Source organism: Paenibacillus sp. F4, from assembly GCF_002894905.1.
Taxonomy (GTDB): domain Bacteria; phylum Bacillota; class Bacilli; order Paenibacillales; family Paenibacillaceae; genus Paenibacillus; species Paenibacillus polymyxa_B.
The window spans coordinates 634387-823678 of record NZ_POVS01000009.1; the positions used below are offsets into that span (position 1 = coordinate 634387).

179 protein-coding genes, 5 pseudogenes and 1 riboswitch (1 of these 185 cut by a window edge) are annotated in these 189292 nt (G+C 42.4%); of the genes and pseudogenes, 47 read left to right on the forward strand and 137 right to left on the reverse strand.

Going from position 1 to position 189292, the window contains the following annotated elements; genetic code table 11:
• Together C1T21_RS09995 and C1T21_RS10000 are read right to left on the reverse strand one after the other, a co-directional pair.
• On the reverse strand, nt 1-390 hold the 5' portion of the coding sequence (locus C1T21_RS09995) for a class I SAM-dependent methyltransferase (RefSeq protein ID WP_103048116.1). The gene continues 273 nt to the left of window position 1, outside the view; only the first 390 of its 663 coding nucleotides appear in the window; it begins with the start codon at nt 388-390; its stop codon lies off the left edge, out of view.
• 25 nt (nt 391-415) lie between these two features.
• On the reverse strand, nt 416-3241 hold the full coding sequence (locus C1T21_RS10000) for a methyltransferase domain-containing protein (RefSeq protein ID WP_103048117.1): 2826 nt from the start codon (nt 3239-3241) through the stop codon (nt 416-418).
• Nucleotides 3242-3676: 435 nt separating this feature from the next.
• On the opposite strand from C1T21_RS10000, the gene C1T21_RS10005 reads away from it, so the two are divergent.
• Both C1T21_RS10005 and C1T21_RS10010 read left to right on the forward strand, forming a co-directional pair.
• Nucleotides 3677-4750, forward strand: coding sequence for a glycosyltransferase family 2 protein (locus C1T21_RS10005; protein WP_103048118.1), 1074 nt, complete (start codon nt 3677-3679; stop codon nt 4748-4750).
• Between the two features lie 19 nt (nt 4751-4769).
• Nucleotides 4770-4910, forward strand: coding sequence for a UTRA domain-containing protein (locus C1T21_RS10010; RefSeq protein WP_223822039.1), 141 nt, complete (start codon nt 4770-4772; stop codon nt 4908-4910).
• A gap of 117 nt (nt 4911-5027) precedes the next feature.
• On the opposite strand, the gene C1T21_RS10015 is transcribed toward C1T21_RS10010, so the two are convergent.
• The 7 genes from C1T21_RS10015 to C1T21_RS10045 form a co-directional block, all read right to left on the reverse strand.
• On the reverse strand, nt 5028-5597 hold the full coding sequence (locus tag C1T21_RS10015) for a manganese catalase family protein (RefSeq protein ID WP_061831696.1): 570 nt from the start codon (nt 5595-5597) through the stop codon (nt 5028-5030).
• A 33-nt stretch (nt 5598-5630) separates the two neighbouring features.
• Nucleotides 5631-6077 (reverse strand): spore coat protein CotJB, encoded by a 447-nt coding sequence (locus C1T21_RS28300; protein ID WP_103048119.1) that lies wholly within the window; start codon nt 6075-6077, stop codon nt 5631-5633.
• Between the two features lies 1 nt (nt 6078).
• On the reverse strand, nt 6079-6303 hold the full coding sequence (locus C1T21_RS10025; protein ID WP_103048120.1) for a spore coat associated protein CotJA: 225 nt from the start codon (nt 6301-6303) through the stop codon (nt 6079-6081).
• Between the two features lie 240 nt (nt 6304-6543).
• On the reverse strand, nt 6544-7893 hold the full coding sequence (locus tag C1T21_RS10030) for a hemolysin family protein (RefSeq protein WP_103048121.1): 1350 nt from the start codon (nt 7891-7893) through the stop codon (nt 6544-6546).
• A gap of 16 nt (nt 7894-7909) precedes the next feature.
• The gene (gene yfkAB / locus C1T21_RS10035; protein ID WP_103048122.1) at nt 7910-9040 is read right to left on the reverse strand and encodes a radical SAM/CxCxxxxC motif protein YfkAB; all 1131 of its coding nucleotides are present in this window, start codon (nt 9038-9040) and stop codon (nt 7910-7912) included.
• 97 nt (nt 9041-9137) lie between these two features.
• Nucleotides 9138-10298: an HD-GYP domain-containing protein gene (locus C1T21_RS10040; RefSeq protein WP_025722542.1), complete on the reverse strand. Its 1161-nt coding sequence runs from the start codon at nt 10296-10298 to the stop codon at nt 9138-9140.
• A complete protein-coding gene (locus C1T21_RS10045; protein ID WP_103048123.1) occupies nt 10252-11706 on the reverse strand; it encodes a bifunctional metallophosphatase/5'-nucleotidase in 1455 nt (484 codons plus the stop codon). The genes C1T21_RS10040 and C1T21_RS10045 overlap by 47 nt, the downstream gene beginning before the upstream one ends.
• A 319-nt stretch (nt 11707-12025) precedes the next feature.
• On the opposite strand from C1T21_RS10045, the gene C1T21_RS10050 reads away from it, so the two are divergent.
• Nucleotides 12026-13090: an HD-GYP domain-containing protein gene (locus tag C1T21_RS10050; protein ID WP_103048124.1), complete on the forward strand. Its 1065-nt coding sequence runs from the start codon at nt 12026-12028 to the stop codon at nt 13088-13090.
• A 172-nt stretch (nt 13091-13262) separates the two neighbouring features.
• Here C1T21_RS10050 and C1T21_RS10055 read toward each other — a convergent pair whose 3' ends face one another.
• A complete protein-coding gene (locus C1T21_RS10055; protein WP_146032485.1) occupies nt 13263-14117 on the reverse strand; it encodes a manganese catalase family protein in 855 nt (284 codons plus the stop codon).
• A 206-nt stretch (nt 14118-14323) separates the two neighbouring features.
• Here C1T21_RS10055 and C1T21_RS10060 point away from each other — a divergent pair, with 206 nt between their 5' ends.
• A complete protein-coding gene (locus C1T21_RS10060) occupies nt 14324-15163 on the forward strand; it encodes a manganese catalase (RefSeq protein ID WP_103048126.1) in 840 nt (279 codons plus the stop codon).
• A 325-nt stretch (nt 15164-15488) separates the two neighbouring features.
• Here C1T21_RS10060 and C1T21_RS10065 read toward each other — a convergent pair whose 3' ends face one another.
• On the reverse strand, nt 15489-15851 hold the full coding sequence (locus tag C1T21_RS10065; RefSeq protein WP_103048127.1) for a YmaF family protein: 363 nt from the start codon (nt 15849-15851) through the stop codon (nt 15489-15491).
• 756 nt (nt 15852-16607) lie between these two features.
• The gene (locus C1T21_RS10070) at nt 16608-16787 is read right to left on the reverse strand and encodes a hypothetical protein (protein ID WP_103048128.1); all 180 of its coding nucleotides are present in this window, start codon (nt 16785-16787) and stop codon (nt 16608-16610) included.
• Between the two features lie 144 nt (nt 16788-16931).
• Here C1T21_RS10070 and C1T21_RS10075 point away from each other — a divergent pair, with 144 nt between their 5' ends.
• Nucleotides 16932-18056, forward strand: a complete 1125-nt coding sequence (locus C1T21_RS10075) for a zinc ribbon domain-containing protein (protein ID WP_103048129.1) — start codon at nt 16932-16934, stop codon at nt 18054-18056.
• A gap of 99 nt (nt 18057-18155) precedes the next feature.
• Here C1T21_RS10075 and C1T21_RS10080 read toward each other — a convergent pair whose 3' ends face one another.
• On the reverse strand, nt 18156-18491 hold the full coding sequence (locus C1T21_RS10080) for a YolD-like family protein (RefSeq protein WP_103048130.1): 336 nt from the start codon (nt 18489-18491) through the stop codon (nt 18156-18158).
• 155 nt (nt 18492-18646) lie between these two features.
• Here C1T21_RS10080 and C1T21_RS10085 point away from each other — a divergent pair, with 155 nt between their 5' ends.
• Nucleotides 18647-19603 carry a copper amine oxidase N-terminal domain-containing protein gene (locus C1T21_RS10085; protein ID WP_180984572.1) on the forward strand — a complete coding sequence of 319 codons (957 nt, stop codon included), beginning with the start codon at nt 18647-18649 and terminating at the stop codon, nt 19601-19603.
• 124 nt (nt 19604-19727) lie between these two features.
• On the opposite strand, the gene C1T21_RS10090 is transcribed toward C1T21_RS10085, so the two are convergent.
• The 5 genes and pseudogenes from C1T21_RS10090 to C1T21_RS27305 form a co-directional block, all read right to left on the reverse strand.
• On the reverse strand, nt 19728-20777 hold the full coding sequence (locus C1T21_RS10090) for a fibronectin type III domain-containing protein (protein ID WP_103048132.1): 1050 nt from the start codon (nt 20775-20777) through the stop codon (nt 19728-19730).
• A gap of 149 nt (nt 20778-20926) precedes the next feature.
• A pseudogene (locus C1T21_RS27885) lies at nt 20927-21160 on the reverse strand (hypothetical protein).
• A 101-nt stretch (nt 21161-21261) separates the two neighbouring features.
• Nucleotides 21262-21384 (reverse strand): hypothetical protein, encoded by a 123-nt coding sequence (locus C1T21_RS27890; protein WP_258012429.1) that lies wholly within the window; start codon nt 21382-21384, stop codon nt 21262-21264.
• A pseudogene (locus C1T21_RS27895) lies at nt 21347-21760 on the reverse strand (transcriptional regulator); the annotation flags it as partial. The gene C1T21_RS27890 and the pseudogene C1T21_RS27895, both read right to left, overlap by 38 nt.
• A complete protein-coding gene (locus C1T21_RS27305) occupies nt 21750-21923 on the reverse strand; it encodes a hypothetical protein (protein ID WP_180984573.1) in 174 nt (57 codons plus the stop codon). The gene C1T21_RS27305 and the pseudogene C1T21_RS27895, both read right to left, overlap by 11 nt.
• A 346-nt stretch (nt 21924-22269) precedes the next feature.
• On the opposite strand from C1T21_RS27305, the gene C1T21_RS10105 reads away from it, so the two are divergent.
• Nucleotides 22270-23010, forward strand: a complete 741-nt coding sequence (locus C1T21_RS10105; RefSeq protein WP_103048133.1) for a YukJ family protein — start codon at nt 22270-22272, stop codon at nt 23008-23010.
• Nucleotides 23011-23397: 387 nt separating this feature from the next.
• On the opposite strand, the gene C1T21_RS10110 is transcribed toward C1T21_RS10105, so the two are convergent.
• The 15 genes from C1T21_RS10110 to C1T21_RS10180 all read right to left on the reverse strand — a co-directional run bounded on the left by C1T21_RS10110 (nt 23398) and on the right by C1T21_RS10180 (nt 35136).
• A complete protein-coding gene (locus C1T21_RS10110; RefSeq protein ID WP_103048134.1) occupies nt 23398-24855 on the reverse strand; it encodes a DEAD/DEAH box helicase family protein in 1458 nt (485 codons plus the stop codon).
• Complete coding sequence (locus C1T21_RS28305; protein WP_103048135.1) at nt 24791-26080, reverse strand: terminase small subunit; 1290 nt, start codon at nt 26078-26080, stop codon at nt 24791-24793. Before C1T21_RS28305 ends, C1T21_RS10110 begins: the two co-directional genes overlap by 65 nt.
• Nucleotides 26081-26335: 255 nt before the next feature.
• Nucleotides 26336-26680, reverse strand: a complete 345-nt coding sequence (locus tag C1T21_RS10120) for a hypothetical protein (RefSeq protein WP_103048136.1) — start codon at nt 26678-26680, stop codon at nt 26336-26338.
• Nucleotides 26681-26833: 153 nt separating this feature from the next.
• Nucleotides 26834-27244, reverse strand: a complete 411-nt coding sequence (locus tag C1T21_RS10125) for a hypothetical protein (RefSeq protein ID WP_103048137.1) — start codon at nt 27242-27244, stop codon at nt 26834-26836.
• Between the two features lie 225 nt (nt 27245-27469).
• Nucleotides 27470-27640 carry an Acb2/Tad1 domain-containing protein gene (locus C1T21_RS10130; protein ID WP_258012411.1) on the reverse strand — a complete coding sequence of 57 codons (171 nt, stop codon included), beginning with the start codon at nt 27638-27640 and terminating at the stop codon, nt 27470-27472.
• Complete coding sequence (locus C1T21_RS10135; protein WP_219727869.1) at nt 27637-27906, reverse strand: DUF2829 domain-containing protein; 270 nt, start codon at nt 27904-27906, stop codon at nt 27637-27639. The genes C1T21_RS10130 and C1T21_RS10135 overlap by 4 nt, the downstream gene beginning before the upstream one ends.
• Before the next feature lie 328 nt (nt 27907-28234).
• Nucleotides 28235-28489 (reverse strand): hypothetical protein, encoded by a 255-nt coding sequence (locus C1T21_RS10140; RefSeq protein WP_103048139.1) that lies wholly within the window; start codon nt 28487-28489, stop codon nt 28235-28237.
• 314 nt (nt 28490-28803) lie between these two features.
• Nucleotides 28804-29235: a universal stress protein gene (locus C1T21_RS10145; protein ID WP_103048140.1), complete on the reverse strand. Its 432-nt coding sequence runs from the start codon at nt 29233-29235 to the stop codon at nt 28804-28806.
• 2 nt (nt 29236-29237) lie between these two features.
• A complete protein-coding gene (locus C1T21_RS10150; RefSeq protein ID WP_103048141.1) occupies nt 29238-30473 on the reverse strand; it encodes a CynX/NimT family MFS transporter in 1236 nt (411 codons plus the stop codon).
• 191 nt (nt 30474-30664) lie between these two features.
• Entirely contained in the window at nt 30665-31231 is a 567-nt protein-coding gene (locus C1T21_RS10155; RefSeq protein ID WP_103048142.1) for a helix-turn-helix domain-containing protein, read from the reverse strand.
• A 229-nt stretch (nt 31232-31460) separates the two neighbouring features.
• Entirely contained in the window at nt 31461-32102 is a 642-nt protein-coding gene (locus tag C1T21_RS10160) for a hypothetical protein (RefSeq protein ID WP_103048143.1), read from the reverse strand.
• 291 nt (nt 32103-32393) lie between these two features.
• Nucleotides 32394-34181, reverse strand: a complete 1788-nt coding sequence (locus tag C1T21_RS10165) for a DUF4365 domain-containing protein (RefSeq protein WP_103048144.1) — start codon at nt 34179-34181, stop codon at nt 32394-32396.
• Between the two features lie 129 nt (nt 34182-34310).
• The gene (locus C1T21_RS10170) at nt 34311-34550 is read right to left on the reverse strand and encodes a hypothetical protein (protein WP_180984574.1); all 240 of its coding nucleotides are present in this window, start codon (nt 34548-34550) and stop codon (nt 34311-34313) included.
• 59 nt (nt 34551-34609) lie between these two features.
• The gene (locus tag C1T21_RS10175) at nt 34610-34867 is read right to left on the reverse strand and encodes a hypothetical protein (RefSeq protein WP_103048146.1); all 258 of its coding nucleotides are present in this window, start codon (nt 34865-34867) and stop codon (nt 34610-34612) included.
• A complete protein-coding gene (locus C1T21_RS10180; protein WP_103048147.1) occupies nt 34864-35136 on the reverse strand; it encodes a hypothetical protein in 273 nt (90 codons plus the stop codon). The genes C1T21_RS10175 and C1T21_RS10180 overlap by 4 nt, the downstream gene beginning before the upstream one ends.
• A gap of 173 nt (nt 35137-35309) precedes the next feature.
• On the opposite strand from C1T21_RS10180, the gene C1T21_RS10185 reads away from it, so the two are divergent.
• The gene (locus tag C1T21_RS10185) at nt 35310-35510 is read left to right on the forward strand and encodes a hypothetical protein (protein WP_075154338.1); all 201 of its coding nucleotides are present in this window, start codon (nt 35310-35312) and stop codon (nt 35508-35510) included.
• A 65-nt stretch (nt 35511-35575) separates the two neighbouring features.
• On the opposite strand, the gene C1T21_RS10190 is transcribed toward C1T21_RS10185, so the two are convergent.
• The 5 genes from C1T21_RS10190 to C1T21_RS10210 form a co-directional block, all read right to left on the reverse strand.
• Nucleotides 35576-35776 carry a hypothetical protein gene (locus tag C1T21_RS10190; RefSeq protein ID WP_103048148.1) on the reverse strand — a complete coding sequence of 67 codons (201 nt, stop codon included), beginning with the start codon at nt 35774-35776 and terminating at the stop codon, nt 35576-35578.
• A complete protein-coding gene (locus C1T21_RS10195; RefSeq protein ID WP_103048149.1) occupies nt 35769-36146 on the reverse strand; it encodes an ASCH domain-containing protein in 378 nt (125 codons plus the stop codon). The genes C1T21_RS10190 and C1T21_RS10195 overlap by 8 nt, the downstream gene beginning before the upstream one ends.
• A 257-nt stretch (nt 36147-36403) precedes the next feature.
• Nucleotides 36404-36589 (reverse strand): hypothetical protein, encoded by a 186-nt coding sequence (locus C1T21_RS27560; protein WP_103048150.1) that lies wholly within the window; start codon nt 36587-36589, stop codon nt 36404-36406.
• Between the two features lie 151 nt (nt 36590-36740).
• Nucleotides 36741-36875 (reverse strand): hypothetical protein, encoded by a 135-nt coding sequence (locus C1T21_RS27915; protein ID WP_258012412.1) that lies wholly within the window; start codon nt 36873-36875, stop codon nt 36741-36743.
• A gap of 241 nt (nt 36876-37116) precedes the next feature.
• Nucleotides 37117-37461, reverse strand: coding sequence for a hypothetical protein (locus C1T21_RS10210; protein ID WP_374703720.1), 345 nt, complete (start codon nt 37459-37461; stop codon nt 37117-37119).
• 87 nt (nt 37462-37548) lie between these two features.
• On the opposite strand from C1T21_RS10210, the gene C1T21_RS10215 reads away from it, so the two are divergent.
• From C1T21_RS10215 to C1T21_RS27925, 3 genes are all read left to right on the forward strand, one after another.
• The gene (locus tag C1T21_RS10215; protein WP_374703722.1) at nt 37549-37866 is read left to right on the forward strand and encodes an ImmA/IrrE family metallo-endopeptidase; all 318 of its coding nucleotides are present in this window, start codon (nt 37549-37551) and stop codon (nt 37864-37866) included.
• A 75-nt stretch (nt 37867-37941) separates the two neighbouring features.
• Nucleotides 37942-38490 carry an Arm DNA-binding domain-containing protein gene (locus tag C1T21_RS27920; protein ID WP_258012414.1) on the forward strand — a complete coding sequence of 183 codons (549 nt, stop codon included), beginning with the start codon at nt 37942-37944 and terminating at the stop codon, nt 38488-38490.
• Complete coding sequence (locus tag C1T21_RS27925; RefSeq protein ID WP_258012415.1) at nt 38438-38977, forward strand: site-specific integrase; 540 nt, start codon at nt 38438-38440, stop codon at nt 38975-38977. The genes C1T21_RS27920 and C1T21_RS27925 overlap by 53 nt, the downstream gene beginning before the upstream one ends.
• Nucleotides 38978-39044: 67 nt before the next feature.
• On the opposite strand, the gene sufB is transcribed toward C1T21_RS27925, so the two are convergent.
• The 6 genes from sufB to C1T21_RS10250 all read right to left on the reverse strand — a co-directional run bounded on the left by sufB (nt 39045) and on the right by C1T21_RS10250 (nt 45129).
• Complete coding sequence (sufB, locus tag C1T21_RS10225; RefSeq protein WP_013309556.1) at nt 39045-40442, reverse strand: Fe-S cluster assembly protein SufB; 1398 nt, start codon at nt 40440-40442, stop codon at nt 39045-39047.
• A 30-nt stretch (nt 40443-40472) separates the two neighbouring features.
• The gene (gene sufU, locus C1T21_RS10230; protein ID WP_013309555.1) at nt 40473-40895 is read right to left on the reverse strand and encodes a Fe-S cluster assembly sulfur transfer protein SufU; all 423 of its coding nucleotides are present in this window, start codon (nt 40893-40895) and stop codon (nt 40473-40475) included.
• Entirely contained in the window at nt 40885-42108 is a 1224-nt protein-coding gene (locus tag C1T21_RS10235) for a cysteine desulfurase (RefSeq protein ID WP_103048152.1), read from the reverse strand. Before C1T21_RS10235 ends, sufU begins: the two co-directional genes overlap by 11 nt.
• Nucleotides 42105-43409, reverse strand: a complete 1305-nt coding sequence (gene sufD / locus C1T21_RS10240; RefSeq protein WP_025719242.1) for a Fe-S cluster assembly protein SufD — start codon at nt 43407-43409, stop codon at nt 42105-42107. The genes C1T21_RS10235 and sufD overlap by 4 nt, the downstream gene beginning before the upstream one ends.
• A 23-nt stretch (nt 43410-43432) precedes the next feature.
• Nucleotides 43433-44215 carry a Fe-S cluster assembly ATPase SufC gene (gene sufC / locus C1T21_RS10245; protein WP_013309552.1) on the reverse strand — a complete coding sequence of 261 codons (783 nt, stop codon included), beginning with the start codon at nt 44213-44215 and terminating at the stop codon, nt 43433-43435.
• A gap of 443 nt (nt 44216-44658) precedes the next feature.
• Nucleotides 44659-45129 carry a Dps family protein gene (locus tag C1T21_RS10250; protein WP_013309551.1) on the reverse strand — a complete coding sequence of 157 codons (471 nt, stop codon included), beginning with the start codon at nt 45127-45129 and terminating at the stop codon, nt 44659-44661.
• A 313-nt stretch (nt 45130-45442) separates the two neighbouring features.
• On the opposite strand from C1T21_RS10250, the gene mtnK reads away from it, so the two are divergent.
• Together mtnK and mtnA are read left to right on the forward strand one after the other, a co-directional pair.
• Nucleotides 45443-46666 carry an S-methyl-5-thioribose kinase gene (gene mtnK, locus C1T21_RS10255; protein WP_103048153.1) on the forward strand — a complete coding sequence of 408 codons (1224 nt, stop codon included), beginning with the start codon at nt 45443-45445 and terminating at the stop codon, nt 46664-46666.
• Between the two features lie 5 nt (nt 46667-46671).
• On the forward strand, nt 46672-47781 hold the full coding sequence (gene mtnA, locus C1T21_RS10260) for an S-methyl-5-thioribose-1-phosphate isomerase (RefSeq protein ID WP_103048154.1): 1110 nt from the start codon (nt 46672-46674) through the stop codon (nt 47779-47781).
• 151 nt (nt 47782-47932) lie between these two features.
• Here mtnA and C1T21_RS10265 read toward each other — a convergent pair.
• The 4 genes and pseudogenes from C1T21_RS10265 to C1T21_RS10280 all read right to left on the reverse strand — a co-directional run.
• Nucleotides 47933-48133, reverse strand: a pseudogene (locus C1T21_RS10265) (YunC family protein); the annotation flags it as partial.
• Nucleotides 48134-48208: 75 nt separating this feature from the next.
• The gene (locus C1T21_RS10270) at nt 48209-49336 is read right to left on the reverse strand and encodes a site-specific integrase (RefSeq protein WP_071640140.1); all 1128 of its coding nucleotides are present in this window, start codon (nt 49334-49336) and stop codon (nt 48209-48211) included.
• 98 nt (nt 49337-49434) lie between these two features.
• The gene (locus tag C1T21_RS10275) at nt 49435-49620 is read right to left on the reverse strand and encodes a helix-turn-helix domain-containing protein (RefSeq protein WP_071644254.1); all 186 of its coding nucleotides are present in this window, start codon (nt 49618-49620) and stop codon (nt 49435-49437) included.
• 1153 nt (nt 49621-50773) lie between these two features.
• Nucleotides 50774-52291, reverse strand: a complete 1518-nt coding sequence (locus tag C1T21_RS10280) for a DEAD/DEAH box helicase family protein (RefSeq protein ID WP_053325249.1) — start codon at nt 52289-52291, stop codon at nt 50774-50776.
• A gap of 1192 nt (nt 52292-53483) precedes the next feature.
• Here C1T21_RS10280 and C1T21_RS10285 point away from each other — a divergent pair.
• Nucleotides 53484-54365 carry a DNA-binding protein gene (locus C1T21_RS10285; protein ID WP_053325248.1) on the forward strand — a complete coding sequence of 294 codons (882 nt, stop codon included), beginning with the start codon at nt 53484-53486 and terminating at the stop codon, nt 54363-54365.
• A 162-nt stretch (nt 54366-54527) separates the two neighbouring features.
• Here the strand turns inward: C1T21_RS10285 and C1T21_RS10290 are convergent, their stop codons facing one another.
• From C1T21_RS10290 to C1T21_RS10460, 34 genes and pseudogenes are all read right to left on the reverse strand, one after another.
• Nucleotides 54528-54857, reverse strand: coding sequence for a hypothetical protein (locus tag C1T21_RS10290; protein ID WP_043882133.1), 330 nt, complete (start codon nt 54855-54857; stop codon nt 54528-54530).
• A complete protein-coding gene (locus C1T21_RS10295) occupies nt 54858-56117 on the reverse strand; it encodes a WXG100 family type VII secretion target (RefSeq protein WP_103048155.1) in 1260 nt (419 codons plus the stop codon).
• A 1121-nt stretch (nt 56118-57238) separates the two neighbouring features.
• Entirely contained in the window at nt 57239-58651 is a 1413-nt protein-coding gene (locus C1T21_RS10300) for a transcriptional regulator (protein ID WP_103048156.1), read from the reverse strand.
• Nucleotides 58652-59370: 719 nt separating this feature from the next.
• Nucleotides 59371-59964 (reverse strand): chloramphenicol phosphotransferase CPT family protein, encoded by a 594-nt coding sequence (locus tag C1T21_RS10305; RefSeq protein WP_103048157.1) that lies wholly within the window; start codon nt 59962-59964, stop codon nt 59371-59373.
• Between the two features lie 564 nt (nt 59965-60528).
• The gene (locus C1T21_RS10310; RefSeq protein ID WP_258012416.1) at nt 60529-61368 is read right to left on the reverse strand and encodes a tyrosine-type recombinase/integrase; all 840 of its coding nucleotides are present in this window, start codon (nt 61366-61368) and stop codon (nt 60529-60531) included.
• Between the two features lie 1079 nt (nt 61369-62447).
• Nucleotides 62448-63407 carry a DUF4062 domain-containing protein gene (locus C1T21_RS10320; RefSeq protein ID WP_103048159.1) on the reverse strand — a complete coding sequence of 320 codons (960 nt, stop codon included), beginning with the start codon at nt 63405-63407 and terminating at the stop codon, nt 62448-62450.
• A gap of 454 nt (nt 63408-63861) precedes the next feature.
• Nucleotides 63862-64155, reverse strand: coding sequence for a hypothetical protein (locus tag C1T21_RS10325; RefSeq protein ID WP_103048160.1), 294 nt, complete (start codon nt 64153-64155; stop codon nt 63862-63864).
• 93 nt (nt 64156-64248) lie between these two features.
• A complete protein-coding gene (locus tag C1T21_RS10330) occupies nt 64249-64686 on the reverse strand; it encodes a hypothetical protein (protein ID WP_103048161.1) in 438 nt (145 codons plus the stop codon).
• A gap of 24 nt (nt 64687-64710) precedes the next feature.
• On the reverse strand, nt 64711-65280 hold the full coding sequence (locus C1T21_RS10335) for a hypothetical protein (protein ID WP_103048162.1): 570 nt from the start codon (nt 65278-65280) through the stop codon (nt 64711-64713).
• Nucleotides 65234-65599: a hypothetical protein gene (locus C1T21_RS27005; protein WP_052646712.1), complete on the reverse strand. Its 366-nt coding sequence runs from the start codon at nt 65597-65599 to the stop codon at nt 65234-65236. The genes C1T21_RS10335 and C1T21_RS27005 overlap by 47 nt, the downstream gene beginning before the upstream one ends.
• Nucleotides 65600-65718: 119 nt before the next feature.
• The gene (locus tag C1T21_RS10340; protein WP_103048163.1) at nt 65719-67260 is read right to left on the reverse strand and encodes an LA2681 family HEPN domain-containing protein; all 1542 of its coding nucleotides are present in this window, start codon (nt 67258-67260) and stop codon (nt 65719-65721) included.
• Nucleotides 67261-67311: 51 nt separating this feature from the next.
• Nucleotides 67312-67455 carry a hypothetical protein gene (locus tag C1T21_RS27310; RefSeq protein ID WP_180984575.1) on the reverse strand — a complete coding sequence of 48 codons (144 nt, stop codon included), beginning with the start codon at nt 67453-67455 and terminating at the stop codon, nt 67312-67314.
• A gap of 42 nt (nt 67456-67497) precedes the next feature.
• Nucleotides 67498-68838, reverse strand: coding sequence for an AbiJ-related protein (locus C1T21_RS10345; protein WP_103048164.1), 1341 nt, complete (start codon nt 68836-68838; stop codon nt 67498-67500).
• Between the two features lie 641 nt (nt 68839-69479).
• Nucleotides 69480-69599 (reverse strand): annotated as a pseudogene (locus C1T21_RS28310) (YunC family protein); the annotation flags it as partial.
• Between the two features lie 301 nt (nt 69600-69900).
• Nucleotides 69901-70185 (reverse strand): hypothetical protein, encoded by a 285-nt coding sequence (locus tag C1T21_RS10360; RefSeq protein WP_103048167.1) that lies wholly within the window; start codon nt 70183-70185, stop codon nt 69901-69903.
• Between the two features lie 19 nt (nt 70186-70204).
• On the reverse strand, nt 70205-71464 hold the full coding sequence (locus tag C1T21_RS10365; protein WP_103048168.1) for a WXG100 family type VII secretion target: 1260 nt from the start codon (nt 71462-71464) through the stop codon (nt 70205-70207).
• A 70-nt stretch (nt 71465-71534) separates the two neighbouring features.
• Nucleotides 71535-71771: a hypothetical protein gene (locus C1T21_RS10370; protein ID WP_103048169.1), complete on the reverse strand. Its 237-nt coding sequence runs from the start codon at nt 71769-71771 to the stop codon at nt 71535-71537.
• 317 nt (nt 71772-72088) lie between these two features.
• A complete protein-coding gene (locus C1T21_RS27930) occupies nt 72089-72757 on the reverse strand; it encodes a hypothetical protein (RefSeq protein WP_258012417.1) in 669 nt (222 codons plus the stop codon).
• An 84-nt stretch (nt 72758-72841) separates the two neighbouring features.
• Nucleotides 72842-73477 carry a restriction endonuclease gene (locus C1T21_RS10380; RefSeq protein WP_023987873.1) on the reverse strand — a complete coding sequence of 212 codons (636 nt, stop codon included), beginning with the start codon at nt 73475-73477 and terminating at the stop codon, nt 72842-72844.
• A 1052-nt stretch (nt 73478-74529) separates the two neighbouring features.
• On the reverse strand, nt 74530-74652 hold the full coding sequence (locus C1T21_RS27935) for a hypothetical protein (protein WP_258012418.1): 123 nt from the start codon (nt 74650-74652) through the stop codon (nt 74530-74532).
• A gap of 399 nt (nt 74653-75051) precedes the next feature.
• Nucleotides 75052-75273, reverse strand: coding sequence for a hypothetical protein (locus C1T21_RS10390; protein WP_103048170.1), 222 nt, complete (start codon nt 75271-75273; stop codon nt 75052-75054).
• Nucleotides 75274-75675: 402 nt separating this feature from the next.
• Nucleotides 75676-76005 (reverse strand): hypothetical protein, encoded by a 330-nt coding sequence (locus tag C1T21_RS10395; RefSeq protein WP_028542915.1) that lies wholly within the window; start codon nt 76003-76005, stop codon nt 75676-75678.
• 15 nt (nt 76006-76020) lie between these two features.
• Complete coding sequence (locus C1T21_RS10400) at nt 76021-77148, reverse strand: polymorphic toxin type 50 domain-containing protein (protein ID WP_103048171.1); 1128 nt, start codon at nt 77146-77148, stop codon at nt 76021-76023.
• Nucleotides 77149-77331: 183 nt separating this feature from the next.
• Complete coding sequence (locus C1T21_RS10405) at nt 77332-77877, reverse strand: RNA 2'-phosphotransferase (RefSeq protein WP_103048172.1); 546 nt, start codon at nt 77875-77877, stop codon at nt 77332-77334.
• Between the two features lie 405 nt (nt 77878-78282).
• Entirely contained in the window at nt 78283-78828 is a 546-nt protein-coding gene (locus tag C1T21_RS10415; RefSeq protein ID WP_103048174.1) for a hypothetical protein, read from the reverse strand.
• A gap of 379 nt (nt 78829-79207) precedes the next feature.
• Nucleotides 79208-80581 carry a helix-turn-helix domain-containing protein gene (locus tag C1T21_RS10420; RefSeq protein ID WP_103048175.1) on the reverse strand — a complete coding sequence of 458 codons (1374 nt, stop codon included), beginning with the start codon at nt 80579-80581 and terminating at the stop codon, nt 79208-79210.
• Between the two features lie 450 nt (nt 80582-81031).
• Nucleotides 81032-82363, reverse strand: coding sequence for a helix-turn-helix domain-containing protein (locus C1T21_RS10425; protein WP_103048263.1), 1332 nt, complete (start codon nt 82361-82363; stop codon nt 81032-81034).
• A 222-nt stretch (nt 82364-82585) separates the two neighbouring features.
• On the reverse strand, nt 82586-83041 hold the full coding sequence (locus C1T21_RS10430; protein WP_103048176.1) for a GNAT family N-acetyltransferase: 456 nt from the start codon (nt 83039-83041) through the stop codon (nt 82586-82588).
• Between the two features lie 159 nt (nt 83042-83200).
• On the reverse strand, nt 83201-83875 hold the full coding sequence (locus C1T21_RS10435; protein WP_103048177.1) for a VOC family protein: 675 nt from the start codon (nt 83873-83875) through the stop codon (nt 83201-83203).
• Nucleotides 83876-83973: 98 nt separating this feature from the next.
• Entirely contained in the window at nt 83974-84495 is a 522-nt protein-coding gene (locus C1T21_RS10440) for a hypothetical protein (RefSeq protein ID WP_103048178.1), read from the reverse strand.
• 237 nt (nt 84496-84732) lie between these two features.
• Nucleotides 84733-85908 (reverse strand): MFS transporter, encoded by a 1176-nt coding sequence (locus tag C1T21_RS10445; protein ID WP_103048179.1) that lies wholly within the window; start codon nt 85906-85908, stop codon nt 84733-84735.
• 76 nt (nt 85909-85984) lie between these two features.
• On the reverse strand, nt 85985-86296 hold the full coding sequence (locus tag C1T21_RS10450) for an ArsR/SmtB family transcription factor (RefSeq protein ID WP_023987858.1): 312 nt from the start codon (nt 86294-86296) through the stop codon (nt 85985-85987).
• 130 nt (nt 86297-86426) lie between these two features.
• On the reverse strand, nt 86427-88475 hold the full coding sequence (locus tag C1T21_RS10455; RefSeq protein WP_103048180.1) for an iron ABC transporter permease: 2049 nt from the start codon (nt 88473-88475) through the stop codon (nt 86427-86429).
• A complete protein-coding gene (locus C1T21_RS10460) occupies nt 88472-89467 on the reverse strand; it encodes an ABC transporter substrate-binding protein (protein WP_023987856.1) in 996 nt (331 codons plus the stop codon). The genes C1T21_RS10455 and C1T21_RS10460 overlap by 4 nt, the downstream gene beginning before the upstream one ends.
• Nucleotides 89468-89635: 168 nt before the next feature.
• Here C1T21_RS10460 and infC point away from each other — a divergent pair, with 168 nt between their 5' ends.
• From infC to C1T21_RS10475, 3 genes are all read left to right on the forward strand, one after another.
• Nucleotides 89636-90148, forward strand: coding sequence for a translation initiation factor IF-3 (infC, locus tag C1T21_RS10465; protein ID WP_103048181.1), 513 nt, complete (start codon nt 89636-89638; stop codon nt 90146-90148).
• Between the two features lie 61 nt (nt 90149-90209).
• On the forward strand, nt 90210-90980 hold the full coding sequence (locus C1T21_RS10470; protein ID WP_103048182.1) for an ANT(4')-I family aminoglycoside nucleotidyltransferase: 771 nt from the start codon (nt 90210-90212) through the stop codon (nt 90978-90980).
• A gap of 367 nt (nt 90981-91347) precedes the next feature.
• Complete coding sequence (locus C1T21_RS10475; protein WP_103048183.1) at nt 91348-91896, forward strand: hypothetical protein; 549 nt, start codon at nt 91348-91350, stop codon at nt 91894-91896.
• 105 nt (nt 91897-92001) lie between these two features.
• On the opposite strand, the gene C1T21_RS10480 is transcribed toward C1T21_RS10475, so the two are convergent.
• Nucleotides 92002-92385: a DUF423 domain-containing protein gene (locus C1T21_RS10480; RefSeq protein WP_025723972.1), complete on the reverse strand. Its 384-nt coding sequence runs from the start codon at nt 92383-92385 to the stop codon at nt 92002-92004.
• 219 nt (nt 92386-92604) lie between these two features.
• Here C1T21_RS10480 and C1T21_RS10485 point away from each other — a divergent pair, with 219 nt between their 5' ends.
• The 3 genes from C1T21_RS10485 to C1T21_RS10495 all read left to right on the forward strand — a co-directional run bounded on the left by C1T21_RS10485 (nt 92605) and on the right by C1T21_RS10495 (nt 95745).
• The gene (locus C1T21_RS10485; RefSeq protein ID WP_071640102.1) at nt 92605-93078 is read left to right on the forward strand and encodes a hypothetical protein; all 474 of its coding nucleotides are present in this window, start codon (nt 92605-92607) and stop codon (nt 93076-93078) included.
• Between the two features lie 32 nt (nt 93079-93110).
• Nucleotides 93111-93962 (forward strand): DegV family protein, encoded by an 852-nt coding sequence (locus C1T21_RS10490; RefSeq protein WP_103048184.1) that lies wholly within the window; start codon nt 93111-93113, stop codon nt 93960-93962.
• Nucleotides 93963-94119: 157 nt separating this feature from the next.
• Nucleotides 94120-95745 (forward strand): S-layer homology domain-containing protein, encoded by a 1626-nt coding sequence (locus C1T21_RS10495; RefSeq protein WP_103048185.1) that lies wholly within the window; start codon nt 94120-94122, stop codon nt 95743-95745.
• 68 nt (nt 95746-95813) lie between these two features.
• Here C1T21_RS10495 and C1T21_RS10500 read toward each other — a convergent pair whose 3' ends face one another.
• Nucleotides 95814-97403, reverse strand: coding sequence for an amidohydrolase (locus C1T21_RS10500; protein ID WP_103048186.1), 1590 nt, complete (start codon nt 97401-97403; stop codon nt 95814-95816).
• A gap of 45 nt (nt 97404-97448) precedes the next feature.
• Nucleotides 97449-98147 (reverse strand): 4'-phosphopantetheinyl transferase family protein, encoded by a 699-nt coding sequence (locus C1T21_RS10505; RefSeq protein ID WP_103048187.1) that lies wholly within the window; start codon nt 98145-98147, stop codon nt 97449-97451.
• A gap of 225 nt (nt 98148-98372) precedes the next feature.
• Here C1T21_RS10505 and C1T21_RS10510 point away from each other — a divergent pair, with 225 nt between their 5' ends.
• Nucleotides 98373-99839 (forward strand): RICIN domain-containing protein, encoded by a 1467-nt coding sequence (locus tag C1T21_RS10510; RefSeq protein WP_103048188.1) that lies wholly within the window; start codon nt 98373-98375, stop codon nt 99837-99839.
• A gap of 110 nt (nt 99840-99949) precedes the next feature.
• Here the strand turns inward: C1T21_RS10510 and C1T21_RS10515 are convergent, their stop codons facing one another.
• The 6 genes from C1T21_RS10515 to C1T21_RS10540 form a co-directional block, all read right to left on the reverse strand.
• Nucleotides 99950-100465, reverse strand: a complete 516-nt coding sequence (locus C1T21_RS10515) for an acyl-CoA thioesterase (RefSeq protein ID WP_013309488.1) — start codon at nt 100463-100465, stop codon at nt 99950-99952.
• Between the two features lie 99 nt (nt 100466-100564).
• A complete protein-coding gene (locus C1T21_RS10520; RefSeq protein WP_039269838.1) occupies nt 100565-101113 on the reverse strand; it encodes a helix-turn-helix domain-containing protein in 549 nt (182 codons plus the stop codon).
• Nucleotides 101114-101355: 242 nt separating this feature from the next.
• Nucleotides 101356-102924 carry a glycoside hydrolase family 32 protein gene (locus tag C1T21_RS10525; RefSeq protein ID WP_258012426.1) on the reverse strand — a complete coding sequence of 523 codons (1569 nt, stop codon included), beginning with the start codon at nt 102922-102924 and terminating at the stop codon, nt 101356-101358.
• Nucleotides 102925-102995: 71 nt separating this feature from the next.
• The gene (locus C1T21_RS10530; protein WP_103048190.1) at nt 102996-104615 is read right to left on the reverse strand and encodes an ABC transporter substrate-binding protein; all 1620 of its coding nucleotides are present in this window, start codon (nt 104613-104615) and stop codon (nt 102996-102998) included.
• Between the two features lie 18 nt (nt 104616-104633).
• Nucleotides 104634-105515: a carbohydrate ABC transporter permease gene (locus tag C1T21_RS10535; protein ID WP_013309484.1), complete on the reverse strand. Its 882-nt coding sequence runs from the start codon at nt 105513-105515 to the stop codon at nt 104634-104636.
• Nucleotides 105516-105529: 14 nt separating this feature from the next.
• Nucleotides 105530-106414 carry an ABC transporter permease gene (locus C1T21_RS10540; protein WP_258012427.1) on the reverse strand — a complete coding sequence of 295 codons (885 nt, stop codon included), beginning with the start codon at nt 106412-106414 and terminating at the stop codon, nt 105530-105532.
• Nucleotides 106415-106920: 506 nt separating this feature from the next.
• Here C1T21_RS10540 and C1T21_RS10545 point away from each other — a divergent pair.
• Both C1T21_RS10545 and C1T21_RS10550 read left to right on the forward strand, forming a co-directional pair.
• Complete coding sequence (locus C1T21_RS10545; RefSeq protein ID WP_103048192.1) at nt 106921-107955, forward strand: LacI family DNA-binding transcriptional regulator; 1035 nt, start codon at nt 106921-106923, stop codon at nt 107953-107955.
• Nucleotides 107956-107977: 22 nt separating this feature from the next.
• Entirely contained in the window at nt 107978-108952 is a 975-nt protein-coding gene (locus C1T21_RS10550; protein ID WP_103048193.1) for a carbohydrate kinase family protein, read from the forward strand.
• Nucleotides 108953-109379: 427 nt separating this feature from the next.
• On the opposite strand, the gene C1T21_RS10555 is transcribed toward C1T21_RS10550, so the two are convergent.
• The 7 genes from C1T21_RS10555 to C1T21_RS10585 all read right to left on the reverse strand — a co-directional run bounded on the left by C1T21_RS10555 (nt 109380) and on the right by C1T21_RS10585 (nt 119577).
• Nucleotides 109380-112994 carry a GH32 C-terminal domain-containing protein gene (locus C1T21_RS10555; RefSeq protein WP_103048194.1) on the reverse strand — a complete coding sequence of 1205 codons (3615 nt, stop codon included), beginning with the start codon at nt 112992-112994 and terminating at the stop codon, nt 109380-109382.
• Between the two features lie 162 nt (nt 112995-113156).
• Nucleotides 113157-113981 (reverse strand): PTS mannose transporter subunit IID, encoded by an 825-nt coding sequence (gene manZ, locus C1T21_RS10560; protein WP_103048195.1) that lies wholly within the window; start codon nt 113979-113981, stop codon nt 113157-113159.
• A 28-nt stretch (nt 113982-114009) separates the two neighbouring features.
• The gene (locus C1T21_RS10565) at nt 114010-114780 is read right to left on the reverse strand and encodes a PTS mannose/fructose/sorbose transporter subunit IIC (RefSeq protein ID WP_023988666.1); all 771 of its coding nucleotides are present in this window, start codon (nt 114778-114780) and stop codon (nt 114010-114012) included.
• A 39-nt stretch (nt 114781-114819) separates the two neighbouring features.
• Nucleotides 114820-115302, reverse strand: coding sequence for a mannose/fructose/sorbose PTS transporter subunit IIB (locus C1T21_RS10570; RefSeq protein ID WP_103048196.1), 483 nt, complete (start codon nt 115300-115302; stop codon nt 114820-114822).
• Between the two features lies 1 nt (nt 115303).
• Nucleotides 115304-115723 (reverse strand): PTS sugar transporter subunit IIA, encoded by a 420-nt coding sequence (locus tag C1T21_RS10575; RefSeq protein WP_103048197.1) that lies wholly within the window; start codon nt 115721-115723, stop codon nt 115304-115306.
• A gap of 202 nt (nt 115724-115925) precedes the next feature.
• The gene (locus C1T21_RS10580; protein ID WP_103048198.1) at nt 115926-118706 is read right to left on the reverse strand and encodes a sigma-54-dependent transcriptional regulator; all 2781 of its coding nucleotides are present in this window, start codon (nt 118704-118706) and stop codon (nt 115926-115928) included.
• Nucleotides 118707-118755: 49 nt separating this feature from the next.
• The gene (locus C1T21_RS10585) at nt 118756-119577 is read right to left on the reverse strand and encodes a Cof-type HAD-IIB family hydrolase (protein WP_103048199.1); all 822 of its coding nucleotides are present in this window, start codon (nt 119575-119577) and stop codon (nt 118756-118758) included.
• A gap of 274 nt (nt 119578-119851) precedes the next feature.
• On the opposite strand from C1T21_RS10585, the gene rpoN reads away from it, so the two are divergent.
• Nucleotides 119852-121234 carry an RNA polymerase factor sigma-54 gene (rpoN, locus tag C1T21_RS10590; protein WP_103048200.1) on the forward strand — a complete coding sequence of 461 codons (1383 nt, stop codon included), beginning with the start codon at nt 119852-119854 and terminating at the stop codon, nt 121232-121234.
• A gap of 220 nt (nt 121235-121454) precedes the next feature.
• On the opposite strand, the gene C1T21_RS10595 is transcribed toward rpoN, so the two are convergent.
• Nucleotides 121455-122423, reverse strand: a complete 969-nt coding sequence (locus tag C1T21_RS10595) for a LacI family DNA-binding transcriptional regulator (RefSeq protein WP_103048201.1) — start codon at nt 122421-122423, stop codon at nt 121455-121457.
• 514 nt (nt 122424-122937) lie between these two features.
• Here C1T21_RS10595 and C1T21_RS10600 point away from each other — a divergent pair.
• Together C1T21_RS10600 and C1T21_RS10605 are read left to right on the forward strand one after the other, a co-directional pair.
• A complete protein-coding gene (locus tag C1T21_RS10600) occupies nt 122938-123663 on the forward strand; it encodes an AzlC family ABC transporter permease (RefSeq protein ID WP_103048202.1) in 726 nt (241 codons plus the stop codon).
• Entirely contained in the window at nt 123660-123983 is a 324-nt protein-coding gene (locus tag C1T21_RS10605) for an AzlD domain-containing protein (RefSeq protein WP_103048203.1), read from the forward strand. The genes C1T21_RS10600 and C1T21_RS10605 overlap by 4 nt, the downstream gene beginning before the upstream one ends.
• Nucleotides 123984-124027: 44 nt before the next feature.
• On the opposite strand, the gene C1T21_RS10610 is transcribed toward C1T21_RS10605, so the two are convergent.
• The 5 genes from C1T21_RS10610 to C1T21_RS10630 all read right to left on the reverse strand — a co-directional run bounded on the left by C1T21_RS10610 (nt 124028) and on the right by C1T21_RS10630 (nt 131363).
• Nucleotides 124028-125761 (reverse strand): ABC transporter ATP-binding protein, encoded by a 1734-nt coding sequence (locus tag C1T21_RS10610; protein ID WP_258012419.1) that lies wholly within the window; start codon nt 125759-125761, stop codon nt 124028-124030.
• A 154-nt stretch (nt 125762-125915) separates the two neighbouring features.
• Entirely contained in the window at nt 125916-129170 is a 3255-nt protein-coding gene (locus C1T21_RS10615) for a lantibiotic dehydratase (RefSeq protein ID WP_103048205.1), read from the reverse strand.
• Complete coding sequence (locus C1T21_RS10620; protein WP_103048206.1) at nt 129145-129822, reverse strand: winged helix-turn-helix domain-containing protein; 678 nt, start codon at nt 129820-129822, stop codon at nt 129145-129147. The genes C1T21_RS10615 and C1T21_RS10620 overlap by 26 nt, the downstream gene beginning before the upstream one ends.
• 49 nt (nt 129823-129871) lie before the next feature.
• A complete protein-coding gene (locus tag C1T21_RS10625) occupies nt 129872-131134 on the reverse strand; it encodes a lanthionine synthetase C family protein (RefSeq protein ID WP_103048207.1) in 1263 nt (420 codons plus the stop codon).
• Nucleotides 131135-131210: 76 nt separating this feature from the next.
• Nucleotides 131211-131363 carry an FDLD family class I lanthipeptide gene (locus C1T21_RS10630; protein ID WP_103048208.1) on the reverse strand — a complete coding sequence of 51 codons (153 nt, stop codon included), beginning with the start codon at nt 131361-131363 and terminating at the stop codon, nt 131211-131213.
• Nucleotides 131364-131560: 197 nt separating this feature from the next.
• On the opposite strand from C1T21_RS10630, the gene C1T21_RS10635 reads away from it, so the two are divergent.
• Entirely contained in the window at nt 131561-132922 is a 1362-nt protein-coding gene (locus tag C1T21_RS10635; protein WP_103048209.1) for a lanthionine synthetase C family protein, read from the forward strand.
• On the opposite strand, the gene C1T21_RS10640 is transcribed toward C1T21_RS10635, so the two are convergent.
• From C1T21_RS10640 to C1T21_RS10660, 5 genes are all read right to left on the reverse strand, one after another.
• Complete coding sequence (locus tag C1T21_RS10640; RefSeq protein WP_103048210.1) at nt 132923-133657, reverse strand: ABC transporter permease; 735 nt, start codon at nt 133655-133657, stop codon at nt 132923-132925.
• Nucleotides 133658-133671: 14 nt separating this feature from the next.
• Nucleotides 133672-134379, reverse strand: coding sequence for an ABC transporter permease (locus tag C1T21_RS10645; protein ID WP_023987832.1), 708 nt, complete (start codon nt 134377-134379; stop codon nt 133672-133674).
• Nucleotides 134376-135299: an ABC transporter ATP-binding protein gene (locus C1T21_RS10650; protein ID WP_103048211.1), complete on the reverse strand. Its 924-nt coding sequence runs from the start codon at nt 135297-135299 to the stop codon at nt 134376-134378. Before C1T21_RS10650 ends, C1T21_RS10645 begins: the two co-directional genes overlap by 4 nt.
• Before the next feature lie 144 nt (nt 135300-135443).
• The gene (locus tag C1T21_RS10655) at nt 135444-136514 is read right to left on the reverse strand and encodes a sensor histidine kinase (protein WP_103048212.1); all 1071 of its coding nucleotides are present in this window, start codon (nt 136512-136514) and stop codon (nt 135444-135446) included.
• Nucleotides 136511-137233, reverse strand: coding sequence for a response regulator transcription factor (locus tag C1T21_RS10660; protein ID WP_103048213.1), 723 nt, complete (start codon nt 137231-137233; stop codon nt 136511-136513). The genes C1T21_RS10655 and C1T21_RS10660 overlap by 4 nt, the downstream gene beginning before the upstream one ends.
• A 164-nt stretch (nt 137234-137397) precedes the next feature.
• Here C1T21_RS10660 and yhbH point away from each other — a divergent pair, with 164 nt between their 5' ends.
• From yhbH to C1T21_RS28320, 4 genes and pseudogenes are all read left to right on the forward strand, one after another.
• Entirely contained in the window at nt 137398-138564 is a 1167-nt protein-coding gene (gene yhbH, locus C1T21_RS10665; RefSeq protein WP_023987828.1) for a sporulation protein YhbH, read from the forward strand.
• Nucleotides 138561-140003 carry a SpoVR family protein gene (locus C1T21_RS10670; RefSeq protein WP_103048214.1) on the forward strand — a complete coding sequence of 481 codons (1443 nt, stop codon included), beginning with the start codon at nt 138561-138563 and terminating at the stop codon, nt 140001-140003. Before yhbH ends, C1T21_RS10670 begins: the two co-directional genes overlap by 4 nt.
• A gap of 214 nt (nt 140004-140217) precedes the next feature.
• Nucleotides 140218-140511 (forward strand): annotated as a pseudogene (locus C1T21_RS28315) (Rieske 2Fe-2S domain-containing protein); the annotation flags it as partial.
• Nucleotides 140512-140859: 348 nt separating this feature from the next.
• Nucleotides 140860-141249, forward strand: coding sequence for a hypothetical protein (locus tag C1T21_RS28320; RefSeq protein ID WP_308411639.1), 390 nt, complete (start codon nt 140860-140862; stop codon nt 141247-141249).
• On the opposite strand, the gene C1T21_RS10680 is transcribed toward C1T21_RS28320, so the two are convergent.
• From C1T21_RS10680 to C1T21_RS10710, 7 genes are all read right to left on the reverse strand, one after another.
• Nucleotides 141236-142417 (reverse strand): TolB-like translocation protein, encoded by a 1182-nt coding sequence (locus tag C1T21_RS10680; RefSeq protein ID WP_103048215.1) that lies wholly within the window; start codon nt 142415-142417, stop codon nt 141236-141238. The two genes, C1T21_RS28320 and C1T21_RS10680, sit on opposite strands and share 14 nt — an antisense overlap.
• Nucleotides 142418-142539: 122 nt before the next feature.
• A complete protein-coding gene (locus C1T21_RS10685) occupies nt 142540-144123 on the reverse strand; it encodes a sensor histidine kinase (RefSeq protein WP_103048216.1) in 1584 nt (527 codons plus the stop codon).
• Nucleotides 144120-144806 carry a response regulator transcription factor gene (locus tag C1T21_RS10690; RefSeq protein ID WP_025723943.1) on the reverse strand — a complete coding sequence of 229 codons (687 nt, stop codon included), beginning with the start codon at nt 144804-144806 and terminating at the stop codon, nt 144120-144122. The genes C1T21_RS10685 and C1T21_RS10690 overlap by 4 nt, the downstream gene beginning before the upstream one ends.
• A 34-nt stretch (nt 144807-144840) precedes the next feature.
• Nucleotides 144841-146376, reverse strand: coding sequence for a PucR family transcriptional regulator (locus tag C1T21_RS10695; RefSeq protein WP_103048217.1), 1536 nt, complete (start codon nt 146374-146376; stop codon nt 144841-144843).
• A gap of 258 nt (nt 146377-146634) precedes the next feature.
• On the reverse strand, nt 146635-147261 hold the full coding sequence (locus C1T21_RS10700) for an aspartate/glutamate racemase family protein (RefSeq protein ID WP_103048218.1): 627 nt from the start codon (nt 147259-147261) through the stop codon (nt 146635-146637).
• 22 nt (nt 147262-147283) lie between these two features.
• A complete protein-coding gene (locus C1T21_RS10705; protein WP_103048219.1) occupies nt 147284-148234 on the reverse strand; it encodes an aminopeptidase in 951 nt (316 codons plus the stop codon).
• Nucleotides 148235-148260: 26 nt separating this feature from the next.
• Complete coding sequence (locus C1T21_RS10710; RefSeq protein ID WP_103048220.1) at nt 148261-148956, reverse strand: AroM family protein; 696 nt, start codon at nt 148954-148956, stop codon at nt 148261-148263.
• Nucleotides 148957-149282: 326 nt separating this feature from the next.
• Between C1T21_RS10710 and C1T21_RS10715 the strand changes: the two genes are divergently transcribed.
• The 7 genes from C1T21_RS10715 (at nt 149283) to C1T21_RS10745 (ending at nt 155884) form a co-directional block, all read left to right on the forward strand.
• Nucleotides 149283-149984, forward strand: a complete 702-nt coding sequence (locus tag C1T21_RS10715) for a response regulator transcription factor (protein WP_103048221.1) — start codon at nt 149283-149285, stop codon at nt 149982-149984.
• Nucleotides 149981-151342: a sensor histidine kinase gene (locus C1T21_RS10720; RefSeq protein ID WP_103048222.1), complete on the forward strand. Its 1362-nt coding sequence runs from the start codon at nt 149981-149983 to the stop codon at nt 151340-151342. Before C1T21_RS10715 ends, C1T21_RS10720 begins: the two co-directional genes overlap by 4 nt.
• A 22-nt stretch (nt 151343-151364) precedes the next feature.
• Nucleotides 151365-151958 (forward strand): PepSY domain-containing protein, encoded by a 594-nt coding sequence (locus tag C1T21_RS10725; RefSeq protein WP_023987816.1) that lies wholly within the window; start codon nt 151365-151367, stop codon nt 151956-151958.
• Between the two features lie 119 nt (nt 151959-152077).
• Complete coding sequence (locus tag C1T21_RS10730; protein ID WP_103048223.1) at nt 152078-152629, forward strand: PepSY domain-containing protein; 552 nt, start codon at nt 152078-152080, stop codon at nt 152627-152629.
• Between the two features lie 206 nt (nt 152630-152835).
• Complete coding sequence (locus C1T21_RS10735; protein ID WP_103048224.1) at nt 152836-153846, forward strand: aminoglycoside phosphotransferase family protein; 1011 nt, start codon at nt 152836-152838, stop codon at nt 153844-153846.
• 18 nt (nt 153847-153864) lie between these two features.
• Entirely contained in the window at nt 153865-154761 is an 897-nt protein-coding gene (locus tag C1T21_RS10740) for an aminoglycoside phosphotransferase family protein (RefSeq protein ID WP_103048225.1), read from the forward strand.
• 244 nt (nt 154762-155005) lie between these two features.
• Nucleotides 155006-155884: an arylamine N-acetyltransferase family protein gene (locus C1T21_RS10745; RefSeq protein WP_103048226.1), complete on the forward strand. Its 879-nt coding sequence runs from the start codon at nt 155006-155008 to the stop codon at nt 155882-155884.
• A 38-nt stretch (nt 155885-155922) separates the two neighbouring features.
• Here C1T21_RS10745 and C1T21_RS10750 read toward each other — a convergent pair whose 3' ends face one another.
• Both C1T21_RS10750 and C1T21_RS10755 read right to left on the reverse strand, forming a co-directional pair.
• Nucleotides 155923-156945 carry a globin-coupled sensor protein gene (locus tag C1T21_RS10750; RefSeq protein WP_103048227.1) on the reverse strand — a complete coding sequence of 341 codons (1023 nt, stop codon included), beginning with the start codon at nt 156943-156945 and terminating at the stop codon, nt 155923-155925.
• A 298-nt stretch (nt 156946-157243) separates the two neighbouring features.
• Nucleotides 157244-159139, reverse strand: a complete 1896-nt coding sequence (locus tag C1T21_RS10755; RefSeq protein ID WP_103048228.1) for a PrkA family serine protein kinase — start codon at nt 159137-159139, stop codon at nt 157244-157246.
• A gap of 283 nt (nt 159140-159422) precedes the next feature.
• Between C1T21_RS10755 and C1T21_RS10760 the strand changes: the two genes are divergently transcribed.
• Nucleotides 159423-160256, forward strand: coding sequence for a DUF2161 domain-containing phosphodiesterase (locus tag C1T21_RS10760; protein WP_103048229.1), 834 nt, complete (start codon nt 159423-159425; stop codon nt 160254-160256).
• A 19-nt stretch (nt 160257-160275) separates the two neighbouring features.
• On the opposite strand, the gene C1T21_RS10765 is transcribed toward C1T21_RS10760, so the two are convergent.
• Nucleotides 160276-161529, reverse strand: a complete 1254-nt coding sequence (locus tag C1T21_RS10765) for an aminotransferase-like domain-containing protein (protein ID WP_103048230.1) — start codon at nt 161527-161529, stop codon at nt 160276-160278.
• Between the two features lie 50 nt (nt 161530-161579).
• Nucleotides 161580-162236, reverse strand: a complete 657-nt coding sequence (locus C1T21_RS10770) for a response regulator transcription factor (protein ID WP_023987808.1) — start codon at nt 162234-162236, stop codon at nt 161580-161582.
• Between the two features lie 275 nt (nt 162237-162511).
• Here C1T21_RS10770 and C1T21_RS10775 point away from each other — a divergent pair, with 275 nt between their 5' ends.
• Complete coding sequence (locus tag C1T21_RS10775; protein ID WP_023987807.1) at nt 162512-162919, forward strand: hypothetical protein; 408 nt, start codon at nt 162512-162514, stop codon at nt 162917-162919.
• Nucleotides 162916-163983 (forward strand): phosphodiester glycosidase family protein, encoded by a 1068-nt coding sequence (locus C1T21_RS10780; protein WP_103048231.1) that lies wholly within the window; start codon nt 162916-162918, stop codon nt 163981-163983. Before C1T21_RS10775 ends, C1T21_RS10780 begins: the two co-directional genes overlap by 4 nt.
• A 98-nt stretch (nt 163984-164081) precedes the next feature.
• Here C1T21_RS10780 and C1T21_RS10785 read toward each other — a convergent pair whose 3' ends face one another.
• The 12 genes from C1T21_RS10785 to C1T21_RS10840 all read right to left on the reverse strand — a co-directional run bounded on the left by C1T21_RS10785 (nt 164082) and on the right by C1T21_RS10840 (nt 176843).
• Nucleotides 164082-164330 carry an AbrB/MazE/SpoVT family DNA-binding domain-containing protein gene (locus C1T21_RS10785; RefSeq protein ID WP_013309439.1) on the reverse strand — a complete coding sequence of 83 codons (249 nt, stop codon included), beginning with the start codon at nt 164328-164330 and terminating at the stop codon, nt 164082-164084.
• A 375-nt stretch (nt 164331-164705) separates the two neighbouring features.
• Nucleotides 164706-165170, reverse strand: coding sequence for a tRNA (uridine(34)/cytosine(34)/5-carboxymethylaminomethyluridine(34)-2'-O)-methyltransferase TrmL (gene trmL, locus C1T21_RS10790; RefSeq protein WP_103048232.1), 465 nt, complete (start codon nt 165168-165170; stop codon nt 164706-164708).
• A 238-nt stretch (nt 165171-165408) separates the two neighbouring features.
• A complete protein-coding gene (gene serC, locus C1T21_RS10795; RefSeq protein ID WP_103048233.1) occupies nt 165409-166500 on the reverse strand; it encodes a 3-phosphoserine/phosphohydroxythreonine transaminase in 1092 nt (363 codons plus the stop codon).
• Nucleotides 166501-166765: 265 nt separating this feature from the next.
• Entirely contained in the window at nt 166766-168190 is a 1425-nt protein-coding gene (gene glnA, locus C1T21_RS10800; RefSeq protein ID WP_023987803.1) for a type I glutamate--ammonia ligase, read from the reverse strand.
• Between the two features lie 271 nt (nt 168191-168461).
• Nucleotides 168462-169499 (reverse strand): 3-deoxy-7-phosphoheptulonate synthase, encoded by a 1038-nt coding sequence (gene aroF / locus C1T21_RS10805; protein WP_013309435.1) that lies wholly within the window; start codon nt 169497-169499, stop codon nt 168462-168464.
• 263 nt (nt 169500-169762) lie between these two features.
• On the reverse strand, nt 169763-170719 hold the full coding sequence (locus C1T21_RS10810) for a 4-hydroxy-3-methylbut-2-enyl diphosphate reductase (RefSeq protein ID WP_013309434.1): 957 nt from the start codon (nt 170717-170719) through the stop codon (nt 169763-169765).
• A gap of 111 nt (nt 170720-170830) precedes the next feature.
• Nucleotides 170831-172309: a sensor histidine kinase gene (locus C1T21_RS10815; RefSeq protein ID WP_061829156.1), complete on the reverse strand. Its 1479-nt coding sequence runs from the start codon at nt 172307-172309 to the stop codon at nt 170831-170833.
• A gap of 1 nt (nt 172310) precedes the next feature.
• Nucleotides 172311-173000, reverse strand: a complete 690-nt coding sequence (locus tag C1T21_RS10820) for a response regulator transcription factor (protein WP_025723298.1) — start codon at nt 172998-173000, stop codon at nt 172311-172313.
• 149 nt (nt 173001-173149) lie between these two features.
• On the reverse strand, nt 173150-174736 hold the full coding sequence (locus C1T21_RS10825) for a S1C family serine protease (RefSeq protein ID WP_103048234.1): 1587 nt from the start codon (nt 174734-174736) through the stop codon (nt 173150-173152).
• A 195-nt stretch (nt 174737-174931) separates the two neighbouring features.
• A complete protein-coding gene (locus C1T21_RS10830) occupies nt 174932-175240 on the reverse strand; it encodes a hypothetical protein (RefSeq protein ID WP_103048235.1) in 309 nt (102 codons plus the stop codon).
• A gap of 84 nt (nt 175241-175324) precedes the next feature.
• Nucleotides 175325-175900 (reverse strand): 3D domain-containing protein, encoded by a 576-nt coding sequence (locus C1T21_RS10835; protein WP_013309429.1) that lies wholly within the window; start codon nt 175898-175900, stop codon nt 175325-175327.
• Between the two features lie 61 nt (nt 175901-175961).
• Nucleotides 175962-176843 carry a putative sporulation protein YtxC gene (locus C1T21_RS10840; protein WP_103048236.1) on the reverse strand — a complete coding sequence of 294 codons (882 nt, stop codon included), beginning with the start codon at nt 176841-176843 and terminating at the stop codon, nt 175962-175964.
• Nucleotides 176844-177083: 240 nt separating this feature from the next.
• On the opposite strand from C1T21_RS10840, the gene C1T21_RS10845 reads away from it, so the two are divergent.
• The 4 genes from C1T21_RS10845 to C1T21_RS10860 all read left to right on the forward strand — a co-directional run bounded on the left by C1T21_RS10845 (nt 177084) and on the right by C1T21_RS10860 (nt 180372).
• On the forward strand, nt 177084-177479 hold the full coding sequence (locus C1T21_RS10845) for a hypothetical protein (protein WP_103048237.1): 396 nt from the start codon (nt 177084-177086) through the stop codon (nt 177477-177479).
• A gap of 207 nt (nt 177480-177686) precedes the next feature.
• Nucleotides 177687-178181, forward strand: coding sequence for a cation:proton antiporter regulatory subunit (locus tag C1T21_RS10850; protein ID WP_013309426.1), 495 nt, complete (start codon nt 177687-177689; stop codon nt 178179-178181).
• Between the two features lie 4 nt (nt 178182-178185).
• Entirely contained in the window at nt 178186-179412 is a 1227-nt protein-coding gene (locus C1T21_RS10855; RefSeq protein WP_103048238.1) for a cation:proton antiporter, read from the forward strand.
• 72 nt (nt 179413-179484) lie between these two features.
• Nucleotides 179485-180372: a YitT family protein gene (locus C1T21_RS10860; protein ID WP_103048239.1), complete on the forward strand. Its 888-nt coding sequence runs from the start codon at nt 179485-179487 to the stop codon at nt 180370-180372.
• Nucleotides 180373-180467: 95 nt separating this feature from the next.
• Here C1T21_RS10860 and C1T21_RS10865 read toward each other — a convergent pair whose 3' ends face one another.
• Complete coding sequence (locus tag C1T21_RS10865) at nt 180468-181037, reverse strand: TetR/AcrR family transcriptional regulator (RefSeq protein WP_103048240.1); 570 nt, start codon at nt 181035-181037, stop codon at nt 180468-180470.
• Between the two features lie 317 nt (nt 181038-181354).
• Between C1T21_RS10865 and C1T21_RS10870 the strand changes: the two genes are divergently transcribed.
• A complete protein-coding gene (locus C1T21_RS10870) occupies nt 181355-182290 on the forward strand; it encodes a ketopantoate reductase family protein (RefSeq protein WP_103048241.1) in 936 nt (311 codons plus the stop codon).
• Nucleotides 182291-182411: 121 nt separating this feature from the next.
• On the opposite strand, the gene mqnC is transcribed toward C1T21_RS10870, so the two are convergent.
• From mqnC to metA, 4 genes are all read right to left on the reverse strand, one after another.
• On the reverse strand, nt 182412-183545 hold the full coding sequence (gene mqnC, locus C1T21_RS10875) for a cyclic dehypoxanthinyl futalosine synthase (protein WP_103048242.1): 1134 nt from the start codon (nt 183543-183545) through the stop codon (nt 182412-182414).
• Nucleotides 183546-183978: 433 nt separating this feature from the next.
• The gene (locus tag C1T21_RS10880; RefSeq protein ID WP_103048243.1) at nt 183979-185157 is read right to left on the reverse strand and encodes an aminotransferase class I/II-fold pyridoxal phosphate-dependent enzyme; all 1179 of its coding nucleotides are present in this window, start codon (nt 185155-185157) and stop codon (nt 183979-183981) included.
• Entirely contained in the window at nt 185154-186338 is a 1185-nt protein-coding gene (locus C1T21_RS10885) for a PLP-dependent transferase (protein ID WP_103048244.1), read from the reverse strand. Before C1T21_RS10885 ends, C1T21_RS10880 begins: the two co-directional genes overlap by 4 nt.
• A 124-nt stretch (nt 186339-186462) precedes the next feature.
• The gene (gene metA, locus C1T21_RS10890; RefSeq protein WP_103048245.1) at nt 186463-187380 is read right to left on the reverse strand and encodes a homoserine O-acetyltransferase MetA; all 918 of its coding nucleotides are present in this window, start codon (nt 187378-187380) and stop codon (nt 186463-186465) included.
• A 117-nt stretch (nt 187381-187497) separates the two neighbouring features.
• Nucleotides 187498-187623, reverse strand: a riboswitch (SAM riboswitch).
• 551 nt (nt 187624-188174) lie between these two features.
• Between metA and corA the strand changes: the two genes are divergently transcribed.
• Nucleotides 188175-189110 (forward strand): magnesium/cobalt transporter CorA, encoded by a 936-nt coding sequence (corA, locus tag C1T21_RS10895; RefSeq protein WP_023987788.1) that lies wholly within the window; start codon nt 188175-188177, stop codon nt 189108-189110.
• Nucleotides 189111-189292: the final 182 nt, after the last annotated feature.

Sequence of the window (189292 nt, forward strand, 5' to 3'; positions counted from 1 at the left end):
TTTGTCAAAACTGGCATCCTCATAGGGCAGAGCCGTCAGATTGGCATGTGCGGAGTGAAGACGAACTGGTAAAATCTCCTGAATGCGCTCGGCAGCCTCCTCTCCGATATCCCGCCGCACCTCGGCCAAAATGGCATCCACGGAAACGATCCGTATATCCAGATCGCAGGCATAGACCTGAGCGCAACGGCGGGCCAACTCAAATTTGAATGGATGAGGGATTCCACATGCTGCGTCCAGTACTGTGTCTTGCCCAGACATAAATTGGAGACACCACTCATACTCATAGGGGCGACTCCACCAGCTTTGAGGGAGTCTGTAAATCATGTTGGAGGAGTTGGGGTCAGAATATACAAAAAAGCGAGACAGATACGGATCAGACATGTTCATGGATGCTGCCTCCTTTTGGGGATAATTAAATTACTCTTGCGACACAGCACAGTTCATGACCCCGTTTCTCGCCTTGAAGTTTGGCCAACAATCCCATTTGCTCCGTAAGGGTAAGCTCACCGTACAAAGGGTGGGCTTGCAGCAAGGCATCCAAACCAGAGGGAAGCTGGCGGGTGAACAAAGCCACCGGGCGCAAGCCGGACTTTGCCAGTAAGAGCGCAAGCGTATGCTCAGAATAATGATACAAATGATCTTCCTCCGTAAATAAAGGCGAGTAAACGCCATAAGCCTCATTGGTGAACGAATTTTTGTTGGGCACCGTAATATATATCGTCCCGTCAGGTTGAAGCTGTTCGCGTAAATCTGTCAAAAATGTAACAGGGTCCGCAATATGCTCCAGCACATGCCAGCATGCTACGGCCTCGTATTTGTGATCCAGTAATAAGTCAGTATCTTCTTCTGCTTCTTCTGCTTCTTCTGCTTCTTCTGCTTCTTTCAATTCCTGTATTTCATGTGCTTCTTCGGTTTGAGTATCTTCTTCGGCTTCATCACCCCAGTAACCCGGCAATAAATCCACGTCATATTTGTATTTGGCGTAAGCACGCGAGTCTATGGAAGGTTCAATGCCCACTGCATCCCAGCCGGCTTGAAGGGCAGCATGGATAAATTCTCCGGTACCTGATCCAATCTCAAGCAATTTTCCTTTACCGGTACTGAACATATCCAGCAGCATGAGTCCAAAAAGGGCATGATCTCCATAAGTTGACGCTGCTGCACTATCCCGCATAGCAACCCATTCGGCATTATAAATCTCTGCAATCATATCTTCTGGCTGTATATGATCCACATCATTACGAAAAACCAATCCACAGGAGCCGCATCCCATCAAGGTAAAGCGTTCATAGCTATGAAATACTGCCGTGTCAGATGAGCCACACAGTTTGCATTTACTATAAAGTAAGTCCTTGGTTTCACTTTTTATTTGCAGATCGGAATTATTAATAACCTGGACACTCGAAATCTCGGCAACATCCATGTCGTTCACCTGGTGGGCAGCTTCATATTCTGGTGCAGTTTCTTTTTCTACATTTATGTTGTCCTGATCTACCCAAAGCGTGAGTCGGGGGTTCGGGTCCAAAATAGATTCATATTGCTCTTTCCAGCCATAACGAGCACTTGGATCAAGCAACTGGTATCGCTGACATTTGGCCATGCGAATAGCAGGTGTATACCATCCCCAATGCTGGATGCGGTAGTTGCTGATTTCACTTGGTAGGTCAAGCACATTTTCGGGAAATCTCCCACAGTGCAGGGACTGCTCCTTCCATTTATAAGAGAACCCTTCCTTATATCGAATCAAAAAAGGACGGTAATACCGATGAGCCTGCCAATAATCATCATCGCGGTAATGCGTGGAAGACCACATATCAAACAACCTGAAACAAATCGTATCGGCTTTCGTTCCCGCTAACAACGAATGTACCCCTTGAGCAAAACGGGATTCGAACATTTCATCAGCGTCCATGTTTAATATCCATTTGGGAGAGGAAGCCAACGTCTCTCTCCACTGCTGCTTACGCAGTTCTAATTCATTGGTAAAAGAAGCTGTTTCATTGCGTATTAAGCGCAATGGGATTCCCTTTAGGATCTCACGGCACAACTCTCCGCTATCATCCTGACTGCCATCATCAATAATGACCGCTTCATCAATATATTCCCGATGACTCCGCAGCACGTCAATGAGCTTGCGATCTGCCTCATTGTATACCGTCATGGTCAGCGTTAGTTTGGGTTTGGAGACAGGCGGCGTATGAAGTTCACTTTGTCGTGGACCAGAGAACGTTTGTGGTACAACAAAAGAATCTGCAGTGTACTTGGCAAAGACAGCTGACTCACGGAGATCATACGGTATAACAGGAGGTTCAGGGAACTTAGAGGGACTTGATGATGCAGAACGATTGAAGGCAGGAGAGTTAGTAGAAGTATCGGAGTGATCCAGATATGCTAAATGTTCTGAATGGTCCGTATGAACAGTACTCGTTGTAAAATACTTTAGGGTGAATAGTAGCTGCTCTGCCTTTATTCTGTCCGCTTCCCGGTACAGATGCATCGCCGGATAGTGTGTATCCACAAAAAGTGGAAATCCAAATGCAGCTGCCCGAATACAGAAATGTCGATCTTCTCCCCAATAGGAAACGTTTTTGATTTTACCAAAGTGAATCCCTGCTTCCAGTGCACGTCTGCGGATTAGGGTGCAAGCGCCTAGACCACCCACCTCGTACAAACCAGGAACATGCAATTGGTGTATGAAATGCAACTCGCGTTGCGCTCGCTCCTCTGCCGACAACACTTCGCCTTCTTCACGATGGAACAAATTATATTCATCACTAACCCACACCTGAGGCAATAGAGGTCCCTCCGGCTGCCAGCGTGTCCAGAAAATCTCAGATACAATATCCTTCTCGACCTCTACCAGCTTACATAAGGTACGAGAATGGAGAATCAGGTCTGAATCGACCAAAAACAGCGCGTCATAATTATGCTGAAGTGCATAATCAATAAGACGATTTTTAAAGCCGGCCACTTTCCAGACGAGGGCAGGCGGCCAATAATGAGTGTGCTCATCACTTCGGTTCTCCACTTGCTGTGAGCCTGTCAACAAGGGTAAAACCCTGCCCGGCAGCCGATTGGAAAAATCGGCAAGCCATTGGCTTGAAGTCGGATTGTCATTATCATCGACAAATAAATAATCGGGCAGCACGTCAGGTGCCTCCAGTCGCTCCAAAGCTTGAAGAAATAAAGACAATATTTCCGGTTTCTGGTGCACCGGGCTACCGATTAGTATACGCATGATTCAACGCCTCCATCAGGTAGAAGCCTCATAAACCGTTCTCCCTCCATGTCCTAAGGCATACCATAATTTCGACCAAGCGATATGGGAGTGAGCGTGGTATGAATGGACTTACACCTGGAAATATCAATGAAAACGACATCAATACAAAAATACAACCTTAACATCTAGTTAACTGCCTTTTTTCTGTTTTTCACCTGTATTCCAGCTACATTTAGCCATCAAATTTATTTCCCGGTCGCACTTGATAATATCGAATTTCGCACAATCTCCTCCCCCTTCATATCAGACTTTGATTTTCTAATTTATTAGAGCAAGTTTGAATTTATGATCATTACACATCCTCTACATGCTCCATCGGAATTACTACATAATGAGCAAGCTATCCTACATAAAATGGAGATTATATTAAGTTTTTTGGGAGGGACAAAGAGCATGGTAACTGTCAGCTTATGTATGATTGTCAAAAATGAAGAAGAAGCCCTTCATACCTGTCTGAAATCAGTCCATGACCTGGTAGATGAAATCATTATCGTTGATACTGGCTCTACCGACAGTACCCAAGAGGTCGCTGCATCGTTCAACGCTCGGATATACCCTTTTGAATGGTGTGATGATTTTTCCGCAGCCCGCAATTATGCGTTTGATCAGGCAACACAGGAATATCAATTTTGGCTGGATGCCGACGACATCCTAGAAGAGCAAGATCGACTGGCCTTTCTCGACTGGAAAAAACAAGCCACCGTCTCGTATGACAGTATTACGATGGATTATGTGCTATCTGTAGATGAACAAGGACAGCCGTTGTATAAGCTCAAAAGAAACCGAATTGTGCGGCGTGATCGTAGATTCAGATGGATCGGCTTTGTGCACGAATTCCTGCATGTGACTGGCAGCACCTTTCACAGCAATATGGCAGTGACTCATAAAAAGACACGTGCCTACACTGACCGTAATTTACATATTTATCTCCAGCACCGGGAGCAAGGCACTGTATTTTCTGAGCGAGATCACTACTACTTTGCTAATGAACTCTATGATAACGGACGCATACTAGAAGCCATCCAGCAGTACGAACACTATCTGGGGCTCGATCAAGGGTGGATTGAGGATCGGATTGCTGCTTGTTTTAAGCTAGCGGATTGCTACGCTCACCAGGGTCAAAAACAGGAGCAGCGTATGGCACTGCTTCGCACACTCAACCTCGATGTACCACGCGCCCAGTTCTGCTGTACCTTTGGCAATTTGTTCATTGAAGATGAGCAGTATACTCAAGCCATTTACTGGTTTCGTCAGGCGACGCTGATAGAGCCCCCACAAGATGTGATGGCCTTAACCAATTCGTCGTACTTTACCTGGTTTCCACACTTGCAATTATGCCTGTGTTACGACCGAATCGGTGACATCGAAAAAGCAAAATCGCATCATCGCATAGCTCAGTTGCACCATCCTACTCATCCAAGTGTTTTATATAACGAGCAATATTTTGCACAGCTAGAACAAAAATAAGTTTTCTGTCAGGGTAGTTATGGAATTTGCTTCCTTTGATGTGGCTACCTATCTAAATATTGAGGAAGGCTATCCTCTGCTTTGTATTAAAAGCACAGTTTCTAGTACAAACGGCCAAAAAATCCATCGTTCCAAGCAATTAATATTAGGGGATAGGTGAATGTAAAACTAAATAAAGAAAGGCCACCTGCACTTGATGGTTGCAGATGGCCTTTCCTATTTGTAATAATACATAGGACAAGCTAACAGTTTAAACCGTTGATGGTATAAAACTTTCTTAGAACACTTTCTTCCGGTCTCTTTCCCCCTTCAAAATCTCCACTGACTCACGGAAACGCAACGAATGAATCACTTCACGTTCACGCAGAAACTTCAGACTATCCTGCAAATCCACATCGTCTGTCAGATCAATCAGCCACTGATATGTAGCTCGAGCCTTTTCCTCTGCCGCTATGTCCTCATATAGATCGGCAATCGGGTCGCCTTTGGCTTGAATATAGGCCGCTGTAAAAGGAACACCGCCTGCATTTTGATAATATAGCGCATGATCGTGCGCCGCGTAATATTCCCCTAGCCCAGCTGCCTTCATTTGCTCCACGCTCGCATCCTTGGTCAGCTTATAAATCATAGTCGCAATCATCTCGAGATGCGCAAATTCCTCCGTGCCTATGTCGTTCAGTACACCAATCACCTTATCGGGAATCGTATAGCGCTGATTCAGATAGCGCAATGCCGCTGCCAGCTCGCCATCCGCTCCACCATACTGCTCCATAAGCAGTTTGGCCATATGAGGATCACACTTGCTGACACGTACGGGATATTGCAGTTTCTTCTCATATACCCACATTCATGTTCCTCCTTTATAAAAGGTTATACCTACCTAGACCTGCCACGGCCAAGGGGATTGACTCCACTCCCAAGGATACTTGGAATAGGCACGGCCAAAATTTTGTAAAGGTCCATACAGGAGCTGATACTCGTTAGCAATCGCCGTTCTTTCCTGCGTCAGCTTATTGAACTGTTCGATAGCCTGTAAATCATCTGGGTGCGTATCCAGATACAAATTCAGCTCCACCAACACAAAATCCACTGCTTGGAGCTTCTCCAGCAACGCATAAAACTGGGCATCACCGGGCTTGGTTTGGGGCGTGCAACCTTGGGCTGGGTTTCCAGCTTGACTATAGTCCTGAGCTTGACTCTGATACTGGTTCTGATATGTCGGATTTGAATAAGGGCTTTGATATGGATTCGGCTGTTGCTGCCCACTCTCATACTGAATTTGCTGCTGGAATGGGTTTGGGGACTGACCCTGTTTTGGAGTCTCCATTCTATTCGCCTCCCCTCTGGTTTCTCATAGGCTCATAAGGGCTGTAAAGCAAAGGCCATAGCGTTCCCCTCGTCAGCGCCTCTTCTGGGCTAAATTGCGGTAGACCAGGGGGCTGAAATTGTATAAATAAGTTTGGCGGTAGTACATAAGTCTTGCACAGAACGGGCGGACACGGATCGAACGGGCCGACAAACGGGGCATACTCACCTTGCTGTGGAAATTTCACGGGCCGGAACCTCCTTTGATTGATCCATCTGCTTTACTATTCAACATATGCCGCATCGCCCAAGTCTCGAACAAAAAATCACAGATAAAAATAATTGTTCAAAGAAAATAACTATAGAACTGTTTCTAATCAAAAAAGAGCCTTTAAAACCACGGTACGTGGATCTAAAAGCTCTTTCTTCAGCACTCTATAATAACTTACATACCTGAACTGATCTTACCTATCTCTGTGGATTAGGAATCAATCGGTAGAAAGCTCATCTTCAATCACAGGCTCAGGCTTGCGGTGAATCTTCACTCTCATTATGCGAAGCCTTGTTGCTTCCTCCACCTCAAAGGTAAGGTTATAAAACTCAATTCTCTTCCCTTTCACCGGAATGCCCTCCAATTCCTTGAACAGCCATCCCCCGATGGAATCCACCTCGTCGTCTTCAATGTTCACTCCAGTCAAATCATTGACATCCTCAATGAGCATACGACCGTCCACAGAGATGAAGTTCTCCTTCATTTCCACACTCGGGCGTTCATCCTCAAATTCATCATAGAGATCCCCAACGATTTCCTCCAAAATTTCCTCCGCTGTCAGCAGCCCGGCCGTTCCGCCGTACTCATCTACCACGAGAGTCATTTGGGAATGTTTTTTCTGCATAAGACGCAACACGTGACTCACTTCCATGGACTCCGGCACATTCAAAATAGGACGTACCACCGAAGCCAGATCCAATTGCTCTCCCTGCTCAGCTAGCAGAAGATCTGTAATATGGACAAAACCGATAATCTGGTCTTTATCCTCAACCGCTACCGGGTAACGGGAATGCTTGGTCTCGCTGATGATCTTGAGATTTTCCTTAAACGACAAATTCGTATACAAACAATCCATATCTGTACGCGGCAGCATGATTTCACGGGCAAGCAAGTCGGAAAAATCAAAAATATTATCCATCAGCTTAATTTCGTCCTTATCAATCACACCGCTTTTGGCGCTCTGATTCATCAATATACGAATCTCTTCCTCCGAATGAGCCGCTTCGGCTTCACTCGCCGGCTGAATGCCGAATGCACGCAACAGTAAGTTTGCCGCAGCATTCAATACCCAGATCACAGGCAGAAAGACCTTATAAAAAAGCAGCAAAGGCGCCGATAAAAACAACGCCACACCTTCGGTCTTCTGAATCGCTAAGGACTTTGGCGCCAGTTCCCCCAATACGATATGTAAAAAGGTAATTACGCAAAATCCGACGATAACAGATACCGTTGTAATCAGTGTACCGTCAGTTACACCGAGTTTGTGCATGAGTGGCTCTATCAGGTAGCCGGATATTGCTGGCTCTCCAATCCAACCCAAGCCCAATGAAGCCAGCGTAATGCCCAATTGGGTGGCGGACAGATAAGCATCCAACTTTTGGTTCACCTTCAGCGCATAGCCTGCCAGGCGATGACCCTCGCTTTGGAGCTGCGTCAATCGGGATTGGCGCATTTTGACCAGCGAAAATTCTGCGGCCACAAATACACCATTTAGAAAGACAAGCAGCAGTACCAAGAGGAGATTCACAGCTAGCAATCCCCAATGAAACTCGGTATGACCATCCAATACGAACTCCCCATTTCTATAGTTGTAATGCTTTTCTTGATTTAAAGTCTATTCCTTTGTAATACATATCCGCCACGAGCAGATTTGGTCCACAACAGGCAGCGGCATCACAATGACAGTTCACAGTCTGATTCAGCGGATGCTCATTCAGCCATTCACCAAAAATATCGTCCAGACTGTCTTCCTGAATGTTTCCGAAAGCCGGAATGTCTGCAAAATCTGTCACATACACGCTACCCGTGAACATATTCACATTCACACGGTTTCTTCCGTCCGGATCATTACGCACCGTAATATTCGGTTCCTGACGCAAGCGGCGAAGCAGTTTGCGGTCTTCTTCCCGATCCGAACAAGCAAAGAACGGTAATGTGCCAAACAACATCCACATGTCCTGATTACGTACATCCAGCAGCTTAAGGATAGAGTTCCGCATGTCGTCGAGTGAAAGCACAGGCAAAGCAGAGGCAAAATTCGACGCGTACATTGGATGAACCTCATGCCGTCGGCATCCCATTTCGTTGATTAATTGATGAATGCCCTCCAGCTTCGTGTGTGTCCGATAGTTAATCATGGATTCAGCTGAAATGAACATCCCCATTTCACTCAATCTGCGGGCATTTTCCATCATTTTTTCATACAGGCGAACAGCACCCGCACGTGGAGTCGGCCGGCCGGTATTTGCAAAACCCACTTCATAAAAATCGTCCGCATTCAAATAGTTGAACGAAATATGCATCACATCCAGATAAGGAAGCATCTTCTCATATCTGCGAATATCTAACGTCAGATTGGAGTTGATTTGCGAGCGAATACCGCGCTCCTTGGCATATTTCAGCAGTGGTACGATTACTTCATCCACTGTTTTATCGATTAAAGCAGGTTCCCCACCTGTAATACTGATCGTCTCCAGATGCTCGACTTCATCCAAACGCTTCAGCATTAGGTCTAGCGGAAGGAAAGGGGCCTCCTTCATAACCAGCATATCGCCAACAGCGCAATGCTCACAGCGCATATTACATAGATGCGTTACGGTCATTTCCACACTCGTAAGCAAATGACGACCATGTGTACGCAGTGAGACAATCGGGTCCCACGGATCATAGGTTGGCGATATTTGGGGTAGCGTGTTATTTTGTAGAACTGTCATTATGTTTTCACCTTATTTCTGTTATTAACCTCAAAAGACGTATAATTATCATATCATGATGTGTAAAGTGTCTGCATGCTTTCTTCCACATCATCTGCTAATCTACGTGTACTCCTCCAAAAGGGGCGGCAGTAGCACCCAATGTGTTTGTAATCATAACCGAGAGGGATACGGACAAATCCACATCATAAGGTGCCTTCACTTCCTGCCCATCCCGGTCCCTTACAATGCGAATGACGGGTCTTTGCGGGATTTTGGGATGTATACGCACCACGACCCCCTCTTCCCCCGTGTTGAGCACCACAGAGAGTCCCAGAGGGTAAATAGCTACACAGTCACGAAAGGCTTCCAGCATTCGCTGCTCATATAACGTTCCTGCCCCAGCGTACAGTACTTCCATCGCTTCATAGGGCAACAAAGCCTGTTTGTATATCCGACTTGCTGTCATTGCGTCGTACGAGTCCGCCAGACCGATCCATTTCGCATATTCGTGGATCTGGTCCTTTTTCCAACCGTGCGGGTATCCGCTGCCGTCGATACGCTCATGATGCTGCAATGCACAATGAGCCGACAACAAGGGAATTCCAGGTTCGTCTTTGAGCAGCTTGTAGCCGATCACCGTGTGTGTTTTCATATGCTCATATTCCTCATCCGTCAATTTACCCGGCTTATAGAGTACTTGAGGTGAAATTTTCATTTTACCGATATCGTGCAGTAGTGAACCTATCCCCAGCTCCATGAGCTGGTTGTTATCGTAGCCATTAGAAATTCCCAGTACAAGTGAATATAAACATACGTTCAAAGAATGATGATATAAATCCTGATCCGCGGCCCCGATATCCATCAACATAATGATGGTATCCTGACGGCCTCCAATATCGTCCAGAATGGATTCCATCACCTTATAAAATGACTTGCCAAAATATTTGTGCTTATGATCTACGGAGTAGGATGACAACCCTTGAAACTGCTTTTTGATTTCCTGTAGCGCCGCGGCCCTTGTCTGTTCATGGATCATCTCAGGAATGACGATATCTTCTGTCACAGCATCCTCAATGTATACATATCCAATACCGACTTGGCCTAGACGTTCAATCAATCGCGAAGTAAGCTCAACACCTTCCGAGAGCAGCACCATTCCGTTTTCATTGTATATTTTTTTGCCAAGCTTCATGCCGGCTCTCAATAATGTAACAGGTACCAGTCGCAGCTTAATCCTCTCCCGATTGTTTTGATACCTGAAGCCACCTAGCTGCAAAACATTCTTCCATCGCGCCCGGACGCTTCAACTCCATTTCAATCAAATCCCGTAAAAATTCTGGAAGCATAAATCGGAGATCTGTTCCGTTCGCAAGCACCTCATAACCTGCTTTGAAAGTGAACATATCCAACGTGCCCACTGTGTATTCCTCATGCTCTTCCAAAGGTTGACCCGCTACACGAATGTCCGTCACTTTTTCATAAGGAGCACGGCCAGGGTCATACTGAATGGCCAAGCCTTCCACACACATCGTGCCAAGTACTTTGCCTCTGAAGCCAAAGCCCGTCATGGGCTTGTCTGTAAATTCAGGCAGCAAGGACTGCTCCAGCGCCAACCGAATATCTCTTCCCCGCAACTTCATAACACAGGCATTAATCGGCGAAGGGCATAAGGAATGTAGTATTCCTTTGCTGATATCCCCTTGAGGTAATGGGCCGAGCAGTTGTCCCGCATTGACGAGGGCAATTTCTGTTCCTGTAAAATGGGACACCGCTTGTGCCAGCATATTCCCGAAAGGGGATTCCTGATCATATGCGATCTCCAGTTTCCGATCCGTCACCGCAACGGTGCTCTCCATGGCGCGCTCTGCTTGTCTGCGATGCACCACAATGGCCGATGCCACTTTTTCGTCCAGTAGTGTCAGATCCACAGGAACTACACCGCCTGACGTGACTCGAAACGGTTCGAGGCTATTATTACGACTTAGTGTCACTTCACCTAGCAGCGTTCCGAACTTACCCGCTCCACATAAAGCTGTTTTTCCGATCCAAAGCGGTTCCTCCAGCACATGATGGGTGTGACCTCCAAGGATAACGTCAATTTCAGGAAACTGCGACGCTAATTTTTTATCGGAAGGTAGACCCAGGTGCGACATCACGACCAAAACATCAACCTGCTTTCTCAGTGCCGCGATCTGCTTCCCCAGCACCTCAAACGGATTGAGCACATCCCAGCCCAGCAATTGATAAAACTCTACAAAAGGAGCAGTCACACCGAGTAAACCGACCTTGATTCCTGCTTTGTCTACGATAAGGGATTCCTTCATCCACGAAGGGCTCATCCCCGTGGCACGCTCTGTCATATTGCCGCATACGACCGGACAATGAATCCCCGCATATGCCTGTTCAATCATATCCGGGGTAAAAGTCAGTCCCTCATTGTTACCGATTGTAATTGCATCGTATCCTGTTAGATTAATCACATCCACATTTGCCCCACCGAGCGTTCCTTCCGTTTCGGGGGCCATCCGGTCCATGTGGTCTCCTATGTCGAGCACAAGCAGCGCATCCCGTGATGCGGCTCTTCGTTCATCGATCATCGCGGCTATCGAAGGCATACTGCCAAAATGACTATGGATATCATTGGTATGCAAAATGGTCAACGTTTGCCGAGTCGTCATCTCCATAACCGCCCTCCTCTATACTTTATATATATCGACTTTGGAGCTTCTAATGTTTAAGCATACCATGTTATTTAGCAATATGGTACATATGAGTGGACATAGTCCTTAAGCTTCGCTGTACTCTCTGGGCAATCTCATATCGTAAACATAGTGAAAAGCATTGACGTTATCTACTGTAGGTATCTGAATAGGAAACGGGTTCCTGGGACCTATTTTACAGCTTGGAATAATAGTAAATTAGTCGTTGTCATCCCATTTAATTCTTGATATATTAAGTTTGTTCGTATTTTCGACAAATTTACGACAATAAGGAGGTTAGCGCATGAGAGTACACGTTACCGATGCCAAGCCGGGAGATCGCCTCAAATCCGATACATACAATGGGCACGGTGTACCTGTCATGATTCAGGGCACCGAGCTACAGCATGACGATATTTCCAAGCTCATTATGCACGGTGTCGATTATATCGACATTGATGCAGGTTCTGCGAGCATTCCGGTGGACTTTGCCCCCGATGTCCCAGCTTCCCCCGAGTCCCTCAAACGTGCCGTTCCTCTCATGGAGCAGACGATCAGTGGCTTTGAAAGCATGTTTCTCGAAGCCTCCTCAACTGGCAAATTTGATGAATATCGAGTGGATGAGCTGTTCGGCCCTCTCGTTTCAGAACTGGCTCGTCAAAAAGATGTCGTATCTCTGCTATTAATTATGGAACGGGGAGATCACTATACCTATAATCATTCTCTCCAAGTAGGCGTACTGTCATATTACATTGCCACATGGCTTGGATATACGGAAGAAGAAGCATATGCCGCCGGTAAAGCTGGATACTTACATGATATAGGCAAGTCCATGATACCGGATGAAATTTTGAACAAACCGGATAAACTGACACCCGAAGAATTCCATGAGATGAAAAAACATTCGCTATATGGCTATGATATTATTCGCAATTCAACCAGCGATGAGATTTCTGCAATTGTCGCCTTGCAGCATCACGAGCGTGAAGATGGAAGTGGATATCCCCATGGACTGTTCAAGGAAGAGATTCATCCTTTTGCCAGCATAACAGCTGTTGCCGACGTGTATAGCGCGATGATTTCCAATCGTGTGTACCAGACGAAGCAGGAGCTGCTCGCCGTATTACGTGAGCTGCACAGCATGAGTTTTGGACATCTAAACCCAGAAGCTACCCAAGTGTTCATCAGACACATGCTTCCTAATTTCATTAATAAGCAGGTTCTGCTGACTACAGGTCAGACAGGAACGATTATTCTGAACAATCCTGCTGATTACTTCAGACCCTTAGTGAAAATTAACGATGATGAATATGTAGATTTGTCTAGAGAACGCCATGTATCCATTGATGAAATTTATTTGGAATCCTGATCCGCTACTACTGCCTCCCGGCGTTACTTCGGTAGAACGAAATATTTTGCCGAAGCACAGGCTACGCGAATAAAAAGAGACTGTCCTTGATTCGTAGGTTCTTTACGAAGGACAGCCTCTTTTTATGTTACGGACATTAACCTAGTTACTATCTTTATTTGTTTGTTTAATCCTAAGTGTTAAGATCATGTAAACCTGGGCTATGTTCATTAGGCAATTCAGGCATATACGGAAGAGGAAAACCTTCTGGAGGATCCATTACACTCAAATCCCCACCGTTTCTGCTTGGAGTCTGCCCATTGAATATTTCTCCAATACGGGTAGAATCCAATCGAAAATTAAACTGTGCATTGTGAAAGCCCATTTCAACATACTTCCGGCATTCTGGATACTTGTTAATATCGTAGTTTGGAACCGGGAACAATTTACCCCAATCAACTCCAAGTGTCTCTAAAGCTTTGGCAAACGCATTTTGATGAGCATTATCCCGCACAATCAAAAAAGCCAACGTTTCCCGGAATGTTTTGTTCGAGCTCATTTCGTAAATTCGGGATTTTTGCAGAACCCCTGTAGATTCGAGTACGAGATTATCAAGCAAATCACTAATCAAATTGCCGTGGGAATAAACATAACTACCTAGCCAAGGATTTCCACTTGCATCAACAGGTAGGGAACTTTGAGCTCCCATAATAAAATGATGAGGATTTGCGTGTTTTATCGCCTCATCTAAAGGAGCATGATCAATTCCAGCATCGCCGGCTTGGTCTGCACCTGAGCCAGTCAGAAGTTGATTTATAGTATGTTGGACCAGTTCAACATGACTAAGCTCCTCTAGAAAAACTCCCCGTATCAAATCCCTATACTGCACAGCATTACCACGAAAATTATTACTTTGAAAGAAAAACTGCATCATGGTACGCATTTCTCCGAATCGACCACCTAATACTTCTTGAATCACTTTAGCAGCAGCAGGGTCGGGCTTATCAGGTACTATTAAGTTAATTAAATCTTCTTTATAAAAATACAATGCAAAAACCCTCCTTAAACTCTTTATTTTAAAGTGAAACATATGCTTCCCTCTTTAATAATTTTTATACAAACCAAACAAACAGATAGTTAAATATAAAAACTCCTATCAGATTGTTGTTATGCTGATCCTCGTTTTATTACATCTTGAAAAGGTTAAATACAGTTAGAATTCACTAAGCTGCTTTAACTATAGGAGGAGTAATTATGTTTAGACATCAAAAAGAGTTGCAGTTTGAAGTGAAAGTAGAGCGTCCTGATCCTCTTTTTGCCCGGCAGGTACAAGAAGTTTTGGGGGGGCAATTTGGAGAAATGACCGTGATGATGCAATATTTATTTCAAGGGTTTAACTGTCGCGGTGATGAAAAATATAAGGATATGCTAATGGATATTGGAACTGAAGAAGTAGGGCATGTGGAGATGCTGTGTGCTTTAATTAGTCAACTACTTGATGGAGCTAAACCAGAAGATCAAGAACAAGCTGCAAAAGACCCTGTTACAGCTGCCATAATGGGGGGAATTAACCCGCAGCACTTGCTGGTCAGCGGTCTTGGCGGATTGCCTACTAATTCAAATGGAGTTCCATGGAACGGCTCTTATATCGTCGCAAGTGGTAACCTTTTAGCGGATATGCGGTCCAATTTGCACGCAGAGAGTCAGGGTCGATTGCAGGTAGCAAGGCTATATCACATGACACAAGATGAAAGCGTCAGAGCTACACTACGGAAAATGCTAGCACGTGACCGCTATCACCAATATCAATGGATGGCGGCAATCCAAGAATTAGAAGAAAAAAACGGTGTTGTGGTCCCGGCTTCTTTTCCTCCTGAAGCAGAGCAAGAGTCTCAGCCTGAAGCTTATGAGTTTTGGAATTTGTCTGAAGGCGAAGAATCTAGTCAAGGTTTGTGGGCAACAGGAAGTGCGCCGGATGGAAGCGGGAGCTACGTATACATCTCTAAGCCTGTTGCTAAAGGACAAATCTATAGTGCCAAAATACCAGCAACCGAATTACATCATGACTTAGATCATAAAACTTCAGATAAATAAACAAGTAGCAGACGAGCTGTCCCAACATTAAAGATTGCTAATTGGTGACACTGACCATAAAAATGAAACAAAAGATATATACTTAAAATTCGAATAAGGCGGCTTATCATAAGGCATAAAATCATAGCCGGTCATTAATCAAGAAGTACAGAATCAATGTAAGACTAAAAAGCCCTGCCGACCAATTATGGTTAGCAGAGCTTTTTGATTTATTTCGAGTAATTTACACATCACCGAAAAATCGAAGACGATGCTCTCATTCTTTATGAGCAGCTGTCTATAACAATCATTTGTGTTACCTCAGCTTCGGTCAAACCACCGTTCATTAAATAAGAGGTGCCTGAATCAATGTTGCAAAATTAAACTGGTGTACATGACCATCATTTAATGTAGTTTGGCCCGTAACAAAATGTACGTGTTTTCCATTTCCGACTGGGATAGCTGGTCCTGTTCTAATTTTTTTCAGATTATGAAAGTGGTTCACGAAATCAGTTTTTGTAAGATCGATTTCATGGACATGACTTCTTCCAACTCGAATCGCTTGCCCAGTAACACCTGCAAAGCGGTGGTTATGTCGGTCTGCGCCTTCTTCAGCCAGTTTGGTACTACCTTCAAATTCATGTACATGCCTCTGTGCCTGTTTAGAAGAGAGGGTTTTCTTCTCCACTCCAGTTTTATTCTTCTGCATCTGTTGGTATGCCTCCTTATGTTTATGTCACTCACAACATCCTATTAAGCAAACATACATAAGTGCTAGGCAAGTATCTGCGGTCCTAAGCATAAATTTTTTTATGTAGTAGAAAGAAGGCTTATGGACTTAGGCATCACAGAAAAAATAAAAGAAGACGAACTTAAAAAGTTCGCCTTCTATACGAGCAGGAAATCGGAGTCGGCACAAAATCGGCATAACTCCAATTTAACAGCTTCAGACTACTTCAAAAAACTTGTCACACCAAGGATCACTGCGTTTTAACCGATGGAACCTTCCATTTCGATTTGGATTAGGCGCAAGCGGAGCGGGAAACCGCTCAATTGAGGGATTTATGCATTTATACGCACATCTAAATTAACAATTTTTCTTTAGATTTAAAAGCTTTCGGTATCATGAGTGGTATCACATTTTACCGAAAGCTTAATTTTTTTCTTCTATTATATATGCTGTTTTTTTGACGATTAACATTCACCTTTCTTTTCCCCATCCAGTACCTCCTTTAGAACAACTGTTTGACTTGCGCCCCACCTAGAACCAAAAAAGCTCGTTGGCCTTTAGTTATTTCCACTATGCATTTACGCAAACTGCTTTCCGAATCCACAAGGGCGGTTAAAACAACCTTCTTTCAATATTGATCACCTGACTCTGGGAATAAGCTATTTTCATACTCCAGTAGCCATTCCTTTTTAATTTTCCAGTGTCTTCCCTGTTTATAGGCAAGTATTTGTATCATCATTGGTCTGCAATTTCAAACGATGATTTTTCCAGATGATCTTGCAAGTCTGTTCTTCCGTTAAAATTCTTACATATACGTCTGTCACGCTGTACACTTCCATATTTTTGATAAATATACTCATAACAAGCGGCTCGTAATTTATCAGTAGAATCAGATGTAATAAATTCAATATTCATCTATGCATCACCTCGTTACATATTATTTTTAGACAGGTTATTCGAATTCTTCCCATGTAATTAGACCTAGAAAAATATTCCTATGTTTGATAGACTACTTTTTATGAAGCAACAGAGTTCCAAGAAAGGCAGGAGTAAAAAAGAATGCTCTGTGATAAATGTGGGAAAGAAATACCCAAAGGAAGCGCCTTCTGCAATTATTGCGGAAAGGAAGTAACTATCAATATTTCACCGCAAGAAAAAACATCCGAAATTAGGAATGATGATCCGATTCCTAAAAAGATCAGCTATAGGAAGAAAATTATTATCTCAATTGCTCCATTTCTTATTTTATGTCTTTTTATCGTAGGCTATTTAATTGCAGCTCCCTATATCAGTTATATTCAGGCCAAGTCATTAATGAATAACGGTGAATTTGACAAAGCAACTCAAGCCTTCACCAATTTGGATGGGTACAAAGATTCTGATGAGTTGATTAATGAAACCAATTATCTAAAGGCAAAACACATGCTAAAAACTAGAGAATACGAAAAGGCTATTGAAATGTTTATCAATTTAGTCAACTACAAAGATAGTGTCAAGCTAAAAACAGAATCAACATACTTACTGGCAAAGCAAAATTCCTCCCAGGATAACTACGCTTCGGCAATTGAATTACTTGAACAAATCCAAGAGTATAAAGATTCATCTGATCTGTTGCAGGAAGCAAACTACCAAGAAGGTGTAAAGCAATTCAATGCATACAACTTTCAACAAGCAACAAAGTTATTCACTGCCAGTAGTGACTATCAAGACTCAGAGAAGTATCTGGCTCAAGCTTTCTTATTAGACCATTTTCAAGGTATATGGAGAGATGATGATGGATATAGAAAGCTGACCTTTAAAAATGGAGAAGTAACCCAAGTGTTATTTTCTGGTTTACAAGATGAAAGCACCTACACCTGGTCAACAACCCTCGTAGGGAAAGAAATGCACGACGACAACGGTACAGTATATTATCTTAAGAACGATAAGCTAATCGAAAAGGATAAGGACTCTTACTTTGGTCCCAAATCATATACAAAGATCGGTAATTACGATGATGTTCCACCAGAAAAACTTGCTCCCCAAATCGGTATGACCGAACAGGAAGTAATGGATTCAAAATGGGGACTGCCAACACACGTAAACAAAACCACAACTGCATATGGCATAAGTGAACAATGGGTCTATGATCATTACAAGTACATCTATTTCGAAAATGGAGTCGTAACAGCAATTCAAGATTAATCCACATGCGGAGTCTTCGAGAAAAAACCGAAGGCTCTTTTTATTGCTCCGAAATCCATTGTTCTAAGAAGGCCTGTTATCCTGTTCCTTTTTAGGGGATTATACAATTGCTGATATAATATCCTCTAGCTTAATCCAGCTGAAATCATCTTCCCCACGGAACAGTTTTACTTCCCTACGCGCGGTGTTAATTGACGTAACTACACCACACAGTTCCTCGTCATCAAACGGACTGAACACGAGGAGCGTGACTGTTGTACGCGAGTTGTAGGACTCTATTAGAGCCTGCTCAATCAATTGTACCTCTTGATCATCGAGTTCCGGTTTACCGCGCCGCTGGCGATCCTTCATAAGTTTTAAATAAGCTTCTTTATGTTCCGGTATGATAATGCGCGAGCTTTCCCATAAGCCGTTCTCTTCGAGTTTTTTAGACATGTATGTAGCCTCCTGATGTGTTATGTAGAAATTATATTCCGAACATACGTTCTACACAAGAGATTTTCATACTAGAAAAATATTCCTAGGTCTGATAGACTACTTGTAAAATGAGGATTTTGCAAAGTCCTGAAATATTAAAAGAGGAGATTATTATGAAGCGCCTTCTTACCTTATTGTTAATTTTTGTTGTCTATTTTGGAACGATTCCAACAATTCATGCGAATCCGTCGAATTATCGTATTTTTTTGGATGGAAAAATTGTGACACTTCAATTTGCCCCTCGCATTGAAAGTAACACCCTTATGGTTCCAGTTGTCCCGTTGTTAAAAAAATTAGGCTATACAGCTGCTGTAGATCCCGATATTCCTGATCGTGTAAAAATAACAAATTCGAATAATTCGATTACCTTTGTGATTGGTGCTAAAAATATTTATATCAACGGAAAAGAAATTCGTATGCCTATTAGCTCTAAATCATACAATGGAGTAACTTACCTTCCTCTGCGTGCAATTTCGCAAGCACTCGGGAAACCGTTTGGCAGTAACTCTACAGAACAGTACGCCTGGATTGGAGTTACACCGAGTAAAAACCAAAATATTCCAACAGAATTGCAAGGGAAAGATTTTAGAAATGCTATATGGGGTATGACAGTTCAGCAAATTAAAAGGTCTGAGACACTGCCTCTCATCAATGCTGTCACTGAATTAGATGATTACGGCGCGAGTAATATGTACTATACTTATTTGGACTACAGAGGTGAATACAACGGGTACAAAGCAGTTTACACTTATATCCTAACTGGGAAAGATAAGAACAACACTAAACTGTATGACGGCCAGATTTTATTTCCTGAAAAATTTAGTAACATGCAAAACTATATAGATCGATTCTTTAAAATTAGTTCTAAAATGCAATTGGTATACGGTGCACCAGTTCAAACGGAGCGACCACAAGGAAGAAATCAGAGTAAATGGGCGGAAGACCTGTCTTTAGGTAATCTCTCTTTAACCGATTACTACAATGTCGGTCGAAATTCTTATTATATCCGATTGTACAAAAGTATGCATTCTGAATATCCTCAATTGGATATTTTGGTGTCTCAAAGATAATATTAGACTTTTTTTTGAGAATCAGCACGCCAGTGTAATTGATTTTATCAAATACTTCGAAGATCTATAGAACTGACTAGACAAAAAGCTCTGCCGCCCCATTAAGGTCAGCAGAGCTTTTTATTTATTTAGAGTATTCACTTACTTCAAATGTGAGGATACGATCATACAGCATGTAGTCCTTCCGGCTACTGAACGGGCCTTTATTGTTGTCATGTTTATTGATTGCATAGGATGCTGATCCAGAACCAGCCTGCTTACTTTCGTACCATGAGATAAAGTCATTGACCTCTTTCATGCTCAGGTCAAACTCTTTTTCCAAGCCGGTTGTCATGGTGACCACCAGAATTGCACGGTTGCCTGAAGGTTGTTCAGGATCAGGTTGTTCGCCTCCACCTCCTAGTGGTGTCGCTGATGCTTCATTGGAGTATTCAGAATCAACACCATTCACCTTAGCACTAACAAAAAAATAATATTTTGTTCCATTCGTCAGGCCAGGAATGACGAAGTTTCCATATGCGTCTTTTGTAGCTGTTACTGTTTCAGTGTATTTGCCGGATTCTGTTCCGTATTTGATCGTATAGCTTTCTGCATTTTCAATTCGATCCCATTTTAAAGTAACCTGACTGTCTCCAGCTGTTGCTTTAAGATTAGTGGCAGTATTAACATCTAATAATTTTCCATTTTTATCAATATCAACTGCATCCAAGTCATAGTAACCCGCGGAAATCTGTGGAACAGTAATTGTTACATTATGCCTTCCTTCTGGTAGTCCTGTTTTTTCAAATGATAGATTTTGTCTTAAAAGTGGTCCATTTTGAGAAAAAACTTCATTAATATTATCTATTGTAATCTGTACATTATTTGGTCTATCTGGAGATCTTGTACCAATCAGTCTCAGTTTTGTTCCATAGAATGAGAACTTAATCTGCGCTCCCGATTGGCTCGTATATTTTGAAGTGCTGTTGTATTCCTCCGAGAAATAATCATTTGCCCACGATCCGAGGTACTTAATATTCTTATCCCCATCATCATAACGTTCCCATTCTGCCTCTGGTTCAGAAAGCTTCTGCCCTACTGTAGCAGCATAGGAACTTGAGTTTAAAAACGTGAACATTACAAAAAAAAGAACTCCAAACAAAATACCAAATTTCTTAGTAAAACCGATTTTCACAAATATTCCTCCTAGTAATCTAATGAACAGATACTAAGGTAATATATTCCTCAAAACATGTCTAAACATAAACTTGCTGATCTATAAATATAATCTAAATATTTGCATATTTATTTTTTAATGGGTATGAAAAAAAGGGCTCATACTGGTCAAATACCAGTCGAGCCCTTCTTGACATCTACTCTAAATTCAAACTGATTCCTCATGAAATAGCTTCCGTTTATCTTAATTGACTCCGGTGTAATCTTCTCCACTACTCCACCGTAATCCACAATATCTATCAAATCTTTACCCAACGGCTATACCACATATACTCTTACCTGGCTTAATGCTGCTGCAAATAGTTCTATATCCGACTTTAACACTTTATATGTATGGTTCATGCTGATCACCTCGATAATTCATTCGGTGAATGGTGTCGTAATTCCTACAATAAAAAATCCCCGCCGACCAGTTAAGGTTAGCGGGGATTTTTTATTTAAGCTTAAGAACCTCCAACGGTATCGTGAAGCTGAATACTAGGGTGCTGGTCATAAGCACGATTAGGCTCATTCACGATAAACAGAAAGCTAGCTGCGACGATCAGAAGAACCATTTTTCTCAACATTGTCTAACCACACCTTTTCAATAAGATTTAGAAACTTTTCCTTGAACTCAGAAACTGCATGTGTTCTAAACTTCACGAAAAGCCCCATGCAGTTTATAAAATAAGTTTCATTATTTATTATATGTGACTTTACCATTGCATACATCAAATGTTTAAAGCCAACACCGTATGAACCTCTATACAAATAGTAATAAGCTAACTCGTATCCAAATCGTGCGAACTGTTCTGGTATAACTTGTCTAGTATACATATCAGTAGATGGGTTTCCCTGTTGCACAAAAGAGTCAATAATCGTTTCAAACCGTTTAAGTACGTGATCCACATCTATTTGATATCGGTTAGCCGCAATCATTACGTTCAATAGCTTAGTAACCATTAACACAATAACACCAACAACTCCAAGTAATCCAACGACCAACGAATGCTTGCCAAGAGCCTGTTAACGAATATGTCCCTGCAATACCTCCCAGCATCGCCATACCAGCCAACCCTTGGAATAGTTCTTCTTCCTGCTTCGCCTTGCTTTTTCTTCTTGCCATTACTCTTCCCCCAAGCGTGTATATTGTCCTAAACACATTTCGACACTTGGGACTAATTTCCTGCAATGAATAGAAAAAGCAAGAAGAAAAACGCCTAGTCATGTGCAGCCGTGCATTTCATTCGCGCCTTTTTCTATGCTCCTAATGTATCACTGAAAAATGGTCATGTGGGGTTCAACATTGTCTCGAGATGAGGTCAGGTTGGGTTCAATAGTTACCGTTAGTTCTAACCCTATGCTGTAAAAGCCGAAACCAGTATTAACTAAGATTAAAAATTCCCAGAATTACAAAAGCTTCTTTAGGAACACTAATATCGATTCATAAATTAAAAGGAGGAAAATTAACTATGCCATTGGATCATGGTTATGGAATATTGAAATGTAAGTTAGCTAACGAGAGAAATGTGTATATGCTTGGTGCGCGCAACAATCATGTTGAGGTATTAGTTGAAGATGATTCTAATGTAAAGTACCGATTGGCAATAAATATCAAATCGAATCAAAGACCAAATGAGGTACTTTATTATGTCGGGGAAGATTTTAAATCTGAAGAAATAACAGAATTACCTAAACTTGAATTTGGATTTACTAGCATAACCAATGAAAATCGAAACATTGCCCTTGACTATAGACGAGGAAATTTAGTAATTCCGAAAAAAATGATACCTCTGCCTAACACTGATCCCGGAAATTCCGATGACAATGATCCGGACAATGACCTTTACGACAAAGTAACTTCTTATATTTCCGAAGCTAAGGAAAAAGAAGCTACCTTTTATGTTTTTGGTGAACCGTGGGGTCCAGAAGAAAACAGAGATAGATATTTTGGCTTCATACCTGGACGTGGGGTTCATAATATTCATATGAATCAAGGTAATGCAGGTAATCATGCTAGTGAAAACGGCTCTTGGCAAGATGGTGGAGTTTTAATTCATTTCGAAAATGAAAACAGATGGGTGGCTATTTTCTTAGCATTCCAATCCCAATCTTGGTGTACTAACGAAACTGGACATGCAGTAAAACCTGTTAGTGAATGTGATCATAATAGTTGTGAGGCGAATAAAGAAACGGCAGAAGTGCCGTGCTAAAATCGAATTAAGAATTAGTTAAAACAATAGCGGCAACCTAAGAAAACGAAATTCTTAGGTTGCCGCTTTGTATAATCTTAGAATTCTGAGTCGTCTTGCTCGAAAAAAACCGATAAGCTTCAAGGTATTGGCGACACTCTCCATACCCTCATCGATCTTGCGTTTGATGGCTGTCGCTGAGGATCGCCGGAAGAATAAGATCGTTTCTTTACGTGAATACCCTTGAATACTCAACCGCCTTACGGGCCTCTTCGTCTTTAATTAGCCGTTGAGCCCATACAAACTGGAGTTCAGAATCGTGGCGTTAGCGGTTTTGTCCGCATGCAGATCTGTCTGATCGATGCGGTGAGCTGCTTCACCATCCCCCTAAAAATAGGAAGTTTAATGTTATCTTTTTATTGACACACCGCCTATTGTTGGAAGCATTATAGATTGAGGTGCTCCCAGCAAATATTCACCAAAGGTGAGAACATATGCGTCAGCTCTATCCGGTGACTTGAGACCACGTTTTTTCATGTCCTTCTTGCTTTCAAGAAGTATTTTCCCCTTACTGGTCATTGACCATTTTCTTGTGGTCAATTGAGAAGTCAACACGTCATCATCGGGCAATTGTAAGACCGCAGAATCGTTGTTCATATAATTGCTCATGTTCTGTTCTAGCAGACCCTTGATATACGCCCACATTTCAGCGCCTAGATTTCCATAATGTTCATCCAAAGATGATGATCCATTGTTGATTGGAATAACTTCATAGGGAAGTCCTTCTTCTGCTATAACTTCATTCAACCGATCCGTGACACCACCACCTACACCGGTATCATCTATTCTGATTCTCACATGAACTACTTCTGGATATTGTGGAAGTAACTCTTTTATCAGGTTCAATACCCAACCAGCAGTAACCATCGTATCTTTCTTGAAATGATGATGCTGCCCTACTGTTACGGGACCAATGCCAGCGTAAATAGATGTCTCATCATCACCAAAACGAGCAACGTCACAGCCGATGGTCAAGATATCGCCGGTTGGTTCCAAAATCACATCTTTAGCTGCAAATTCAGCCACTTCCAAAGAAATAAATGTATCCGATTCTCCACGGGGAAATTCACCTTCTACCCGAACTCTCCATACATCACTGCCTTCGCCATACTTCCGCTTGAGCATAGCGATATTATCCTTGCTGGTTCTTGGACTGTCCAAGCAGGACACCTTGCGAGTTTTATAGTCCGCTCTGTCCTTATTGTGTGAATCATAAAAAACACCCGACGTTTTTGTCGGGTTACCGCACATCAATATTTTATTGAACTCACCAGACAACGTACCTAAAATGGCCTCCATGATTGGATCGGCAACGCCTGAAGCTTCATCCACAATGAAAAGCATATAGTCTTCATGGAAGCCCTGCATATTCTCGGGCTTGGTAGCTGTACGAGCTGTAGCGAACCAGCGTTCCTCATAATTCTTCATGTATATTTTGGTCTTAGTCCACTTAAGGATTCGTTTCAATACCGGACTTTTAGATTGCCATTTATTAATCTCAGCCCATAACACGTCATGTAGCTGCTGTGTTGTAGGAGCTGTACAAATCACTTTTGGATAAGGGAAGCAGGACAGAAACCAAAGGGCTGTTGCAGCTTCCAGTCCGGTTTTCCCTACACCCTGACCTGAACGGTCTGAAACACGAGGATTATTAGCTAAATCCATTAGAGTACTTGCCTGCCAATCATCAGGATAGAACTTAAGCATCTCTTGGCAAAACAATATTGGATTCTTACGATACTCAGGAATCCGTATCTTGAATGCTTGAAGCCTCCGTTTCGTCTCCGGCGAGTCCTTCTGCTTCATTACCTACCACCGCCTCTACCCAGTCGTCAATTAGATCGTCTTCTGTATTGCCTTCTCCCGTGACCTTTGCTCTTTCAAGTTCAAGTTTCTCACGCTGCATCTTAAGTTTTTCGTCTTCAACCATTCGTTTATGCTTATCTGGCAACAAATCCATATATTTAGTCAGCACGTCCAATGCCTTGGTTTTGTCGTGTAGCTTTACACTCACTCCGTCCTTACCCTGCTTGACTTCTGAAACCAGAGTTCCATCAATTTCATCGCTGTTTTTAAAAGAGACATAATTATATCTGTACTTCTTCGTTTCTCCAGTCTCCGAATCAAAGACCGGTTCTCCTTCTAATCCAAGAACGTCTTCTTCCTTTTGACCAAATTCCACGTAATCTGTAATGTCTGCAAAAGCTATCTTCATGTACTCCATCAGTATGCGCTGAGCATTCAATCCTACCTCATCAATCATAGATTCCTTGTGCTGCCGAATAATGTTTTGAATTTCAACTTTCTTCAACAGAGCGAATCCAATCTGATAGGCAGTTTTCTTACTGTATCCCGCCGCAATCGCTGACCTGGTAGCGTTGAAGTCTCGAAGGTATTCATAAGTGAATATCCTTTGTTTAGGCGTTAATCCATCTTCATCAGGAATTTCAGGTTCCGGTTCTTCACCAACCATTGGAACGCTCTGTACTTTTTTGGAACGTTCCATATTTCCGGAGCGTTCCAATACCTTTTTCGGAGCGTTCCGTATTTCTGGAGTAGTAACTTTTAGTTCTTTAGAGAGCGCATCAACTGTAAGTGGGGTAGCATATACTTCTCTCGGTTTATCACCTTTATATGTACCGACGAGTTTGCGCCGCTCCATTTCATCAATCAGTCTGGCTGCTCTGGTATAACCTATCCTCATTCTTCTCTGCAATAAAGAAACCGAGGCTTGTTTGGCCTCGGCTACAATTTGGACAGCTTTTAGAAAAAGCTCATCCGAATATGATGTTGGTTCTTCATCTTCATTTGGAGGTTCCTTTTTTTGATCAGTTTCATTCCCATCGGAACGTTCCGTATGTTTTGCTTCTCCAGCAATCAAACTCTCCCACTTATCTTTAGCCTTCCATCCTCTTACCGTACCTTCAGATACACTAAGTTGGGAGGCTATATCTGTGAGACGTATTTTGCCGGAACTAGCTTTGTATAAATCAAATGCTTCGTCCCGTTTCGGATCTCTCTTTCGTCCCATATCTTATTATTCACCCCTTTTGATAATGTATCTAAAGCTAAGGAAAAGTTTCCTGAACAAATAAAAAGCCGCCTTCTGGCGACCTAATGATACAGGAGGTATCTATTATTTTGTCAAGTGATATCATATTTGCTTTCATCGAGATGGAATAGGTTTTAGCCATTCCCCATTCGCATTAATGAATGCATCTTTGTAGCGGCCTGATTCTAACTGCCTTATTATATCCTCTTCTTTGGCTACCAAAATTTTAGCAAGCTAAGTAACAGTATAGTATTCTCTGTTTTGGTAGTCTAACTGTATAGGAACCGCCATGTCGTACAGTACGTCCAGAAATTCAGCAAATGTCAACTTGCCCATGTTACTTATCCCCGAATAATAAGACGGTTTATAGTTAGCAAATTCTCGAAATGATTTTCCTTTAAACTCTTTCGTCAGGGCGTTACTAAGACGTACGCTCATGAGATTATCGAAACGCGTCTCGAAGTTCATTTCTTCCATTTTAGCGTATTTTGCTTTGAATGCGATTATTTTTATAAGAGGCAAGTCTTTGCGATTCCCTTCTTTCAAACGCATTCTAAATTGTTCACGATCCATTATCATCGGATGCACCATCCTCTAAGGTGTGTTTATCCGACATTTTACAGCACGTTTCTTACAATCGTAAACATCTATTAAGACACAACGGAATTGAACCGCCTATTGTTTCAAAATAAAAAAGCACCCATATGGATGCTTTTAAGTATTTTAAACCTATTATAGATCTCTTGTTGTAACTACTGTTACTGTATCTCGGTAAGTTAGGCTTCCACTCTTTAGTACAATAACCCCGTTATGGGTTCCGGATTTAGTAAAATATAAATCAAACTTCATTGGATTACCTTGCCCGCTTGAAGAAGCTGTTTTAGTAGTCCCATCAGGGAATGTAATAGTACCATTAAAATAACCAGTTCCACCATAAGGTTTTATTGTTACGGTAGCAGACCCTCCCGATACCTTAACAGATTCAACTGAAAAGCTTAGCTCATCATATGCTTGTGGAGTGATTACCGATTTTGCTGATGCAGGTGTAGTCTTCAATTCTGCCGGACTCGGTGATGCAAGGGCGCTAGAAGATCCCATTACCATAAGTACTGTCGTCAACAATCCAATTGTTAGCTTTTTCATTTGAATTACCTCCTATATTTGGTATATGTTTAGTATATATCCTGTTGCAACAAAATTTTAAGTTATATTTAATATAAAAATATAGTATATATAGTAAATTTATTCGGCTTCTATTTTAAGACACATAGCGGAATCGAACCGCTATAACCCTATATGTGTCGTATATCCCGGGGTTAACCGGGAAAAGATGCTAGTTACGCGCTATTCCCGCATTAGCCCACATCATTACTTCTTCAAGCTTGGTCTCATAGCGAGAGACTTCTCCCGGCTGTTTGGCAGCAGACTGTCAAGCGTATAAGCTAGTTCTTTACATGCGCTGCGTACTTTGTCATGCTGTGTCCCCTTGGCTTCGTTGGCCTTGTGATACTTGAAATTGTTCTCGATCTGCTGATTCATTCGACAACCTCCCAATCTTCAGCCAATATGTCAGTTTGCGATGCCAGCCAAGGAACGAATTTGCCATCTGCAGTTTTCATGCCAATCCATGGCAAGAGTCCTTCTGGGATATTTTCATCGGTCGCTTGACCGTCTCCAAATGGAGCTTCAAAGACAATGTAGTTATCAGCTTTAACCAGTCCGAGCCACATTCCCTTTCCGTTCCAGCCTGCACGGGCTACCTTCTTACCGTTCTTCAAAGCCTCAATTGCTTGCCCAAAATTCAACATTTATATTCGTCTCCTTTGAACGCAAAAAAGCGGCGGTTTCCCGTCGCTCTCTTACTCATATTCGTTGCGCCCTAACCCTCCGTCATGCGCTTGCCACTGCCGCTCCCTTATACTTGCGGTATGGTTCCCAACGGGAATTATTTCACAGCGATTACCGTCAATCGCTATAGTCCGCATTACGTGCGGAACAATCTGCCGCCCTTATTGATGGGGTATTATGACCCTCTTTACGGCTGTCTCGAATTAGTTGTAGTTAGTTTCGATGTGGGCGAGGCATGTATCACGGCCTTGCGTATATTCCGCCACCACATTTAAATCTTAATGATTACAGAAGTTGACCAGCTAGTGCTTTAAGGCCACTTGGTACAGCAATTTGTTTGCCATTATCTTCATTTCCGTTTACATAAGCTGTGTCTTTGTCTGCATAATAGATTACACCTTCGCCGCCGATAACCGGAAAACCGCTTTCGTCGTAATCCAGATTTGTACCCACATACTTGCCATGCTTAACTGCTTCATCTTCCAATGGATGGAGATGGAGAATTTTTTCCTTATCCAAGTAAGCGTAACTATGTGCCATGTTTATTGCCTCCTAGAATAGATTTAATTTGTTCCTGAATAAAGTGTAAATCCTTTCTATTCCGCACCTACTACGGATTTACATAGTTCCTACTGTCTGCAGAAGCCAAAGTATTAGACTGAGTGTCTTTATTCCATACGACCCTTCGAATTGTCATACCGCTAGACTCCATAAAATAAGTTTTAGACTGACCTTAGAAATTAGAACAGCGACAACCAAGGACGAGAAAATAAAGTCCTAGACTGTCGCTGTTTTATTGAACTAAAGTTCTCCGTTAGTATAACAATGCATCATCTCTATGGTTCCCGAAGGAGTTAATGCACAATGAGGACTGGGCAACTTGATAGCTGTGAAACCTTGTGGCTGACACTTCCAAGCATCATTTCTTTTATGCCACTTAGCCCACGGCTTCCAATAATAATGAGTTGCTGCTCGGAATCTCTTGCATAATTTAATATTTCATGTGCAGGATCTCCCTTAAGATGAAGTGTTTCCGGGTTAATCCCCGCAGATACTAATTTGGATTTGGCTTGTTGCAACTGTTCCAAACTCGCTTTCTCCATTTCGTTCAATATTTCTTCCAAGAAATGCCCTGGTAAATAAGTCATGCCATTCGATACATATTCCTGGCTGACATTAACCAAGGTAACTTGAGTTTGTTTGTTTCGAGCTATTTCAACGGTTGCATCGAGGAGTTTGTTCGTTATCTCAGATCTATCAATGGCCACCATAATTTTGTCAAACATATTTATCGTCCTTTCCGTGGCAGTTCGTAACTATTTCGGCTACCTACAAAACGGTTTCTTGCTGCTCCTATACCGACTAAAAAGAGTAAGACCGATGCGCCAAGCAGAATGAAAAGTGGCAGGTTCCAACTATTTGTCGCATCATGCAGATATCCTATAAGGGCAGGACCGATTGCGGCAAGAAGATATCCGATCGATTGCGTCATGCCAGACAGTTCCGCTGCTTGATGCGCATTTTCAGTACGTAACCCGAAAAACATCATGGCCAAACTAAAGGCGAAGCCTCCACCAATTCCGAGTATTATGATCCACAACAGAATGACATTGGAGCTTCCGTAAAGAAGTCCGAGCGTCCCCGTCAAAAGCAAAATGGTTGTGATGACCACTAACAAACGTTGGCTAGACATACGCCCAGCAATAACGGGGACAATAAAGGTAAATGGAAGCATAGCTAACTGCATGATCGAGAGGTACCATCCAGATTGGTTGGAGTCAATTCCTTGCTGCTTTAAAATTTCAGGCAACCATGCGATCAACACATAGAAAACCATGGACTGTATACCCATAAACATGGTTACTTGCCAGGCAAGCGGGGATCGCCAAACATTCACATCGTTGCTGGCCATCTGTTGACTCGTCGTGGCTGTTTGTTTCGTTTGATTTCTTAATTGGGGTAACCAACAGAGGATCGATATAAAGCTTAGTATCCCCCATATCCCCATTGCTCCCTGCCATTTTAGCCCCGCGTTCATGGCTAGCGGTACACTGATTCCCGATGCGATTGCTCCACATAAATTCATTGAAATGGAGTAAACTCCTGTCATGGAGCCAATTTTATTTGGGAAATCCCGTTTAATTATACTGGGCAATAATACATTACAAACGGCAATTGCGAATCCAAGAACTGCTGTCCCAATAAACAGATTAACTGCGCCAGATAAAGATCGTATTACAATACCAACAGTCAGAAAGATTAGGGCAATCAAAATGATACGCTCAACCCCATACCTTCGTCCTAATTTTGGTACTAGAGGCGATAATAAAGCAAAGGCAAGCAAGGGTACCGTTGTGATCAGGCCTGCTAATGTATTTGAAATATGAACGTCATCCCTTATAAGGCTCACTAAAGGACCAACTGAGGTTAAGGGAGTACGTAAATTAGCTGCAATAACAATAATGCCGAGAATGATCAGCCCTATAGAAGATGACACGAATTTTTTATTTTGTTTTTTCGGCATTCTTTTTTTCTCCTTCCTGAATTCATACGTATTATTTGTATTCGCGCGAACAACAAAAGTATATTATAATATATTATTATTAACAATAAATATTTTATAATATACCAAATCTCATCTAAACAACAAAAATACAACTCTGAATTCACGCCATGAATTCGGAGTTGTATTTAATAAGTAGAAATTATCGACTTTTAGAAACCATATTTTAAGGATATATGGAGCACTGTTTCGCTTTCCGTATGGTTGGTATAAGAGTGAGGACTATCTGCACGAAAACTGATCGTATCATATTGATTCAATGTGTAAATCTCTCCATTGACTTGAATTTCAATGGAGCCAGTCATTACTGTCGCAATTTCAGTTGTATTCACATGATGACCTTCGGGGTGATACGAGCTATTCGGCTGTAAGTAAGCCCGACACATTTCAATATCGTTGCTTGCGTTTTTAAAAACTGGTTCAATGATCCAATTTTTTTGATCATTAGAAAACCGCAGTCCCTCGCCTGCTCGATACAAATTAACAGGGTCTTCTGATTTGAACAAAGCAAATAGCGGTAAAGATATGCCTTTTGAAATTTTCCATATAATCGCCAAAGTTGGATTTGTTTCGCCACGTTCGATATTCCCCAGAGTAAGTTTGCTTACGCCCGTTAATTCCGCTAAGTCGTCTAAGCTCATATTTTTTTCTTTTCTGTACTTTTTCAAGGCACCGCCCATTTGTAATACAATTTGTTTTGATTCATTGACTTCATCCATTAATATTCACCTCAACAATAAACTGTTATAGCTAGTATATTGTTTATCTAGATTCTTTTCCATACAATTAGTATTGGATGGTGGACTACACTCCTATGCAAAATTCTGACGTCTATGTAACTAATCTGCCAGTTAGCTTAATGAAGCATCGTCAGACTATTACTTTATTTTTCAGTCTAGAACTTTAGACACCTACAATAAAGACCGCAAAGGCTTAAGCCCTTACGGTCTAATTTACTTCTGGCATCCTGAGTCCAATTTCACCTTCCTTGTTTCGTCCCCGTCCATAGTCGATGGTGACAAAATCCAATGTTCGGTTAACTTTAAGACTTTTTGCTATGCTTTCTATGGCCTTACGTCTTTTGTCTGCAAACGTAGTCGCTGAGATGCCTGGTATATCCTTACGATAACCCTTTTCTAAATATTGTTGTGCTTTGAGGTACTTCATTCCATCCAGAAACAGCAGCTTTGCAATCAACCCTTCATGGTTATCGCGTATATTATTTATTGTAAATTTAATGTTATTCGTAAGGAATTGATAGAATTTATAATTCACATGGCGCTGGTCTTTGAGTAGCACGGCATTTGCTGTCACATCTGCTGTCAATTCTTGTCCCGAAACTCGCTTGGCAACCATTCCTTCCGCCGAAAGCAAATCATACGCAGCCATACCGTTTTCCAACTGTTGAAGTGAGTATTCATAGTTTTTGATTACATCTATTAAATCAGTGTATTTATTTAGCAGCCACTTTGTTTTTCTTATATCTACTGCATCTATATCATCAAAAAAGTTTACTTGGACTATTTTTTGTGTATCAGAAGGATCTTCATTAGACTGAGCGCTTAATTCTACAGACTGAGTTAGTTCCATAAACATGTATCCTTTCGAAGGAAAATTAATTTTTTATATTTTCCCTAAAATAAGTATAGCTATCTAAGAGAGATTGAATCTGCAACCAAAAATCTCTTAGAACAAAAAACAAGAATTATTTTTCAAAAAAAGATAAGTAAAAATATATGCAAGAGCTTGGGTGTTCTCCCTATTTCTCTATTGTAATTCAAATCATAGTCATTGTGCCGATGTACACTCTAACCTAACTCAGACGTAGCAAAAATGATTGAAGAATGAACACAAACCTCGATAATAACAGGGCCATTCAATTTATAATTCAAGATATAATTTGTAGATGGGGAGATCTTTGTAAAACTCCTGTGTTTCAAATTTAAATTGTTTAAACCCGATGTTTGCTTCAATTTTATTTTCTAATAAAACGTTAATGCAAAATAGGAGATCTTTGTCACTATGAGATATTGCCTCATGTTTTAAATCAATCAACTTTTCAATCATAGTTTCGTCTAATGTTCCATTTAACCGTTTATGAATCTGGAGCCGATTTATGAATATTATCTGATCTGAACAACAATCTCCCGCATCAAAGTCTGTTGGGTATTTATCATAAACATAGTTGGCTAAATCTAGTAATTGTGAATTATTTCCTAGATCATAAGCTTGTATGCATTTTAAACAAAATTGATTCGTCCAATTGAAAGTTTCCATGTTAATAAATGGATCAAACTTATCAAAAGTTCTCCTAATAATAGGATAGTCAAAATTTATAGATTTCCCCAAAGCCTCTTCACTAAGTATAGTGTAGATGCTATGAGGAAAACCTTCTCCTTCTTGATTTATATTGATAACACAGTCTATCTTCAGAATATCCTCGGAGTAACCATTAATTAACAGCCTATCACCCTTTGGATTGTAGAGTACAACAACAGACTTATCTCCCAATTTAATATTGAGTAATGATGTATTTTCAGGCTTCTCTATTGTTATCCCATTCAATGAATTTTGGCTCACAGTCTTTGTAATTGCTAGTAATTGTGGATAAACATCTTTAATATCGGAACCACCAAAAAATGTATTTTCAGGGATGCCTAAATGTTTAAATGCAGTAGTCATATCAAGTAGATTCTGTTGGTATACCTGTATCTCTTGAAGATTGCCTGATATCTTCTGTGTATTTAGTTTGAGAACAAACCCGGAATCCTCAAACTCTACAGGATGACCAGCCAATAAATCAATTACTAAGGGTATAACTTTCAATTGCGTTGAAAGAGACCGGAATCCCATAAAATGGAGATTATATTTTTGTTCCTTTTCATAAATATTAATGGTGATTACTTCTTCAATAACAACAGTTGTTTTATTCTGTTCAAAAGATAATTTCGATGTTAAAGAATACAAATCCCCATTAATACTTAATCTTGTCAAACTAGATGTAGCCATGGATTCAATTCTTCCAACTTTATAGGGAAAATGAGTTTCATTTATAACACCATATACATTAAAATCGTGTTCGAAGATCGAACTTGTTTTTGGGTTCGATGTATCAAACGTCATACTAGATAATCTGTATTCTTGGAATGCTTCTGGGGAGAAAATTTGTTTCTCGACAAGCATTCTCGGTTGATGTTTCTGTTCCCTCAAAAATTTATAGCAGACTGTATAGAGATTGGTTTCTTCTAGTGGCCGCAGTTCAACTGACTTGGTCTTTTGGTGACCATAGATACGAACAAGTTGATTGAGTTCCATTCCTAATAGTGACTTATAAAATATTTTGCTATCTCCAGCAGACTTTACTTCCACAACTAGCAATAGTACCCCATCACTGTTCAAGTAATTTCTATAGTGGCCCATATCCAACGAAAACGATCTTACTCCTTTGTGAAAATGAACTACTTCTGTCCCTTTAACTTGTACTGGAACAATTCCAAACAATGATTCTTTTTTCTCTGAACTGTCAGTAAAAACAGAAATGCTGCCGTCAAAGGATATTCCCTTGTCGCCAACAGGAATATTGGGAACTAAAAAACACCCTGGTTGATTTGCGACATTCGTGATGGCTCCTACTGCTAAGCGTTCAATTTGTCCATTTGACAATGTCATAGTTCATCTTCCTTTTGTGAAATAAAGACAAGTTAACACTCTTTATTATAGAAGTGTACATTATATTTAGCCAAGCAAACAGACAACATATAACTGAAGCAACACTTAGTATAGCGGGTTAGGCTCTTATCATGGGGTGTCTCCTACTTCTTTCAGGAGAGCGTGATACGCTTTGGTCATGTCATCCAGTTTCTTCAATGTCGCTTCATACTCTCCACGGCTTACGCAATTCGCTTGTAACCCTTCATATGCTTTCTCAGCAGCGGCTATCTCTGCATCCTTTTGTTGTATAAGGGATTCAGCCTCTTCCAATTTCTTATATACAGCGTCTCGATCTCGTGAAACAGCCGCATGCCGTTCTGTCGCCATCTTACATTCCCTCATCCAGTTAACAAGTTCAGATTCCTCAAGCTCTTTTTCCAACTTCATCACTTGTAGGAGCCAGTAAGGAAGGGCTTCACGCGGGATGCTATGATAAAATCAGAATCGTTCTGCGATATATAGATTGACTTGCCGCGTATAGATGTTGCCAGTGTCACCACAGGCGCATGAGCTTTTAATTGTGGATGGATATCCTTCGTTCCTATACAATGACCATCACTATCGTCAAAGCCCATCCACGGTCCTCTTGTAGCCTTCTGACATAGTTTCATATCCTCTTGCCAGTTACGTGGTTTATCTGTCATTGTTGTTCCTCCCCAACCTCTTCATTGTCATAGTACTCTTCCCACCAAGCTGACAATGTTTCGCAATCTGGGCATTTAATCTGTATCCAGGGACCATCTTGATTCCAACGGTAATGATGTCCTTTGCCGCATCCAGTACATCTGATGTATCCCTGCGAGCATGGTGCGTTATGAGCTCTGTTAATCACATGTACCGGGTAAGGGGTTGCTTTCGGATCATAGTGAGGTGTATACATAACCTCTTCTAATTTGATTTCTGGTTTATTCATATAGCTATATCCTCCCTTAGTGGGTGCAGGTGTTACCTACACCCTGTATTGGCTTAATCATCATAAGTGTTGAGTTAAAACCTTGGCTCTCATATTGTCTACAACTTCATTTAACATATTGTTCACCTCAATTAAATCTGGTAAAATTAAATTCAAAAAATTAGGAGAAAAATATGAACTTTTTAACAGTACTTCTTATGTGTATTCCGCTTTATGCTGCATTCAGAGCTTTTATAATCACTCGTGATCCAGAAGCAAAAAAAAGAATCCCAAAAACGACACTAAAAGCTCTAACTTTTTTTGCTTACTTTATATTTATCGTTTTGGGATTTTTTATAATTACAGAAGGTATAGAATACCTCTCTCAGTTATAATTGAATTGGTAGTTGCAAGTAGTTTTATAAATCCGAAGGGATTTAGAGTACGGGGGTAAAGGCTGTTATGCCTCAACCCTCTTCAAATATTCCGTAGCAAATCCTCCGCTGTATCCTTCAAGCCGCACAACCTCCGAACCACACAAGTCCCAAGACTCGGATTCTACTGTCCAAACCTTGTTCTTGTACTTCTCCTTACGGGCTTCATAGCAACCGTACATTACAACCTGATCGCCCTTTTGCAGCTTATATGTCCGTTCACTCACCTTTACCGCCTCCTTGGTATACTGCTTTCGGCAGCCGAACCCATATTACTGCCCCTTGTGGATGTTTATAAGGTACAGGCTCCGGGTAAATGATTGGATTTTTCATCACCCACGCCCAAGGCTTTCGATATTTGATAGCTCCCAGCGCTACATGATGTTTGTCCTGGTTGCCTAATATCAGTTCCACATCATCAGGACCATGCAACGGTACGCAACCATCCAGTTCCACCGTCCCATATACAAGTCCGCTGCCGCTCTTGATAATGCCGATGGTGCCGTGCTTATGAGTCTTGCTGCCGCGAATCTCCCACGTTTTGATGCCCGATAGGATCATATCTGCCCATTTAGGCTTAATAACGAGTCCGTCCAAATTGGTTCACTCTCCTTTTACCTCCATGGCTTCGCATGTCTGACCTGTTTTATCTCTTAGCCCAGAAGCTGCACGCTCGGTTCTCTTCCGACTGGAATACTTCTTAGCCGTCTTCTAGTTTTCAGCTAAGCCAGGGAAGTATTGACCTTGATGAATATATGTCTTCCCCGCATAAAAATCTGTGCTCATGCTCCATAAATCTCTTACTAATATCACGAACGACATACAATCACTCTCCTTATAGGGGAACGCACCGATTAATTCGAATCCATCCACCGTTTATATTTAGCCAATTCCTGCCGTAGAGCCTCATTCTCTTGGCTCAGTGTGCGACTGCCCTTACACGTGGAATGCCGCATTTGATCGCCAGTCCAAGCGATTTCATCTTCATAGACTTGCCACCCGCAAATATAGCAATCTCCTAAGATACAGCCGCTCGCCATTTATTCGTTCATTCTCCTTCGAAATAGGAATCAGGAATTTCAATCTTTACAGGCGGTCGATCATATACAGCCAGGATCAATCCTCCGTTGCGGAAATATTCCAAATAAAAATGAGTGCGTACTATTTGATCTCCGCGTATAAACTCGAACTCTAATAATCTCCTTTAATGTCAGTTACAATTCCTGTTTCATCTATTTCATCGCCGCCCTCGTCGTTCCCGGAAATACGCACCAGCATCCAACGCAAATTGGGGTTAAACGCCCACGACTGTACTGCTAATTCCATTTAAATCGCTCCTTTGATATTTGAGTAGTAGGGGGCATCCCCCTTAATCAATCGTCATCTATAATGTCAAACGTTGTTTCCCTGCTCCGATCCCGGATATATGTCTTCCAGCGGTTACCGCAGTCGCATCTCATAAAGGCTACGATGGACCACGGACATTGCCGTTTGAGGTCAACCCGTCGATGCTCTATATCCTCTTTTTTGCAACTTGGACAATTAAATTGATGAAATTTACGCTCCATCACTCGCACAGTCCATAAGCGCTAGAACAGGCAGGTACGTTATCGAACTCGAATGCCTTTAATAGATCATATTGCTGTCCGCCTCGTACCGTTTTGGACCACTCTACCCAGCCGTCAATGCCCGCTGGCATATTTCGGGCCGTTGGAAAAAATGTAGCAGCCTGACGCTTTGAGGCCATCTTAACGATTCGTTCCCACTCGGCTACTCGCGCTATTTCTTTTGGGAAGCGACGAGCAATCTCAAATAATTCCGCTTTGTTGCAGTTTATACATGGCATGCAACCCACTCGGCCCATACCAAGCTTGTACAATGGGTTGGGATCAATTCCATGTTTACGGTGCATGGCAAACACATCATCCGCTGTCCAGTGGATTAGGGGCCGGTATATGCTAAATCCATCCTCTTTCTTCCCGTTCAGGCAAAAGCTTGCATACTCGCTGAAGAACTCGGGCATTACCATACCAGCACAGGCAACATTCTTGATCAGAAAGACATACGTAACCGCAAGCAGGAGCTGCGTGCTAGGCAGTGGGCTTACCAGTGCATGATACCTCTAGGTCGTATCGTACAAGCCGACCATGCCCGTGTTAAGGGCAGATATGAAATAGCTGAATATTTGAATGTGACAGAAGAATTTTTGCAATCTGCTATAGATCGTTACCGGGATAAATACGGACTCTTTGCTACTTACAACGAGAAATACATAATCTGCTTTGACCCCTTAGGCGTAATAGAACTATTCGATTGAACTTTGCGCTTTCCAGCCGTAAGGCTGTTTAAATATATCTATTAATAGAACATATGTTTGGAGTGATGTATTGAAATGCCTGTTTACAAAGACAAAAAAAGAAAGACTTACTATTTCAGGGTCCGATACAAAGACGTCTATGGCCGATCACAACAAAAGCTAAAACGAGGCTTCGAGAAACGGCAAGATGCAGTACTTGCTGAGGCCGAATTTTTAGCTAATGCGGTAAAACAATACAGTGATAATGCGACGTTCGATGAAATTTTTGAGCATAACATTAAACACACAAAGCTTAAAGATAAAACAATCCGACGACGCACAAACGAGTACAATCACCATATTAAGACGAAATTCGGACACATCAAGGTCAGAAATACCACTTTAGAGCAAGTCCTGGAGTTTAAAACCTATTTGGAGACAACAATGGAATCCCTCAATAGTGCCCGAACTGTGTACGGTAATTTTAAAGTGCTGATCAACCATGCTATAAAATTTTTCGGGTTAAAGGTTGATCCTACTCTTGCAGCCGGTTCAATTCAGCGAGTGCGACCAAATATTAATTTCATAAGACGTGAGGATTTTGACCAACGGGTTAGAGCATCTACATTATCAGGAGTTAGCTAGATTACTATTTTACACAGGTTTACGAGTAGGAGAAGGACTTGCACTAAAGTGGTCAGATATGGATTTTGAGAAGAATCTGCTTCACGTAAACAAAACACTTGATATAACCACACGTAAGACTACTACGACTAAAACTAAGGGCAGTGTAGGTTACGTTCCGTTTCCTGCCTTTATAGGCGAGATGCTGGAGCGCATAAAAAAAGAATCCGCAGAGAAAATCTACGGATTCAATAATGATATGTTTGTATTCGGTGTAGTGGCCCCATACCACTATTCCCACTTTCGCAAACATTTTAAAAGTGTCTTCCCTGAATTGCGAATTCATGACTTGCGTCACAGCTACGCATCATACTTGATTAACAAAGGCGTGGACATTTATCTCGTAAAGGAACTGATGCGACACGACGATATCAAGCAAACAACCAACACCTATGGTCATCTTTACGTCGAAAGGAAACGAGAAGCAATGAGCGTATTCGACGACTAATCGGTATCATTTCGGTATCATGACCAATAAATAAAACCAAGAATAGCCGATACGCTTAGCTTTTCCATTAACCGATACTGCCTTCCATTTCGAACTTAATCAAACGGTTCATTTCTACCGCATATTCCATCGGCAGTTCTTTTGTGAACGGCTCGATAAAGCCCATAACGATCATTTGCGTCGCCTCTGCTTCGGTCAAACCACGGCTCATCAGATAGAACAGCTGATCTTCCGATACCTTGGAAACTGTTGCTTCGTGCTCAAGCGTGATGTCGTCGTTCATGATTTCATTGTAAGGAATGGTATCTGAAGTCGACTGATTATCCAAAATCAACGTATCACACTTGATATTCGATTTTGCACCTTGAGCCTGACGACCGAATGAAGCTAATCCGCGATACGTTACTTTACCGCCGTGCTTACTGATTGACTTGGATACAATTGTGGACGTGGTGTCTGGCGCCAAGTGGATCATTTTCGCACCTGCATCCTGATGCTGGCCTTTGCCTGCAACAGCGATGGACAGGACCATCCCTTTCGCTCCACGGCCTTTCAATACAACAGCTGGATACTTCATCGTCAACTTGGAACCGATGTTACCATCGACCCATTCCATCGTTGCATTTTCTTCCGCAACCGCACGTTTGGTTACCAGGTTATAGATGTTTGGTGCCCAGTTCTGGATCGTTGTATAACGAACACGTGCGTTCTTCTTACAAATAATTTCGACCACCGCACTATGCAGCGAGTTCGTGCTGTAAATTGGAGCCGTACAGCCTTCTACATAATGCACAAAGCTGTCTTCGTCAGCAATAATGAGCGTACGCTCGAATTGACCCATGTTTTCCGAGTTGATACGGAAGTAAGCCTGCAATGGAACTTCACATTTCACACCTTTTGGTACATAGATGAAGCTTCCGCCTGACCATACCGCACTGTTCAGTGCTGCAAACTTATTGTCCGCAGGAGGTACAACTGTTGCAAAATACTCTTTCAGAATCTCAGGATGCTCACGCAACGCCGTATCGGTATCCATGAAAATAACGCCCTGGTCTTCCAGTTCCTTTTGCATACTGTGGTAGACAACCTCGGATTCATACTGTGCAGATACACCAGCTAAAAACTTTTGCTCCGCCTCAGGAATACCCAATTTATCAAAGGTTTCTTTAATTTCCGTCGGAACTTCTTCCCATGTCTTCCCTTGTTTCTCGGAAGGTCTTACATAGTACTGGATATCGTTGAAATCCAGTTCATCCATATCTCCGCCCCAGTTTGGCATTGGCATTTTTTCAAACTGTTTCAGTGCTTTCAGACGGAACTCCAGCATCCATTCTGGCTCATCCTTAATTTTGGAGATTTCCTTTACAATTTCCGGAGTGAGACCCTTACCTGTTTGGAAAATGGACTTGTGCTCGTCACGAAAGCCATATTTATACTCTTCCATTTCCGGTGCTTTCTTGGCCATGTTTCTCAAACCTCCTCTGTTCTATTTAAATTATTTATCTTCATCAATCCCTTTGCGCAGCGCATTCCAAGCCAGTGTCGCACATTTGATGCGGGCCGGGAACTTATTTACGCCTGACAAAGCTTCCAATTCTTCATAATCATCGAATTCGACGGCTTCTCCCTTCATTAAAGAAGAGAAGCGGCTCGCCATATCCAGTGCCTGATCAATCGTTTTTCCTTTGACCGCTTCTGTCATCATCGAAGCTGAGGACATACTAATCGAGCAGCCTTCGCCAGTAAAACGGGCATCTTCGACCACGCCGTCTTTCGTTTTGAGTTGAAGGGAAATTCGGTCACCACACGTAGGATTATTCAAATCCACCGTAACGGCATCGTCCTCAAAACGTCCGCGATTGCGCGGATTTTTATAATGATCCATAATCACGCGTCGGTATAAGTCATCAAGTTGCATCGCCAAAATACTCCTTTGTTTGGATTAAGGCGCTGACCAGAGCGTCGACTTCTTCTTCCGTGTTATAGAGATAAAAGCTAGCACGTGCAGTTGCACTGGCTTTCAGCCAGCGCATTAACGGCTGGCAGCAATGATGCCCCGCACGTATAGCTACCCCTTTGCTATCCAGTACAGTAGCTACATCATGCGGATGCACATCATCCAGGTTAAAGGTTACGAGCCCGACATGACGTTCTGCAGGTCCGTAAATCGTCAACCCCTCCACTTCACGGAGACGTTTGAGGGCATAGTTGGACAGACGGCTTTCATGCTGCGCAATGGCGTCCAGTCCGATGCTTTCCAGAAAATCAATGGCAGCTCCCAAGCCAACAGCTCCGGCGATAATCGGAGTTCCACCTTCGAATTTCCAAGGCAGCTCCTTCCATGTGGATTCATACAATCCCACATCGTCGATCATTTCCCCGCCGAACTCAATGGGCTCCATATTCTCCAGCAGCGCCTTCTTGCCGTACAGTGCCCCGATCCCAGTAGGAGCACACATTTTGTGACCCGAAAAGGCATAAAAGTCAGCATCGATGTCTTGCACGTCTACTTTCATATGTGGTGTGCTTTGTGCACCGTCTACAACGATAACTGCCCCTTTGCGATGCGCAATAGCTGCAATCTCTTTAACAGGGTTCACAACACCAAGCACATTGGAGACATGTGCAATCGCTACAATTTTCGTGTTTTCTGTAATGGTATTCTCCACATCAGCAAGATCAACGCTACCATCCTCTTGAAGTGGAATATATTTCAAAGTCGCGCCTGTGGCTTTGGCTACCTGTTGCCACGGAATCAGATTACTGTGATGCTCCATTTGTGTGATGACAATTTCATCACCCTCCTTACAGTTAGCTCTACCGTAGGAAGAAGCGACCAGATTCAGCGCCGTTGTTGTTCCGCGTGTAAAAATAATTTCCTGACTGCGCTTGGCATTCAGAAAGCGGGCTACCTTCTCCCGCGCACCTTCATAAGCATCTGTTGCGCGGCTACCCAAGGTATGCACACCACGGTGAACATTCGAATTATCATATTCGTAGTAGTGCTTGATCGCTTCGATGACCGCCAGCGGTTTTTGCGAAGTGGCCGCATTATCCAAATAAACCAGCGGATGACCGTTGATCTCCTGATGTAAAATCGGGAATTGTTCACGGATCAATGCAGTATTCATTGGCCTAACTTCCTTTCAACAAGGCTTTGCAGCTGATGTTGAAGTCCTTCGAGCGGAATTTCAGATACGACAGGTGCCAGGAAGCCATAAATAATCAGCCGTTCAGCTTCTGCACGACTAATTCCGCGGGACATCAAGTAATACACTTGTTCACGATTAACCTGACCAACCGATGCTGCGTGACCTGCCGTAACATCATCTTCATCAATCAGCAGGATCGGGTTAGCGTCACCACGCGCTTTCGGGCTGAGCATCAGAACACGTTCTGTTTGCTGACCGTCTGCTTTGGTAGCACCTTTTTCAATTTTTGTAATTCCGTTAATGATGGAAGACGCTTCTTCACGCATTACTGCGCGCGTAATCATCTGACTGGCGGAATTTTTACCAAAATGCTGTGCTTGAGTCGTATAGTTCAGCTTTTGTGAGCCAGAACCAACAGCAATGATCTTAGCATCCGAATTGGAGCCATTGCCTTTGAGCACGGACATGGTATTGCTTGCTGTATTACCGTTGTTCATTTCGCCCACAATCCATTCGATAGCTGCGTCATTTCCCAACGTAGCACGACGAATCGAAATATCCGTTACTTGTTCTCCAAACTGATGGACTGTCGCATAACGTACTTTAGCTCCTGCATTTGCAACAACTTCTACCGCACCGTTATGAAGAACAGGTGCCGCCAAATCCGCAGATACATAGTTGTCTACGTACGTCACAGAACTGTGGCTTTCGACAATGAGCAGCACATGAGGTGCAAATGTTGCAGTCGCATCGTCCGTCAGGAATACAGCTTGAAGCGGAACGTTCAGCTCTACATTTTTAGGCACATAAGCAAATACTCCACCGTTCCAGAGTGCTGCGTGCAATGCAGATAATGAATTTTCTTCAGCCTTAATAACTGTGTTCAGATGAGCTTTAACCAAATCAGCATGTTCTTTAACCGCTGTTTGCAAATCCGTGAAAATGACGCCTTGCGCCGCCAATTCCTCGCTCAGCTTCACATATACCGCGCCGGAGTTGCGCTGAATAATCAGACCGCCCTCCTGTTGCTCTTTGACCAGATCAGCAATGGCTGCAGGAACTTGCCCTACCGATGCAATGACCTCGCTCTGTTTATGTTGACCGTAATCGTTTAATTTCCAACGTTCGATTTTTGTTTTTTCAAATACCGGAAGCTCCAGTTTGCCTGCAAGCTCAAGTGCTTTTTGTCTGTCTTCGGCCAGCCAAGATGGTTCGCCGTTACGTTCGGACAGAACACGCAGTTGCTCGGAATCTACCGGAAGGATTGTTTGTGTAGTCATTAGTTTTCCTCCTCGCTTCCGGCTTACGCCTCTTGTCCTACAGTTTCATCAACGATACCCAGCTCTTCCTTGATCCAGTCGTAACCGTCCGCTTCCAGACGCTCAGCAAGCTCAGGTCCACCGGATTTAACGATACGCCCTTGCATCATCACATGTACATAATCTGGTTTAACGTAGTTTAACAGACGTTGATAGTGAGTAATGATAAGGAAACCACGCTCTTCGGAACGCATAGCGTTGACACCGCTAGCCACGATTCTCAAAGCATCGATATCCAGACCGGAGTCGATTTCATCAAGAATGACAATTTTCGGATCAATCATCATCATTTGCAAAATTTCATTCCGTTTTTTCTCACCACCAGAGAAACCTTCGTTCAGGTAACGGTGAGCAAACTCTGGGTTCATTTCAAGCTCTTTCATTTTGCTTTCCATTTGACGGATAAACTTAATCAGGGAGATTTCTTGTCCTTCTTCACGGCGCGCGTTGATTGCACTACGCAAAAAGTCAGAGTTCGTTACCCCTGCAATTTCACTCGGATACTGCATCGCCAAGAACAATCCTGCACGTGCACGCTCATCCACTTCCATATCCAGCACGTCTTCTCCATCCAAAGTTACTTTGCCATCTGTGACTTCATATTTAGGATGACCCATCAAAGCAGACGCGAGTGTACTTTTACCCGTACCGTTAGGACCCATGATGGCATGGATTTCTCCGCCCTTCATTTCGAGGTTAATACCTTTCAAAATTTCCTTGCCTTCAATGGTCGCTTTGAGACCTTCAATCTTAAAGTTTGTAGCCATATTCGCAATACCCTCCAAAAAATGTAGTGTGGTGTCGAAATCAGAAAGTATATTTAAACAGGGGAGCCCCCTGATTTCAAGTAATATTTAAAAATTTATTTATAATCATTCTAAACTGATTCTCAATGATTCTCAAGTTATTTTATAATAAATATCTTGAAGGGTGCAACCAACAGACACACGTTATCCAACTTTCTTCATAAAATGTTCACCCTACCAAGCACACAAATGGCAAAATACATCCTGCGAATGTTTATATAATTATAAATTTGTACAAAAACATGAGATGCATGATCTCCTTTCAGCCATAAAAACGCTACTGACAGCATGACGTCAGTAGCGTTTTACATGTAAAAGGTTTATTTCAGAGCGTAACCCCATCACTATGAAGTGAAATTAAATTCACCGAACTATGCATAAGTGATGAAGCGAAATTCGGCCAATTAGCCTAAATAGGAGCGAAGCATCCACATATGTTTCTCCAGATCCGCTTTATAACCAATCAGCAAATCTGCAGTTGGCTGGTCGGAATTGCTTTCCGCCAGTTCGATACCTTCCTGAAACTCCTCGCATACAGTTGCAAAATCCTCGATCAAGGTTTGTACCATCTTAGGAGCATCTTCGTTGCCAGTTGCTTCCTGAATCGACGACAGCTCCAGATATTCCTTCAACGTTGCGGAAGGAGAACCTTTCAACGCGAGCAAACGCTCGGCGATCTCATCCATTTTCAATGTCACTTCATTGTATAACTCTTCAAATTTAACATGGAGTGTGTAGAAACTAGAGCCTTTCACATACCAGTGATAGTTATGAATTTTTACATATAACACATTGAGGTTAGCGACTTGACGGTTTAAAAGTTCCTCCACCGATTTGGTTTGCGTATTTTTCGAGTTACTTGTTGTTTTAGCCATCATAAATCCCTTCCTTTTTCATCAAATTGATTTTCAGGAACGTTTACGTATCCATCACCGTCATTGCTGACGGTAAGACGCCAGCGGGCATCCTAATATCACCTGCCGGACGTCTGTTTCATATTTACCCTCTCTATACGGAGACGAAACAAAAAAAGAGTACTCCTTTCTTCCTCTTTCAATCCCCATAAAAAAAATGTACAAAACTTCAATGATTTTCGTTATACTTTCTCTATCCTATCAAAATACTTGGTTTAATATTGTGATATTTTTCAAACTATTTACATGCGCACATTTTATGGAGGTGACTTCGTTGTCCCAATATCATCCTTTAACGACTGAAGAAGCAATCGAATTCGTGAAGAACATCCCCGGATTTTTTAGTCAGGAAGCCCGTCTGGAATGCCGAGAAATCGGTGATGGTAACTTAAATTTGGTTTTTCATATTACGGATTCTGAATCTAACAAGAGTATCATTGCCAAGCAGGCACTTCCCTATGTAAAAATTGTGGGTGAATCCTGGCCGCTTTCACTGGATCGTGCCCGTATTGAACGTGAGGCACTTCAGCAGGAACACCACATTTGCCCCGAATTGGTTCCTGCGGTACTGGCGTATGACGATGAGCTTGCGTTGACCGTGATGGAGGATCTTAGCTCACACACCATCATGCGCAAGGGACTAATAGAAGGAAACACCTATCCATATTTCGCTAATCATATTGGGGAGTTTCTGGCACGCACGCTCTTCTTCACCTCAGATTTGGGCATGAATCAGCAGGATAAAAAAGACCTGGTTAAACGCTTTATCAACCCGGATCTCTGCAAAATAACTGAGGATCTGATTCTGGATGAACCGTATCGGTTCTCAGATAATAACAACTATGGTGCGTACATCGAAGACGAAGCAGAGGCACTACGTACAGATCAAGTGCTTCACCTGGAAGTGGCTTTGCTGCGAGAAAAGTTTTTGACACGAACCGAAGCGCTTCTGCACGGTGACCTTCATACTGGTAGCATTTTCGTAACGACCGAATCGACTAAAGTCATTGACCCTGAATTTGCCTACTACGGACCTATGGGCTTTGATATCGGAGCGGTGATCGCCAATCTGCTATTAAACTACGCAGCACAACCCGGATGGACCTCTGGCGAGAAGGATCTAAAGGAAAGGCGTGACTGGGTTCTGGAGACCGCCATTCAGGTATGGGAGCAGTTTGAGCGTAGGTTCCGCAAACTGTGGGACGAGCATGTCACCGATCATATGGCACGTACAGCGGGATATCAGGACTTGTATCTCCAGAAAGTACTGCAAGATACGATTGGTTTTGCAGGTTGCAAAGTGATTCGCCGTATCATCAGCCTGTCGCATGTGGCAGATATCGACACCATTGCCGATCCTGCTATCAAGGAAGCTGCGGAACGTCTGGCGTTATCTATCGGTAAATCCTTGGTTCTTCGCAATCGCAAGCTTCATTCGATTCGGGAACTGGGAGACATTGTTCGGACAGCAACAGCTGCCCAAACTAAAGGAGCTTAATGAATATGAGTGAAAAGAAAGATTCGGCACCCGTAACCTCTGGGAAAGCTGCAGTGTCCAGTCAGGCTCTATCTTCGCTGGTGTGGAAAGGCAACCATTTGTCCATGTTGGATCAACGTCTGCTGCCCGAAACGATTGTCATGCTGGATTTATTCACGGCCGAGGAAGTGTGGGACGGCATCCATGCCATGAAGGTACGCGGTGCGCCTGCCATCGGGATGGCTGCGGCCTACGGCGTTGTGCTAGGAGCTACCGCCTACGACGGCACCGACGCTGCTGGATGGCTGCAGCATGTACATGCCGTGTGCGGACAATTGGCTACCTCACGACCGACAGCCGTGAACCTGTTCTGGGCCCTGGACCGCATGAAGAAGCGGGCTGGGGAACTCATCGTTGAAGCTAGCGGAGGCCAGATCGAAGACTGGAATGCCGGGCTGGAGCGTGAAGCCATAGCCATTCAGGCAGAGGATGAAGAAGTATGTCGCCAGATTGGCATCCATGCTTTACCTCTGTTCGAGGACGGGATGGGCGTACTCACTCACTGCAATGCAGGCGGATTGGCGACAGCCAAATACGGAACAGCGCTCGCGCCGATGTACCTTGCGCAGGAGAACGGCATCCACCTCAAAGTATTTGCCGACGAAACTCGCCCCGTGCTGCAAGGTGCGCGCCTGACTGCTTTCGAGCTTCAGCAGGCAGGCATTGATGTCACCCTGCTCTGCGACAATATGGCGGGCATGGTGATGTCCAAAGGATGGGTACAGGCCGTTATTGTCGGCACAGATAGAGTCGCTGCTAATGGCGACGTCGCCAACAAAATCGGTACCTACAGCCTAGCTGTGCTAGCGAAGGCGCATGGCATTCCTTTTTATGTCGCTTCGCCATTATCTACCATTGATTTGCAGACCGCAACAGGCACAGATATTCCGATCGAGGAGCGTTCTGCGGAGGAAGTTACCGAAAGCTTTGGTAAAAGGACCGCCCCGCAGGGCATCAAAGTCTACAACCCAGCTTTCGACGTTACACCTCATGAGTACATTACCGCCATCATTACCGAAAAAGGAATTGTACAAGCACCCTTTAGCGAGAACCTGACCAATTTGTTTGCCGATTAATCGTTCTTGCAGGTTATATAGTTCGTATATAAGTCAAATAACTCTACTCGATAGAATAAAACTATTTATAGAAAAAAACCGGAGCCAAAAAGTCCGGTTTTTTTCGTTTCTTGTTCCTCTACTTTTATGCAACATATGCACATAGGCTTCATTACACCAGTTTCAAAAGTGCTTCGTATCCTGGCATACCTGGCTTAATCCCCAGTTGCTCCGCTTCTGTCGTTACCGATTCCATCGGCGCTTCCAACAATTCTTTCAGCGTTTTTACCCCCACAGCTCGTGCTGCAAGAATTTTCCGATCCGCCAGCCGCTCATTGAGCAGTCCAACATCCAGTGCACCACACATGATATGAACCATCAAAAAAGCCTTTTATATCAACAGTTTTTACGCAACAACCCATTTGAGGTCACAAAAAGGTCACAAAAATCACAACATGATCATCTGCTCAAGCTCATCGGCTACCTCTTGTTGCATACTAGGAAGTACATGACTGTACGTATCCAGCGTGACAGATATCTTACTGTGACCTAATCTCTCTGAGATCACTTTGACATTCATTTTCTTTTCCAACAGCATCGTCGCATGGGTATGCCTCATATCATGGAAACGGATATGCGGAAGCTTGGCACTTATAACATCCTTTTTATAAGCCTTGGACAAATTAGCAGGGAACACTGTTTTACCATTTTTTAAGTTGAAAATAACAATATCCATATCGATAAAACCGTCTCCAAACTCTCTTTTCCACTTTACTTTGTAAGCTTCATGTAGCCTACGCTGTTCTTCAAGAATCGCAATCAGTTGATTAGGTATAGATATTTTACGTTCCCCGGCGGTAGTTTTAGCTCCAGATTTGATCCGAGTTCCATAATGAGCAAGCGTTTGTCTAATGATAATTGTCTTTGATTCAAAATCAATATCCTTCCATCTTAATCCTAAAATCTCCCCTTGCCGCATTCCTGCTAATAAAGCGAGTCCATAAACACAATGATAACGATTTTCTTTGGTACATTGGAGAAAATGATTCACTTGTTCCAGCGTCCAAATAGACATTTCTTTTTTAATTCGCTTGGGAAGTGTCACTTTTCGCATGGGATTTTCTTTGATGAATCCATATTCAATCGCCTTATCAAATACTTTTTTGACCATCGTTGTAATGCGATCTATCGTATTCCTCGCAAAATTCTTCTTGTGCAGCTCATTCACGAAATTTTGACATTTCAATAAATCAAAATTTTGCAACTTTATTTTTCCGAATTTAGGCTTAATATGATTTTTGAAATACAACTTGTTATTGTAAAGCGTTGTTTCGCCACATTCATGAACCCGGATGTTATCCAGCCAGTAATCCATAAACTCATTGAGTGTAGTGTTATCTTTCCTGATATACTCTTTATTCTTCACATCATTCTGAAGCTCAATCAACTTATCATTTGCTTCACGTTTTGTCTTAAAGCCTTTTCTGCGGATTTGCCGTCTCTTCCCAGTTTCATCATAATAACCAAAAACAAAATCCCATTTTTTTGTCTTCTCATTAACAAAAGGTTCTGCCATTTAAAACTCCCTTCTTTTGACAATAAGAAAGGAGGTCAAGCATGTGACTAAAAGTAATCATACCACATGAAGCCTCCCCGTAACCTACTTGTAATTCGCTATAGACGACCTTTCATCCAGTCTTCAAATACTTCTTCATGCACCAGATATCTGGTTCCTAATTTTATGGTGTAAAATTGCTTGGATTTAATTAAATCATATGCCTTATCTCGTCCGATTCCCATTTTACGCATAATATCCGTCACACCAATCATAACTCTTCCGCTTTCCATCGTTTTAGCCATTACGCTCACCTCAAAATACTCCTATGTATGTTTTAATTTGTCCTATTCCATTCCTTGTTTAACTGCTTCATAAATCTTGCCACATTGTTTCTCAACTTCTTATGTACAGACTCTAGCTTGTCTTCTTAGCTTCTAAATTTATTGCCCTTCCCTTCGGACTAATCTAAATCATATTGCCCTTAAACCAACGTTTTCATCTGTGTGAAGCAACTTGTATGTATATGCTCACTTCTTAATACAACAACTGATTCTAAAATGCCAATTTTATAAACTATCCGTTGAAAATTAACCAGAGGAATCCATACATTAAAGCGATTAGTCCTATAATACCGAACAAGCAAAAAAGTAAAAGCATAAGAACAAATTTTTTACCTTCCATAATAACCACCTCATTAAAGAATATAAAACAGGTACAAGAAGTCAGCTACTTCATCTCATCTAATTCCACAAACCGACTCTATGGTAAGTCTATGCTGCTTGCATGGGAAACGTAAAGATGAGTCCCCAAATTAATTTTAACGCTCATAACCCTATAGATTTATCTATGAATAAACAGGTGTTGTTCTTCCCTATACAAATACCCATCCCAAAACGAAGCATCTTGATTTCTTATAGACTACTCAGAAAAAAAAGATCACTAAAGACAAGTCAAACATCTATTTATTTTTGACTAATACTTTGCTTATTCTGTTATCTACCTGTCAACTAATCTGGCTCTGTGACTATAATCCCTATAATTTATGTACAACAAAGCAATGTAATCAAAATCAGCTTCCACATCTATTTTCTACTTATGTAACTGTAAATAATAAAGAGATCCAAATTACAGATAGTCACTTGTGACTGGATGACGTAGCAATAGCGTAGCGCTTGCGGAGATTCTTTTGACCTTGATCTTTAAAAGCTTAAGTGCAAGGGAAACTCAATGGCAATAAAACTATTCCGCTACGCTGCATAGTAGTATTGCTTGTCACCGTTTCCCCTCTTGCCTTTGGCAATTCACCCCTATGCTCCTAATTTTTGATTTTATCAATTTGAGTATGCTATCCATGTTCTGGACGCACAAAAAGCTATATAAACAAAGGATTATTTATCAATTCTGTAGTTTGAGGGTATCTATATAGGCATTTTTCCACCGTTTGGACGCAACATATTAGTCAAAAACCATATGTTTTGCTAATATCCAGTACCTCTTGTTATAGTTTGGATTGGCATTACCATTATCTAATCGTCTTCTTCTGTCCTTGTTCATTTTAGAATCATTGTTGATATTGTATGGTAGACTATTCTTTTGAAAGTAGATATTCAACTGTTCAACATCTTTCTGTCGCCTACCTCTTCCATCGCGCAAATTTACTTTTTTAATTAGTTCTGCTTGTTCTTCCTTGTATAAACGTTTACCTATAATCGTATCTAAGTAATCGGTAATATCGGCCTTGTCATATGTATCATCTAGTATTATATATGTATCTTGTTGAAGCTTCGTTTTTATGTAGTTCATATATCCGTTTTCTTCACTGGCTATTTGTTCAAAAAACTGCTTGTCATAGATTTCTTTGAAGAACATTAAATCATTGATGGCTTTATCATATCCAACTTCATTATTTACTGGACGATCATATACAATTCGATTAGACTGCTTCCTGTACTTCTCCACATAACTTGATGTGCCATGTTCTTGTAGGTACAAAGCAGGCTCAATCTGTTTGTCACAGTCTCTAATCAGCTTGTTCAACATCTTATTTGATATATTTTTGATTATTACAGTAACTTTGTCTGACTTATCGATGATCCTCTTTCTACCTAAACATTGTATCAAAATGTCTACATCCATAATATCGGCAACTATGTATTTGATTTGTTTGTCTCTCAGATTGATTCCATTATCTAGGGTGGATGTGCTGAATACAAACTGTTCACCAAATTTTTCATCAATTAGCATCTTAGTTACTTTGTCTTTGTCCATGTGACTTTTCTCTGGAGCTATTCCAGAAGGTGAACACACAAACATGGAGTTTTTAAATGTAGCATGTAGCATGAATGCCTTTTTTGCACTCCCAGTGAAGCAGATTACTTTATGATTCTTGGGTATTTGATGTAGAAACTTTTCTAACACTTTGTCGCTCTGATAAAAAATCAATTCCTTAATGTGACTGTAATCATGAGGAATAGAATAACTTTCGTGTTTTATATTTTTATACTTAAAGAAAGCAATCATAGCGTCAGCAGTTGCAGACATACATATTCTTATCTTACTTTTTTCATTGATCATCGCATAGAATGAGTCTTCTGTGTTTTTGTTGTACCTTGATTCAGTTAGAAAGTAATGAAACTCGTCACACACTATATATTTATAGTCCTCTTTCACAACTGCACTATTTTTTCGTAGCTCCCATTCATACTTTTGATACAGAATAATTGTGATTACATCTGACTTGCCATCCCGTTTAATTTCCTCTCGAAACTGTTCATTTAGCCTAGTCCGATTGAGGAAGAAAAGAATTCTAGCTCTCTCCTTCTTCGCTATGGGATAGAGTTCATTTTTTATAAAGTGGCTTTTACCCACACCCGTACCAGCTTCGATTGTTATAATGTCTCCACGTTGCCATTTATGGATATGTTCAGTTAGTACATCTGAAACAGTAATCCTTTTCTTTGTTGATTGTGTCAAAATTTCTCCTTTCTGCTCAGCACATAAGTATCTTTATTTAAAGATAAATGGGCAGTTTACTCAACCTAATGACATTGTTACCTATAGAATATAGACTACTCTCGTTTTTTTATAATTCCTCAAAAAAGCATACAACAAATAACTTTAGATCATAATTAGATAAGAAATAACATCAAGCTCCACAAGCTCGATATAAATTCTGCTCCCAAAACTGATTCAAGCCTTGTCATAATTGAGCAAACTATAATGAAGCGCACACAAAAACAAAGCTTTCCCAGAAACAAAGAAAGTCCACCTAAGTGTGTATCATTAATTCAGTTTTCAAAGATCGCACAACAAATAAACTTAACGATCCATTTTAGATAGAGCAAATAAAACAATATTATGTTTTCCAATCCTAAAACTATTTTAATCCATCTATCTAATCTAGTATACATTCTATCTACTTGCTGTGTTTGAACCTACTTTTTTGATTGTAACCGTGGTAAAGCAATATGTATTGTCAGCTACTACTCAACTTTCATTTTCTTTGGTTCTGTTTCACCTTCTCCTCACTTTGTTTCTCCTTTCAATTTATTGTTTCACTTCTATGTCACTATTACAGTATAGCATATACTCCCTTAATTACAAGTTTTTTATATACTCTATTGATATATTTTCGGTCAGGCATTTTTGTAGTCGCGAAAATATGCCTATATAAAAGAACGAGAATTCCAATTCACTTATTTGGCTACTCGTTTGATCCAGATTGACCTTTTTTTTCATTTCTTCCTAATCTGGAATTGTCGTTCATTGTTCGAATGTTATCCCCTTCTTTTGGCATATTTTCTAAGGTCGTGATCCGAATTGCAACGTGGAGGAAGAGCAGAAACATACGAACAATTAATCTTCCCATGTAGATTTCGTAAAATAACTCAGTCAAATTAAACTTTTCATCTGAATATCAAGTTTGAGAGTCAACGATCTTCCAATACAGCCAGTATGATAATGACCTTTGCCACAGTAAAAGGATTGCCAAACTTATCCGGGTCGAGCATTCGCCTTTTACTGTTTATTATGCAACAGAAAGCCGCCCACTATAGGTGTTTTTATAATGAACGTGAACTTGTCACCGAGTCCACTTAACTACGTAATTGACCATTGTCCAATAATGCTATATTATTGGTTAAAAATGTAATATGGAGGAAGATGCATGTTCAACTCGGCAGTTTTGGAATCAGTAAGCGATATAAATCTTTTGACTGACATGTTGCGAGCAGAATTTTCACTAGAAGATTGGGATGCTATGGTACATATTGCGGACAAGCTCTATTTGTCGATTAGAACTTTGTATGATGAAAACCAACTTAGGCAAGCAAAAGGGCAACCAAAAATTGATACCAAAAAACTTAAACGAAGTGTCGCCTTCTATTTTGGATATGCAATGGTAGCAAAAGGTATCGCATTACAGAAGATGGGTGATTACACAGCAGCCAGAGATTGCATCGAAAAGTACACTGAATTGGGCTGGATATACGGATTGGACGAGGAAGGGCAAGCTGATGTGGCTCATTTCAGGATGCTTGCACGAGCAAATACATACGTCCTTGACTTGTTGGAAGGAAAGATGGATACGCTTCCTGAATATGTTCAATTTATACATCAAAGTGAAGAAGAAGAGTTGTTGCCGGGAATCATAACGATTTTGGAGGCAGCTATAAAATACGACTATAACGTTGATTGGGCATTAAAAGAATTTCAACCTACTCTGGATTCCTTAGACGGAAACTACGAAACAGATGCCAATATACGTTATTATATAGACCATCTCTATCTAATGGCTCTATATAACCTCAAAAATGCAAATTATTCTAATGCACTAAATATATCCCTCAAGGCTTTGGGAATGTCTGATAAACTCAAAGATGATACAGGGTATAAAAAACTCAATGCATTATTTGTATCTTTTAGTGTTCATGCAACTAAAGATCAACTGGAAGCATACAATGTATTGAACAAAAAAATCTTGGGGAGGGTGCTCAAAGATGAAAAAGGCATTATGTATGATGGCAGTAGCTTTGTTTCTGCTCGGTAGCGTGAGCAACATAGGAGCGTTAATCGCCCCGAACAATCATGGAATGAATAGCTTCCAACTTAACAATCATGGAATGAATAGCTAGATTCGTACATTTTAAAATTGCACCGAAGAAAGGGTGTATCCAATTTGTGTACACCCTTTAATCCAAATTATCACTACCTACCCTATAAAAACAACTGCTTCCTTACGCTGAAACGCGCTAGGCAATTTTTCTATGAGTGTTATTACTCGTTCAACGAGTTTATTTTTGTGATCCTCCTCTAAATTTCTTTCTGCCCAATTCTGAAGTTGTCGAAGCTCAGACAAAATATTTGGTAAGTCTTCCTCCTCAACATCAACTCCTGTTGAAAACAAATCTATCCATTGTAATCCTAAAGATTCGATAGCTGGTTGCCAACATTCATTAAAAAATGATTCTGACGCAACGGGAAGAAAAAAACTTTTTTCAAACTCATTTTGTGGTTCGAGTATCATAACGCTAACTGACATTTATTTTCCTCCTCCAAACTGGACACTAAATTTATAATCTGGAAACTCCTTTTTAAGCTGATTTAGGCTGTTCTCGGCAGCTTTTCTCAATTCAGGTGTATCACCATCTAATCTAAATACAAATTCCCGAATATCTTTAATACTATCGAGATGTGGGATATCAGATGAACTATTTTTTGTTGCTCTTGTAGTAAATGCATTATTTTCTAGTTCATTAATTCGATTTCGAGTCTTCTTTAATAATTGTTTATCCGTAAATTCTTGGGGCGTTTGAGCAGGTAAACCTGTCTTAGGATTTACTTTATCTAATCCTTTCGCAGATTTATCTTCATAGAATATTTTCTTTTTCAAATCAATTTCATCGAATTCTCCTATTGATTCACCTTTTTTATTGACAATCTCCACTTCTTTTGGATTTTTTATCGTAGAAGGCGATTGACTTGTCACTTCATGATGTACGGGGGAACTTGAAGGCTTTGAATTTTTACCTCCACCTTCTCCCTTCGCCATCTGCCACAATTCTGCTGAGCTTTTCCCTATTCCGCTTGCGCCTTTAACTGCGGTTGTACCTCCATGCGCTGCTAAAGCCGCTGAGCCTATCAATCCAGGTATTCCGATTATACTACCAACTCCCGTAGATGAAACAGCAACTGATAATCCTTCTCCACCTGTTCCAACGATGACCTCACCAGCACCCTGCAAGGTCGTAGCTACGTGGCCGAGAATTTCACCTACTTTAGCAGCCATAGGATGATCATAGTCACGGTCTTTGTCAGGCAGCATCCCCAAGGTTAAATCTTCCTGAATAGCTCCTTTTGCTCCCTGAGCAGTATCCCACAGAATTTCTCCTTGAAGCTTACTAGCTTCCATCTGAGCTTCGGCTTTTGTGATCTCAGCTTTACCGATCTGTTCAAAGATTTTATGTAACCAACCTTCACCGCTTGATGCCGTTTTAACAAGCACACCATTCCCCGGCACATCAAGTACGACTTTTTCTCCATCTACCTGTGTGAAGTTTTTTGAAATAAAAATGAGTTCTTGTGCAACCATAGAAAGTCTTTCAAGCGTCACGCCCATGGATTGTCTAGAGACCTGAAAATCTTGGAAAAACCTCTCTCGGGTAGCTCCAGACCAACCTTGTTGGACAAAATCAATTCTTCCATTCAGTAAATTCAACATCCGTTCCATTTCGTGTTTACCATGCAAAAACTGGTCAGCCACTTCCATTAGCTTGTCAGGTGGAACCAATATTCTCCCCATTTGATCACGTCCATTTTAATTTAGATGGAAATCATCTTATCAGAAGGAGATGTTTAGGGATATCCATCTGTTATCCTGAAATTTCCTTTTATATTATGTGACAAATGGACTGATATAAACGGATTTACTATGTCAAAAGTATTATAACCCTTGTTATAAGATTCATTTTATCAACGTAGTACTATTAGCTTTAAACTCTGTCCCTCAATCATATCCTGCAACTCAAGAATTTTTTATAGTTATGTAGCTGCTGAGTTGTTATGTTCAAATCAATGGCAATATCCTCTTGAGTTTTTGCCAAACCAAAATAATTTTGGTTTGCCTCTTATCATGGTAAGCAATTTTATTTATAAAGACATACAAATAGTTCCTTTTTTATGTTACTATTATATTTTGATTGAAAAATATGGAAAAGAATGTGTTGAAAAAAACAGTAGTTATTCTTACTGGTAAATTGCTTTCTACCTATAGTAATAGCAAGGCTCAACTTGATGGTTGTGTATTCAACTTAAACCAATGAAAAAGAAAACTATTTTTATCATAATTGGAGTTGTTTTAGCAATTTTTATCGTCTTTTTCCTTTTTAACCTGTGGGCGGTCAAGAATCTGCATGTGCCTTCCCAATAATTCAATAATAAAGGAGGTAACATGAATAAGAAGAAGGCTTGGAAGATAGCTGGCTTTTCTGTCTTAGCGATTGTTTTATTTTATGTTTTTTTTGCTATTGTGGGATATTATCAATTTATCAGTAACGTAAGACCTTGACTATGCACTCTATTCTATACAATTGAATTGTTGTGAATGCTGTATCACAGCTTTCTAAAAGACAAGAGCCTTCCTTGTAAAGGAGGGCTTTATTTTTGTAGACTATTTTGAGAAAAACATAAATAGGTTTCAACCATACATACTAAAAAGGCTAGACAGGACAACCCCATCTAACCTTCACTTAAATGTTATATTATTTAGTGCTTTGTCTTGTTTTCCGTTGAACCATTTAAGGAGTGCTTATTTTAACTCCTTTTCAATCCGTTTTTAATTACGTTTAGAATCCCCCGATAGTATCGTTAAGCTGAATAACTTGATGACTATTTGAAACAGGTACAGTGACAATAAACAAAAAGCTAGCTGCAATAATCAGAAGAGCCGTTCTTTTCAACATTATCTAACCACACCTTTTCAATGAATTTTGAATATTTCCCCTTTGTTTCGGGAATTGCATGGGTGCGGAAATGCTCAAACATTCCTACACAGTTTAAATAATAAGTCTCATTATTCAGTGTATGATAACTTTCCAAAGAATACATCAAATATTTAAAACCATCACTATACATACCTTGATGTAAATAATAATAAGCCAATTCATAACTGAATCGTGCACATTGCTCTGGTATTACCTGCTGAGTATACATATCACTGGATAGAGGCTGTTTAGAGAAGGAATCAATCTCCATTTCAAAACGTTTAAGTATGTGTCTCACATCTAACTGATATCGGTTAGCAGCATACATTACATTCAGTAACTTGGTTACCATTTCATTATTGACTTTATCACTTGATGCAATAATGTATTGAACATAATCGTTTAGCACACTTACATCTCCAGATAAAAGCTTATATACGTAAGTATTACCTTCTGCCCAACTTTTGAACAAGCTAATCCAATGTCGGGTTTCTTCGTCCGTCTCTTTGACCCAATCTAAATTAGCGTAGGCGTGTGTATATTCTAAAGCGCGCTGATAATCACCTTGGGCTTCACAGACACTGGCACGCAACAGGTCAGCATAAGCAATGTATCCAAATAATGGACTTCTTGTTTTCTTTTCTTGTTCCCTGTGGTTATTTTGTTGATGTTTAATGGAATATTGGATTTCCGCTTTATCTCTCATTTTACTCGCCAATTCATCAACCTTATCCCATTTACGCAATGAACGATACACGTTAGCCAAATCCTTCAATGCATCAAGCTGGTCTATTTCGTCTAGTCGCTCAACAAAGACTTCAAATATCGTAGCTGCACTGAGATTTTGGCTTTGATCATCACCAATCTGAATCGTGAATATACGATATTGACAGATGGCTAAACGTTCAGAATGTTGGTACTTCTCCGCTTCTGCTACACCCTCATAGAGCAGCGATGCAGCCGCATTTCGTCCCTGTGCCAATAACGTTTCTGCAATCTCAAATAGTTTGGGCGAATAGAGTAGATTGTCCATGATGGCTCCCACCACTCGACGGATCGCATCTAGTTTGTCCAACTCCGCACAGCGAAATAAAAATGGCTCGATTCGCCTCATATTCGGAGGATGGTCGATAATGTAGTTTTCTATAAACAGATCATAAAAGTGACCTTCAGGTAACCCCATAGCCTCGGTAATTCGATCGAGCTGGTTAATAGACATAGATTTATTACCTGTTACAATGCTACTTATTATTCCCCTATTCATCCCTGTAATTTGTCCAAATTGCGATAGGTTTAAGTCTTCTTGTTGTAGATATTGTTCCAATTCTGCTCTAATCGTGGGTGTAACTTTCATAGATAAACCACCCTTTCAACGTAGACTAAGAATACGATGCATAGTTAAAATTATTATGTAGTTGTGAAACAAGTAGTAAAATATATTTGTTTGATTGTACCATCTTTTGGAATAAAATCATATACCTTTCATATATGTGCTTAAGATACCTTTTGGGATAGTTTGCAATGATTTTATGATTAAATGTATCGTCCTCATATTGATGTATAGTTTATTGGAAAAATCATAATACAACTCATCCAATATAAAGTTACCAGATTAATAGTTATGTTCATATTCCCTTGTAATTAATCTATGATTTGAGCTTAGATTGGATGTATGACATACAAGTAACCTTAATGATATTAGGGATGGTATCGAGTAAAATTTATGCTATGTCGGGGAGTGGAAGTGCTAGGGGAATATTTGTAGAAAGCGAATAAACAATTGATTTTAACCATCCCCGAGGTATATTTGTTCAAAGAAAATAAAGTTTTAGACTGACTATGTTGATCCTACGGGGATTCTGAATTGCAAAACCAGCAGACTACGAAAAAATAAGTAACAGACTCACCCCAAAGTAAGACACCCGCATCCTATGACTTGAAAAATAAAGTTTTAGACTGCGGCCGCTTTATTGAGCTAACGATCTCCGTTAGCTTAATTTCGAAATCCCTCGGGCAGACCGAGGGGCGATAGCCCCAATGTTTGAATATGGTGTTTTCTGATGGATACGCCATCTAGGAAACACTAACATTTCTTTTACTTAATTTCTTAAAAACCGAGTATTCCTTATTGGACTTAATAAAACTTAATATCTTTTCGGCACATTCTATTGGATTCATCTCTTCAGTATTTACTTCGAGGTCATATTCATCAAAGCAATATATTTTGCTAAACTGTGAAGCTACTAGTCCAATCTGTCTATCTCCTCTTGTTTGCTCTCTTTTTATGAGTTCTTCTTCCGAGCATATTACACCTATAAATAACGTAGGCTGATCGAAAAATTGATCAAGAAACTCATTAAACCTCTTGTCATTGTCGATTATGGTATCTGCTATTACATTAAAACCCAATTCTAATAACAATTTAATTGTCGAATGGTACACTGAGAATATGGAATCATCAAGTATTTGTGAGACAACTTGATGATCTATATCTTTTGGAGGATCATCTGGAAATTTATTATTAATAAAATCATAGTAATTATTAAAAAAATCATCAATTGATAAATGATAAAAAAGGATCTCTTTCTGATTTATCAGTTCAGTCGATATGGAGGTCTTTCCGGAACTTGAAGTTCCATTTAGAAAAACTAATATCCCTTGCTTCAATTTAATCATCCCTTCAAAAAATAATTATTTCGTATCTTTCAGATAACGTTATATTCACAAAGTTCATTAATTATCTAATTCAGAAAATATTCGAGAAATGATTGAACTATCCTGTCAGTTAGTTCAATAAAAAGAACGCTCTCGCGCCTTCGCTTGGACTACGTCCTCCTCATTATATTCCATTTCCAATCACCTATTAAAGAACGTACGCGGGTAGCATGTAGTGCTTAAACAGGGGACTTATCTTAACCTAAGCACTAAGAAAATACTATATTTTCTACGATCAATATTTATTAGAGATAAATTTAGAATATATAGTGATTACTCTACTTAAATTCCCCAACATAGGACAAATCCGTTCATAAGCTTAATCATCATAAGCCAAATAACTACAGTGTGGGGCTAGATGTGCTGCTGTAATATTTGTAAATTTAATCGGCGATTTGGGTGTAAACTATCCCCCCTTATTCAAATCGCTCACCAATATATGGTTATTAAACAACAAAAAAAGCCTAGATATAAATCATCTAAGCCGTGAGTGTGTGCGTAGTGTAGACATAATTATTATGAGAATGCTCTTTCAATTGCTGTAATCATTTCTTGTTCATCTGGTTTAGAATAGCGGCGCGTTACATTTACATCTTTATGCCCAGCCATTTCAGCCACAACTGCAATATCATTCCCTGATTTAACAAGGGTACGCACAAAGGTATGTCTGAGTGCATGGGGATGTGTTCCATACTTACTTAGCATATGCTGTACTGTTCGAACTGAAATACGTTTACGTTCATTACTGATAAACAAGGCTTCGTTTTCATCCGTCCTTGAGTCAAGGTATTTACTGATATAATAACGTACATCAACAGCTAGCGGTAGAGAACGTGACTCGCCACCTTTACTTTCACGTACAATCAATTTCCCTCCACGTTCTGACATAGTTACATCACTACGGTTGAGTGAGCATAGTTCAGATACACGTAATCCACATTGCATCAAAACATACATTATAGCAATATCTCGTAAAATCCCGTCCTTTTCAACTTCACGAAGTATACGTTTTCGTTCTAAGTCGCTTAGTGACTTTGGGGCTGTTTGTGTTTGTCTTTGAGGTCGAGTACGCTTAATCCGATCAACAATATCAGGTCGAGAGATGAAACGAGCATACACACTCAAACAAGCAAACACTTTATCTACTGTTGATGCGCTCTTTCCATCCTGTTCTAAATATTTTATGTAGGCTTGCACATCATATCTCGTTAAGTCATTCACTTCTCCTCCATTGGGTTCAATCCAGCTTACAAAAGCATTCATTATTCTCATATATGTACGGACAGTATTTTCACTCTTACCAAGCGCTTCTTGTTCTTTTAGGAATGACTGCACTTCTACGCAACATTTTTCCATACTTAGCTCCTCCATATCTATTACTTCTACGACACATTATAATATAATTATTACGTGGAAGTCAACTTCTACGACATATTCGTTTATACAAGTTTATCATTTTACGCAGCGTACAACCCTATGTACAACTTAGAAAATATCGAACTCGTGTGATTTATAGATGTACATCCAGTCAATGTTCACGCTGTGTCAACCATTATAGGGGTATTGCCAACTCTGAGCGCACTATAGAAAAAGACCTGTATCGACACCCTTATCGAAGCTCAATCGTCAAAATTGATAATATAATGATAAAACACTTACTCCATATGGCTTTTTGAGTCATTGTGGTTCAAAATTGTACCATAATATATTTACATCGTTACCGTATCGAAAAAATAGCTAAAATGCAGATAAATAAAGGGATTTATGAAGAATTGCTTTGCATCGTGACTTCAATCGTAGGTATCGAGAAATAATGTGCAAAAAAGCTTGATGCATCAAGGGAAATTTCGGTTTTTATAAATAAAGTTGTGTAAAATACAAATTCGAAATATCCTTTATTTATCTATGTTTTTGAAAACAGCAAAAACGAATCGTGAATCGTAACACGAATAGCGGAGTGGAAGTGTTATTTTCATGTTCTTTCACTCTATCAAGCTGGTTCTATATAATAGAAGAAACTCAACTTAACCTCACGCACAGTCATTTCATCCAACGTCTTCTGTTCACCAGTTGAAGGGATAGTGTGTTCCTGATCAATAAACTCCAGACGGTCAATTGATTCAGGTAGAGAGAGCATTTCGAATACTTGCTATTTGCCAAAAGCGACGACGTCGTCGCATTTCCAAACTGTTCAAAAGCTTTTATTATTCTTTGGGCGTTCTGGGAGTAAAATCAACAGTCTTTAGCCACTTCTCCCACTCACCATGCACCAAATCATTCTCTTTCACATGTTTCAATCGCTTTCTAATTCCGTCAAAGTTAGTACTCAAGTGCCTTGAGCATTAGATTAAAAATAACCACTATATAATAAATAAAAAAGACCGCCTAAGCGATCTTGGTCAAATTAATCTTTTATAAGAAATTACTAATTAATTCTATACTTTGGGCTGTTGTTTCTTTCTTATCTCATATTGCCCCAAAAATTTGAGACCATCTTTTGTTGTTTGTATTCTTTCGTATTGTACTCCAGCAACCTTAACTTTTTCCATTAAACCAAATTGCATAAGTTTAGGTGCAACATGATAAAATATAAAGATTTCGAAATCTTTTGAAAGAGTTGCACTATTTGTTACACCTATAGAAAGAGTATCAGATTCAACTGTAAAAAAATTAAGAAGACTTATTTCGCTTTCATCCTCATCAAACTCTTTCGGTAATTTAATACTCATGTTTTCTAAAACAGACTCCATATCTTCATATTGCATACCATTTATAAATGTGTTTTGAATCACATTAAGATTTAATTTTTCGCACTCTCTTGCTAGCCTAGCATTTTCTTTTATTAATTCTGCATTCTCCAAGAGTATTTTTTCCATACTCTGAAGATTATCAGATTTAATCCATCCCACTAAACTCTTATCGAATTCATACTCCTTTAATGACTCCATAACTGTTAGCTTTATATCCTTAGTATCTTCATAAAACTTGGATATGTTTCCAAGCACTTCTCTCTTGAATTCTTGATAATGTGAGTAATGTTCCCTTTCTAAATAATCAGGGTTTTTTCTGGCCTTGTCCATTAATTTTTCCTCTGTAATAACAACAGCAAATCTTCTCTTCCCTTGTTCTCCTGCGTAGTCATATTCCCAATGCGTATAACTTTTCCCACTTTCGGGATCTAAGCTGCCATAACGCCCACCTAAAATCAACATATATACATCTGATTCATCAATCCACCGCTTGATTGTCTCTTTTTGGCTCTGATCTCCTGACTTAAACAACTCCATCCCCGCAGGAATATGTCCTGCATTTAAAACTGCTGTTACTGCTGCCTGTCGTTCTTCAATCATATCTATGTAAGTAGACGAAATAAATACTTGAAGTTTCTTCTTCATAAACAAACGACTCCCTCATGTATAATATTCCCTATTATACACCAGAAGCCGTCATATCCGAAAAATATTCTTCTTTATCTGACAGTAAAATCAGACTTTTATATATTAATTTATTTAAGCTTTAGCTAGCTCATTTCTTACTGTGTTTTGTTTAATTCCCCTTAAAAATGAATAGCTGGAGCATATGCTTTTCTCATAATGTGAAAACCCTTGATACCATTGCGTTTAACACTGCGTTAAACTATTGGACACTGCGTCCAACTTTGGGGTGACACCTCATGTCACCAAGTGACACCATTGTTGGGATATCCCAAAACGGGAATGCTGAAAACTAAATCGTGGTTAACCTTTGAACGTCCTAAGCTTAACTTAGTAGCCTGATACTGAAATTGTTAAAGTATTCAGTTAGGACAACAATAAGGTTCCCCAAAATTACCCTAGAAGCTTCCTCAAGCTAAATCCACATTCTACTATGATTCTTGTCTTCTCTATATAGGATTATTACACCTATACAAATCACTGTAATTAATCCTGCTACTATCATATGTAATGGATCAACAATGTAATTCTGTATCTTATTCATTGCACTATATCCATATACGGGAACATTACCGTCAATCAAATAAACGCTACTCTTCACGCGATAGCCAGTTAATTTAAGAATCATTGCAGTAATTGTAAATATGCCAGCTATATACCCAATTGCATGTAAAATATTTATTACACCTTTCTCTAATTGCCTATCCAAGTTTGTGACCTCCTTTAGTTTTAAAACTGACCAATAGAAATATATAGATTGATACATACTTGTATAGGAATAATATACCATGTATCAGTATGCTTATTCCAATTCACATAGTTGTGATTGTTGTATCTTGAGAATTACTCCGGGCAAAATTTTGTCCAATGTTGATTTCAGTTGCAGATTAACCTTTGCCAAAATTTTGGCGGCCTTTCTGTATCGGTATAGCATCATTACATCGTGGAAAACAATCCACAATGTTCGTTCGTTTTCACCAATTGACTCAGCCACATCTTTCATTGACCGCTGGCCCAATGGTCCAGCGCTTTGATCGCCATTATTCCAGATGGACATTTTGACCATCTGCTTCTCTATATCAAGATACAATCCAATGTAAAGTCTATATTGAGAATGCGACAGATTGCGAACGTTTAGACGTTGGGACATTTGGATACAAAAAAATCCAGTCACCGTCAATATAGGGGCAACTGGACAGTCTCTGAGGTCGTCTACGTAAAGGTTAATTTTATTTGCCATTATACACCTCATTCAATAAATATTTTAATCGAAACCTTGCACTTCAATTGCAACCAATCTGTCATAGTCATCTCTAAATCTGATAATCAATGTTCCAATATCATGTTCAATTGAATCCAACTTTTCCTTCGTAATAATTTCTCTTGTGATCAGTCTATCTAATGGGCCATCTTTTTTTATAAACAATTCTATAGCATCAAGACGGAATTCAGCTTTCACTATAATATAATTACTTAGATTACTATTCGACTGAATATACTTAAGTTTTTTTAAATGGAAATTGTTTATTTGTCCAACAAGACAGTCAAATTTGCGTTTCGCTTTCTTTTTAAGAAGAAGCACATAAAGAACAGATCCCCCACATATTAAAAAAAGATATATAAAGGCTGCCCAGAGTGAGCCACTTCCAAGGACAATTCCAATTGACGGAACGATCAAAAAGACAAACACTAGTCCTTCATTCGCACTTATATTTACAGGCCCTCCACCAAATCGACCAACCATAGCCCTCTCACCCTTCAGAAAATCTTCGTGATAAACACATTTTTTATCGAATATTTTTAACTTTAATCGACTGTTGTACACCATCAACATTTAGTCTATCTCCGCTTTGTGAGGCATAAATAATTACATTTGGTCTATAAGCATAGTGGTATAAATAGTTATACTCATCTTGCTGCCAAATTTGGCCGTTTGTTAATTCAAACTTAGTATCTCCTGACCAACCCTCAAAAATATTATTTATTTGACACTCTATTACGTCATTTACTCTTTTAACAGCTATTCGATCATTCATGCCTTCAACTTCAAGATAATATACATTGTTTTCCTCTACTACTCTTGCTTTGGGACGATATGCATATTTGTATCTGTATGCATAACTCGACTGAATCCAATAGTGATTAGCCCCCAATTTAAATAGTGTTTCCCCGTTCCATCCATAAAATGCACCATTAATATAACTATCTACAATAACATTAATCGTAATCGCCTCCTTTTTAAGATAGCCATTTTATATGAAATTCGCTCTTGTTAGAGTGTTTTCCAATCGTCATAATATGCATCCATTGTAATTGGCATTACGAACTTATCTCCCTGAGTCTTTGATCTAATTTGTTCCTCTCTATTAACTAATAAAGATAGCAAAATAATTGCCTCACGAGAGTATTTCATCAATTCCAATGTCGCGGATTTAAAATCTATAAGATGTACTGACTGGGCAAGGGTATCTTTGAAACTGTCGGTTCTGTGAATAAACGGATCGTGGATTTTAAGGTAGCGATGTTCCAAAGCATTTCTTATTCCAGATAAAACCTCGATAGATGGGTCTAGATATTTATGTTTAACCTGCTTTTTTGCAATATCTTTACACAACCAATAAAACCCAATTCCCGGAAAATTATAAGTATCCTGGTCAGTTATTCGCTTTTTTAAATCAATCTTAAAATCATATCCCTGCCGTCCAAATTTTTTATTCTGCCAAATTGATTTATAAGATACATCTTGTTCTTTTATCCCTATATCAAAGTAATCATTAATAAAATAAGCTATTCTATCAAATATTGAGTATAGACTCCTATATCCAAATTTTATTTTCTCAATTCCAATACCATAAATAGGATAATCCAATGTGTTATATATAAAAACTTCTTTATCTGAAAAATGCGGGGTATTATCATTAATTCCTTCATAAATCATAAATCTTGCAGATACATATTCTTGTTTTAACTGATTAAACAATCCATGATATTTAGGGCCTATATTTATGTCTGTTACAATATCGGGGAGATGGAGGCAGTCACATGCAACCATTGATACATTGAAATAATCGTTTAATGTATTCAAAAATAAATTATTATCTAGACACCATTTTCTATAATCTTGTTCTTGCTCAGTTGTGCCTAGTGAAAATTCATCAAAAATATTCTGGCTTACCCAATCTCTTATGCGCTCAACTTCAATATTGAAGGATCTTCGTGCATGATCATCTAAATCGGGACTATCCAGAGCCTTGAGTAGTAACTGCTGTGCTTCATTAAGGAGAACTTGTTTATGTCCATCATCATAATCATTTCGAGCATATGTTATTAACTTTAACCCCATATTTCCTATAGCCATTGGAAAACCTTGTGAAACTCCGAACTTTAGTTGATCAATTGATTTAATCAAACGTCCACTGCGATGTAATTCATTGGCATAGTTTGTAGTGGTCATTAACAAATAGCCAGAATAATAATACTCATCTTCCCTTGTTGCAGAATCCCATTGTTTCTTATCATTTTTATACTTATTAAAAAGCTCTAAAGATATCCGAAATAAATACAAACTTAACTCAAACTCTTCTTCATTGTTTTTCTCATCTGAATATTCCAGTAGTCCATTATAAATTAGATCAATTTTGTTTCCTTGAGATGTTGCTCCATGATAAGCAAATATAGCCTTCTCAAGGTCATTATATTCAGATAAATTTACATGTCCAAGACATTCTTCTACTATCGTTTCTAGTGTTTGGATATCTTGATCATCAAACGCTTTATCTGCTCTAATAGCAATGCTAAGCACATTTGGATTCATTTACGAACATCCCTCCTCTTATACCATTTCTAATAAAACATCATTTTACAGCTATTTTCTCAAATCTTTTTCAGTATAATATTTAAAACCGCCACCATTTTCTAACTTCACAGTGTACCAGTAATCACGATACTCATATATCATTCCTTTTCCATCCGGTGTAATAACAACTTCCCCCACCACATATCTGTTCACTATTTAACCTCCTTCGATTTTAGATCAAATGAAATAGTTATTTCAATTGATCTCATACCTTAAAAAGAGCTTACTAAAAAAATCAAGTACCATTTTATCTACACTGTTTTCATTTATAAATTCAAATCCTCCGAATCTGAAAACTTCATACCCCAAAAGTCTAAGATCTCTATCAGCTTTCATCATCTCAGCATATTTCTTAGGGTTTGGTTTATTATCCTCAGAAGAATAGTGTTGTTTACCATCAATCTCGATTACGATTCGAACGTTATTTGGTAATAGCAATAAAAAGTCCATTCGTTGTCTCACTAAGCGTGTTTCATTCGGTACTATTTTAGTAACATAGGGGTCATAATGAAGATATACCTGAGGTATCAAAGCAGGTAAACTATTACCCATTCTTTCTCTAAAGTGCTTGAAATAAAATTTAAAAAAGTTTCTTTCTGGCCCTTTATCTAATGACCTAATCAAACGCTTGTACATCGCTCGTTCAACATTTATTCCTTCCTCCTCAGATTGCTTATCTCCCCACCAAGTTACTAATTCTCTCCACAATAATCCTTCCAAAATTGGCAGATCATATACTAGACAAAACTCTTGATTTTTAACTATAGCTATCTCATTGTTAATCGAATCGCTTATAACAATTTCAGGTTTAGGGCCATCTGCAGCGAATATAAGATTTTTAAATTCTCCTTTAACACCTTTAGTAGTTTTTATAATGGTGTATAATGGATAACCTGATATCTGTGAGGTCACTTGCATTTTGTATCCATCTTTAACTAAATGATAATTCAATTTTTCAATAAATTGAGGATCAACCTCGCTTCTGACACGCGGATGGACAATTTGTTCTGTGAAACGAATGAATTTTTCATCTGTAATATTATAAATCTCAAGAACATCTTCAAATAATTCTTGAAATGACCAATCATCATTTGCTATCATGTGCTGAGTTATGTCCCCAGTTGCATTAAAAAACCTCGAATCTGTTGAAGGCATGGAATCTAAATCCCATGTTCTCTTCAGAAAGTCAATTAAATTCATATCACCTTCAATGTACCCTAGCGACAATATTTCTTTCACAATGTTTTTTCTTGTTATCTGTGTGATATTAAATATTCCCCTTGGAGAGATCGTATTTAGCATTCTATTTAAATCAACAGAATTATAATCTTTTGCCACTCTCTTGGCTAAATCAATTAGAAATAATTGATCTTTACCTCTTAGTCTACGTTCTACATATTTAGACTTCCCCGCAAAGGCTTCGCTTTCTTCACCATCGTCTAAGCCGTAACTAGAACAGATGTCTGGTATATCGTATGATTTCACCTCAGATGCTAGAAAAGATGCTATATGTTGAACTAACTCTATATGATTCATTTTTCACCTCGAAATCTGAATAATGATGAAATAAATCTTTAATAATAGGAACAATATACCATATATCAGCACACGTTCGAGTATAAATTTTTTGATTCCTTACACTTTACAATGATATACTCCTTAGAGGCTCTCACGTTCGTTCTAAAGTTGTTATTCACGTTATTAATATAGAACTCAAAATTCCAGTAACTCTCACCTGTGTTGTCTTAACGTTCTCTATTGAGCTTATCTCATTCACTATGCCCTCCTGCTGATATTCGTAATCTTTTAAGGTCATTTCGCAATTCACAGTTGTAGTTCTTTTCTCCATAATAAACTTTCCAAAGCCATTCTTACGAAGAATGCTGTAGCATACAATCATTTTGCCCTTATACAAATATTTTCTTTTTAAAAGATTTTTATGGATCAACTCAAATATCCGTTTGAGCAGACCTCACAGGAATAGGATGCACAGTCACATGCTTGTCCCCCTTCAAAAGGTCACAAATGCGATCACAAAATTCAGTCATTTATAAGATTTTAATAGAATGAATCAGTACAGATCAGTAAATTGAAAATTGCTATGAAAGCTTGTCCCGCTTGACTTTACGGCTTAAACAGCGAAAAATTTTATTACCCCAAATTCGGTACATCTTAGACGCACCACACATGATGTAACCACGGGAGTTGGAGATAGTCAGCAGCGTTGTTTTAGGCAGTTTGACTTCGACTCCGATAAATGTATGCTCACCCACTTGTACGGGTTCCATGTGTATCATGGTTATTACATGCACCTCCTCTTTGTTCACCCGGGATATTTTATGCGGCATTTGCGGGTAAGTGTGGACACTCGTGGATACATTCAAAATATCCTGGTGAATAACTACGCTGGAGGGGCCTCTTAACTTTGGCAAAAATCAGTACAATTTCTTTTTCGCTTTTGCTGTTAATTTTTTTGTAGGCGTATGTTCTTTGTTTATATTTACAACACTATAAGTAAAGATAGGAGTATGCGATTCGCATACTCCACTTTTTCAGATGCCTTAATTTATTTTATGAAAATCGCAATACATTATAGATCTATAGTAATTGCACTACTTGTGTTCCCTTTTTTATATCTTTAATATTTTCTGATTCCTTTACACTAATACCAATGAGTGGAAGGTTAGCAATGGAAAAAGAAAGGCTAATATCCAATACGTCCAGTTCACATTTCGTCCCATCCACCTTATCTACTTGTATTTTTGAACCTACCAAACTTTTTAAATTCGTATGATCCTGCTTATCTAATCCAATATTTGTTCCAATTAAAATGATTCCTTTATTGGGTGTTTTAATAATATCGTCTAACTTCATAATCTCCAAAAGAACATCTCCATTCTAACTAACGTTCATGTATGAACAGTATATCTTTAACTTCCCTAATTTTGATACCTTCGTTTTTTAATCTAGTAATTCCATCTCTTAAAAGCATGATTCTTTCTATTTGAGTCAAATCAGGAGCAAATCTTGCAGCTCGGATACTTGCTTGAGCTTCGTCAAGTGCAAAGTTCCTAGTTATAACATTAAATTCATCATCCATAACTTGAAAGGATTTTCCGGCTAGTCCTGCTTCATAATGCCCGACAACTTCATGAGCTATTGTTCCATGACCAGTAATCCGGCTATTAGCTGCTAATTTACCTGTGGCATTAGAAGGAAGTACATCATTATTTATATTGAGAATCGTATCGAATAATAATCCTGTAGGAGAAGTATCATTAGGCCCCGCTACACGGATATTTTCTTCTGGCATTCCTATTTTTTTTGCATACTGAGTTAAAATCCCAATTTGTGCTTCAGTTAAAGGTACTTCATTACGCAGACCATTAGTATCTATAATTTTTCTTGTATTGTCTGCCCCTTCTATTATTTGGGTAGTTCCATCTTTTAACGGAGTATATTTTACAGACCCTGATAACCCAATTTTAGGCTTGATTACCGAACTAACTCCTCCAAACAATCCTACTGTACCGATCATATTAGCCCAGTGTTCCTTTGACCAGGCATTGTTTGGATTAAATGCCCCTTGAATCATACCTGTTACTCCAAATGTACCGAAATTGAGCATGTCATTCCATGAATTGTTTTGTTTAGCTGCCCGTTCCATGTACCCTTGGTACATTCCTTTTGGAATACCATATGACATATAATCTAGAAAGCTCCAGACTGAATCAAACTTTTTCTCATAGCGTACTGAGTTAGCGTCTACAAAATCCTGACCTAGTTCAGTTAAGCTATCTACTGATTTTTGGAACGCATTCCGTGTATCTGGAGCAGGAACAGCACATGAATTCGGTGGAGGTGGTAAACAACTTGCGTCAATGTTACCTGCTTCCATCAGATCTGCTAATCTGAATTTATCTGCATGGTGACGTAATTCCCTAGCAATAGAATCTGTCAAGGTAACAAAGTCATTCATATTCTTCTGAGAGGTTTGGAAGGAATAGTAAAAGTGCTCTTTAGTCAGTCCTTCCCACAATTGCCCCATAGATGAAATTTGTTGTACTAAATTACTATTCATTTGAGTTACCGTTTGCTGTGCTAACTCAAACTGTTTGGAGGCAGTCATAAGCTGCTCAGGTGTCACTTTAATTGTTGTCATAATATACCTCTGTTTGAGTTGGTTATGACATAGTAACATTATTCCGATTTATGGAAAACGAACTTAATTCCTAATTGTTATGTGAAGGATTAACCTTTCTACCTATGTCTAAAGACCTTATAGTTGTAACGACAACCATATCCTGCAATTCAGGAATAAGAGTGAGAAGTTTTTTGTAGTTATGTAACTGCTGCTTCGTGATGCCAAGTTCCTGAGCAATATCGGTCTGTTTTTTAGCATAGGGATTAAAATTATTTGACTCCCTGTCAGTATGCTGATTATTTCCATTTGTATATTGATTACTCAAATATAAAATGCACCCCCTATTTTTATTGGTTGAACTTGCTGGTTCTCTCCAATAACTGTTTTGGGAATGCATTCTTTGAACGTACTTTTAACCTGATTTGCGTTTAAGCTCCTCCATGTGTTGCGAAGATTTGAAATCCCTCATTATGGCTGTTCAGATAAATTGGATTATTCCTTTAATACCGCTATTTAACGTGTAGGTCATTGTGTGATGCTGGTTTTGATTCATATATGAAACTGCTCCTTTAATCTATCTTATAACGTTCATTATACTATAAATAGAAAACAAAAAAGACGTGGTTGCCCACGCCCTTACAATTAATTAATTTTAACGAATGTGTCAAAGAATTTCTGCCGATTGGATTTATCATAGATGTATGGATTTGAAAATTTATCGTTCCAAGTCCCATCTTTTATACTCAAGCTTTCAATTTTATATCCCAAGAATTTATTCAGGCTATTTCTATCCACATCAATTGAATATGTTTTCCCATCGAATGGCAAGATCATTGAGACAGCATTTAAATCGTGAAACTGGCGTAATAACCTAGCACTTTCACCAACTAATATTTTTTGAATTGCATTTTCTGTCCCAAGGTGATTACTGTAATCTTCGTCCTTCACCAAACTATCAGGCTTATCTTCTTTATAATCTGAATAACTGCCATAGTATAAAATCAAAACATTATTGTCTTTAATTGAAACACTCTTTATAAATGGGTTTCCAGTAGCGTAAGATATATATTCTCTAAACACTGTTTCATCTGCTGGTAATGTTGATAAAGGGTCTGCTGTTACCTTAGCATTTTTGGGGATATCTTCAGTTTTAGAAGTTACTTGCTTCACCTCAGTTTGAACTGGTTTAGTAGTATCAGGCTTATCTTTTTTACTGACCAAATCTACGATAAAAATAAAAGCAAATAAAACAAGTAATCGAACCCACAAGTTATTGTACCACTCACGCTTATCTACCTGAGAAATTTCCACATCATTTGCCCCTTTTGAGACAGGAATTTTAAAATTTCTTCGTTAAATATAAAATCATCGTTTTACTACGGGAGTATCCAGTATCTAGTTACCTGAAGCGATAAGCTTTTCAGCCTTGCGATCCTTTTTAATCACTTTACTGTTATTCCTATAATCATCCCATGAATCTAAACTCAAGTATGGCTCTGCTTCAATAATATCTTTTACCTTGCTGTGCTGTTGTTCTTTGAATAGCTCAATCATTTTAATTAAATCGTTGCGATCCAACAGCTTTACTCCATTATAACTGGCTAACTGTTCACACGAAGTTGTGTATTTGCTTGAAGTAATGACAATAGATTTCTTAGCTCTGTAAAATCGCATAGAACTATAAACTTCCTGAACTGCGCTCAAACCAACAGGATTGCTTATTGCATACCGTTTAGCCTGAATGACATTACGGTAGCCCTCTCTGTCCGTAAATACCAAATCTGTTCCAAAATCTCTACTGTCTTGTGTTTTATACGCATCACCATAGCCTAAACACTGGAACAGCCTGAACAGATACATTTCAAAGTCCTTGCCATCCTCCATACGGTCTATTTCGTTAATGCCAATTTTATAAGGGTCAATATTCTGCGTTACTTTATACGGTTCCTGAACTCTAGGCTTCTTAAATAAGCGTAGCAACACCAAAGCAATCAATACAACAACGACACACACTATCACAAATATAGACAACAATGTTCCTCCTTAGCTACTTTGGCTCTTTTTTCACACTATCTTATAATACAACAGATAGGTATAATTTCCCATATATTTTGAATAAGTATAGTAAATTGTTAACAAAGAAATGTCTATTGCTAGGCGAATAGCTTCATATCCATGGGGGATGACTCTTCTTGACTCCTGTATACGCATTCCTTCTTGTTTTGCCTTCCTATTTGTAACATTTGCTTCACATAGACATGCAAAGAGCCTAGACCAATTTTTTAAGCTTATATGTTGTACATTTTATTGAACGTCATTCCAGGTTTAGTGAATCACGAAGAAAAAAGAATAAAATTCCTGATTATAAGAAGTTTTCTTTTCCTTATACTTTTGAGAAACTGTCATAAGCCTTGATATGACTGGATTTAACGTAATGTTAATGTTAGACGCTGTGTACCTAGAGTTACAGGGGTTTTATCCATAGGGCTAACACCAAAGATTGAGTAATGATGATTACATCATTATTCCTTTTTCTTGATTAAAAACAATATAATTGACATAATATCAATAAACATCCTTACCAAAGATTTTTAAGATCGCTATATTTATAGACTTTTCCTACATTACTTTGAATGGCTTCATAGTACAAGAATTCTACTTTTCCAAAAACGTTATTGGAGGCTAACAAATGAGTAAATTCGAAAAAAATCTAATTAAGTATTTGTCTTACGGTTTTTTTGTAGGAATATACTATTCCTTTATTAAAGGGCCAACAACAACGAGTACTCCGATCAACGGTATGTTTGAATTTTATACGGTACCCACTTCTACTTTTATTTTCAGAACATTATCAACCTCGTTTCTACTAAGCCTCTTTGCTGGAGTGGTGTATACAATTACTTTTTTATGTATAAGAGGAAATAAGTAGATTTTACCTGAATAATTTCAAGGTTAAAGAAGCCGTCCAAGCAACGGCTTCTTTTCTTAATTAACGGTTCGAAGCAAATATTTATGAAAGCTTGTCCTGCTTGATTTTACGGCTTAAATAAAGGAGATTTTAAATCCCCTGAAGTAGCCGTATCTTAGACGCACCACACATGAGTAACCACGGAGTTGGAGATAGTTAGCAGCGTTGTTTTAGGCAGTTTGACTTCGACTCCAATAAATGTATGCTCACCCACTTGTACGGGTTCCAAGTGTATCATGGTTATTACATGCACCTCCTCTTTGTTCAGCCGGGATATTTTATGCGGCATTTGCGGGTAAGTGTGGACACTCGTGGATACGTTCAAAATATTAGGTGGTTTATGGGTTTAAATTAGAACGTGAACACCGAGAATACGAGATCAAAATCAAATTCATTCGAGGTGTTTCTTTATGAGTAAAAACTACGACACGCTTTTATTTTCTCCAATATCGGTAATATCTTTTAGATGGGCATTTTGTTCATCTGCTTGATTCCCTTATCCTAGCTCAACAACTTGTAATGTTTGATATTGGAGCATGTAAATATCATCCTCCTTTATTCAGATTGGCTAACTATTTAAAAAGGCCCACTCTCACTCTCGTATTTTTTGTTAAGGAGTAGGCTCAAATTGTACTTTTCAAATCTCTATGCTATCCCACAACTCTAAAACAGTCTTATCATCAATCTTCCCATTAACAAACAACTCTCTTGCTGATTTAAACGACTGCGAAAAACTGTCTCTTTCACGAGTAAGAAAGTCCCCTTCTTCATTCTGGCTAATCCAATAGCTATCATTTTTATAGGAGAACTGAAACTCTTCCCCCATTTCAAAACGTTCCACCAATTCATTGTATTCCAAAACAGTCCCTCCTAATTCTTGTTAACTCTTTTAAATGTCCCATCTTCTTTCCATTCAAAAACATGTTCATGAGGCCACTCTAGATGTTGCTTTGAATTTCCATGATTCGTGTAACCTACATCGCGTGTAGCGCAATTGTTTTAATTTTCTTAGGTGTAATGGCATCTTACTAATTTATAACGAATGTTAGAGCATAGGAGACTATATGCTTTGTCGTGCTTACAATTTATGTGGTACCCATACACAGCACCCAGACCACAAAAAGTCCTTTAAATGAGGCTTTATTTTTTCAGTCTATAAAAAACATAAATCCTCTCTAACCCATACTAACCAAAAGGGCTAGATGGATAATCCCATCTAGCCTCGATTGAGTGAAAAATACACAATTGAGGATTTCCAGAGTTATTCATATTTCCAAATAATAGATCCATCAGTAGATGTTATCATGCTGGGAGGATCGTTATGGAGAGAAATTTCAATAAAGGGGCTCTTTCCTTTTTGTAACCAATTATATATACTTCCTTCGTCGTTAATCGGCTTAGATACTATCTTTTTAACTTCAATAACCGCAGCATCATATTCAATGAATTCATTATCATCTTCATCTAAACCATTGTTTGTTTCATAAATGGTGTCCCTAGTACCAATAATCTTTAATCCACTTCCCCACTGAATAGTTAATTCTTCTTTCGGTACTGAAATAATGGCTTTAATCAAAGAATCATATCCCATATATTCCTCCTTGGTTTAAGGCGCTGCTGGTACAATATGTGCGCCATCTTTACTGTAATGAATAATTCCTTTTGTTGTTTCTTCGAACATACCAGTATCTCTATTATAGTATTTCCCGATAGGTTTTCCGAAATCAATCCTTTCTCGCCCTGCTTTAAACATAGCACCTTTTCCAGAATAACTATCAAGTAATTCTTGTGCGGTTTTGTTATCACCATAGAAAATACTCTTGTTCTTACCATTGGCTAAGTCTTGTTTGTAGTTGGGCGTCCCAACAATATGCTTCTCCTGATCTCCGTGTTTTACTTTTACAGGGTAACTGTCAACTTCACGATAAGGACCTGCTGGAACAGATTTTTTCCCATAAGAAGGTACACCTTCTCCTTTCGCCATCTGCCACAATTCCGCTGAGCTCTTCCCTATTCCGCTTGCACTTTTAACTGCGGTTGTACCTCCATGTGCCGCTAAAGCTGCTGAGCCAATCAATCCAGGTATTCCGATAATACTACCAACTCCCGTGGATGAAACAGCAACTGATAATCCTTCTCCACCTATTCCAGCTACTACCTCACCAGCCCCCTGCAATGTCGTAGCTACGTGACCGAGAATTTCACCTACTTTAGCTGCCATTGGATGATCATAGTCACGGTCTTTGTCAGGCAGCATCCCCAAGGTTAGATCTTCCTGAATAGCACCTTTCGCTCCCTGAGCAGTATCCCACAGAATTTCTCCTTGAAGCTTGCTAGCTTCCATCTGGGCTTCAGCCTTGGTGATCTCAGCTTGTCCAATCTGTTCAAAAATCTTATGTAACCAACCTTCACCGCTTGATGCGTTTTTAATAGGTACACCATTTCCCGGGACATCCAGTACGACTTTTTCTCCATCTACCTGTATGAAGTTTTTTGAAATAAAGATGAGTTCTTGTGCAACCGTAGAAAGTCGCTCAAGCGTCACACTCATGGATTGTCTAGAGACCTGAAATTCCTGAAAAAACCTCTCGCGGGTAGCTCCAGACCAACCTTGTTGGACAAAATCAATTCTTCCATTCAGTAAATTCAACATACGTTCCATTTCGTGTTTACCATGCAAGAACTGGTCAGCCACTTCCACTAGCTTGTCAGGTGGAACCAATATTCTCCCCATTTGATCACGTCCATTTTAATTTAGATGGAAATAATCTTATCAGAAGGAGATGTTTAGGGATATCCACCTGTTATCCTGAAATTTCCTTTTATATTATGTGACAAATGGACTGATATAAACGGATTTACTATGTCAAAAGTATTGTATAAATGCCTCTTTTTAATATAAACGAAAATATCAGTATTAAATTTTTTTCAAATATTGTGGGGGCACAAAATCGGCAAGCCAAACCCCATTATTAGCGATATAGAACTTTACATTATTAGCCAGCGATTTTACTGTATCGACTTCAAGAATGACTAATTCACCACGTCTCTTACCTGCCAATGTTGCAAATTCAAGTGTCTCAGATAGATGAACATACTTTCTCCCCATTGGTTTAATACCCTCGGTAATAATTTTATCAACTACTTTGCTATTTGTTCCGTGATAAAGAGCAGTTGGTGGAATGGATTCTTTGTAATCTAATCTTCCTGTACTGTGCCCGTAGTTCGCTCGTATGTATCCATTTACCATGTGGTATCGCTTCTTTGGACAATTAGTTACGACTTGATCAATTCCTGCTTCTCCTATATCCGACCATCTATTCTCTGATTTAATGGCTGAAATTAAGTCTTGCACGTGGCAATAACCTTCATGATCCAACTTAATTCCAAACTGTTCTGGTGTATGCCTAAGAATTTTACTCATAAATTTACTAAGGCTCTCTTCTTGTTTTGGTGATAACATCATATACTCCTTCTAATGTAATATTTGTTTTATCTATAGTAACCAATCTGATGATTCATAGCGTCTTGTGAAGTAAAGCACCAATCCCCCGATAAGGAAACATGTAGCTCCAATTAAAAAAAACCTTAGACTATATCTGCTATAAGCCTCCAATAATACTGCAACTCCCAGCCCACAAGGGAAATACCCGAAAATACCTCTTATCAAAGCCATGATAAAAAACTTACGATTCATAAATTTTTCTCCTCACTAATCGTACTTCATTATATAAAAACGAACAAATTTATTTCATCCATATATCCTCTTTGTCCCCATTCCACAGCAATCCAAAGTCTCCAACAATAACTTCCATTCTAAGCCTAAATTAAAAAGACAACAGGTGATACCTGCTGCCTCTACTCGCCATTATTCAGCTTCCGTCAACATTTTTAAAATGCCAGTAAATGAGCCGTCAATCGACATAATATCTCCATTAACTTGTTTGCTAAATTGAGACTCAGTAAGTTTATCTTTTCCTGCTGTGTGATTCTTAATGAATTTTATAAGGTCTGCTTTCTGATTTGCAATATCCTTTAATGCTTGTTCACTTTCTTTTTTGTAATTTTTAACTGTTTTATTTAGTTCCACTTTAGCCACGCTGAGCTGCTTCTTTAATTTATCGCAGTCAGCCTTGGATTGAGCTATTACCGCTTTACTAGACTTATTTTTCACTTCATTTTTATAACGTGCAGATGCTTGGTTTAATCTCTGAGTTAACTCACGAACTTCTGCCCCCAGAGCAACATTAAGTTTTTTTTGTGCAACTTTAATTTCTTTTACACGATCTTTGTAATTCTCAAAGTATATTTTTTCGATTTCACTTGTTGACATAGCTTTTGTAGCTTTTGCTGCTAATACTTGTGATGGAATTAAGATAGCAAACATTAATAGTAGTAGAATAGCTTTCTTCATATATATCTCCTTCTTTGGTAGTAGTGCAATTATCATAAGGGAAATGAAGGAAATAGGCAATATGTCTTGTTATTAAAATACTACTTTCCACATTATATAATCTTTCAATGATAATCTTCCAATGATCGAATAAGCATTTACAGATAAAAGTCCACGCTAAGTCACTTCTAGAAGCTTATTTATGTAGAGCAAAATAAACGATATGAAAAAGGCTAGACGGATCATTCCATCTAACCTCTTGATCATAGTTAATTTTCTAGGTCTATTGTGATCTTAAACTTGAGACTATTTTATTCCAACATTCCTCTATATTGTCCAGTTGGATCATAATTACTAATGCTACTGACATAAAACTGGATACTAGTAGGGTGGAATCAACTTACTCTTCCTCTTCATTAACCACTTTAATTAGATTTCCATAGACTGCCCTCGTATGAGCAGATGCATGTTCTTTAAAATGTGTAAACAACCTCATACATCTGATTGCTTGTATTCTATTATTAGCTTCAGCAGACTTTTCCAAACAGCTACACAAAAATGTGAAGCCTTCTGAAAACCTCCCCTTGCGCAAAAGATAGATCGCCAATTCCCTTGCGAAATGAGTGTATCGCTCCGTTGTGAATCGTTGAGTATACAATCCTTCAACTTTTTTCTGCTCCAGAAAGGAGATGATTTCTTCTTCGAATTGCTTTAAAATATTATCTACATCAAAATGGTATCGGTTAGCTGCCTCAATCATAATATCAAGTGCGGGAAGAATCTCATCTTTTCTTGAAGAAATATAAGCTACATAATCAGAAAGAACGCTCTTATCGCCAGAAAGAAGCTTATTAACATACGTGTTTACTACTGCCCAGTCTTCGTACTTTTTTCTCCATTTCAAAGCTTCTTCATCTGTATCAGTAACCCAACTTAAATCAGCGTATTTTTTAATGTGTTGAAGTCCCTTTTCATAGTCTTTCCTCTCACCACATGCTTGTGAACGAAGTAAATGCGAGAATGCCCAATACGCAAACAAAGGAAAATTAGGTTTCTTCGAATTGTCTTTGTGTACATGATGCCGCTGTTGTTGCAGTTTGTATTGAATTTTTGCCTTGTCTCCCATTGCTTTAGCGAATAGTTCTACTTTATCCCATTTTCGTAACGAGCGGTATGTATTCGCCAAGTCTTTTAAGGCATCTAACTGATCTACCTCATCTAATCGATCAACGTAAGGCTCAAATTGAATGGCTGCATCATAGTTTTTCTCTTGATCGTTTCCAACACGAATCGTAAACAATCGATACTGGCAAACCGCCAATCGTTCTGAATACTGATACTTTTCCCCTTCTGACACGTTTTCATAAAGGAACGCCGCTGCTCCAGTATTACCCTTTTTAAAAGAATCCTCGGCTACTTCAAAAAGTGAAGGAAGATAAACAGGATTATCTAGCAACATACCTACAACTCTTCGCAAGCAATCAAGTCGTCCTAGCTCCACGCAGCGGTACAAAAAAGGACTGATTCTTCGCCAGTTGAGCGGTTCTTCCTCAATACATTCATCAATATAACGTTCATAAAAATAATCCGGTGGTAAATCCATTCCCATAGTGATACGATCTAGCTGGTGAACAGAAATAGACCGGTTGCCCGTCACAATGCCACTAACTGTACCTACATTCAAATCAATCATGTGACCAAACTCGGTCATGGTTAAGCTTTTCCGTATCAGATAGGTTTGTACTTCTGCTCTAATCGTAGGTGTGATCTCCATAGATAAACCACCCTTTCAACGTAGACTCGGCATATGATACATAATTAAACCATGTAATGAGAAACAGTTAGTAAGAATTACTTTAGTCCATCATTGCCTTTTGGAACAAAGTCATATACCATTCAGTTGTTTACAACAGCATACATAACATTTTTGCACTTTTTACATATATTTCTCAAAAGAAGATTTCCTCATATTGCTTATATACAGCAAAACACGCAATAAAAAGGCTAGACGGATCATTCCATCTAACCTGTTTCATTACCCATTGAGTTTAACAATCTATACCATTTAATTTCTTTAAATACCAAACGTCTTTTTCCTGTTAGAAATAATTACATTTCACCATGCTGTGCAGGTTGATAGCTATGTTCAATGTCTTGATAGCCTGCTCGAGGAATTACTATTGTCAATAACATAAAACTCGTTACCAGTACGGTTAAAATTATTTTACGTTTCATCCTTTTCCACCTCATTAATCAAATTTCTGTATGCTACCTTTATCTCAGTTGATGCATACTCTCGATAAGACTCATACAGCCGCATACACTTAATTATATACGATTTATTATTGATTAATGTAGATTTTTCCAAACAACTTATTAAAAATTTAAAACCATCAGTAAATCTTCCTTTGGTCAAATAGTAGACTGATAATTCCTTCGAAAAATGCATAAAACGTTCTGTTATGAATCGTCTAGTATAAAAGCTTTCAACTTTCTGTTGCTCCAGAAAAGATGAAATGTCCTCATTAAATTGCTTTAAAATATCATCTACATCAATGTGGTATCTATTAGCCGAATCGACGATAATATCAAGTGCCGGAAGAATCTCATCTTTTCTTGATGATATATAAACTACATAATCAGATAGAACGTTTATCTCGCCTGCAAGAATCTTATTCAAATAGGTATTCCCCACAGCCCACTCTTCATACTGCCTCTTCCACTTCAAAGCAGTTTCATCCGTATCTTTCACCCAACTTAAATCGGCATAAGCATAAGTGTGCTGGAGTGCTTGCTCATAGTCTTTCCTCGCTTCACAAGCTTCTGCACGAAGTAAATGTGAGAATGCCCAATAAGCAAACAGAGGAAAACTTGGTTTCTTTGAATTTTCTTTTTTCACATGATGCCGCTGTTGTTCCAGTTTGTATTGAATTTTAGCTTTGTCTCCCAAAGCTTTAGCGAACAATTCTACTTTGTCCCATTTACGTAACGAACGATATGTATTCGCCAAATCTTTTAACGCTTCTAACTGATCTATCTCATCTAGTCGGTCAACATATATTTCAAATTGAACTGCCGCTTCATAGTTTTTCTCTTGATTGTCTCCTTGCCTCGTATGGAACAAGCGGTACTGACACATAGCGAGGCGTTCTGAGTATTGTTTTTTCTCACTTACAGCTACATTTTCATAAAGTATGGCTGCCGCTTGGTACATTTTTTCATGAAATAATTCTTCGGCAAGCTCAAATAATGATTCTGAATAGCCCAACTTATCCATTAATAGATTGACCACATCATGAATGCAGTCCAGTTTGTTCAATTTCGCACAATTATGTATAAAAGGACTCATTCGACGCCAATTCGGATTAGCCTCTGTTAAATACTCAGACACATACCGTTCGTAGTAATAGCCAACGGGATGCCCCATTGCTTTTGTAATTCGGTCTAGCTGATCCACTGAAAGAGTGCGGTTCCCATTAATAATACTGCTCATGGTACCCGGATTCATTTCTGCCTCTCTGGCAAGATCACTAAGTATTAAATCTTTATCTTTCATATGTTTTGTTATCTCTGTGAGTATCGTGGTTGTTGTGTTGTACAAAGTAACCACCCCTTATCAGGAACTTAGTAGGATATCAACTTATTAAAAAAGGACTATTGCAATCCAATGATTGTATAGCCTTTCCGCAATTTATTGTACCATCTTTTGGCACAATATCATATACCTTTCAGAACCTTACTTAAGATACCTTTGAAGGGCTTGCAAAGAATTTAAGCTCTATAAATCCTGAGACATACGAATCATATCTCTACACTGTATGCCATTCTCATAAATTTCTTCTAGATAGTTGTGTCTGACAAAGTAATCTAGATCTACACCAACAATTCTGAACCCACATTTTTGGTAGAGAGCTAACTGTCCAATGCTAGAGTTTCCTGTACCCATTTCCATCGTTTTATAACCTTGTGCCCTGGCTGTTTCAATTGCATGTGTTACTAATTGTCTGCCTATTCCTTTACCATGCATATCTTCTGATACTGCTATATTCACTAACTCAACTGTTTCAGGTCTTGTAGGTAAAAGAACATAGACTCCAACAATATGATGGTCAATCTCTGCTACAAAACACTGCCCTCTTTTTAAGTATTCCTCAACAAGTTGGTGCGAAGGATCAGCTAGTAACAAGAGCTCTATTGGATATTTTTCATTTGAATTAAGTAGTCTAATTTTCATATATTCTCTCCTGTATGTATTATGATCCCCGGATTTCCCCTTATCGTAAGCTTTATTCCAGAAATCCGGGGGTGGTGGCGATGGGAAGCACTATCCGTCTGCGCAGTAGCACTATATGAAACTTTTAAGTTCAGCTTATATATATTACGAAGCCCTAACTCAGTTTGATCTCAACTTATACAGACCATTATGAAGTGAAAGACTGGCAGAGCATGGAGCTTCAAACAAGACACTGGTGTTAAATACGGCTGGAAGCCTATCATCAGGAAACCAAAGCCGTTGCTTGTCTATGACTATAAATGATCCTTCTACATCCCCTAGCGGTGCGAATTTCTGTCCAGCCCCTCCCCATGAATCAAGTTGGAACGTTTCGGTGATTATCCTAGATACTTCGGGGACATCATCGACAGGAAGACCGATCTCGCTTATACGAAGTAGAGAGTTGGGTCCGAAAGCTTCAGTGACTGCGTTGTTGAGTGTATGGTGAGCGATGAACTCGACAAGGTTATGATCCGGATCATAGAAGTAAAGCGCTGTTGCATTCCAGTTTTCGAAAAAAAACTCATCTTCTTGAGGTCTTGAAATCAATGAAATTCCACGGTCGATGGCCCACTGTTTTGCTTCTATGAATTTATTCGTTGGAATCGTAAAGGCAATATGGTAAAACTCATTTTCCATGTGGGAGGATTCCTGAAAAGCAAGAACCGATTCCCCTACTTGAAACGACAACCGCGAAGAACCTTCCTCCACAACCTGCAAACCCAAGAGAGAGCCGTAAAAAGCTTTCATTGCTTCGAAACTGTGGGTGCCTAAGAGCACTTCTTTTAATTTCAATGCATTGATCCTCCCCATAAATAATATTGAAGCCCATTAGTCCGTCGTATCCAGATCAGCATTTTATCTCAGACTGTATGAGGTCATTACATTGGTTATTAATTATCCTTTAAATCGCTTAGAAGTTTGGCATTCACATCTAACGCCGCAAATTGAAGTAGTATATCCTGTTCATCCAGAGCTTTACTTTTCGCCATTTTGAGATAAAGCTTGGGCTGGTCCCGAAATGCTCTTGCACTCCCAATCGAGTATGCCTTCTTGAGATATTCATGAGCTAATACAGGCTTGCTCTGATGAAGAAGTGTTTCCGCCATCTGGATATAAGGTTCAGCATGTATAATCCGGTACCCTGCACCTTCCAAGTCTAAAATCTCCTCATTTAAAAGCTCTACTGACCGCTGAGTATGCCCGTTATAATTGAGAATTTGAACGTATTGATGCAAGGTTACACCTGTAATGCCCCATGTATGCTTAGGTTCAGGTATTAGATCCCAGGCCTTCTGTGCTTTTTCCTCAGCTAAGTTGCTATCTAATGGGAGTATATGAGCCGCTTCCTCTCCAAGAGCCCAAATCGCTTCTTCCAATTGAGCCTCCAGATCGTGATACATTCGAATATTCATCTATTCCTCCCAGTTAGATAATATAAATTCAATACATAGAGATGGCTACTCCTTCATTGCGATTAGCGAAAACGCTTAATTAAGGATATCACTCCCCAGATGAGCAACGCTAAGATCCCGATAACGATTACGAATGTCATTAAGATCGAAGTCCATACGAAATGCAATCAACATCACCCCATGCATCATTTTATGGTCATCTTCTTCTAGAGTATTCTTCTAATATCTCTCCATATTTTAACGCACGCTGGCTTCCGTTGCATTCGAATTGAACAATTTTATTTTTATAATCATAGATAAAAACGCTAGCAGTGCAAACATCATTCCGCTCCAGATGAGCTGGTGTATTCCCAAGTGAGAGATAAACCACCCGCCTATAGCAGCTCCCATCGTAATACCTAGATTAGAAAATGAGACAAACAGGCTATTACCAAACTCTGGAGCTTCTTTCGCTTCAGTGGTTAACCATGTTTGACTAATAATAAGCCCCCCGGAATGCACGGCCCCCCAAATGAGCACAACCACAATCATCGGTAGGAAAGAAGCCCCCAGAGCATAAGTGAATACGTAAATGACCATATATAGCAATGGGAACATGATGACGGTCTTGGTCAGATTTTTATGTAATAATCCTCCAAATAAAAAGTTTCCAAAAATCATGACGATTCCAAAGACCATCAACATCATACTGATCCATGACCCGTTCATAAGAGTTACTTCTCCAAGATATTCGGCAAAGTAGCTATACACCGAAAACATAGCTGCAAAGATAAAAATAACAGTCACAATGTTGAACCACAATTGAGGTTTACGTAATATACCAAGCTGTTTGCCATAAGACATCTTTTCCTGAACGGGCAGGGAAGGAAGCCATACGAGTATTCCTACAAATGCAATCATGCTTACGACAGCACCAAATAAGAAAGCAGCTTCTAACGATATCTTTTCAGCAAGATAGGAAGTCAAAGGCACGCCAAACGCAAATCCTACTGTAATTCCAGCGAAAACCTTTGTGACCGCTTTACTACTCTTTTCACGGGGGACAAGATGAGATGCAGTCACGAGGGCGACCGAAAAAAAGACAGGATGAAAAATAGCAGGAAGAACACGAAAAATGAGCATGACCTCAAAATGAGTGGTATAGGCATAGACTATATTGGAGATGACAAAACTGAATACAGCGGTTAATAGAATGACTTTACGATTCATGCCGGAAACGAGTAAGGTCAAGAACGGACCTGAAATGGCAACAACTAAAGAAAAAATACTGACGAGCCAACCAGCCTGGGCAGCTGATACATTGAATTTTTGAGTTACTTGGGGGAGAACACCTATAATCCCCATCTCCGTTGTAATAATGCTGAATACGCCTAAAGCCAGAATGATAATAAGTAACTGGTTAACCTTTTTCATTTTAAGTATAAGCCTCCAATTTAATTATATATACAGATTTGTAGATATGTAATGTGAAAAAAAACCTCCTTTCTGTTTATAGTTCCTTTTGAACGTACTCGGCAAATTCCCGGATTGTTTTTTCATTCCGACGATAGTACGTCCACTTCCCAATACGCTCAGACTCTAACAAACCGGATTTTTGCATCGTTAATAAATAACTTGAAATCACAGACTGCGCAAGTCCTGCTTTAGCCTGAATATCTCCCACACATACACCAATTTGAAAATTAAGCCCTTGTTTTAGATAAGCTTGTTCATCAAAAAACTCTTCTGGTTTTTTTAACCACAACATAATTAGACGACGAGTTTCGTTTGACAATGCTTTATAAATCAATGACGGTTCCATATAAAACATTATATCTATTTTATTAGATTTGTAAATATAAAGTCCAATGATTACGTTGAAAAATAAATAATAAAGGCTGCTTCCCCACGGAAAATCCGCTGGGAAACAGCCTGTTTAAGTACATATTCAACTACACTGACTTACTCTTATTGGAGCGATACATCAAGTACAGGAAATACGGTGCACCAATCAGTGCGATCAGCAATCCGGAAGGAATTTCGGTCGGCGCAAGCACTGTCCGGCCAATCGTATCAGCCAGCACCAGCATTACTGCTCCCAAGATGCTCGACAGAACAATGGAGCGGCGTACATGGTGCCCAATCAACGTACGCACGATATGCGGAGCAATCAGCCCGATGAAGCCAATTGTACCTACACAGGCTACCGCTCCGCCCGCCAGCAGCACACCCACTGCCATCGCCAGCAGCCGGGTGCGACGCACCGGAAGTCCCAGGCCCATGGCGCTGCTATCGTCAAATACCAAAAGATCGAAGCGGCGAGCTAGCCACCAGGCTATTGGCAACAACACGAGCAGAAAGGCCAGAATCGTCATTACCTGCCCCCAGTTTCGAGCGTAGGTACTACCCGTCAGCCAAATATAGCCTGTACTGCCCCAAAGCGAGCCTTGGATAATCAGTACCTGAATGCCGGCTGCTCCGATTGCTGATACGGCAATCCCAAGTAGGATGACCACAGACGGGTTTAGGTGCTTGTTCCATGATAAAAAGAAGATTACTGCCGCCGACACTGTCGCTCCGGCAATCGCCGCGATGGGCAGCGCATAAATAGGCAGCCCCGGCCAAACGATAATTACTGCAAGCGCGCCGAAACCAGCCCCTGAAGAAACACCGATGATCGAGGCATCCGCTAAGGGATTACGAACAGCTAATTGGATCAAGACACCGCTGACCGCAAGCGCGATACCAGCCCCGGCTGCCACCAGCGTGCGCGGAATTCTAAACTGCAGCAAGGCCGAATTTGCGTTCTCACCGCCGAACAGGCCGGACAACAAATCGCTGACCGGAATTCGCATTCCTCCAAACATCAGGCTGAATACGGTCAACAGCACGGCACCGCACCCAAGCAACATAACGAGCCTGCCATACGGTAATTTCCGAGAGCGCACACCTATGTTCATTGAAGACTGTCCACTAATACCAGAAGGCAGCTTCATCTTCCACAGAATCAACCAAATTAACCAAGGAGCCCCAATCAAGGCCATCATTGCTCCGGTCGGCAGGTCCATGCTTGATTGGTGGACCATTTTCGCCAGCACGTCAGCGCCCGTCAACAGCAATGCCCCCCACAGGAAGGAACCGGGCAGCACCCAACGATGCATTTTTAGACCGCTTAAGCGCACCAAATGCGGAGCTACCAAACCCACAAAACCAATAGGTCCAATGACGCTGACTGTAATGGTCGACAGCAGGACAGCCAATACAATTCCCACCGCCCGGGTCAAGCTAACCTTTTGTCCGAGTGACGTGGATGTGGACTCATCCAGATCCAGGACATCAAACTGCCTTGACAGCAGAACGGCAATGACCGAGAGTCCTACGACCCAGGGCCAGGCGTAAGTTGTCCCGCTCCAGTCGTTTTGCACAAGCGAGCCAGAACCCCAGAGAAACAATCCCTGCGTTTCAAATGAATAAAAGATATGCAAAGCTCCGGTAAACGAACCGAGAACCATGGATACAATCAAGCCGGCAAGCGCCAACCGAATTGGACTTCCAGCTCGTCCCCCGCCCATGAAGTAAGCGAGTACCGCTGCAAGCAGGCCGCCGACAGCGGCAAATAGAAACGGCGCCTGGTGCAGCAATCCGGGAAACATCACCGCGCCAAGGACGACCACAAAGTAGGCACCAGCGTTAATTCCTAGTGTATCAGAAGCCGCCAGCGGATTTTTGGTGATGGCCTGGAGCAGAGCACCGGCGATGGCCAACGCACCACCAGCCAGGATTCCGATGACCGTACGCGGCATTCGGAGATCCCACACCATGTTATGATCAAGCGTATTCTGACGCTGAGTCAACGCCTCAATTACTGTATGCAGCGGGATTGAAGCCTCTCCATAACACAAGCTTACAAAAAAAAGCACGATGAGGACGATCAATCCGCCCCCAAAGATGCTTCCTACACGCCAAGTCTTCGATAAACCCGTTGTGCCTGCTCGGGTCATTTCGTCAGAGCTCCGACTACCTGATCAACCAGTACTTTGGATGAGATAGGACCGCCGAATGTCCATGTTGTACCGTCCAGCGGATAGGTCCGTTTTTCTTTAACGAAATTCAGTCCGTTCCATACCGAGTTGTTCTTCATCGCGGCTCCAAATACATCGTCCGTCTTTTGTGTAATATAGATAAAATTGCTGTCCTGTACAGCTGGAAGAGCTTCAATGCCAACGGTGCTAAACCCGTATTTCTCGGTCTTGTCCGACTTCCAGTCGTTCACCATGCCGATTTTCGCAAGCGTTCCCACTACAACCGAATTTTCTTTGAACATTCGCAGACTGGCAGCATTTTGAGCTGTAAAGGCCTGTGTCAGCGCATAGTGAAAGTCTGCTTTACCCGCCTTCTCCAATGTAGCCTTTGCATCTACGTAGTGCTGGTCAAGTTCGCTTAGGACCTTATCAGCCTGTTCCGTTTTACCGGTAGCTACAGCCACTTGCTTGAAGATTTCAACCATACGGTCGTAATCATAGCCGTTCCCCTTGTAAGGATCGAATTCTATCGTTGGTGCAATTCCTTTAAGCTGCGCATAGATCGCTGCATTGTTATCGGCGTTAGAGATAATAAGATCCGGCTTGAGCGCCGCAATCGCTTCTAGATTCGGTTCGCCCCGTGTGCCGATATCAGTTACGGTATCAGCCAGCTTCGCCTCCGGTGTTACCCACAGCTTGTAGTTTTCATTGTCTGCATTGCCGACCGGCTGTACGCCAAGTGCAATGAGGTCCTCGGTAAACGTCCATTCGAGTACCACGACACGTTCCGCTGGCTTGTCCAGTTTGACTTCCCCGTGGTCGTCCTTAACCGTAACCGGACCAGCCGTTGTGGATGTCTGCTCAGACCCTGCAGTACCTTCCGTCTTCGAGCTATCCCCAGCTGCACCGCAGCCCGCCAATACAATAGTAAAAACTACAAATAATAATAGGCTATTCAACATCTTTTTCATTTCTCTCAATCACCCCTGTATGTATATTGCATCGGAAAATGATAATCATTATCAGTAAAAGATTATAGGGGTTAGTGACTTTTGTCAATACGGATAAATCTAAAATTGAATCACAAATAGGTTCCGTATATGATAGCTTTATCATTGTTTAAGGGAGGCTACATTTACGTGGCAGTATTAATCAACGAGCAAATTAAAGCTGATGAAGTGGTACTCACTGGACTCGCGGGAGAGAAGCTCGGCGTTGTCTCCAAGTCAGAAGCCTTGGCTATGGCCCGATCCCAAGGGGTGGACCTGGTCTGTACCTCACTCATGAGCAGTCCACCGCCCTGTAGCTTGGTCGCAAAGGGCAAAGGAAAAGCGCTGGCGCAAAAAGAAACCGCAGCAAACAAAAATGTCGGCCGAGTCGCAAGAAACAGCGGCAAAGAAAAGGTCAAGGAGCTTCGCTTCACTGCTCATATTGAGGAGCATGATTACGACACGAAGCTGCGTCAGGCAGACAAACATCTGCGTTCCGGAAAACCGGTGCAGTTGGTCGTTAAAGCGTCTGGAGCAAAAGAAGCATCTGTCGCCAAGGCGGTACTAGAGCGGCTACTGGTCGATCTGAAGGAAGCCGGGGTGAAGGAAACTGGAATCCAGACGGGCGGCAAGGGCTCACAAGTGAAATTAAACCCGCGCTGAATGACGAATCCGTAAATTGGACAAGTCACCTTAGACCGTAGGGAACAGAGGGGGATCACTAATGAACATGAATGGACCTGTCAACATTTCTCGAAGTGAGAGACTTCAGACTTGCCACGAAATAGCTGCGAGGTTACATGAAGTATACAGAGACAAGATTCTGGCTATAGGGGTCTATGGATCTGTTGCAAAAGGTACTGACGGCCCTTTCTCGGACATTGAAATGTTTTGTGTACTGAGTGAATCAAACGGCCCTGTAGAATTTAGCCATGAATGGTCGGCGGGCCCCTGGAAAGCTGAGGTGAACGTCTGTAGTTCAGACATTCTTCTTAAAATTGCCTCTACTGTTGAGGGCGATTGGCCGTTGACACATGGACCCTTCTTTTCCCCACTTCGTCTGTATGATCCTAAAGGCTTTTTTTCTATATTAAAGGAAGCGGCCGAATCCCCAACAAAGGAAGATTTCAGGTATGCCATCAACGAAGTGCTTGTAGGTGAAATGTACGAGTTTATAGGAAAGCTTAGAAATGTCCGTGTAAATGGCCCTCATACCTACTTGCCGTACTTGGTAATGCAGTTTGCCCAATATGGGGCTATGTTAGTTGGGTTGCATAATCAGAAGCTTTTCTCAACGGGTTCAATGGTTCTACCGGAGGCCCTGGAACTGCCGAGTCGTCCAGAAGGATTTGATCATATCGTTAAGCTGGTCATGTCTGGAGATTTAGCTGAACCAGCGACGATCATTTCAGCCTGTGAAGATTTCTGGAGTGGTCTTGTGAGTTGGGCATTCGAACATGACTACCTTATTCAATCACAACGAATCCCCTTTTAATCGAAATTAAAATTTGCTTTAATTGCGCTTACTATAATTTATCATGTTTTTGATAGGCCAAGTCCCCCTTTCATTAAGGGGGATTTTACTTTTCTTCTGGATGGATGAGACTGCTTCGTTATATTTTCCCATTGTAATATATTTAAAATTTAAATTACTTGATTTCACCCCCTCCCTCCTTTATTCTCTGTATATGTAGCTCTGGCTTTGCTTATCTGAGAAAATTTTACGCATAGGGCTTTATATAGATTTTATTTTTGTTAATATCCAACAACAGGGCCTTAGGCACTATGATAGATTACGTTTTAATGATATATTGATAGGTACTATAAAAGACTAATTACCCATGGCTTGGGCTGGAGGATGTATGAAAAAGGAATCAAATCAAGACGAAACCAGTTATTTATTTAATGTAGATGTATTAGTTAAAGGCCGTTCGAACGTTGAGGCCCTTCAGTTCCTGCTTAATCTCTTGAGCCAAAATGAGCAAATTGCGGATAGCCGGATTCAATCCGGTATCGAACTTGGCAATTTAATTGAAGCTGCACTGTACCTAAAAAAACAGTCAGCCGTGAATAGCCCATCTGATGCAGCCGCTACGCTCGCGGAAAAATTCTCTAAAAAGAAATCAGCCGCAATTACGAACAAGCCACCAGTCGTTCAAGAGATCAAACAATCCCACGTACAGCCAAAGCCTGCAACACAACAAGACCTTAGTACGTATGAATGGATCAAACGCTATATACATGATAATACGCTTGTACGGTTAATCGTGAACCGCTATGGCGGACAGCGCAGCATTCCTTGCCGCATCCTCAACCTGGATCATGATAATAGCCTGCTGAGTGTGTATCATGTAGATGAGAAGCAAGTGTACTCCTTTAAAATGAATGAGATCGATGAAATCACATCGTAAATGTAAATACTTCACAAAAAAACGAAGCATGAAAAAAGAGAACGGTCAGGAAAAACATACGTCTTTCTTGTCCATTCTCTTTTTTTGCATTATCCGAAAAGAGCTCTAATCCTCTTTCTTAAGACCCATGGCAGCCCATGCCAGCAATATCCATCCTGCAATAAAACACACGCCTCCTAGAGGGGTAATAGCCCCCAGCACACGGATTCCGGTCAAACTTAGCACATACAAGCTACCAGAAAACAAAATGATACCCGTCAATAACAGACGCGCTGCCCATCTTAAACGGTTGGAAGGACCCCACTGTCCGGCAGCCAACGCAATGATCAGCAAACCGACAGCGTGAATCATATGATATTTCACACCTGTTTCATACACGGCCAAAGCATCCGCGTCGATCCGGGCTTTCACAATATGTGCCCCGAACGCTCCAATGGCTACCGCCAACATCATCATTATAGATCCCACAAATATCCATTTTCTTTGCATGTTTGTGTACTCCTTTTCATCTCATCCTTTTAGCCGAATGTTCTTCTTATTTTATCGAAACCGTATGAAGTTTACCAGCCAGCGTGTGTGAACAGACCGCATACAGAATTGGATGATTAGACCCTGTCTTTTGAAGGGTAATGTGTAGGATGGCTTGCTTTTTTGTTTATTTTGTGGAAAATTAGTACCTGTTCGGACTATGTTCAAGGAGTGGAAAAAATGAGTTACCAAGATCCTAATTTGCAAAAACCTGCTGCGTCTGAGGAGCACCCTGTTTTTTCAGAAGCTCCTGTGTTTCAGCCTCCGGTCAAGCTCAAACATTCCGGTCCCGGTATTGCTTCTTTTATTATGTCGCTTGTCAGCCTGATCGGATATATTATTCTAGCTATTATGGTCATTAATCTGCTGGCTCATTTCGGCCAATACCAAACGATGAACCCGGAAGTTGCTCTGCAGCAAACCGGAACGGTACTGCTTCCTTTTATTTTTTTAGGCAGCCTGTTGCTGAATTGTAGCGGACTTGTGGTCGGTATCATTGGAATTGCGTTAAAAAACCGTAAGAAAACCTTTGCTATTACAGGCTTAATCATTAATGCACTTATTATTGTAGGCTTTATTGCTCTTCTGGCCATCGGCCTTTCCGTTCCAAATAGCACAGCGGATATCTATCCTTCCTCCGTGCAATCTTTATAATTTTTCTGCATCACACAGAGAGGATTCAATGTATGAACAAAATTAAAATTTTTGCCGACAGTACCAGTGATATTCCTGCTCACTGGCGTCAACAGTACGAGATTAGCATTGTGCCATTGTATACAGTATTTGGTGATGAGGCATTGCAGGATGGGGTGAACATTCACCCGGAACAATTATTTCAACGTGTAAGCCGCGAGGGACATTTACCGCGTACCGCCGCACCTTCTCCGTCGGATTTTATTCAAGCCTTTGCGCCCTACATAGAACAAGGGGACGACATTTTATATATCAGTCTGTCTTCCGAGCTATCATCGACGTACCAGAATGCGCTACTCGCTGCCTCCGAATTTCCGGAAGGCCGCGTTACGGTTTTTGATTCCTTGAATTTGTCGTGCGGCTTTGGCCTGCTTGTGATGAAAGCTGCTCGTGCGGCAGCCAACAGAAATACGATAGAGCAGATTGTAGACATATTGACGAAAACCAGGCCGTTAATAGACACGGAATTTGTCATTGATACACTTGAATACCTGTATAAAGGCGGAAGATGTTCAGGCATGCAAAACCTGATCGGCAGTCTGCTCAAAATTCGTCCGGTGATCAAAGTGATTGACGGAAAAATGACGCCTGCCTACAAAGTCCGCGGCAAACGTGAAAAAGCTTTGGATCAGATGCTGCAAAATGCACTGAATCAACGAGATCAGATGGATAACGATATCATTATTGTCGTGCACGCTTTGGCCGAGGAAGATGCGCTGATGCTGCAAGCTCGTTTGAAAGAAGAAACGAACGCACAAGAGGTACTGCTAACGACAGCAGGCTGTGTCATTTCCAGTCATTGTGGTCCACAGACTATCGGTATTATGTATGCCAAAAAAGCATAGTTTATCCAATATCAAACCCGTTGCCGCGTAGGTGGCGGGTTTTCTGGTGTTTTTCCAGCAATTTAGCAATGAATAACTTTCCTCTTTTTGATAGTATTATTCGTCGAGCAACGATATATGAATCTACAATCTATCATAAAAAAGAAGGTTATTTGGTATGAGTTCCAAACGATCACGTTGGTTAACCCGGCTCACCCTATCAGCAACTGCAGCCATCACAATATTCACCACATCCACATCATATTTAGCTGCTCCAGCAGCAGCATCCGGTGCTACGTTCCAAGATATTGCACACAGCTATGCCTATCAGTCTATTATTTCCCTGCACGCTAAAGGAATTTTGAACGGTACACAACCTGGTTACTTCTCTCCTAAAAAGGCTGTTACCAGAGCCGAATGGGTTACCGCACTGGACCGTACACTCGGTCTGGAGCCTGTACAAGCGGCCGTTTCCTCCTACCGAGATGTTGCCAAAAAGACGTGGTACTATGGATGGATTGAAGCAGCTTCTCAACTCAATATCGTTCAGGGGGGAACGTCTGCGACATTTCAACCTAATAGTCCTATAACCCGTCAAGAAGCGGCCTTGATGATCGCACGTCTCATCCGCTCTTCGGGTCGATCAGGAGATGCTACTTCCTCCTTCACAGATACTGGCGAAATTGCAGATTGGGCCCTTGATGCGGTAACCAACGTAAATCGTTACGGCTTTATGAAAGGTGAAAGTAACTATTTTCGTCCTGCATCCTCTCTGACCCGTGAAGAAACAGCAGTATTGCTGGAACGACTGCTAGCGTATTCAACAAAGCATGCTAACCAAACTGCTTCCACCGCTTCTTCCATCCGAATAGGCTGGCAATATGATCAAACCGTTCAGCAGTTTGAAAATACGGTGCTTCAATCCAACATCAACACTCTGTCACCACGTTGGTTTTTTCTAAATGAAACAGGTATTATCAGCGATTATACCAATTCGTCGCTGCTTGCCTGGTCCAAACAGCATCATAAAAATATCTGGGCGATGGTAGGCAACCGTTCCAATTTGGCACTGACACACCAAATTCTGTCCAGTGAGGTTCTACGAAATACAACCATAACTCAGCTTGCTAATGCCGTATCTGTATACGGTTTGAACGGGCTTGTCATTGATTTTGAAAATGTAGATGGTCAGGATCGCGCCAATTTAACATTGTTCGTCCAACAATTAAAAGCTAAGTTGAAGAGTCAGAATACGGTACTGGCGATTTGTGTATCCCCTGATTACGGAACGGACTGGACTGCCGCGTTTGATTATAAACAGCTTGGCGCTGCGGCAGACTATCTGATCCTGATGGGATATGACGAGCATTGGGGAGGTAGCTCGATCCCCGGCTCTGTGTCCTCACTGCCATGGCTCCGGGAAAGCGTGCGGCGTTTTGTACAAACCACCTACCCGGAGAAAGCGATCTTGGCGTTGCCATTATTTACACGGAACTGGACGCTTAACGCTAGCGGAAAGTCAATCGCTTCCTCTGATATTTCACTAGATCAGCAAAACCAGCTAGTATCTCGTTCCGGCTCCAAACCAATCTGGAATGAGGATATTCAGCAGTACACCGTGTCTTACAAAGACACGCAGCTTCATAAGCTGTGGCTCGAGGAAGGACGATCCTTCACTCGTAAGTATCGCTTGGGACAGGATGCTGGGTTTGCTGGCTTCGCCTACTGGTATCCGGGCGGAGCAAGCTCTGATCTGTGGTCCAGTGTAAAAAACGCAGACCGATTTATACAGCGTGGTTTATAAAATACAAAGCCTTCAACCTCACATGAAAAGTGAAGTTGAAGGCTTTTGGCATAATACTTATCCCCAGCCTATGACCGATATGCAACTTTCCCGTTTACAATTGTCATTCGTACCTTAACATCAAGTAAAGCTTGCGAACTTTCCGATACATCACGGTCAATGACTGTAAAGTCAGCGGCCTTCCCTTCAGCTATCGTTCCTCTTTCATCAGCCTCGCCGGCTGCTACTGCGCTTCCCGTGGTAAACAAACGAATGGCTTCATGTACATCCAGCTTTTCAGCGGGAAGATAGCCCTCATGCATTTCTTCCGGCTTGGCGCGAGTCACTGCCGCATGAATACCAAGAAAAGGGTTTAACGGCTCAATCGGCGCGTCACTACCTCCAGCACATGGAATGCCTGCTTCCAGTAGCTTTTTCCAGGCATATAAATATTCAGTCCGTTCTTTCCCCACCCGATCCAGTACCCAAGGGAAGTCACTTGCGACAAAACGGGGCTGGATGTCCGCGATCAGCGGCAGCTTCGCCATTCTCTTGACCAAATCACCCCTAAGCACCTGTCCGTGGATCAGACGATCTGGCAAACCGCTTTCCTCCGTGAGCGCATGGGCCTCCATCGCTGTCAAAATCATGTGCGTCGCCCCATCTCCTATGGCATGCACAGCCACGGGATAGCCTGCGGCTCTGACAGCAGCCACCATCTGATTCAGCTCCGGCTGCGGTTGGATCGCCATTCCACAGGTATGTGGAGCATCACTATAAGGTTCGGATAATAAAGCCGTTCTTCCACCAATAGCGCCATCGGCAAACATTTTTATCGCACCGATTTTAAACCACTCATTTCCGGTACCTGCACGCAGCCCTTGCACTTTCACTTCTTCCAAAAATGGATGATAGATGAGCTGGTGTGTGCGAAAAGGAAGACCTTCTTCCCTCAGCTCCCTGTAAATTCGCTGCATCGTCTCCACGCTGCCCAAAAAACGTAAATCCTCTGTGTGCGCAGCAGTCAAACCAAGCCTTAGCGCATCCATACAAGCCCGCCGAATCGTATCCTTCTTAACCGAATAATCCGGCTCTGGCTGCACGCTAGTAAAGGCAAAGGATGCTTCCTCATAAATCAATCCGTTCAACCGTCCATCTGCATCTCGCCCATAGGCTCCCGAAGCCGGGTCAGGGGTGTCCTCGTTAATACCCGCACGTCGAAATGCCTCTGAATTGGCCAAGAACGTATGAAAACACGTACGAGTGAGATATACCGGATGCTGATCTGTAATGGCATCCAGCTCGGCTATATCCGGTATTTCAACAGGAATAAACGCATTTTCATTCCAGTTGAGTCCTAAAATCCATTCTCCCGGCGGTGTTACAGCGACCCGTTTGCGCAGCATAGCCAGCATCTCTTCCTTGGAGGTAGCTGATGTTAAATCCAGCATAGCCAGCTTCATACCATGCATAGACAAATGCATATGTGAATCGGTTAAGCCTGGCAGTACATAGGCGTCTTCCCAATCCACAGTTTCATATTCCTTACCGGACAACTGTAATTCAAGCTCCCGAGCATACCCGATGGCCTGTATCCGTCCATGCTGTACAACGATGGAGTCTCCTTTGGAAGCCCACTCCCCATACAACCGGCCGTGCTTGAACAAAACGAATGTCAACGCCACTCATCTCCTTTTTTCAACTATACGCATACCCACTTCATATTACGCCTGTGTTGCCACTTCCAAGCGTAGTGTATTTATATCTATCTGCTGCACCTGCTGGGCAAATTGGTCATGAGCTGCACAGACAGCCATTTTATAATCCTGATCCAGCTCATACTGCTTAAAATGACAATACTCGGTGGTAAAGCCCTCTGTCGTGAAGCCTATGAATGGTTGTGCCTTTAGCTCAAATGAAAAAGACTTCAACGGCAGGGTTAGTCCCTGCCCCTCGGCCTTGACAAAGCTTTCCTTAAGCGTCCATAGATCGTAAAAATACGATAAGCGGCTGTCTGCATCCTGACGCATTAACGCATCATACTCTGTGTCCGAAAAGCACACCCTACCTACCTCAAAATCAATAGGACGGAGCTGTTCAATGTCGATTCCAAGCGGGTGATCATCAATAGCGCATACCACCCATTTTCCCGAGTGAGAAACATTAAAATGGAATGCAGGTGCATTGATCAAGGAAGGCTTACCGAATGCATTGTATGTAAATTGAAGACTGGCATTAGATACCTTCAATTGCCGGCAGGCCAACCATCTTAGCAGCACATCGGCATATAAGCCCCTCAAAGCATCTTCCCGATGTAAAAAACGCTCTAACTTGTGCTGCTTTTCCAGCGAAACCTGATTTACCAGTGATTCGTAATGCTCCTCAGCCTCCGGCTTGCTCGTATCAATCGCGTATATTTTCATGGTTGCCTCCTGTATACCTAATGAATATCAGCCAGTTTGTAACACTCACCGTTCGATGGAAGTCTGTTAGATATGGATGGCGTGTGCCGTGTACATGGTCAATATACTACTCTAGCACTTTCAATTCAATATGGATACAATTGGGATAAGTAGCTCTATTAAAACTATTTCATAGAGCGTTAATGAAAGCGCTTTAAAATAACACATACAGAGGAGGACGAAACAATGAAATATGATTTTGCCCGCTTGCTGTGTATTATGCTCTCTATTTTGCTGACGTTGAGCATTTTTCAGATGTTTTCACCTAAGATCGCTTCAGCCGCTTCAGCGAATGTTGTGAATGGCATTCAGTTTAAAGATACAGATGGAAACGTGGTCCATGCCCATGGGGGTGGTATGATTAAAGTAGACGGTTACTATTATTGGTTTGGTGAAAATCGTAATCCCAACGGCACGTTCAAGGCGGTATCCGCCTACCGTTCCTCTGATTTAAAAAACTGGGAGTTTCGTAAAAACGTACTGACCAGCAGCTCCGCCGTAGAGTTGAATGTTTCGAATATTGAACGTCCGAAAGTGATTTACAATGAAAAAACACGTAAATACGTATTATGGATGCATAAGGAGAATGGGGTTAATTACAACGAGGCCCGAGTGGCTGTCGCCTCTTCCGATACCGTGGACGGCGATTACACGTATCAGGGCAGCTTCCGTCCTCTGGATTACGATTCGCGCGATATGACCGTATACAACGATAACGGTACAGCTTACCTCATTTCGGCTACCCGGGTAAACGCGGATCTCAACATTTATCGTCTGACACCGGATTTTCTGCAAGTTGAATCGCTGGTGACTACACTTTGGCCTGGACAATATCGTGAAGCTCCGGCGATGTTCAAAAAAGGAGGCGTCTACTTCCTGATTACATCCGGGGCAACCGGCTGGAATCCCAATCAAGCCAAGTATGCTACCGCATCCAGCATTGAAGGAACCTGGAGTAATACGATAAACTTTGGGGACGGTACGACTTATGGTTCACAGTCGGCTTACGTGATTCCTGTTGAAGGTGCCCAGACAACTTCATACCTGTATTTGGGTGACCGTTGGGCAGGTGCGTGGAGCGGTCCTGTGCAGGATTCTCAATATGTATGGTTGCCACTGCGTTTTCCAACAGCGACTTCATTAGCCATGGATTGGTTCGACAGCATTAATATTGACACCGCCAGTGGTGTGGTCGAGGGGATAACGACGCCAATTGCCATTGATCCGGATGCCTATTATCAGCTAGTGAATCGCAAGAGCAATAAGCCACTAAGCATTATTGGCAATGCAACGACGGACGGCGCAGACCTGGAGCAGCGTGCAGATTCCGGGGCAGCAAACCAGCAATGGCAGCTCAAAGATGCAGGCAGCGGATATTATAAAATTGTGAACCGCAACAGCGGAAAGCTAATTGGTGTTGAAAGCGGTACGACAACAGACGGTACAGTTATTGAGCAGTGGAGTGACGGAGGCTGGTCCAGTCAGCATTGGCAATTAGTATCCGTAACCGGTGGTTATTACAAGCTGAAAAATCGGGCAACCGGCAAGCTGATCGATATTTCTGAAAGCGCCACCGCCGATGGAGCCAAAGCCATTCAATGGGGCGATAATGGTGGGACAAATCAGCATTTCCGTGTAGTTAAAGTAGAATAGCTCAAGTTATTTTCAAAAGGAGCCGTATTCCGAGCAGATCATGGTCGACTGCTAACGGAAAAGACGGCTCCTTTTTACGTAAAACAATGAAATTGATAATCTCTAGTACGTTACAGTTCCCACGGATAATCTGTTGTCAGAAAACTAGCCAGCTGCTTGCTTTCTTCCCTCCGCTGACGCCGTATGGCTGCGCGTGATGGAGCCGTCTGATGCAATTGTAACTGCTCTTCTGTTTCTGGAATCACCTGCGGGACAGTCACCTTACGGTTGTTCTCGTCCAATGCCACAAAGGTCAGAAAGGCGGTGGCTGCGATTTTTCGGTCACCAGTCATCAGTCCTTCACGAATCACCTTCACGAACACCTCCATCGAGCTGCGGCCTGTCCAGGTTACGAACGCTTCCAGCGTGACAGAATCACTCGGATGGATAGGAAGCAAAAAATCCACCGAATCCGTAGACGCTGTAACTGTGTTCGTACGACACAGCTTAGCAGCTGCAATAGATGCGATATCGTCGATATACGACATCAATCGGCCGCCGAAGAGCGTGTTATGATTGTTGATATCGTTGGGAAATACTCGGGACGTCTTGAAGCAGTAGGTTTCTCGGATGTACTTGCTTTCCATGGGTTCTTTCCTCTCTTTTCCTCGTTGCTCTCTTTTATATCTCAGGATTTTGCAAAATCCTGATGTGGAAGCCTGTTTTAGACTATGCTAATCATCCCACTAATCCGCATAATAAATCAATACATAAAAATCGGCATCCTCTTCCGAATCATTGCGGTAGGTATGTATGTCAGATACTTGAAATTGTACGGCATCCCCTGCACTCAGCTTAAGCTGTTGCCCCTGCATTTCAAAGTACATCTCCCCACGGATCATGAGAATCGTTTCCTCTCCCAGATGCTTCTCTGCCTGGTGTGTAAAGCCTGGCTTCAGACTTACCGTGAACACCTCAAACTTCTTTTCAGCGTGATACGGGAATACAGGGTAAACAAAGTAGTTACCGTCCTCATCAATAACCGGATGCAGGTCTTCCCTCCGAATCTTCGTGATTTGCGGCGGGTCTTCTTTGAGAAAGGTGGAGAAGGATACATGCAAACCGTTCGCAATTTTCCAAAGGGTTGTTACCGTAGGATTAGATTTCCCCTTCTCAATCTGAGCCAGCATCCCTTTGCTGACCCCTGTCAGTTCAGCCACCTTATCCAAACTTAATCCTCTAGTCTTCCTGATTTGAGCCAAATTAGAGCCAATAATATGCTGCATTGAATCCACGGACGATGCCTCCTTGTATCCAAAAGTCTATATAAGAAGAATACACAATTTAATCGAGAGAGGTTCATTCGAAAATGAATCTACAACTAAGTCTTGACAGACCTATTGCTATCTAGCTTACACAAACTCATTATCTTATCCAATATAAAAAAGTGTCAAATTGAAAAATCAATTTGACACTCGCTACTCAATGAGTTCCTTCGTGAGATAATTAAAATTTGAATGATATCAATAGTTAACGTCTAAACATTCTCATTTCCCCAAATGCTCACCAGATCATTGATCTGAAGCGACACGACCCTCAGTTCTCCACCAATGGCGTAGAGTTCTAGACCCTTACTTTCGAAGTCCGGGAAAATCATGTCTGAAATGATTGTTTTTCCATGATTGCCGAAGACTTCGACACTTGACCAATCCAGATAAATGCTCAACTGTATCCTCTCATGCTCTGGCTTCATAGTGGCCTTGTGTATTGCTGTGAAATCTGAATGAAAATCAGTGGCGCTCGACTTCGTCCGATCGACGAACAATTCTTCATTCGAGATATTATATCCGATGATCGTCTCCTGATTGGCGGACTTCCGTACTTTAAACCCGAATTCCACGGCAGTACCGATTTCAAATTCTGCAATAATTTCTGCCTTGGCTGCGAAAATATCAGACAACACGTTCATATCTGGCTTAATCGTCAAGTCTTGCAGAGACAAAATCGGTTTTCTTAGCTGACTTAATTCACTTATGGGTGCTTGGATTAAGTGAAGTCCCTCTGGATAAGTCCTAAGCTGTAGCTCACGAGGAATTGACATCTTGCCACGCCATTCCTCTGAAGGTAGCGTGGTACCATAACGCCAATTGTTCATCCAGCCGACCCAAATCTTTCGTCCGTCCTCGTTTGGAATCCCATTCCATGTCACGGCCGCGTAAAAGTCTGATCCGTAGTCTACCCATTTAATAGCATCGATAGTTTTCAGCGCTTCATCCAGAGCAAATGCCTTACCGTCAAAATTACCTATGAAATACATCATGCCAGAACCGCCTGCTGGTGGTTCCGGATCGTCTGGATTCACACCATTTCTATCCCCCACGCTTAGCATTAGTATCCACTTCGTGGTATTCTCATCCTCATCTACTCGGATTCGAAATATATCAGGACATTCAAATATCCCTCGGTGTATATGCGGAATGTCGGAACCGAATTCGCTTGCAAAAGACCATTCTTTCAGGTTTGGTGATGTGTAAAATTCTACACGTTCTCTTACGGCAAGAAGCATGATCCACATTGATGATTCATCATGCCAAAACACCTTCGGATCACGAAAATCTAGCGTTTCCGTTGGGAATAAGACCGGATTACCTTCATATTTTATCCAGGTTCGACCTTTGTCCTTGCTGTAAGCAATGCTTTGCACCTGCGGCTTGCCCGGCTGAGCCCTGTTGCCCTCATTCGTATAAATGGCAACCAATCCTGATCCTTCTTCGTTGAAAAATCCGCTTGTATTGTTCTTATCTACCACCGCACTTCCCGAAAAGATTGCTCCGTCCTCTCCAGGCGGAATTGCCGGTGGGAGTTCGTCCCAATGTACTAGATCCTTACTTACCGCATGCCCCCAATGCATGCGGCCAAAATCAGGCTGCGTATCATGGGGCGTATGCTGGTAGAACAGGTGGTACTCTCCTTCATAGTAAACCAAGCCGTTGGGATCGTTCATCCAATTTTTCTCCGGTGAATAATGAAATTGAGGCCTGTATGTCTCCCTATAATAACTGTTTCGTGATCCTTTTCTGCTGCTATTCTCATCCGTTAGGTGCATCTCTTTAATGGTATCCACTCTCCTTTTGATTGTTGATAAGGTGTAACAGCCCCAACCACCTTTTATATGTTTCAGCCTTGATCTTTAAGATATCTGTCGTAGCCTTTCTGTTTGATTTCCAGCCATTTGTCTAGTCCTAGTCTGGACAGCTCGGCCTTATATTCCGCCCATTCTTCTTCCACTTTACCCGTCTTGATCCATTCCGCCCGCTTGCGGTTAACGTAAGCAAACAAATCGGTTTCCAATGTGGAGATCTGCTTCTGATCCTCCAGCGAGAAGAAGACTTTCGGGAAATTATGGTCAGCCTTCATATAAGGAACGAGTCTCTCCTTCATGAGCTTAAGCCGTCCCACTGCATCATCGGGCTTGGTCGTTACTTTTCCGTAATACTCGTCAAGAATTGCCAATGGACCGCCGATATTCGTTTTTTGCCGCAGCTCGACAGGGGCCGTTCCCTTAAGCGGAAGATGCTTCAGCATATGACTCGCTTCATCGTATTCAAAAATGTTCTGCTGAGTTTTGTCGCCGTAGGTGCCCCAGTTGTCCTGTACGGACTGGATAGGATCATACAGTTGGTCAATCCATTTTGCCGTAAGCTCAAGATTTTTGTTGTCACTGGTAATCACCATTCTCCCCCGGTCAAAGCCGAGATTGTTCGTGCGGGTCACATTGACTTCACCGCTTGGCCCGGCGAGCGGATTCATCAATTCATATTTATCGTTATCTCCTGAGATGTTCGCCTTATCCCATTGAAAGTAGAGACCATATTTTTCATTCTGGCCTTTGGCCAGATACGTATTGTAATCCTGCTCGAATGACTCTTCGTCGATCAGGTTCAGCTTATACAGCTCATTAAGATATTTAATCCCCTCTTTATAACCATCCTGATCGGCAGTGAAGACCACTTTCCCCTCATTGGTCACTACCGTATGATCGCCGTTGTCCCCAAGTCCGAATGATCCGAACAGAAAATTCAGGTCCTCATTGCCGTTATTGAGTATAAAGGACAGCGGGATTTCATCCGCTTGGCCATTTCCGTTAGGGTCGCCATTTTTAAATGCGAGCAGAACTTTTTTTAAATCCTCGGTGGTTTTTGGCATTTTAAGTCCCAGCTTTTTCAGCCACTCCACATTGATCCATGGCATGTCGTTTACAGAATGAATGCTATCCTTCTCAGAACCCAGTTCTTCAATCCAAGGAAAAGCATAAATATGCCCGTCCTGTGCGGTTATCATGGATCTGTACTCAGGTGCTTCCTTCAATACCTTCTGCAGATTCGGCATATATTTTTGAATCAAATCCTCCAGAGGGATAATAGTTCCATCCTTTCCGAGATTCAACAAATCGTAATCGGAATATCCGGCATCCAGTATGGCATCTGGAAGATCTCCACTGGCAACAGCAAGGTTTCTTTTTTCAATGAAGGAATCGGAGGTGAAGTTGGTAAAATCGATATGCACCCCTGTTTTTTCTTCCAGTCTTTTATAAATCAACTTTTCATTTGGATCGGAAGGTGCCAGCGGCGAGCTTTGAGTCATAAAATGCAAAGTAACTTTCTCTTTAAGCGGCAGAGTAACATTTTCCAGCTTGTAATCTTCGGATGCCGCAGAATTATTGCCTGAACCGCCACATCCGGCAAGCAGTGAAGTAGAAAGTACCAACACAGACAAAGTTAGTAATGTTTTTTTCATCTCTATTCCCCCGATTTGTTATTTGATCGAACCTACCATGACACCCTTTTCGAAATACTTCTGGAAGAATGGATACATGACAATCAAAGGCAAACTTGATATGACAATGGCAGAGTACTTAATCATTTCAGACAATTTCTTAAGCTCCGCTTGTGCCATTGCATCGGCAATCATGCCGGGCTGAACCTGATTCTGTATCAAAATGGAGCGCAGTACCAGTTGAAGCGGAAACAGCTTCGGATCATCCAGATAAATCATGGCGTCGAAATAAGAATTCCACTGTCCGACAAAAGCGTATAAAGCTAGAACAAAAATAATAGGCTTGGAAAGCGGCAGGACGATTTTAAAGAAAATACTGAGCTCGGAAGCTCCGTCTATACTCGCCGCCTGGAACAGCTCTTTGGGAAGTCCCTGGAAATAAGTCTTTGCCAGAATAATATTGAATACGCTGATCGAGCCGGGCAGAATAATGGCCCAGACCGTATTCAACATGCCTAAATCCTTTATCACCAGATAGGTCGGAATCAGACCGCCACCGAAAAACATCGTTATCAGGAAAAAGATCATAATGGACCGTTTCCCTACCAACTCTTCAATCGCAAGCGGATAAGCCGCGAAGACGGAAAATAATACGGTTGCGAACGCAAAGGCTGCTGAATAAAAAATAGCATTAAAAAAACCGCGGATCATGGCACTGTTGCTTAGGATTTTGGCATATCCCGTGAGTGTCCAGTCTGATGATGTAATGGCAAACCCTTTGGTAATCAGGGTATTTGGAGTTAAAAAGGATGAAAGCACCACATAAACCAGCGGTAACAGAATAGCGAGAACAAACAAACCAAGCAGAATATAATTGATGATGAGCAGAATCCGGTCCTTCCCGGTGTAATGAATATCCATAAATACCTCCTTCTTTAATACAGCCCTTCTCCTTCGTTCAGCTTCTTGACGACGGTATTTACGAAAATCAACAGGAATACATTAATTACGGAATTGAACAACCCGATTGCCGTAGAATAAGCATAATCGCCGGATTGCAACCCCACCTTGTATACGTAAGTCGCGATGATTTCCGAGGTAGGTGTGTTCAGAGCCGTCTGCATCAGGTAAGCCTTTTCATAGCCGATCGACATAATACCTCCTGCAGCGAGAATGAACAGGACGGCCATGACGGGTTTAAGAGCTGGCAGATCAATGTGGAAGATTCTCTTCATCAATGAAGCGCCATCAATTGTTGCAGCGTCATGCAACTGCGGGTCCACATTGGCTAAGGTGGCCACATAAATGATAGAGGACCAGCCCGCTGTTTGCCATATACCGGACAAAATATATACCGTTCGGAAATAGGCAGGATCAGTCATAAAAGAAATCGGCTTGCCGGTGAAGGTTGTTACCAAAGCGTTCACTATTCCAGCTGGCGATAGAAAAACAAACAGCATACCGGCAACAACAACAACCGAGATGAAGTTAGGTGCGTATACAATAAGCTGAATATTCTTCTTGAGCTTCGCTCCTCTGACCAGATTTAACATTAAGGCCAGAATGATTGGTACTGGGAAACCGAGAATAAGACCGTAAGCGCTTAATTTAAGCGTATTCATTAAAATGTCATAAAAATTTGGTGATGAAAGAAACCGCTGAAAATGTTCAAATCCAACCCATTCGCTGCCGAGGATGCCTTTTCTTGGGCTGAAATTTTTAAACGCAATGATCGAGCCGTACATGGGAACATACTTGAAAATGACGGTAAGAATTATGGACGGAAGCAGAAACAAATACAATATATAATTTCGAACCATATAGCTTAACCAATGGTTTCTTTTTTTTGTTTCTGAAGCCTTTAGTCCCCTTTTTTGAACGATCGAATTTGCCAATATTTTCCCTCCTACTGTTCACGGCTTGTTATACTACACAAAATATAAGCCATGTTATGTCATCTCTCTGACATAATTAACCAAGATGTTTTTCAAATACTTGCTTGTAATATCCACACCTCCAACAGAACGAGAATTTTACACATTCCCAAAATGAATGGGCTTACAATTTACATTTGAACATATTTTACTCTTACAATTTAGCAGATGCACATTTAATTAGTCAATATATTTCGGGTGAAAAATTCATTCAAAAAGCGTATTTCAAGATAATTATAATGTTTTTAGCAAAAATCCATCAAAAATACACAATATAAATAAACAAACGTAAACTTTTATTGTTCATTTGAATAAATACATTGTTAAAAACATGAAAATACTATATATTTAGAAATATGAAGAATCTTAATTCGGAGAATAAGGTGAACAATATGACGAGAAAGTCAAAGGTTACGATACAAGATATCGCTGATGCCTTGGGGATTTCCAGAAACACTGCCTCCAAGGCGCTTAATGGAGTGGAGAGTATTCCCGCCGTTACTAGGGACAAGGTGGTCAAAAAAGCAATGGAGCTTAAATACAAACAATTTTCTTATATGGAAGCAGCTTCTGAAAAACAAGGCAATATCGCACTTTTGACCTGTAATCTTCCTAATAGCTCACACTTTGGATCTTTGTTGATCAGCGGACTGGAGAAGGAAATCAGCAAACAGGGCTATACTTTATCTATTTATTTTGTTCGTGAGAATGATATCAATTCAATGACCCTACCCGGCAATTTTGAACCTTCGAATGTGGCTGGCATCTTCTGCATCGAAATGTTCAGCAAGGAATACAGCAAGCTGATCACAGATCTTTGCATCCCAACCATTTTTATTGATTGCGCTGCGGATATGATGTATCCAGAATTGAAGGCGGATCTGGTATTAATGGAAAATGAACACAGCACATACTGTGTTACCCGGAAATTGATCGATCATGGCTATGAAAGCTTCGGTTTTGTAGGCGATTACAATCATTGCAAAAGCTTCAATGAACGCTGGACCGGATTTAATAAGGCCTTAGCAGAAGCAGGAATCGCCGTAGATCCTGCCCTTAGCATTGTAGCGCCTGACCGCAACTTCTTTATAGAGGAGAACTGGATGGAACAGCAGTTGGATGCCCTGAGGGAGTGTCCCTCCGTCTTTATTTGCGCCAATGATTTCATTGCCATCAGCGTGATCAAATCTTTGAAAAACAAAGGGATTAAAGTCCCGGAAGATGTTGCTGTTTGCGGGTTCGATGATGCTTCGGAATCCCGGGTTGTCGAGCCTCATCTTACAACCGTGCATATTTATAGTAGTCAGATGGGTATTATTTCAGCCGAAATGTTATTGTCAAGAATCAAAGACAATACCATGCCATACCGAGTGACTCATGTTGCAACGGATATCGTATACCGAGACTCGACCCCTGTTCTAAACTAAATCTACCAAGAGGTGAATCAAAGTGAAAAATGACAGAACGGTTCTTTGTGTGGGCGAGTTGCTCATTGATTTTTTCTGCACGGATATTGATGTTAATCTTGCCAAGGGTCAGCATTTCTCAAAGCAGGCCGGCGGCGCTCCGGCAAATGTAAGCGCAGCCGTAGCCAAGCTCGGAGGAAAAGCGTCATTCTTGGGGAAAGTCGGGGCTGATCCCTTTGGCATGTACCTGAAGCAAACGTTGGATGAGCAGCATGTGGATACGTCCATGCTCCTTTTTGATCCGTCAACGCCGACTACACTGGCCTTTGTTTCCCTTGCCGCTAACGGTGAACGGGATTTCGTGTTCAACCGCGGAGCTGACCGTCAACTGTCTCTACAGGACATTGATAGAGAATGGGTCCAGCAGGCTGCCATTCTGCATTTTGGCTCGGCAACGGCCTTGCTCACCGATCCATTCCGGGAAACGTATTTGTCTTTATTGGACGAAGCGAAGGCTAATGGGCAGTTCACCTCCTTTGATCCCAATTATCGGGGGAACCTTTGGGAGGACAGGCTGGCGGAATTTATCGCACTGTCCAGAAGGGGAATACACAATGCGGATTTGGTAAAGGTAAGCGAAGAGGAATTAAACATCATTACAGGGCTGGCTGACCGCGATGCTTCATTGGATCTTTTGCATGGGTTGGGAGCGAAGACGGTGGCAGTTACCTTGGGGAAAGAAGGAACCCTCATCTCAAGTGGTGCTTCCCGTTCGTTAATCGGCAGTATCGCTGTCAAATCGATCGACTCTACTGGTGCCGGAGATGCCTTTGTCGGAGCAATGCTGTATCAAATCAGCCAGCTGAGTCAGCCTAAGGCATTTACCTCCAACTGGGAGCAGCAGCAGGAATTTGTGACACTTGCCAATCAAGTCGGCGCCATTGTGTGCACTAAAGTTGGAGCGATTGCAGCCTTGCCGTCGTTGGAAGAAGTTAATCGTTTCGTAGCACTAGGTTGAATCAAGGAATGAAGCGTAAGAACAGCAAAAGGTGTCCGACGATCTCTAAGGTCGCTGGACACCTTTTTATGTAGAGATCCGTCATTCATTGGAAAGATGCTACTGATCGGGGCAACTTTCAATGAATGACGGGAAGCTTGGTAAATATTTAAACTTATTATTTATGATGCGGATCTCTATTAGTCTCGATTAATAAAATGAAGCGAGAGCATCGCGTCCTTATAGTTGATAGGGTGATGAAAGTGACTGAAGGAAGGTAAGAATATATTTATTCACAGGTATCGTCTTCGATCATAACCGCTTCTGCAAATTTCCTGCTTAAGCTTGGCTTTTATTAGGATAGTTTTGCTTGGAAACTTTGTGTCGCTGTGCGGCGACACAAACTAAACTCATAGAGATACAAAAATCATTATTTACTCAACTTTAATCATTCATCTTTATGTTTTAGTTTCACTTTAACTTCATTAAAAAAGGCCGTTGTATCCCATACATTGAGACCAAAGTGTCCTTCCTTATAAGTTTGATCTTTTGTGTCGATAACTAACTTATTGTTCAAATAAACCTTAGTGATATCGTCTTGTACTTCTACTTTGAGATGATAATCTGTATTTGGCTGTAAATCCAGTTTTTCATCATTGTTATATGTCGCAATTTCATATCCGGTTCCATCAACAAATTTAATTAATTTTACAATATTATTTTTTATATCCACATTTGCTGCATACAAATTCTTTGCTGTTAAGTCAGAACGAAAAACCAACGAACCTGCTCCAATGGAGTTGTCTATCAAATCTTTTTCAGAATCACCGGGGTGGGAATCTGTATCTGGCACGTTTATATTGGCTTCATATACAAAATTCCTGCCGGTCACTTTTGATACTATAAAAGCATCTCCCTTACTCTGTCCCTGTTTTCCATGTATGGTGTCGGCCCACTTCCCGTTAACGGCGGTCCAACCTGATAAGTTGGATTTAAAAGAAGAGTCCTTTTCTTTCCATACACTCTTTAGAGGATATAGGTGCAAAGATTTCAGCTTTACATTTCCGTCCTTACTATAAATTGTTAATCCTTTGCTTGCAGAATCTGCGAATATCTGATCGGTAATCACTGTCGTACCATCATCACCGAACACCTCTACAGCTGATCTGTCAACAATAACTTGCAATTTAATCGTGCCGTTCTTAGCATGTAATGGTCCATCATGCTTGCCAACTACATTACTTCCGTAATCAAAATTTCCTGAATGAGTCCGATCAACGAATAATTGCTCGTTGTAGACATCATAACCGACAGTAGTATATTGCTCGCTTCCTTTACGGATTTCAAAGCCAAATTCTGTTGCCTTAGTATCCGATACATCAAACAAAGCGATCATTTCAAATGTATCTTCTGAAAAATTAGAAAGAAGACGACTGTTACCCGATATGATTTTATTGGTATACGAAATACGATCCCCTCTGTCGCGAATGCTTTTTAGGGAAATAGGGGTTTGTTTTAAACGTAGACCCTTTGCGGTTTGAGTGAGCTCCATCTTCCGCGGCAGTGTTGTTGAACTTCTCCACGTTGAGGTGGGTGTATCGTTGGCATACTGCCAATTACTCATCCAGCCGAGCCAATATTTCTCACCATTCTTCCCTTCTACTCCACTCCAATCCACAGCAGCATAAAAATCAGCTCCATAGTCAGTCCATAACACTTTATCGGAAGTATTTTCATTTTTAAACGTTTTACCGTCAAAGCTGCCTACAAAATACTGCATGCCCGATCCGCCTGCCGGAGCACCATCATTTATACTTACCTGTAAGACCCACTTTCTTTTTGAAGGGTCGCCATCAACCGGCAATTCGACTAACGTAGGACATTCCCATATTCCTCCGATGCTGCCGTTTGTGGAAGGAATCCACTGTCCAGAAACAGCGGACCAATCTGTGAGGAGTCCGCTTTGTTTCATATCTGTTTTCTCCGGCTCTTTTGCAACCTGATCAACTTTATCCGATATGGTCCCTTCATTATAAACATTAACATCATCAACATTTATATGACCGTAACCATCTTTGGCATGGTCTACTACCTTGATATATAACACTTCACCAATATATTTGGACGCGTCCCATACGTATTTTGAATATTTTTCTTCATTAAATTTTATATTGGCCTGGCGGATCAATTCTTGATCGTCGGCTGCTCTGACCAATGATACATAGGTATTGTCGCCATCATCGCCTGCTCCTAGTAACAGATTGATTTCACCGGATCCGCTTAATTTAAAATAGGAGGAATGCAGTTCACCTGTTGCTTCATCACCCTCGTGAAGCTTGGAATATCCCCACAAGTGATAATTCCCCTCATGTCCGAAGGGTCCACCCCAATAAGTCGCTTCACTGGATACATGATCATCCGAAAAAGGATCGCCTTGGGTCACCGTCCATCCGGTTAAATCGCCTGTTTCAAAATCATGATTGGTGATTTCTTTCTCATCGGTCATGATATTTCTACCCAGTTGAACATCCTGAAATATCGCAGAAGAGTGCAAAAGATGTAATCCAAAATGGCCGGACAGGAAGGTTGCATCATCGATATCATGAATGAGATTTCCGTCCAGATACATCTTTATATTTGACCCAAATGTGCTCACTTTTAAATCATGGCTTTGATAAGTATCCAGCGTTACTGTGGTTTCAGCCAGAACCGTTCTATTCCCGTCTTCCATTTTCACAATTTTCACTTTATCGTTTAAAGCATCGATACTCGCCATATATCCATTTTTCGCATCAGCATCCGTCCGGAAAACAAGTGATCCTGTTTCATCTCCTCCCTCTGACAAATCTATATTCGCATTATATATAAAGTTGTCCCCAGTCTTACCACTTATGATAAAAGCATCATCTGCAGATGTACCGCTTTTCCCCTCCATGGTATCTTCCCACCGGCCGGTTACAGCTGTCCAATTAGATAGATTGGTTGCAAAGTTAGAGGTGTTTTTGAAACTCACATTTCGGAAGGAAGCTGTTGAATTCCAGGCGGTCAGACCGTAATAACCATAATCAAATTCAGTATCCGTTTCTTTAATTACAGACTGATCATCTACAAACACCTGAATGTCATGACCATATACGTCTACCTGCACGTTGTAAGTTGATGAGGTTCCTAGAGTTAAAGACTTGCTTGCAATTTCTGTATTCGATCCATCGATATTCTTATTTAAAGTAACGACATCATTTTTGGCATCCAGGCTGACGACATAACCGTTTTTCGCATTCTTGTCAGCACGAAAAACCAGACCTCCTGAGCCTTCCCGGCCATTCTTTTTATTAAGGGTAATATCTCCCTCATAGGTGAATGAACCACCTTCCTGTGAAGACATAGCGTACGAAGTGGTATCCAGACTATTGGCCTGTATTCCGTTGTCTTCACCAAATTCGCTTGCATAGGTCCACTCTTTTAAATTGGGTGAAGTATACAACATTACTTTATTCGCTGCGGCCAAAGACATCACCCATTGTCTGGAGTCTTCATGCCAGAATACTTTAGGGTCTCGCCAATCCGATATCGGGGGATCCGGCATTACCGGATTTCCTTCATACTTGGTCCAGGTTCTGCCTCTATCTAAGCTGTATGCAATGCTTTGAACCTGGCCGTTATCCCCGGAATGAGTAAAGATCGCAACCATCGCTTCTTTTCCGAACCCTGCAGTATTGTTCCAATCGATCACAGCACTTCCCGAGAAAATCTGACCGTTTTCATCTGGATATAACGCAATCGGTAAATGTTTCCAATGGATAAGGTCTTTGCTCACCGCATGCCCCCAATGAATCGGTCCCCATTTCGTTCCATAAGGATGATACTGGTAAAAAAGATGATATTCACCCTTATAGTAAACCATTCCATTCGGGTCGTTCATCCAGTTAGCCTCAGGCGAAAAATGAATCTGATTACGGTAAGTTTCATCGTAATAACCAAGATCAGCTGCAAAGGCGGGAGTTAACGGTAAACTAAATACCATAAAGCAAATAAGCAGCATACTTAACTTCCTCTTCACCATCTTTCACATCCTCTTTAATATTTTGAACACCTAGTGTTATTCTTAACATCACAAATAAAGCGTTTACATTTATCTCTATAACTCAATATCTTATGTTTACGCTGTTTTGGTCACAAAAATCCGACAAAGTCCGGCCAAGGATGACTCCCTGACCGGCACGTTTTAAGCCAAAACACCAAATGCGTACCCAATAATGCCTACTGCAAATAAAGCAAAAATCAGAGCGATTGCGTTCACTTTCTTTTTCAGTAGCCTCATACATAAGAAGGTCAATAATAGTGGTAAAAGTCCAGGCATCAATTGATCCAAAATCATCTGAACGGTCGTAATAACCTCTTTTCCATCCGTTCCCACATATCTTGATACCACCAGCGGCACATTCAGGGTGGTCCATTTGGAAACAAGTGCGCCCATAACGAAAAGCCCCAGTATGGATGCTGACTCCGTGAGTTTTTGCAACCGGTTTCCCGACATATCGGATACAATCTCCGTACCTTTGTGATAACCGTATTTCAGACCGTACCATTTCGTTGCCAAGCGTGCAGTGTTAAAGAGAAGGAAGAAAAGAACCGGTCCGACAAGGCTGCCGGATAAGGCGATTGAGGCTCCGAGAGCAGCCAGAACCGGGCGTAAAGTCCCCCAGTAAATGGGGTCACCCACTCCCGCAAGAGGTCCCATTAAACCGACTTTGACTCCACTTATGGTGGCATTATCAATCGGCTGGCCGCTCGCTTTCTGCTCTTCCATCGCAGCCGTTACACCCATAATAGGCGCCGAGATAAACGGTTGAGTGTTGAAAAATTCCAGATGTCTTTTCAATGCCTCTTTTTGATCTTCTTTCTTGCTGTACAGCCGCTTAATCGCAGGGATCAAGGTGACACAGAAACCAATCGACTGCATTCGCTCAAAATTGAACGAGCCTAACAGGAAGCATGAACGGATAAACATCTTATTTAAATCACTTTTAGTCAGCTTCTTTTCTTTCATAGTGCTCTCCTCTCCCTTCAGGTAGTTACTATAACTCTTCGATTTCTTCCATCTTCTCATTACGCTGGTTGTATTTTGGGCTCAGCTGGATGTAAAGCAGAGCCAGAACCGCGCCAATGACCCCAAAACCAACCAGATTAATGCTGGTAAAAGCTGCAATGACAAAGCCCAGAAAGAAGAATGGCATCAGGTATTTGGCTGCCATCATATTAATGACCATCGCATACCCTACGACTACGATAAAGCCGCCCGCAATTTGTAGTCCTCTTGTGATAACCTCCGGAATTGCGTTAAGCATAGCAGTCACCAGGCCCGTTTCTGCGGCAACTGCCACCAAAACAGCGGGCAAAGCAACGCGCAGACCTTGCAAAAGTAAGGCAATAAAGTGACATAGCTCAATTCCTTTGAAATTTGCAGATTCCGCATACTTATCAGCTAAATGCTGGAAGAAGACAGTAATCGTCCTGACAAAAATGGTAAGCACTTGTCCGGCGGCTGCAATTGGAATCGCAACGGCAATTCCGGCGCCGATCGATTGATGGCCGACGATGACCAAAATGGTTGAAACCACGCTGGCTAGAGCAGCGTCTGGTGCCATGGATGCTCCTACATTCATCCATCCCAAAGCCATTAATTCCAGAGTACCGCCAAGTATAATGCCAGTTTTGAGATCGCCAAGGACAAGGCCAATCAACGTACACGCAATCAGAGGACGATGGGTTTGCCCTTCATCTAAAACGCTACCCATGCCACATATGGCCGCTACCAGTGTTACCATCACAATTTGAAAAACAGTCATTTCTATAACTCCTCTCTAGTTGCCGCCTGGTATTTACGATCACATATCCTGCAGTTTGGTAATCAAGTTGATTTTCGGATCACTGGCTACTTTTCTGATTTCCAGCTCAATGCCTTTTTCATGCAGCTTACGAAATGCATCTACATCCTGTTGGTTTACGGATACCGCCCCGGTAATCTGTGTCTTTCCTTCCTTAAAACACATTCCTCCAACATTCACCGAGCGGATGGGTACTCCCCCTTCCACAACCCGCAGTACATCCGTAGGGTTGGTAAAGAGAAACAATGTTTTAAAATCATTGTATTTGGGGTTATTATAAGCCTCTATCGCTTTGTTAATCGTTACGACATACGCCTTGATTCCAGGCGGCGACACCTGAAGCAATAAGGTTTTGCGTAATGTATCCGCTGCGACTTCATCGCTAACGGCGATAATCTTGTTGCACTTCGCTTCTTTCACCCAAACGGTCGCCACCTGACCGTGAATCAGACGGTCATCAATACGAACTAATGCAATTTCCATTCTATAATTCCTCCTCTAATTGATTGTTTCGAATGGCACGAAAAGACATCATGGAATCGTGCCCCGCATGGATCGCTAAATTTACCAAATTCTCCACTTGTTCAATTCCTCTGTTTGCAAGAAGGTCAACGATCATTGGCAGGTTTACTCCTGTCACAATATCCATTTTTTCATGGTTAACTGCAATTCGGCTGGCAGCATTATAAGGACTGCCGCCGAATAGATCAACAAGGAAGATAACACCGTCCGTCCAATCCAGCGATGCCAACGCAGCCTTATACTTCTCTACAAGTCCGCTGACACTTTCACCTGGTTCAAACGTAACACCTGCCACATTATCCAATTGGCCGAAAACCATTTCTGTTGACCTCAGTATTTCTTCAGAAAATTTCCCGTGTGTCCCAACAATTACACCGATCATCTGTCTCACCCCCTTTGTTTCTCTCCACATATATCTATGATGCAAGTTCTGTGCCAAACTTCTGTATAGATCAGAGGAAATTTTGTAAACAACAAAAAAACCCCCGTTGCGTCGGAGGTTTTTTTCCAGTCTGAACAGATCATTATTTATCAATCCCCACTGCTTTCATACACATATGAAAGCGTTTTATACTCTTTGACCATTACTGTGGAATAAAGTTATATACTTCGCTCAACATTTCGCAAATATAATATTTTTCGTCATCAGAAAGTATAAGATTCATACCAGAAACAAATATGCTGCATGAACGGTTTACCACCTCGAATATGCGCTGGTCGAGCTTTTCCACTTCCCCCTGATAAACAAGTCCATCGCGAATAACCATGCGTTCCAGCGCATAAGCTGTGTGAGTAGAAATTTGGACTTTTGTTGCATAATCAAATTTGACTTCCAATCCAAGTTCCAGCTCTTGCACAAATCTCATCACCATGCCCAGAACTTTGTGGGGATTCAAATAAGTCATAAATTCTTTCAGACTTTCCTCGCATAACTCCCTGACGACTACACTTTGATCCACAGCAGGGATCTGTTTGTTATTCAGCAGTAGCTCTCTCAATGTCTGCTCACCGCTTGCTTCAATCAGCTTTTCCAAGGGAATAAACGGGATTTCCGGCTCGCTTGGCCGTTTTACTCCAATCACGGCAAGAATTGTTCGCTTAGACCGCATATCCTGGACCACTTTATCCAACTCCCTTACGTTTGCCGGGACAACCAGTATTTCCTCATCCGTCAAATCGCAGACAATTTTCTCCACAAACTCTTTCAATTTGACCGCTGCACCTTTGCCGGAGGAGCAAACCGTCACAATTGCCTTATGAACTACTTTCACTGCGGCGCTGCTATTGTTATATCCCCTGAAATCCTTTAGCGATTGGTATATCTCCTCTATCCCCATGTCAAAAACACTGGCCTTTCGGACAGCCTCCAGCGTGAGCGGAGTTGAAACCATATCAATGGTCTTTACATTGATTCCCACACGTTCCATAATAGTTTCTTCAAGATTGAGCAAAGAGCCCATATCAACCAGCAGCAACACGCCTCTACCACGGTCAATGCTCTTTACTTTATCGATAATAAGCTCCAAAATTTCCCTAGGACTGACATCGAGGGGCATATCAACAGCGCAAAGATTAGAACTGCCCAGCAAGCTGTCTACGACGCCGACGATGCTGCTCGCTGTACTGGTGCCGTGTGCTGCCACAATAATTCCCACACTACCCTGTCGTTCCTCCTCAACAGATTTCAGAAGAATCGCCATATAAGTTATTTCGGCCTCCGGTACATGTACACCGAACTTAGATTCGATCAAACTTTTGATAGTCTGGGCCAGTCTGTACTCTTCATTATGGTCATTCATCGGTTCATAGATTCGTGCATCACCGTATTTTTTCTCTCTGGTGCGCTTGAAAAAGGCGCTTAAATGAAGACTGAAAGCATACACGAATCTCTCGCTGTAAATTCGGTTTAGTTCCTTTTTGGCCATTTCCTTAATCTGCTCGGAGAATTCAAGGATGTCTTTGTCCACAATTTTCAGAATTCGTTCCCTGCTCCCCTTGGTGTTATAAAAACGGTTATAAAAGCTTTTAATATGGATATTGACATCCGTAGCAATAAATCTGTGGATGTAGGCGTCGTCTAGCCCTTCTTCCTTCAGCATGCCAATCTTGTCTTCAATTAATTTGTAAAGGTTAAACGGCAGCTCGGAAACAACCTCTTCATCCAAAGCTTTTCTTCCTTCTGGAGTAATGTATAGGCCCGAGGAAATACATCCGATTTCCTTCATCTTATATTGCGTTTTATCAATATTAAACAAACCATCTCGGATATTTCCCGGCAGGTTTTTAAAATCAAGTCCTATTTCTTCTTTGTTTTCATGTATGCTGTTTAAAAAACCTTTCGCGCATACCAGCTGGATGTTCGACTTTAACTGGCCGATATTGCCGTAGGTGACGCTGCCGATCAGTGCTCTTACTACCTCTGATTCAATCCTAATCGGCTTGTTTACCCTATTGGCCTCGTTAGCAAACAAATGCTTCAAAATCAGCATTTGCTCCTCAATAGCACGTTCCTGAAGGGAAGGGATATTGATTGTGATGGGTATGCGCCTAATGAAGGTTTTCAGCATGGATGATCCGGGATCCTCCGTCGTAGCTCCAATCAATAATACACTCGCATCTCTTTTTCGATCCGTTTCGCCCAATTTGTTATAGGTGTGAGTATCCATGAAATAGAAAATCATTTCCTGGCCTTCCGGGGGTAAACGGTGAATCTCATCCAAAAACAGGATGCCTCCGTCAGCTTTCTCCACCAGCCCTGCTTTTTCATGATCAGCGCCTGTAAACGCCCCTTTAACGTGACCAAAGATGTGGGAAAGTAGCAAGTGGGGGTTATTGAAATAATCAGCGCAGTTAAAAACGATAAATGGCGCATGCTCTGAAAACCGCTTCATATACTTGCCATAATGGTACATCAACCTGGCAAACATAGTTTTTCCAACACCCGTCTGCCCGACTATCAGTGTATGCAGACCTCTAGGAGGATACAGAATCGCTGCCTTCCCCTGCTCAACCTGGTTACGCATGCTGCCCCTGAAACCGATCAAGGCATGGAATGGATCGACCTGTTCGTCAGGCAGCAATACCTCTTTGATGCTTTTGACCTCAATTTGTTTCTCTTTCAGCCGAACCCGAAAGGTGTCCTCGATAATCTGCTTGTGCAGAAATCTGACCGGTCTTCCTTTGATTTTAAGGATTAAATCGTCACGCAGCAGATTATTCAACTCTTTGCTCACATTGTTTCTCAGCATCTTTTGATCATCAGCAATTTCCGCAGCCGTAATCCCTTCCCCCGCAAATAAAGCCTCTTTGGAAATTTTCTTGGTGCTTTCGGCAATATACTCTAAAATCTTATCTATTCTTTTCACCTGTATTCCTCCAGCCTGAATCAGTCATTGGAAATTGATTTCAACCTGCTTATTTAGGGAACAGAATATGGTTTTTCAGCGCATGAGCTACTCCATCCTCGTCATTCGAGAGAGTAACGGTGTTGGCAGCAGCTTTGACCTCAAGGGGAGCATTTTCCATGGCAATGCCCAGTCCCGCAAAGGCCAGCATGTCGATATCATTGTAGTTGTCACCCATAGCCAGACAATCGCTTTGTTTCAGTTGGTACTCTTTTAGCAGAATTTGAATGGCTGCCGTTTTGGAAGCCTTTTTTGACATGATTTCCAGATAAGTAGGCTTGGATAAGTAGAGATTTACTTCTTCGCCGTATACGGGTCGCAATACTTGAAGGACGCGTCTGATCTCTTCGGGATCACCCATGCACAAAATTTTACTGGTTCCATCAGTCTCTTCCCTCCAACCATTGGTAAGCTTAGAAAAACTATAAATGCGAGGCTCGATATTGGTGATGTCACGTTCTTGAAGCGCCCATGCATCCAATTGCTCAATATACCACTCATCATCCTTATACAGGCTTACGTGAAGATCATAGGCAGCCAGGCTGTCAAGCAAACGCTGTGTCATTTGCTTATCTATATAACGGGTGTTCAGCTTGTTCCCGTGTTTATCTATAACAAGTGCCCCACTGTAGCATATGAGAGGCTCAGAAATACCAAGATGCTTCTGCAATGGAATAATTGCTTTTGGCATTCGCGCAGAGACAAGAACCACTGGAATCTGCTTATCATTTATAACCTGGAGAATGGTTTCTTTGGTTGCTTCCGTGATTTGATGCGCCGAGTTAAGCAGCGTCCCGTCAATGTCAATGCAGACAATTTTATAAGTTTCCATAAATGATTCCTCCAGCTCCAGTGTATTTTGTTATTCAATGAATGAGTATACAAGAAAGATAGTGTATATAACCAAAAATACAACACACATAATAACTGTTACTTATTACGACAAGCTTTGGCTTGTTTATGAATCGTTTCTATCAGATAAAATTACTCGGTAACGTTAACATCTAGGCAGGAGAATTGCATAGGCTTAGAGAAGTAGATCTTTCATAAATGACTGACTGTGAATTTGTACTGGAAATGCACGGAAAAGGAGTTTGAATAAGTCAATGATACGATATGGATTACAACAGGAACAAGGATTCAAGCTGGTTATGACGCCCGAATTGCGACAAGCAATCACGATCTTGCAATATTCTTCGGCTGATTTAATATCCTTTCTGCATGAACAGGCGAACGATAATCCAGTCATTGATTTGCCGGAGTTTAATATGTCCATAGGCAGTATCAAAGAAGAAGCAGAGCGGTTTTCACAGAAAGATCAAGGAGATCTGCTTGAACATTATCGTGGCGGAGAAAAATATCCATCGGTCCAACGAGCAAACCCCGTTACATTTCTGGATTTTGTCCCCAATCCGAATGATACCCTGTTTGAACATCTGAACAGGCAGCTTGGACTGGTATGTGGGCTTACAAATTCACAGCGCATGGTGGCACGGTACCTCATTGGCAATTTGAACGAAATGGGATATTTAGAACTTGATGTTCCAACAGTCGCCTCACTATTGGACGTTCCCATAGCCGAAATTGAGGATATGCTCTTGGTGATACAGAGTTTTGATCCACCGGGGATCGCCTCTTACAGCTTGGAAGAATGTCTTCTTCTCCAGCTCCAGCTTGCTGGCATGGATGATGAATGCATAGTCAGAATGGTAAGCAACCATCTGGCCGATCTGGCGAACAATCGGATACAAAAAATTGCGGATGCTCTTGAAATCGGTAGGCAAGAGGTTATACAGATGGCCGATCGAATTCGCAAGCTAAATCCATGCCCGGGCGCAGCATTTGCTCATAAAGAGCAGCAATACATCATAGCAGATATAACGGTCGAAAAAGCCAACGGGGAATATCTTGTCCTGATTAATGACATTAGTGCGCCGCGGGTTGAGATCAACCCTTTTTACCGGCAAATGATGCAGGATCTACCGAATAGTGAAACCAAACGTTTTATCCATGAGAAGATGAATACGGCAAAATGGCTGATCAATAGCCTGAAGCAACGTCGGCTGACCCTTCTACGGGTTGCCAAGGCCATTGTGGAAAAGCAGCAGGATTTTTTTGAGCATGGCGTGTATTTCCTCAAACCAATCACCCAAAAGGAGATTGCCGATAAGACGGGCTTACACGAATCCACGGTCAGCAGGGCGGTCAGTAATAAATTTATACAGACGCCTCGCGGATTGTTCGAACTCAAATTCTTCTTTACTTCCTCCTTGACGTCAGCCGACGGAGATGCGGCTTCATCGGAGAGTGCAAAAAAGCGTATCAAAAATTTGATAGATGATGAGGACAAGCAAAAACCTTTATCGGATCAGGCTCTTACTACCCTGCTGGGAAAGGAAGGTTTGCATCTATCACGCAGAACCGTGGCGAAATATCGGGAAGAACTGAGATATCTTTCTTCTGCCAAAAGAAAAAAGTTTGAAGTTTGAATGTTTAAGGAATAGTCGCGTTTGATCCGGTTCCATATTTTTCGATTTGGCTTGATCCAGAATGATCCGACTCGCTAGTTCTTGAATTCACTATTACACCCCCTTTCTTGAACTAGGATGTTTTCACTTTTGAAACGTTTCCAATTTGCTGTAAGAAAAACGTCAGTTAGTAGATCCCTACTATGAATCGACCGAATGAGCTAATATTTTTACAATAAAATTATGTAGTTTCGCCTTGCTTGAAGACAATGGGGAGACGATACACTTGCTGATCTAAAGTTTCACCTTCGATTTTCTTATAAAGCAGTCTGATTGTCATACGTGCCATCTCCTCCACTGGCTGCCTGATTGTAGACAATATCGGATGAAAATAAGGATGATCCTGAATCCCGTCGTAGCCGATAACCTTTACATCCTCTGGAACGCGAATGCCCTGCCTGCGTGCTCTTTCTATATAGTTGGCGGCTAACATATCGGTAATAGCGAAAATGCCGTCCACATCGCGATGCTCATTTAGGAACTCGTTAAAATAGGCATCGTCATCCACTATAGGGTCGGGCTTCTCGTAGATTACATAATCGACTCCCAATGTTTGCGCCTCATGAATGAAACCTTTTCTCCGATTCATGGTTTCACTGAAAACGGAAGTGACGCTTCCCATAAAAGCCGGTTTCTGGGCTCCCACTTTAACAAGCTCCCTCAAAGCCAGACGCCCTCCCTCATAATTATCGGAGGTCACACAGGTAATTTTTTTGTTGAAGTGCCTATCAATACTTACAATCGGAATGTCATTGCTTACGCTATTCTCTATATCATTGTAAGTAATGCCGACAATACCAGCCACTTTGTTTTGCCGTAGCATATCCAGATAATACAGTTCCTTTTCGGGCTTGCCGCCGCTATTACATAACATGAGCTTAAAGCCTTCCCGATCCAACTCATCCTCAATGTAATAAGCCAGTTCAGAAAAAAAAGGATGCCAAATACTTGGAAGCAGCAAGGCCACCATCTTGGATTTCCTCATCTTAAAATTTCGAGCGACTTCATTAGGAAAATAATTCAGTTCTTGTATAGCTTCCTCCACTTTTCTGCGTGTATCTGGTTTTACAGAGCCCGAGTTGTTAATAACTCGGGATACAGTTCCTACAGCTACGCCAGCTAAGCTAGCTACATCTTTAATACTTGGCATCTCCCTCCCCCTATCTCTCTTTATGAAAATTATAATAACACTAAGATGGAAGCGTTTCAATTTTGTTGATGCTCTTTTTTCGCTGAAGCTCTTTATCTTCCTTACCGGGCTGAAGCACCAGCGCGGATTCCATTAGGTATACGTCCTTGTCCTCTACATCTGTTCATATTCATCTCTATCCTTCTTGTTTTAGTATGGCCACTTTTTGAAGTCCTTCTTTTACAATCACTTCTGCGCGATCCTTGTACTGAAATGTCCTTCCATAATAACATCGGTAGTTTGAATAATTCTTCATAAATCAGATCGTGGATGCTTGTAGTGCATAATAGACTGCAAGTTTCTTTTCACTATAGAGATCATAGGGTCAAGTTCTAAAAAGCAATAAAATAAACATTCTCCCTGTGTGTTCGCTATAGAAATTATTCAACATAACGTACAAACGTATAATATATTGATACTTTACAACTTACGTTATATACTATTATAAAATTTATACACTGGGGGTAAGGTTAAAATGTCCATAGCTTCGGAGTTGAGCGGAACGAAGCCTGATTCACTCAGCTTTTTACATGGGGTTAAAGATTGTATTCCTACATTGCTCGGTTATGTATGTATTGGGTTCGCGGCAGGCATTGTGGGTGCCTCATCAGGGGTTAGCACCATGGAAATTGCCTTCATGTCGGCGCTTGTATACGCCGGAGCCTCTCAGTTTATTATGTGCTCGATGCTGGCTGCAGCCAGTCCTCCATCCGTCATTATTTTAACGACATTCATTGTGAATGCTCGTCATCTGCTGTTAAGTGCGTCGCTGGCTCCTTACTTTTCTAAATATTCATTGTGGAAAAACATAGGCATCGGCGCTCTTTTGACGGACGAATCCTTTGGAGTAGCGTCGGATAAATTGGCTAAAGGCGGGCAGGTCAGTGACCGCTGGATGAACGGACTTAATATTACAGCTTATCTCGCCTGGATTGTATCCTGTGTGGCGGGAGGGGTTCTCGGGAACTGGATTTCCCAGCCGGAGGCTTTTGGTCTGGACTTTGCCTTGCCTGCGATGTTCCTTGCCCTGCTTATTTCCCAGCTCCAAAGTGTCCAGACCTCCAAACTCAAGCATCGTCTGCTGCTTGTGCTATGTATGGCTGTTCTGATGTACCTTTTGGCCTGGTGGGTGCCATCACATATCGCCGTCATTGTAGCAACCATGATCACCGCAACGATTGGAGTGTTAACCGACAAATGAGCATTAATCCCAATGTCCTGTATATCATTATCGGTGCCATGTTTGTCACAGCCATCCCAAGGATCATTCCCTTTGTCGTGCTGCAAAGGCTGGCGCTTCCCAAACCAGTGCTACAATGGCTTTCCTATATTCCCATCTGCATATTCACGGCCCTCGTGATGGAGAATTTGCTCGTCCGAACCGAATCCTCCGTCACTCTTAATGGGCAAGTGCTTATGGCTGTTCTTCCTACGCTAGTGACCGCCTTGTGGAGCAAAAACCTGCTGGCTACCGTCGTTGTCGGTATTGTGAGTATGGCTTTAGTTCGACTATTGTGGTGAAGATAAAAATTACCCTCCTACAATAGGAGGGCATCTGCCATTTCTTATGATCCACCTGTCGTCCTTACTAACGAGGGCGACAGATCTTCTTCCTCAAAGTCACATTCTCGTTGTGAAAGATACGAGGAGGCTTGAAGCCTGAACATTTCTGCATACACTCCGTCTATATCCATTAAGCGTTCATGGCTACCTGCTTCTACAATTCTGCCTTCCTCCATTAAAATAATGGTATCCGCCATACGTGCGGAGGACAATCTGTGGGATATAAACACTCCAATTTTCTCATAAATAAGCTGATCAAACTTTTGAAAAACCTCTTTCTCCGCATGTGGATCCAAAAAAGAGCTCGGTTCATCCAAGACATATATATCGGCATTTCTCATAAAAGCCCTGGCTATTGCAATACGCTGCCACTGTCCTCCAGATAGCTGCTGTCCATCTTCAAACCATTTTCCAAGCAAGGTATTCATTTTATCAGGCAGGCCGACTATCAAATCTGTAATCCCCGCCTTATCTATAGCTGTCCAAATAGCCTCATCATTTTCTCTGGAAGCCACATTACCAAAGCCTATATTATCTCTAACAGCCATCTCATAATGTACAAAATCCTGAAAAACAACGCCTATCTTTTCTCTAAAAATGTCTTTATCCAATTCATGTATAGAGTATCCATTAATTAATATTTCTCCTTCAAAATCGGAATACAGATGAGTTAGTAACTTCACGATCGTTGATTTACCCGATCCATTTCTCCCTACAATGGCCAGCTTCTCTCCTTGATGAAGCTTGAAGCTAACATTAGAAATGGCATTCTCCTCCGTGTTCGGGTATCTAAACGATACATTCCGAAATTCAATACTATGAATAGTGGACAAAGGCAATTGCTGAACCGTTTTTTGTATTTTTGCCTCTTCCGGCATATCCAAAAAGTCAAATAGCTGCTTGATATACAAATTATTTTGACACAAGCTTAAAATCCCTTGTACAATGCTCTGCGATGTTGACTGGGTTAACGTGATACCCTGAATTAAGCTCACCAAGTTCCCCACTAAAATTTGACCAACATAAGTGGCTTGTATGGCCATGAAAATAATAAATGCACACGCACCCTGATTTACAATCTGAAATACAAGAGAAGTATAGGATCTACGAACCGCTAGCACTTTATCCTCGCGATAAAACCCTTCGAGTATCGTTTTATATCTTTTTCGCAGATAGTCTCCCAATTGAAATATTTTCACTTCTTTAAAACTATTATCTCTTGTCACTAAAAACGACAAATACCAAGATTCACGTTGTCTTCCTGCTCTTTGAAAGTGAACATTAAATTCTCTTTGCCCGATACGTAAAAAAGAATAAAATGATAAGCATGGAATGAGAAAAATGAATAAGAATGCCCACCATCTCCATGCGATGAGAATCGCACCCGTCGAAAATAAGGTTACAACACTGCTAATAATGGCAAGGATTTGAGTAAATATTTCAAACGGCCTGAAATCTGCCTCTCCCTGAGCACGTTGAAGCATATTTTGCACATCTGCATCCTCAAACGACTGCAAAGACATCTTTTGTGCTTTTTCAATAATTTTGATATTTACCTGGTTCGATAGCCGGCTTTGAAACATTTTACGAAAAAAGCTTTCGCCAATATTGATCAGATCGTACAGCAAATTGACACCGATCAAGACGCCAAAAGCTATAAAAACAGGTTGAAAGCTTCCCCCTGACGCTCCGGCCACGACACTGTTGATTAATTCTCTCGTAGTTAAAAGGATCACAGCAGGAATTGCACCCTTCAATAAATTCGTAATGAGTATAGCAATCAAAAAGGAAGGATGTGTGTCCCAAAGCAGCCTGAATATACGAGGCCAAAATAAAAAGGTACGAAATATATTTTTATAGGACAAAGAGATCAGGTCATTGGTTTGTCCATCAGACTGTGACATAGCTTACCCCTTTCCGATGCAAAAGGTTAGCTACTGTGTGCTTAGCTAAAGCCATACATTTTATTTCTCGCTCCCTATTTACACCAAGCAGACGATTCAAATGCATATGAATGATACTGCCCAAAATATCATCAGGATGATTGGTAAGCTCGTGATTATTTTTAGCCAGGATAATCGCTTGAGCATACTGCTGAATCATAGCCTGTCTTTTTTCTACAAGCGCTAAGAAAGCAACCTGTGTGTTCGTATCTGTTTGTCCAATCCATTCATAATTCGATTCTACAGCGGTAATCAATGTTTTTTTGACATCCCTGAATGCCTTCATATGAGGCTTGCAATCAATTCTCTCTTCTAGCCATTTCACTTGCTCCTGAATCGTTAAACCAAAACCACTCAGATAATGAATAATGTTCATCACAGCCGCAATCTCTATGTCCAGATTGAAAGCATTAGAGCGAATTCCCTTCATATAGGCGATGACCCATTGACTATCCACGTCAAAAACCTGTTCTGCCAGCTCCATAAGTGTCTGTCCTCCATACCTCTCCAATTCAGGATGGTATGTATCTATGACCATATTCGTTATTAGCCCCTCTTCACGTAACTCGGCTGCCCACTGATTTAACTGCGCCAAACCAGCTGTCCATAGCTTATCGGGCTCTCCCTGAAACCGTAGGCGGATATGATGTTCAGGATCAACGTATCGCAAAAAGTAAAATTTTTGACTCCAATCCTTAAACCCCGGCTGTTTTAAGAGATGCCCTAGGCTTAAGCCTACCAGGTCAGTCTCTCTTTCCTTGACTCCGTACAATTTAAGGTATAGCCACTCCCCTCCTGGAAATATGCCTCTATGAATGCTGGAAGGAGTATGAGCAATGAAGTTTTGAGAAACAATATGGTTTTGTGAACTAGGGATACTCGGTTTCACCTTTATTTTTTTCTTCTTTAGTGGAAACACAAATTCTCCCATATATCTTCCTGCCGTCCCCTGTACTGGGGTATGGAAGGGATTACCCAAACACTCGGTAAGAAGAAGTTCCTGTCCTTCACGTGTCTTGCTCACCTCATGTAGCAATTCTTTGATATGGAAAAGGTTGCATAGGTCTAATAAAAGGCGATTATCCCCCATCGTTAGGTAAACATAACGCGGTACATTCCATTGTTGTCTCCACACATGGAAAAGTGCTTCTCCTTCTTTGGACTCGCATGATTCTGAAATATTCAATGAAGCTTTGCTCAGTTTCCACTGCGCAGCACTAATAATGATCTTTTTATATACTAGTCTTGGCAAAAAAGGGGATTGCTCTAATGGCCCCCAGTCAAAATAAGACCACGTACCAATCTCTTTATTGGTAATATCCGTTAGAAATCTGAATATATGTGGTGAAAGCTTGTAATTCAGCATGTGTGTTTGCAAGGGGATTATTTCCTTACCCAAACGTCTAGACTTGACATAAAAACGATCATGAGTAGCACCCACCACTAAATCATCAATACAGAGCGTATGGTCCTCATCTTTAGAAGAGGTGGTTCCCGACACAATCTCATATGCCATTAAATTTTTGCTTAATGAGATATTAGATATTTTCCCCTGTTCCGGCATAAAAACCATCTCTGACAATAACGCATCGGGATGAAAGCATCGGTGATGATCATATATTTCAGAGAATTTTTGTACAAACTCCTCACTCAACATATCCAGAAAACGTCCAAAGGTTTTACCCGCTCTATTCGAGCCAGCACTGGCTCCAAGTAAAAGCGAATAGTCTCCAGAATCAACTTTTTCAGGAGAATCAGCAAATATACTATAATAGATCTCCATTGATTCTGGGGAAGTGTCGTAGTTATCAGAAATCATCAGTTGCTCTAACTGTTCATCTGTAAGGGCGAGTTCTATTTCATGATTAGAAATGGCATTCGAAACCCATTGAAAGAGAACAGCGTTGCGTTTAAATGCCTCCATGCCCATTGATTTTTTTTCATTTGAACGATACATTTCCGGTATACCCAGACCCCAATCCTCATCAAACAGTTCATGAATAGGAACCTCCTGATACACACCGTACTTTTCCAAGAAACGATTCAAATATTCATCCAATTCGTCCGTTTTGGGGGATGCATATAATTTGCACATGACTTCAGCCCCTAATGAAACCTCATCAAGTACATGTTTCGGCAGAGTTACATCTTTATCCAATTTAACATCAACTTGTACAGGTGTTTTAACAGAAATGATATCCAGCATTTTGTCACATAATTTCCGGTAGACCTTCTCTCCTTCTCCAATTGTACATTGATTATATTGAAGTAATAAGGCATCAATTTCGTGTAAAATGTGAACCCAAGGATCGGAAATGTCCAGTTTTCTAATTTTTTCGAATATGTAATGGAAGGGTGAATGATCCATTAACGGAGGTCTAAGCTCGCTCAAGATAAACTCTTGCTCTACTAGTTGCTGCAAATAATCAGATATGATTTCCAAAGTAGCGTCAGGGAATGCCTTTAATAGTATTTCTTTGAGTTCCATCACCCGAATTGGATGTTCAGCAGCTTCAAACGTCATTCGAACAACGTCAGTAAACCGAATGGAATTAAAAATTTCTGCCGAATCATCAGCTTCTGCTGCTCCATGCTTAGGTCGGAATGGTAATTTGGCTCGATTTCCTTTGATCATAACCGTTTTGTTTAGGAAGACCTTTAGTTGATTAAATATGGCCGGATCAGCTTCTATTTTTTGAATCAGTTTATATATCCATTCCATGTCGGGTCTGGCTCTCTTCAGATGCTTAGGATAGCTACCAATATCCAGATCGGTAGTCTTTCCGCAAATCCCCTGCCCCACTCCTGAAAACAACCCAAATGGAGTCGTTCGGGTAGTCATCCGAATAAAATACCGATAAAAGCTGTTCAGCGTCTTCTCATACTTTTGTAGCTCTCCTTTATCATCCAAAGCATGGCCATCATTCAAGTAATGTAAAAACTGCATTAGGGACGGAGAGGCTAATGATATGGCTTCTTGAACAACAGCTTCTTGGGATATCAACTTTAATCGACGAGTTATTTCCTCCAAAGTAAGCTGGCTGTCCACATCTTGATCCGAAAACACCTGAAAATATCGGTCTAGCGGTAGTAATGGAGCTCTGATTAGAAAGAAATCACATGCACTAAACCATCTTTCATCCCGATCTCTCACTTCATTATGTAGTTTTTGCGCATCAGTATAATGCAGTTGTCTCTTCACAACTGACCACCTCCAAGTTTTTAGGAAATATATTCAACTTGTAACCGATTCCATGACATGTTACCAAAATTTTTGGATGACTTGGATCATCTTCTATTTTCTCTCTCAATTTTCGGATGTGCACATACACCGTATTAGACGTAGTAAAAGCATCCACTCCCCAGACTCTGTCTATAATGTGATCAATCGTAGAAGCACACTCTTTTGCAGTAAGAAGATACATTAATAATCGGAATTCCATCATAGTCAGCGTATGCTCATGCCCTTGCTTCCAAATAACCTTTCCAGCAGGATCAAAAATGACATTGGGTGATAAACTAATAGCCTGCTGTTCTCTTTCCATTCCATATTCAGGTGAAGCCATTGAAAACAATTGTTTGAGGAGATCCAATTGCCGTTGGTCATCACTATGATAGGAAAGAAAGATAAATGGAACCGTAAATTTTTCTTTAATGCTGTGCCAGTAAGACAAGTCCTCTAGCGTTACATGATCCTGATTCAAAGCTACACCGATACACTGCTCATCAATCTCCGGTATAGCCTGGTAAAGCGAATCATAAAACATGATTCGAATGTTTTCTGGAGTGTTTAAAGTCTCAAAAAAATGCTTAATCTTCCTAAAAGATGATATAACCATAAATTTTTGTTTCATCTAATCCCCCCAAAACCAATGCTTCAGATAAAGCAATAAGGTAGCACCCTTAAGAAATTAGAAACAATTCACTCCATCTCCCTGAATATTTAGGATGTTCTTTCCCAATTCCATAGTCCAGTAAACTTAACGCAATCCCTGTTGCCCCTTGCAGTATTCCTACATTATGAACATGAGTTGTCCCCTCCAAATCCTGATATCCAAATGGGAGCTCTTCATCGTATAAATTTACTAACTTTAAAGCTATCTGATCGGCAAAATGTAACGCTGCTATATTGTCGGTTAAGTTATAGAATCTATGAGCTATATGAAGCAAACCAGCCAACCCGTGACAGAAAGTAGGGGATAGCGCGTTTAGTAGCTCATCATCTAAGCAAAATATGGATTGCATAGCTTTTTCCGCTATCTTTTTCCATTCTTCATTACTGCACTCAATTCCTGCTCTGAATAATGTCCAACCTATTCCAAAGGTTCCATGACACCAGCCTTCAATTTCTCTCATCCCTACTTTTTTCTCTCTCTTGTTCATTGAAGGCGCTTGAGAGTTTACAGGCCAATACCAGCCATATTGATCCTCCTGAATTTGAATAAGCAAAAAATCGGCTATATGTTTTATAGCCTCATGTAGTCCTTCAACTTTGATCTTTTTTTGTAGGGCAGTGACAAGCAGTGCAAGTATTCCGGTGATACCATGCGCCAAACCTAGATGGATTGAAGCCGAATCTTCCCTTGACGACAAATGTATATATTCAGGTATAAAGTGCGTAATGGTATCTAATAATTGACGAGACAGATCACACATCGCCTTGTCTTCAGCAACCTCCAGAGTGTATCTGCCCACTCCAAGCAGTCCATTGATAATATCCATTTGCCTACTGAACTCCGTAGTTGTGCCAATTACAGGTAAATCCCCCCACTTTACTTCAATATACTTATTAAGCTGAGAGATTAGTTTGTTATAATTAGCTCTGTTATTGGAAGCTAACAATATGCCATAAGCTACTCCTGTTGTTCCATAATAAAGAGAAATACGAGGTAATAATAATAGAGAGTTAGCATCTAAGTACCGTAACTGACTATGCACATGCTCTGCCCAATTTTGATCAGGCTCCAGGTATCCCCATTCGGACAACAGCACTAACACACCCGGAATTCCATCGGCAAGCGAGCTAGGATTCCAAGGGGAATTTCCACGTGAAGGTGAAAGGTTGTTTGCATGATTAACTATCTTTTCTGTATATGATAGGTCTATTAGCTTTTGTGCTATATACTTACTGATTTCAACTGATCTCCCCTGCAAATCTTCAGCCATAAATCCTTCCCTCATTTTCATAACTGGAAAAGACACGGTTATAGAAACCGTGCCTTTTTTCCATGTATTTTCGTTATTAACACGTTTTGCAGAAGGTAAGACTAACTTGACAATTCAAAGTACCTGTTGCACATGAAGGAGTACAGATAAGACCACTGGCTGGTTGAACCCCTTTTGGAGCAACCTCATTTTTGGCTACTTGCAAGTCCAGATCAAATTGATTTTTCATCTTGTTACCTCCTTTTATTTTTTACAATTTTATTATAAGTTATATAATCTTAACTAGACTTTATATATTTCTTACATTTGTCTTAATTTCAACGAATACATTTAAGATAAACCTTTATTACTTTTTAGTATTTTTAAGGACAGCACACTAGATTTTAGTGACAATATAATGAGGGAAAATATAATGGAGGCTTTCATATGAAAATTGATAGTTTTGTTATACAACAATCCGACCAAGTTCGTGCAAGAGATATTAGTAAAAAAATTGCTTTACGTCTGTGCGAGCCCGAATCCGTCTATTCAGCAGTCCATTCGGAACACAATGTTTCGCCAGAAACAAAGTACCACCCATGGGGAGAAACCTCACTTTCGCATGGTTATCCTGGTAACATTCATTTACTATCGCAATGGCGTGCTACAGACCTTTCGTATGATTGGAATAGAGCCATACATTTAAATATGGCTCAGATCCAATCCTCACTTGCTATAAATGGTCTTCACGACCTCTCTCTTTACAGTGGCTGGGCAGGCATTGCTGCGTCCGTAAGAGAGGCTTCTAATTATGGAGAATACTACAGCAATTTTTCACAGCAAATACATCAATGGATGATGCCTCTAACAGAGCAATGGCTTCAGTCGAACACAGAACAATTAAGTCTTCACGAAGGTATGCCCATGCAATCCTTTGACACCATTTCGGGAGCTTCCGGGATTGGAAGATATATTTTGATAAACTCAACCAATCCTATTTGTACTCCTCTTGTTGAGCCAATTCTTCAATTTCTTACCGATCTTACACATCCCATACATATTCACAATCATTATGTCCCAGGGTGGTACTCCCCACAAAAGTTTCAATTTTTAGACCGGGATAAACGTAACTATCCTCTGGGCAATTTCAATTGTGGAATGGCACATGGCATTCCTGGACCGTTGGCTTTATTATCTGTAGCTTATAGTTCTGGAATTGAAGTAAAAGGCCAATATCAAGCGATTGAAACCATTACGGAATGGTTGCTTAAGTATAAATATGAGGATGAATATGGTAGCTACTGGCCTCATATTGTTCCATTTGAAGCTGAAACAGGCTCTCTGCGGTTTGATTTGGAACGAGCAAGAGAAGCATGGTGCTACGGTACACCCGGCATCACCTGTTCCCTATTTCTTGCCGGAAAGGCTCTCCATAATGTGGAACTGCAAAAATCAGCTGTGAAAGCTTGTGTCGGTGCAATCTCCTATGAGATAGCTAAGCGGGAAATGGACTCTTCTGCACTCTGTCACGGTCTTGCCGGATTACTTACCATCTCTTGGCGAATGTGGCGTCACAGTAAAGAGCCTGCATTTCTCCCGCTTATTCAACAGTTAACGAATTGTCTGCTTGATCGCTTTCAAATGGATAGCCCACTTGGATATCTGGACCCCGAGCCAAGGTCAGATGGCTCTTTGACTTGGCTGACAAAAGCGGGCATGCTTGAAGGCGTTGCTGGGATTGCAGCTGCTTTATTAAGTGTTTCTGAGAACAAAGAGATCGGTTGGGATTACATCCTCATGCTATCCTAACTACAACCAGTCCCTATTCACAAACATCTTTTTCCCACCATACAGATAGGCTAAAAACGTAAAAATGACAATCAAGCCGAGGCTGTAAGGCTCAACTCTGGGTGCATAAGTCGCTGTTTGCGGCATCATAATATAATAAGGAATCGTAAAAGGAAACCACGCACCTATGGAAGAGTGAAAGCCTGTTATGACAATATTAGGAACCACACAACAAATAGACATTCCCAGAGAAGCTCCAAAATTCCGAATTTTTATCGAGAGCATAAGCTGTAGTGCTGCCAGGGGAAAAATCCCGAGCCACCCCCCCAAACCGGTAGAAAGAACGACAGACCAAGGGATTTCTCCTGGAGCACCTGCTATATTTCCACTTACAAAATAGCCTACTATAAATATAAGCTGATCAAGACCCAGTATGAGAATGAGCAATATATATTTTGCATAATAAATTTGCTGACGAGGATACGGGCTGCTTAATAAAATCTTCCATCCCCCATCCCGATGCTCATACGCACACAAAAGAGAAGCGATAATTCCACAATAGAGCGGATAAAAAAACATAGAGTGAAATTGCGCTGAATAAGTATATAAAGTTAACCAGCTGGGCGAAAAAAACTGCTTCAAATCGTTCAGTTCCAGGACTCCCATTAAAGAATTTATGACCGCATCTAATATAATGAGAATCCATAACATGATCCATTGAAGCTTTATCGTCTCTACGCGTAAAATAGAGCCCATGTATCTTCTCCTCTCTATTTGAATTCATGCTTGGTAAACTGTAATGTACCAAGTCCCGTAAAGATGACTCCCGCACTTAAAGCAACGATCACCCAAATCATGTGTTCCTTCATCAGAGGACTTGATAGTGCAGGGTACGACCAAGGCAATATTTTAATCCACAGAATACTTGTGCGTGCCAAAAACAAGCTTGCAATAGAACCGAATATACCAAACGCTAATGGGAATGCCTGATTAGTGAAAAGCGTAGACAGCCAAAGTTGAATTGCAAGTACTGGTAGGGTAGCCAAGCTTGCATTAATCGGCTGTAACAGCATGATCCGCCAAGGAATGGGTTCGTTTGTATATAACACCCAGATGAGGCTCATACCTGCTACAGTGATCAAGGCAGTACCCAACTGCAGAATCACGATCCATACGATTTTGGATAAATAGATATAGCTTCTGGGAACAGGCATGGCCATAAGCTGCTTCCATGTTTGAGTATCATGCTCTGTACCGGCCATAATGCTCGCCAAAAGTGTACCGCCAAGCAGCATCACAAACGAAAGGAACATAAACATAACGGCAAAACCAGCATAGACACCTCCTGGTCCTTGCCGAAAGTAAAGATACCATTCCACGGCAGTCATGCCTGTAAGTACACACCCCTGTATAAGAGGAATCCACCAGCATATTTTCTTCAGCTTAAGCCCCTCTGCCTTTATAACCCGGAGTATCATAAGCTTCGCTCCTTACCTGTCAATTCCAGGAATATCTCCTCCAATGTTTTTTTCTTCTCTGTGACCCGATAAATGGGATGATTGTGTTCCACAAGCACCTTGATCATCTCCGAAGATTGTTGCCGATCTACAATAGGAGTCACGACCTCATTTTGTTCAATTGATTCAGCTCCGGCCGTCCATCCATGCTGAATCAGTGCACCGGCAGCCAGAACAGGATCTGGGGTTTCAATGAATAATTGAGGCTTGCTTTTGGCGGTGAGTTCCTTCATTGTTCCCTGGAAAATCATTTCACCCTGATTAATAATTCCTACATAGGTTGCAATCTGCTCAATTTCGCTTAATAAATGGCTCGAAACCAGTACCGTCATTCCGTAAGCGCCAGGAAGGCTCATAATTAACTCCCGAATTTCCTGAATACCAGACGGGTCCAAACCATTCGTCGGTTCATCAAGTATCAATAATTTGGGGTTCGCAATAAGCGCCATAGCAATCCCCAGTCTTTGTCGCATCCCCAAGGAATATCCCTTTACCGGACGATACGCATCCTTGCTTAATCTCACTAAATCCAGCACTTCATGAATCCTTCGGGTCGGCAGTCCACGCATGGTTGTAACGATTTCCAAATTTCGATATGCAGATAAATGGGCATAATAGGCAGGTGATTCAACCAAGGAGCCAATATCCTTCAATATTTCCATACGCTGATCCTTTAGCTTTTTCCCGAAAATCTCAATTTCTCCGGATGTGGATTTAATCAGCCCAAGCAGCATACGAATCGTGGTTGTTTTACCCGCCCCATTAGGTCCTAAAAATCCATAAATCTGCTGTCCGGGTACCTGGAGATTTATTCGTTTTACAAATTCCCGTTTTCCAAAACGCCTAGTTAGCTGCTGTGTATGTATTACATATTCAGACATTTCCTGATCTCCTCTCGACTTCTAATGCTGAAGCTTAAGTTACATACAGTTTACTGAAGTAAAGTAAACATCAGGTAAACAGTCCCTAAACAACAGGCAAAAAAATCGAGCGAACTCCAAAATGTGAGGTTAGATGTTAAAAAGTTAGATGTTTAGCGGCAGTGAAATCTCCATCCTTGTACCCGCTTTACTGCCTGGAAGGATATGAAGTGTTCCGTTATGCGCTTCAATAAAGCTTTTGGCAATAGGTATTCCATGCCCTTGGGAGTGAGATACCTGCATGAACTTATTGGGATTCATTCCTATTCCGTCATCTTCGATAGAAATAAGAAGCTTATCGTTCGCTTTGTTTACTTCCATGGAAACGTGTGTACCTGGAGGATTATGAATGATTGCGTTAATCAAAAAATTCTGCAGCGCTCTGCCTAATAACTTGCTATCGAAGGACATAATACAAGCCGCCTCCATGGACGTAAAAGAAAATTCGTATTGCTCGGCCGAAGGATGGTTAGCAATATCTATGACCGCACTACGGAGAAACTCCACAATGTCCTCCTTCTCCAATTGGATTGGCAATGGACTTTCCTTAAGCTGCATAGAAGCATTCAAATCCTGAATCAACTGCTTCATTTCAGTCACTTTCTCACTGATACTCATACTAAAGCTTCTTCTTTCTTCATCAGACCAGTCATACTCTTGAGCAGTCAGCATGGCCGCATATCCCTCAATATAAGATAATGGTGTTTTGAGATCATGGCTTACACCTGCTACCCACTGCTGTTTTCGTTTCTCTATTTCCACTCTCTCTTCCTCATTGCTGCGCAATTGTGCCGATAAGATGCTCATTTGTTCAAAAACTTCTTTATACAATTGATACGGAGGTTTATAACTATTTTTCTGATTCTTTTTGCCCTCCGGCAGTTCCAGTTCACTTAGCGGTGCTTGGAATTCCCCCGTCGCAATATTTCCAATCCATTTAATTACATACACCAAAGGTTTGCCTATATACCATCCGTAGGCAGCTATGAACACAACACTCTGCACGATACCAAGTCCTGTCCAGAATAGATCAATATTTATATTTTGAGATGCTCCAAATATACTTTTTATAAAAATATATAAGATCGTGCAAATAACAAAACATAGGACATAGGCCAGTACAAAGCATAACGTTACTTTCATAAAACGAAAGGACATCTTAACCAGAGAGTTCATTCTTGCTCCTCCATCTTGACTGACATCATCATTTTATAACCAAGTCCTCTTACATTGATTAAAAATTGGGGGTGCTTGGGATCAGGTTCAATTTTTTTCCGCAAACGGGAGATATGAATCACTACAGTCTTCTCATCACCCAAGAAGGCCTCGCTCCATATCGCCTCGTAAAGCTGCCGGACACTGAAAATACGATTAGGATGCTTGCACAAAAATACCAGCAGTAGCCATTCACGTGCCGGACACTCGACCTGCTTGTCCTCCACAAACAACACACCGGATTCCAGTTCCAGTCGGAAATATCCAAAATCTAAAGTTCGTAAGGTCGGTTTCATGGCCACTGTCGAAACTTTCCGATATTTCATTCGAGCCTTCATACGGGCAACGACTTCCAGTGGGTTAAACGGTTTGGTAATATAGTCATCCCCTCCGATACCAAACCCCATTAATTTGTCTAGGTCTGTATCCCTTGCCGTCAAAAAAAGAATAGGGGCATCCGTATATAGACGCATTTGGCGACATACCTCAAACCCATCGTTATCAGGCAGCATAACATCAAGTACAATCACATCCACATGCGATTCCATCACGACTTGCAGCGCTTCCCGACCTGTTGCAGCATGCTTGACTTGAAGGAACCCTTCTTTTTTTAACACCGTTGTCAGCATATCCCGCAGTCCCTGCTCATCGTCTACTATAAGTACTGCAATTTCTTCCATAACCCAAGGTTCTCCATTCTTTTTTTACATTTTTTACTTTCATTATAAAAGCAAACGGGCAGAATTAAAATCGAGTTCCATCACATATCGTTCATCCCCGTGAATATACTTAATAACCAACAAGGCCAAACTGTGCCGTGTATCCACTTGGGGGGTGCCTAATAATGCCGGAACCACGCCAGCCATATTCATTCGTCGTATCCCGCGAAGATTGGTCGCTGCATCGCAAAGGGTACCAGGACCAGCAACGTCATCAGCAGAAGGTCAAAGATGTCATTAAGCAAAATCTACCCGATCTGATAACGGAAGAAAATATTATTATGTCGGACGGTCAACAGATTATTAAAGTGCCGATTCGCAGTCTGGATGAATATCGCTTCATTTATAACTATCAAAAGCAAAAGCATGTAGGCCAAGGGGATGGAGATAGTCAGGTGGGGGATGTCATCGGACGTGATCCTGCCTCCCAGAAGCCTGGTAAAGGTGAGAAAGCCGGCGACCAGCCGGGACACGATATTATGGAAACGGAAGTCAGCATAGAAGAACTGGAAGATATGCTGTTCGAGGAAATGGAATTACCGAATTTACAGCAAAAAGATAAGGATCAAATTGAGGTTGAATCTATCGTGTTCAATGATATACGCAAAAAAGGCATGCAAGCGAACATTGACAAGAAACGAACCATTCTCGAAAATCTGCGCCGCAACGCCCGTGAAGGGAAACCGGGCATTCATCATATTAGTCCGGACGATCTTCGCTACAAAACATGGGAAGAGAAGACTATTCCTCAATCCAACGCGGTGATTATAGCCATGATGGACACATCAGGCTCGATGGGCTCTTTTGAAAAATATTGCGCTCGCAGCTTCTTTTTCTGGATGACCCGCTTTTTGCGCCGTCAGTATGAAAAGGTGGAAATTGTCTTTCTCGCGCATCATACCGAGGCTAAAGAGGTTACGGAGGAAGAATTTTTTACCCGCGGAGAAAGTGGCGGCACGATCTGCTCTTCCGCTTATTTGAAAGCACTGGAGATTATCGACAAACGATATCCTCCTTCCAGCTACAATATTTATCCCTTCCATTTCTCGGATGGTGATAATCTGACCTCGGACAATGAGCGGTGTGTGAAGCTAATCGAGGAACTTATAAAGCGGAGCAATATGTTCGGCTATGGGGAAGTGAATCAATATAATCGCAGCAGCACGCTGATGTCAGCCTACAAGAATATTAAAAAGGATCAGTTTATGTACTATGTCATCAAGGAAAAAGGTGAGGTATACCAAGCCTTACGTACCTTTTTTCGCAAACGGGAAGGGGGATCGGTGGGATGAGTACCGACCAGAAGGAGCTAGAATATGCGATATCAGAAATTATGGAGATTGCCGATGGATTCGGGCTCGACTACTACCCGATGCGGTATGAGATTTGTCCGGCGGATATTGTATACACGTTCGGAGCCTATGGTATGCCCACGCGCTTCAGCCACTGGAGTTTCGGAAAAACGTTTCACAAGATGAAAATGCAGTACGATTTTGGATTGAGTAAAATCTATGAGCTGGTCATTAACTCCAATCCCTGCTACGCCTTCCTGCTGGAAGGAAATTCTTTGGTGCAAAATAAACTAATTGTCGCTCATGTACTGGCACACTGTGATTTTTTCAAACACAACGCCCGCTTCTCAGCTTCTAATCGCAATATGGTAGAGAGTATGTCGGCCACAGCAGATCGAATCAACAGCTATGAAATGGAATACGGTTCAAAGGCTGTGGAATCCTTCATTGACTCAGTACTGGCGATACAAGAGCATGTGGATCCACAGATTATCAAACCAAGGCATCTGGATAAACAGCGCTACATGGAGCTCAAAATTCGGGAGCAGAAAGAACCTGGCAAACGCCAGCGCCCCCCTGGGCCTTACGATGATCTGTGGTCACTGGACACAGTGAAGCAGCATGATCCGGCCGAAACCGAGGGCATCAAGATACGCCAGTTCCCGCCGGAACCTGAAAAAGATATCGTCTGGTTTATTCAGGAATTCTCGGAGGTGCTGGAGGACTGGCAGCGGGATATTATGACGATGCTGCGGGACGAAATGCTGTATTTCTGGCCCCAAATGGAGACCAAAATCATGAATGAAGGCTGGGCCTCCTATTGGCACCAGCGGATTGTAAGGGAACTGGATTTGACCGGGGAGGAAACCGTTGAATTTGCAATGCTGAACGCTTCTGTCGTACAGCCTTCCAAGCAAAGCTTGAACCCGTACTATTTGGGGCTGAAAATATTTGAGGATATTGAAAAACGATGGGATAACCCAACCCGTGAGGAGCAAGAGCGACAAGGACGCAAACCGGGCGAGGGTCGAGCTAAAATGTTCGAGGTACGAGAGTTCGACTCAGACACCTCTTTTATACGCAATTACATGACCAAGAAACTGACAGAGGATTTGGATCTGTACGTGTTTGAGAAACGGGGACCCGATTGGAAAATTACCGATAAATCTTGGGAAAACATACGGGATCAGCTCGTGTTTTCACGTGTGAATGGAGGCTCCCCTTATATCGTCGTCGAGGATGGAGATTACCTGCATACGGGCGAGTTGAAGCTCAAGCACCAGTACGAAGGCATTGAGCTGGATTTAAAATATATGGAGCGCACACTTCCGTATGTATATCAGCTGTGGGGGCGCACCGTTCATTTGGAAACATTGATTGAGGGTAAGCTCGCCTTATTCTCATATGACGGTAAGAAACATCATCGTAAGTTTGTATAGTCATACAAAATCAAATAGCCAGCCTAATTAAAAAAAGGTGCATTCCTAAAAAGGATATGCGCCTTTTTTTACTATTTCATACAACCTTAAGCGACCTTCATTTCTTGCCAATTTCAGGACGCCTGTTTCGTTTTGGATCAGGGGTGTATTATACTAATATGATAAATGACCCACGGGTCATAGTTGAGAAGCAGAACGAGGAGCGTTGATATAGATGAACATCCATCCCAGCTTTCGTGAAGTTCGTGAAAGTGATCAGCAGGTATTCCCGATCGCCTGGTACGCCGTTGGCTGGTCCAAGGAACTAAAAAATAAACCGCTTAAAAAGCGACTGCTTGGCAAAGATATTGTCCTGTACCGTGATGATCATCGTCAGGTACATGCCATCCATGCTTATTGCCCGCACTGAGGAGCTGATTTGTCGCTCGGCTATTGTCAAAACGGGCACATCACATGCCCATATCATGCATGGTCTTTCGATGAGAGTGGACAGTGTGTGGATATTCCGGCACATCCGGGACGGGCTATTCCTGAGTTTGCTCATACCTATGCCTGTCCCGCGATTGAAAAAGCCGGCCTGCTGTGGGTATATCCTCAGGCCGTTGGCTCAAAGTATGAGATAAACTCAGGGTTGGGAACATCCACATCCCCACCTCCTCTGGAGATTTTCCCCGAGCTGGAGGACCCCTCTCTCATTTTGTCTCCCTACGATTCAGTGTGGAAGGCACATCTGACGAGAGTTGTGGAGAGCGTGCTGGATGTCGCTCATTTGCCAATTGTCCATAACAAAACGATCGGTAAAAAATCCTCCACCGACATTCATATCGAGTTTGAAGCGGATGATAATCATATTCGGGTGAAAAACGGGAATGGACTATTACAATATACCTTTCCACAGCAATGGATTTTGACTCCCGCCAAGGAAGGACGCAGCAAGTTTATTAATTTCGTCACTTTCACTCCGATTGAGCAAGAGTTAACGGCCATCTACGGACTGGCTGGACGTAATTTTGCCAAATTTGTACCGGGCATGAGCCATATTTTCTCCAGATACAGTGGCAAGGTGCTGGAAGAGGATCGGGCCGTGGTGGAAAGTCAGCATCCGCGTCCAATCCCAGAAGCTCTGCGAATGGAGGCACACGTCCCCGCTGATGGACCTCAGGTTCGGTTTCGCAACCGCTGGTACGATTTCCTTGTCAACGATGAGCCTCGTGTACGACTGAATCCAGAAACTACTTCCTCTTAAATTCGACGATGTAGCTTTGATTGAGCTGTTTTCCACCTTCCGAAATGTTCTGGTACATGGATAAAAACCGGGCGGATGGGCTCCATACCGTTGGGCTGTCATAGGATTGGATATCGGTCGTAACCGGAGTGGTTTTACCCGTGGACTGGTCAAACACATACAGCCCTCTCATGCCTTGCTGATCCTCATCATAAATGGAAAAAGCAAGCTTTGACCCGTCGCTGGACCAGCTTCCACGGCTCATTAAAGTACCTTGACCGACGATTCCCTTCTCTTTGCCCTGTTCATCCAAAATGATCATACGGGCTGGTTCGGATGTATTCCATTTCCGCTTTTCAATGGCAATAGACTTACCGTCAGGCGACACGGCAAAGGACATGGCACCCTCTGCAATGGTCACAGCCTGAGGATGATTGAGGGTGAACCGATTCAGCACCGGATACCCTTGTTTATCACTGCCTGTATAAAATATGGCGTTACCCACTTTTTCGACATGAGACATCAATTCAGAGCGATTCGGATCTTGAAAACTCAATTCTTCAGCTTTGCCGTCCAGACCAATCAGCTGGATTTTACCATCCGGTGTGCCTGTAATGAGATCATTCTCATCGCTCCAGCTCACTTCGTTAGTCATATCCAGCTTGCCAATCGATGTAACCTTACCACTGCTTAGTTCCAAAATGTAGCCCTGAATATCATATTTGCTGCTGATGCTACCTTCAGTAAAAAAGACATGGCGCTGATCCGGTGATACCACAGCAAGTAACTGTGGAGCCTTACGACCTGGTGTTAAAATCCGCTCCTTGTCTGTCTCTACATTATGAATCCACAGCTGGGTTTTACGCTCCACAATCAGCTCTTCGTCGCTCAGCCAAGACCTCGCGTAGACATCCCCCAGCCTGTCGATAGACGATACCACCAGTTCGTCCGTTACTTGCTTCTGGGGTGCATCCGTGTCAATCACAGTAAGCTGTTGGCCCGGTTTCATACCGAATGCTGGATTTGTCTCTCCTGCGCTCTTCATGCCGCAACCACTGAGCAATCCCCCGGCGATTAAGCCGATCATGAGCACCCCCGTGGCTTTCTGTCTGAAAACTCTTGTACGGGAATCTTCGCGATGAGAGGAGCCGTTCTTTTGCCCATAGCTGTCTATGTTTTTCTTTATCATGTACAACGGCCTCCTTGTTAACGATACCCCCAGTTTAATGCCCGAACATCTCATGAATACATCGAATTGTTTCCAAGTTGTAAACAAGACACCATTCTAGCCCAGTGCTAACAATCGGCCGTTTACAGGGAGCTATCGTGAACCAAGAGGGGAAGTCTAAGCGAAAATTCATTACCACTTACATTCGTATGGCCGTTGCCATTTTCCAACCCACCATGATCTGAAGCTGTAAGCTGCAACTCTCCCCCCATGCGCTCCGCCAGTCTGCGCGCCAGAGGAAGACCGAGTCCCGTACCGCTGTCCTGACGAGATCGATCACGACTTAAGGTAGCGAACGGCTCAAAAATCATGTCCCATTTCTTCCTAGGAATCCATGGACCGGAATTACGTACATACACCATCACAGTGTCCTGTTCTACCCGATTCGATAACGTAATCCATCCACCGTCCCGATTGTACTTCACTGCATTATCCAGCAAATTCAGTACAATATGCATCAGATGCTTAGGGTCTCCCCACACCTGGGCAGGAACGACATCTATCGAAAAATTCAGTCTACGCGCTGCCGCTTTTCCTCGAATACGGCTCCCTGCATCTTCCAGTAACGAATGCAGTTCCACAGCCTCTGTATGCAATTCAAAATCATATTTATCCAGCACAGATAGCCGCAGCGAGTCCTCGACAAGCTCGTACAACCGTTTTGTTTCCTTGCTGATGCTTTCTCTCGCTTCACGCACCAGTTCAGGATCATCCCCATACATATCCAATAAATCAGCATAAGCTTGAATAGAGGTTAATGGGGTCTTTAGTTCATGGCTGATATTTCCAATAAAAGATTTTTGCTGTTGCTCCAGCTCTCTCAAACGCTGAACCGCTTCTTCCAGCCGGAGCTTTTCGTTTTCCAGCGCCGTAATGCTCTTCCGGATCACATGACTCATTTGGAGCATTCCTTCATCCAGTCTTCCCAGTTCATCCTGCCGACGCAGCAGTCTGGCTTCCGGATAATGCCCTGCCGATATCTGTTCGGAAGCACGAGTCAGTCGTCCGATGTCCCTCGTCTGGCGGCTGACATAGCCTAAACCCAAAATAAAGCTCAATACCAGCACCGCACCCCCCGTCCATAAAAACAAGTGGGCAATGGCCCCGTAGAACTGCTGCTGCGCTTCTGTTGAGCTGTGAAGCTGTACCACTCCCAGTAAGCCGTCTGGACCTTGAAGCGGAGCCAAATAAGTGATTGCGCTTCCTTCCGTAATATACGCAATTTTGCCTTGGATCGCATAGGAGAGCGCCTGGCTGACATCTGTTCTAAAAGCCAGCGGTAGAGAATTGCCAACCTCATGCCCCTGACCATCATATAAAATAACGCGCATATTACTGGATATGCCCAGTTCCACTGCGAGTTGAGGTGCCTGCTTCTTCATAAAGTCTTCCGGTGATTGGCGCACTCCCAACAGGTAAGACTGTTTTACACGCATTTCTACAATTTCGGCCTGACGCTTTAAGCTGCGTTCCATTTGGTCTGTCTGGTTAGCACGAATGCCAGTAAGCACAAGCCAGCTCAGCACACCGACAGTAAAAAGCAGCAAAGCCGCCAGTACCAGCGGAAATTTCCAACGCAGGCTCAAGCCTGTAGGGTTGCGTTTGCGCTTCTGTTGGTCGGTGGACCGCAAGCTTTCTTGCTGATGGAGTGAATGATGTTCGTTCACGTCATTTTCTCTGCCTTATAGCCGATACCATACACGGTCTGCAATATCGCCTGGTGTGGCTCGAGCTTCTTGCGCAAGCGCTGGATATGAATATCCACCGTCCGTGTTCCGCCCACATAATCGAAGCTCCATACCTGCTCCAGCAGCTCGTCCCGTGTATATACCCTCCCGGCATGAGACACCAACAGCGCCAGCACATCAAACTCCTTGGGGGTCAGATCCAGCGCTATGGCTCCAAGTTCAGCTGTTCGGCTGGACGGACGTACCCGTAATGGGCCGAGTACCATTTCTGTTCCTTCCGGCGCAGGCGCTCCTTCTCGCTCCAATCTCCGTACCAATGCTTTAATACGAGCGAGCAGCTCCCTTAGGTCAAACGGTTTGCTCATAAAATCGTCCGCACCCAGCTCCAGCCCGAGTACCTTATCAACGATATCGTTTTTGGCCGTCAGCAGTAAAATACCGATGCCCTTCCGACTTTCCAAACGGCGGCACACCTCATATCCACCCAGTTTGGGCATCATCACATCCAGTATGAGCACATCCGGATGGAACAAACGCACTTTTTCCAAAGCGTCCTCCCCGTCAACGGCCGTTTCCACCAAAAAACCCTCTCGCTTTAATGCATAAGCCAGCGCATTTCGAATGCTCGCCTCATCGTCCGCTATCAGTATTTTTTTATCCATGTCCTGCCCTCCCTGCATAAAAAAACCGCTCCAGCTACCTATGTTCCCGCAAATAATAATGAATCAGACATGTATGACATATAAACTGCTCACGTGGATCGTTAAGATCAAAATCTGTCATGTCGCGTATCCGTTCTAATCTGTATTTTACTGAGTTACGATGTATAAAAAGATAATTGGCTGTATCTACCAGACTGCCCCTGTTTTCCAAATAATAAAATAACGTTTTGAGTAAGTCACTGCCATGTGAGCGATCATATTGCTGAAGTCTCCCCAGCTTGCGTTCAAATAAATTTGAAAATTCCTCTTTGTCCATCGCTTCTCCAAGCATATAGTGCATCTCTATATCGCTGTATTTGCATACACGTTTATCAGGATACAGTCGCTGAGCTACAGTAATGGCACGACGTGCCTCATTGTAGCTTTGCAGCAGCTCCCATAACTTTTTGGCACTTCCGATGCCTAAATAATAATCGGCGGTACCCCAGGCTTTTTCAGTCGACCAGTTTTTCAGCGTATCACTCCAGGACATTTCCTGATCAGAGCCAGGTACATTCTGGTGATCATTCTGCTGAAGAGTTGGCAGAAATAATATCGCCCGATTTGAACGAAACTCAATATGAGACACCACACGCCGTCGGGTCGATTCCATACTCAGTAGCCCAGAAAGAATCTCTTCTGGCGGAGCCGCAGCACTTTCCAGTACAGCCACCTCCCAGTCATATTCCGGATTGAATCCCAATTGACGACCTCTCCGCTCAACCTCATGCCGCAACGGCAACGGAGGTGTCATTAGCTCATCTATAAAGTTCCCCCGTAGTCGGCTTTCCGTATCTTCTACCGCCTTTTCACGCATTAATTCCAACGCCATCACCAGCCGTGCCTGCTCAATACCAACCTGCTCCATATCATCCAGCTCATTGCGGGCAATGACCAACTTGGCAACTGTACGTTTATCCACGCTAATGGGAAAATGACGAGCATCTTGTACCATCGTCCAATCCCATTCTTGTGGTGAAGTGACAATGGCTTGACCTCCATTATCAATCAAAGCAACCGGAGCTTTAAAAAGCTCTGCTATATTATCGCTTACAGCCTGTATGCCACTGTTTTCCAGCACCATCGTCGTTAACGTTCGATAGATTTCTTCCGAACGTCGCAGCAGCTCTGCCTGTCGGTTCAACACCATATCCATGACACGCTGCGTAATATCCGTATAAGGAATATCAGCTGGAATCTCAATCACAGGAAGGCCGCAGGCATTGCTTTCTTCCAGCGCACTGTGGGGAATTCCCGTGAGAAAGCGGGTAGGCTTGATCACAAGCGCCGCCGCTCCGCCCTGATGCAGTAATTGAATAATTTGACACAATACCTCAGGCTCATGACGGATCGAATAAGCCGTTGTCATCAACAATACACCTTCCCGGACCCAGCCTTTCAGGTCAGGGACTTCCATAATGTCAATAAACCGGACAACCCGGCTTAGCCCTTGTTCTCCGCTTAATACCTTCGCCTCCTTCAACACGGGTATTGCCAAGAGCTCTTGAACTGTTACACCCGGTATTTTCATAAAGACAGACCACCCTGCTATTTATTTTGCAAAATCCTTAGCTCATCTAATTTTCAGGATAGTGTACCAAAAAAGTGTACAAAACAAAACCTTTTACCGCTTGGTCAAGTCTATCCACACCAGCCTATTCCTATCTTTAGGAGCTCAATGGAACCTTAATAAACCGCCCTTTTCTGGAAAAGGCGGTTTATTTTAATATTCAACTATTTATAATGAGGTTTAAGAACTATCCTGCTTGTTCCCCACACGAAGTGGCTGCTAGCGTACCGAAACGGCTGCACCCAACGCCACAATCGGGTCAATAGCCCGAATCCCTAGTGTACGCTCCAGCTCTGGCGCAAAGTTCATCGTTACAAAACCTGTGCAGGCAAGTACGATGACCTCAGCCCCCTTTTCCTGAAGCCGCAACGCTGCTGCCATAGCTGCCTCTTTACCTTGTGGAGTGTTCAAGTCCAGTGTCGTCTGCACACCTATGGGACGCTCTGTACCGATATAGGAACTGCCTAAAATGCGGCGAATCAGCGGCGGAGCCTCCTCCAAAATGGTCAACACGCCTACACGGCTGGCCGATGTCAGAGCCAAGAGTGCCGCACAGGACCCCGCCCCGTATACAGGTACAGATACAGCCTGACGAGTTTCCTCTAGCGCTGGATCAGCCGCGCAGCTAATACCGATAGACGTACAACCTTGTTCAACGAGTTGTTGCGCCGCGAGCACAATTTTAGGCACCGCTTCCCGGTCTGTGATATCATCGTAGATTCCTTTCGGCTGATCGGGGATACATACACTGGTGACAGGCAATCCGTAGCGCTGCTCAATGACCCGGCCATGAAGGTCGATAGCTACTTTGTCCTGCATGGTAAGCACTCTGATCATTCCAAGCATGATAACTTCCTCCCTTCTCCCTTTATCTCTCTAGCAACTGACCAACCTTCATAATCAGACGATCATCCAGATATACATCTGGTTTTTGTACGACTCCGTCAATATGTACACCCGCAGCGACAGTTCCCCCGAAGGTATTATTGCTGCCAAAGGCGACATGAATCGTGCCATATACTTTCTCGTCTTCTAACACAACACCTGTAATGCGGGCTTTATCATTCGTTCCAATACCAAATTCAGCCAGCATTCTACCATCGCCTTCGCCGAGCATATCCAACAGGGACTGTCCGGCTTCCCCTTCTGCGGCGATCAATCTGCCATTTTGCACCGTCAGCAGCAGCGGCTCTTTTAAGGCACCGATTCCTGCGACGGAACCGTCCACCACAATCTGACCCTGTGCCGTTCCTTCCAGCGGAGCAATATACGCTTCACCGGAAGGCAGGTTCCCCGATTCGCCAGGATTCAAATACATACCTGTGCTGGGAACACCGTTGCGCCCTTCTATGGTAAAGTTCAGGCTATATCCATCCTTTTCAATCCGTACCTGCTTGGCAGCAGTCAGCAATGCGGTCACCTCTTCGGTCAGCGCCTTGACCTTCGGATAATCAGCAGCAATTGCTCCATTCATGAACATATCGTCTGTCATGCCAGGCATGGTCGCTAGGCGTGCTCCAGCAGCTGCGGCTTGCTTGCGGGCACTTGTATGTGTCAGCGAATACCGAGTGACACATACAACAACGTTGGAGCGAAGCATGGCTTCGGCAACAGGGGCCGGAGGCTCCTCGCCCGATTTGGAGCGAACCTTCATCGTCAAAATAGCTGCTTCTGCCCCCAGTGCCTTGCCAGCTTCATATATGGACTCGCCCAATTCTTTTTTATCATCGTCGGTTACGACCAGAAGCGTCTCCCCAGCGGTAAGTCCCAAACATTTTTGCAATACATTTTTACTGATTTCAATACGTTGTTGACTCATAGTTCTTACCTCCAATTTTTTGCTCCTTACACCATTTCCGATACCAGTTTGCCAATCAAGGCATTGGACAATACAACGGGAATCCCTGAGTAATGCGCCGCTAGCTCTCGATGCGTTTCCGTATAGCCCATGCAATCCAGCACGATCAGATCGGCTTGATTCTTGAACTGTCCAGCTGCTCGGCAAAATTCTTCCTCACTGCCACTGTAAGGCGAGGCCGCCGCAAACTCTGGATTCAAACCATAAGGACTGAATTTAAGCTTGAGGTTGTTCTTCTGTTCTTCGAGCGGTCCAATGAGACCCAGTCTTCTTCCGCTGGATATGGCCTTTAGTACAGGGGGAAGCACATGATCTGGCTCAATTAGAAAAGCGCTTCGGGTATGCAATCCAGGAAACACACCGGTACAGAGTAGCAAAATAGTACGTATGCCTTGCTCCTCCAAACGTGTGATTTTGTCTTGGAGCAGTGGCTGGATTTTTTCGCGTGAAATGACCACCGACTCCCCGGTCGTCAAGCGCGAGGTTAATACATATTCTCCTGGTGACGGTGATAGATGCTGTTGTATATAGTCCAATGAGAGCCCATCCAGCGCACCGGCCTGTACCAGCTCTGCCCGTCCTTCCAACGTCCTTTCTACGATAGGGGCAACATCTGACCGTGGGGCTTGCCCAATCGTAATCATCCCAAGCTTATGCATTTTGAATCCCTGCTTTCGCTTCATTTTATTTTACGCTCCTGGCGACAAAGGGCAAGCCCGCGGTCTGCCCTTATTTCGGTTCTGGTGAATAGTTTTAACTTATGTTACTGCAACTTTCCTCACATAAACAATGTTCGTCCTGACCAAAACAAAGGCTTGTTTGTTGTGCATAAAGGATAAAAAAACAAAATCATAGCGCTATTATTACATTTTATCCCTTTTTAATGTCAAGAAATATAACACATCATAAATATCTCTTCCCTCACTGCCGTGCGCTTTGAAGTGTCTTACCTGTCCGTATATGCTAAAATACTTCCGTATCGGCTATTCGCCTACAGGAGGGCATGATCATGAAACAATCTATTTTGATCGTAGAAGACGAAGAAAAGATTGCCCGGCTTCTAGAGATCGAACTTCAATTTGAAGGCTATCAAGTATGTAAAGAAAAAAACGGAATTGATGGGCTGGAGACGTATTGCAAAGGTAATTGGGATTTAGTGTTGCTGGATATTATGATTCCCGGTCTCAATGGCATCGAGCTACTTCGGAGGATTCGTAAGCATGATGCGAACGTTCCTGTCATTTTGCTGACGGCTAAAAGTTCCATTGCAGATAAGGTCGAGGGACTCGATTTGGGAGCCAATGATTATGTTACCAAACCGTTTGTGATCGAAGAGCTGCTTGCACGTGTACGGGCCGCACTCAGAGTGGGTGCAGCAAAAGATATGGCTCCACATGTGGTAGATAAATGGCTTAGTGCCGGGGATTTACGTCTCCATGAAGGTACTCGTGAAGTTCTTCGAGGAGAGCACAACATTGAGCTTACACCGCGAGAATTTGACTTGCTCGTTCATTTACTCAGACATCAGCGGCAGGTACTTAGCCGTGAACAATTACTGGAGAATGTATGGGGCATAGATTATATGGGCGATACCAATGTGGTCGATGTGTATATTCGCTACGTGCGCAATAAAATCGACCCTACGCGCCAGCTCCCTGAGCTGATCCATACTGTACGCGGAATTGGTTATGTACTGAAGGAATCTTTATGAAGCTACAAAACAAAATCCATACGTACACCTCGTTATTATTCGCGGTCTTACTTGTAGCCATTAATTTTTCGATCTATTTCCTATTCAGCCAACTTTCGATAGACAGTCGAAAAGACCAGGTAGAGGCCGCAGCAGAGAACATAATTCGCGGCATTCAACGCGCTTCGGTATCCGTAGCCGCAGAGGACCTTCTCCGAGCCTATGTACCGCTGGATGGCATGCTTCGGCTGATGAGGCCGGAAGGCGATTTTCTTCCCCCTATCACCTCTTCTTCCGAGCAGTCTCTCAGCTTGATGAAGGGCGTTTTTGATGAAACACGGCAGGTTCGCATGATTACCTATGAAAGCAACCGTTACATTCTTGTATCGGTCCCCATGATTTGGACCAATGGTGAGGTTGTCAATCTCCAGGTGATCGAAAGTCTGCAACCAACGATGCAGACGCTACAGGTACTCAGAATCGTACTTGTTGCTGTCACTGGAATTGCGCTCATTCCTGTCGTGGTATCGGGAAGACTGCTCGGCAGACTGATCACACGTCCAATCACATCTATGATTAGTACGATGAAAGAGATTCAGCGTAGCGGGAAATTTAAACGTCTTCCGCTCAATTCGTCATCACGCGACGAACTGGTCGAAATGGGTGAAACGTTTAATGACATGATTGAACTGCTGGAGCGGAATTTCGTCCGGCAAGAACAATTTGTATCTAACGCGTCCCATGAATTGAAGACACCGCTCACCATTATTGAAAGTTATGCCAGCCTGCTCAAACGGCGGGGGTTGCAGCATCCCAACATTTTCGCCGAATCCGTTGAAGCGATCCATTCCGAGGCGATTCGAATGAAGGACATGGCAGAGCAGCTTCTTCTGTTGGCCAGAAACGAAGAACAATGGAATGTCGTGCTGGAGCCTGTACGCCTGACCAGAATAGCGACAGAATTAAAAGCTACATTTGAAAATGCGTTCGCCCGACAAATTCAACTGGATGTACAGACAGACTGCATTGGCTATACCGATGAAAATAAGTTGAAGCAGCTCCTATTTATCTTTTTGGATAATGCACGCAAATACAGTGACGAGCCGATACACCTGATGATTGATACGATAGGCGGTACAGCTCAACCCTGCATAAGAATCACAGATCAAGGAATTGGAATCCCGAAAGAAAAGTTATCTAAAGTATTCGACCGCTTCTATCGTGTGGATGAAGCCAGAAGCCGCCAGGAAGGTGGGGCTGGGCTAGGCTTATCATTGGCTACAGGAATTGCACAAGCTATACATGCTCAAATTGGGCTAGAAAGTGTAGAGGGGAGCGGAACAACTGCAACGATCATCCTCCCTACCGTTCCAAAATAATAAGCCAAAGGAGGGAATAACGATGAAAGCCATCTATGTGTGGATGATTGGGGGTACGCTGGCGGCTGTATTGATTACAATTTGTCTTTTACAGTGGCCTTGGGCACGGTCGTTAGCAGCTTCTCCATTGGAAGAAAAGGCCGTCATCCAATCCGTTTTGCATCAGTATCCCGGCGAGGTGCTCGAATCCCAACGCTTGGGTGATTTTTATCTGATCAGGCTGGAACGCGCCAAAGGGAAGTACGATATAAAAGCCAATGCCTATGACGGTGTCATCGACTCCATTAAGCGGACACAGGCTTATACAGATGCGAAGCAGGAGCCCCAAGATCACAAGCCGGGTACCTCACCAACCAGAGACACATCGAATCCAGCTAATAAACCTGACCCGGTTTCTCTCGTTATTACAGAGAAAGAAGCAGCCAAGCTTGCTGCCAAAGCAGTTAACGGAACATCCGATGATATTGAGCTTCATCGCAACGACAAAGGCCTCTACTATCTGGTTGAGGTTGAGGTAAAAGATGGGCGTGAAGCAGTAGTACAGGTCAATGCAGTATCGGGCTCTATCGACTCTATAACGTGGGAAAAAGAAAAACAGGAGCACAACGAATCATGACGACTTGATGATCATCTCAGATCATGTTTTCTCATGGTTTTCTCATGATTCTATTATGTTCCTCTCATGTTCAAGAGATAAGCTGTATTCATGCTTATAGCACAAGGAGGAATGATGTAATGAAAAAAAACTATACATTAGGAATTATGGCAGCCACGGTTCTGCTTGGAGTTACAGTTACGGGTGTCTCAGCGAATGCCGTATGGGCCGCTAAACCTACGGGCCTTATTGGAGCGACCGCCGCTGCCAACATTGCCAAGAAGGCTGTGGGGAATAATGCACAAGTTGAAGATGTCGAACTGGAGCGCAAGAACGGAAAAGTCTACTATGAGGTGGATCTCCAGCAAGGGGATAAAGATTGGGATATAGATGTTGATGCTTATACTGGGAAAACCATCCGTTCCCATTCTGAGCTTGATCATGACTCGAATGACGAGTCCTCCCTTAACAAGCCAAATGACATCACCCTGACTGAAAAACAGGCTGGACAAATTGCGCTTAAGCACGTACCCGGGAGTACCCTTTTGTCTTCTAAATTGGATAAGGAAGATGGACAGTTCATCTACGAGGTAAAGGTACTCACCAACGAAGGAACCGTTGAGCTTGAAATCCATGCATCATCTGGCGCAATCGTGGATACAGACGAAGATGATGATGACAACGAATATTAATCACTCAGGTCATAATCAGGGTAACTAAATGTAGAGCTAATTAAAACGGAGCAGCGAACTTTCGCTGCTCCGTTTTTTTGACCAATGTGACACAGGAAAAGAACGAAGATGGCTCCATAAAACTGCACCTATTATTTCTTCATGAATAGACTGATAACTAACAGAGGATTACCTTTTTCTTCAATCCAAAGTCAAGTGAGGTTCTTATGGCGAAATCCTATACTAAAGCACAGATTCGCAAAATCACTCGTCGTTTCGGCCTGATCCCGTTAAAATCAAGCTTAGTCTCATCATTATACCGAAAAAATGCAGTGATCAAGGTGAAAACGAAAAAAGGAACTTATGCATTAAAGCCCTTTAGTCGTACAAAGATGGTCCGTTCAAATACGATTCAACAGATGGAACAAGCTGCGCGCCATATAAGGCTTTTGAAAAAGAGAAAGTATACCTACATGCCCGCATGGCTCCCCACTCATTCCGGCAAGTTATGGACTCTACATCAAGGAACGCCATTTTATGTAAGCCAGTGGATCAAAGGACGGGGACTGGAGACCGCTGAAGATTTTGAAAAACTGGGGCGGGCACTTGCCACACTTCACGCCACCTCCACCGGCTTGCATCGGATGGATAAAGGAAAGTCCCCTCCGACCATTCAACAATTGCGGATATGGAAAAACCAAGATCGTCTTTTTCAAAGAAAAATGACAAAAACCAGTCGCGATGATAAAACGTACCGAAACTGGTACAATGCTCACGGCGAAGACTGCAAACGTTTATCCAGGCGAGCATGGAAGGATTTGCAGGACACATCCATTATAAGGCTGCTTCGGATGGAACATCGTCATCCCTCCTTGATACACAGTGATATCACTACCCCGAATGTCATTATTTCGGATGACGGTCATCTCAAAATCATTGATTGGGATCGTGTTAAGATCGGCTCAGTCTATGCTGATTTGGCAAAGGCCCTTATGAATACGACTCAATTCAATCCTGAATTTGTGCAATCCTTGCTGAAGGGATACCAAAAACGCAAACCACTAAGCCGTACTGAACGGAAGATTGTTACAGCTTTATATAAACTACCACGAGAAGCCTGGCATGCTTCCCGACACCCGAATCGTTCAAGAGATCGCGAAATCCTGGACAATTGGAATCAGTCGTGGCCTCTTCGATTACAAATCATCCATATTTTGCAGGAGTGGGCTCATGTATAAAAGAAAGTGAGGATCAAAATGTCGATTTTATCGAACGTTGAGCAGATGTACGGAATCAAAATTCAGCGTAGCCGTCAAATGAAGGACATTCACAAGATTGAGACCGCTAATACGACTTATTGCTTAAAACCCTATAAATTCCCGGAAGAAGAGATCCGTTTTATTACACGTGTCTTGTCCTACTTGGATGAGCGCGGGTTTACACGCAGCCAAAAGGTCTATCCAACAGTACAACAAATGGCTTACATGACCTATGAAGGTGTTTCGTATACATTAACCAATTGGGTTCATGGACTCAGACCAGAATTCACAAAAAGAATAGACTTCAAAAAGGGAATTGCTACGTTAGCCAAATTCCATTCCAGTGCCGTGGGCTTTCCTGTCACTGAAGCTCCGCCATCCAGAATCCGTTATGAAGGCTTGAGCGATGAAATAGCTGGATACAAAAAACGCCTCATCCCATACAGAGGCACAGCACATCTCGTAGCTCTTTGTGAAGAAGTGTCCAATCGCCTACAGCAATCCAAAGTTAGAGAAGCCATTGCTCAGGAGCAAAAAGCCGCAGCATTTATCCACGGCGACTATAATTATCCCAATCTGATTAAAGACAAACAGCTCAAAATCCATATGATCGACTTTGAAAATTGCTCCCTACATGTAAGGATGAAAGATCTCTCCCATCTTCTTCATCGGAATTGTCTTTGGAATGGGACAAAGATGCTGCGCGCGATAGATTACTATCAACGATATCGTCCATTGAGCACCCATGATTTGCATCTGCTTCACGCACTATTGATCTCTCCCTATCATGTGGTCCGCAATATCAGAATAGGCGGCTTCCGTTCTGCCAAGCGAGTCATTCCGTCGTTCGTGCATTTGAACAAATACCGACGTGAACTTAGATCGTTATTATAATCTGTCAGCTTGGAACTAAACAAAAAAACAGACCCGATAAAACGGTCTGTTTTTTTGTTTTCTGACAACCAACTACAGGAAAAGCGCATGCCGCTAAAGCCAATCGAATTGCTGACTGTACCGGTACAACCAAAAATTTATAGCATTGTAAACAGCACTCCCCCCTTCTACAATGATGCTAAGACTCAATGCTCAATGGTTTCGAGAAGAGAATTTGGGAAACTAACAATAGAGGTGATTGTACATGTACACCATGACAAAAGAAGAAATAAAAGCTTATTTAAACAGAATCGGAATTCCCGAAATTCAGTCTCCTACCCTTTCCTATCTAGTTGAGCTGCATAAGGCTCATGTAAAACATCTTTCATGGCAAACATTGGACATTTTTGCAAGGAAGCCGGCAGCCATTGGTTTTCAAGAATCCGTTCAACTCATTCTACATGGGAGAAGTGGTTATTGTTTTCATCTGAATGGTGCCTTTAGTGCACTACTATATTCACTAGGGTACAAAGTTTCTCTGCATCGTGCCGGGGTACAACCTCTGGGAGCTGAACCACGCATTAATTCATTTCATCTTGGACTAACAGTGAACTTGCTAAATGAGCAGCAAGAAGATGAAGTATGGATTGTTGATGTTGGGCTGGGCGATATGCCATATGAGCCTCTTCCACTCCGTATGGGGACTTATGAACAAGCCCCTCTTCATTATAAAGTCATGGAATCCGGGGTTGTTACAAAAGGTTGGCGCTTAGAGCATGACTCGCTTGCTTCATTTGTTGGCGTTGATTTTGCTCCTGCGGTTGTTCAGGATTTGGAAGAATTTATGCCGAAACATCATTTCTATAGCCGCTCACCGGAATCTCCATGGTTTAACCTGTTTCTGATTCGGCAAAGGCAAGCATTAGAGGCGAATGAACTCAGAGGATGTATTTGGAAAAAACGCGGGCTAAACGGTTTGGAAAAAATAGAGCTGGATAAGAAGTCGCAGTGGCTGGAAGTGTTGGCAGATGTATTTGGCGAGCCGCTCGTTAACTACAGTCGCCAGGAACGGGACGAGTTATGGAAAAGAGTACTTGCGGATCATATAGAATGGAAAAAGTCTATGACTGAATCGTTACAATAGTGAAGCCTCCAACGTAAGGATAGCCTTCAAGCCATATCTTACACCTTTAGCATTTCCGAGGAGTGCTGCAGCATTTCCAATTCCTTCACCATGTTTTCGATCAGCTTTGTAAACGAAGCCAATTCCTCTGAGCTGGAGGCCTGTTGCCGAGCACTGGCTGTTGTGGCAGCTGTTTCGGATTGCACACTGTCAAGCATACGGGCAATATCCAGCACCTTGCGCTGAATTTGCTCCTGTGCTTGCTTTGAATTCGATGCAAGCTTTCGCACCTCCTGTGCCACAATTTGAAACCCGCGCCCTGCTTCCTGCGCATGGGCAGCCTCAATCGCCGCATTCAGTCCCAGCAGATGAGTCTGATTGGACAGTTCCCGGATCGTACCACTCATCTGCTCAATATGCTTGATCTCGTCACTCAAATGCTGTACCAATTCCTCTGTATGTTCCTGAGAAGAAGCAGTGTTGCAGGCACTCTCCGCGATATTATCCGTATTTTCCCTAAGCTCAGCAATCATCCCGGTCAAATTTTGCGCAATTCGGGACACAACGGTCAGCATCTGCGTTTGTTCGTCGGCCAGCTCGTTGATTTGTTCCTTTTCCTTTTCCTGATAAGCTTCCAGTACAAGCTGGGAATCCAGGTTGAACATTTTGGAAAGAGCATGCACAATAGAAAACCAGTCCTCTATCCCCGAACGCTTTAAAATGTCGACTGCAATATCAAGATAAGCAATGTACGTGCCCAAATAATAATCAGAAGACAATCCGATTCGGGAATGTACCTGCCCCACAAAAAGACGGTGTTCGATAAACTGATCATCTATTTTTCCATCTGCGAGAGAAAGCCAGTATTCACGTTGTGTTTGTTTTAGTCGCTCAATATTCGACCATTTGGAAATAATCGACATGAGATGCGGAACCTTTTCTACATGCTCATAAAACCGATCGACCACCTCATTCACAATAGATTGGAATAGTCCCTGATAATGATGCAATAAAGCCAAATCATCATCAGTAATACCAATATATTGTATCTGTTTTAATCTACTCTCCGCGACATGAATCATAAGTTCCTCCAAATAATAATAGTTTACATAGATTTTACATTACCATATTTATCGGCAACTTTTTAGAAAATGTTAAAAAAGCAGAAGATTGATTATGATTTTTTTCATAGCAATTTCAGAAAAAAATATATAAAATCAACTTCTCGATTATACAAAAAAAGAATCCGGCAGCACCTGAAATTCCCTGTGCTTGCCGAATCCCCTCTACGAAACACGTTCATTGGATACCTCACAACCGTGTGGCACCATCCAGATCAACCCATGGTTTCACCATACTGTACTTGTTTATTATTTCGTCTTACCGATTCAGGAGGCTACCTACATACCTCAACAGATCGTTGGCGCTGGCTCCTGTGTAGCCATGCTCCTCAATCAGTCGCTTAATCACCTCATTCATCCGTTTGAGCTGATTAGCGTCAGGCGTTTTGGTCGAAGTCGTAATCTTCACAATATCCTTCAAATCGGCGAACAGCTTCTTCTCAATGGCTTCTCGCAGCCGATCATGATGATGATACTCAAACTTCCGTCCCTTGCGAGAATACGCGGAAATACGGATTAATATTTCTTCACGGAACGCTTTTTTCGCATTTTCGGATACCCCGATTTGCTCCTCAATAGAGCGCATGAGCCGCTCATCCGGGTCGAGTTCCTCATCTGTGAGCGGATCGCGAATTTTCGCCCAATTGCAAAAAGCTTCGATGTTATCCAAATAGTTGTCAAACAGCGTCTTCGCTGATTCCTCGAAAGAGTACACAAAGGCCTTCTGCACTTCTTTTTTCGCCAATTCGTCATATTCCTTACGAGCCACGGAAATGAAATTCAGATAGCGCTCCCGTTCTTCCTTTGTGATGGAGGCATGTTGATCCAGACCATCCTTAATTGCTCGTAAAATGTCCAGGGCACTGATGGATTCCACATTTTGCTTAATCAATGCACTAGAAATACGATTAATGACGTACCGCGGATCTACCCCGGACATGCCTTCCTCCAGAAACTCACTTTGCATTTCTTTCAGATCGGCTTCCTTGTATCCTTCGACCTCTTCACCGTCATACATGCGCATCTTTTTGACCAGATCCATCCCCTGTTTCTTCGTCTCCTTCAAGCGGGTAAGCACTGAGAAAATGGCAGCCGTTCGCAGCGCATGAGGCGCAATGTGGATATGTCTCATATCACTTTGATCAATGAGCTTGGCGTAAATCTTTTCTTCCTCAGATACTTTCAGGTTATAAGGAATCGGCATTACAATCATCCGGGATTGCAACGCCTCGTTCTTTTTGTTTGCAATAAAGCTTTTATACTCGGATTCATTGGTGTGAGCCACGATCAATTCATCTGCACTGATGAGCGCAAACCGCCCAGCCTTAAAATTTCCCTCTTGGGTCAGAGAAAGCAAATTCCACAAAAACTTCTCATCGCATTTCAGCATTTCCTGAAACTCCATCAGTCCACGATTTGCTTTGTTCAATTCTCCGTCAAACCGATACGCACGCGGATCGGATTCCGAACCATACTCTGTAATCGTGGAAAAGTCGATGCTGCCCGTCAAATCAGCAATATCCTGTGACTTCGGATCAGAAGGGCTGAACGTACCAATACCAATCCGGTTTTCTTCTGATATAAATACCCGCTCCACGCGGACCTTTTCAATATCACCATCAAATTCCGTGCGCAATCTCATCTGGCAGGATGGGCAGAGATTACCTTCAATCCGTACACCCAGCTCCTTTTCAAAATCGGGACGTAGCTCATGGGGAATCAGATGAAGCGGGTCCTCGTGCATGGGGCAGCCTTCAATCGCGTAGACGGCTCCCTGATCCGTTCTTGAAAATTTCTCCAGACCACGTTTTAGCAACGTGACCAGTGTCGATTTCCCCCCACTGACGGGTCCCATCAAAAGAAGGATACGCTTGCGAACATCGAGCCGCCTGGCTGAGGAATGGAAATATTCCTCCACCAACTTTTCCAGCGCTCGATCCAGTCCAAAGATCTCCTGCTCAAAAAATTTGTATCGCTTATGTCCCCCAACCTCTTCTACACCAAAAGATTCAATCATCTTGTAAACCCGTGCATGAGCTGTCATCGCCGGCGTCGGGTCTTTCTTGAGTATCTCAATATACTCTCTAAAAGTGCCGCTCCAGGCCAGACGGTTGTTTTCCGCCCGGTACTCCGCAACGCGTTCAAAAATATTCATGCTCGGTTCCTCCCATGACTGCGTAATGACTATCCTCCACTCCTGATGATTATGGCTACACTCGTCACGCCTTTCAGGATATGATGCAATCCCCTTAAAAAAAGTGTAATACATACCTATGCAGATTGATTTCAGAATTGACCTATTTTTTGTGACAGGTCTCTCTGCTTTTTCGAAAAAACCAAGGGATACACTGTGCTAAAATATACAACAACAACGCGGACCTGACGCATTATGATACAATATAAGCTCGGAATAATGGGATAAAGGAGCGGGAGAAGTCATGGCGGTTCGGCATGAGACGGAGCTGTACGCTCCGGTGAAAGCCTTTTTTGAGAACTTGGGATATGAAGTCAAAGGAGAGGTGCGTAACTGCGATTTGGTGGGTATCAAGCCAGGGCAACAGACACCACTGATTGTGGAGATCAAAAAGACGTTTAACCTGGCGCTTGTGCTGCAAGGCATGCAGCGTTTGAAATTAAGCAGCAATGTATATGTAGCTGTAGAACGAAATCGTGCAAAAAAAGGAGCCGTGAATCAGCGCTGGAACGAACTGGTCGGACTGTGCCGCCAGTTGGGACTTGGCTTGCTCACCGTCACCCATTTCAAAACTAAGTCGCCGCTCGTTGAGGTACTGTGTAAGCCTGCGGCGCCTAGCGACAATGTCCACAATGCAGCAACGGTACGCCACGGCTCGCGCAAGGAAAAGCTGCTGCGGGAATTTCACGCACGCAGCGGTGACCACAATACCGGCGGCAGCACCCGACGCAAGCTGGTCACTGCCTACCGGGAAAAAGCGCTGCGCGTAGCCGCAGCCTTGCAGGGCTTGGGGGAAGCTGCCCCGGCTCAGCTCGCCCGCATAGCAGCCGTCAGCACAGCTGCTTCCGTACTTCAGCACAACTACTACGGCTGGTTTGAGCGCGTATCCCGCGGCCGCTATCGACTGACTCCGTTTGGCGAAGCTGCCCTGAACGAGTATGCGGCAGTACTGCAAGAGCATGGCATTAAAACGGCCGCTGAAATAGACGCAGAGCTTGACGAGGACAGTGGACAGCTCCAGATTGCGGAAGCGCCAATCACTTACTCCACCGTTGTTGTGGAAGCGGAGGATGACTGACATGGGGCGATGGTTTTTGCTAGCTCCGCGCAGTAAATTCACTAATCGTCTCACCGATCAGATTCATGCCCATAAGCAATTGCTCACGGCCCGGATGGCTAAAATTGAGGCGAATATGGGACGCGCCTTCACTGCCAACCGCACATAGCGCCCCTGGCATAAAGGCTACGCCTTTGGGTAACGCCGCCTTTAGCAGCAATGCGCTGTCCAGCCCATCGGGCAACTGCACCCATACATACATGCCACCGGACGGAATATGATACGTCACGTCTTTCCAAAACGGGCGCTTGAGCAGCTCCAAGATTAATTGAAGTCGAGTCGAATATTCTTTGTTCAGCATCGCTAAGTGCTCGTGCCATTGAAAACGTGAGCTGGTCAGCAATTGGAACAGCAGCCGTTGGTTCATCGTACTGGATTGCATATCAGCCAGCTGCTTCAAAGCGTACATTCCTTCAATCAGCGGCGCAGGACCAGCAGCCCAACCCGTTCTCAGCGCAGGAGCAACTGTTTTATTGAACGAACCGATATAGAGCACTTGGCCGCCCTGACCCGCATGATCCAGCGCAAATAGAGAGGGGTAAGTCTCTGCAAATTTTCGACTCTGACCATGCGGACTCTTGTCATGGAACTCATTTTTTTGCTTGAAATGCAATTCACCATAAGAATCATCCTCAACTACTAGCACCTCATGATGCCTGCACAGGTCCAAAATTTCCTGCCGCCTAGCCGCGCTCCATAAGGAGCCCGTCGGATTCGTAAACGTCGGCGTGGCAAAAAAAAGCTTGGGTCGATAACGGATCATTAAAGCTTCAAGCTTATCAGGAATGACACCTTCCCCATCTGATTCTACAGGAACGATTTGCGCACCCTGCATAGATAGCACTTGTAAACATCCAGGAGACGTAGGGTTTTCGACCAATACCGGATCACGCTCATCCACCATCAGCCTTATGATCAGGTCAATGGCCTGCTGACTGCCTGTCGTGAGGAGGATTTGACCTGGTGGTACTCTTACTCCTTTACGCTGTTCCCACTCTCCTGCAAGCCATGCTCGCAAAGGGAAATAGCCCTCCGGTTCACCATACTGGAGGGCGTCAGGGCCGGAGCCAAACACATCATGGGCCGCTTCTTCCAGCAGCTTCACCGGAAACAGCTCTTGTGCAGGTAGTTCTTCAGCCAGAGATATAAAGGAGTGTCTTCTCGCATTTTCCCGGATATGACGCACTGGAGAAGCCAACATCGCAGCCGTTCGTGAAGCAAAGGAATATTGCATGAACATCCTCCTTCTCCTGAAAAATAGGTCATGATCTCCGGGCTGACGCGTCAGGCATATAGCTGCTTCATCTGACGCGCATATAAGGCATAACGTTCAATCGCCTGCGCCCGGCTGGACACGCCTAATTTTGCATAAATTTTACGTAGATAATTATCAATGGAGCGCCGGCTAACTTCGATCTCGATAGCAATTTTGTCATATGTAATACCTTGTACAATACGTTCCATAATAAACACTTCGGTTTGTGTCAATTCGTCAAAAGGCTCGGATGCCATTAACGGCATAAAGGGCCAGTTTCCACACCGAATCCAGTCCATTGGTAAAGAAGCAAATCCTTCGCGTAAACCGTTGATCAGATGGATCAACTGGCTCGGTGATGCCTGCTTGGATAGCATTCCATTTGCTCCAAGCGAAATTAGCTGCTGAAACAACGTAATATTATCCTCATCCGTCATAATAACAATATGGCTGTCCGGAGACAAGGCCCGCATTTGTGTCAAAAATGGTTCCGCCGTTCCCTCAGGCAACCTGTAGTCCATTAAAATGATTTCCGGTCGAATGGAGCAAGCCAGTTCCAAGCCTTCCGTTCCGGAGGAAGACATTCCTCTGACAAGCAAATCCTGCTGGTCTTCCAAAATAAGCTTTGTTCCCAGCATACTTGTAGGATGGATATCTATGATGACCACCTGCCATACTTTTCTCATATCTAAACCTCCTGAGTTTACAAAAAAATACATAGTTAGTAGTGAAAATAATTCTAAAATTTAGGATTCCATATGTAGAAATTGCGCGAATGTGAACGTATAGGAAGCGAAAAACGTTTAAGGAAATTGTATCCTAGGACTTCCTTCCGATGCAATCTCTTTTTCCAATATTTTTATATGACTATTTCGCTTTTGCGAAATAAATAGGCCCATGATAGAATTGGTACTGCAAATAAAGACTGGAAATTTGACTTTACACGGGAGTTGAAAATCGTATGCAAGCTTCACCTGAACGTCCTCCTACCGAAGCTCGGCGGAGCAATTCAAGAAAGGGGTTACCCGTAAAGGCTTTTCTGCTATTTTGGTTCATTCTTATTATACTAGGTGCTCTCGCAACCTATCTGTATAGCAATCACTTGAAGCAGCAAATGCTAAACGAGATGCAAACCCATACAGACCAACAGATTCAAGCACTCAAATCTGACTATGAAAAGCAACTGACTGCTCTTTCCAAGGAAGTTAGCGGATTGCAGGGAAAAGTCCAGTCCTTCAATGAACTACTGACCTTTACGAAGGATAATGCAAACAATAAGACCGATAACAGCAATAAACTGTATACCCAATTAAATGAAGTCAAACAGCAACTCAATACACTTCAGAAAAAAATGGACTTGCTAAAATGAATGTAGACGCAAAACAAGTGAACCGGTTCTTTATGTTGGCCCTTGCTCCTTTTATCGGTTTGTTGGGGTATATTTTGTTAGTGCATCCCTCATTGAGCTTTCCTGGGTCTACTTCTTTGAGTCTACAAAAAGCTGAAGTCACTCTACAAATGCAATCAGTAGGGAAGCAGCTTGATGAAGCCAAGCAAACGGCAACATACACCTTGTCTACAATTCGCCGGACTTCTGAGCTATACAAGCAAACGACTCAAACGATGAATCAGCTAGTCGTGACTGCCTCTACGCAGTCCAAGCGGCCCGCGATCATCTATGATCGACGCATCACCGCCAAACTGGGGGTTCCCTATGAGCGGGTAGATAGCAATCGGATTACCATTGAATTATTTAAGGTAAACCCGGGAATTTATCATGGCTACGCTATGAAGGTCAAACTTAAAGATCCTACTGCTATGAAAATGTCTTTGGGAAGTGACAAATTGGGTGGCTCCGAAACCACCATGCGTGCAGTCTTGAGACACGGAGCTATTGCAGGCATCAATGCAGGCGGCTTTGCGGATGGAGACGGCAAACGCTATCCATTAAGCACTACTGTCTTGAACGGCCACTACCTTACTGGCTTTCAGTCCAGTTTTAAGGATTTGTCCTTCGTCGGACTGAGTAACGATGGCAAGCTTATCGGTGGCAAATTTTACAGTCAAGGTGCTCTTGACAGCTTAAAGCCTGCCTTTGGTGCTACCTTCGTTCCCGTCCTGCTGCAAAGGGGACAAAAAATGCCTATTCCTGACAAATGGAAAGTCTCCCCCAAGCGGGCCCCACGTACGGTCATTGGCAACTATAAAGATGATCAGTTGCTCATTATTGTCGTAGACGGCTACAATGAAAGCGGGGGTTCGGGCGCGACGCTCGAAGAACTGCAAGGAAAAATGTACAATCTAGGTGTTCAAGATGCCTATAATTTGGACGGAGGCGGTTCCTCGTCGCTTATACTTAACGGTCGAGTCGTAAACAAACCGTCAGATGGTAATTTGCGTCCAGTCCCTACTCATTTTTTGTTCTATAAATAGCTATGTGTAGTCTGCTAACAAATTAAATATGCTTGCCGACGTACGGCTCTATCCGAAAAAAAGCATCACGAACGAATGTCGTGATGCTTTTGCCTCATTTAGGAGGAATACTGTGTCATTTCTGTCAGGCATTGAGCACAAATATAACGGTCTTTGAAATCGTTCACTTGTTCTACTGACCCGCAGAATACACATTTTGGACGATAACGCTCCAAAATAATGTGGTCACCCTGCACCAAAATTTCGACAGGATCTCCCTCATTCATTTGGTATCTTTTACGCAGTGACTTAGGCAAAACTATTCTCCCCAGCTGATCAACTTTACGTACCACACCGGCAGGTTTCATCGTGATCGTACACCTCTCCTATTGAGTAATAACTTACAAATTTCTTACCATGCGAAAAACTAGGTACAAAGACACTATTCTTTATGTAGTATTCGCTGTCTTTTTGTCGAATCCTGCTGATCACAGGAAATTTTATTACATTTTTTCATAAAATCATGAACCATATCAAAGTATGGTACAGAATGTCTATAATATTTTTATCGACCGGAAAGCCAATTATCATTAGCCCTCGCTGAGAAATTTCGCAAATTTTTGACCATACAACCTTTATTTAAGTTCCACTATCATATTGATTTGAGCAATATAGGGAAACTTTTATTACCAACTAAGGTCCTGGTTCTTTATTCGCATTTATACTTGTTCACTCGATGTTCTTTATGATAAACCTGGAAAATCCATTTGTCTCAGCGCTTCATATACAATAATCGCAGCAGAATTCGACAAGTTTAGAGATCTTACTTTATCAGACATAGGCATCTTGATACATGTATCTGGATTAGCAGCCAGCAGCTCTGGAGGTAAACCTTTCGTCTCTTTACCAAATACCAAGAAGTCTCCATCCTGAAATGCAATATCACTATATCGCTGATTCGCTTTGGTCGTCGCATAAAAAAAGCGACCTTCCTGATATTTCTCCTGCACTTCAGCAAAAGACTCGTGATATTCAATGTGGACAGCATACCAATAATCAAGCCCAGCCCGTTTTAACGTGGCATCGTCGGTACGGAAGCCCAGTGGCTTCACCAGATGCAGATGAGTTCCGGTTGCAGCACACGTTCTGGCAATATTCCCTGTGTTAGCCGGGATTTCCGGCTCGACAAGCACAATATGTAATGGCATCACATTTCGTTCCCTTCATCATTAAATTCATCAGACAAATAACCTACAGTTTAACCAAAGTGTATACATTGAAAACATACACATTCTTTTATTTTAACAAAATCAGACAGATATGAACATCAAACGACAAAAATTTCAACCCACACCATTAAAAGCCTTCCCCTATACACATTCAGGGAAGGCTCTACATTTACTTTTTCGATTCAAATATCGTGTATCGAAATATATGTCCGCGTAATCAACTGTTACGTTGCTTGAATCCGTCCATAAACTCGGCTAATGCTTGACAGTTCTCCAGCGGAACAGCATTGTAGATCGAGGCGCGAAGCCCTCCTACACTGCGATGCCCCTTCAGTCCGATGAACCCGGCCTGTTCGGATTCCTTAATAAATTGTTTTTCCAGATCCTCGTTTGCGAGGCGGAAGGTTACATTCATGATAGAGCGATCAGCGCTGTCCACACAACCACGATAGAAGCCTTCGCTACCGTCAATACGGTCGTATAGCAAAGCAGCTTTCTGCTGGTTCACACGCTCAATGCCTTCCAAACCGCCTTCTTCCTGAATCCATTTCAGCACTTCATTCACCATGTATATGGCAAAGGATGGGGGAGTATTGTAGAGAGAGTTATTTTTTTCATATGTGCTATAACGCAACATCGTAGGAATATTGTCCGGTGAGGAAGTCAGCAACTCTTCACGGGCAATCACGACCGTCACACCAGAAGGTCCCAGATTTTTTTGTGCGCCAGCATAAATCAATCCAAATTGAGTAACATCAAAAGGCTTGCAAAAAATATCACTGGACATGTCCACAATCAAGGGTACGGAACCCGTATCCGGGAATTGCTTAAATTGTGTACCTTCAATCGTTTCGTTGGACGTCATATGCACATAAGCAGTATTCTCAGGCAAGTCCAAGGAATCCACATTCGGAAGACGCATGTACTTCTCATCAGCGGAGGATGCAGCAATATGAGCCTTGCCCAGTAGCTTGGCTTCTTTATATGCCTTGTCCGACCAGCTACCTGTCATTACATAGCTCCCAGTCTGTCCTTCGCGCAAGAAATTTAAAGGCAGCATTGCAAACTGCGTACTTGCGCCCCCTTGTAGGAATAACACCTTGTAGCCTTGTGGATTGCCCAGCAGAGATAACAGGCGTTCCTGCGCCTCATTATGAACAGATTCATACACAGCGCCACGGTGAGACATTTCCATGATCGACATCCCTGTTCCCTGGAAATCTACGAATTCAGCTTGTACACGTTCTAGTACTTTGAGCGGCAATGCCGCTGGTCCTGCATTAAAATTGTAGGCTCTCTTACTCAACAAATTCCCATCCCTTCTCTACTCTGGTGTGGATATTATCGCTATGATAGCAGTATTCATAAATGCGTTCAAGACTTGTATAAAAATGTTTTCAATTTCATTTATGATGTGACAAAGTTGTGAATGTCAACATATTTAACATCTTTATTCTGTGATTTTCACTTTAATATTAAAAGGTCCCCGGCATAAGACCGGAGACCTATCTTGAATAACAACTGTTACCCGTAAGCTAATGCTTGTTATTCAAAGCAGCTGTGCTATCGACTTATTAGCAGTCAAAATACAGGCTATATTCGTGTGGATGAACACGGATGTTCACCGATTTAGCTTCAGAACGTTTGAACTCTACATAGTTATCAATAAAGTCCTTCGTAAATACGCCGCCCTCAGTCAAGAATTCGTAGTCAGCTTCCAGAGCGTCCAGAGCCTCATCCAATGAACCAGGTACGCTACGGATTTTACCTTTTTCAGCGTCAGACAGTTCGTAGATGTTGGTGTCAAGTGGACCATAGCCCAATTCGATTGGGTTCAATTTGCGCTTGATACCATCCAGACCCGCCATCAGCATCGCTGAGAAGGCAAGGTAAGGGTTAGCAGTGGAGTCTGGTGTACGGAACTCGATCCGACAGCCTTTTGGAGTAACAGCCGCTACTGGAATACGTACAGCCGCAGAACGGTTACCTTTGGAGAATACCAGGTTAACTGGTGCTTCGTAGCCAGGAACGAGACGTTTGAACGAGTTTGTGCTTGGATTTGTCAAAGCGATCAACGCAGGTGCATGGTACAGAATACCGCCAATGTAATGAAGAGCCATTTCGCTCAGATTAGCATAAGCACCTTTTTCGTAGAACAAAGGAGTGTCTCCATCGAAAATGGATTGGTGAACGTGCATACCGCTTCCGTTGTCTCCGAAGATTGGTTTCGGCATAAATGTTGCCACTTTACCATATTGACGAGCTGTGTTGTGTACAATGTATTTATAAACGAGCAGGTTATCTGCTGTTTTCTTGAGTGTGTCAAAACGGAAGTTGATTTCCGCTTGGCCTGCCGTAGCTACCTCATGGTGATGGCGCTCAATTCTCAGACCTGCTTCTTCAAGCAAACGGCACATTTCACTACGGATATCTTGTTGGGTGTCTACTGGCGCTACAGGTACATAACCGCCCTTCACTCCCACTTTAAAGCCCAGGTTGCCGCCTTCTTCTTTACGGTTCGTGTTCCAAGCTGCTTCCTCGGAATCCACGAAGAAGGAGGAGCTATTCATGCCGCTTTCGTAGCGAACATCATCAAAGATGAAAAACTCGGACTCAGGTGCAAAAAATGCTGCTGTACCCACTCCTGCGGATTGCAGAAATGCCTCCGCTTTTTTTGCAATGCCGCGAGGATCGCGGTCGTATTTTTCGCCATCTGGCGTAGCAATGTCACACAGAATATTCAGTGTAGGATGCTGAGTGAAAGGGTCGATAAAAACCGCTTCTGGATCGGGCAGCATAACCATGTCGGATTCCTCGATGCCACGATAGCCGGGAATGGAAGAACCGTCGAAAGCAACACCGTTAACAAATGTTTCTGCATCTACTTCGGAAGCTGGCAATGAAATATGGTGAGCACGACCAGACAAATCTACAAAACGAAAATCTACCCACTCAATATTATTTTCCTGAATTGTTTTCAATACGTTTTCAACGGACATGTCTTCTTCCTCCCAATTTTTCCGAACATTAAGTCTTATACAACCCTGAAATGTTCATGATCGAATGTTTTTTTCTGTCGTCATTATAAATCTCAAACATGACACGGGTCAATAGCTATGTAAGGTATTTTTTAAACTAATGTTAGATATGCTTACGCCCTTGATAACATTTGAATAGCACAAAAAGCCCGAAACATCGGGCTTTTAGGCAATTTAAATCTCATTACTGCGTTGCAGCAAAACTTTTATGCATTAATGTTAAACATTGGCTTTAAGCAATGGTAGTAGGCGTGTGAAATGTTTTCCCCACAGCAGGAGCCAATATTTCCAAATCTTTCAGCAAATCTGAAAATTGATCTGGGAACAGGGATTGTACGCCGTCACCCGTCATCGAGTTGTCGGGATCTGTATGCATTTCAATAATTAGTCCGTCCGCTCCGGCAGCGACCGAAGCCTTCGTCATAGGAACAACCAATTCACGTCTACCCGTGCCATGGCTAGGATCAGAAATAACCGGCAAATGGCTCAACTGTTGCAACACAGGGATCGCAGACAAATCGAGTGTATTTCTGGTGTAGGTTTCAAATGTGCGGATACCGCGCTCACACAGCATAACATTCGGATTTCCACCTGCCAAGATGTACTCGGCAGCATTCAAGAACTCGTCATAAGTCGAGCTAAAACCGCGTTTGAGCAACACTGGCTTGCCGCAAGTACCCAACTTGCGCAGCAGATCGAAGTTTTGCATATTACGTGTACCTACTTGCAGGATATCGGCATATTCCGCACAAATGTCTACGTATTCAGGTGTCATAACCTCTGTAATGGTCAGGAGGTCGTGCTTTTGGCCTGCCTCAGCCATCATGATCAAACCTTCTACACCAGTTCCCTGGAAGCTGTAAGGCCCTGTACGCGGCTTAAAAGCACCTCCACGGAGAACTTGCGCACCTGCTGCTTTGACCAATCCGGCAATTTCATCTATCTGTGCAGCAGATTCAACGGCACATGGTCCACCCATAATGACAAGCTCGCCCCCGCCGATATTTACACCTTTAATAGAGATAACCGTATTTTCCGGATGAAAATCACGGCTGGCCAATTTATAGGACTTCGATATTTTAACCACATTTTCTACGCCTTTCATTTGACGCAGATGTTCAGCCAGCTTGGGCTCTACGCTACCGATCAGTCCGATGATCGTGCGATCCGATCCCCTTGATACATGAGCCTGCAATCCTTCTTTCTCAATAACTTCAACAATGGCTTGAATATGCTCTTCAGGTGTTTGAACACCAGCGATAACGATCATTTTTTTCTTCCTCTCTATGAAACATATTTTATAAACCAACTTATAGGTTGATATTATGACACTTAGACGCTTGTTCGCTTTTAAGCTTTTATTCGTTAAAGCAACTATACCTGTTTTAGCTATACTCGTCAAGGTTTAATTATCCCGAATTATTCAATATTCTAACTTAGTGAAGCTTACCGAATAATATCTATAAATAAAACAATTTGAAAAGCCGCTATCCGGATGGTTATATCCGAATAACGGCTGTAATCAATCACATACTATTTCGTTGTTTTTGACTTCTCTCGTACAGGAGGCAGCAGTTTTTTCATATCTATGGTTCGCTGAATCTCCCACGTGTCCGGGTTAGCCGCATCATACTGCTCCAAATACGTAATAACCTCTTTGGTAATCAGTGTCGGCGTTGAAGCCCCAGAAGTCACAGCCACTTTGGCTACGCCCTCAAGCCACTCCCTCTTCAGCTCGGTTACATCAGAAATACGATAAGCTGTTGTACCAGCAATTTCCTCCGAAACCTGAGCTAATCGGTTTGAATTGTTACTGCGCGGATCACCGACAACGATCACCAGATCCGCCTGTCCAGCCTGCTCAGCTACCGCTTCCTGACGTACCTGTGTCGCCAAACAGATTTCATTGTGTATCTCAGCACCCGGGAACTTCTCCAGCAGCTTCTTCATAATGTGCTTGATGTCCCATTGACTCATGGTCGTCTGATTCGTGATAAGGATTTTGCCAGCTGGTAACGTAAGACTGTCGATCTCTTCTTCCTTTTCAATCAGATGAACATGGTCAGGAGCAATACCAATAGCTCCCTCTGGCTCTGGATGATTCTTTTTGCCAATATAAACAATCTGATAGCCTTCGGCAGACTTCTCCCGAATCAGATCATGCGTCTTTGTGACGTCAGGGCAAGTCGCGTCTACCGTAGTCAGCCCCTTGTCTCGTGCCAGCTTGCGAACCTCTGGTGATACGCCATGAGCAGTGAAGATAACAGTGCCGCTCTCTACCTGGCTTAAAATCTCCATACGGTTCGGGCCGTCCAGTGTAATAATCCCTTCGTCTTCAAAGGAATTGGTGACATGACTGTTATGCACAATCATGCCCAATATATAAATAGGCCGGGGTAAGTCCAGATTTCTGGCTGCCTGACGAGCCAATACCATGGCATCGACTACGCCGTAGCAGTAACCCCGGGGCGAAATTCTGAGTACTTCCAAAATGAGCCCCCGCTTTCTTCGACACAGTATACAGCTCCAATAACTCGGTAGCTGTGGGCATCCTAGCCTTTACCGGCCAATTCTATGATGTAGTTGCCTTCCTATTATAGCCTATTCCAAAGGCGCGGAAAAGCTGACCGGAAGCCAGATGACAAATGTCGTTCCTTCTCCTTGGCGCGTAACCACTTCCACAGACCCGTGATGTTCATCAATAATCCACTTGGCAATAGATAGCCCCAACCCAATTCCCTCTGTCACCCCGCGTGACTCATCTGCCCGGTAAAAGCGGTCAAAAATAAAGGGAACCTCACTCTTGTCCATTCCAATGCCCGTATCACTGATCCGTAGGCCCACCTGTCCTTGATAAACAATGGCATCAAATCGGACTGTGCCCTCAGGTGTGTATTTGAATGCATTATCAATGAAAATGAATAGCATTTGCTGCAAATAATCCTTGCTGCCATCCATATAAATACCATTCAGCAACGAAAAATCTCCCACATTCCATTCGGCCGTTCGCTCTAAAAACTGAGCACGACGGGCAACCTCACTTACAAGCGGTTCCAGCGCAACGGGAGTCTTATCGAACGTTTTCCCTGTGTCCGCTCTCGCGAGTGACAACATATCACTCACCAAACGGCTCATCCGTTTGCCTTCATCCGCCATGTCATTTAATGCCTCCATAGAAAGCTCGCGAATCATCTCTTCATCCATATTCGGTCGCTCTCCTGGTTCGGTAGTCCACATTTTGAGCAAAAAATCAACGTTGCCACGGATCGTCGTTAGCGGCGTACGAAGCTCATGGGAAGCATCAGCCACAAAACGGCGCTGTGCACCGTACGCATCTTCCAGCTCCTTGTAAAACACCTCTGTGCGCCCCAGCATGTTGTTAACCGTCCCGATTAATTGACCAATTTCATCTGGTGGTCCGTCATATTCAATCCGCACACTCAAATCATTACTGGATTGAATCTGATTGGCCCCCTCAATGACCTTGACCAGCGGCTTCATAGACTTGCGAGCCAGAAAGAGACCTGAAGTCGCAGCAGCGAGTAATGCAAACAACGAGCCGTATACAAGCACATTTTGTAACCTGTTCATGAGTCGGTCCTGAGAGCCCGTGAATTGTCCTACCTGTAGCAGCCCGACCACCAAGCCCAACTCCTCGGATTTGATCGGCTGTTGAATAATCATAAAGGAATCCCCATTTACGTTCACACGTCGAATTCCCTCATTTTGAACTGCTCCTGCCGCTGTGGAGGGAACAGGGAAGGTGATATTGAGGTCTTTCATATTTTGAGTCGTTTTCGTTACACCAGACGTATAATTGTAAATTTGTACATATAGCTGTGAATCATCTATTCCACGTCCCTGCTCTAATCCCAAATCCAGGTTGGGGACTTCAAACAATCCCCCTTTTATAATAAGGCGTAATTGCTTGTTAATCTGTGGCGCCTGAGTCATAAGCTGACTTTTCACTTCATTATATGTGTAGTAATATACTAGTCCGTAAGTAACCAGACCAAAAATGACTAGTACTATAGCCAAGATGCTCGAATACCAGGCTGTCAGCCGCCACCGAATAGACATATTACACATCACCTCTTAAAATATAGCCAGCTCCCCGAATTGTACGAATGAGTCGTTTACCGCCATCCTGCTCCGTTTTTTGTCGTAGCATGGCAATATATACTTCCAGCACATTCGATTCTCCGCTATAGTCATAGCCCCAAATTTTGTCCATAATCAGATCACGCGAGAGAACACGCTTCGGGTTTTGCATGAACAAATGGAGCAGTTCAAATTCTTTGGCCGTCAGTTCCAAGCGTTTACCGCCACGAACCACTTCACGAGATTCGTTATCCAGTTGTAAATCCTCGAAGGTAAGTCGACTTCCGTTATTGTCCTGTTGTTCGGTTTTACGCCGCAAAAGCGCTCGTACTCGTGCCAGCAGCTCCTCCAAAGCGAACGGCTTGACGAGATAATCATCGGCCCCTAGATCCAAGCCCTTAACCCTATTCTCAACCTCATCCTTGGCTGTAAGCATCAGGACAGGTACCGTGCTTCCACCCTCCCGCATACGACGGCATACCTCAAAACCATCGACCTGCGGCATCATTACATCCAGCACGACCACATCAGGCTCAGCTGTCAGCATTTTATTTAATCCCTCTGCTCCATTGGCGGCTGTCAGCACTTCATAGCCTTCAAATGCCAGCCCTCTGCGCAGCATGGAAACAATTTTTTCATCGTCATCAATGATTAGAATAGTAGAACGCATACACGATCGAACTCCTTTATCTCTTCTTTTCCTTCTATTGTAGCAGGAGTAGACGCGTGTAGCATCTGGCTGCTTCATACAGCAAGAAACGGAAGGGATCTTCCTTCCGTTTCTTGCGTGCACATGTTCATTGTTGTAGGGTTATCAGCTTATTGCTGAAGCGTCGAGCTAAAGTCATTTTTGTTGCCAATTTTCAGCTGAACATCTTTTTTCTGTCCGGCTCGTTCGATGTTAAGTGTCAGTGCTGTACCCACTTTTTGTTTTTGAATGAACTGGATCAGCTCTTGTGATGTGCTATAAGGCGTGCCATTCGCTCCGATAATCACATCGTAAGGACGCAGATCGGCCTGATAAGCTGGTGATTTGTATATAATATCCCGTACAACCGAGCCTTCGGTCAGGGATGTACCCAGTTCTTTGGCTACTTCAGGACTCAAATTTAACAGACTTGCACCAATGAAAGGTACAGGTTCTTTCGGGATAGGCTGGTTATTTTTCAGCTTATCGACGACTTCCAAAATCGTATTGGACGGAATCGCAAATCCGATTCCCTGTGCGTCTGCACTAACAGCTACGTTCATACCGATAACCTGCCCTTGCAGATTTAACAGCGGTCCGCCAGAGTTACCAGGGTTAATGGACGCATCCGTCTGAATGAGATGCTTGTATTGCGTCGGTTTTCCAGTCGATTCACTATTAATGGTGATCGTACGTTCTTTCGCACTTAGCACCCCGGCTGTCACCGAATGTTCAAAGCCTTCAGGGTTGCCGATTGCGACCATCCACTCGCCGACTTTAGCGTTATCGGAGTCACCCAAAGTTACTGTCGGAAAGTTGTTTTTGCCTTCAATTTTAAGTACCGCCAAATCAAGATCAGCATTTTTGCCCAAGACTTTGGCTTCATAAGGCTTATTAGTTCCCTCTACTGTAACCTGAACCACACTCGCGCCTTCAACAACATGGTTGTTGGTTAGGACGTAACCCGATTTATCAAAAATAAAACCGGAACCAATACCAAGCGGAGTCAGCTGCCCGCTGTTGCTACCTTCATTTTCATTACTGTTACCGCTGCTGCCACTATCACCATACTGATTACCGAAAAAGTATTGATACAGCGGGTCATTGTAATAAGGGCTGCTTTGTCTGCCACTGCTGCCACTGGTTTGTTTGGCAAGCGTTTCGATTTTGACGACTGCCGGTCCAGCCTTGGCCACAACAGATTGAACATCAGCGGTACCTGAAGGCATCACAGCCGGAACTGCGCTTGGAGTCGAGCTGGTTGTTCCTGAATTAGTCGTTTCTCCGCTTTCAGCTGCCGCCGAAGTCAACGCCGTCTCGGGTGTGAACATATTTGTTCGGTCAGCTGTATACATCAATACCGTAATGACCAGCATCCCGGCCAAAAAAGATAAGAAAATTGTTTTCACTTGCGACTTGGGCTTATTCGGTTTGAATTGCCAGTTGCCGCCATTCCGCCCCGAACCATCCTGTTGCTCAGGCATAGCGCGATGGTATGAGGGAGGAAGAGGTCTCACTGCCTGTGGTGGCGTAATCTCAACATCCTTTTCCACCGACTGCCCTTCCTTACGTTGTCCGTCCGATTGAACTGAAGAAAAAGGGCCGTAAGAATAATAATATGAGGAACCGTTCGAATCGTTTTGCCGAGTTGCGTTATCGGTATCAACTTGATCGTTGTCATTCCGGCGTCCGGAGTTATTATTTTTAAATTCGTCCATTGTATATCTCCTCCCAAACCCTATGCTTCAAGGTGGTGTTGTTTAACTGACTTTATTTTGCACTTTAAACCTTAATTCCACCTTAAAAACAATTAAAAAGGAGATAAAACCTTAGACCTATTGTACCTAATCACTTTCACTTAAAACGAAATGCCCCGGATATAATCCGGAGCATTATCAATTGTATATGCTTTTTTATTTCGTGTTAAAGTTTTCGTCGAACTTTTCGTTCGGTGTTTGAGCATTGTTTTGAATTTTGTTGCGACTGGAGTTTTGAACTTTTTGAGCTACAGCACCTGTACCGCCTTGTTCTGTTGCAAATTCTTCATCATACTTCTCATTTGGTGTCTGAAAGTTGTCTTGAATTTTATTTTGTTCAGACTGCTTTACCTTTTGTGAAACGACACCTACCGTATTGTCTTGTGCAAATTCCGCTTTGAACTGATTTCCTGCGCTTGCCTTGAAGCCTTTGTTCGTGAAAGAACTTCCGCCTTGATTTGGCATAATTCTCAACCTCCCAGTATGTTTTGCGGGATAAGCTCATCCCATAACATAGTATGTGATGTTGGAAAAAACAATATTCAAGGATTATATGGAAGCATCCAGTGTCGCAGTCGGAATGGTTTTATGCGTTTCTATCGCTTTTTGGAGCGATTTTACCATCTTTTCCGTACATTTTCCGTTCCCTTTTTTTATAATTTGAACATCCACATCTTTCTTGCCCCATTCAGAATACACCTGCCGGGTTGTTTTAAAATACAAGTCAATTTTATTACCCTTAATTGCAGAACCTGTATCTGCTACAATCCCGTATCCATAACCTGGAATGTACAATATGCTTCCCAAAGGAAACGTTTTGGGATCAGCCGCAATCGTAGACAGTGTGTTCTTGTCACGACGCACTTTTACACCGGAATACGTAATACCGTAACCGGGATGACTTGGCCGTTTGCCAGTCGATTCATAGCCTGCTGTATATCCTGTTGCCGTGACCGTCATGGTCGTAATAACCTGCTCTTCGCGTGGAGCCAAAACAGGTGTGGACTGCCATTTTTTATGCTGGACCGGTTCTTTGTGACCGTAAACTTCATTGCCGGGCAATACCAGACAGGTTGCAATTAACACGGTTCCCAAAATCCGTTTCCATACCAACATGGATCTCATAAAAAACCTCCCCTTGAGGCAAAGGCTTTCCAGAAATCCATTGGTTTATACGAAAAGATTATTATTTTTGAACATCCTGACCTGGATATAGTCTGCTCAGCTTCACTTTATCTTCAAAAATGTGCAGAAGTGTCCGCACTATGGGGGTGTGCTCATCGTCTGTGTGCAATATAATGGAAGCAGGAGAAATCGAAATAAGGGTGCTTACGATTCGATCTTCGACCTCCATTTCTAGTTCAATGCCTGGCATCTCGACAATGATGTCATCTGCATCAGGAGTCGGTATGGGCACCATGGCACTATCCAGAATCGTAAAATTATGTCCGCCTTGGTGAAGTACGTGTACGAGCGGAACTTTGCTTTCCTGAAAAAAAACAAAATATTTAAGCAGCCCCATAAATTCTTCGTATTGCCGATCTGCCCAGAATTCTTCCATGGCATAGTCGACGATTTCTTCAAGCTCTTTTTTATACGCATGGAGCCTAAATTGAATCAGTCCTTCCAAATTGATCACACGAAGCTCCTTAAAATCCTTCTCCAGGAGAGTGGTCAGCTTACCATGACGCTTCAAACGGCCTCTCGGGCCATCATCGTTTAACAGTGAACGAATCATACTGCGAATTTGCTCCGTATCCTCTTTCTCCAGCAGCGAACAGGCTTTGGTGAGAATGAGATTGAGCATCCCCCACTCCTTGACTTCGATAATATAATCCGCTATTGCCGAAGACATGATGCTGTATACACAGGGAAGAAAGCTTTCAAACGCCGAATTGCTTTCTGTGCCCTTGCAGGTCCATGCCACTTTGTTGTCCAGCTGTCTGAAAGTGAATCGAAATCCGCGCCGTGACATATGTAGTCCCTTTGTTCTACTTTTGACCACTTCGTAAAACCGGTCGGTTTCCTGATCTCCGTCTGTATTGGTCCACACTGTAAACAGTTCCATTGGCTCACTCCTTTCGATCACTGCTTTCAGTATATGGCGGCCTCTGAAGGGTTATACGAAGTGAACGACTGGAAACAGAAAGACATATTCAAAAGAGGATGATCAGGTTTCAAAAAGCCGGTTGGCGTGTTATAAACAATTACTGTGATATAGGAAAAAACCGAAAGACGTTTGAATATTTAGGGTGGGGTATGTTAAGGTTATAGTAATATGAATTTTTCACAAGAGGGAGGAGATAAGATGTCAACGATGCTGAACATGCTGCGTACACTTATGATCGTCATATTGAGCCTCGTTCAGATTTTGTCCCTTCCTGTGACGTTTCATGCGGAAGACACCACTCAATCCCTTCAGTTTACTGCGGGATCTTCTCTTCTGCCTCATGCTGATGTTTCCTCGTTAGAAACAGACTCTCACGGTCTGGAGCACCATTCCAAACCAGCTATACGCAAATCCTCCCCTTTACTTCATCTGGTGATCGCTGCGGCCAAATCACTTCCCTTTGTCATTTTGATAGCGCTTGTGCTGCTATTGAGCATCCCTAAACTACGTCTGCCTTTTATTCCTGTCATTTGCAAACTAAAAAAGCAATTATACTTGTTCCCCATCAAATTCACCTCTAGTTATGTGGCTTAACCTCCCTTTACATGCATATCACCACATTTGCATGTCTATTTGTTAACCTTTCCCAATAAGTGTACTACGTAAAGTGTATTTATTAGGTTTTTTATGTTAATTCATAAAATTTAATATAAAAAGAAAGTTTTCATGTCACTCCCAAAGTATGTGATTTATTTCCCATACCATTCATTTAAATAACGTATCGTACAGGAGGCTTTACAAATGGATATTCGAGAGTCTATTTTGCCAGGAATCGGGATTAAGTATCGAATAGATGCAGAGAGTGGCGATCGAATTGTCATTATTATTCATGATGATGGCAGGCGCGAGTTATATCACTTTGATTACGAGGATCTGGAACAAAGTATTTCTATGACAACCCTGAATGATCAGGAAGCGCGATTGGTAGCCTCCATCATAGGTGGTATGACATATAAGCCCAAACAGCTTGAAAGTGTAGAAATGACGTTTGACGATTTTATTATCGAATGGTATAGAGTAGAATCCCACTATGCAAGTGTCGGCAAATCCATCGGCGAGCTGGATGTAAGGCAAAATTCGGGAGCCACTGTTATTGCCATTGTGGAGAAAAAGGGAATGAAATATGTAAATCCTGGTCCTGAAGTGATTATTAACGATGATGCCACTGTAGTCGTTGTTGGGGAACGCGATCAGCAAAAACGCTTTAAACAAATCCTTATGAACGGAAGCGGGTGATTGGATGGATCATCTGGTATTTGAGGTTGGATTGGCTATTGCTCTCATCGCTGCAGCCGGACTTATTTCCTCCAAACTGCGCTTCTCGGTCATCCCTTTTTATATCCTGATCGGAATGGCAGTTGGACCGCATGCGATGGAGCTATGGCATTTTGATTTTCGCTTTATCGAAAGCGCACCATTTATTGATTTTTTGGGAAGAATCGGAGTGCTGTTTCTTCTCTTCTACTTGGGTTTGGAGTTCTCAGTAGGTCGGTTAATTAAATCAGGCCGTTCCATTGCCGTGGGCGGCACCATTTATATTGGCATCAATTTTACACTGGGGCTGGCTCTTGGCTTCCTGAGCGGCTTTCCTATAGCAGAGACACTGGTTATCGCCGGAATTACTACAATATCATCCAGTGCTATTGCTGCAAAGGTGCTGGTAGATCTCAAGCGGACTGCCAATGCTGAAACTGAAATGATTTTGGGCATTATTATGTTCGAGGATGTTTTCCTCGCCGTATACATCTCCATCCTCTCCGGATTGGTTCTTAGTGATTCATCCTCGCTCGGGGGTGTGCTGCTATCAGCGCTAATCGCGTTTGGCTTTATGCTTGCAGTCATTATTATCGGCCGTAAGGCCGTCCCTCTGTTAAATCGGATTCTCCGTATTCGCTCCAATGAGGTATTCGGACTTGTTGTTTTTGGCTCTCTGTTTCTGGTGGCTGGTTTTTCGGAAACGATTCATGTGGCGGAAGCTATCGGCGCCCTGCTGGTCGGTCTGGTACTGGCCGAAACGGAACATGCCAAACGAATCGAGCATTTAATTGTTCCTTTCCGCGATTTCTTTGGTGCCCTGTTTTTCTTCAGCTTTGGACTATCCATCGATCCACTGTCCCTGGGAGGAAACGCGATATGGCTTGCGCTGGCAGCAGTCGTCCTCACGTTGTTTGGTAACATTTGGGCAGGAATGCTGGCTGGGCGTACGGCCTCCTTATCTCCCAAAGCGTCAGCAAATATCGGCCTGACCATTGTGGCACGGGGTGAATTTTCGATTATCATGGCCAACTTGGGTAAAGAAGGCGGTTTGCTTGATATTGTTCAACCCTTTGCAGCCATCTATGTACTCATACTGGCGATTCTTGGACCACTTCTGACAAAGCAGTCAAAACCTATTTTTAATATGTTAAACAAACTATTCAAGTTCAAGGACCCCCGCCTACGAAAGGAAGAAAGTAACTCGGCATAACTGAAAAAGCTGGATACGACAATCCATAGGAGGGAAGGCTATGCCGCACGCTGTAAAACATGCCGAAGCTCTATGAGGTGGCTTGTAAAGCCCGCTTCAGGAGATGCGAGCAGGTTCCCTGTCTTTTATACGGTGATTGGTGGAATTACGGCATCCGTCGGTCTGGAATTGTTTTTACATCCGCACGATATGATAGCTGGAGGCGTCACGGGAATCTCCAGACTCATGTCGATTTATACCCAGGAGCATTTTGGGTTACTGCTATTCGTTTTGAACTTGCCACTCATGCTGCTGTATTCTCTGTCTACTCACAAACCCATGATGTATCGAGCTCTTCCCGGCTTGTTCGCCCTTTCAGGCTCAGCCATCATTCTCTCGCCTTTTCCAGCAGTGAGCGGCCATCCGGTTGTATGTGCTTTGGGAGGCGGAATCTGTATCGGGCTTGGCGCAGGGCTGGCAGCCCGTCACGGTGGGCTGCTGGATTCACTAGGACTTAACGTGTCTGACGATGGCCGTCCATCCACTTTGTTGCTAACACACCGGAAAATTCCATTAATACAGATTGTTATGCTGTGTAATGGTCTGCTGCTAATTACGGCTGGCTTTGTGCTGGGCTGGGAGCCAACTCTCTATTCAGCTTTATCCTGCCTCGCCGCCTATGAAACGACCCGGCTGATGTTTACCGGTCTGACATACACGGTTTGTGTTGTCAGTAAGAAACAGCAAACCGTCGAGGATGCCATATATCGCAGGCTACGTATACAACGTATTTCTGTGGGAAGTCCTGTTCAGATAAAGGGCAAAATTAACATGGAGCCGGTCAGTGAAAAAACTGAAAAAGCTATGGTCTACAATGTTCATCTTTTGGATTTGCAGCGCTTCAAGACGATTATTCATATGACAGACCCGAAGGCAGAGATGATGTATATGAAGCGGTGGACCTATAGACCCACTAAATAATGAAGGAAATAAAAGAAAACATCAAATAATCCAACGGCAGCCATGTGCGAGAAATAATGTCTCAGGCTGCCGTTTTATTAATTAAAACAATCTTATTATCGTCCTATTAATCCGAATAAGAGTAGTCGGTTAAGTTCAGCCATTTTATTTTTACAATCTCCCCTTCTTGCCCAAGATGATTGTAAGGTCCCAACTGCAATTAATAATTCCAATGTGGTCTCCAGAGTAACAGAAGAATCAATAGCTCCTTCCTTTTTCCCAAGCTCAATAAACTCCTGTATGATCTCAATTCTGATCTTATTTGTGCTTTCACTGTATAGGCTCGATAATATATGATCCTCTACCCCCCCCGGAGAACAAAGCAGTTGATAGTCTTGATCGGCACAGATCTCCAAAGCTCGAAGAAGCTTATCTTTAAAATCGATGTTTTGGTTTATGAGCTCCTTTGCCATACGAACGGTACTTTGCATCAGTACGTTCGCACATTCCTTGACTACCCCTTCTTTGCTGCCGAAATAGTTATACAGCGATACAAACGATACCCCGGATTCAGTGGCAATGTCTTTTATACTGACGTGGATAAAGCCTTTTTCTTTAAAAAGCTTTAAGGCTGCATTTACGATCGCATCCTTCTTTTTCTGTGTTCTAATTTCAAATTTGTTCATAACTTTTCACCCACATCCCACTTTTCATTAAGGAATAATATATCATGATTCAATATATTTTTAAATAATGTGATCAATATTTAAAAACTTGTTGACAGCTAGATTGGGATGGGGATAGTATCAATTGTATAGTTTTTAAATTTACACGTAAAAATTTAAAAACTTTGACTCTGCATTCGTTCCTGTTACAAAGAGAGGCGAACTTATTTCATGAAAACAGATCAAGTTTGGGCGCGAGTCATCTTAATAGTGCTGATGAGCTTGGATAAAGCTCGATTCAATAACTAACATAAAAAAATATTATGGAGGTATACCCTATGAACATATTGGTCTACGGTGCGGGAGTCTTCGGAAGTTATTTAGCCCATGAGCTGGTGCGTGGAGGAAACAACGTAACGATACTGGCCAGAGGACGACGTGCGGATGAGCTGCAAAAAAACGGTAACGTGATTCGGCATTATTTCCAACTCCGTACTACAGTTGCTAAAGTAAACGTAATCCGTGAACTGAAGCCAGAGGATGTTTATGACCTTATTTTTGTAGTCATGAAATATCCGGATTTTCAGGCTGTTCTACCCGTTCTAGCAGAAAATCATAGCAGACATGTAGTGATCATGGGGAATAATGCAAGTCCCTTTGAAATGCAGGATTATTTGCATGCAAACAGTCCTGTGGAGAAAAAGGTTGCCTTCGCATTTCAGACAATCGCTGGATGGAGGGAGACAGGCCGGGTGATCTGCCTGCACGGTCCAACGGGGCAAATGATCATCGGCGGCTTAGGTGAAAATTTATCATGGCACTCGATAATCGACCAAGCTTTTGTTAAGACCAAATATAAATTGACTTACTACATAAATATGGATGAATGGCTTAAAAGTCACTTTGTTATGATCTTGCCTTTGAATCTCATTGCCGCTTCTTATGACGGGAATTTGCGCAAAGCCGCTAAAGATAAGAAGTTGCTGAATCATGTCATTGATGCTATAGATGAGGGACATCAAGTATTGGAAAAACTCGGATACACGGTTACACCTGCAAGTCAAGCACAATTAGTCCGAAATAAACGAAAGATGTTCTATATATTGCTGAGGATTATGTTGGCAACCCCTGTCGGTAGAATTATCCTGAGTGATAAGGCAGTGTCAGCTAATGAGATGTCAGCGCTATATCAAGCTTTTATTATTTTGAAGAAAAATGCGAACATCCCGACACATCATTGGGACAAGCTTGAAAATTATTCCTCACCACAGTAGAGATAACATCCAACGTTGGCGGGAAACAATTCAAAAAAACGCTTATCTGCACTAATTCCTCTACACGGATTAATGATAGATAAGCGTTTTTAATGATTACGAAATATGAACGGATGTATTCTTAATTTTGCATAATAAAGTCATGTTCAATACTGCTGGCACTGTCAAATGTACGAATGATATCATAACGGGTGTTACGTTGTGCCGGGATATTACCAGTCTCGCGGATCAACTGTAAAATGGACTCGATGTTGACCTTATACGTTGCGCCTGCAGCGGAAACGACGTTTTCCTCAATCATAGTGCTGCCAAAATCATCACAACCGTAGTACAACGATTTTTTACCGATTTCAGGTCCCATAGTTACCCATGAGGATTGAATATGCTTGATATTATCCAATACAAGACGACTGATCGCAACGGTCTTCAAATATTCCTCCGGCGTCTGGCGTTCCTTCTTCAGATTGGTATTGTCTGGCTGGAAGGTCCAAGGAATAAAGGCCAAAAATCCTTCAGAATTATATTTGTTTTCAATGCATTCGTCCTGAGCATCGCGAACACGCAACAAATGCAGCGCACGCTCCTCCATCAACTCGCCAAAGCCGATAACCATCGTAGCAGTCGTGTTCATTCCAACCTTGTGAGCTGTTTGCATGACATCCATCCAATCACGCCAAGAGCCTTTGAGACGGCTAATTTTGCGGCGTGTGCGGTCATCCAAAATTTCTCCGCCTCCGCCCGGAAGCGAATCCAATCCAGCTTCATGAATGGCTCGAATCGTGTCTTCCATGGATAGACCGGATTTTTCCTTCATTTTGTGAATTTCAGCTGGCGAGAAGGAGTGCATCGTAATATCAGGAAAACGCTCCTTGATAGCTTTCAGCAAATCCGTATAATAACTGAACGGCAGATTTGGATTCACACCGCCTTGCATTAGAATTTCGGTGCCACCTACCTCCTGCGTTTCCTTGATCTTCTGAAAGATCACCTCATCGGGCAAAACATAACCTTCATCGGAACCCGGTCTACGGTAAAAAGCGCAGAAGCGACAGTATACGTCACATACGTTCGTATAGTTAATATTTCGTCCGATGACGAAGGTTTTAATGGGATCGGGGTGCATGCGATTCATGACTTTATTCGCCGCGTGACCTATTTTTTCTACCTCGTCTGATTCGAACAAAGCAACGGTATCCTCTAAATTCAGGCGTTCGCCGCGTAGGGCTTTATCTAAAATATGGTCGATTACACTCATGGTGTATCCTCCTTCGCTGTCACAGGGCGACGAAATGAACGACAGGACTTATGAACGAGAATGCTTTCACAAACCTGCGTTCGAACCCTGCCGTAATGTATGTTCATGACTGGCCTTGTATGTTGTCTGTGCTATTTAGCATAGTAAAACCTAATGATAATACTAACATATCTTTAGGTAAGGAACCATACTTATTCCCGCTTCTTTCTGCTTTTCACCTAGGAAAACAGGCAACTGCCAAGCTTATCTTAACATTGCGTATAGCTAAGAAATAAGAAAACAGGACTGAAAAGTGCCTTTTTTCACACTGTCCTTCATGTCATTCTTATAGAAAACAGCAAGCCTCCTGAAATACTGGAAACTTGCTGTTTAGTACTGTACATATTTGCTCCCGGCGTGAAAACGACAAAGATGCTGCGGATGTGCTAACGCTCTAGCGCAGCGCCTCATCCAGATCACTGATCAGGTCGTCAATATCCTCCAAACCTACGGAGAAACGAAGTAGTCCGTCCGTAATCCCGCGCTCCAATCGTACACTATGGGGCATAGCCGCATGTGACATCATCGCCGGATACGACAAGATGCTTTCCACAGCTCCCAGGCTCACCGCTACAATTGGAATACGTACGCGACTGAGGACTTCTTTTGCACGCTCACCAGAACCCACATCAAACGATATCACTGCACCATAACCGCTGGATTGACGCTCATGAACTTCACGCCCTGGATGATTCTCCAGACCCGGGTAGTATACTGCCTCAATGTCGTTGCGCTCGTTCAGCCAGTTAGCGAGCTTGGCTGCACTCTTTTCGCTGTGAGCCATACGAGCCTCCAGTGTCTTCATACCGCGCATGAGCAACCATGACTCCTGCGGAGCCAGCACGGTACCCAGTCCATTTTGGAGCTGCTTGATTTGTCTCCCCAACGATTCGGTACGCGCTACCGCAAGTCCTGCCAGCACATCGCTGTGTCCGCCCAGAAACTTGGTCGCACTGTGCAATACAATATCGACTCCCTGCTCAATCGGACGTTGATAATAAGGTGTCATAAAAGTATTATCCAATAAAGTTAAAAGTCCGTTGTCCTGTGCCCAAGAGGTTATTCCTGCTACATCGGTAATTTTGAGTGTCGGATTGGACGGTGTTTCCATATATACAGCCCTTGTGTTCTCCTGCAACGCCTCTTTCACAAGGTTGAGGTCCGTCATGTCGACGAAGGTCGTTTCGATATTCATCCGTTTCAAAATGGAGGTCAACAATCGATATGTTCCCCCATATACGTCCTCGGAAACAATGACATGATCTCCAGCGGATAAGAGCATAAATGTAGTGGAGATGGCCGCCATACCTGACGCAAAGGCAAAGCCGCACGCCCCGCCTTCTAATAGAGCGATATAATCCTCCAAAGCTTGTCGTGTCGGATTACCTGAACGGCTATAGTCATGCTGTGGAGGATTAAAAATATCATGATGGTGAAAGGTAGAAGCTTGATAGATCGGGACGCTCGATGCCCCCGTAACACTGTCAATTTCAGAGCCAAAATGCAGCAGCTTGGTAGCGAATTTCCGCTCTTTGTCCAGATCCTGCCCGATCCTCCTCGCATCCTCTATCATTGCTGCTCCCCTCCTTCTACTTCTTGACGTGCCGCTTCCAGAGCCGAACGCAAATCTTCAATTAGGTCGTCTGTATGCTCAATGCCTACGGAGAAACGCAACAGCCTATCATCTACCCCAACTGCATCACGAATTTCTGCTGGTATGTCGGCATGTGTCTGTACAGCGGGATAGGTCATTAGCGATTCCACGCCGCCGAGACTTTCCGCAAAAGCAATGAGCTTAATGTGACGAAGCAAAGGCTCCACATAACGAGCATCCTTTACTTTAAAAGAGAAAATGCCCGTGTTTCCGCTGGATTGTTTATTTTGTATCTCACGACCTGGATGGCCTTCGAGCCCCGGATAAAATACTTCCGCCACCGCCGGATGCGTCAGTAAATAGTTAGACAGCACCGTTGCATTATGCTCATGTCGATCCATACGCAGCGCTAACGTCTTCATACCCTTCATCAACTGGTAGCAGTCGCTCGGGGAAAGCACGGCTCCTATGGAATTGTGCAGGAAGGAAATTTCAGCTGATAGCTCTTTGCCTTTGGTTACGATCAATCCTGCCAGCACATCGTTATGTCCGCCCAAATATTTGGTTGCGCTATGTACCACAATATCCGCGCCCAGTTCCAATGGCCGCTGGAAATATGGTGTTAGCAGCGTATTATCTACAATGGTAAGCAACTGATGTTGTGATGCCCATTCGGCAACCGCTCGAATATCAGTAATCATCATTAACGGATTTGTAGGCGTTTCTATAAATACGGCTTTGGTATTCGGTCGACATGACTGTTCGAGTGCTTCAAGATCGTTCGTATCCACATAACTCGCTGTTACACCAAATTTAGATAAAATACGCTCCAGCAAACGATATGTCCCGCCATAAAGATCCAACGATACAATGAGATGATCTCCCTGTCCAAACAATGCAAATACCGTTTGTAGCGCCGCCATACCTGAGCTGCAAGCAAAGCCTGCATCACCAGATTCAAGTGCAGCAGAAGCCTCTTCCAGTACCTTTCGCGTGGGATTGATCGTCCGAATGTAATCAAATCCTGTACTTTGACCCAGACGGGGATGGCGGAACGCCGTAGATTGGTAAATCGGGTAATTAACAGCCCCGGTTACTGGCTCCTCGACTGAACCGATTTGTGCCAATCTGCTTTCGATTTTCCACTGTTTCTCACTCATATGAATCCTCCTGTTAACTTCCATAGTAGGTGCTATAACATATGCTGTAAAAATGGATGTCAAAGACTATACTGCTGCGCTACTGCAAGGTGGTACTGTAAAAGGGTAAACTACAAGCCCCTTTTTAAATCTGGGGCCCGATATCGTAAGGTGTTTCTTGGTATACATAATAGTTAAGCCAATTCGAAAATAATAAATTGGCGTGCGCCCGCCAGATAGAGGGCGGTGTGCGCTCAGGATCATCATTAGGAAAATAATTTTTGGGGACTTCAATATCCAGTCCTTTGGCCACATCGCGGTCGTATTCCCATTTCAGGGAAAGCGGGTCATATTCAGAATGCCCAGTTACAAAAATTTGTTTACCGTCAAGCGTGGCTACCAGGTACACTCCAGCTTCCTCGGATTCGGATAAAACTTCTAATTCGGCAATATGATCAATATCTTCCCGCCGAACCTCCGTATGCCGGGAGTGAGGAGCATAAAACAGTTCATCAAAGCCGCGTAGCAATTTCACTTTAGGTTTAATAACTGTGTGTGGAAATACGCCAAAGCATTTGTAGTCGAGCCCGTATTTCGGGACACCGAAATGATGGTATAAACCTGCCTGTGAGGCCCAACAGATATGCATGGTCGAAGTTACATTCGTTTTCGTCCATTCAAAGATTTGCCGGATCTCCTCCCAGTAGTTCACATCCTCAAACTCAAGCTGTTCAACCGGGGCTCCTGTAATGACCATACCGTCAAAACGACTGTTCTTGATCTCGTCAAACGTTTTATAAAACATGTTCAAATATTCTTGCGATGTATTTTTGGATACATGAGACTTCATGTGCACCAACGTAACGTCCACTTGCAGCGGCGTATTGCCGACCAGCCGCAACAGTTGGGTTTCCGTAGTTTCTTTTGTAGGCATCAAATTCAAAATGGCGATCCGCAACGGACGAATATCCTGATGATAGGCCAAACTTTCGTCCATTACGAAAATATTTTCGCCCTCCAGCACTTCCTTGGCAGGTAGCGTATCTGGAATCTTAATCGGCATGTAAACTCACTCCTTATTCGGTAAGTTTTGCGAAAATCGTCTTGTTGAGATGCCGGGCATATAATAAAAAGACCTTTCTCAGTTAGAGAAAGGTCATATTTGTATCCATATGCGCCTCTCTCATCTGTCAGGGCTACGCTCTTTGTACAAAGCGCGCGTCCTGCAAGAATTAGCACCGTGCGATTAAAATCGCCGGTTGCCGGGTATCATCGGGCTAGTCCCTCCACCTGCTCTTGATAAGATTTCGCTATATTCATTTTGGGTTCACAAAGTTCTTGTTGTTCACTTTAATGCATCGGCTGGGCTTCGTCAAGATGGGACTTGTAAATTTGTACCCTGCATTCACATTTTGTCTACCTTTTCCATAGGTTAAATCATATCCCTCTTATCGCTGATGCTCTTGTCACTGCTGTTGATTTAGCCCATGATTTTGCGCTTGAAAGGCCGTAGGCCGAGCGTTATACTATACAAGTGCTAATAGGCAAAAATATGGAGCAGTAGTGCAAGATTTGAGTGTTTCCTGCGATACTGTGGCAACCTAAAAAAGAACATTGTGAGGTGAATCCGGAATGGAAGGCGACCCGAGTCCGAATAGGCGGCGATCCCTGAACAACAGCATAGGAATGACTTCAGCTTGCCGAAAGACGGGACGCCAGGCTCTGCATGCTCCAAAAGCCTTCGGCTTTTGATGGGAGTGCACGCTTACCCGAACCGGCTAACTGGCTAACTGAGTCCATTTCTTATGCTTAAGGTAAACGTATTTCCGTTACGACGGAGCATAAGGAGTGACATATATGAAAATCCGTTTGGTCAACAACGGGGTTTTTACCCCTGTCGAAGAAATTGAAATGGCGCTTACTGCACCGGCAGAAGGCTTTTATTGGATTGATGCCGATGTCGATGATCTGGCAGTGCTCCAGCCTTTATTTTCCATGCATGATCTTGCAGTGGAAGACTGTTTGAGCGAAGAAGAACAGCGTCCGAAGATTGAAATTTATGAAAGCCATTATTTTATCGTTGTAAATAGTATTCGTTTTGATGATGAAGAAATATTTTTGCGTGCTTTGAACATTTTTCTCGGCCGCCATTTTATCATTACGGTGACCAAGCAGAAAATCAATGAGCTTCGTACCCTCAAGCCTATGCTGTGGGAGCAAGAAGTCAGCCAGCCTGACCGTTTTATGTATCTGTTAGTCGACTTGATCGTTGACAACTATTTTCTGGTTGGTGACCGGATTGAGGTTCGCATTGAAAAGCTGGAAGAAGACATTCTAATGCATACAAAAAAGTCGCATTTGAACGAAATCATCGGCTTACGCAGTGAGATTCTGTGGCTGAAAAAAGTGCTAGGCCCACAAAAGGAAGTCATCAATACCCTGAACAAACGCGATTTGCGACTCATCGACGATCAATTGCAAAAATATTTCAGCGACATTTATGAAAATGCTGTGAAAATTTCGGAGACTTTTGAAACTTACCGCGACTTGATGGGTAACCTTCGAGAAGCTTATCAATCAAGTATCGCCAACCGTGCCAATGAAATTATGCGTGTGTTTACGGCAATTACGACCGTATTTATGCCATTGACAGTCATTACCGGAATATATGGGATGAACTTCGATAATATGCCTGAGCTTCATACACGTTATGGCTATTTTGTCGTCATTGGTATTATGGTGGCATTAGGTGTCAGTATGTTCTGTATTTTCCGCAAGAAAGACTGGGTTTAAAAAGAAAAGGGTAAGAAAAGTACCGAGTTGGATACTTATTTCGATGTTCAAGCTTGGTCATAAAAAGCAGCAGCCGTGTCCTGTGAGGAACTGGGACTGACCCCATAGCGTGAGACAAATTAAAACACCTTCAAGAGAATGCAGCCATGTCGTAAGATATGGAGACAACCTTGGAGGTGTTT

Bases quoted from the DNA above. Each gene is read 5' to 3' on its own strand.
- C1T21_RS10850 (WP_013309426.1), top strand. From the start codon at position 177,687: ATGGATATTCGAGAGTCTATTTTGCCAGGAATCGGGATTAAGTATCGA.
- C1T21_RS10470 (WP_103048182.1), top strand. From the start codon at position 90,210: ATGAACATGAATGGACCTGTCAACATTTCTCGAAGTGAGAGACTTCAG.
- C1T21_RS10585 (WP_103048199.1), bottom strand. From the start codon at position 119,577: ATGGAAACTTATAAAATTGTCTGCATTGACATTGACGGGACGCTGCTT.
- C1T21_RS10775 (WP_023987807.1), top strand. From the start codon at position 162,512: ATGCAAGCTTCACCTGAACGTCCTCCTACCGAAGCTCGGCGGAGCAAT.
- C1T21_RS10710 (WP_103048220.1), bottom strand. From the start codon at position 148,956: ATGAAGCGAAAGCAGGGATTCAAAATGCATAAGCTTGGGATGATTACG.
- C1T21_RS10460 (WP_023987856.1), bottom strand. From the start codon at position 89,467: ATGAAAAAGATGTTGAATAGCCTATTATTATTTGTAGTTTTTACTATT.
- C1T21_RS10010 (WP_223822039.1), top strand. From the start codon at position 4,770: ATGGAATTTGCTTCCTTTGATGTGGCTACCTATCTAAATATTGAGGAA.
- mqnC (WP_103048242.1), bottom strand. From the start codon at position 183,545: ATGAGTGTAATCGACCATATTTTAGATAAAGCCCTACGCGGCGAACGC.
- C1T21_RS27915 (WP_258012412.1), bottom strand. From the start codon at position 36,875: ATGGAATTAGCAGTACAGTCGTGGGCGTTTAACCCCAATTTGCGTTGG.
- C1T21_RS27305 (WP_180984573.1), bottom strand. From the start codon at position 21,923: ATGGCAAGAAGAAAAAGCAAGGCGAAGCAGGAAGAAGAACTATTCCAA.
- C1T21_RS10420 (WP_103048175.1), bottom strand. From the start codon at position 80,581: ATGGAGATCACACCTACGATTAGAGCAGAAGTACAAACCTATCTGATA.
- C1T21_RS10515 (WP_013309488.1), bottom strand. From the start codon at position 100,465: ATGGAAAGCAAGTACATCCGAGAAACCTACTGCTTCAAGACGTCCCGA.
- C1T21_RS10535 (WP_013309484.1), bottom strand. From the start codon at position 105,515: ATGGATATTCATTACACCGGGAAGGACCGGATTCTGCTCATCATCAAT.
- C1T21_RS10085 (WP_180984572.1), top strand. From the start codon at position 18,647: ATGAAGCGCCTTCTTACCTTATTGTTAATTTTTGTTGTCTATTTTGGA.
- C1T21_RS10625 (WP_103048207.1), bottom strand. From the start codon at position 131,134: ATGGCTGAAGATTTGCAGGGGAGATCAGTTGAAATCAGTAAGTATATA.
- C1T21_RS10050 (WP_103048124.1), top strand. From the start codon at position 12,026: ATGAGAGTACACGTTACCGATGCCAAGCCGGGAGATCGCCTCAAATCC.
- C1T21_RS10005 (WP_103048118.1), top strand. From the start codon at position 3,677: ATGGTAACTGTCAGCTTATGTATGATTGTCAAAAATGAAGAAGAAGCC.
- aroF (WP_013309435.1), bottom strand. From the start codon at position 169,499: ATGATCGTTATCGCTGGTGTTCAAACACCTGAAGAGCATATTCAAGCC.
- C1T21_RS10655 (WP_103048212.1), bottom strand. From the start codon at position 136,514: ATGAACTCTCTGGTTAAGATGTCCTTTCGTTTTATGAAAGTAACGTTA.
- trmL (WP_103048232.1), bottom strand. From the start codon at position 165,170: ATGCCATTACATATTGTGCTTGTCGAGCCGGAAATCCCGGCTAACACA.
- C1T21_RS10175 (WP_103048146.1), bottom strand. From the start codon at position 34,867: ATGACAGATAAACCACGTAACTGGCAAGAGGATATGAAACTATGTCAG.
- mtnA (WP_103048154.1), top strand. From the start codon at position 46,672: ATGAGTGAAAAGAAAGATTCGGCACCCGTAACCTCTGGGAAAGCTGCA.
- C1T21_RS10445 (WP_103048179.1), bottom strand. From the start codon at position 85,908: ATGAAAAAGGTTAACCAGTTACTTATTATCATTCTGGCTTTAGGCGTA.
- C1T21_RS27560 (WP_103048150.1), bottom strand. From the start codon at position 36,589: ATGGCGAGCGGCTGTATCTTAGGAGATTGCTATATTTGCGGGTGGCAA.
- C1T21_RS10125 (WP_103048137.1), bottom strand. From the start codon at position 27,244: ATGAAAAAGCTAACAATTGGATTGTTGACGACAGTACTTATGGTAATG.
- C1T21_RS27920 (WP_258012414.1), top strand. From the start codon at position 37,942: ATGCCTGTTTACAAAGACAAAAAAAGAAAGACTTACTATTTCAGGGTC.
- C1T21_RS10680 (WP_103048215.1), bottom strand. From the start codon at position 142,417: ATGATAAAGAAAAACATAGACAGCTATGGGCAAAAGAACGGCTCCTCT.
- C1T21_RS10870 (WP_103048241.1), top strand. From the start codon at position 181,355: ATGAACATATTGGTCTACGGTGCGGGAGTCTTCGGAAGTTATTTAGCC.
- glnA (WP_023987803.1), bottom strand. From the start codon at position 168,190: ATGTCCGTTGAAAACGTATTGAAAACAATTCAGGAAAATAATATTGAG.
- C1T21_RS10395 (WP_028542915.1), bottom strand. From the start codon at position 76,005: ATGGGATATGATTCTTTGATTAAAGCCATTATTTCAGTACCGAAAGAA.
- C1T21_RS10015 (WP_061831696.1), bottom strand. From the start codon at position 5,597: ATGTGGGTATATGAGAAGAAACTGCAATATCCCGTACGTGTCAGCAAG.
- C1T21_RS10820 (WP_025723298.1), bottom strand. From the start codon at position 173,000: ATGCGTTCTACTATTCTAATCATTGATGACGATGAAAAAATTGTTTCC.
- C1T21_RS10290 (WP_043882133.1), bottom strand. From the start codon at position 54,857: ATGTCAGTTAGCGTTATGATACTCGAACCACAAAATGAGTTTGAAAAA.
- C1T21_RS10865 (WP_103048240.1), bottom strand. From the start codon at position 181,037: ATGAACAAATTTGAAATTAGAACACAGAAAAAGAAGGATGCGATCGTA.
- C1T21_RS10400 (WP_103048171.1), bottom strand. From the start codon at position 77,148: ATGGGGAGAATATTGGTTCCACCTGACAAGCTAGTGGAAGTGGCTGAC.
- C1T21_RS10060 (WP_103048126.1), top strand. From the start codon at position 14,324: ATGTTTAGACATCAAAAAGAGTTGCAGTTTGAAGTGAAAGTAGAGCGT.
- C1T21_RS10490 (WP_103048184.1), top strand. From the start codon at position 93,111: ATGAACAAAATTAAAATTTTTGCCGACAGTACCAGTGATATTCCTGCT.
- C1T21_RS10320 (WP_103048159.1), bottom strand. From the start codon at position 63,407: ATGAAGAAGAAACTTCAAGTATTTATTTCGTCTACTTACATAGATATG.
- sufD (WP_025719242.1), bottom strand. From the start codon at position 43,409: ATGACTACACAAACAATCCTTCCGGTAGATTCCGAGCAACTGCGTGTT.
- C1T21_RS10150 (WP_103048141.1), bottom strand. From the start codon at position 30,473: ATGCCGAAAAAACAAAATAAAAAATTCGTGTCATCTTCTATAGGGCTG.
- C1T21_RS10530 (WP_103048190.1), bottom strand. From the start codon at position 104,615: ATGAAAAAAACATTACTAACTTTGTCTGTGTTGGTACTTTCTACTTCA.
- C1T21_RS10835 (WP_013309429.1), bottom strand. From the start codon at position 175,900: ATGAGATCCATGTTGGTATGGAAACGGATTTTGGGAACCGTGTTAATT.
- yfkAB (WP_103048122.1), bottom strand. From the start codon at position 9,040: ATGACAGTTCTACAAAATAACACGCTACCCCAAATATCGCCAACCTAT.
- C1T21_RS10160 (WP_103048143.1), bottom strand. From the start codon at position 32,102: ATGGAACTAACTCAGTCTGTAGAATTAAGCGCTCAGTCTAATGAAGAT.
- C1T21_RS10070 (WP_103048128.1), bottom strand. From the start codon at position 16,787: ATGAATATTGAATTTATTACATCTGATTCTACTGATAAATTACGAGCC.
- C1T21_RS27890 (WP_258012429.1), bottom strand. From the start codon at position 21,384: ATGTTGAGAAAAATGGTTCTTCTGATCGTCGCAGCTAGCTTTCTGTTT.
- C1T21_RS10630 (WP_103048208.1), bottom strand. From the start codon at position 131,363: ATGAAAAATCAATTTGATCTGGACTTGCAAGTAGCCAAAAATGAGGTT.
- metA (WP_103048245.1), bottom strand. From the start codon at position 187,380: ATGCCGATTAAGATTCCAGATACGCTACCTGCCAAGGAAGTGCTGGAG.
- C1T21_RS10185 (WP_075154338.1), top strand. From the start codon at position 35,310: ATGAACTTTTTAACAGTACTTCTTATGTGTATTCCGCTTTATGCTGCA.
- C1T21_RS10565 (WP_023988666.1), bottom strand. From the start codon at position 114,780: ATGACTGTTTTTCAAATTGTGATGGTAACACTGGTAGCGGCCATATGT.
- C1T21_RS10750 (WP_103048227.1), bottom strand. From the start codon at position 156,945: ATGATTCATGTCGCGGAGAGTAGATTAAAACAGATACAATATATTGGT.
- C1T21_RS10120 (WP_103048136.1), bottom strand. From the start codon at position 26,680: ATGATAATGGATCGTGAACAATTTAGAATGCGTTTGAAAGAAGGGAAT.
- C1T21_RS10830 (WP_103048235.1), bottom strand. From the start codon at position 175,240: ATGCCAAATCAAGGCGGAAGTTCTTTCACGAACAAAGGCTTCAAGGCA.
- C1T21_RS10430 (WP_103048176.1), bottom strand. From the start codon at position 83,041: ATGAAAATTAGACTACTTAATTCAAATGAAAAATATCCAATAGAGCTC.
- C1T21_RS10415 (WP_103048174.1), bottom strand. From the start codon at position 78,828: ATGAAGAAAGCTATTCTACTACTATTAATGTTTGCTATCTTAATTCCA.
- C1T21_RS10340 (WP_103048163.1), bottom strand. From the start codon at position 67,260: ATGAATCCAAATGTGCTTAGCATTGCTATTAGAGCAGATAAAGCGTTT.
- C1T21_RS10640 (WP_103048210.1), bottom strand. From the start codon at position 133,657: ATGGGCTCTATTTTACGCGTAGAGACGATAAAGCTTCAATGGATCATG.
- C1T21_RS10845 (WP_103048237.1), top strand. From the start codon at position 177,084: ATGTCAACGATGCTGAACATGCTGCGTACACTTATGATCGTCATATTG.
- C1T21_RS10075 (WP_103048129.1), top strand. From the start codon at position 16,932: ATGCTCTGTGATAAATGTGGGAAAGAAATACCCAAAGGAAGCGCCTTC.
- C1T21_RS10645 (WP_023987832.1), bottom strand. From the start codon at position 134,379: ATGATACTCCGGGTTATAAAGGCAGAGGGGCTTAAGCTGAAGAAAATA.
- C1T21_RS10605 (WP_103048203.1), top strand. From the start codon at position 123,660: ATGAGCATTAATCCCAATGTCCTGTATATCATTATCGGTGCCATGTTT.
- yhbH (WP_023987828.1), top strand. From the start codon at position 137,398: ATGCCGGAACCACGCCAGCCATATTCATTCGTCGTATCCCGCGAAGAT.
- C1T21_RS10860 (WP_103048239.1), top strand. From the start codon at position 179,485: ATGAGGTGGCTTGTAAAGCCCGCTTCAGGAGATGCGAGCAGGTTCCCT.
- C1T21_RS10045 (WP_103048123.1), bottom strand. From the start codon at position 11,706: ATGGAGATGACGACTCGGCAAACGTTGACCATTTTGCATACCAATGAT.
- C1T21_RS10000 (WP_103048117.1), bottom strand. From the start codon at position 3,241: ATGCGTATACTAATCGGTAGCCCGGTGCACCAGAAACCGGAAATATTG.
- C1T21_RS28305 (WP_103048135.1), bottom strand. From the start codon at position 26,080: ATGGGACGAAAGAGAGATCCGAAACGGGACGAAGCATTTGATTTATAC.
- C1T21_RS10780 (WP_103048231.1), top strand. From the start codon at position 162,916: ATGAATGTAGACGCAAAACAAGTGAACCGGTTCTTTATGTTGGCCCTT.
- C1T21_RS10525 (WP_258012426.1), bottom strand. From the start codon at position 102,924: ATGCACCTAACGGATGAGAATAGCAGCAGAAAAGGATCACGAAACAGT.
- C1T21_RS10065 (WP_103048127.1), bottom strand. From the start codon at position 15,851: ATGCAGAAGAATAAAACTGGAGTGGAGAAGAAAACCCTCTCTTCTAAA.
- C1T21_RS10480 (WP_025723972.1), bottom strand. From the start codon at position 92,385: ATGCAAAGAAAATGGATATTTGTGGGATCTATAATGATGATGTTGGCG.
- C1T21_RS10700 (WP_103048218.1), bottom strand. From the start codon at position 147,261: ATGCTTGGAATGATCAGAGTGCTTACCATGCAGGACAAAGTAGCTATC.
- sufB (WP_013309556.1), bottom strand. From the start codon at position 40,442: ATGGCCAAGAAAGCACCGGAAATGGAAGAGTATAAATATGGCTTTCGT.
- C1T21_RS10715 (WP_103048221.1), top strand. From the start codon at position 149,283: ATGAAACAATCTATTTTGATCGTAGAAGACGAAGAAAAGATTGCCCGG.
- C1T21_RS10695 (WP_103048217.1), bottom strand. From the start codon at position 146,376: ATGAAAATACCGGGTGTAACAGTTCAAGAGCTCTTGGCAATACCCGTG.
- C1T21_RS10765 (WP_103048230.1), bottom strand. From the start codon at position 161,529: ATGCAATATTCCTTTGCTTCACGAACGGCTGCGATGTTGGCTTCTCCA.
- C1T21_RS10840 (WP_103048236.1), bottom strand. From the start codon at position 176,843: ATGGAACTGTTTACAGTGTGGACCAATACAGACGGAGATCAGGAAACC.
- C1T21_RS10345 (WP_103048164.1), bottom strand. From the start codon at position 68,838: ATGAATCATATAGAGTTAGTTCAACATATAGCATCTTTTCTAGCATCT.
- corA (WP_023987788.1), top strand. From the start codon at position 188,175: ATGAAAATCCGTTTGGTCAACAACGGGGTTTTTACCCCTGTCGAAGAA.
- C1T21_RS10165 (WP_103048144.1), bottom strand. From the start codon at position 34,181: ATGACATTGTCAAATGGACAAATTGAACGCTTAGCAGTAGGAGCCATC.
- C1T21_RS10595 (WP_103048201.1), bottom strand. From the start codon at position 122,423: ATGCCAAGTATTAAAGATGTAGCTAGCTTAGCTGGCGTAGCTGTAGGA.
- C1T21_RS10740 (WP_103048225.1), top strand. From the start codon at position 153,865: ATGTCGATTTTATCGAACGTTGAGCAGATGTACGGAATCAAAATTCAG.
- C1T21_RS10725 (WP_023987816.1), top strand. From the start codon at position 151,365: ATGAAAGCCATCTATGTGTGGATGATTGGGGGTACGCTGGCGGCTGTA.
- C1T21_RS10670 (WP_103048214.1), top strand. From the start codon at position 138,561: ATGAGTACCGACCAGAAGGAGCTAGAATATGCGATATCAGAAATTATG.
- C1T21_RS10425 (WP_103048263.1), bottom strand. From the start codon at position 82,363: ATGAAAGATAAAGATTTAATACTTAGTGATCTTGCCAGAGAGGCAGAA.
- C1T21_RS27935 (WP_258012418.1), bottom strand. From the start codon at position 74,652: ATGATACACTTGGAACCCGTACAAGTGGGTGAGCATACATTTATTGGA.
- C1T21_RS10635 (WP_103048209.1), top strand. From the start codon at position 131,561: ATGAAAATTGATAGTTTTGTTATACAACAATCCGACCAAGTTCGTGCA.
- C1T21_RS10855 (WP_103048238.1), top strand. From the start codon at position 178,186: ATGGATCATCTGGTATTTGAGGTTGGATTGGCTATTGCTCTCATCGCT.
- C1T21_RS10140 (WP_103048139.1), bottom strand. From the start codon at position 28,489: ATGGCACATAGTTACGCTTACTTGGATAAGGAAAAAATTCTCCATCTC.
- C1T21_RS10285 (WP_053325248.1), top strand. From the start codon at position 53,484: ATGTTCAACTCGGCAGTTTTGGAATCAGTAAGCGATATAAATCTTTTG.
- C1T21_RS10570 (WP_103048196.1), bottom strand. From the start codon at position 115,302: ATGGAAATTGCATTAGTTCGTATTGATGACCGTCTGATTCACGGTCAG.
- C1T21_RS10405 (WP_103048172.1), bottom strand. From the start codon at position 77,877: ATGTTATCACCAAAACAAGAAGAGAGCCTTAGTAAATTTATGAGTAAA.
- manZ (WP_103048195.1), bottom strand. From the start codon at position 113,981: ATGAAAGAAAAGAAGCTGACTAAAAGTGATTTAAATAAGATGTTTATC.
- C1T21_RS10745 (WP_103048226.1), top strand. From the start codon at position 155,006: ATGTACACCATGACAAAAGAAGAAATAAAAGCTTATTTAAACAGAATC.
- C1T21_RS10815 (WP_061829156.1), bottom strand. From the start codon at position 172,309: ATGTCTATTCGGTGGCGGCTGACAGCCTGGTATTCGAGCATCTTGGCT.
- C1T21_RS10155 (WP_103048142.1), bottom strand. From the start codon at position 31,231: ATGGATGAAGTCAATGAATCAAAACAAATTGTATTACAAATGGGCGGT.
- C1T21_RS10275 (WP_071644254.1), bottom strand. From the start codon at position 49,620: ATGGCTAAAACGATGGAAAGCGGAAGAGTTATGATTGGTGTGACGGAT.
- C1T21_RS10485 (WP_071640102.1), top strand. From the start codon at position 92,605: ATGAGTTACCAAGATCCTAATTTGCAAAAACCTGCTGCGTCTGAGGAG.
- C1T21_RS10210 (WP_374703720.1), bottom strand. From the start codon at position 37,461: ATGCACCGTAAACATGGAATTGATCCCAACCCATTGTACAAGCTTGGT.
- C1T21_RS10720 (WP_103048222.1), top strand. From the start codon at position 149,981: ATGAAGCTACAAAACAAAATCCATACGTACACCTCGTTATTATTCGCG.
- C1T21_RS10330 (WP_103048161.1), bottom strand. From the start codon at position 64,686: ATGGCAAATAAAATTAACCTTTACGTAGACGACCTCAGAGACTGTCCA.
- C1T21_RS10295 (WP_103048155.1), bottom strand. From the start codon at position 56,117: ATGGGGAGAATATTGGTTCCACCTGACAAGCTAATGGAAGTGGCTGAC.
- C1T21_RS10450 (WP_023987858.1), bottom strand. From the start codon at position 86,296: ATGGAACCGTCATTGATTTATAAAGCATTGTCAAACGAAACTCGTCGT.
- C1T21_RS10110 (WP_103048134.1), bottom strand. From the start codon at position 24,855: ATGAAGCAGAAGGACTCGCCGGAGACGAAACGGAGGCTTCAAGCATTC.
- C1T21_RS10130 (WP_258012411.1), bottom strand. From the start codon at position 27,640: ATGAATCAGCAGATCGAGAACAATTTCAAGTATCACAAGGCCAACGAA.
- C1T21_RS10620 (WP_103048206.1), bottom strand. From the start codon at position 129,822: ATGAAACAAAAATTTATGGTTATATCATCTTTTAGGAAGATTAAGCAT.
- C1T21_RS10235 (WP_103048152.1), bottom strand. From the start codon at position 42,108: ATGAATACTGCATTGATCCGTGAACAATTCCCGATTTTACATCAGGAG.
- C1T21_RS10555 (WP_103048194.1), bottom strand. From the start codon at position 112,994: ATGGTGAAGAGGAAGTTAAGTATGCTGCTTATTTGCTTTATGGTATTT.
- C1T21_RS10760 (WP_103048229.1), top strand. From the start codon at position 159,423: ATGGCGGTTCGGCATGAGACGGAGCTGTACGCTCCGGTGAAAGCCTTT.
- C1T21_RS10540 (WP_258012427.1), bottom strand. From the start codon at position 106,414: ATGGTTCGAAATTATATATTGTATTTGTTTCTGCTTCCGTCCATAATT.
- C1T21_RS10730 (WP_103048223.1), top strand. From the start codon at position 152,078: ATGAAAAAAAACTATACATTAGGAATTATGGCAGCCACGGTTCTGCTT.
- C1T21_RS10505 (WP_103048187.1), bottom strand. From the start codon at position 98,147: ATGAAAATATACGCGATTGATACGAGCAAGCCGGAGGCTGAGGAGCAT.
- C1T21_RS10770 (WP_023987808.1), bottom strand. From the start codon at position 162,236: ATGAGAAAAGTATGGCAGGTGGTCATCATAGATATCCATCCTACAAGT.
- C1T21_RS10660 (WP_103048213.1), bottom strand. From the start codon at position 137,233: ATGGAAGAAATTGCAGTACTTATAGTAGACGATGAGCAGGGACTGCGG.
- C1T21_RS10735 (WP_103048224.1), top strand. From the start codon at position 152,836: ATGGCGAAATCCTATACTAAAGCACAGATTCGCAAAATCACTCGTCGT.
- C1T21_RS10600 (WP_103048202.1), top strand. From the start codon at position 122,938: ATGTCCATAGCTTCGGAGTTGAGCGGAACGAAGCCTGATTCACTCAGC.
- C1T21_RS10690 (WP_025723943.1), bottom strand. From the start codon at position 144,806: ATGGATAAAAAAATACTGATAGCGGACGATGAGGCGAGCATTCGAAAT.
- C1T21_RS10105 (WP_103048133.1), top strand. From the start codon at position 22,270: ATGCCATTGGATCATGGTTATGGAATATTGAAATGTAAGTTAGCTAAC.
- C1T21_RS10885 (WP_103048244.1), bottom strand. From the start codon at position 186,338: ATGAGTGAGAAACAGTGGAAAATCGAAAGCAGATTGGCACAAATCGGT.
- C1T21_RS10475 (WP_103048183.1), top strand. From the start codon at position 91,348: ATGAAAAAGGAATCAAATCAAGACGAAACCAGTTATTTATTTAATGTA.
- rpoN (WP_103048200.1), top strand. From the start codon at position 119,852: ATGATACGATATGGATTACAACAGGAACAAGGATTCAAGCTGGTTATG.
- C1T21_RS10145 (WP_103048140.1), bottom strand. From the start codon at position 29,235: ATGTTTGACAAAATTATGGTGGCCATTGATAGATCTGAGATAACGAAC.
- sufU (WP_013309555.1), bottom strand. From the start codon at position 40,895: ATGCAACTTGATGACTTATACCGACGCGTGATTATGGATCATTATAAA.
- C1T21_RS10785 (WP_013309439.1), bottom strand. From the start codon at position 164,330: ATGAAACCTGCCGGTGTGGTACGTAAAGTTGATCAGCTGGGGAGAATA.
- C1T21_RS10080 (WP_103048130.1), bottom strand. From the start codon at position 18,491: ATGTCTAAAAAACTCGAAGAGAACGGCTTATGGGAAAGCTCGCGCATT.
- C1T21_RS10825 (WP_103048234.1), bottom strand. From the start codon at position 174,736: ATGGACGAATTTAAAAATAATAACTCCGGACGCCGGAATGACAACGAT.
- C1T21_RS10705 (WP_103048219.1), bottom strand. From the start codon at position 148,234: ATGAGTCAACAACGTATTGAAATCAGTAAAAATGTATTGCAAAAATGT.
- C1T21_RS10170 (WP_180984574.1), bottom strand. From the start codon at position 34,550: ATGGCGACAGAACGGCATGCGGCTGTTTCACGAGATCGAGACGCTGTA.
- C1T21_RS10270 (WP_071640140.1), bottom strand. From the start codon at position 49,336: ATGGCAGAACCTTTTGTTAATGAGAAGACAAAAAAATGGGATTTTGTT.
- C1T21_RS28300 (WP_103048119.1), bottom strand. From the start codon at position 6,077: ATGGAGACTCCAAAACAGGGTCAGTCCCCAAACCCATTCCAGCAGCAA.
- C1T21_RS10310 (WP_258012416.1), bottom strand. From the start codon at position 61,368: ATGGAAAAATGTTGCGTAGAAGTGCAGTCATTCCTAAAAGAACAAGAA.
- C1T21_RS10180 (WP_103048147.1), bottom strand. From the start codon at position 35,136: ATGAATAAACCAGAAATCAAATTAGAAGAGGTTATGTATACACCTCAC.
- C1T21_RS10755 (WP_103048228.1), bottom strand. From the start codon at position 159,139: ATGAATATTTTTGAACGCGTTGCGGAGTACCGGGCGGAAAACAACCGT.
- C1T21_RS10650 (WP_103048211.1), bottom strand. From the start codon at position 135,299: ATGTCTGAATATGTAATACATACACAGCAGCTAACTAGGCGTTTTGGA.
- C1T21_RS10545 (WP_103048192.1), top strand. From the start codon at position 106,921: ATGACGAGAAAGTCAAAGGTTACGATACAAGATATCGCTGATGCCTTG.
- C1T21_RS10575 (WP_103048197.1), bottom strand. From the start codon at position 115,723: ATGATCGGTGTAATTGTTGGGACACACGGGAAATTTTCTGAAGAAATA.
- C1T21_RS10250 (WP_013309551.1), bottom strand. From the start codon at position 45,129: ATGGCTAAAACAACAAGTAACTCGAAAAATACGCAAACCAAATCGGTG.
- C1T21_RS10510 (WP_103048188.1), top strand. From the start codon at position 98,373: ATGAAATATGATTTTGCCCGCTTGCTGTGTATTATGCTCTCTATTTTG.
- C1T21_RS10880 (WP_103048243.1), bottom strand. From the start codon at position 185,157: ATGATAGAGGATGCGAGGAGGATCGGGCAGGATCTGGACAAAGAGCGG.
- C1T21_RS10455 (WP_103048180.1), bottom strand. From the start codon at position 88,475: ATGACCCGAGCAGGCACAACGGGTTTATCGAAGACTTGGCGTGTAGGA.
- C1T21_RS10365 (WP_103048168.1), bottom strand. From the start codon at position 71,464: ATGACAACAATTAAAGTGACACCTGAGCAGCTTATGACTGCCTCCAAA.
- C1T21_RS10335 (WP_103048162.1), bottom strand. From the start codon at position 65,280: ATGTTGATGGTGTACAACAGTCGATTAAAGTTAAAAATATTCGATAAA.
- sufC (WP_013309552.1), bottom strand. From the start codon at position 44,215: ATGGCTACAAACTTTAAGATTGAAGGTCTCAAAGCGACCATTGAAGGC.
- C1T21_RS10300 (WP_103048156.1), bottom strand. From the start codon at position 58,651: ATGAAAGTTACACCCACGATTAGAGCAGAATTGGAACAATATCTACAA.
- C1T21_RS10495 (WP_103048185.1), top strand. From the start codon at position 94,120: ATGAGTTCCAAACGATCACGTTGGTTAACCCGGCTCACCCTATCAGCA.
- C1T21_RS10440 (WP_103048178.1), bottom strand. From the start codon at position 84,495: ATGAATATTCGAATGTATCACGATCTGGAGGCTCAATTGGAAGAAGCG.